224 protein-coding genes, 13 tRNA genes, 1 other RNA gene and 1 pseudogene (2 of these 239 cut by a window edge) are annotated in these 222,385 nt (G+C 66.9%); 82 read left to right on the top strand and 157 right to left on the bottom strand.

Annotated features, from left to right (window positions below):
* Together ABE424_RS03770 and ABE424_RS03765 are read left to right on the top strand one after the other, a co-directional pair.
* On the top strand, window positions 1-1,420 hold the 3' portion of the coding sequence (locus ABE424_RS03770; protein WP_346490875.1) for an aminotransferase class III-fold pyridoxal phosphate-dependent enzyme. 77 nt of this gene lie to the left of the window's left edge; the window shows 1,420 of its 1,497 coding nt (coding positions 78-1,497); its start codon lies off the left edge, out of view; it ends in the stop codon at window positions 1,418-1,420.
* Window positions 1,421-1,657: 237 nt separating this feature from the next.
* Window positions 1,658-2,251, top strand: coding sequence for a TIGR00730 family Rossman fold protein (locus ABE424_RS03765; RefSeq protein WP_179459160.1), 594 nt, complete (start codon window positions 1,658-1,660; stop codon window positions 2,249-2,251).
* Window positions 2,252-2,272: 21 nt separating this feature from the next.
* On the opposite strand, the gene ABE424_RS03760 is transcribed toward ABE424_RS03765, so the two are convergent.
* Entirely contained in the window at window positions 2,273-5,122 is a 2,850-nt protein-coding gene (locus ABE424_RS03760; protein ID WP_346490874.1) for an EAL domain-containing protein, read from the bottom strand.
* 203 nt (window positions 5,123-5,325) lie between these two features.
* Here ABE424_RS03760 and ABE424_RS03755 point away from each other — a divergent pair, with 203 nt between their 5' ends.
* The 5 genes from ABE424_RS03755 (at window position 5,326) to ABE424_RS03735 (ending at window position 9,480) form a co-directional block, all read left to right on the top strand.
* Window positions 5,326-5,880 carry an RNA polymerase sigma factor gene (locus ABE424_RS03755; RefSeq protein ID WP_346490968.1) on the top strand — a complete coding sequence of 185 codons (555 nt, stop codon included), beginning with the start codon at window positions 5,326-5,328 and terminating at the stop codon, window positions 5,878-5,880.
* A complete protein-coding gene (locus tag ABE424_RS03750; RefSeq protein WP_346490873.1) occupies window positions 5,877-6,806 on the top strand; it encodes a hypothetical protein in 930 nt (309 codons plus the stop codon). The genes ABE424_RS03755 and ABE424_RS03750 overlap by 4 nt, the downstream gene beginning before the upstream one ends.
* Window positions 6,807-6,850: 44 nt before the next feature.
* On the top strand, window positions 6,851-7,459 hold the full coding sequence (locus ABE424_RS03745) for a YigZ family protein (protein WP_346477956.1): 609 nt from the start codon (window positions 6,851-6,853) through the stop codon (window positions 7,457-7,459).
* Window positions 7,452-9,218, top strand: coding sequence for an ABC transporter transmembrane domain-containing protein (locus ABE424_RS03740; protein WP_346490872.1), 1,767 nt, complete (start codon window positions 7,452-7,454; stop codon window positions 9,216-9,218). The genes ABE424_RS03745 and ABE424_RS03740 overlap by 8 nt, the downstream gene beginning before the upstream one ends.
* Window positions 9,219-9,285: 67 nt before the next feature.
* The gene (locus tag ABE424_RS03735; protein ID WP_176989748.1) at window positions 9,286-9,480 is read left to right on the top strand and encodes a hypothetical protein; all 195 of its coding nucleotides are present in this window, start codon (window positions 9,286-9,288) and stop codon (window positions 9,478-9,480) included.
* A gap of 147 nt (window positions 9,481-9,627) precedes the next feature.
* Here ABE424_RS03735 and ABE424_RS03730 read toward each other — a convergent pair whose 3' ends face one another.
* The 6 genes from ABE424_RS03730 to hrcA form a co-directional block, all read right to left on the bottom strand.
* Entirely contained in the window at window positions 9,628-10,740 is a 1,113-nt protein-coding gene (locus tag ABE424_RS03730; protein WP_346490871.1) for a prephenate dehydrogenase, read from the bottom strand.
* Window positions 10,737-11,645, bottom strand: coding sequence for a pyridoxal kinase (pdxY, locus tag ABE424_RS03725; RefSeq protein WP_346490870.1), 909 nt, complete (start codon window positions 11,643-11,645; stop codon window positions 10,737-10,739). The genes ABE424_RS03730 and pdxY overlap by 4 nt, the downstream gene beginning before the upstream one ends.
* Window positions 11,646-11,753: 108 nt before the next feature.
* Complete coding sequence (gene dnaJ, locus ABE424_RS03720) at window positions 11,754-12,890, bottom strand: molecular chaperone DnaJ (protein WP_121042065.1); 1,137 nt, start codon at window positions 12,888-12,890, stop codon at window positions 11,754-11,756.
* Window positions 12,891-13,054: 164 nt separating this feature from the next.
* Window positions 13,055-14,983, bottom strand: a complete 1,929-nt coding sequence (gene dnaK, locus ABE424_RS03715; protein ID WP_176989745.1) for a molecular chaperone DnaK — start codon at window positions 14,981-14,983, stop codon at window positions 13,055-13,057.
* A gap of 174 nt (window positions 14,984-15,157) precedes the next feature.
* A complete protein-coding gene (gene grpE, locus ABE424_RS03710) occupies window positions 15,158-15,673 on the bottom strand; it encodes a nucleotide exchange factor GrpE (RefSeq protein ID WP_176989744.1) in 516 nt (171 codons plus the stop codon).
* Between the two features lie 82 nt (window positions 15,674-15,755).
* Window positions 15,756-16,823: a heat-inducible transcriptional repressor HrcA gene (gene hrcA, locus ABE424_RS03705; protein WP_019183158.1), complete on the bottom strand. Its 1,068-nt coding sequence runs from the start codon at window positions 16,821-16,823 to the stop codon at window positions 15,756-15,758.
* Between the two features lie 125 nt (window positions 16,824-16,948).
* Between hrcA and recN the strand changes: the two genes are divergently transcribed.
* Complete coding sequence (gene recN, locus ABE424_RS03700) at window positions 16,949-18,610, top strand: DNA repair protein RecN (RefSeq protein ID WP_176989743.1); 1,662 nt, start codon at window positions 16,949-16,951, stop codon at window positions 18,608-18,610.
* A gap of 97 nt (window positions 18,611-18,707) precedes the next feature.
* Here recN and ABE424_RS03695 read toward each other — a convergent pair whose 3' ends face one another.
* A complete protein-coding gene (locus tag ABE424_RS03695) occupies window positions 18,708-19,625 on the bottom strand; it encodes a LysR family transcriptional regulator (RefSeq protein WP_346490869.1) in 918 nt (305 codons plus the stop codon).
* A 96-nt stretch (window positions 19,626-19,721) separates the two neighbouring features.
* Here ABE424_RS03695 and ABE424_RS03690 point away from each other — a divergent pair, with 96 nt between their 5' ends.
* On the top strand, window positions 19,722-20,963 hold the full coding sequence (locus ABE424_RS03690; protein WP_346490868.1) for an SGNH/GDSL hydrolase family protein: 1,242 nt from the start codon (window positions 19,722-19,724) through the stop codon (window positions 20,961-20,963).
* A gap of 87 nt (window positions 20,964-21,050) precedes the next feature.
* Here the strand turns inward: ABE424_RS03690 and fur are convergent, their stop codons facing one another.
* A complete protein-coding gene (gene fur, locus ABE424_RS03685; RefSeq protein WP_070470227.1) occupies window positions 21,051-21,458 on the bottom strand; it encodes a ferric iron uptake transcriptional regulator in 408 nt (135 codons plus the stop codon).
* A gap of 104 nt (window positions 21,459-21,562) precedes the next feature.
* Here fur and bamE point away from each other — a divergent pair, with 104 nt between their 5' ends.
* Window positions 21,563-21,955, top strand: coding sequence for an outer membrane protein assembly factor BamE (gene bamE / locus ABE424_RS03680; protein WP_179459172.1), 393 nt, complete (start codon window positions 21,563-21,565; stop codon window positions 21,953-21,955).
* 16 nt (window positions 21,956-21,971) lie between these two features.
* Here the strand turns inward: bamE and ABE424_RS03675 are convergent, their stop codons facing one another.
* Complete coding sequence (locus ABE424_RS03675; RefSeq protein ID WP_346490867.1) at window positions 21,972-22,232, bottom strand: RnfH family protein; 261 nt, start codon at window positions 22,230-22,232, stop codon at window positions 21,972-21,974.
* Window positions 22,233-22,235: 3 nt separating this feature from the next.
* Entirely contained in the window at window positions 22,236-22,664 is a 429-nt protein-coding gene (locus tag ABE424_RS03670) for a type II toxin-antitoxin system RatA family toxin (protein WP_176989739.1), read from the bottom strand.
* Window positions 22,665-22,721: 57 nt separating this feature from the next.
* On the opposite strand from ABE424_RS03670, the gene smpB reads away from it, so the two are divergent.
* Together smpB and ABE424_RS03660 are read left to right on the top strand one after the other, a co-directional pair.
* On the top strand, window positions 22,722-23,225 hold the full coding sequence (gene smpB, locus ABE424_RS03665; RefSeq protein WP_179459174.1) for an SsrA-binding protein SmpB: 504 nt from the start codon (window positions 22,722-22,724) through the stop codon (window positions 23,223-23,225).
* On the top strand, window positions 23,225-23,653 hold the full coding sequence (locus ABE424_RS03660; RefSeq protein ID WP_346490866.1) for a GNAT family N-acetyltransferase: 429 nt from the start codon (window positions 23,225-23,227) through the stop codon (window positions 23,651-23,653). Before smpB ends, ABE424_RS03660 begins: the two co-directional genes overlap by 1 nt.
* A gap of 5 nt (window positions 23,654-23,658) precedes the next feature.
* Here the strand turns inward: ABE424_RS03660 and ABE424_RS03655 are convergent, their stop codons facing one another.
* On the bottom strand, window positions 23,659-23,958 hold the full coding sequence (locus ABE424_RS03655) for a metalloregulator ArsR/SmtB family transcription factor (protein ID WP_346477950.1): 300 nt from the start codon (window positions 23,956-23,958) through the stop codon (window positions 23,659-23,661).
* Window positions 23,959-24,113: 155 nt separating this feature from the next.
* Here ABE424_RS03655 and ABE424_RS03650 point away from each other — a divergent pair, with 155 nt between their 5' ends.
* Together ABE424_RS03650 and ABE424_RS03645 are read left to right on the top strand one after the other, a co-directional pair.
* Window positions 24,114-24,539, top strand: a complete 426-nt coding sequence (locus ABE424_RS03650; RefSeq protein ID WP_346477949.1) for a YeeE/YedE family protein — start codon at window positions 24,114-24,116, stop codon at window positions 24,537-24,539.
* Complete coding sequence (locus ABE424_RS03645; protein WP_346477948.1) at window positions 24,536-24,973, top strand: YeeE/YedE family protein; 438 nt, start codon at window positions 24,536-24,538, stop codon at window positions 24,971-24,973. The genes ABE424_RS03650 and ABE424_RS03645 overlap by 4 nt, the downstream gene beginning before the upstream one ends.
* Here the strand turns inward: ABE424_RS03645 and ABE424_RS03640 are convergent.
* Complete coding sequence (locus tag ABE424_RS03640; protein WP_346490865.1) at window positions 24,952-25,605, bottom strand: hypothetical protein; 654 nt, start codon at window positions 25,603-25,605, stop codon at window positions 24,952-24,954. The two genes, ABE424_RS03645 and ABE424_RS03640, sit on opposite strands and share 22 nt — an antisense overlap.
* 249 nt (window positions 25,606-25,854) lie before the next feature.
* Between ABE424_RS03640 and ABE424_RS03635 the strand changes: the two genes are divergently transcribed.
* Both ABE424_RS03635 and ssrA read left to right on the top strand, forming a co-directional pair.
* Window positions 25,855-26,208, top strand: a complete 354-nt coding sequence (locus ABE424_RS03635; protein WP_121042052.1) for a hypothetical protein — start codon at window positions 25,855-25,857, stop codon at window positions 26,206-26,208.
* A 106-nt stretch (window positions 26,209-26,314) separates the two neighbouring features.
* Window positions 26,315-26,717: a transfer-messenger RNA gene (gene ssrA, locus ABE424_RS03630) on the top strand.
* Window positions 26,718-27,180: 463 nt separating this feature from the next.
* Here the strand turns inward: ssrA and ABE424_RS03625 are convergent.
* The 9 genes from ABE424_RS03625 to ABE424_RS03585 all read right to left on the bottom strand — a co-directional run bounded on the left by ABE424_RS03625 (window position 27,181) and on the right by ABE424_RS03585 (window position 32,448).
* Window positions 27,181-27,552: a hypothetical protein gene (locus ABE424_RS03625; RefSeq protein WP_346490864.1), complete on the bottom strand. Its 372-nt coding sequence runs from the start codon at window positions 27,550-27,552 to the stop codon at window positions 27,181-27,183.
* Window positions 27,553-27,559: 7 nt separating this feature from the next.
* The gene (locus tag ABE424_RS03620) at window positions 27,560-27,802 is read right to left on the bottom strand and encodes a hypothetical protein (RefSeq protein WP_346490863.1); all 243 of its coding nucleotides are present in this window, start codon (window positions 27,800-27,802) and stop codon (window positions 27,560-27,562) included.
* Window positions 27,803-27,844: 42 nt separating this feature from the next.
* Window positions 27,845-28,105 carry a hypothetical protein gene (locus tag ABE424_RS03615; RefSeq protein ID WP_346490862.1) on the bottom strand — a complete coding sequence of 87 codons (261 nt, stop codon included), beginning with the start codon at window positions 28,103-28,105 and terminating at the stop codon, window positions 27,845-27,847.
* Window positions 28,106-28,157: 52 nt separating this feature from the next.
* On the bottom strand, window positions 28,158-28,580 hold the full coding sequence (locus ABE424_RS03610) for a hypothetical protein (RefSeq protein ID WP_346490861.1): 423 nt from the start codon (window positions 28,578-28,580) through the stop codon (window positions 28,158-28,160).
* Between the two features lie 20 nt (window positions 28,581-28,600).
* A tRNA-Met gene (locus ABE424_RS03605) sits at window positions 28,601-28,671 on the bottom strand.
* Window positions 28,672-28,974: 303 nt separating this feature from the next.
* The gene (locus ABE424_RS03600; protein WP_346490860.1) at window positions 28,975-29,280 is read right to left on the bottom strand and encodes a hypothetical protein; all 306 of its coding nucleotides are present in this window, start codon (window positions 29,278-29,280) and stop codon (window positions 28,975-28,977) included.
* 739 nt (window positions 29,281-30,019) lie between these two features.
* Window positions 30,020-30,331 (bottom strand): hypothetical protein, encoded by a 312-nt coding sequence (locus ABE424_RS03595; protein WP_179459177.1) that lies wholly within the window; start codon window positions 30,329-30,331, stop codon window positions 30,020-30,022.
* A 55-nt stretch (window positions 30,332-30,386) separates the two neighbouring features.
* Window positions 30,387-30,938, bottom strand: a complete 552-nt coding sequence (locus tag ABE424_RS03590; protein WP_346477938.1) for a TetR/AcrR family transcriptional regulator — start codon at window positions 30,936-30,938, stop codon at window positions 30,387-30,389.
* 4 nt (window positions 30,939-30,942) lie between these two features.
* Window positions 30,943-32,448 carry an MFS transporter gene (locus ABE424_RS03585; RefSeq protein ID WP_346490859.1) on the bottom strand — a complete coding sequence of 502 codons (1,506 nt, stop codon included), beginning with the start codon at window positions 32,446-32,448 and terminating at the stop codon, window positions 30,943-30,945.
* Between the two features lie 207 nt (window positions 32,449-32,655).
* On the opposite strand from ABE424_RS03585, the gene ABE424_RS03580 reads away from it, so the two are divergent.
* Window positions 32,656-32,934, top strand: coding sequence for a hypothetical protein (locus ABE424_RS03580; protein ID WP_176989726.1), 279 nt, complete (start codon window positions 32,656-32,658; stop codon window positions 32,932-32,934).
* A 4-nt stretch (window positions 32,935-32,938) separates the two neighbouring features.
* Here the strand turns inward: ABE424_RS03580 and ABE424_RS03575 are convergent, their stop codons facing one another.
* The gene (locus tag ABE424_RS03575) at window positions 32,939-33,274 is read right to left on the bottom strand and encodes a hypothetical protein (RefSeq protein WP_194243709.1); all 336 of its coding nucleotides are present in this window, start codon (window positions 33,272-33,274) and stop codon (window positions 32,939-32,941) included.
* A 127-nt stretch (window positions 33,275-33,401) separates the two neighbouring features.
* On the opposite strand from ABE424_RS03575, the gene ABE424_RS03570 reads away from it, so the two are divergent.
* Window positions 33,402-33,812, top strand: a complete 411-nt coding sequence (locus tag ABE424_RS03570; protein WP_346490858.1) for a g-type lysozyme inhibitor — start codon at window positions 33,402-33,404, stop codon at window positions 33,810-33,812.
* Between the two features lie 55 nt (window positions 33,813-33,867).
* Window positions 33,868-34,536 (top strand): hypothetical protein, encoded by a 669-nt coding sequence (locus tag ABE424_RS03565; RefSeq protein ID WP_346490857.1) that lies wholly within the window; start codon window positions 33,868-33,870, stop codon window positions 34,534-34,536.
* On the opposite strand, the gene ABE424_RS03560 is transcribed toward ABE424_RS03565, so the two are convergent.
* Complete coding sequence (locus ABE424_RS03560) at window positions 34,517-35,086, bottom strand: GNAT family protein (protein WP_346490856.1); 570 nt, start codon at window positions 35,084-35,086, stop codon at window positions 34,517-34,519. The genes ABE424_RS03565 and ABE424_RS03560 overlap by 20 nt on opposite strands.
* Window positions 35,087-35,208: 122 nt before the next feature.
* Between ABE424_RS03560 and ABE424_RS03555 the strand changes: the two genes are divergently transcribed.
* Together ABE424_RS03555 and ABE424_RS03550 are read left to right on the top strand one after the other, a co-directional pair.
* Window positions 35,209-35,445: a hypothetical protein gene (locus ABE424_RS03555; RefSeq protein ID WP_346477932.1), complete on the top strand. Its 237-nt coding sequence runs from the start codon at window positions 35,209-35,211 to the stop codon at window positions 35,443-35,445.
* A gap of 133 nt (window positions 35,446-35,578) precedes the next feature.
* Window positions 35,579-36,454 carry an endonuclease/exonuclease/phosphatase family protein gene (locus ABE424_RS03550; RefSeq protein WP_346490855.1) on the top strand — a complete coding sequence of 292 codons (876 nt, stop codon included), beginning with the start codon at window positions 35,579-35,581 and terminating at the stop codon, window positions 36,452-36,454.
* Window positions 36,455-36,544: 90 nt separating this feature from the next.
* Here the strand turns inward: ABE424_RS03550 and ABE424_RS03545 are convergent, their stop codons facing one another.
* From ABE424_RS03545 to ABE424_RS03525, 5 genes are all read right to left on the bottom strand, one after another.
* The gene (locus tag ABE424_RS03545) at window positions 36,545-37,975 is read right to left on the bottom strand and encodes an efflux transporter outer membrane subunit (protein ID WP_346477930.1); all 1,431 of its coding nucleotides are present in this window, start codon (window positions 37,973-37,975) and stop codon (window positions 36,545-36,547) included.
* Entirely contained in the window at window positions 37,969-38,706 is a 738-nt protein-coding gene (locus ABE424_RS03540; RefSeq protein WP_121041922.1) for an SDR family oxidoreductase, read from the bottom strand. Before ABE424_RS03540 ends, ABE424_RS03545 begins: the two co-directional genes overlap by 7 nt.
* A 25-nt stretch (window positions 38,707-38,731) precedes the next feature.
* Window positions 38,732-41,902 (bottom strand): multidrug efflux RND transporter permease subunit, encoded by a 3,171-nt coding sequence (locus ABE424_RS03535; protein ID WP_176989719.1) that lies wholly within the window; start codon window positions 41,900-41,902, stop codon window positions 38,732-38,734.
* Window positions 41,903-42,008: 106 nt separating this feature from the next.
* On the bottom strand, window positions 42,009-43,223 hold the full coding sequence (locus ABE424_RS03530; RefSeq protein WP_176989718.1) for an efflux RND transporter periplasmic adaptor subunit: 1,215 nt from the start codon (window positions 43,221-43,223) through the stop codon (window positions 42,009-42,011).
* 91 nt (window positions 43,224-43,314) lie between these two features.
* Window positions 43,315-44,088, bottom strand: coding sequence for an SDR family oxidoreductase (locus ABE424_RS03525; RefSeq protein ID WP_346489144.1), 774 nt, complete (start codon window positions 44,086-44,088; stop codon window positions 43,315-43,317).
* A gap of 367 nt (window positions 44,089-44,455) precedes the next feature.
* Here ABE424_RS03525 and ABE424_RS03520 point away from each other — a divergent pair, with 367 nt between their 5' ends.
* A complete protein-coding gene (locus ABE424_RS03520) occupies window positions 44,456-45,478 on the top strand; it encodes a LysR family transcriptional regulator (RefSeq protein ID WP_121041912.1) in 1,023 nt (340 codons plus the stop codon).
* 295 nt (window positions 45,479-45,773) lie between these two features.
* Window positions 45,774-46,034, top strand: a complete 261-nt coding sequence (locus tag ABE424_RS03515) for a hypothetical protein (RefSeq protein ID WP_346490854.1) — start codon at window positions 45,774-45,776, stop codon at window positions 46,032-46,034.
* A 252-nt stretch (window positions 46,035-46,286) separates the two neighbouring features.
* Here the strand turns inward: ABE424_RS03515 and ABE424_RS03510 are convergent, their stop codons facing one another.
* On the bottom strand, window positions 46,287-46,982 hold the full coding sequence (locus ABE424_RS03510; protein ID WP_176989714.1) for an OmpA family protein: 696 nt from the start codon (window positions 46,980-46,982) through the stop codon (window positions 46,287-46,289).
* A 151-nt stretch (window positions 46,983-47,133) separates the two neighbouring features.
* A complete protein-coding gene (locus ABE424_RS03505) occupies window positions 47,134-48,549 on the bottom strand; it encodes a deoxyribodipyrimidine photo-lyase (protein ID WP_346490853.1) in 1,416 nt (471 codons plus the stop codon).
* A gap of 168 nt (window positions 48,550-48,717) precedes the next feature.
* Between ABE424_RS03505 and ABE424_RS03500 the strand changes: the two genes are divergently transcribed.
* Genes ABE424_RS03500 through ABE424_RS03490 form a run of 3 tightly spaced genes read left to right on the top strand, consistent with a single transcriptional unit; the run spans window position 48,718 to window position 50,239 of the window.
* A complete protein-coding gene (locus ABE424_RS03500; RefSeq protein WP_346490852.1) occupies window positions 48,718-49,347 on the top strand; it encodes a superoxide dismutase in 630 nt (209 codons plus the stop codon).
* Window positions 49,347-49,901, top strand: a complete 555-nt coding sequence (locus ABE424_RS03495) for a flavin reductase family protein (RefSeq protein ID WP_346490851.1) — start codon at window positions 49,347-49,349, stop codon at window positions 49,899-49,901. The genes ABE424_RS03500 and ABE424_RS03495 overlap by 1 nt, the downstream gene beginning before the upstream one ends.
* Window positions 49,902-49,912: 11 nt before the next feature.
* The gene (locus tag ABE424_RS03490; RefSeq protein ID WP_346490850.1) at window positions 49,913-50,239 is read left to right on the top strand and encodes a tetratricopeptide repeat protein; all 327 of its coding nucleotides are present in this window, start codon (window positions 49,913-49,915) and stop codon (window positions 50,237-50,239) included.
* A gap of 24 nt (window positions 50,240-50,263) precedes the next feature.
* Here the strand turns inward: ABE424_RS03490 and ABE424_RS03485 are convergent, their stop codons facing one another.
* From ABE424_RS03485 to ABE424_RS03470, 4 genes are read right to left on the bottom strand one after another with little or no spacing between them, the layout of a single operon-like run.
* The gene (locus ABE424_RS03485) at window positions 50,264-50,899 is read right to left on the bottom strand and encodes an inorganic diphosphatase (RefSeq protein WP_346490849.1); all 636 of its coding nucleotides are present in this window, start codon (window positions 50,897-50,899) and stop codon (window positions 50,264-50,266) included.
* A 49-nt stretch (window positions 50,900-50,948) separates the two neighbouring features.
* Window positions 50,949-52,298: a metallophosphoesterase family protein gene (locus ABE424_RS03480; RefSeq protein ID WP_346490967.1), complete on the bottom strand. Its 1,350-nt coding sequence runs from the start codon at window positions 52,296-52,298 to the stop codon at window positions 50,949-50,951.
* 32 nt (window positions 52,299-52,330) lie between these two features.
* A complete protein-coding gene (locus ABE424_RS03475) occupies window positions 52,331-53,449 on the bottom strand; it encodes a phytase (protein WP_346490848.1) in 1,119 nt (372 codons plus the stop codon).
* The gene (locus tag ABE424_RS03470; protein WP_346490847.1) at window positions 53,449-56,019 is read right to left on the bottom strand and encodes a TonB-dependent receptor; all 2,571 of its coding nucleotides are present in this window, start codon (window positions 56,017-56,019) and stop codon (window positions 53,449-53,451) included. Before ABE424_RS03470 ends, ABE424_RS03475 begins: the two co-directional genes overlap by 1 nt.
* 162 nt (window positions 56,020-56,181) lie before the next feature.
* On the opposite strand from ABE424_RS03470, the gene upp reads away from it, so the two are divergent.
* Window positions 56,182-56,817, top strand: a complete 636-nt coding sequence (upp, locus tag ABE424_RS03465) for a uracil phosphoribosyltransferase (RefSeq protein WP_346477916.1) — start codon at window positions 56,182-56,184, stop codon at window positions 56,815-56,817.
* A gap of 126 nt (window positions 56,818-56,943) precedes the next feature.
* On the opposite strand, the gene ABE424_RS03460 is transcribed toward upp, so the two are convergent.
* From ABE424_RS03460 to rsmD, 6 genes are all read right to left on the bottom strand, one after another.
* On the bottom strand, window positions 56,944-57,831 hold the full coding sequence (locus ABE424_RS03460; RefSeq protein WP_346490846.1) for an MBL fold metallo-hydrolase: 888 nt from the start codon (window positions 57,829-57,831) through the stop codon (window positions 56,944-56,946).
* A gap of 96 nt (window positions 57,832-57,927) precedes the next feature.
* The gene (ggt, locus tag ABE424_RS03455) at window positions 57,928-59,664 is read right to left on the bottom strand and encodes a gamma-glutamyltransferase (protein ID WP_346490845.1); all 1,737 of its coding nucleotides are present in this window, start codon (window positions 59,662-59,664) and stop codon (window positions 57,928-57,930) included.
* The gene (locus ABE424_RS03450) at window positions 59,661-59,945 is read right to left on the bottom strand and encodes a YfhL family 4Fe-4S dicluster ferredoxin (protein ID WP_019183239.1); all 285 of its coding nucleotides are present in this window, start codon (window positions 59,943-59,945) and stop codon (window positions 59,661-59,663) included. The genes ggt and ABE424_RS03450 overlap by 4 nt, the downstream gene beginning before the upstream one ends.
* A 125-nt stretch (window positions 59,946-60,070) precedes the next feature.
* Entirely contained in the window at window positions 60,071-60,562 is a 492-nt protein-coding gene (locus ABE424_RS03445; RefSeq protein WP_070427135.1) for a hypothetical protein, read from the bottom strand.
* A 47-nt stretch (window positions 60,563-60,609) separates the two neighbouring features.
* The gene (coaD, locus tag ABE424_RS03440; protein ID WP_019183241.1) at window positions 60,610-61,119 is read right to left on the bottom strand and encodes a pantetheine-phosphate adenylyltransferase; all 510 of its coding nucleotides are present in this window, start codon (window positions 61,117-61,119) and stop codon (window positions 60,610-60,612) included.
* A 7-nt stretch (window positions 61,120-61,126) separates the two neighbouring features.
* A complete protein-coding gene (rsmD, locus tag ABE424_RS03435; RefSeq protein ID WP_346490844.1) occupies window positions 61,127-61,729 on the bottom strand; it encodes a 16S rRNA (guanine(966)-N(2))-methyltransferase RsmD in 603 nt (200 codons plus the stop codon).
* Between the two features lie 501 nt (window positions 61,730-62,230).
* On the opposite strand from rsmD, the gene ABE424_RS03430 reads away from it, so the two are divergent.
* Both ABE424_RS03430 and htpG read left to right on the top strand, forming a co-directional pair.
* On the top strand, window positions 62,231-62,920 hold the full coding sequence (locus tag ABE424_RS03430) for a hypothetical protein (protein WP_346490843.1): 690 nt from the start codon (window positions 62,231-62,233) through the stop codon (window positions 62,918-62,920).
* A gap of 332 nt (window positions 62,921-63,252) precedes the next feature.
* Entirely contained in the window at window positions 63,253-65,151 is a 1,899-nt protein-coding gene (htpG, locus tag ABE424_RS03425; RefSeq protein WP_346490842.1) for a molecular chaperone HtpG, read from the top strand.
* Window positions 65,152-65,200: 49 nt separating this feature from the next.
* Here htpG and ABE424_RS03420 read toward each other — a convergent pair whose 3' ends face one another.
* Window positions 65,201-65,497 carry a hypothetical protein gene (locus ABE424_RS03420; protein ID WP_346490841.1) on the bottom strand — a complete coding sequence of 99 codons (297 nt, stop codon included), beginning with the start codon at window positions 65,495-65,497 and terminating at the stop codon, window positions 65,201-65,203.
* 165 nt (window positions 65,498-65,662) lie between these two features.
* On the opposite strand from ABE424_RS03420, the gene ftsY reads away from it, so the two are divergent.
* From ftsY to ABE424_RS03405, 3 genes are read left to right on the top strand one after another with little or no spacing between them, the layout of a single operon-like run.
* A complete protein-coding gene (gene ftsY, locus ABE424_RS03415; protein WP_346490840.1) occupies window positions 65,663-67,135 on the top strand; it encodes a signal recognition particle-docking protein FtsY in 1,473 nt (490 codons plus the stop codon).
* A 50-nt stretch (window positions 67,136-67,185) separates the two neighbouring features.
* Window positions 67,186-68,325: an A/G-specific adenine glycosylase gene (gene mutY, locus ABE424_RS03410; RefSeq protein WP_346490839.1), complete on the top strand. Its 1,140-nt coding sequence runs from the start codon at window positions 67,186-67,188 to the stop codon at window positions 68,323-68,325.
* Between the two features lie 4 nt (window positions 68,326-68,329).
* A complete protein-coding gene (locus tag ABE424_RS03405; RefSeq protein WP_019183247.1) occupies window positions 68,330-68,599 on the top strand; it encodes an oxidative damage protection protein in 270 nt (89 codons plus the stop codon).
* A 103-nt stretch (window positions 68,600-68,702) separates the two neighbouring features.
* Here ABE424_RS03405 and ABE424_RS03400 read toward each other — a convergent pair whose 3' ends face one another.
* The 10 genes from ABE424_RS03400 to ABE424_RS03355 form a co-directional block, all read right to left on the bottom strand.
* Window positions 68,703-69,167 (bottom strand): DUF6491 family protein, encoded by a 465-nt coding sequence (locus ABE424_RS03400; protein ID WP_346477909.1) that lies wholly within the window; start codon window positions 69,165-69,167, stop codon window positions 68,703-68,705.
* A 105-nt stretch (window positions 69,168-69,272) separates the two neighbouring features.
* On the bottom strand, window positions 69,273-69,986 hold the full coding sequence (lolD, locus tag ABE424_RS03395; RefSeq protein ID WP_179459209.1) for a lipoprotein-releasing ABC transporter ATP-binding protein LolD: 714 nt from the start codon (window positions 69,984-69,986) through the stop codon (window positions 69,273-69,275).
* Window positions 69,979-71,220, bottom strand: coding sequence for a lipoprotein-releasing ABC transporter permease subunit (locus ABE424_RS03390; protein WP_346490838.1), 1,242 nt, complete (start codon window positions 71,218-71,220; stop codon window positions 69,979-69,981). Before ABE424_RS03390 ends, lolD begins: the two co-directional genes overlap by 8 nt.
* Before the next feature lie 23 nt (window positions 71,221-71,243).
* The gene (locus ABE424_RS03385) at window positions 71,244-71,591 is read right to left on the bottom strand and encodes a hypothetical protein (RefSeq protein ID WP_346490837.1); all 348 of its coding nucleotides are present in this window, start codon (window positions 71,589-71,591) and stop codon (window positions 71,244-71,246) included.
* Between the two features lie 52 nt (window positions 71,592-71,643).
* Window positions 71,644-71,892, bottom strand: coding sequence for a succinate dehydrogenase assembly factor 2 (locus tag ABE424_RS03380; protein WP_019183252.1), 249 nt, complete (start codon window positions 71,890-71,892; stop codon window positions 71,644-71,646).
* 105 nt (window positions 71,893-71,997) lie between these two features.
* A complete protein-coding gene (locus ABE424_RS03375; protein WP_088432210.1) occupies window positions 71,998-72,783 on the bottom strand; it encodes a succinate dehydrogenase iron-sulfur subunit in 786 nt (261 codons plus the stop codon).
* Between the two features lie 163 nt (window positions 72,784-72,946).
* Complete coding sequence (sdhA, locus tag ABE424_RS03370) at window positions 72,947-74,737, bottom strand: succinate dehydrogenase flavoprotein subunit (RefSeq protein ID WP_346490836.1); 1,791 nt, start codon at window positions 74,735-74,737, stop codon at window positions 72,947-72,949.
* 31 nt (window positions 74,738-74,768) lie between these two features.
* Window positions 74,769-75,155 carry a succinate dehydrogenase, hydrophobic membrane anchor protein gene (gene sdhD, locus ABE424_RS03365; protein ID WP_176989690.1) on the bottom strand — a complete coding sequence of 129 codons (387 nt, stop codon included), beginning with the start codon at window positions 75,153-75,155 and terminating at the stop codon, window positions 74,769-74,771.
* Window positions 75,152-75,544 carry a succinate dehydrogenase, cytochrome b556 subunit gene (sdhC, locus tag ABE424_RS03360; RefSeq protein ID WP_319211256.1) on the bottom strand — a complete coding sequence of 131 codons (393 nt, stop codon included), beginning with the start codon at window positions 75,542-75,544 and terminating at the stop codon, window positions 75,152-75,154. The genes sdhD and sdhC overlap by 4 nt, the downstream gene beginning before the upstream one ends.
* 56 nt (window positions 75,545-75,600) lie before the next feature.
* The gene (locus ABE424_RS03355; RefSeq protein WP_346489128.1) at window positions 75,601-75,774 is read right to left on the bottom strand and encodes a DUF1674 domain-containing protein; all 174 of its coding nucleotides are present in this window, start codon (window positions 75,772-75,774) and stop codon (window positions 75,601-75,603) included.
* Window positions 75,775-75,813: 39 nt separating this feature from the next.
* Here ABE424_RS03355 and ABE424_RS03350 point away from each other — a divergent pair, with 39 nt between their 5' ends.
* A complete protein-coding gene (locus tag ABE424_RS03350) occupies window positions 75,814-76,683 on the top strand; it encodes a folate-binding protein (RefSeq protein WP_346490835.1) in 870 nt (289 codons plus the stop codon).
* 124 nt (window positions 76,684-76,807) lie between these two features.
* Here ABE424_RS03350 and ugpC read toward each other — a convergent pair whose 3' ends face one another.
* The gene (ugpC, locus tag ABE424_RS03345) at window positions 76,808-77,899 is read right to left on the bottom strand and encodes a sn-glycerol-3-phosphate ABC transporter ATP-binding protein UgpC (protein WP_346490834.1); all 1,092 of its coding nucleotides are present in this window, start codon (window positions 77,897-77,899) and stop codon (window positions 76,808-76,810) included.
* A gap of 354 nt (window positions 77,900-78,253) precedes the next feature.
* Here ugpC and zwf point away from each other — a divergent pair, with 354 nt between their 5' ends.
* The 5 genes from zwf (at window position 78,254) to ABE424_RS03320 (ending at window position 84,232) form a co-directional block, all read left to right on the top strand.
* Window positions 78,254-79,693 (top strand): glucose-6-phosphate dehydrogenase, encoded by a 1,440-nt coding sequence (zwf, locus tag ABE424_RS03340; RefSeq protein ID WP_179459218.1) that lies wholly within the window; start codon window positions 78,254-78,256, stop codon window positions 79,691-79,693.
* The gene (glk, locus tag ABE424_RS03335; RefSeq protein ID WP_176989684.1) at window positions 79,690-80,697 is read left to right on the top strand and encodes a glucokinase; all 1,008 of its coding nucleotides are present in this window, start codon (window positions 79,690-79,692) and stop codon (window positions 80,695-80,697) included. Before zwf ends, glk begins: the two co-directional genes overlap by 4 nt.
* On the top strand, window positions 80,694-81,416 hold the full coding sequence (gene pgl, locus ABE424_RS03330) for a 6-phosphogluconolactonase (RefSeq protein WP_179459219.1): 723 nt from the start codon (window positions 80,694-80,696) through the stop codon (window positions 81,414-81,416). Before glk ends, pgl begins: the two co-directional genes overlap by 4 nt.
* Before the next feature lie 45 nt (window positions 81,417-81,461).
* Window positions 81,462-83,378, top strand: a complete 1,917-nt coding sequence (gene edd, locus ABE424_RS03325; RefSeq protein WP_346490833.1) for a phosphogluconate dehydratase — start codon at window positions 81,462-81,464, stop codon at window positions 83,376-83,378.
* Window positions 83,379-83,572: 194 nt separating this feature from the next.
* The gene (locus ABE424_RS03320) at window positions 83,573-84,232 is read left to right on the top strand and encodes a bifunctional 4-hydroxy-2-oxoglutarate aldolase/2-dehydro-3-deoxy-phosphogluconate aldolase (protein ID WP_346478637.1); all 660 of its coding nucleotides are present in this window, start codon (window positions 83,573-83,575) and stop codon (window positions 84,230-84,232) included.
* A gap of 54 nt (window positions 84,233-84,286) precedes the next feature.
* On the opposite strand, the gene ABE424_RS03315 is transcribed toward ABE424_RS03320, so the two are convergent.
* The 3 genes from ABE424_RS03315 to ispG form a co-directional block, all read right to left on the bottom strand.
* Complete coding sequence (locus ABE424_RS03315) at window positions 84,287-84,934, bottom strand: response regulator (protein ID WP_123728958.1); 648 nt, start codon at window positions 84,932-84,934, stop codon at window positions 84,287-84,289.
* Between the two features lie 222 nt (window positions 84,935-85,156).
* Window positions 85,157-85,864: a phosphatase PAP2 family protein gene (locus ABE424_RS03310; protein ID WP_346490832.1), complete on the bottom strand. Its 708-nt coding sequence runs from the start codon at window positions 85,862-85,864 to the stop codon at window positions 85,157-85,159.
* Complete coding sequence (gene ispG, locus ABE424_RS03305; protein WP_313212901.1) at window positions 85,845-87,110, bottom strand: flavodoxin-dependent (E)-4-hydroxy-3-methylbut-2-enyl-diphosphate synthase; 1,266 nt, start codon at window positions 87,108-87,110, stop codon at window positions 85,845-85,847. Before ispG ends, ABE424_RS03310 begins: the two co-directional genes overlap by 20 nt.
* Window positions 87,111-87,236: 126 nt before the next feature.
* On the opposite strand from ispG, the gene ABE424_RS03300 reads away from it, so the two are divergent.
* Window positions 87,237-88,463, top strand: a complete 1,227-nt coding sequence (locus tag ABE424_RS03300; RefSeq protein ID WP_346490831.1) for an ATP-binding protein — start codon at window positions 87,237-87,239, stop codon at window positions 88,461-88,463.
* On the top strand, window positions 88,460-89,044 hold the full coding sequence (locus ABE424_RS03295) for a response regulator transcription factor (protein WP_179459225.1): 585 nt from the start codon (window positions 88,460-88,462) through the stop codon (window positions 89,042-89,044). The genes ABE424_RS03300 and ABE424_RS03295 overlap by 4 nt, the downstream gene beginning before the upstream one ends.
* Window positions 89,045-89,114: 70 nt before the next feature.
* Here ABE424_RS03295 and ABE424_RS03290 read toward each other — a convergent pair whose 3' ends face one another.
* From ABE424_RS03290 to pcnB, 7 genes are all read right to left on the bottom strand, one after another.
* Window positions 89,115-90,047 (bottom strand): hypothetical protein, encoded by a 933-nt coding sequence (locus tag ABE424_RS03290; protein ID WP_346490830.1) that lies wholly within the window; start codon window positions 90,045-90,047, stop codon window positions 89,115-89,117.
* Between the two features lie 26 nt (window positions 90,048-90,073).
* A complete protein-coding gene (gene pgi, locus ABE424_RS03285; protein WP_346490829.1) occupies window positions 90,074-91,588 on the bottom strand; it encodes a glucose-6-phosphate isomerase in 1,515 nt (504 codons plus the stop codon).
* Window positions 91,585-91,965, bottom strand: coding sequence for an aspartate 1-decarboxylase (gene panD, locus ABE424_RS03280; RefSeq protein WP_019183273.1), 381 nt, complete (start codon window positions 91,963-91,965; stop codon window positions 91,585-91,587). Before panD ends, pgi begins: the two co-directional genes overlap by 4 nt.
* A gap of 266 nt (window positions 91,966-92,231) precedes the next feature.
* Window positions 92,232-93,074, bottom strand: coding sequence for a pantoate--beta-alanine ligase (panC, locus tag ABE424_RS03275; protein WP_346490828.1), 843 nt, complete (start codon window positions 93,072-93,074; stop codon window positions 92,232-92,234).
* Window positions 93,071-93,886 carry a 3-methyl-2-oxobutanoate hydroxymethyltransferase gene (panB, locus tag ABE424_RS03270; RefSeq protein WP_176989673.1) on the bottom strand — a complete coding sequence of 272 codons (816 nt, stop codon included), beginning with the start codon at window positions 93,884-93,886 and terminating at the stop codon, window positions 93,071-93,073. Before panB ends, panC begins: the two co-directional genes overlap by 4 nt.
* A gap of 31 nt (window positions 93,887-93,917) precedes the next feature.
* On the bottom strand, window positions 93,918-94,406 hold the full coding sequence (folK, locus tag ABE424_RS03265; protein WP_346490827.1) for a 2-amino-4-hydroxy-6-hydroxymethyldihydropteridine diphosphokinase: 489 nt from the start codon (window positions 94,404-94,406) through the stop codon (window positions 93,918-93,920).
* A gap of 3 nt (window positions 94,407-94,409) precedes the next feature.
* The gene (gene pcnB, locus ABE424_RS03260; RefSeq protein WP_176989902.1) at window positions 94,410-95,777 is read right to left on the bottom strand and encodes a polynucleotide adenylyltransferase PcnB; all 1,368 of its coding nucleotides are present in this window, start codon (window positions 95,775-95,777) and stop codon (window positions 94,410-94,412) included.
* A gap of 50 nt (window positions 95,778-95,827) precedes the next feature.
* On the opposite strand from pcnB, the gene ABE424_RS03255 reads away from it, so the two are divergent.
* Window positions 95,828-95,902: transfer RNA gene (locus ABE424_RS03255), tRNA-Glu, on the top strand.
* 149 nt (window positions 95,903-96,051) lie between these two features.
* Here ABE424_RS03255 and ABE424_RS03250 read toward each other — a convergent pair.
* The gene (locus ABE424_RS03250; RefSeq protein WP_346490826.1) at window positions 96,052-97,482 is read right to left on the bottom strand and encodes a sugar porter family MFS transporter; all 1,431 of its coding nucleotides are present in this window, start codon (window positions 97,480-97,482) and stop codon (window positions 96,052-96,054) included.
* Window positions 97,483-97,638: 156 nt separating this feature from the next.
* Here ABE424_RS03250 and ABE424_RS03245 point away from each other — a divergent pair, with 156 nt between their 5' ends.
* Window positions 97,639-98,571, top strand: a complete 933-nt coding sequence (locus ABE424_RS03245) for an SMP-30/gluconolactonase/LRE family protein (protein WP_346490825.1) — start codon at window positions 97,639-97,641, stop codon at window positions 98,569-98,571.
* Between the two features lie 105 nt (window positions 98,572-98,676).
* The gene (gene fdxA / locus ABE424_RS03240) at window positions 98,677-99,000 is read left to right on the top strand and encodes a ferredoxin FdxA (RefSeq protein ID WP_123728932.1); all 324 of its coding nucleotides are present in this window, start codon (window positions 98,677-98,679) and stop codon (window positions 98,998-99,000) included.
* A gap of 204 nt (window positions 99,001-99,204) precedes the next feature.
* On the opposite strand, the gene ABE424_RS03235 is transcribed toward fdxA, so the two are convergent.
* A complete protein-coding gene (locus ABE424_RS03235; protein WP_176989670.1) occupies window positions 99,205-99,729 on the bottom strand; it encodes a hypothetical protein in 525 nt (174 codons plus the stop codon).
* 26 nt (window positions 99,730-99,755) lie between these two features.
* A complete protein-coding gene (dapA, locus tag ABE424_RS03230) occupies window positions 99,756-100,649 on the bottom strand; it encodes a 4-hydroxy-tetrahydrodipicolinate synthase (RefSeq protein WP_346489203.1) in 894 nt (297 codons plus the stop codon).
* Window positions 100,650-100,813: 164 nt separating this feature from the next.
* On the opposite strand from dapA, the gene ABE424_RS03225 reads away from it, so the two are divergent.
* From ABE424_RS03225 to ABE424_RS03180, 10 genes are all read left to right on the top strand, one after another.
* Window positions 100,814-101,374 (top strand): glycine cleavage system protein R, encoded by a 561-nt coding sequence (locus ABE424_RS03225; RefSeq protein ID WP_019183297.1) that lies wholly within the window; start codon window positions 100,814-100,816, stop codon window positions 101,372-101,374.
* A 78-nt stretch (window positions 101,375-101,452) separates the two neighbouring features.
* Window positions 101,453-101,932 (top strand): peroxiredoxin, encoded by a 480-nt coding sequence (locus tag ABE424_RS03220; RefSeq protein WP_346490824.1) that lies wholly within the window; start codon window positions 101,453-101,455, stop codon window positions 101,930-101,932.
* Between the two features lie 81 nt (window positions 101,933-102,013).
* Window positions 102,014-103,411: a PhoH family protein gene (locus ABE424_RS03215; RefSeq protein WP_179459234.1), complete on the top strand. Its 1,398-nt coding sequence runs from the start codon at window positions 102,014-102,016 to the stop codon at window positions 103,409-103,411.
* Window positions 103,412-103,434: 23 nt separating this feature from the next.
* Complete coding sequence (locus tag ABE424_RS03210; RefSeq protein ID WP_346490966.1) at window positions 103,435-103,914, top strand: hypothetical protein; 480 nt, start codon at window positions 103,435-103,437, stop codon at window positions 103,912-103,914.
* Between the two features lie 30 nt (window positions 103,915-103,944).
* Window positions 103,945-104,616, top strand: a complete 672-nt coding sequence (locus ABE424_RS03205; RefSeq protein ID WP_346490823.1) for a YoaK family protein — start codon at window positions 103,945-103,947, stop codon at window positions 104,614-104,616.
* Between the two features lie 43 nt (window positions 104,617-104,659).
* Window positions 104,660-105,469, top strand: coding sequence for a bifunctional hydroxymethylpyrimidine kinase/phosphomethylpyrimidine kinase (gene thiD, locus ABE424_RS03200; protein ID WP_346490822.1), 810 nt, complete (start codon window positions 104,660-104,662; stop codon window positions 105,467-105,469).
* Window positions 105,466-106,305, top strand: coding sequence for an alpha/beta fold hydrolase (locus ABE424_RS03195; RefSeq protein WP_346490821.1), 840 nt, complete (start codon window positions 105,466-105,468; stop codon window positions 106,303-106,305). Before thiD ends, ABE424_RS03195 begins: the two co-directional genes overlap by 4 nt.
* Before the next feature lie 62 nt (window positions 106,306-106,367).
* Window positions 106,368-106,444 (top strand) — tRNA-Arg (locus ABE424_RS03190).
* A 54-nt stretch (window positions 106,445-106,498) separates the two neighbouring features.
* Window positions 106,499-106,575: transfer RNA gene (locus ABE424_RS03185), tRNA-Arg, on the top strand.
* A gap of 82 nt (window positions 106,576-106,657) precedes the next feature.
* Window positions 106,658-106,734: transfer RNA gene (locus ABE424_RS03180), tRNA-Arg, on the top strand.
* A gap of 80 nt (window positions 106,735-106,814) precedes the next feature.
* Here ABE424_RS03180 and ABE424_RS03175 read toward each other — a convergent pair.
* Together ABE424_RS03175 and ABE424_RS03170 are read right to left on the bottom strand one after the other, a co-directional pair.
* Complete coding sequence (locus ABE424_RS03175; RefSeq protein WP_346489114.1) at window positions 106,815-107,960, bottom strand: alpha/beta fold hydrolase; 1,146 nt, start codon at window positions 107,958-107,960, stop codon at window positions 106,815-106,817.
* Between the two features lie 110 nt (window positions 107,961-108,070).
* Window positions 108,071-108,997, bottom strand: coding sequence for a LysR family transcriptional regulator (locus ABE424_RS03170; RefSeq protein ID WP_346490820.1), 927 nt, complete (start codon window positions 108,995-108,997; stop codon window positions 108,071-108,073).
* Window positions 108,998-109,137: 140 nt separating this feature from the next.
* Between ABE424_RS03170 and ABE424_RS03165 the strand changes: the two genes are divergently transcribed.
* Entirely contained in the window at window positions 109,138-109,839 is a 702-nt protein-coding gene (locus tag ABE424_RS03165) for a pirin family protein (protein ID WP_319211314.1), read from the top strand.
* Window positions 109,840-109,896: 57 nt separating this feature from the next.
* On the opposite strand, the gene ABE424_RS03160 is transcribed toward ABE424_RS03165, so the two are convergent.
* From ABE424_RS03160 to ABE424_RS03150, 3 genes are all read right to left on the bottom strand, one after another.
* Window positions 109,897-112,035 (bottom strand): TonB-dependent siderophore receptor, encoded by a 2,139-nt coding sequence (locus ABE424_RS03160; RefSeq protein ID WP_346490965.1) that lies wholly within the window; start codon window positions 112,033-112,035, stop codon window positions 109,897-109,899.
* A 292-nt stretch (window positions 112,036-112,327) separates the two neighbouring features.
* On the bottom strand, window positions 112,328-113,476 hold the full coding sequence (locus tag ABE424_RS03155; RefSeq protein WP_346490819.1) for an aldo/keto reductase: 1,149 nt from the start codon (window positions 113,474-113,476) through the stop codon (window positions 112,328-112,330).
* Between the two features lie 113 nt (window positions 113,477-113,589).
* Window positions 113,590-114,231, bottom strand: coding sequence for an ankyrin repeat domain-containing protein (locus ABE424_RS03150; RefSeq protein ID WP_346490964.1), 642 nt, complete (start codon window positions 114,229-114,231; stop codon window positions 113,590-113,592).
* Window positions 114,232-114,356: 125 nt separating this feature from the next.
* Between ABE424_RS03150 and ABE424_RS03145 the strand changes: the two genes are divergently transcribed.
* Window positions 114,357-114,836 (top strand): VOC family protein, encoded by a 480-nt coding sequence (locus ABE424_RS03145; RefSeq protein ID WP_346490818.1) that lies wholly within the window; start codon window positions 114,357-114,359, stop codon window positions 114,834-114,836.
* A 58-nt stretch (window positions 114,837-114,894) separates the two neighbouring features.
* On the opposite strand, the gene ABE424_RS03140 is transcribed toward ABE424_RS03145, so the two are convergent.
* The 15 genes from ABE424_RS03140 to rlmE all read right to left on the bottom strand — a co-directional run bounded on the left by ABE424_RS03140 (window position 114,895) and on the right by rlmE (window position 130,072).
* Window positions 114,895-114,987 (bottom strand) — tRNA-Ser (locus ABE424_RS03140).
* Window positions 114,988-115,068: 81 nt separating this feature from the next.
* Window positions 115,069-115,272, bottom strand: a complete 204-nt coding sequence (gene csrA / locus ABE424_RS03135) for a carbon storage regulator CsrA (RefSeq protein WP_019183311.1) — start codon at window positions 115,270-115,272, stop codon at window positions 115,069-115,071.
* Window positions 115,273-115,417: 145 nt separating this feature from the next.
* Entirely contained in the window at window positions 115,418-118,066 is a 2,649-nt protein-coding gene (gene alaS, locus ABE424_RS03130; RefSeq protein WP_346490817.1) for an alanine--tRNA ligase, read from the bottom strand.
* Window positions 118,067-118,173: 107 nt separating this feature from the next.
* Entirely contained in the window at window positions 118,174-118,665 is a 492-nt protein-coding gene (recX, locus tag ABE424_RS03125) for a recombination regulator RecX (RefSeq protein ID WP_176989647.1), read from the bottom strand.
* Between the two features lie 110 nt (window positions 118,666-118,775).
* Window positions 118,776-119,816, bottom strand: coding sequence for a recombinase RecA (gene recA / locus ABE424_RS03120; RefSeq protein WP_123728917.1), 1,041 nt, complete (start codon window positions 119,814-119,816; stop codon window positions 118,776-118,778).
* A gap of 204 nt (window positions 119,817-120,020) precedes the next feature.
* Entirely contained in the window at window positions 120,021-120,671 is a 651-nt protein-coding gene (gene lexA, locus ABE424_RS03115) for a transcriptional repressor LexA (protein WP_176989646.1), read from the bottom strand.
* A gap of 437 nt (window positions 120,672-121,108) precedes the next feature.
* Complete coding sequence (ubiB, locus tag ABE424_RS03110) at window positions 121,109-122,788, bottom strand: 2-polyprenylphenol 6-hydroxylase (RefSeq protein WP_176989645.1); 1,680 nt, start codon at window positions 122,786-122,788, stop codon at window positions 121,109-121,111.
* A gap of 36 nt (window positions 122,789-122,824) precedes the next feature.
* The gene (locus ABE424_RS03105; RefSeq protein WP_176989644.1) at window positions 122,825-123,319 is read right to left on the bottom strand and encodes a CinA family protein; all 495 of its coding nucleotides are present in this window, start codon (window positions 123,317-123,319) and stop codon (window positions 122,825-122,827) included.
* A 138-nt stretch (window positions 123,320-123,457) separates the two neighbouring features.
* Window positions 123,458-124,768, bottom strand: coding sequence for a ribosome rescue GTPase HflX (hflX, locus tag ABE424_RS03100; RefSeq protein WP_346490816.1), 1,311 nt, complete (start codon window positions 124,766-124,768; stop codon window positions 123,458-123,460).
* Between the two features lie 26 nt (window positions 124,769-124,794).
* On the bottom strand, window positions 124,795-125,076 hold the full coding sequence (hfq, locus tag ABE424_RS03095) for an RNA chaperone Hfq (protein ID WP_019183319.1): 282 nt from the start codon (window positions 125,074-125,076) through the stop codon (window positions 124,795-124,797).
* A gap of 107 nt (window positions 125,077-125,183) precedes the next feature.
* Window positions 125,184-126,137 (bottom strand): tRNA (adenosine(37)-N6)-dimethylallyltransferase MiaA, encoded by a 954-nt coding sequence (miaA, locus tag ABE424_RS03090; protein WP_346490815.1) that lies wholly within the window; start codon window positions 126,135-126,137, stop codon window positions 125,184-125,186.
* Entirely contained in the window at window positions 126,137-127,036 is a 900-nt protein-coding gene (folP, locus tag ABE424_RS03085; RefSeq protein WP_346490814.1) for a dihydropteroate synthase, read from the bottom strand. Before folP ends, miaA begins: the two co-directional genes overlap by 1 nt.
* Before the next feature lie 117 nt (window positions 127,037-127,153).
* Window positions 127,154-127,342, bottom strand: coding sequence for a hypothetical protein (locus ABE424_RS03080; protein WP_346490813.1), 189 nt, complete (start codon window positions 127,340-127,342; stop codon window positions 127,154-127,156).
* Window positions 127,343-127,442: 100 nt separating this feature from the next.
* On the bottom strand, window positions 127,443-129,386 hold the full coding sequence (ftsH, locus tag ABE424_RS03075) for an ATP-dependent zinc metalloprotease FtsH (protein ID WP_346490812.1): 1,944 nt from the start codon (window positions 129,384-129,386) through the stop codon (window positions 127,443-127,445).
* 53 nt (window positions 129,387-129,439) lie between these two features.
* Complete coding sequence (gene rlmE / locus ABE424_RS03070; RefSeq protein ID WP_176989638.1) at window positions 129,440-130,072, bottom strand: 23S rRNA (uridine(2552)-2'-O)-methyltransferase RlmE; 633 nt, start codon at window positions 130,070-130,072, stop codon at window positions 129,440-129,442.
* A gap of 65 nt (window positions 130,073-130,137) precedes the next feature.
* Here rlmE and yhbY point away from each other — a divergent pair, with 65 nt between their 5' ends.
* Together yhbY and ABE424_RS03060 are read left to right on the top strand one after the other, a co-directional pair.
* Window positions 130,138-130,443 carry a ribosome assembly RNA-binding protein YhbY gene (yhbY, locus tag ABE424_RS03065; RefSeq protein WP_019183325.1) on the top strand — a complete coding sequence of 102 codons (306 nt, stop codon included), beginning with the start codon at window positions 130,138-130,140 and terminating at the stop codon, window positions 130,441-130,443.
* A 13-nt stretch (window positions 130,444-130,456) separates the two neighbouring features.
* Window positions 130,457-130,831 carry an Mth938-like domain-containing protein gene (locus ABE424_RS03060; RefSeq protein WP_346478614.1) on the top strand — a complete coding sequence of 125 codons (375 nt, stop codon included), beginning with the start codon at window positions 130,457-130,459 and terminating at the stop codon, window positions 130,829-130,831.
* A gap of 52 nt (window positions 130,832-130,883) precedes the next feature.
* Here ABE424_RS03060 and ABE424_RS03055 read toward each other — a convergent pair whose 3' ends face one another.
* Genes ABE424_RS03055 through surE form a run of 4 tightly spaced genes read right to left on the bottom strand, consistent with a single transcriptional unit; the run spans window position 130,884 to window position 133,747 of the window.
* Window positions 130,884-131,663 (bottom strand): peptidoglycan DD-metalloendopeptidase family protein, encoded by a 780-nt coding sequence (locus ABE424_RS03055; protein ID WP_346478613.1) that lies wholly within the window; start codon window positions 131,661-131,663, stop codon window positions 130,884-130,886.
* Window positions 131,660-132,274, bottom strand: coding sequence for a YqaA family protein (locus ABE424_RS03050; RefSeq protein WP_176989635.1), 615 nt, complete (start codon window positions 132,272-132,274; stop codon window positions 131,660-131,662). The genes ABE424_RS03055 and ABE424_RS03050 overlap by 4 nt, the downstream gene beginning before the upstream one ends.
* Before the next feature lie 19 nt (window positions 132,275-132,293).
* Window positions 132,294-132,971: a protein-L-isoaspartate(D-aspartate) O-methyltransferase gene (locus ABE424_RS03045; protein WP_176989634.1), complete on the bottom strand. Its 678-nt coding sequence runs from the start codon at window positions 132,969-132,971 to the stop codon at window positions 132,294-132,296.
* Window positions 132,968-133,747, bottom strand: coding sequence for a 5'/3'-nucleotidase SurE (gene surE, locus ABE424_RS03040; protein WP_176989896.1), 780 nt, complete (start codon window positions 133,745-133,747; stop codon window positions 132,968-132,970). Before surE ends, ABE424_RS03045 begins: the two co-directional genes overlap by 4 nt.
* Before the next feature lie 186 nt (window positions 133,748-133,933).
* Here surE and ABE424_RS03035 point away from each other — a divergent pair, with 186 nt between their 5' ends.
* A complete protein-coding gene (locus ABE424_RS03035; RefSeq protein WP_179459254.1) occupies window positions 133,934-134,473 on the top strand; it encodes a Smr/MutS family protein in 540 nt (179 codons plus the stop codon).
* Between the two features lie 61 nt (window positions 134,474-134,534).
* Here ABE424_RS03035 and truD read toward each other — a convergent pair whose 3' ends face one another.
* From truD to ABE424_RS02985, 10 genes are all read right to left on the bottom strand, one after another.
* Window positions 134,535-135,578, bottom strand: a complete 1,044-nt coding sequence (gene truD / locus ABE424_RS03030; RefSeq protein WP_346490811.1) for a tRNA pseudouridine(13) synthase TruD — start codon at window positions 135,576-135,578, stop codon at window positions 134,535-134,537.
* On the bottom strand, window positions 135,575-136,072 hold the full coding sequence (gene ispF / locus ABE424_RS03025) for a 2-C-methyl-D-erythritol 2,4-cyclodiphosphate synthase (RefSeq protein ID WP_346490810.1): 498 nt from the start codon (window positions 136,070-136,072) through the stop codon (window positions 135,575-135,577). Before ispF ends, truD begins: the two co-directional genes overlap by 4 nt.
* Window positions 136,073-136,109: 37 nt before the next feature.
* Window positions 136,110-136,808 carry a 2-C-methyl-D-erythritol 4-phosphate cytidylyltransferase gene (gene ispD, locus ABE424_RS03020; protein WP_346490963.1) on the bottom strand — a complete coding sequence of 233 codons (699 nt, stop codon included), beginning with the start codon at window positions 136,806-136,808 and terminating at the stop codon, window positions 136,110-136,112.
* Entirely contained in the window at window positions 136,805-137,155 is a 351-nt protein-coding gene (gene ftsB, locus ABE424_RS03015; RefSeq protein ID WP_176989630.1) for a cell division protein FtsB, read from the bottom strand. The genes ispD and ftsB overlap by 4 nt, the downstream gene beginning before the upstream one ends.
* A 4-nt stretch (window positions 137,156-137,159) precedes the next feature.
* Complete coding sequence (eno, locus tag ABE424_RS03010) at window positions 137,160-138,446, bottom strand: phosphopyruvate hydratase (protein WP_121041757.1); 1,287 nt, start codon at window positions 138,444-138,446, stop codon at window positions 137,160-137,162.
* Between the two features lie 69 nt (window positions 138,447-138,515).
* Window positions 138,516-138,932, bottom strand: a complete 417-nt coding sequence (locus ABE424_RS03005) for a hypothetical protein (RefSeq protein WP_346490809.1) — start codon at window positions 138,930-138,932, stop codon at window positions 138,516-138,518.
* Window positions 138,929-139,759, bottom strand: a complete 831-nt coding sequence (kdsA, locus tag ABE424_RS03000) for a 3-deoxy-8-phosphooctulonate synthase (protein WP_019183338.1) — start codon at window positions 139,757-139,759, stop codon at window positions 138,929-138,931. The genes ABE424_RS03005 and kdsA overlap by 4 nt, the downstream gene beginning before the upstream one ends.
* 105 nt (window positions 139,760-139,864) lie before the next feature.
* A complete protein-coding gene (locus ABE424_RS02995; protein ID WP_179459258.1) occupies window positions 139,865-141,529 on the bottom strand; it encodes a CTP synthase in 1,665 nt (554 codons plus the stop codon).
* Window positions 141,526-141,786, bottom strand: a complete 261-nt coding sequence (locus tag ABE424_RS02990) for a hypothetical protein (protein ID WP_179459259.1) — start codon at window positions 141,784-141,786, stop codon at window positions 141,526-141,528. Before ABE424_RS02990 ends, ABE424_RS02995 begins: the two co-directional genes overlap by 4 nt.
* Window positions 141,787-141,999: 213 nt before the next feature.
* Window positions 142,000-142,239 carry a hypothetical protein gene (locus ABE424_RS02985; protein WP_176989627.1) on the bottom strand — a complete coding sequence of 80 codons (240 nt, stop codon included), beginning with the start codon at window positions 142,237-142,239 and terminating at the stop codon, window positions 142,000-142,002.
* Between the two features lie 163 nt (window positions 142,240-142,402).
* Between ABE424_RS02985 and parE the strand changes: the two genes are divergently transcribed.
* Complete coding sequence (parE, locus tag ABE424_RS02980; RefSeq protein WP_179459261.1) at window positions 142,403-144,292, top strand: DNA topoisomerase IV subunit B; 1,890 nt, start codon at window positions 142,403-142,405, stop codon at window positions 144,290-144,292.
* Window positions 144,293-144,420: 128 nt separating this feature from the next.
* Entirely contained in the window at window positions 144,421-144,993 is a 573-nt protein-coding gene (locus tag ABE424_RS02975; protein ID WP_346490808.1) for a GNAT family protein, read from the top strand.
* A 105-nt stretch (window positions 144,994-145,098) separates the two neighbouring features.
* On the opposite strand, the gene ABE424_RS02970 is transcribed toward ABE424_RS02975, so the two are convergent.
* Together ABE424_RS02970 and ABE424_RS02965 are read right to left on the bottom strand one after the other, a co-directional pair.
* On the bottom strand, window positions 145,099-146,220 hold the full coding sequence (locus ABE424_RS02970; protein WP_176989624.1) for an inorganic phosphate transporter: 1,122 nt from the start codon (window positions 146,218-146,220) through the stop codon (window positions 145,099-145,101).
* Between the two features lie 13 nt (window positions 146,221-146,233).
* A complete protein-coding gene (locus tag ABE424_RS02965; RefSeq protein ID WP_176989623.1) occupies window positions 146,234-146,860 on the bottom strand; it encodes a DUF47 family protein in 627 nt (208 codons plus the stop codon).
* Window positions 146,861-147,142: 282 nt separating this feature from the next.
* On the opposite strand from ABE424_RS02965, the gene ABE424_RS02960 reads away from it, so the two are divergent.
* Complete coding sequence (locus ABE424_RS02960; RefSeq protein WP_176989622.1) at window positions 147,143-148,453, top strand: hemolysin family protein; 1,311 nt, start codon at window positions 147,143-147,145, stop codon at window positions 148,451-148,453.
* Window positions 148,437-149,093 carry an exopolysaccharide biosynthesis protein gene (locus tag ABE424_RS02955; RefSeq protein ID WP_176989621.1) on the top strand — a complete coding sequence of 219 codons (657 nt, stop codon included), beginning with the start codon at window positions 148,437-148,439 and terminating at the stop codon, window positions 149,091-149,093. The genes ABE424_RS02960 and ABE424_RS02955 overlap by 17 nt, the downstream gene beginning before the upstream one ends.
* Window positions 149,094-149,159: 66 nt before the next feature.
* Here the strand turns inward: ABE424_RS02955 and ABE424_RS02950 are convergent, their stop codons facing one another.
* From ABE424_RS02950 to ABE424_RS02935, 4 genes are all read right to left on the bottom strand, one after another.
* A complete protein-coding gene (locus tag ABE424_RS02950; RefSeq protein WP_346478606.1) occupies window positions 149,160-149,669 on the bottom strand; it encodes a pyridoxamine 5'-phosphate oxidase family protein in 510 nt (169 codons plus the stop codon).
* A gap of 97 nt (window positions 149,670-149,766) precedes the next feature.
* A complete protein-coding gene (locus ABE424_RS02945; RefSeq protein ID WP_179459265.1) occupies window positions 149,767-150,759 on the bottom strand; it encodes an LLM class flavin-dependent oxidoreductase in 993 nt (330 codons plus the stop codon).
* Window positions 150,760-150,897: 138 nt separating this feature from the next.
* Window positions 150,898-151,650, bottom strand: a complete 753-nt coding sequence (locus ABE424_RS02940; RefSeq protein ID WP_346490807.1) for a sulfurtransferase — start codon at window positions 151,648-151,650, stop codon at window positions 150,898-150,900.
* Between the two features lie 49 nt (window positions 151,651-151,699).
* On the bottom strand, window positions 151,700-152,065 hold the full coding sequence (locus ABE424_RS02935) for a DUF6164 family protein (RefSeq protein WP_346490806.1): 366 nt from the start codon (window positions 152,063-152,065) through the stop codon (window positions 151,700-151,702).
* Window positions 152,066-152,131: 66 nt separating this feature from the next.
* Here ABE424_RS02935 and ABE424_RS02930 point away from each other — a divergent pair, with 66 nt between their 5' ends.
* Both ABE424_RS02930 and ABE424_RS02925 read left to right on the top strand, forming a co-directional pair.
* The gene (locus ABE424_RS02930; protein ID WP_346490805.1) at window positions 152,132-152,572 is read left to right on the top strand and encodes an FKBP-type peptidyl-prolyl cis-trans isomerase; all 441 of its coding nucleotides are present in this window, start codon (window positions 152,132-152,134) and stop codon (window positions 152,570-152,572) included.
* A 10-nt stretch (window positions 152,573-152,582) separates the two neighbouring features.
* Window positions 152,583-153,830, top strand: coding sequence for a TIGR03862 family flavoprotein (locus ABE424_RS02925; protein WP_346490804.1), 1,248 nt, complete (start codon window positions 152,583-152,585; stop codon window positions 153,828-153,830).
* Between the two features lie 87 nt (window positions 153,831-153,917).
* On the opposite strand, the gene ABE424_RS02920 is transcribed toward ABE424_RS02925, so the two are convergent.
* The 8 genes from ABE424_RS02920 to ABE424_RS02885 form a co-directional block, all read right to left on the bottom strand.
* Window positions 153,918-154,397: a GNAT family N-acetyltransferase gene (locus ABE424_RS02920; RefSeq protein ID WP_346490803.1), complete on the bottom strand. Its 480-nt coding sequence runs from the start codon at window positions 154,395-154,397 to the stop codon at window positions 153,918-153,920.
* Window positions 154,394-156,016 carry an FMN-binding glutamate synthase family protein gene (locus ABE424_RS02915; RefSeq protein ID WP_346490802.1) on the bottom strand — a complete coding sequence of 541 codons (1,623 nt, stop codon included), beginning with the start codon at window positions 156,014-156,016 and terminating at the stop codon, window positions 154,394-154,396. The genes ABE424_RS02920 and ABE424_RS02915 overlap by 4 nt, the downstream gene beginning before the upstream one ends.
* A gap of 30 nt (window positions 156,017-156,046) precedes the next feature.
* A complete protein-coding gene (locus ABE424_RS02910) occupies window positions 156,047-157,333 on the bottom strand; it encodes a nucleotide sugar dehydrogenase (protein ID WP_346490801.1) in 1,287 nt (428 codons plus the stop codon).
* 304 nt (window positions 157,334-157,637) lie between these two features.
* Window positions 157,638-158,093, bottom strand: a complete 456-nt coding sequence (locus ABE424_RS02905) for a BLUF domain-containing protein (RefSeq protein ID WP_346490800.1) — start codon at window positions 158,091-158,093, stop codon at window positions 157,638-157,640.
* A gap of 75 nt (window positions 158,094-158,168) precedes the next feature.
* Complete coding sequence (locus ABE424_RS02900) at window positions 158,169-159,206, bottom strand: TraB/GumN family protein (protein WP_346490799.1); 1,038 nt, start codon at window positions 159,204-159,206, stop codon at window positions 158,169-158,171.
* Window positions 159,207-159,296: 90 nt separating this feature from the next.
* Window positions 159,297-159,383: transfer RNA gene (locus ABE424_RS02895), tRNA-Leu, on the bottom strand.
* A 66-nt stretch (window positions 159,384-159,449) separates the two neighbouring features.
* A complete protein-coding gene (gene hemN / locus ABE424_RS02890) occupies window positions 159,450-160,859 on the bottom strand; it encodes an oxygen-independent coproporphyrinogen III oxidase (protein ID WP_346490962.1) in 1,410 nt (469 codons plus the stop codon).
* A 44-nt stretch (window positions 160,860-160,903) separates the two neighbouring features.
* Window positions 160,904-161,347, bottom strand: a complete 444-nt coding sequence (locus ABE424_RS02885; protein ID WP_176989609.1) for a group III truncated hemoglobin — start codon at window positions 161,345-161,347, stop codon at window positions 160,904-160,906.
* 182 nt (window positions 161,348-161,529) lie between these two features.
* Here ABE424_RS02885 and ABE424_RS02880 point away from each other — a divergent pair, with 182 nt between their 5' ends.
* Window positions 161,530-161,823 carry a hypothetical protein gene (locus ABE424_RS02880; protein WP_179459275.1) on the top strand — a complete coding sequence of 98 codons (294 nt, stop codon included), beginning with the start codon at window positions 161,530-161,532 and terminating at the stop codon, window positions 161,821-161,823.
* A 2-nt stretch (window positions 161,824-161,825) separates the two neighbouring features.
* Window positions 161,826-162,917 carry a 4Fe-4S dicluster domain-containing protein gene (locus ABE424_RS02875; RefSeq protein ID WP_346490798.1) on the top strand — a complete coding sequence of 364 codons (1,092 nt, stop codon included), beginning with the start codon at window positions 161,826-161,828 and terminating at the stop codon, window positions 162,915-162,917.
* 51 nt (window positions 162,918-162,968) lie between these two features.
* Here the strand turns inward: ABE424_RS02875 and ABE424_RS02870 are convergent, their stop codons facing one another.
* The 7 genes from ABE424_RS02870 to ABE424_RS02840 form a co-directional block, all read right to left on the bottom strand.
* Window positions 162,969-163,217 carry a hypothetical protein gene (locus tag ABE424_RS02870; RefSeq protein ID WP_346490797.1) on the bottom strand — a complete coding sequence of 83 codons (249 nt, stop codon included), beginning with the start codon at window positions 163,215-163,217 and terminating at the stop codon, window positions 162,969-162,971.
* A gap of 270 nt (window positions 163,218-163,487) precedes the next feature.
* Window positions 163,488-163,949, bottom strand: a complete 462-nt coding sequence (locus tag ABE424_RS02865) for a BLUF domain-containing protein (protein ID WP_346490796.1) — start codon at window positions 163,947-163,949, stop codon at window positions 163,488-163,490.
* Window positions 163,950-164,086: 137 nt separating this feature from the next.
* Window positions 164,087-166,126 carry an ATP-binding protein gene (locus ABE424_RS02860; protein ID WP_346490795.1) on the bottom strand — a complete coding sequence of 680 codons (2,040 nt, stop codon included), beginning with the start codon at window positions 166,124-166,126 and terminating at the stop codon, window positions 164,087-164,089.
* 4 nt (window positions 166,127-166,130) lie between these two features.
* The gene (locus tag ABE424_RS02855) at window positions 166,131-167,642 is read right to left on the bottom strand and encodes an ATPase domain-containing protein (RefSeq protein ID WP_346490961.1); all 1,512 of its coding nucleotides are present in this window, start codon (window positions 167,640-167,642) and stop codon (window positions 166,131-166,133) included.
* A 120-nt stretch (window positions 167,643-167,762) separates the two neighbouring features.
* Window positions 167,763-167,836, bottom strand: a tRNA-Cys gene (locus tag ABE424_RS02850).
* A gap of 77 nt (window positions 167,837-167,913) precedes the next feature.
* A tRNA-Gly gene (locus ABE424_RS02845) sits at window positions 167,914-167,989 on the bottom strand.
* Window positions 167,990-168,135: 146 nt separating this feature from the next.
* A tRNA-Gly gene (locus ABE424_RS02840) sits at window positions 168,136-168,211 on the bottom strand.
* A gap of 206 nt (window positions 168,212-168,417) precedes the next feature.
* On the opposite strand from ABE424_RS02840, the gene ABE424_RS02835 reads away from it, so the two are divergent.
* The gene (locus ABE424_RS02835) at window positions 168,418-168,762 is read left to right on the top strand and encodes a hypothetical protein (protein WP_176989602.1); all 345 of its coding nucleotides are present in this window, start codon (window positions 168,418-168,420) and stop codon (window positions 168,760-168,762) included.
* A gap of 89 nt (window positions 168,763-168,851) precedes the next feature.
* Here ABE424_RS02835 and ABE424_RS02830 read toward each other — a convergent pair.
* The 10 genes and pseudogenes from ABE424_RS02830 to ABE424_RS02785 all read right to left on the bottom strand — a co-directional run bounded on the left by ABE424_RS02830 (window position 168,852) and on the right by ABE424_RS02785 (window position 180,096).
* A tRNA-Gly gene (locus tag ABE424_RS02830) sits at window positions 168,852-168,927 on the bottom strand.
* A gap of 47 nt (window positions 168,928-168,974) precedes the next feature.
* Window positions 168,975-169,598, bottom strand: a complete 624-nt coding sequence (gene pgsA, locus ABE424_RS02825; RefSeq protein WP_176989601.1) for a CDP-diacylglycerol--glycerol-3-phosphate 3-phosphatidyltransferase — start codon at window positions 169,596-169,598, stop codon at window positions 168,975-168,977.
* Between the two features lie 9 nt (window positions 169,599-169,607).
* The gene (gene uvrC / locus ABE424_RS02820; RefSeq protein ID WP_179459282.1) at window positions 169,608-171,455 is read right to left on the bottom strand and encodes an excinuclease ABC subunit UvrC; all 1,848 of its coding nucleotides are present in this window, start codon (window positions 171,453-171,455) and stop codon (window positions 169,608-169,610) included.
* A complete protein-coding gene (locus ABE424_RS02815) occupies window positions 171,452-172,867 on the bottom strand; it encodes a hypothetical protein (protein ID WP_346490794.1) in 1,416 nt (471 codons plus the stop codon). The genes uvrC and ABE424_RS02815 overlap by 4 nt, the downstream gene beginning before the upstream one ends.
* A 115-nt stretch (window positions 172,868-172,982) precedes the next feature.
* Complete coding sequence (kdsB, locus tag ABE424_RS02810; RefSeq protein ID WP_346490793.1) at window positions 172,983-173,756, bottom strand: 3-deoxy-manno-octulosonate cytidylyltransferase; 774 nt, start codon at window positions 173,754-173,756, stop codon at window positions 172,983-172,985.
* Window positions 173,757-173,822: 66 nt separating this feature from the next.
* Entirely contained in the window at window positions 173,823-174,845 is a 1,023-nt protein-coding gene (lpxK, locus tag ABE424_RS02805; protein ID WP_346490792.1) for a tetraacyldisaccharide 4'-kinase, read from the bottom strand.
* Window positions 174,845-176,593 carry a lipid A export permease/ATP-binding protein MsbA gene (msbA, locus tag ABE424_RS02800; RefSeq protein WP_346490791.1) on the bottom strand — a complete coding sequence of 583 codons (1,749 nt, stop codon included), beginning with the start codon at window positions 176,591-176,593 and terminating at the stop codon, window positions 174,845-174,847. The genes lpxK and msbA overlap by 1 nt, the downstream gene beginning before the upstream one ends.
* Entirely contained in the window at window positions 176,590-177,012 is a 423-nt protein-coding gene (locus ABE424_RS02795; RefSeq protein ID WP_019183376.1) for a biopolymer transporter ExbD, read from the bottom strand. The genes msbA and ABE424_RS02795 overlap by 4 nt, the downstream gene beginning before the upstream one ends.
* Before the next feature lie 3 nt (window positions 177,013-177,015).
* Window positions 177,016-177,690: a MotA/TolQ/ExbB proton channel family protein gene (locus ABE424_RS02790; RefSeq protein WP_346490790.1), complete on the bottom strand. Its 675-nt coding sequence runs from the start codon at window positions 177,688-177,690 to the stop codon at window positions 177,016-177,018.
* Window positions 177,581-180,096 (bottom strand): annotated as a pseudogene (locus ABE424_RS02785) (DNA internalization-related competence protein ComEC/Rec2). The gene ABE424_RS02790 and the pseudogene ABE424_RS02785 overlap by 110 nt, the downstream one beginning before the upstream one ends.
* A gap of 286 nt (window positions 180,097-180,382) precedes the next feature.
* Here ABE424_RS02785 and ABE424_RS02780 point away from each other — a divergent pair.
* Window positions 180,383-182,035: an MASE1 domain-containing protein gene (locus tag ABE424_RS02780; protein ID WP_346490789.1), complete on the top strand. Its 1,653-nt coding sequence runs from the start codon at window positions 180,383-180,385 to the stop codon at window positions 182,033-182,035.
* On the opposite strand, the gene ABE424_RS02775 is transcribed toward ABE424_RS02780, so the two are convergent.
* The 3 genes from ABE424_RS02775 to uvrB all read right to left on the bottom strand — a co-directional run bounded on the left by ABE424_RS02775 (window position 181,978) and on the right by uvrB (window position 184,897).
* The gene (locus ABE424_RS02775; RefSeq protein ID WP_346490788.1) at window positions 181,978-182,442 is read right to left on the bottom strand and encodes a hypothetical protein; all 465 of its coding nucleotides are present in this window, start codon (window positions 182,440-182,442) and stop codon (window positions 181,978-181,980) included. The genes ABE424_RS02780 and ABE424_RS02775 overlap by 58 nt on opposite strands.
* Before the next feature lie 242 nt (window positions 182,443-182,684).
* Window positions 182,685-182,759 (bottom strand) — tRNA-Val (locus tag ABE424_RS02770).
* Between the two features lie 107 nt (window positions 182,760-182,866).
* Window positions 182,867-184,897 carry an excinuclease ABC subunit UvrB gene (gene uvrB / locus ABE424_RS02765; protein ID WP_346478586.1) on the bottom strand — a complete coding sequence of 677 codons (2,031 nt, stop codon included), beginning with the start codon at window positions 184,895-184,897 and terminating at the stop codon, window positions 182,867-182,869.
* A gap of 152 nt (window positions 184,898-185,049) precedes the next feature.
* On the opposite strand from uvrB, the gene ABE424_RS02760 reads away from it, so the two are divergent.
* On the top strand, window positions 185,050-185,583 hold the full coding sequence (locus ABE424_RS02760) for a GspH/FimT family pseudopilin (protein ID WP_346490787.1): 534 nt from the start codon (window positions 185,050-185,052) through the stop codon (window positions 185,581-185,583).
* Between the two features lie 69 nt (window positions 185,584-185,652).
* Here ABE424_RS02760 and ABE424_RS02755 read toward each other — a convergent pair.
* From ABE424_RS02755 to grxD, 11 genes are all read right to left on the bottom strand, one after another.
* Window positions 185,653-185,729: transfer RNA gene (locus tag ABE424_RS02755), tRNA-Asn, on the bottom strand.
* Between the two features lie 70 nt (window positions 185,730-185,799).
* Window positions 185,800-186,216, bottom strand: a complete 417-nt coding sequence (locus ABE424_RS02750; RefSeq protein WP_346488809.1) for a type IV pilin protein — start codon at window positions 186,214-186,216, stop codon at window positions 185,800-185,802.
* Window positions 186,217-186,239: 23 nt separating this feature from the next.
* Window positions 186,240-190,850: a PilC/PilY family type IV pilus protein gene (locus tag ABE424_RS02745; RefSeq protein WP_346490786.1), complete on the bottom strand. Its 4,611-nt coding sequence runs from the start codon at window positions 190,848-190,850 to the stop codon at window positions 186,240-186,242.
* The gene (locus ABE424_RS02740) at window positions 190,847-191,332 is read right to left on the bottom strand and encodes a PilX N-terminal domain-containing pilus assembly protein (RefSeq protein WP_346478582.1); all 486 of its coding nucleotides are present in this window, start codon (window positions 191,330-191,332) and stop codon (window positions 190,847-190,849) included. Before ABE424_RS02740 ends, ABE424_RS02745 begins: the two co-directional genes overlap by 4 nt.
* A gap of 7 nt (window positions 191,333-191,339) precedes the next feature.
* Entirely contained in the window at window positions 191,340-192,533 is a 1,194-nt protein-coding gene (locus tag ABE424_RS02735) for a PilW family protein (protein WP_346490785.1), read from the bottom strand.
* A complete protein-coding gene (gene pilV / locus ABE424_RS02730; protein WP_346478580.1) occupies window positions 192,530-192,994 on the bottom strand; it encodes a type IV pilus modification protein PilV in 465 nt (154 codons plus the stop codon). Before pilV ends, ABE424_RS02735 begins: the two co-directional genes overlap by 4 nt.
* Window positions 192,991-193,506, bottom strand: coding sequence for a Tfp pilus assembly protein FimT/FimU (locus tag ABE424_RS02725; protein WP_346490784.1), 516 nt, complete (start codon window positions 193,504-193,506; stop codon window positions 192,991-192,993). Before ABE424_RS02725 ends, pilV begins: the two co-directional genes overlap by 4 nt.
* A gap of 162 nt (window positions 193,507-193,668) precedes the next feature.
* On the bottom strand, window positions 193,669-195,057 hold the full coding sequence (gene ppnN, locus ABE424_RS02720) for a nucleotide 5'-monophosphate nucleosidase PpnN (RefSeq protein WP_121042205.1): 1,389 nt from the start codon (window positions 195,055-195,057) through the stop codon (window positions 193,669-193,671).
* A gap of 285 nt (window positions 195,058-195,342) precedes the next feature.
* Window positions 195,343-198,528, bottom strand: coding sequence for a carboxypeptidase regulatory-like domain-containing protein (locus ABE424_RS02715; RefSeq protein WP_346490783.1), 3,186 nt, complete (start codon window positions 198,526-198,528; stop codon window positions 195,343-195,345).
* 383 nt (window positions 198,529-198,911) lie between these two features.
* Complete coding sequence (locus tag ABE424_RS02710) at window positions 198,912-199,652, bottom strand: SDR family NAD(P)-dependent oxidoreductase (RefSeq protein ID WP_346490782.1); 741 nt, start codon at window positions 199,650-199,652, stop codon at window positions 198,912-198,914.
* Entirely contained in the window at window positions 199,649-199,969 is a 321-nt protein-coding gene (gene grxD, locus ABE424_RS02705; RefSeq protein WP_176989582.1) for a Grx4 family monothiol glutaredoxin, read from the bottom strand. The genes ABE424_RS02710 and grxD overlap by 4 nt, the downstream gene beginning before the upstream one ends.
* Window positions 199,970-200,098: 129 nt before the next feature.
* Here grxD and ABE424_RS02700 point away from each other — a divergent pair, with 129 nt between their 5' ends.
* Window positions 200,099-200,680 (top strand): Fe-Mn family superoxide dismutase, encoded by a 582-nt coding sequence (locus tag ABE424_RS02700; RefSeq protein ID WP_346478577.1) that lies wholly within the window; start codon window positions 200,099-200,101, stop codon window positions 200,678-200,680.
* Window positions 200,681-200,746: 66 nt separating this feature from the next.
* On the opposite strand, the gene ABE424_RS02695 is transcribed toward ABE424_RS02700, so the two are convergent.
* Window positions 200,747-201,895 (bottom strand): 5-(carboxyamino)imidazole ribonucleotide synthase, encoded by a 1,149-nt coding sequence (locus ABE424_RS02695; RefSeq protein WP_346490781.1) that lies wholly within the window; start codon window positions 201,893-201,895, stop codon window positions 200,747-200,749.
* Window positions 201,892-202,395 carry a 5-(carboxyamino)imidazole ribonucleotide mutase gene (gene purE / locus ABE424_RS02690; RefSeq protein ID WP_019186188.1) on the bottom strand — a complete coding sequence of 168 codons (504 nt, stop codon included), beginning with the start codon at window positions 202,393-202,395 and terminating at the stop codon, window positions 201,892-201,894. Before purE ends, ABE424_RS02695 begins: the two co-directional genes overlap by 4 nt.
* Window positions 202,396-202,454: 59 nt before the next feature.
* Between purE and ABE424_RS02685 the strand changes: the two genes are divergently transcribed.
* The 4 genes from ABE424_RS02685 (at window position 202,455) to ABE424_RS02670 (ending at window position 205,094) form a co-directional block, all read left to right on the top strand.
* Window positions 202,455-202,724, top strand: coding sequence for a Trm112 family protein (locus ABE424_RS02685; protein ID WP_176989579.1), 270 nt, complete (start codon window positions 202,455-202,457; stop codon window positions 202,722-202,724).
* Entirely contained in the window at window positions 202,721-203,581 is an 861-nt protein-coding gene (gene nadC / locus ABE424_RS02680) for a carboxylating nicotinate-nucleotide diphosphorylase (RefSeq protein ID WP_346490780.1), read from the top strand. The genes ABE424_RS02685 and nadC overlap by 4 nt, the downstream gene beginning before the upstream one ends.
* A gap of 67 nt (window positions 203,582-203,648) precedes the next feature.
* Window positions 203,649-204,653 carry a DUF2272 domain-containing protein gene (locus ABE424_RS02675; protein ID WP_346490779.1) on the top strand — a complete coding sequence of 335 codons (1,005 nt, stop codon included), beginning with the start codon at window positions 203,649-203,651 and terminating at the stop codon, window positions 204,651-204,653.
* A gap of 84 nt (window positions 204,654-204,737) precedes the next feature.
* On the top strand, window positions 204,738-205,094 hold the full coding sequence (locus tag ABE424_RS02670) for a DUF3301 domain-containing protein (RefSeq protein ID WP_346490778.1): 357 nt from the start codon (window positions 204,738-204,740) through the stop codon (window positions 205,092-205,094).
* 34 nt (window positions 205,095-205,128) lie between these two features.
* On the opposite strand, the gene ABE424_RS02665 is transcribed toward ABE424_RS02670, so the two are convergent.
* The 6 genes from ABE424_RS02665 to ABE424_RS02640 all read right to left on the bottom strand — a co-directional run bounded on the left by ABE424_RS02665 (window position 205,129) and on the right by ABE424_RS02640 (window position 210,255).
* Window positions 205,129-205,572, bottom strand: coding sequence for a ClpXP protease specificity-enhancing factor (locus ABE424_RS02665; protein WP_176989576.1), 444 nt, complete (start codon window positions 205,570-205,572; stop codon window positions 205,129-205,131).
* 149 nt (window positions 205,573-205,721) lie between these two features.
* Complete coding sequence (locus tag ABE424_RS02660; protein WP_088433019.1) at window positions 205,722-206,357, bottom strand: glutathione S-transferase N-terminal domain-containing protein; 636 nt, start codon at window positions 206,355-206,357, stop codon at window positions 205,722-205,724.
* 160 nt (window positions 206,358-206,517) lie between these two features.
* Complete coding sequence (locus tag ABE424_RS02655) at window positions 206,518-207,219, bottom strand: cytochrome c1 (RefSeq protein WP_241696536.1); 702 nt, start codon at window positions 207,217-207,219, stop codon at window positions 206,518-206,520.
* A 37-nt stretch (window positions 207,220-207,256) separates the two neighbouring features.
* The gene (locus tag ABE424_RS02650; RefSeq protein ID WP_319208240.1) at window positions 207,257-208,516 is read right to left on the bottom strand and encodes a cytochrome bc complex cytochrome b subunit; all 1,260 of its coding nucleotides are present in this window, start codon (window positions 208,514-208,516) and stop codon (window positions 207,257-207,259) included.
* A 2-nt stretch (window positions 208,517-208,518) separates the two neighbouring features.
* On the bottom strand, window positions 208,519-209,139 hold the full coding sequence (petA, locus tag ABE424_RS02645) for a ubiquinol-cytochrome c reductase iron-sulfur subunit (protein ID WP_176989573.1): 621 nt from the start codon (window positions 209,137-209,139) through the stop codon (window positions 208,519-208,521).
* A gap of 171 nt (window positions 209,140-209,310) precedes the next feature.
* Window positions 209,311-210,255, bottom strand: a complete 945-nt coding sequence (locus ABE424_RS02640; protein WP_346490777.1) for a lytic transglycosylase domain-containing protein — start codon at window positions 210,253-210,255, stop codon at window positions 209,311-209,313.
* A gap of 119 nt (window positions 210,256-210,374) precedes the next feature.
* Between ABE424_RS02640 and miaB the strand changes: the two genes are divergently transcribed.
* The 7 genes from miaB (at window position 210,375) to ABE424_RS02605 (ending at window position 217,482) form a co-directional block, all read left to right on the top strand.
* Window positions 210,375-211,838 carry a tRNA (N6-isopentenyl adenosine(37)-C2)-methylthiotransferase MiaB gene (gene miaB, locus ABE424_RS02635; RefSeq protein ID WP_346490776.1) on the top strand — a complete coding sequence of 488 codons (1,464 nt, stop codon included), beginning with the start codon at window positions 210,375-210,377 and terminating at the stop codon, window positions 211,836-211,838.
* Between the two features lie 329 nt (window positions 211,839-212,167).
* The gene (locus tag ABE424_RS02630; RefSeq protein ID WP_346488797.1) at window positions 212,168-213,154 is read left to right on the top strand and encodes a PhoH family protein; all 987 of its coding nucleotides are present in this window, start codon (window positions 212,168-212,170) and stop codon (window positions 213,152-213,154) included.
* On the top strand, window positions 213,151-213,636 hold the full coding sequence (gene ybeY / locus ABE424_RS02625) for an rRNA maturation RNase YbeY (protein WP_019185849.1): 486 nt from the start codon (window positions 213,151-213,153) through the stop codon (window positions 213,634-213,636). Before ABE424_RS02630 ends, ybeY begins: the two co-directional genes overlap by 4 nt.
* 26 nt (window positions 213,637-213,662) lie before the next feature.
* The gene (locus ABE424_RS02620; RefSeq protein WP_346490775.1) at window positions 213,663-214,256 is read left to right on the top strand and encodes a hypothetical protein; all 594 of its coding nucleotides are present in this window, start codon (window positions 213,663-213,665) and stop codon (window positions 214,254-214,256) included.
* Window positions 214,257-214,321: 65 nt separating this feature from the next.
* Window positions 214,322-215,203 carry a transporter associated domain-containing protein gene (locus tag ABE424_RS02615; protein WP_176989567.1) on the top strand — a complete coding sequence of 294 codons (882 nt, stop codon included), beginning with the start codon at window positions 214,322-214,324 and terminating at the stop codon, window positions 215,201-215,203.
* Between the two features lie 8 nt (window positions 215,204-215,211).
* Window positions 215,212-216,468 (top strand): DUF4105 domain-containing protein, encoded by a 1,257-nt coding sequence (locus ABE424_RS02610; RefSeq protein ID WP_346490774.1) that lies wholly within the window; start codon window positions 215,212-215,214, stop codon window positions 216,466-216,468.
* A gap of 15 nt (window positions 216,469-216,483) precedes the next feature.
* Entirely contained in the window at window positions 216,484-217,482 is a 999-nt protein-coding gene (locus ABE424_RS02605) for a magnesium and cobalt transport protein CorA (protein WP_346490773.1), read from the top strand.
* A gap of 114 nt (window positions 217,483-217,596) precedes the next feature.
* Here ABE424_RS02605 and ABE424_RS02600 read toward each other — a convergent pair whose 3' ends face one another.
* The 4 genes from ABE424_RS02600 to potA all read right to left on the bottom strand — a co-directional run bounded on the left by ABE424_RS02600 (window position 217,597) and on the right by potA (window position 221,923).
* The gene (locus tag ABE424_RS02600) at window positions 217,597-218,961 is read right to left on the bottom strand and encodes an NAD-dependent succinate-semialdehyde dehydrogenase (protein WP_346490772.1); all 1,365 of its coding nucleotides are present in this window, start codon (window positions 218,959-218,961) and stop codon (window positions 217,597-217,599) included.
* Window positions 218,962-219,036: 75 nt separating this feature from the next.
* On the bottom strand, window positions 219,037-219,882 hold the full coding sequence (locus tag ABE424_RS02595; RefSeq protein WP_176989563.1) for an ABC transporter permease subunit: 846 nt from the start codon (window positions 219,880-219,882) through the stop codon (window positions 219,037-219,039).
* Window positions 219,879-220,790 (bottom strand): ABC transporter permease subunit, encoded by a 912-nt coding sequence (locus ABE424_RS02590; protein ID WP_176989562.1) that lies wholly within the window; start codon window positions 220,788-220,790, stop codon window positions 219,879-219,881. The genes ABE424_RS02595 and ABE424_RS02590 overlap by 4 nt, the downstream gene beginning before the upstream one ends.
* Window positions 220,787-221,923 (bottom strand): polyamine ABC transporter ATP-binding protein, encoded by a 1,137-nt coding sequence (gene potA / locus ABE424_RS02585; RefSeq protein ID WP_346490771.1) that lies wholly within the window; start codon window positions 221,921-221,923, stop codon window positions 220,787-220,789. The genes ABE424_RS02590 and potA overlap by 4 nt, the downstream gene beginning before the upstream one ends.
* 358 nt (window positions 221,924-222,281) lie before the next feature.
* On the opposite strand from potA, the gene ABE424_RS02580 reads away from it, so the two are divergent.
* Window positions 222,282-222,385 carry the 5' end (the start) of a M35 family metallo-endopeptidase gene (locus ABE424_RS02580; RefSeq protein ID WP_346478562.1) on the top strand. Its footprint extends 1,045 nt past the window's final position, so 104 of the gene's 1,149 nt are visible here — the first part of the coding sequence; the start codon lies at window positions 222,282-222,284; the stop codon falls past the right edge of the window.

Below are 222,385 nucleotides of genomic sequence, written 5' to 3'. Positions count from 1 at the left end.
CCTCGAACGCCTGGCCGCCGGCCACCCCGCCCTGGTCGCCGCCATCGATGCCGCCGCCGCTGAATTCGAGCGTGTGCGCGCCGATCTGGGCGACCTGCTGGCCCTGGACGAGCGCGCCCAGATCGATGCGATGCAGGAGGGGTTCGTCAATTTCTATGCCGATGATGCGGTCACCCCGTATGTCGCCCTCGCCGCCCGTGGCGCGTGGGTCGTCACCCTGAAGGGTGCGGTGCTGTACGACGCCGGCGGCTACGGCATGCTCGGCTTCGGCCACACCCCCGAGGCGGTGATGGAGGCGATGGCCGCCCCGCAGGTGATGGCCAATGTGATGACCCCCAGCCTGTCCCAGCAGCGCTTCATCCAGGCCCTGCGCAAGGAGATTGGTCACCGGCGCGGCGGCTGCCCGTACAGCCACTTCATGTGCCTGAATTCCGGCTCCGAAGCGGTCGGCCTCGCCGCCCGCATCGCCGACGTCAACGCCAAGCTGCAGACCGACCCGGGCGCCCGCCACGCCGGTGCGAAGATCAAGCGCGTGGTGGTCAAGGGCAGTTTCCACGGCCGCACCGACCGTCCGGGCCTGTATTCCGACTCCAGCCGCAAGACCTACATGCAGCACCTGGCCAGCTACCGGGGCGAGGACACGGTCATCGCGATCGCGCCGTATGACGAAGAGGCGCTCAAGCGCGTGTTCGCCGAGGCCGAGCAGAACCACTGGTTCATCGAGGCCGTGTTCCTGGAGCCGGTGATGGGCGAAGGCGATCCGGGCCGTTCGGTGCCGCCGTCGTTCTATGCGCTGGCCCGCGAGCTGACCCGCCAGCACGGTAGCCTCCTGCTGCTGGATTCGATCCAGGCCGGCCTGCGCGCGCACGGCGTGCTCTCGATCGTGGATTACCCGGGCTTCGAAGGCCTGGACGTGCCGGACATGGAGACGTATTCCAAGGCGCTCAACGCCGCCCAGTTCCCGCTCTCGGTGCTGGCCGTGACCGGGCATGCCGCGCAGCTGTACCGCAAGGGCATCTACGGCAACACGATGACCTCCAACCCGCGGGCGCTGGACGTGGCCTGCGCCACGCTGTCGCTGCTGACGCCGCAAGTGCGCGAGAACATCCGCGTGCGCGGTGCCGAAGCGGTGCGCAAGCTGGAGCAGCTGAAGACCGAGCTGGGCGGGCTGATCACCAAGGTGCAGGGCACCGGCCTGCTGTTCTCCTGCGAACTGGCCCCGCAGTTCAAGTGCTACGGCACCGGTTCCACCGAGGAATGGCTGCGCAACCACGGCATCAACGTCATCCATGGGGGCGAGAACTCGCTGCGCTTCACCCCGCACTTCGGGATGGATGGCGAGGAGCTGGACCTGCTGGTCGGCTTGGTCGGCCGCGCCCTGAAGGAAGGCCCGCGCAAGGAGCAGTCGCAGGCGGCCTGAGTTCGGCGGCCGTGCGGGTGTGAGCCCGCACGGTGGGTAGCCGACCGACGGGAGGAGAAAAGGCAGCCGACCAACGGTCGGCTCTATCCCGGTGGGCGATTGGCCCCCGCGCCCGAAACACGCGATAATCCGGCACCGCACCTGCGGAACGACACCCCGTCACGAGACCAGCGCACCGGTCATCGGCGGGGCTTTTTCGTTTCCGGTTGCTACAGATACGAACAACAGGAAGATCCAATGAAGTCGATTTGCGTTTACTGTGGTTCCAACCCCGGCAGCAAGCCGGTCTACACCGAGCGCGCCATCGCGCTGGGTGACCGCATCGCCCGGGACGGCCTGCGCCTCGTCTACGGCGGCGGCAACGTCGGCCTGATGGGCACCGTGGCCAATGCCGTGCTGGAAGGCGGCGGTGAAGTCACCGGCGTGATCCCGCAGCAGCTGGCGGACTGGGAAGTGGCCCACCGCGGCCTGACCGAGCTGGAAATCGTCGGTTCGATGCACGAGCGCAAGTCGCGCATGTTCGACCTCTCCGATGCGTTCGTGGCCCTGCCCGGCGGCTTCGGCACCATGGAAGAAATCTTCGAGATGCTGACCTGGCGCCAGCTGGGGATCGGCAACAAGCCGTGCGCGTTCCTGGATGTGGACGGCTTCTACGCCCCGCTGATCGGCATGATCGATCGCATGGTCGAAGAGCGCTTCCTGCACCCGGCCCAGCGCGCGGACCTGTGGTACGGCTCGGACATCGACGACATGCTCGCCTGGATGCGCGCCTACGAGCCGGCGCAGGCGTCCAAGTGGATCGATGAGAAGCGGGCCAACGCGCTGCGTTGATCCGGGCATTGCCGCGACGGTTCAGGCCGTCGCGGTGGCTGCCATCGGGGCCGGCCGGCCGAGCAGATAGCCCTGGCCGTAATCGCAGCCCAGCTGCAGCAGCGTGTCATGCTGGGCTTGGGTCTCGATGCCCTCGCCCACGGTTTCGATGCCCAGCGTGCGCGCCAGCGACAGCACGCCCTGCACCAGCGCGTGCGTGCTCTGCATGTCCTGCCCGTGCAGGCCGGCAATGAACGATTGATCGATCTTCAGCGTCGAGATCGGGAACCGGTGCAGGTAGGACAGCGCCGAGAATCCGGTGCCGAAATCATCCAGCTGCACCAGCACGCCGCGGTCGCGCAGGGTCTGCAGGATGCGCAGCGTACGCGGGCCATCATCGAGCAGCGCCACTTCGGTGATTTCCAGCCGCAACCGATGCGGATCGGCGCCGGCCGCTTCGATCAGCCCGAACAGGCGGGTGCTGAAGTCGGCCGAGCGGAAGTGTCGCGGCGACACGTTCACCGACAGATAGCCGCGGCCGCCGCGCGCGAGCTGGGTGATCACCTGCTCGTACAGCAGCCAGTCCACCTGCTCGATCAGGCCGCTCTCCTCGCCCAAGTCCAGGAACGCACTGGGCAGCAGCAGCCCGCGACGCTCGTGCTGCCAGCGCAGCAGGGCCTCGTGGCCGACCAGCTCGCCGTCGCTGAGCCGCATGATCGGCTGATAGAACGGCACGAAATCCCGGTTGATGATGGCCCGGCGCAGGTCCGCTTCCAGATCCAGGCTGCGCAGCGCCTGCTCGCGCATCGCCTCATCGAACACCGCGCAGCGGTCATTGCCCTGCGCCTTGGCCCGGTACATCGCCGCATCCGCATCGCGCACCAGCTCTTCGCCGTTGCGGTAACGCGGATTCCACATGGCGATGCCCAGGCTGCCGGATGGGAACAGCTCGCGCCCCTTCACCCACATCGATTCCTCCAGCGCCACCAGCATGCGCTGCGAGAACTCCAGCGCCGAGGCCAGGCCATCGCCACACTGGAGCAGGATCGCGAACTCGTCGCCCCCGAGCCGGGCGACCACGTCCTGTGCGGAAATCATCGAGACGATGCGTTTGGCCACCTCCACCAGCATCTGGTCGCCGGCGGCATGGCCGATGCTGTCGTTGACCAGCTTGAACCGGTCCAGGTCCAGGAACAGCACCGCAAAGCCCTGCCCTTCGCTGCCGCGCGCACGCGCGATCGCATCTTCCAGCCGATCCAGCAGGTGCAGGCGGTTGGGTAGGCCGGTCAGCGCGTCGTGCATGGCCTGGTGGGTCAGGCGCTGTTCGGCGCGCAGGCGTTCGCCGATCTGGCCGAGCAGTTTGTCGTTGACGTCGGCCAGCTCGCGGGTGCGCTCATCCACGCGCTTTTCCAGATCGGCATGCGCATTGCGCAGCCGCTCCTGGTCGCGCTGGCGGGACAGGCCGTTGCCGATGTTCTGCGCGACGAAGGTGAGCAGGCGCTGGTCGTGGACGGTGAACACCACCTCCGGCGAATAGCTCTGCACCACGATCACGCCGACCACATCGTCATCGCTCAGCAGCGGCACCCCGAGCCAGCAGTTCGACCGGGCGCCGAACTCACGGACCACGCCGCTGTCGCGCAGCGCATCGATGCGCTCGCGGGTCGCCAGCAGCGGTTGCCGGTTGCGCACGATGAACTCGGTCAGTCCTTCGCTGAAGGGACGCGGCGCGCGCGAAGGGTTGTACTCGTCCACCGAGTACACGAACTCCAGCCCGTCGCCCTTTTCGTTGACCAGCGCGATGTAGAAATTGCGTGCGTCCAGCAGCGTGCCGACGACGCCATGCACCTGGCCGTAGTACTGCGACAGCGACTCGGCGCTCATCGCCAGTTCGGCGATGTTGAACAGGGCCAGCTGCAGTTTCTCGGCGCGGCGGCGCTCGACCACCTCCTCCTGCAGGTTGCGGTTGGCGCGCTGCAGCTCCACCGTGCGGCGCTCGACCTGGCGTTCCAGCTGCACCTGCGCCTGGCGCCGGTCCATCGCGGTGAGAATATGCTGGGCGACATAGCCCAGCAGGGTGCGGTCGGCCTCGTCATAGCGCGCGCGATGTTCGTAGCTCTGGACCACGATCGCGCCGCACACGCGCCCATCGCGCAGCATCGGGACGCCGAGCCAGTCCAGGCTTTCCGGCCCGCGCTGCGGATCGTGCTCGTCATCGAGGATGGCCAGCAGCTCGCGCGAGGGTCCGCTCAGCGGCTGGCCGTGCCGCAGCAGCGCGAAGGTCAGGCTGCGCGGCATTTCGTGTTCTTCGTAGCTGCGGTCCGGGTCGGCGACGAAGTCGTCTTTCTGGTCGGCGAAGTACAGGAACCGCACCCGGTGCCGGATGTCGTCGTACTCGACGATGAAACAGTTCTGCGCGTACATCAGCGAATTGAGCACGCGGTGGAAGTGGCGCAGCATCTCGGCCATTTCCAGATCCGCCCCGGCCAGATCGGCGATCTCGTACAACGCCTGCTGCAGGCGTTTGGATTCCTCCAGCGAGGCGATCTCGCGGCGCTGCCGGGCCAGCGACAAGGTGCTCTGCACCAGCAGGCGCGCGGCCGTCCACCAGCTGTCCGGCGGCGGGCCGGCGGCCAGCGTCACGCTCACGCTCAACCCGGCACCGTCGTGGGTCCAGCGCTGCTGCCATGGCGGCCCGCCCTGCATCGCCGTGGCGCTGCCCTCCGGCTGGCCCTGGCTGCCCTCGCCGAGCACCGGATCCGACCAGGCCAGCGCGACCGCCGCTCCGGCCGGCAACAGGGCGCACAACGCCGTGGCGACTGCGGCAGGGATCACCGCATCACCGTCCCGTTGCACTGAAGAGGTCACCATCTGGCTGGACACGTCGCTCATCTCTCGGGTGCCGGCTGCCCGGCACCTCCCCTGTCCTGCGAGCATAACGCGCGAACCGGGGGGTAGTGGAAGAGCCGTAACCCCTCCCGGCACCGCGGGACGTTGTTACTGCCATGCCCCAGGTCATCGCCATCCCCGCCCGTTCCGCCACCCGGCACGCCATCGACTATGCGAACACCCCCGCAGCGCTTACTCTGTGCGCCGTGGATGCCCTCGCCCTGCCGACCGACGAAGCACTGATGCTGGCCTGGGCCGGCGGCGACCTGCGTGCATTCGAGACGCTGTATGGCCGCCATCGCAGCCGCCTGTACAGTTTTCTGCTGCGCCAGCTGCGCGATGGCGCGCTGGCCGATGAGATGTTCCAGGATGTCTGGCAGCGGGTGATCGCGGCCCGTGCCGGCTGGCAGCCCGAGGCGGCCTTCACCACCTGGCTGTTCCGGATCGCCCACAACCGCCTCAACGACCACTGGCGTGCCGCCAGGCACCGTCCCTCGGCACCGATCGACGCCGACGAGCGCGTCGCGGCGATCACCGATGCACGGACCCCGGAAACCCAGTTGTCCGATTTCGAACAGCGCCGCCAGCTGCAGTTGGCGATGGAGCAGCTGCCGCCGGAACAGCGCGAAGTCCTGCAGCTGCGCCTGGAACAGGAACTGAGTCTGGAAGAGATTGCCGAGATCACCGGTGTGGGCCGTGAGACGGTCAAGTCACGGCTGCGCTATGCCATGGACAAACTGCGTGCGGGGTTGAGCGGATGAATCGCCAGGATCCGCTGACGCCCGAGGAACGCGAGCTGGCCCGGCTGCTGGGTCGGCCAAGCGCGACCGGCCCGGCGCCGTCGATCGACGAGGCCGTGCTGGCCGCCGCGCGTACCGCGGTGGAAGCACCGGCCGCGGACGCGGCCACCTGGAAGCTGCCACCAGATGCCCCGGCACGTTCGCGGCGCCCGCGCTCGCGGCTGCCGGCGGTGTTCGGGCTGGCCGCCTCGGTGATCTTCGCCGTCGGCATCGCCTGGCAGCTCAAGCCCGACGCCCCGCCCGCGCCTCCAATGGCCGAACCGGTCGCCGCACCCGCATCGAGCGCCGCCGTGACGGAGGCTGCACCGGCGATGGACGCCGCGCCGCTGCCGGCCCCGGTCGCTGCACCACCGCCCGTCCCGCAGCAGCGCGCGGCGAAGGCGGCAGTAGAGGCGCCGGCACCGGCCAGTACGACCGCTGCGCCCGCGCGTGCGCGCGCCGTGTCTGCGCCGCGCCCCGAACCCATTGCCGCACCTGCGCCGCCGGCACCGGCACCGGCACCGGCACCGATGATGTCCGCCCCCGCACCCGAAGCAGCGGCGTCCTATGCCATGGATGCAGGCGAACCGGCGCTGGACGCCGTCGCGGTGACCGGCTCGACGATCGAGCGCTCGGCGCCGGCCAAACCCGCCCCGGGTGCTCCCGGCGTGATGCGTCGCGCCGCCGCGCCGATGGCCGCACCTGTCTCGGCAGACGATGCCGTGCGTGCACTGCACCAGGCCGTTGCCGCCGATGCCGGCCTGCCCCGCAAGCAGTGGCTCAAGCGCATCCGCGAACGCCGCGACGCCGGTGATGTGGACACCGCCCGCGCCAGCCTCGAGCGCTATCTGCAGCACTACCCGGAAGTGCGGATCCCGCGCGATCTGCGCCAGCTGCTCGAGAACTGATGCTGCGCGTACGGTGACCGGGCATCCCCACTAGAATGAGGGGAATGCCCGATACGCTCGCCACCCCCGTCAGCCACAGCCTGGAGATCAAGCACAGCCGCTTCATCGCCCATGCCGCGCCGATCCCGCATGCGGCCGCCGCGCTGGAGTTCCTGCAGCAGGTTGCCGTCGTGGATGCCACCCACAACTGCTGGGCCTACCGCTACGGCAACGAATACCGCTCCAGCGATGACGGCGAGCCCTCCGGCACCGCCGGCCGTCCGATCCTGGCCGCGATCGATGGCCAGGGCTTCGATCGGGTGATGGTGGTGGTGACCCGCTGGTATGGCGGCATCAAGCTGGGCGCGGGCGGCCTGGTACGCGCCTATGGCGGCACCGCCGCCGAATGCCTGCGGGTCGCGCCGCGGCTGCCGCTGATCGCCATGGCCGAGCTGGACGTGCACGCCGGCTTCGAGGATCTGGGCCCGCTGCACGCCGCCCTGGGCATGCATCTGGCCGAGAAAGTGGACGAAGCATTCACCGCCGACGGCGTGAACCTGCACCTGCGCTTGCCGGCCGATCAGGTCGAGCCGTTGAAAAATCGCCTCCGCGACGCCACTCGTGATCGTGTCCGCATTGAATCCCGCACCGAACCAGGCCCATCGAATGACTGACGCACCCGCTCCGCACGACACGCCGATGCGCCGCCTGGGCAGCTTGAACACCCTGTGGCCGTTCGTACGCCGGCATGTCGGGCTGTTCAGTGCCTGGCTGGTGGCCCTGGCGATCTCCTCGGTCGCCACCCTGAGCCTGCCGGTCGCGGTCCGCCAGATGATCGACCACGGCTTCACCAGTGGTGGCCAGATCAACAAGGCCTTCGCACTGCTGTTCCTGGTCGCGGTGGTGCTGGCCCTGGCCACTGCCGCGCGCTTCTTCTTCGTCTCCCTGCTGGGGGAAAAGGTGGTCGCCGATCTGCGCAGCCGCCTGTACGCGCACCTGATCACGCTGGGCGCCGGCTTCCATGACCGCAGCCGCAGCGGCGAGCTGGTCTCGCGCCTGACCGCCGACAGCGAACTGCTGCGCAGCGTGATCGGCTCGACCATGTCGGTGGCGCTGCGCAGCACCGTCACCGTGATCGGCAGCCTGGTGATGCTGTTCGTCACCAGCCCGCACCTCGCGGCGTGGTCGCTGGTCGGCATTCCGCTGGCGGTGCTGCCGATCATCATCGGCGCCCGTCGCCTGCGCAACATCGCACGCGCCAGCCAGGACCGCATCGCCGACGCCAACAGCCTGGCGTCGGAAACCCTGGGCGCAGTGCGTACCGTGCAGGCCCACGCGCGTGAGCCGTATGAGCGCGGCCGCTTCAACGCCGCCCTCGGCGATGCCATCGGTGCCGCGCGTCGCCGCATCCGCGCGCAGTCGATCGTCACCGCCAGCGCCATCGTGCTGGTGTTCGGCGCCATCGTCGGCGTGCTGTGGCTGGGCGCGCACGAGGTGATCGACGGCAACATGAGCGCCGGTACGCTGGGCCAGTTCGTGCTGTATGCGCTGATCGGCGGCGGCTCGGTCGGTGCCCTGGCCGAAGTCTGGAATGAAATGCAGCGCGCGTCGGGTGGCATGGGCCGGATCGCCGAGCTGCTGCAGGAGGACGTGGAGATCACCGCCCCCGCCCATCCGACCCCGTTGCCGCAGCCGCTGCGTGGCGAAATCCGCTTCGAGAATGTGGTGTTCCATTACCCGCAGCGCCCGGATACCGCCGCGCTGGACCATGTGGACCTGCACGTGCGCCCGGGCGAGACCGTCGCGCTGGTCGGGCCGTCCGGTGCCGGCAAGAGCACCATCCTGTCGATGCTGCTGCGTTTCCACGATCCCGCGGCCGGCCGCATCCTGGTCGACGGCGTGGACCTGCGCGAGGTCGATCCGGCGCAGCTGCGCGAGCAGCTGGCACTGGTGCCGCAGCAGCCCACGTTGTTCGCGAGCAGCGCGTTCGAGAACATCCGCTACGGTCGCCTCGAAGCGACCGATGAAGAGGTGCAGCGCGCGGCAGAAGCCGCCGAGGCCGATGAGTTCCTGCAGGCCCTGCCCGAAGGCTATGCCAGCGAGCTGGGCGAGCGCGGTGCGCGCCTCTCCGGTGGCCAGCAGCAGCGCATCGCGATTGCCCGCGCCCTGCTCAAGGACGCACCCATCCTGCTGCTCGACGAAGCCACCAGCGCCTTGGATGCCCAGAGCGAGCGCGCCGTACAGCAGGCCCTGGAGCGTTTGATGGCCGGCCGCACCACGCTGGTGATCGCGCACCGCCTGGCCACCGTGCTCAAGGCCGACCGCATCGTGGTCATGGACCACGGCCGCATCGTCGCCCAGGGCACGCATGCCGAGCTGCTGGCCGAGGGCGGCCTCTACGCCGAACTGGCACGCCTGCAATTCATCGATTGATGACGGGCCGGTAACACCGGGCATCGCATCCTGCAGCCCTCACTGGATGCGCTGCAGGAGGTGTTTCATGTCGTTTCGACAGTTCCCCGCCACCGACGCCAACGGCGACGATTACGTCATCATCGAGTTCAAGGATGAGCAGCCCGACGCTTCTGCGGGCAACGGCCAGAGTGCGCGCTACGAGCTGGCCGATGGCCGCCATCTGATCCGCGACGGCCGCGAGTTCCGCACGGCGGGCGGCGAGCTCACCCTCGTCACTTGAGGCGTTGAAAAAAAGTTACGCGGATGTTGGTCAATTTTTGACCAAGCATCTTGACAGCCTTTACCCGCAAGGCGCGTACGCACTTATCCACACGTTTGTGCGCAGATCATCCACACCCCCTGTGGATGAATGCTGCGGTGCACCGTGTCAGCGGACCAGCACGCGGCCGATACCCGAGGCATCGATCTCGATGGCCGCCGCCTGCAGCGCGAGCGCATCGCTGCCCGCTACGAATCCGACCCGGAAGTGCACCTCACCGGCGGGCGTACGCGAGGAATGGATCGAGGCCAGGCTGACCCGGTGCCGCTCGAACACATGCAGCAGCTCGCGCAGCGAACCGGGCCGGTCTTCGGGCAGGTGCACGCTGATCGCGTTGCGCTCGGTGAGGTCGGCCAGCAGGTAGCCGACCCGCTCGAAGGTGTAGTTGCCGTCGGCCAGCACCTCCGTCCCCATGCTGTCTCGGTTGTCCAGCAGCAACTGCTGGCGGAACGCTGCGCGCGCCGCGTCATCGCCCTGCTTCAGCTGTGCCCGCAGCTGCTGCAGCTGGGCCAGCAGGCGATCCAGCATCGGTGCCACATGCGGATTGCCGAACTGGATATCTTCGTAGATCGCCGGATTGAGCGAGAGGATGCGCGCGATGATCGCGGTATCCAGCTCGAACGAGGCCGACCGGTACGGCATCAGCGCCGGCAGCGCGCCCAGGATCGGCGCGTACTCGCGCAGCACGCCAGCCTGCGCCAGATGCGTGGCATGCACCATCGCCTGGACCAGCGCCATGACCTGATCGTGATGTTCGGGCGTGGCGCGCACGCACTCCGCTTCCAGTGCGTCGCACAGCTGCTGCACGAACGGCTGCCACCGCGCCAGGCGCGCCTCGCAGACCACCATCACCCTGCCCTTCAGCGTGGGTGCCTTGGGCGGGGCCGTCATCGGATGCAGGCCCACCACCTCGGCCTGCGAGGCAAGCATCGCCTCCACCGGTGCGGATTTGACCGAGGTGACATCCAGCCACAGGCGACCGGCTTCACGACCCGCCGATCGCGCGACGTAGTCGGCGATCAGCGCGGGCGTGTGCCGGATCGGTGCCGAGAAGATCAGCACCTGCGCGCGCTCGAGCAGGGTCTCCGGGCTGTCCGACTGCGGAGCGGCTGGATCGTGGCCGATCACCTCCAGACCCAGGCGCTGCGCCAGGAACCGGCGCAGCCAGCGCCCGTAGGCACCGTCGCTGCCGACGATGCCGACCACCGGCGTCATGCTCACGCCAGGCGCTCGGGGACGAAGCGATCCGGCAGGGCCAGCGCTGCCGGCGCCGCCGCCAGCACATCGAACTCTTCATGGCCGTTGGCCAGGGTGGTCTCCAGCGCGACGTGCACGCCGGCGATGGCGCGCGAGATCGCCTGTTCGAAGGTTTCCCCACGCAGCAGGAAGGCGACCAGCAACGACATCAGCACGTCGCCCGTGCCCGCCACGTCCACCGGCAGGTGCGGCGAGGACCAGCGCCAGATCACGTCGCGGCTGACCGCGAGCGTGACCAGCTGGCCCGGATCGCCACCGACGCTGTGCGCCAGCACCCACTCCGGGCCACGCGCCAGCAGCGCCTGCGACGCGGCGATCGCATCGTCCTGGGCCAGGCTGGGCATCCCGGTCAGGCGGCCGAGCTCAAAGGCATTCGGCGTGACCAGCCAGGCATGCGGCAGCAGCCGTTCGGCAAAGACCTTTTCCAGGCCCGGTTCGACATAAGGGCCGGTGTGGGTGTCGCCGATCACCGGGTCCAGGCAGTAACGCAGCTGCGGCGAGGACGGCAGCACCGCATCGAGCCAGTCGGCGAAGGCCGCACCGTTGCCAACGCTGCCGAAGTAGCCCGACACCAGCATCCGCGCCCGCTGTGGCAGGCCGCGCTCACCGGCGCCGAGCAGCAGATCGGCGAACCAGTCCGAGGGCAGCACGCGACCGCGCGTCGTTTCGTAGAACGGCGCGTTGCTGAGCAGCGTGGTGGGGATTTCGGCCACGCGCACGCCCAACGCGCGCAGCGGCGGCACGGCAGCGCTGTTGCCGGCATAGCCGTACACCAGCTGGGACTGCACCGAGATGACGTCGACCGGCGACGGACCGTCCGGGCGCTGGCGGCGGCCGTGGACCAGGTGGCTTTCGAGGGATTCGTTCATGCCGACATTTTACGCCCGGTGCCGCCCGGTAGAGGTAGAGCCGTCTGCGCACAAAAAAAGCCCCCTGTTTCCAGGGGGCCTTCGGTAGTTCACAGGAACCCGTGACGCTTACGACGTCATGCGGTCCCAGAAGCCCTTCACGCCATCGATGAAGGTCGCCGACTTCGGCGAGTGCTTTCGCGCTTCCTCACCGGTGAAGGTGGTCTCGAACTGTTCCAGCAGCTTGCGCTGCTCCGGGGTGAGGTTGACCGGGGTCTCCACCACCACGCGGCAGTACAGGTCGCCTTCGCTGCGGCTGCGCACCGAGCGCACGCCCTTGCCGCGCATGCGGAACAGCTTGCCGGTCTGGGTTTCGGCCGGAATGCGGATTTCCGCATAGCCACCCAACGTGGCCACACGGACGGTATCGCCCAGCGCGGCCTGCGAGATGCGGATCGGCACTTCGCAGTGCAGGTCGTCGCCATCGCGCTGGAAGATCGCGTGCTCGCGCACCCGCACTTCCACGTACAGATCGCCTGCCGGGGTGCCTGCCGGACCGGCCTCGCCTTCACCGGACAGCCGGATGCGGTCGCCGGTGTCGACGCCCGCGGGCACCTTGACCGACAACACCTTGTCTTCCTCGACACGGCCATTGCCGTGACAGGTCTTGCAGGGGTTCTGGATGATCTGGCCACGGCCGTTGCAGTGGTGGCAGGCCTGCTGCATCGCGAAGATGCCGCGCTGGATGCGCACCTGGCCCTGACCACGGCAGACCGAGCAGGTCTCGACCTTGCCATCTTCCGAACCGCTGGCGTTGCAGTCATCGCACTCGACCAGACTCGGAATCTCGATGCGGCGTTCCACGCCCATCACCGCTTCTTCCAGGTCCAGCTCCATCACGTAACCGATGTCGGCACCGCGACGGGCCTGGCGCGGACCACCACCGCCGGCGCCACCGCCGAAGATGTTGCCGAAGATGTCCCCGAAGATATCGCCCATGTCCGGGCCACCCGGACCACCACCACCGCCGCCCATGCCGTGCTCGAACGCCGCGTGGCCGTGGGCATCGTACATCCGGCGCTTGTTGCCATCGGACAGGGTTTCGTAGGCTTCCTTGCATTCCTTGAAGGCGGCCTCGGCCTCGTTGTCACCCGGGTTGCGATCCGGGTGGAACTTCATCGCGCAACGGCGATAGGCCTTCTTCAGTTCTTCGTCGCTGGCGGTGCGGGACACGCTCAGCACTTCGTAGTAATCGCGCTTGCTCATAGCTTGAATCGGTTTCCGGAAGTCGGGATTCGTCAAAGCGGAAGAGCGGCACCAGGTCCGCTCTTTCGCCGGGCGCCCCGACAGGCCGGGATACGGCTGTCAGGACCAGAAGGGGGAGACGACAACGGGACGTTGCCTGCGCAACGTCCCGTGTCATGGCCGGATCAGGACTTCTTGTCGTCCTTGACTTCGGTGAACTCGGCGTCGACCACATCGTCGTGCGCGCCGTTGTTGCCACCGGCATCCGGACCCGGTGCGGCGCCACCCTGCTCGGCCGCCGCGGAGGCCGCGAACAGGGCCTGGCCGGCTTCTTCCAGCACCTTCGACTTGGCTTCGATCTGGGCCTTGTCGTCGCTCTTCATCGCGGTTTCCAGATCGGCCAGGGCCGACTCGACCTTGCCGATCACGTCGCCACCGACCTTGCTGCCGTGCTCGGTGATCGCGGTACGCGTACCGTGGATCAGCGCGTCAGCCTGGTTGCGGGCCTGGACCAGCTCATGGAACTTCTTGTCTTCTTCGCGGTTGGCTTCCGCGTCGGCGACCATGCGCGCGATCTCGTCCTCGGACAGACCCGAACCGGCCTTGATCTCGACCTTCTGTTCCTTGTTGGTCTTCTTGTCCTTGGCCGAGACGTGCAGGATGCCGTTGGCGTCGATGTCGAAGGACACTTCCACCTGCGGCAGGCCGCGCGGCGACGGCTCGATGCCGGAGAGGTCGAACTTTGCCAGCGACTTATTGAAGCGGGCCTGCTCGCGCTCACCCTGCAGCACGTGCACGGTCACGGCCGACTGGTTGTCCTCGGCGGTGGAGAACACCTGCGAGGCCTTGGTCGGGATGGTGGTGTTCTTCTCGATGATCTTGGTGAACACGCCACCCAGGGTCTCGATGCCCAGCGACAGCGGGGTCACGTCCAGCAGCAGCACGTCCTTGACGTCGCCGCCCAGCACGCCGCCCTGGATCGCGGCACCCAGTGCCACGGCTTCGTCCGGGTTGACGTCCTTGCGCGGTTCCTTGCCGAAGAACTCGGTCACGGCCTGCTGCACCTTCGGCATGCGGGTCTGGCCGCCGACCAAGATCACTTCACCGATGTCGCTCGAACGCAGGCCGGCATCGTTCAGCGCGATGCGGCACGGCTCGATCGACTTCTTGATCAGGTCTTCCACCAGCGCTTCCAGCTTGGCGCGGGTCAGCTTGATGTTCAGGTGCTTCGGGCCCGACGCGTCAGCGGTGACGTACGGCAGGTTCACTTCGGTCTGCTGGCTGGTGGACAGCTCGATCTTGGCGCGCTCGGCGGCGTCCTTCAGGCGCTGCAGGGCGAGCGGATCCTTGCGCAGGTCGATGCCCTGGTCCTTGTTGAACTCGTCGACGAGGTACTCGATGACGCGGTTGTCGAAGTCTTCGCCGCCCAGGAAGGTGTCGCCGTTGGTGGCCAGCACTTCGAACTGCTTCTCGCCGTCGACGTTGGCGATCTCGATGATCGACACGTCGAAGGTGCCGCCGCCCAGATCGTACACAACGATCTTGCGGTCACGGCCGTCGCCCTTGTCCAGGCCATAGGCCAGGGCAGCCGCGGTCGGCTCGTTGATGATGCGCTTGACTTCCAGGCCTGCGATGCGGCCGGCGTCCTTGGTGGCCTGGCGCTGGCTGTCGTTGAAGTAGGCCGGCACGGTGATCACGGCCTCGGTGACGGTCTCACCCAGGAACGCTTCGGCGGTCTTCTTCATCTTCTCCAGCACGCGGGCGGAGATTTCCTGCGGGGCCATCTTCTTGCCGTCGCTGGTCTGGACCCAGGCGTCGCCGTTGTCATGGGCCAGGATGCCGTAGGGCACGTGCGCGATGTCCTTCTGGACTTCAGCGTCGGTGAACTTGCGGCCGATCAGGCGCTTGACGGCGTAGAAGGTGTTCTTGGGGTTGGTCACGGCCTGGCGCTTGGCCGAGGCGCCGACCAGGACTTCGCCGTCCTTGGTGTAGGCGACGATGGAGGGCGTGGTGCGATCGCCTTCCGCGTTTTCGATGACGCGGGCCTTGCCGCCGTCCATGATCGCCACACACGAGTTGGTGGTGCCGAGGTCGATACCAATGATCTTGCCCATGAGGGAGACTCCTGAAGTTCTGGGTACATCCGGCAGCTGCCGGGTTATGAATGGGATGTGTGGGACGCTGCGGACACTTTCAAGCCGTCCATCAAACACAGTGTTCGATGACGACCCAACGCGTTCAGCGTCCGGTCGAGCCGCCGGGACAGGCCCGGCAGACCGGGATGCGGGTCAGTCGCGGGCCACCACGACCAGCGCCGGACGCAGCAGGCGGTCGTTGAGCAGGTAGCCCTTCTGGAACACCTGGACCACGCTGCCGGGCGCCGCGCCGGGCGCGTCGACCTGGCTGATCGCCTGGTGGTGGTCCGGGTTGAAGGTCTGGCCGGTCGGGTCGAGCAGGGTCAGGCCATTGTCGGCGGCGACCTTGAGCAGCTGCTTGTAGGTCAGTTCGAGACCTTCGCGCAGCGGGCTCGGTTCGCTGCCGGCGGCATTGAGGCCGGCATCGAGGCTGTCGAACACCGGCAGCAGCTCGCCGAGCAGTTTTTCATTGGCGAAGCGGCGCGCCTGTTCCACGTCGCGGGCGACGCGCTTGCGCTGGTTGTCCAGGTCGGCGCGTTCGCGCAGCGACTCCGAGCGCAGCAGGGCAAGCTCGTTGTGCAGGCTGTCCAGCTGCTGCTGCAGGGACGGCTCAGCGGCCGGCTCGCCGGCGGGATTCTGGGATGCGATATCTGACTGATCTTGGTTCATTTCCGGATCCTTGGCGGTGACTCTCCGCCTCCACCCACCCCTATGTGGGCGCGGCTACGGGATTCAAGAGTCCAGGGCCGCTTTATGCGCGATCGCGGGACAATCCGCCGCCGCCGGGCGAGCCCAGCGCGGCCCCCAGTACCTGGGCGGTGGCTTCCACCAGTGGGATCATGCGGTCGTAGGCCATCCGCTTCGGGCCGATCACCCCCAGCACGCCCAGCACCTGGCCATCGGCCGAGTACGGGGCGGTGACCAGCGAGACGCTCTCCAGCGGCATCACCCCGGTCTCTTCGCCGATGAAAATGCGCACGCCCGGGGCCTGGATGGTGCGCTCGAGCAGTTGCAGGATCTCGCGCTTGCTGGCGAACACGTCGAACAGCTCGCGCAGCCGCTCCAGGTCGGAGAGGTCCTGCACGCCCATCAGCCGGGTCTGCCCGGCCAGCACCATGTCATCGGCCGGCGGCACCATCGCCTGTTCGGCCAGCTCGATGCTGTGCGCCAGCAGCTGCTCCATCTCCGACTGCGCATCGCGCAGCTCCAGCAGCAGCCGGGCCCGGATCTCGGCCAGCGGCCGCCCGGCGCAGTTCGCATTGAGATAGTTGGCGACCTGCTCCAGCTCGCCCGGGTCGAAGCTGCGCCGCGGCTCGATCACCCGGTTCTGCACTTCGTTGTCGGCGAACACCAGGATCGCCAGCACCCGGCGCGCGTCCAGCGCCACGAAATCGATATGCCGGAACGCGAACTGCTCCCGGCGTGGGGCACTGACCACCCCGACGAAGTGACTCATCGCCGACAGCAGCTCCGAGGCACTGCCGAGCAGGGCCTGGGTGCCGGTGCCGGTGGCCAGCTCGGTACGCAGGCGGCTGAGCTCGCCCTCGCCCGGCGGCTGCATCTTGACCAGGCTGTCCACGAACACCCGGTAGCCGTGCGCGGTCGGCACCCGGCCGGCGGAGGTATGCGGCGAGCTGAGCAGGCCCAGGTCTTCCAGGTCGCCCAGGATGTTGCGGATCGTGGCCGGGCTGACGTCCAGGCCGGCATGCCGGGCAAGCGTCTGCGAGCCGACCGGCTCGCCATCCTGGATGTGGCGGGCGATCAGCGTCCGCAGCAGATGGCGGGCGCGTGGCGCGAGATGTGACGCGGAAGGATGCATGGAATCAGCCTGTGAGACGCCCACTTAGATAATGGCTGCACGGGGCGTTGGCAAGTCATTGGAGACGCCCCCGGCCCATGCTAGCGTGCGCGGCTTGGAGACACCCCTCGTGTACAACGTAGACCATGCTTAGACATCTATCGATCAAGGATTTCGCGGTCGTCCGCGCCACCGAGCTGGAATTCGGCGCCGGCATGACCGTGGTCTCGGGTGAAACCGGCGCGGGCAAGTCGCTGATGGTGGACGCGCTGGGCTTTTTGTCCGGGCTGCGCGCCGACAGCGGCGTGGTCCGCCACGGTGCCGCGCGCGCCGAGCTCTCGGCCGAATTCGCGCCGCTGGCCGACGCCCCGGCGCGCCAATGGCTGCGCGACAACGAGCTCGACGACGAAGAACAGTGCCAGCTGCGACGCGTGATCCGCGCCGACGGTGGCTCGCGCGCCTTCATCAATGGCCGCCCGGTGACGCTCTCCCAGCTGACCGAGCTGGCCGGCATGCTGGTGGAAATCCACGGCCAGCACGAACAGCAGGCCCTGCTCTCGCGCCCCTCGCAGCTCTCGCTGCTGGATGCCTTCGCCCGCAACGACGCCGAGCGCGCCCAGGTCCGCCAGACCGCGGCACGCTGGCAGGCGCTGGTCGATGAAGCCGAGGCCTTGTCGCGCCAGGGCGACGTGAGCGACCGGATCGGCTACCTCGAGCACCAGCTCGGCGAGCTCAAGCGCGAAGACCTCGACCCGGCCTCGATTGCCACCCTGGGCAGCAGCCACCGCCGCCAGGCCCATGCCAGCGCGCTGATCAGCGCCTGCGACGTGGCCGTCAGCCGCCTCAACGGCGACGACGAAGTCTCGGTGCTGCAGCTGCTGCAGCAGACCCGTCACGATCTGACCCGCGTGGCCGAACACGACAGCCGTCTCGGCGAGGTCGACGCCCTGCTCGACAGCGCCGCCATCCAGCTGGACGAAGCGCTGTCCCTGCTCGATCGGGTCCACGACGACCTGGATGCCGACCCCGAGCAGTTCGAGGACATCGAGCGCCGCCTGGGCCGCCTGCACGACCTCGCCCGCAAGCACCGCGTGCCGATGGAAGCGCTGGGCGAGCACCGCGACGCGATGGAGGCCGAAGTCGAGCAGCTGCGCGGCGCCGATGAGCGCCTGCAGGCCCTGGCCGGTGAGATCGACCGCGCCGCCGGGCAGTGGAAGACCGTGGCCGAGGTGCTCAGCGCCAGCCGCCGGAAGGCTGCCAAGGCCCTGTCGGACACCACCACCACCCTGATCGGCGAGCTGGGCATGGGCGGTGGTCAGTTCCTGATCGATATCGAGCCGCAGACCGTGGCCAAGCCGGACCCGAACGGCGCCGAGCGGGTCGAGTTCCTGGTCGCCGCCAACGCCGGCCAGCCACCGCGTGCCCTGCGCAAGGTGGCTTCGGGCGGTGAGCTGTCCCGGATTTCGCTGGCGATCGAAGTGGCCGCGCTGGGCCTGGATGCAGTGCCGACCATGGTCTTCGACGAAGTCGACTCGGGCATCGGCGGCGCCGTGGCCGATATCGTCGGGCAGAAACTGCGCGCCTTGGGCGAGAAGCGTCAGGTGCTGTGCGTCACCCATCTGCCGCAGGTCGCCTCCAAGGGCCACGCCCACTACCGGGTCAGCAAGGCCCCGGTGGACGGCATGACCCAGAGCGCGGTCGAGAAGCTCGATGCCAAGGCCCGCGAAGAAGAGCTGGCCCGGATGCTGGGCGGCGTGGAAGTCAGCAAGGAAGCCCGCGCCGCAGCGCGCAAGCTGCTCCAGGTCTGACCGGTAGTGCCGGCCGCTGGCCGGCTCCTCCGGATGTCGGCCCGTCCTGCCATCACCGGCCGCTGGCCGACTTCTTCGGATGTTGCCCACCCCGCCATCAGCCCAGCGGCCTGGCCAGGTCCACCCGCGCCACCAGGAAATCCAGCAGCGCGCGCACCCGCAGCGGCAGGTAACCGCCCTGCCCCTGGAACACCGCATGCACCTCTTCCCGATCGCCGGGATTGGCGTGCTCCAGCACCGGCAGCAGCCGCCCCGCCGCGACATCGGCCTGCACCTGGAACGCCGCCAGCCGCGCGATGCCCACGCCGCCGAGCACCAACCGGCGCAGGGCCTCGCCATCACTGGCGCGCACGTTGCCCTCGGTCGGAATGACCGTCCGTTCGCCGTTGAGCTCCAGTGGCCACCCCGTATACGCGCGTGGATGCCCGATATCGAGCCGGTTGTGCGCCAGCAGCGCGTCGGCGTCTTCCGGCAGCCCATGCCGGGCGGCATAGCCGGGGGCGGCCACGATCATCATCCGGGTCGCACCCAGCCGCCGCGCGACCAGGCTGGAGCTCTTCAGCGGCCCGGCCCGCACCGCCACGTCGGTGCGCTGTTCAAGCAGATCGATCACCTCGTCGGTCAGCACCAGGTCCACCCCGACCTGCGGGCGCAGCGCGAGGAAGTCCGGCAGCAGCGGCAACAGGAAATGCTGGCCGAACGGCACGTTGGCGTTCACCCGCAGGCGTCCGCGCGGCTCGGCATGTGCGCTGGCACAGCGCTCGGCCTCGTCCAGATCGGCCAGCACCCGTAACCCGCGCTCGTAGAAGGCACAACCCTCCTGGGTCAACTGCAGCTGGCGGGTCGAGCGCTGCAACAGGCGGGTGCCCAGCCGCTGCTCCAGCCGTGAGACCAGCTTGCTGACCGCCGAGGGACTCAGCTCCAGCGAGCGGGCCGCCGCCGAGAACCCGCCGGTTTCGACGACCCGGACGAATACTTCCAGTTCGCCGGAACGGTTGATGTCGGTGCCTGCCATGGGATGAATCCAGTTCACAGATGATTGTCCACAGGCAGTCTAGTTCACAGGTGAACCGAAGATCACCATGGCATTCCCTCACCCACGGATTGCCCGATGCATGCCCTCGCCCGCCTCACCGCCACTGCCCTGCTTGCCACCGCCGGGGGTGCAGCAGCGGCCCCTCCGACGACGTGGGTCGCCAGTTGGCAGGCCAGCCCGCAACCGGTGTGGGACGCAGGCTTCCTGTTTCCCACGCTGATTCCCGCGCATCTCGAGGCACAGACCTTCCGCCAGACCGCGCGCCTCGGCCTGGGGGGCGGGAAGCTGCGCGTGCGTCTGAGCAATGCGTATGGCAGGCAGCCCCTGCGGATCAGCGCGGCCAGCGTTGCTGCCGGAGCGGGACGACCCCCGCTGGCGCTCTCGTTCGACGGGCACAGCGACACCCTGATCGCGCCCGGCAAGGAACGCCTGAGCGACCCGCTGGCGCTGGCCACCGCCGATCTGCAGGCCGTGCAGGTGAGCGTCTACCTCGCCGAACGCACGCCGCTGCAGACGTTCCACTGGGACGGCCGGCAGACCGCGTCGTTCGCCGCTGGCGACCAGACCCTCGCCCCCACCCTGACCGCCACCGCGACCACGACCGCCCGCCTGTTCGTCTCGGGCATTGATGTGGAAGCGCCCGCCGATGCCCGGAGCGTGGTCGTGATCGGTGACTCGATCACCGATGGCGCGACCGCCAGTCTGGACCGCGACCAGCGCTGGACCGACCACCTCGCCGCGCGCCTGGCGCCGCAGGGGGTGGCCGTGGTCAACGCAGGCATCTCCGGGGGACGCCTGCTGCGCGATGGCATGGGCGAGGCAGCGCTGTCGCGGTTCCAGCGTGACGTGCTCGATCAATCCGGCGTGGCCAGCGTGATCGTGCTGCTGGGGACCAACGACATCGGCTGGCCCGGCACCGCGTTCGCCCGCACCGCGCCGGCGCCGACCCTGGCCGAGCTGCAGGCGGGCTATCTCGCCCTGGTCGAACGCGCCCATGCGCGCGGCGTCCGCATCCTCGGCGCAACCCTGCCGCCGTTTGAAGGCGCCCTGCCCGACACTCCGCTGGACGATTACTACCAGCCCGACAAGGACGCGCTGCGCCGTCGGCTCAATGACTGGCTACGGCAGGACAGCCCGTTCGATGCCGTGATCGATCTCGATGCCGTGCTGCGCGACCCTGCCGATCCCTCCCGGCTGGCGGCGGCGTTCGATTCCGGCGATCACCTCCACCCGGGCGATGCAGGCAACCGGGCGATGGCTGACGCGGTGGATCTGCAGGCGCTGCTGCCCCGCCAAGTGCCGGTCACGACACCCTGAGAACGAAAAAACCCCCGTGCCGAGGCGCGGGGGTCTGATCAGCAGCCTGTTCTGGCCAGGCCGGTCACCACGACCGGCCCAAAGCCATCACCGGCGCTTCTTGCGCACGTAGAGCACCAGCGAGTGCTCTTCCAGCTCGTAGCCGTGGTCCGCGGCGATCTTGCGCTGCAGCTCCTCGATCTCGTGGCTTTCGAACTCGATGATCTTGCCGCTGTCCACATCGACCATGTGGTCGTGATGACCACCGCGGTCCAGTTCGTAAACGGCCTGGCCGCCCTCGAAGTTGTGCTTCAGCACCAGGCCGGCGGCCTCGAACTGGGTCAGCACCCGGTACACCGTGGCCAGGCCGATCTCGTCACCGTGCTCCAGGAGCTGGCGGTAGATGTCTTCGGCGGTCATGTGGTGGCTGGCATTGCGCTGCTCGAGCAGCGCCAGGATCCGCATACGCGGATGGGTCACCTTCAGGCCGACTTTGCGCAGGTCGTGGGTTTCCATAGTTCTCCGTTCATTGGCGATTTAGCGCCAGCTGCCTCGGATTGGGTCGCGGCGACACGTCAGGAGTGTATCATCGACTCGATTTCCCCAAACGCCATTCCCCGATGCGCAATCTCCTGCTGGTCGCCGCCGTTGCCCTGTCCACCACGGGCTGCGGCATCATTTACAAGCAACCCATCTATCAGGGCAACCTGATCCGGGAGCAGGCCGTCGGTCAGCTGCAGGTGGGCCAGAGCAAGCAGCAGGTCAGTGCCCTGCTCGGCACGCCCTCCATCGCGGACCCGTTCCACGCCCAGCGCTGGGACTACACCGCCAGCCAGCGCGTGAACCGCGTCGGCAAGACGGACGTGAAGAACTTCACCGTCTACTTCGAGAACGACGCGGTGACCCGCTGGGACGGCGAGTACTTCGCCAGCGATGATGCCCAGCTGGCCCGCAGCACGGTGCGCCAGTTCGGCCGCAACCTGCCCAAGGACAAGAAGAAGCGCGGCCGCTGAGGCCCGCCTTCTTCAGTCAGCTGCCGGCGCGTGCGCGTCGGCGGCGATTGTCTTTCGGGTCGGCCAGCAGCGGACGCAGCAGCTCGACCCGGTCGCCCTCGCGCAGCCCCTGATCCGCCTTGGCCAGCAGGCCGTGCACGGCCACGGCCGGGCACCGGTCACTGCCTTCGATGGCGGCCAGCGCGACGGCGTCGGCAACGGTGGCCCCCTCGGCCAGCGTCAGCACCCGCGACGCGACCCGGTCAGGCCAGGCCAGCACCACCTCGACCGTGATCACGGCTCACTCCTGGGCGTCGGCGACGCGGACGAAGTCATTCACCATGCGATCGGCCAGACCCTGGAAGCCCAGCGCCAAGGCCGGACCGAGCAGGCGTGAGGTCGGCTCGAACTCCAGCGTCAGCGTGACCTTGCAGGCGTCTTCGGCCAGCGCATGGAACTCCCAGCGCCCGTGCAGGCGCTTGAACGGCCCGTCCTTGAGCTGCATATCGATGCTGTGCGGGCGCTGCAGCGTGTTCTCGGTCATGAACCAGGTCGAGAACGAGCCGAAGCCCAGATCCAGGCGCGCGACCAGGCGGTCCGGGCCGGACTCCAGGATCTGCGAGGCCGAACACCAGCGGAAGCGGCGCGGATAGGCGTCAATATCATTGACCAGGTCGAACATGCGGGCAGCCGAATGTTCGACCAGGGCACTACGGCGGATAGTTGGCATGCGATACAGATGTCTGATGAATCGACCGGGCGTGCCCGAATCGGAGACAATAGGGAAATGAGCAAGAACAGCGGCAAGGATAAAGCAAAGGACGCGACGGCCAACAAAACCATCGCGCTCAACAAGCGTGCCCGTCACGAGTACCACATCGAAGATCGCTTCGAAGCCGGCCTGGCCCTGCAGGGCTGGGAGGTCAAGTCGATCCGCGCCGGGCGCGGCAACATCATCGATGCGTACGCCTACGTGCGTGACGGCGAGATCTACCTGATCGGTGCGCAGATCACCCCGTTGATCCAGGCCTCCACCCACGTGGTGGCCAACGACCGCCGGGAGCGCAAGCTGCTCCTGCATCGCAACGAGATCGACAAGCTGATCGGCAAGGTCCAGCGCGACGGCTACACGATCGTGCCCACCGCGATGTACTGGAGCAAGAACAAGATCAAGCTCGAGATCGCGCTGGCCAAGGGCAAGCAGACCCACGACAAGCGCGATGCCGAGAAGGACCGCGACTGGGCGCGCGAGAAGTCGCGCACGATGCGCCGCCACAACCGCGACGCCTGATGACGCGCACGGTGCCCGCAGCGGGCATCCAGCCGGCCAGCGCCGAGGACACCCGCGCGGTGTTCGCCGGTCTGCTGGCCTTCAACCAGGCCGCCAGCGGCGATGCCCTGGACGACCAGCCGGTCAACCGCGTGATCCACGACGCCGCCGGCCAGGTGGTGGCCGGGATCGCCGCCGATGTCTGCGGGGGCTGGCTGATGGTGCATGCGCTGTGGGTCGACGACACCCGTCGCGGCGAAGGCCTGGGCCAAGCCCTGCTGGCCGATGCCGAACAACAGGCCCGCACGCTCGGCGCACACGCCGTGACGCTGGATACCTTCTCCTGGCAAGCCGAGGGCTTCTACCTCAAGCAGGGCTATGAGGTGTTCGGCCGGCTGCAGGCGTTTCCGCCCGGCCATCAGCGGCTGTATCTGCGCAAGTGGCTGTAGGGCCCCTACGCAGCGCCGGCCTCGCCGTCCGGGCAGTAGGCGTCATGCAACGCCGCCAGCACGCGCAGTGCCGGCGACTCGGCCAGCGCATAGAAGATCGTCTGCGCCTCGCGCCGGGTGGTGACCAACGCCATTCCCCGCAGCACCGCCAGGTGCTGGGACAGCGCTGACAGACCCAGCCCACTGAGCGGCTGCAACTCCCCCACCGACGCCTCGCCTTCCACCAACCGACACAACACCCGCAGCCGTGCCGGATGTGCCAGCGCCTTCAACAGGGCAGCGGCCTGGTCCGCTTGGGCGGCCATCTCTGCAGCACGGGAGGTCACAGGGGAATGTCGAGTCGGGTTCGAATCACGCATGACTTGCACTTTACCTGAGACAACCCTAATTTAGATTTATCTGAATTACAGGGCGAACCCATGTCGCATCCAGACCTTTCTACCGCTGCCGTTGATCGCCCATGACGCCGGGCTGGGTGACCGCCCTGGCGGGCGGTGTACTGATTGGCCTTGCCGCCACCGCCCTGCTCTGGCTCAACGGCCGCATCGCCGGCATCAGCGGCATCACCGCCGGCGCCTTGTTCCCGAAACGTGGCGAGACGGCGTGGCGCTATGCATTTCTGCTGGGGTTGATCGCGGCCGGTGCACTTGCGCTGCACTGGCTGCCCTCCGCCGCGCCCTCACGCACCGGCTTTCCGCCGGTACTGCTGATCGCAGGCGGCCTGCTCGTGGGCTTCGGCACCCGGCTGGGCGGCGGCTGCACCAGCGGCCATGGCGTCTGCGGCCTGGGTCGCCTGTCATTGCGCTCGCTCGTCGCCGTAGGGGTGTTCATGGTCACCGCGATACTGACCACCTTCATCGTGCGCCACGTCGCGGGGATCGCATGAACCGACAGAGTCTGGCCGCGCTCTGTGCGGGCGCCCTGTTCGGTCTCGGCCTGGCAGTCTCGGGCATGACCGATCCGCTGCGCATCCTCGGTTTTCTGGATGTCACCGGCGCGTTCGACCCGTCCCTGCTGTTCGTTCTCGGCGGCGCCGTCGCCACCACCGCGCTGCTGTTCCGGTTCGTGCTGCGCGCGCCGCGGCCGCGCCTGGCTGATCACTTCCATCTCAGCAACAGCCAACGGATCGACACCCGCCTGCTCGGCGGCGCAGCGTTGTTTGGCATCGGCTGGGGCTTGGCGGGCTATTGCCCCGGGCCGGCACTGGTCGGTCTCGGCTATGGGGCCCACGAAGCCCTTTGGTTCGTGCCGGCGATGCTCGTTGGCATGGCAGTGCACCGGGGGTGGGAACGTCAGGCTCAGCGCGCGTCGTCGACCTGATACGGTCGCATCTCCACCGGCGGCGGGTCCACGCCGTGCTTCTGGCGATACAACGCATTGAGATGGAGGTTCAGATGCAGCGCTTCGGCCTCGGCCAGCAGGCGCTGCTCGCCGCTAAGCCGTGCCCCCAGCATCATTTCCCGGTGCAGCGCCGTGGTCAGATCGCCGCGCATCTCGGCCACGCGGGATATCGCGTAGGCCTCGGGAATCCCTGCCGCATGGGTACCCGCCTTCCAGGACGACAGCAGGCTCAGCGCGAACAGATCGCCTTCCGCGCCGGCGGCCAGCAGACGACTTTCGGCCTTCGGGTCCACGCCCAGCCGCCGCGCATCGCGCATCGTTGCCGCCACCGTGTCGCCTGCCCGTGCCGCCTGGTCGAGCTCGGCGTCGGAGGCCTGCTGATAGCGGGTCCACTGCGCGCCATTGGGGAAGCCGTGCTGGTCGAGCCAGCGCCGCTCCTCCGGGTGACCGCTGCTGAAGGGGTCCTGGGCGATATCCAGGCCCTCCCGTGAGCGGGGGAGATCGGGGAAGGGATGGGGCGGTTTGGTCGAGGGGGGCGGCGCCGCTTCAACCGAAGGCGTGGCCGCCTGTACGGCCGGTTTCGACGCCTGCCCTGCCAGGCGCCTGCGCACCCGACGTCGACCGCCAAACGCTGGCGGCTCCGATCACCGCCACCACCAGCACCGCCACTGCAATCCACACCTGCTTCTTCAACGCCTCGTCCCTGTCTGCAACCACTCTTCCGGGGCCGGATTGTAGTCCGCCCGTGCGCCCAGGTGCCCGCCCCGCCTGACCCGCGGACGCCAGCGGGACAACGATCTTTCCCCGCCAACCCCGCACAACTGTCAGAATCCCCGCATTGATACGGAAAGGATCCGCGCGTGACTCTCGAAACTACCCCGGCACCCGCACTGGCGGCGGACGAACTGACCACCCTGCGCGCCGACGTGGCGGCGCTGGAGTTCATCTTTGACGAACTCGCCCGCGCCATGGACCCGGCCGCGCTGCTCAAGGTGCTGACCTACCTGATCCGCAACGCCAAGCGCGTCGCCTCGGAGACGCAGAGCTACGACAGCCTGGAGCACCGCCGCCTGGTGGCCCAGGTGGAATCGCTGATGGCCCGGGTCGAACCGCAGGCCAAGAAGCAGGCGATGACCGTGCGCAACGAGCACAACCGTCTGAAGAAGGAAAAGGCCCGCCACAAGGCCGACAGCCGCCGCCAGCTGCAGAAGTAAGTACCCGGCGGGCAAGGTGACTGTTCAGCTGGATTGGAGTAGCATCGGACCCGTCAAGTAGACGTCCGGTGCTGTTTCCGGATGAAGTGCGGTTCTTGAAGAAACCGGGGGTGCATTGGTTTCGACGGGGGTTGTGAAGTTACTTGGTGCATGCCGAGGGGGCAGCTTTCCTCGTTAATCCAGCAGCAAACTTTTAGTTGCCAACGACGACAACTACGGTTCGAACGACTTCGCAATCGCTGCCTAAAAACAGCTTTAGCGTTTAGTTCTACAGCCGCCTTAGGCGAACCCCCGAACCTACTTGTGCCCGTGCTCGTAGATGTAGGGTCATTATCACGGAACCGGTTGTGATGGCTGCCTGTCAGTCACGACTTAACTAAAGCAGGCTGGTCCTGGGGTGCGCTTTGCACACCGTGCTGCCACAGGATGAGATCTAACGGTGAGCTAAGCATGTAGTACCGGGGATGGAGTGCCTTCGGACGGCGGTTCAATTCCGCCCACCTCCACCATTGAAGGGTTCGAAAGAATCCTAAGAAGCCCGGGAACCCTTACACAACAAGGGTTCCCGGGCTTTTTTATTGCCGGCATCGTTCGGCACCGTGCGTTGCAGGTCGTGAGACCGTGGGGGCATATTCTGGGGCATCTACCCCATGCCCCCAGCCAGATGCGCGCACTTACCGATCTTGCCTTGCGGCGTGCCAAGCCGGCCGAGAAGACTTGGAGGCTGTTCGACGGCGGCGGGCTCTAGTTAGAGATTTCACCCAAGATGGCCGACAGATCATACGACATGCGATCGCCACCGGGAGTGCCGAGAGAAATCCCCTCACTGACCTGCGCGGAGCACTCGGTCATTGCTCTATCTCCTCGCGATAGGCGTAAAAAACCATCAAGGGGCGGGGGTCTCGCGGAACGAGTAAGGCCCGCTGGTGGGCGGACCTCATTGCATCTTTGCAGTCGATATTTTCTTGTGCGCTACCGTGCTCGTGTGATCGGCTCGATCTGTTTAAAAATCTGCCACAGCGCTTCGCTTCTCGTGTAGATAGGGAACCCTGTCTCAGGATCCTGCCGAACGTTGCGCGCATACTCCTCAATCATTTCGGCCCAGAGCCGGTTGAAACTAGCCCGCCTTATAACGCCGAGACGTTGCACGAACGCATCCCTCTCCACCAACGTCGGCGGCTCAGAAAGGCCCCACTCGGGGTGGTCGAGTTGCAGGAGAATCCACTCTCGGACAGGGCCGGCACTTTCGTTGAACTCCTTGCGCCGATCCCGACCGATCGCAAGCCAGTGACCGAGCAAAAGGCCTAGAAAGAAGCTCAGGACACTCCATTCAAGAGCTGACATGTCTACCCTACTTGCCCACTGGCGCGAGCTTGGCCGAGACCAACTTCAGCGGCTGATCGCGGGTGAAGCAGACCCCGACATAGACCAAGTACCCATCCCGCACGAACCGCGTCGGCTTTCGGTTGAACCCATCCAGCAGCGAGCGGTTCCGCCGCATCCGGTCTACCGCCTCCCGTAGCTCCGCCACCTCGCCCTCAGTGGGCGGCGCGTCACTACGTACCATGTCCAGGTTGGACGGCTCGGGGCTCATGGGCGGATTCTACCCCGACAGGAACCCTTGCCACCGGATGGCTCACCGGGTGCATGATCCGATCACCATCCCTCGGATGGTCGACAGCAGCTGGGCGTTCGGAATGTTGGTCCTGCCGTCCAGCAGTATCAGCACGCCCTGCACCTGCTGACCGGCGACAGCCGCGGCTTCTTCTTTGCGGCGGTCATGCGATGCAGGAGTGCTTTTGGCTTGCGCCAGCTTGACCGACAGGCTCGCCAGGCCGTTGAGGGCGCCGGTACCCTGCGGGTTCTGCCCGCAGCTCGTCCGGCCGCGCCGGCTCACCGCAGCCGCTGGCACCCACTACCAGCTGGCTGCCAGCGCCGCGTCAGGCAGCTTATCCAGCACGCTGGGATCGCGCCACCCCGTCCTCGCCGTAAATGGCCTGCGAGTAGGCCGTAACGTTTGCGCGCCCGGTATAGTGGATGAGGCTGGGGCAAGAGAACCGCGCTCCGTCATCGCGCTGCGGATTCCAATGTTCTCGAAGCTCCAAGCACCGCGGTAAGTTCGCATTGCGTCCGCCGGCGACGCTGCCCTCCCCCCCCTGCGCCAGCGTTTTCAGGCCGTTCCGACCCGGGAAGACCTTGAGGCGCTGCGGCGCGCTGTAGCCAAGGTTCTCCCGCACACGGCTGACGCCCTGCGGTTCGACCGCCATGTATGCCAGGAAGTGGGAGTTCTCCAGGGCCGACACGATGCCGAAGCGGATACATACATCTTCCTGCGTCTGCGCGTACTTGCCTGCGACAGTTTCAGTGCTCACCATAGTGTCTCCGTGGCAGGTGGCAGTGGCCCGATTCGAACGGGCGCCCTCCGGGTTATGAGCTCGGCGGGATGCAGCTTCTCCACCCTGCAATAGGTGCCCGCACCGCTACCGACTGGTGCGAAGTGACATGGTTGGTCCGGTGGTCCGCGGGCGTAGAAGGCCCATTACCGCTGCTGGATAGGCACATCGACCGGGGTAATGATCCCCACCCAGCTTCCGCCTAGAAATGGACTCGCCGGTCCCTGCCTCCTCTCGGCGAGGTACTCAGGCCTAGTCGCTCGGTGATCAATCGGTATTGGCACGTCAGGTGCGCAGAAGCCCCGGCTTTGGCCGAAGGCTTCAGGGACAGTTCTTGACATTTGCAAAATCAGATAACTTGATGACGTCACTGTCAAGCATTTTCGATAAACCACTTTCCGTGGCGGCTGTACTTTTTGAACTTTCCGCCGTAAACGTCCGTGTACTCCAACACTAAATCACAGCGTGCAAGCTGCTGCCGAATGTCCAGATGCAGCTTGTTCTCTGGCGACGGATCGTAAGCGACGTTTAGGATCTGAACGTCTTTCCCGGGTGAAATGGCACGGTCATCTAAAGAGGTTGCGATTGCGATGTTCAATGACCTGTACGGCATAACCGGTGCGATGGAATCGAAGGACTGTCCATCGTCTCGGATGAACCTCAACGTCTTGACCCTCATGGGTCCTATCCCGTCGTTCGCTAGAAAAATCACGACTCCGGTTTTCCCAAGCCCAAACCTCAATGTGGGGAATGGCACTACCGCCATTCGGTTGTGCGTATGCTGCGTTCGCCACGTCCGCCACGCCACAAAGCATGCGAGGGCGGCTGCAATTCCAGGCAATTTGTCTGACTCGCGCCAAAGGTCCTGAATCCCCGCATACACGGTTGCCACATCCATTAGTCTCCTCCATGAGCTAGGCGACCGCAGTGCCGCGCACGGAGTCTAATCCACGTCCAAGCTTGTAGCGATACTGCCATAGCGTCAGCCTGCTGCTCCGCCATCATCCTTTCCTTCACTGCCTAGCTGGCGGAAACCGTGAACTCGATGCGCAGGATCAGCGCCACGCCCCCACCACTGCCGCCGCTGCTTCGGCGTACTGGCTGACCTGAACGATCACGGCGGGGATTGCAGGCTTGGTCGCACGGTGTTGGATCGGTGCAGGGCCCCGAAAACGCGGAAGACCCAGCGCAGGGCCGAGGCATCAGGGACAACTGTTGAAAGTTGCAGACATAGGCATCTGATAACGCAACTTGTCAGCCCCTGCCGTATGAATTTGATCGCGGTAGTGAATCGCGAGATGGAGCATCTGTTGCATCTGCTCTCTCACGGCTATATCTGGCGGGCCCCATACCACCGCACCTTGCACTTTTGCAACCAAGCACCTCCCTGTTGGGCATCGAGCCTGACTTCAACCCCCTCACGGCAACGTAAACTTCCGCGCCATCCGAAGCGGCCACACCGAGGTGAACTGCGCGCCGCCCACCAGCCGGTACGCCGCAGACACACTGTGCAGCACCCCCATCCTCTCCAGCACATCCTTGGTCTTCCGGAACGTCGGGCGCGGATCCGCAGTGAACATGAAAAGGTTGATCTCTTTCGCGCTGACGTCGTAGCCATCCAGCGTCGCGGTCTTGCCGAGCGCGGTGGTCAGCTCGGCCTCCAGCGTCGCCAGGAAGGCCTCATCGTCCAGCGACTTGCGCCAGAACTTGATCACAAGCTGGTAATCCATCAGGCGGACCCGTCATTCAAGAAGTGAACCGCCAAGGTTACCCGCATGGCGGGCATCACGCTGTCGTCGAGGCGGCCGCGATCGTCTGCGCCAGCCGGTCGGCGATGGCCTGCCGCACCTCGGGCGCCAGCCGCGAGCGCGACAGCGCTTCGAACACCCACATGCCGTCGGCGGCGAGCTTGGCGATGAACAGGTCCAGCGCAGCCGGGTCGCTCAGGTCCTGCGGCGTGGGCGGCGACCAGCGCTCCACCACCGTGGTCCAGGGCTGCATGTTCTCGTCGGTGGCGGCTGCATCGAACATCAGCTGCAGCTCCGCCCGGCTCGCGGTCTGGGCACAGGTGAGTGCGTAGGCCTGGTAGCGTTCGGTCCTCCCCGCGGCCTCGGCCGGCTTGCCGGCCGCATCGATCATGCTTGCCTCCCACACGCTGGCCAGGTGCTGGTGGATGCCCTGCAGCAGCGCATCACGCGAGGGGAAGTGGTACAGCAACCCGCCCCGGGCGATGCCGGATTCGGTGGCGACCGCTTCGAAGGTGAGCGCGGTGATGCCGTCGCGTTCGATCACGCGGACGGCGGCGTCGAGGATGTTGGTTCGGTTGCTCGGGCGCATGGGCTCAGTGGGCGTGGGAGACGGTGGTGGCCGTGCCGGGGCCATGGCGGCGCAGCAGCACGCCGGTGATGACCGTGCCGACCAGCAGCACGGCGGCAATCACATACAGTACCCAAACATAGCTGGCGTCGTAGGCGCTGGCGGCGGCAGCGAGCCATCCCGCGTCAGCGCCCGGCCGGGCCGCCAAGGCGAACGCCTGCTGGATGCTCTCACCGGCACCGGCATCCACGCCGTCCGGCAGCGACACGGTGGCCGAGTACAGCGCGGCGATCAGGCTGCCCAGCAGCGAAACCGCGAACAGGCTGCCGAACTCATAGGAAACCTCCTCCACCGACGACGCCATGCCGGCGCGGTGCGGCGGCACGTTGCCGATGATCGCGGTGGAGGCGACCGAAATCGTCGCGCCCATGCCCAGCCCGGTGAGCAGCAGCCCGGCAACGGTCCATCCCAGGTCGCCACCGAAGGTCGTCGCCACCAGCAGCACGCCCGCGGTGCCGACGCCGAGGCCGCCGGTGATCAAGGGCAGCAGCCCGACGCGATGCAGGAACGCACCGCCGAAGATCGCGCTGGGCAGGCAGCCGAGCGCGACCACCGAGACCAGCAGACCGGCCTGCAGCGGCGTGTACTCCGCCACCAGCTGGAAACGCTGGGTGGTCAGCAGCTGCAGGCCCGCGATGGCGAACATCGCGAACGCGGCCGAGAGCACGCCGGCCAGGAACGGCGCGTTGCGGAAGATGGCCACGTCGAGCATCGGGTACGGCAGGCGACGCTGACGACGCAGGAACAGCACCAGGCCGACAACGAAGGTCAGCGCGGCCCCGCCGGCCAGCGGCCAGTTCGGCGGTGCATGCGCGATTTCCTTGATCGCCACCACCAGGCCGGACAAGGCCACCAGGCTGAGCAGCGAGGAGAACATATCCCACGGTCTGCTCGCATCGGGCGTGCCGTGCGGCGCGAACAGCACCGCACCGACCAGGGCCAGCAGCACGATCGGCACGTTGATCAGGAACACCGAGCCCCACCAGAAGTGCGACAACAGCACGCCGCCGACGATCGGGCCGAGTGCCGCGCCGATGATGGAGATGCAGCCCCAGACCGCGACCGCCAGGTTGCGCTCGCGCTCATCTTCGAAGGTCAGGCTGATCAGCGCCAGGGTGGCCGGCATCATCGCCGCGGCACCCACCGCAAGCAGCGCGCGGGCCCCGATCAGCAGGTTGGCATCCGGGGCGAACGCGGCCAGCAGCGAGGCGATGCCGAAGATCACCAGGCCGATCAGGAACATCCGGCGATGACCCAGGCGGTCCCCCAGGGTGCCCGCACCCAGCAGCAGGCCCGCCATCACCAGCGGGTAGGCGTTGATGATCCACAGGCCCTGCAGCGGCGTGGCGCCGAGCTCGGCGGTCAGGGTCGGCAAGGCGGTGTACAGCACCGAATTGTCGAGCGTGATCAGCAGCAGGCCGGCGGCGACGGTGAGGAGCAGGCTCCAGCGCTGGGTCTTGGTCGGGGTCATGGGGGAGGCAAACGGATCGGGCGGGGTCGTAACTATACAGGACGTCCTGTTTTGTTAAGAACCCTCTGCAGCTCGGGTGTTCAGGCTGCGGAGGGCGCGTCGGTGCGCCACCCGGACGTGGCCGCCCCGCCCGCCCATTCGCGTTTGTTCGATGGCAGGGGGGCTCACCCGGGCAGGCGCGCCTGTCCGGTCCGCACGGTGTCGGGGATGGCTATGGACGGACAGAAAGAGGCATTTCGGCAGGCACACGCCGAGCTGGAACAGTGCTGGACAGGCGGCCGGTCGGCCGCCCAGCGTTGGGCGGTATACGACCAGATCCACGATCGGCTGGTCACGCAGTGGCCGGCCGATGCCAACCGTATCGTCGGGATGATGGTGATGTGGGTGACCGAAATCCGCGGCAGCTGCCCGTCCCCCTGCCCCGCCACCGGGTCAGCCGGGAAGAGCAGTACGCTGCGGCTGCGCCCCTGCCGCATCGATTCCTGACCGCCTACGGCGCGGGCGGCTGGAAGGGCTCGTTGTGCCCGGCCACTTCCATGTTGATGGCATTGATCAGTGCCGATACGGCGGACGCCAGGCGGCGGCTGTCGGCGATGGAGCCGAAGAACAGGATCGAGGTGCCGTCCAGTTCGACGCCGGCCAGGCCGAGCTCGCCCTTGAGCGCGGCGACGCGCTCGTCGAACAGTTTCAACCAGTGCGCATCGGGAATGACATCGAGCATCGCTACGATGGCTTCGTCCGCACCATGATCGACACGGGTCTGCAGTGTCGGGACGTCGAAACCCAGCAGTCTTGGCACGCTGCTGTCCGGTACGGGGATGCTCATGCGCGCATGGTAGCCGGTAACCCTGGGCGGTGCTGGGGAATCCAGCCACGAAGCATCCACAGTCCCTTGATCGGCGCGCGATCATGCTCGGCACGACACGCCCCTGCCGGGCCACCGAGGACCTGCCATGACACCGTTCCGTTCACTGCTGTTGACCACGCTGCTCGCCGTGACACCGATGCTGGCCACCGCGGCGGACAAGGTCACCACCACGCCGGTGCATTTCACCAAAGGTGCCAGCAGCGCCACGCTGCGCGGCACGCTGTCCGGCTATGAGACCGTCCGCTACACGATCGCGGCGCGCGCCGGCCAGACCATGGCGGTGACGATCGATGGCAGTCCGAATGCCAGCTTCAACGTGTTCGCCCCCGGCGTGGTGCCCGGCCAGGGTGAGGCGCTGGGCAGCAACGATGAGAAGCGGCGCTGGAGCGGCACCTTGCCGACCTCAGGCACCTATGTCGTGCAGGTCTACCAGATGCGCGCGCAGGCGCGCCGTGGCGAAAAAGCGCCGCACAGCCTGACGGTCGCCATCCGCTGAGCCCTTCCCCGGGTATCCTCGGCGTTGTCGGCTGCCTCCTCGCAAGGACCCCGGGATGGACTTCCTCAAACTGCTGCGGTCGCTGGAAGAGTTTCTCTACGAGCTGTGTACCTGGTTCCTGTTCTTCCCGCGCACGCTGTATCGGGTGATCGTGCATCCGCGGCGGATGGCGCAGTACGTGGATACCGAACTGAAGGAAAAACTGGAGCATCAGTTCGACGATGCGATCAGTCCGCCGATGTTCCTGATGCTGGCGGTGCTGGTCGCACACGGCGTCGAGCTGATGCTGCACCAGCAGATCGTCGGCACCGGGGCACTGTCGCGCTCGGTCTTCGGCAATGAGGAAAGCCTGCTGCTGTACCGCTCGATCACCTTCGCGATCTGGCCCCTGGTGACCACCACGCACCTGCTGCGGCGCAAACACGTAGCGCTGACCCGCGAGTCGCTGCGCCGGCCGTTTTTCATGCAGTGCTACCTGACCGCGCCCTTCGCGGTGACACTGTCCACCAGCATGGTGTTCGTGCGGCTGCCAGGCGAGCTGTCGACCGTGCTCGGCGTCATCGTCGGCGTGATCGCCGCGCTCTGGTACGCCGCGGTGCAGGCCCGCTGGTTGAAGGTCGCACTGCAACGTTCCTGGCTCAACACGATCCTCTCCACGGCGTGGGTGCTGGTGCTGGGCGCGCTGATCAACCTCACGCTCGGGATCATCCTGCTGTCGAACTGATCACATCGCCGGAAGGCTCCGCGAGGCGGGAGTAGACGTCGAAATCACGCGACACGCCGGCCACCCGGCGATAACGACGCAGGCGGCCTTCCAGGTTGAAGCCACACCGGCGCAGCACGCCTGCCGAGGCGGCATTGGTATCCAGCACCGACGCCTGGATCCGCTGCCAGCCGAAGCGCTGCCAGGCCCACGCAACCACTTCATTGCACACGGCACTGGCGATGCCCCGTCGCCAGTAGTGCGGTGCAAGTTCGTAGGCGATCTCGGCCGTGCCATGCTGCCAATGGATGCTGTGGAAACCGATGCTGCCCGCCAACGCACCCTCGGTGTCGACGATGGCCAGCCACACCTGGGAGGCGGACGCATCCTGGCCGCAGGCAGCGAGGATGGGCTTCAGATCCTCGGCGGAGGCCAGCGACCAGCTGGTCTGGGCGGTCACCTCCGGCAGCCGCAGCACCGCGTACCACGCGTGCGCGTCTTTGGGCTGCAACCAGCGCAGCGACACATCAGGGTGGCCGGCGGGCGGCACGGCAACAGGCGAACGGGTCACATCGATCTCCAGCAAGGCGTAGCGCCATTCAAGCGGAGTGCCGCAACGTGTACAAGCCTGGTGCCCCCGTGATAGATATCCAGCGCGCATGTGCGCGACTGCAGAGAGCAAGGATCATGCTGATGAAACTGCATTTGGCCACGACGGCCGCACTGGTCATGGCGTTGGGTGGCATCGGGGCGGCCGTGACGGCCGACGCGGCGGGACCTGGGACGTCCACCACCGATTGCGTTCGCCTGTCCAATGGCCCCTACGCCCATCAACGCTGCACCGTCACGCATATCGAGGACGACGGCAGCGTGTGGACGTCGGTGTACTACATCGACCACAACGGCCAGTGGTATCTGCCGGCCGACTGAGTCTCGTCTTCCGGCAGGGGGACGGGCCGTGGAACCGGCCCGCTCCCCGATCAACCGCCATGTCGCGCATAGCCTTGCCCCGCCCTTCCATGCGACTCTCCGGGAACGTTTTCATGGAATGGAGGGATTCCACATGCTGTCTCGTTTCCGTCGGCCCGCGCTGCTGGCCCTGATGATGCTCGCGGCCCCGCTGGGTACCGCTTGGGCGCAGACACCGGCTGCGTTGAAGGTGATGTCCTTCAACGTCCGCACGCCGGCCGATACCGACCCCGGCAAGCGCTGGGAAGACCGCCGCGATGCGATGGTCACGCTGATCCGTGAGCAGAAGCCCGAGGTGATCGGCACGCAGGAACTGGTGCAGAAACAGGGCGCGTACCTGGTTGAGCACCTGCCCGGGTATGCGCTGTTCGGCAAGGACCGCCGCGGCGGCCACGGCGACGAACACATGGGCGTGCTGTACGACACGGCGCGCCTGAAAGTGCTGGAATCGGGGGACTTCTGGTTGTCCGATACGCCGGACGTACCGGGCAGCATCACCTGGGGCAACCTGTTCCCGCGCATGGTGACCTGGGCGCTGTTCCAGCGGCAGGCCGACGGCCAGCGCTTCTATCTGTTCAACACCCACCTGCCCTACCGCGATGAGGATGAGCCGCGTCGCGTGCTCGGTGCGAAATTGATCGTCTCGCGCCTGGCGGCGCTGCCCAAGGACATTCCGGTGGTGGTCACCGGCGATTTCAACAGTGAGCCCGGCAGCGACACCTACAAGGCGTTCACCGCCGCGTTGGGCGATGCACGCACGCTGGCCAGCAGGGTCGACGGCCCGCGCCTGACCTTCCACGATTTCACCGGTAGGCCCACGGTGGAACTGGACTGGATCCTGGTGCGCGGCTTCAGCGTGGACCGCTTCAGTACGCTGGACCAGAGACCCGGTGGCGTGTTGCCGTCGGACCATTATCCGGTCCAGGCCGAGCTGCGTTTCGCTGCACCGGCTGCTGCCGCAGGCAGGTAATCGCCTGTCCGCTGGACGGCCGGGGGCCGTCCAGCGGCATCACACCGCCGCGAGGGCGGTGCGATAGCGGGGTCGTCACCGGCGCTGCGGTCAGCGCTGGGTGACCGCCACCGGCGTATTGGCCGCGTCCTGCTGCTGGCCCCAGCCACCCAAGGCCTTGTACACACCGACCACGCTGACGTTGACCGTGGATTCGGCCTCGGCCAGCGCGTCATCCGCGGCAAGCTGCGTGCGCTGTGCATCCAGCAGGGTCAGGAAGTCTTCCGAGCCCTCGCGGAAGCGGATCTGCGCCAACTCCTCGGCACGCCCTGCGGCCTGGGCCTGCTCGGCGACAATCGCCAGGCGGGCCTGCTGCTTGGCGTAACGCGTCAGTGCGTTCTCGGTGTCTTCCAGTGCCAGCAGCACGGCCTTTTCGTACTCGGCCGCGGCTCCGTCGGCCTGCGCCTTGCTCGCGCGCAGACGGGCTTTCACCGTGCCGAAATCGAACGCGGCCCAGCTGATCGACGGGGTCACCGACCATGCCTTGTTGTTGCCGTTGACCAGCCCACTGGCATCGCCGGACAGGAAGCCGACGAAGCCGCTCAGGCTGATCCGCGGGAACAGATCGGCCGTGGCCACGCCAACGCGTGCGGTCGCCGCCGCCAGGCGGCGCTCGGCCACGCGCACGTCGGCACGCTGACGCAGCAGATCGGTGGTGTCACCCAGTGGCAACGCCTTGGCGTACGGCCGCATCTCGCGCGGCTGCAGCAGGCTGTCCAGCGCGTCCGGTCGCTGGCCCAGCAATACCGCCAGGCGATGACGTGACTGCACTTCGGCCACTTCCAGCAGCGGGATGTCGGCCTCGATCGCCTTCAGTCGGGCACGGCTGCTCTGCACGTCCAGCTCGCTGCCGGCGCCCAGTTCCCACCGCGTTTCGGTGAGCTTCTGGGTGTCGCGCAGATTGACCAGGGTGCGCTTTGCCACCGCGATGCGCTTCTGGGTACCGCGCAGCTCGAAGTAGTTGCGGGCCACTTCGGCAGCGACGGTGACCTGCGCATCGGCGAGGTTGTCCTGCTCGGCACCCAGGTCCGCGCGCGCCGCTTCGGCGGCACGGCGCTGACGGCCGAACAGATCCAGCTCCCAGCCGGCATCGAAGCCGAGCTGGTAGGTCTCGCTGAAGACGCGCTCGCCACCGACGGTCGCATCCGGCTGCTTGCGACGGTCGTAGCTGCCACCGCTGGTGACGTGCGGCAACTGGTCCAGGCGCTGCTCGACGAACACCGCGCGGGCCTCACGCACGCGCGACATCGCGATGCGCAGGTCCAGGTTGGTGCCCAGTGCGTCATGCACCAGCTGCTCCAGCACCGGGTCATCGAACTGGGCCCACCAGCTCGCCACCGGCGAGGTGGTGGTGAACACCGGCGCGGCGGCGCCCTGCAGGGTCACCGGCTGGGCCGGTGGCGCCTGGTAGTTGGGGCCGACGCTGACGCAGCCGGCCAGCAGCGCGCTGGTCACGGCCACGGTCAACAGGCGGATCACCATGGCAGCACCTCGCCGAGGTAGGTGAAGCTGCCGTTCGGGCCGTCGGCATCGATCAGCGCCATGCCGACGCTGGAACGCGCGCCTTCGCTGATTTCGATTTCGCCCTCGCCACCGTTCATATCGGTTTTGACGTAGCCCGGATGCACGGTGTTGACCTTGGTGGTGCTCTCGCGCAGCTCGTAGGCCAGCTGCACGGTCCAGGCATTCACCGCGCTCTTGGAGGCGTTGTAGGCCGGCACCGCGAAACCGTAGATCGGCGAACCCGGCTGGCTGTGCAGGGTCAGCGAGCCCAGGATGCTGGACACGTTGACGATGCGGCCGGCCGGCGACGCGTTGAGCAGCGGCAGGAAGGCCTGGGTGACGGCGATCACCGCGAACACATTGGTGTCGAAGGTATCGCGCCAGGTCTGCAGGGTCTGCGCCGAGGGGGCCAGCTTGATGTCGTCCAGCAGGATGCCGGCGTTGTTGACCAGGATGTCCAGGCGGCCGTGACGCTCGGTCACGGTCTGCACGGCGGCGGCGATGCTGGCGGCATCGCCCACGTCGAGCTGGATCGCCTCGACCGGCAGGCCCTCGGCCTGCAGCTTCAGCGCCTCGGCCACGGCGACGTCGCGCTTGCGCCCGGCCAGCAGCGTATGCACGCCGGCCTGGGCCAGCTGACGGACGGTTTCCAGGCCGATGCCGCGGGTGGCACCGGTGACCAGGGCGATCTTTTGGGTAGCGGTATTCATGTGAAAAACCTCGCGGGGGAAGGAATCAATGATGGATGGTCGGTTCGCCGTGGGTCACCAGCTGCCCGCCGCCGTTACGGCTGACGAACTTGCGCAGGGCCACGTAGAACACCGGGGTCAGGAACAGGCCGAACAGGGTGACGCCCAGCATGCCGGCGAACACCGTGATACCGGTCACCGAGCGGACTTCCGCACCGGCGCCATGCGAGATCACCAGCGGGATGGTGCCGGCAATGAACGCGATGGAGGTCATCACGATCGGGCGCAGACGCAGGCGGCACGCTTCCAGTGCAGCCTCCACGATGCCCTTGCCGCCCATTTCCAGTTCTCGGGCGAACTCGACGATCAGGATCGCGTTCTTGCATGCCAGGCCCATCAGCACCACCAGGCCGACCTGCACGAACACGTTGTTGTCGCCACCGGTCATCCATACGCCGAACAACGCGGACAGCAGGGTCATGGGGACAATCAGGATCACCGCCAGCGGCAGCGACCAGCTTTCATACAGCGCGGCCAGCACCAGGAACGCCAGCAGGATCGCCACCGGGAACACGATGAAGGCGGCCTTGCCCTGGGTGGCCTGCTGGTAGCTCAGGTCGGTCCACTCGGTCTGCATGCCCACCGGCAGGACCTGCCCGGCGATCTCGGTCAGCTTGGCCATGGCCTCGGCCGAGGACAGCATGCGCGGGTCGGCTTCGCCGGCCAGATCGGCCGCCGGGTAACCGTTGAAGCGCAGCACCGGATCCGGACCGTAGGTCTCCTTCACGGTGACCATCGAGCCGATCGGCACCATCTCGCCACGGTTGTTGCGGGTACGCAGGCGACCGATGTCTTCCACGCTGTCACGGAACTGGCCGTCGGCCTGCGCGATCACCTGCCAGGTACGCCCGAACTGGTTGAAGTCGTTCACGTACGCCGAACCCAGGTAGGTCTGCAGCGTGTCGAACAATTCGGTCAGCTCCACGCCTTGGGCCTTGGCCTTGACGCGGTCCACTTCGGCATCCAGCTGCGGCACGTTGGCCTGGTAGCTGGTGATCGGGAACGCCATGCCCGGGGTCTGCGCGACGGCACCCTGCATCGTGCTCACGGCGGTCTGCAGTGCGCCGTAGCCGAGATTGCCGCGGTCCTGGATGAACATCTGGTAGCCGTTGCCGTTGCCCAGGCCGAGGATCGGCGGCGGCATCATGGAGAACGCGAAGCCCTCCTGCAGCCCGGCGATCTTGGCATTGATCTCGGCATTGATCTGCGCGGCGGTACGGCCCTTGCGCTCACTGAACGGCTTGAGCGGAACGAACGCCACACCGGTGTTGGGCGTGTTGGTGAACTGCAGCGCGTTCAGACCCGGGAACTGGATCGTGTGCGCCACGCCATCGGTGTTGCGCGCGATCTCGGCGACCTTGGCCAGCATGGCATCGGTGCGTGCGATCGAGGAGCCTTCCGGCAGCTTCACGCCGGCGATGAGGTACAGCTTGTCCTGGGTCGGGATGAAGCCGGCCGGGACCGCCTTGAACATCAGGCCGGTGGCCAGCAGCAGGCCAGCGTAGACCACGAACACCAGGCCACGACGGCCCAGCAGGCGGCCGACCGATCCGTGGTATTTCTCCGAGCTGGTCTTGAAGAAGCGGTTGAACGGACGGAAGATCCAGCCGAACAGACGGTCGATCAGACGGGTCAGGCCATCCTTCGGTGCACCGTGCGGCTTGAGCAGGCGCGCGGCCAAGGCCGGCGACAGGGTCAGCGAGTTGATCGCCGAGATCACGGTCGAAATGGCGATGGTGACGGCGAACTGCTTGTAGAACGCACCGGTCACGCCCGACAGGAACGCCATCGGCACGAACACGGCACACAGCACCAGCGCGATCGCCACGATCGGGCCGGAGACTTCACGCATCGCCTGGTGGGCCGCGGCCAGCGGGGTCAGGCCTTCTTCGATGTTGCGCTCGACGTTCTCCACCACCACGATCGCGTCATCGACCACGATGCCGATCGCCAGCACCAGCCCGAACAGCGTCAAGGTGTTGATCGAGAAGCCCAGCACGTACAGCGCCGCAAACGTACCCACGATGGACACCGGCACGGCGATCAACGGAATGATCGAGGCGCGCCAGGTCTGCAGGAACAGGATCACCACCAGCACCACCAGCGCGATCGCCTCCAGCAGCGTGGAGACCACGGCCTTGACCGAGTCGCGCACGAAGATGGTGGTGTCGTACACCGCTTCGTACTTCACGCCGGCCGGGAACTGCTTGGTCAGCTCATCCATGGTATGGATGACCGAGTCGCGGATTTCCAGCGCGTTGGCGCCCGGGGCCTGGAAGATACCGATACCGACCGCGTTCTTGCCGTCCAGCTGCGAGCGCAGCGTGTAGTCACCGGCGCCCAGTTCCAGGCGGGCGACATCGGACAGGCGCACCACTTCACCGTCGTCACCGGCCTTGAGCACGATGTCGCGGAATTCCTGCTCGCTGCGCAGGCGACCCTGGGCGTTGATCAGGGTCAGGAAGTCGCTGCTCGGCATCGGCTCGGCGCCGAGCTGGCCGGCCGAGACCTGCACGTTCTGCTCACGCATCGCACGCACCACGTCGCTGGCGGTCAGGCCGCGCGCGGCGATCTTGTCCGGGTCCAGCCATGCACGCATGGCGTAGTCGCCGCCGCCGAACATCTGCGCATCACCGACGCCCTGCAGGCGTGCCAGGGCATCCTTGACGTGCAGGCGGGCGTAGTTGCGCAGGTACAGCGAGTCGTACTTGCCGTCCGGCGAGGTCAGGTGGACCACCATCAGGAAGGTCGGCGACTGCTTCTGGGTGGAGACACCCTGGCGGCGCACGTCTTCCGGCAGGCGCGCCTGCGCCTGGGCGACGCGGTTCTGTACCTTGACCGCGGCTTCGTCCGGGTCGGTACCCGGGCGGAAGGTCACGGTCATCTGCAGCACGCCGTCGGAGCCGGCGACGGACTTGATGTACATCATGTCCTCCACGCCGTTGATCGCCTCTTCCAGTGGCGTGGCCACGGTTTCAGCGATCACCTTGGGGTTGGCGCCCGGGTACACCGTGCGCACCACCACCGACGGCGGCACCACTTCGGGGTACTCGCTGATCGGCAGCATGGGGATCGCGATCAGGCCTGCGGCGAAGATCACGATCGACAGCACCGCCGCGAAGATCGGCCTGTCAATGAAAAAACGGGAAAAGTCCATGGGTGGATTCCTGGGTGTTCGCCGACACCAGCGTGCAGGACCCCTGCCGCTGTCGCGGACGACAGCGGAGACGGGCAGCCCCGCACGGGGCATCAGCGAGGGAAGATCAGTTCAGAGCGGCGGTGGCTTTCGGTGCAACGGTGCCGCCGGCCGGCTGCATCGCGACGGCCTTGGCCTGGACCGGCATGCCCGGCATGAAGACTTTCTGCACGCCGTCGATGATCACGCGGTCACCGGCCTTCAGGCCCTGCTCGACGATGCGCAGGCCGTCGGCGGTGCGGCCGAGTTCAATATCGCGGCGCTGTGCCTTGTTGTCCTTGTCGACCACGTAGACGAACTTGCGGTCCTGGTCGGTCAGCACGGCCTTGTCATCGATCAGCATGGCTTGGAACTGGCCGCTGCCGAGCAGCTGCACGCGTGCGAACAGGCCCGGGGTGAAGGCGCGGTCGGCGTTGTCCAGCAGCGCGCGGACCCGGATGGTGCCGGTGCTGCGGGTGACCTGGTTGTCCAGGAAGTCGACCTTGCCTTCATGCGGGTAGCCGGTCTCGCCGGACAGGCCGACCTTCACCGGCAGTTCGCTGTCACGCTCGCTCGGGCGTTCACCCTTGCGGGCCATCTGGGCGTAGCGCAGGAAGGTCCCTTCATCGGCATCGAAGTACACATGCACCTTGTCCAGCGAGACCAGCGTGGTCAGCACGCTGGCACTGTCGCCGGCGGTCACCAGGTTGCCGGCGGTCACCATCGCGCGGCCGGCACGGCCGTTGATCGGAGCGCGCACCTGGGTGAACTCCATGTTCAACCGCGCCGCATCCACCGCCGCCTGTGCGGCCTGGACCTGCGCCAGTGCCTGTTCGGACACCGCGCGGCGCTGTTCCCAGGTCTCGGTGGAGATCGCCTGCTGGTCGGACAGGCGGCGGGCACGGTCGGCTTCGCTGCGGCTCACCTGGGCCTGGGTGCGCGCGCGGTTGAGCTCGGCGGTGGCGCGGTCCAGCTCGGCGCGGTAGCTGCGTGCGTCGATGGTGAACAGCACATCACCCTTCTTGACCTCCTGGCCTTCGACATAGTTGACCTTGTCGATGTAGCCGGAGACGCGCGGGCGCAGTTCAACGCTTTCGACCGCTTCGACGCGGCCACTGAAGTCGTCCCACTGGCTGACCTGCTTGACCAGCACCGGGGCGGCGCTGACCGACGGCGGCGGCGGCATGCCGGCTTCTTCAGCGTGGCTGCCACTGCAGGCGGTCAGCACCGCGGCGGCGAGGATCGAGACGCCGGCCATGGCCAGCCGTCGGGTGAAACGATGCGGGGAGGAGTTGGAAGTCATGTCATGCATCCGTACGTAGGGGTGGTGATACAGAATCGAAAACGTGGGGCGACGTGGGGGGCGTAGCCTGGGACCTGAACCTTGGTAGAGGTCAAGCGGTGCCGGCCGTGTTGCGCGACATCGGAGGGGGGCGGTCCAGATGCAGCAGCCCGCGCGGCAACTCGGCATCGCGCGCGTCGCAGCGCACGATCGCGCGGTTGTCGGTGCAGTTGTCCAGCAGCGAGACCACGCGACGGCCGACCAGCAGCGCGCTCGGCCATTCAATGCAGGCCTTGGCCGCATTGGCCGGGGTACACACCGGATCGCACACTTCCAGCATCTGCGCGCGCACACCGAGGGCCTGGGCCTCCTGGTGCAGCACCTGCGCGTACATGCGCGTGGCGGACATGGTGATGGAGGATTCCCCATGCCCGGCCCACGGCTTGAAACCGGCGGGGCCGCCGACCAGTACGTAGCGCCGTGCCTGCCCGCCACCGCGCAGCAGCGGCAGCAGATGCCGACCCGCATGCACGTGCGGCATCACGTCGGCCTGCAGCGCCTGCAACAGTGCATCGCCACTGCGATCGGTCACCCGACCGCGGTTGTACGGGCCGCCCATTGCATCGACCACGGCCGCCAGCGCGCGGCGACGCCCGCCGATCCGCTCGGCCACGGTGCGCGCAGAGCCGTCATCGCCCAACGAGCCAAGCAGCACTTCCAGCCCGGGCTCATCGGCGAACTGCTCCTGCAGCGCAGCCAGCCGCGTGGGATCGCGGCCGACCACCAGGACCGGGCTGCCGGCCTCCAGCAAGGCCGCCACGATGCCCTGGCCCACGCTGCCGGTGCCACCGAGCACCAGCACCTCGGGGGCCAATGTCCCATTCATGGGACTTTCACTCCCGCCGCCGGGATAATCCCAATTCGACCCAGTCGGTCGTTGCCACGAGCGCCCAGGCGAATGCTGCCGCCGCGCTGCATGTTCGCAGGCGGGGTGAATTCCCGGAAAGCCTTGCGGGACAAGGAACCCAGGCGGGGTTCCACGGTCAACGCGAGGTCCAGCGGGGCGTTGGGGCCGCTACGCAGGCGGCCAAGAATGTTCCGCAACCACATGGTTGTCGTCCTTCATATCTGGAATGGCGCCAGATTAGTCCTCAAACTCCCCCTTGATTAGTCCGGATTTAGGGGAATAATCATCCCGTGCCCGGCACAATCATTTACGGCACTCTTCCCCTCCCCCGACTTTGGATCCCGTCATGGCCCACGATCTCAACGACACGCTGATCTTCGTCAAAGTGGTCGAGCAAGGCAGTTTCATCGCCGCCGCCACTGCACTGGGGCTCCCCAAGACGACGGTGAGCCGCAAAGTGCAGGAGCTGGAAACGCGTCTCGGCGCACGCCTGCTGCACCGGACCACCCGCCGCCTCGGCCTCACCGAGGCCGGCTCGGTCTATCACGAGCACTGCCAGCGCATCGCGCGCGAACTGGAAGAAGCCGAAGGTGCGGTCAACCAGCTGCAGTCCGGCCCGCGCGGCTGGTTGCGCTTCACCGTGCCGTATTCGATCGGCATCACCTGGATCGCGCCGCTGCTCGGCCAGTTCCATGCGCAATACCCGGAAATCCAGCTGGACATGCACCTGGGTAACGAGAAGCTCGACCTGATCGCCGGTGAAGCGGATCTGGCGCTGCGCGTGGGCACCCTGCCCGACTCCAACCTGGTGGCGCGCAAACTCGGCAGCCTGCGCACGCAGGTGTTCGCCAGCCCGGCCTACATCGAGCGCTACGGCGAGCCGCTGCATCCGGATGAGCTGCAGTTCCACCGCATCCTGGCGATGCGCAAGGCACGCAACCTCAACAACAACCGCTTCTTCTGGCAGCTGGGCGAGAACGGCGGCGAGCTGCTCGATTTCCCGGTCAATCCGCTGCTGGTCGCCAATGATCCCTCCGCGTTGAACGGCGCACTGGTGTGCGGCGAAGGCCTGCTGCTGACCGGTGACGTGATGGCCAAGCCCTTCGTCGAATCGGGCATGGTGCGGCGCGTGCTGGCCGGCTGGACCGGCCCGGAAGTGGACTTCAACGCGGTGTTCGCCGGCGGCCGGCTGGTCTCGCCGAAGGTGCGCGCGTTCGTGGATTTCCTGGTCGAGAAGATGAACTTCGACGCCAACTACATGCTCGCCCAGTGCCCGGCGGCGAAGCTGGCCAAGCAGCAGCAGACCCAGGTGGAAACGGAACTGCAGGCGGCCGGGAAGCGGATTCTGGAGACGGTGACCGCGGGGTGATGCTGACAGTACGCCGGGCTGGCGACCTACACCATGCCGTCGCTTTGCGCTCTTGCCGGGTAGGAGGGAGTGACCGACTTGCCACTCAGCTGCGGTGTAGCGAGATCGCACTGAATCGTCCGGTACCGGAGTTGGTCAGGTACTACGAGCGGCTGGGCTTTACCAGGCATGTCCATCGCAGAGGCGTGCTCTCGCGCCTTGTTCATGACATTACGGTTGATGGCCATGATTTGACAGCCGCCGAAGACCGCAGTAGTAGACTTCCGTCAGGACCGACCCACTCAGGGGGCCAGCGATGAAACGCTCCACTCAATTGAAGCCAGGCAAGCGCGCCGCCCCCCCCGTGGACATCGCCAAGGTCAGACGCCATCTGTCTGGAGGCATTGCCACGAGGCCTGGCGAGACGTTGTCCAAGGGCGAGCTGAAAGCAGTGTTTGATTCGGACAAGGCGGTTCTTGCCCGGGCATCCCGAAGGGCGGGCGAGGATGTACTGGTCAAGTACAACGGGGTGATGGCCGGCGCAATGAACCCGCGCAAGCGTTCCAAGCCTGTCTAGACTGATGCCGCGCTCGGTTGGTCGGTGACCGGTAAGCGGGCGGCGTCGTTTGGGAAGAGCAGCCGGCCAGTGGCCGGCATTTTGGCGGCGCTGTCGTTTGGGCGTTGCGGGTGTGTGGGTGCGCGAGTGCGCGAGCGAACGGAATTGTTCAGGGTTTACCGGCCAACGGCCGGTACCCACAAGAATGCCGCCTGCGAGGGCGGCATTCTGTTCCCGCCTGCGGCGCGAACGTTGCAGCAATAACGCGACGCGTTATTGTTGCAACGGAATCACACGGATCTCGACGCGGCGGTTCTGCGCGCGGCCGGCATCGGTGTTGTTGTCGGCGATCGGGTAAGCCTTGCCGGCACCCAGGGTTTCGATGCGGGCGCGCTGCACGCCCTGGCCGGCCAGGTAAGCGGCGACCGAGTCGGCGCGTTCCTTGGACAGGCGGTTGTTGACCGCATCGCTGCCGATGCTGTCGGTGTGGCCGACCACTTCGATCATGGTCTGGTTGTACTCGGCCAGCGTGCTCGCCACGCCGTTGAGCGACCCGTAGAACTGCGGCTTCAGCGTGGACTTGCCGAAGTCGAAGGTGATGCCGTCCGGCAGGTTCAGCACGAGGTTGTCGCCATTGCGGGAGACGTCGATACCGGTGTTGGCGGTGCGCTCGCGCAGGGCGCGTTCCTGGCGGTCCTGGTACTGGCCGACGGCCGCGCCGCTCAGTGCGCCGATACCGGCACCGATCATGGCGTGCTGGCGGCGTTCGGTGGCGCTGTTGCCGCTGAGCAGGCCCGCGGCGACGCCGACGGCGGTACCGATCAGGGCGTTGCGGCCGGTGCGGTTCTGCTGCTCGACGGGATTGCCGTACTGGTCACTCTGCACGTAGGAGCCACCGGTGGCGCAGGCCGTCAGGGCGGCAGCAGTCATCAGGGCCAGGGCCACGTTGCGGGTTGCGGGTCGAATCATGAGGTTTCTCCTTGGTTACCGGTCGGCGCCGGCGTGCGGGCCGTGAAGAGCATAAACAGCCCAACGCGATGCCGGCATGATGAATGGCACGCTCGGCAGCTCCCTGTTCAGGTAATCGTTTACGGCTGCGGCGCTCGATCCGGGGTGCGGGTCACGCTCCGCCGGTGTGGCGATACGCGGCCAAGGCGGCATCCCGGCCCTCGGACAGATCCACCAGCGGCAAGGCCGGATAGCCTGGCGCGCACTCGGCCAGCAGCTGCGGTGACTGCCACGGAGCAAAGCGCGCCTTGACCGGCAATGCCGCCAGTTCCGGCACCCACCGCGAGATATACCGCGCCTGCGGGTCGAACTTCTGCGACTGCGTCACCGGATTGAAAATCCGGAAGTACGGCGCGGCGTCCGCCCCGGTGCCGGCAACCCACTGCCAACCCATTGTGTTGTTGGCCAGGTCCGCATCGACCAGCGTGTCCCAGAACCAGCGCGCGCCTTCGCGCCAGTGCTGGCGCATGTGCTTGCACAGGTAGCTGGCGACGATCATGCGCACGCGGTTGTGCATGTAACCGGTGGCCCACAGCTCACGCAGGCCCGCATCGACGATCGGAATGCCGGTGCGGCCCTGCTGCCATGCACGCAGTGCGTCCGCATCGGGTTTGGCCCATCGGAACTGATCGAAGCGCGGGTTGAGGTTGTGATCCGGCGTCTGCGGGAAGTGATGCAGCAGGTGATACGAAAACTCGCGCCAGCCCAGCTCTCGGATGTAGCCGTCGATGTCGGCATCCCGGCTGGCACTGCGCTCGTCCTGCAGACGGCGGACGATCTGCCACGGGGCGATCTCGCCGAAATGCAGGTGCGGCGACAGCAGCGAGGTGCCGACCCGGTCCGGCAGATCACGCTGCTGGCGATAACCGCTGAGCGCGCCGTCGATGAAGACCGTCAGCGCCTCGTGGGCGCCGGCTTCGCCGGGCTGCCAGTGCGTCCAGAACTCCCGGTCCCACGGAATGGAGGGCGCAAGGTTGAGCGCGTCGAGGCTCTCGCCGCTCGCGCGGTGCGCGGGCAGACCCTCCGGCGCGTGGGTCGGCGCCGGCAGCTGGACGCGGGTCAGCGCATTCCGCCAGAACGGGGTGAACACTTTGTACGGCCCGCCCTGCTGGGTTGCCACGTCCCATGGCTCGAACATCAGGCTGCCGTTGTGGCTTTCGGCCTCGATGCCCTGCTCGCGCAGCGCCCGCTTGATCTTCGCATCGCGCGGCTGGGTGGCCGGTTCGTACTTGCGGTTCCAGTAGACCGCCACCGCACCGGTCTGCTCGATCAGCGCCTGGAGCTGCGACCGACTGTCGCCCTCGCGCAGCACCAGCGAAGAACCGCGCGCACGGAGGTCAGCGTCCAGCGCTGCCAGCGAGCGATGCAACCACGCGTTGGACGCGCCACCGGGCGCCCAATCGCCTTCTTCGTGTGGCGCATGGATGTAGACCGGCACCGGCACATGGCCGGCATCCAGGGCGGCCTGCAGGGCCGGGTTGTCCTGCAACCGCAGGTCACGGCGAAACCACACCAACGCTACCGACACGAGACTACCCCGGAAGATTCGAGAGGCAATGATAGCCAGTGCAGGTGAAGGACAGGCAGCGATCACGCGTGGGTGGCCCGCACTGTTCCACATCGCCGCGCTTGACCTCAATCATGCTTGAGGTTCTATCGTGGCGTCCTCCCTCCCGCTTCCCCTCTGGAGATGCACATGCCTTACACCCTCCCCGCCCTGCCCTACGCTTACGACGCACTCGAACCGCACTTCGATGCACGCACGATGGAAATCCATCATGCCAAGCACCACCAGGCCTACGTCACCCATCTCAATGCCGCCCTCACCGATGCCGGGATCGAGAGCACCGACATCGACGCGCTGATCGCCGATATCGGGGCTCTGCCGGAGGGTGTGCGCAACGTCGTCCGCAACAACGGCGGCGGGCATGCCAACCACAGCCTGTTCTGGACAGTGCTGACCGCCAGCGGCGGCACGCCGGAAGGCGCCGTGGCCCAGGCGATCGAGCGTGACCTCGGCGGCTACGCCGCGTTCAAGGAGGCCTTCACCAAGGCCGCGCAGACCCGCTTCGGCAGTGGCTGGGCGTGGTTGACGTTGAGCCGCGATGGCAAGCTTCTGGTGGAGAGCAGCCCGAACCAGGACAACCCGTTGATGGGCGACTTCGCGGGTCTCTCCGGTGGCACGCCGATCCTGGGGCTGGATGTGTGGGAGCACGCTTACTACCTGAACTACCAGAACCGCCGCCCGGACTACATCGCCGCGTTCTTCGAGCTGATCGACTGGGCCGAAGTCGCGCGCCGTTACCAGGCCGCCGGCGGCCGTTGATGGACACGGGTCCTGCACTGGGCCTCGGCACGCAGCCCTCCGCCACGCCGTCCGAGGCTGCAGTGCTGGACCCGCCGCTTTCGGCGGCCGCGCTGCGCCATGCCTTTGGCCAGTACCCGACCGGGGTCGCCATCGTCGCCGCCCGCAGCGACGACGATGCTCTGTTCGCGATGACGATCAACTCCTTTGCTTCGTTGTCGCTGGACCCACCGCTGGTGCTGTGGAGCCTGTCGAACCGCTCGCCCGATGTGGCCGTGTATCGCACCGGCAGGCCGTTCTCGATCAGTATCCTGGCCGCCCGGCAGCTCGCCTTGGCGCGGCATTTCGCCGATGGAAAACGGCGGCGCGTGCCGGTGCCCGGCACGATGATGGCGCACGCCAGTGGCGTGCCCCTGGTCCGCGATGCGGTTGCACAGCTCGTCTGCACGGTCGAACAAACGCTGCCCGCCGGTGATCATGTGCTGGTCATCGGCCAGGTGGTGCAGCTGGATACCGCCCCCGGCGACACCCTTGCCTTCCACCGTGGGCGCTACGCCCGCGTCACCGCTGCCTGAGTCCGCATCGAATGGATATCCCCGCACTGCAACGTCTTCTCGACCGGGGGCGCGACAGCGCCCTGCTTCGCTTCGGGCTGGGCAAGGCCCTGCTCGACGCGGGTGACACCGCGGAAGCGGTCATCCATCTGCAGCGCTGTGTCGCACAGGATCCACAGTACTCGGCAGGCTGGAAATGGCTGGGTAAAGCCCATGTGGCGGCCGGCGATCCGGACGCGGCGGCACAGGCATGGCACCAAGGCCGTTCTGTCGCCGAGACCAACGGCGACAAGCAGGCGGTGAAGGAGATGGCCGTGTTCCTGCGGCGGCTGCAGAAGGCGAGCGCCGCCCGAGCGTGAGGCACGGCATCGCGCACTTACGGATCAATCGCCCTTCGCCCGCCGCTGCTGCGCGTCGAAGCGCTGCATCGAAGCCCGGATCAGCGCCTTGGCCTCGGCGGCATTGCCCCAGCCGTTGAGCTGCACCGGATTGCGGCCGGCCGGCAGGTCCTTGTAGACGCGGAAGAAGGCTTCGATGCGCTGCCGTTCGATCAGCGGCAGATCGTCCAGATCGCGGATGTTGCCGTAGGTGGGGTCGATCTTGTCGGTCGGCACGCCGATGACCTTTTCATCCTGCTCGCCGTCATCGACCATCTTCAGGTAGCCGATCGGACGGAACCGCACGATCACGCCGGGATGCAGCGGCTCACGGGTCAACACCAGTGCGTCCAGCGGATCGTTGTCGCCGGCCAGGGTGCGCGGCATCGAGCCGTAGTTGGCCGGGTACGCCACCGGCATCGACTGGAAGCGGTCCACATGGACCAGCCCGTCTTCCTTGATCTCGTACTTGGTGAAGCTGCCGGCCGGGATCTCCACGGCCAGATGCACTTCGTCCGGCGCGTTCTTCGGCTGGGCGGCGAGGAACGGGTGCAGGACTGCGTTGCCGGCCACGCCGGCACCGGCGAGCAGCAGCAGCGAGGCGGCCAACACGGCCCGCGCGATGGAACGGCGATGCGTCATCTCGATCTCCACGGAAGACCGGGCGCACCGCAGTGGCCCGGCCGGTCGGTCATTCCCAGCAACGGTCGGCGCGACCCTTGAGGGTCTGGGCGCGCGTGCAGTCACGGGGGGCGATGCGTCCCTGCGTCAGTTCGGCCTTCTGTTTGCGGCCATCGGCAGCGCGTGTCAACTCGAAGCCGTCGTACAGGCGGCCGGTGACGGTGCGCGCCTCGTAGCGCAGGTGCGTCGGATCGATCTTCAACACCTGGAACAGCTGCGTGTCCTCGCCGACCGGCGCCATGGTGGTCCGGGCCTCGTCGGAGAGCCGGTACTGCTTCGGCCCGGCGACGGTGACCACGAACTGCGGCGTCGCGCCCTGCCCTTCGCCACGGCGGCCGTAGGTGTGGTCGTGGCCCTGCAGGACCAGATCGACCTGGCGGCGGCGCACCACCGGCAGCAGTACATCGCGCAGTTCGGTGTTCTCGCGGCCCTCGCGCGGGGAATAGAACGGCTGGTGCAGCAACACGATGCTCCACGGGTGCGGATTGTCCGCCAGCACGGTGTCCAGCCAGGCGGCCTGCGCCTTGGCCGTGCCCAGATCGAGCGCGGAGGTACCGTCGAGCACGGCGATGCGCACACCCTGGTAGTCGAACCAGTAGGTACTGGTATCGGCGGCGTCCACGCCGTTGCGCGGCAATGCGAACGTCACCGGCCAGTGCCGGCCCAGCACGCGACGCTCCTGCGGCGTGTCTTCGAACTCTTCGAAATACTCGTGGTTGCCGATCGCCGGGGCGACCGCGGTCTCCTGCGGCAGCCAGCCGGCGGCGGCGAACCACTCGCCCCACTCGCTGTCATCCTGCCCATCGCCGCCGCTGACCAGGTCACCGGCGAACAAGCTCAGGCGCGCGTCCGGGGCCGCCTTGATGCCGGCCCGCAGGACCCGGGAGACGTGGCTGAGGTTCTTGTTCTGGGTGTCACCGAAATACAGCAGCGTGAGCGGCTGATCGGCACGCCCGGCGGTGCGCAGCTGGTTCCAGGCACTCCAGGTGTTCTGGCCCTGCACGCGCCACAGGTACAGGGTGTCCGGCTGCAGGCCGGTCACGTCGGCACGGTGATGATGGGACGCGCCGAGTTCAGTGGTCAGCGCCCGGGTGGTCGCGGTGATGCGGGTCGGCGTGCCGACATCCGGCGAGTCGCCGGCCACGACCCATTGCAGCACGGTCGCTTTCACCGAGGTGTCGGTACGCCAGGCGACCGAGAAGCCGCGCGCGGCGTCCTGCGCCGGCGAGGCGACCAATCGATCCGGGAAGCCAGTCGCTGCGTAATGGCGGTTGCCCACAGGAACCTGGGTGTTCGGCTCGGCACCGTTCTCCGTCCCTTTCTTCGCCACGGCACTGCCGCTGCACAGCAGCAGCGCCATCGCCAGCGCGGTCAGGGCGGCAGGAACGCGGCTCACGCGCCACACTCCAGCGGCAGCGACAACTGCTTGGCGATGCTCGCCCAGTCGAACGCCACCACGCCCTGGTCATCGTGCACCGCGTACAGCGCGCCATGCGGGAAACGCGCGGACGGCGCCTGCATCGACCAGATGCCGTCGGTGTTGGCCACCGTATTGCCCTGGAACGCGCCGACATGTTTCAGGCTGTGCCGGTCGAACAGGTGGAACACGCTGCGCTGCTTGCCCTGCTCGGTGGTGATCCACCAGCCATCCTTGCCACAGGTCCGCAGCATCACCCCTTCGGCCTGGGCCTGGAACGCATCGCGTCCGAAGGTGGTGCCGCTGAAACGGCCTTCCAGCGTGTAGACCTTGAACTCGCTGGCGTAGGTTTCGTCTTCTTCGGCGATCAGCAGGCGGTCGTTGGCCGGGTCGCCCCAGATCGATTCGACCACCCGCAGCGCACCCGCTTCGGTGGTGTCACCGATGCTGGCGGTGAGCGTGGCCTGCGCCTTGCCGTCCTGCACGGTAAGCGCGTAACGGCGCACGCGCTTGTCCAGTTCGGCCAGCGGCGGCAGCACGTCGTTGCCCTGCGCGTCTTCGCCCGCGTCGTAGGAATCGGTCACGTACACGTCGTAGCCGCTGCCCTGCTTGTTCACCCACAGGCCGTAGGGCTTGCGCAGGTCGTCGGCGGCGAACACACCCAGGGGGGTGAAGTCCGGCAGCTGCAGCACCTGCACGCGGTGGTTGTCGCGCTCCACGATCAGCACCAGGTCATCGACCACGGCGATGCCGTTGGGGCGGTCGAACTGGCCGGGGGCGGTGCCGAGGCTGCCGACGTCACGCAGCTTCGCGCCGGTCTGCCCGTCGTAGACCATCAGCTTGTCGGTGGCCTTGGCGGTCGCGATCAACCAGACCTGGCCCTCGGGCGTGGTCCAGCTGGCCGGCGAGTCGATGTTGTCGTCCGGGGTCATCGGGGTCAGGAACGCCTCGGCGACCGTGGCGACATCGCGTGCGGCGGAGGCGTCGGCCGCAGCCGTCGGCGCGGCGGGTGCCGCAGCGTCGGGCGTCGCTGGCGGCGTGCAGGCGGTCAACAGCGCCAGCGCGAGCAGGCTCAGGCAATGGGCGGCGCGCATCACAGGGCAACCTTCAGGCCGAGGGCGTAGGTGCGGCCATATTCTTCGTTCTGCAGGGTGCGCGAGCGCACGCCCTGGTAGAGCTCCAGCGGCTTGTCGAGCAGGTTCTGGGCTTCGAAGTAGAGGCTCACGTGGGCGGTGAACTTGTAGTCCAGGCTGAAATCGAGCTGGGTATTGGGCGCTACGTAGATATCGTAGGCGCGGCTGTCGCCCAGCGAATCCAGGTACTCGCTGCGGTAGACCGCAGCCACGCGGGTGCTGAAACCGGCCTTTTCATAGCCCAGGTGTGCGCTGTACACATGCTTGGAGGCGCGCGGCAGCATGAAATCGTCGCGCTCGCGGCCGGCCACGCCGGGATCGAAATCGGTGTCCAGCCAAGTGCCGCTGGCGCCGACCAGCAGGCCATCCCAACCCGCCGGCAGGAAGGCAAGCTGCTGCTGCCAGTTGAATTCGGCGCCCTTGACCGTGGCCTTGTTGCCGTTGATCACCCGGGTGACCTCGAAGTCCGGGTACGCGGGATCCGTGTTGCTCACCGTGTTGACGATATAGCCATCGATCGACTTGTGGAACACACCCAGCGAGACGATGCCGGTGCTGCCGAGGTATTTCTCGAGCGACAGGTCGATGTTCTTAGATTCGTAGGGATCCAGCTGCGGATTGCCGATCCGGACTTCCTCGTCGCCCCGGCTCAGGCCGACGCGCGGCGCCACATCGCCGAACGACGGGCGCGAGACGGTCTTGTTGGCGGCCGCGCGCAGCACCCAGTCATCGCCGGCGTCGTAACGCAGGTGCAGGCCGGGCAGCACGTTGGTGTAGCTGCGGCTCACGCTCAGCGGCGTGACCGTGAAGCTGCGGCCGTTGCTGGCCACCTCGACGCTGTTGCCGGTCGCGCTGAACTGGGTGTTCTCCACGCGCACGCCGCCGATGATGCGCAGCGCGCCGACATCCCAGGTGCCCATCGCATAGCTGGCGAAGATGTCTTCGCTGGCGGTGTAGTCCTCTTCCAGCGAGGTCAGCGCGTTGCCACCGGCGTCCTGCGGACGGGCGCTGTACTGGCCGCCATGCTGGGCCCAGTAGCGACGCATGGCATCCGAGCTCATGCCCTGGCCGAGGCTGCCACCGCGGTGATCGGGGGTGGCGGCGGTCCAGTCCGACAGCGCCACGTCGGGGCCGACGCGCAGTTCGCGCTCGTCGACATTGACGTCGCGGTCGCGCCAGCGGCCGAGCAGGCCGAACTTGACGCTGGAGGAATCCCCATCGAAGCGCACGTTGATCTGCGCGCTGCGCTCGCTGTCGTTGACCTGCTTCGGCGAGAGCACGAAGCGGTCGAAATCGTAGTTGCCGTTGTCCATCCGCTGCGCGCTGGTCAGCGAATAGCGCGGGATGCCGCTGTTCTGATCGACGCTCGCGCCGAGGTCGTCGCCGTTGTACTCGAAGCGCGCCTCCATCTCATCGTTGACGCGCTCTTCGGTGCGGGTGTAGCCGACCTTGTAGTCGACAACCGCATTCGTGAGGCGGTTTTCGCCACCGGCGCTGGTGGTGAAGGTATTTTCCTTCTTGGTGCGGTACCGCATCCGCTTCTGGATCGCATCGGCCGGCAGGTCCTCGACGCGGTACTGGTTGTTGCCCAGCGCGGTGACCTCGCCATCGCCGAAGTTGAAGATCGTGCGCTGGCGGGTTTCTGCATCGTCGAACTGGCTGTACAGCGTGCGCAGGTAATAGCGGCTATCTTCATCCGGACGCCAGTCGAGATTGAGGTTGGCGCCGATGCGCTTGCGTTCGATCTCGTACTTGCGCTGCTGCAGGCTGTTGGCGAACAGGTCGTCCTCCGCACCCCCGTCGAATTCGCCGTACTCCACTTCGGTGTTGTCCGACTCGAACTTGCGGTTCTGGTAGTTCACGCCCAGCGCGACGCCGAACGTATCGGCGAACACTTCGCTGTAGTTGATCGCCGCCTTGGGGCTGGTGTTGCCGGAGAGCTGCTGGTGGCTGGCTTCGATCTTGCCGCGCAGGTTGCGGCCTTCGCGGTCGAAGGCCGAGGCGGACTCGACCAGGATCGCACCGCCGATCGCGTCGCCGGGCATGTCCGGGGTCGGCGATTTGACCACGCGCAGGCGCTCGGTCGAATCGGACGGAATCACATCCAGAGGCGCGGCACGGCTCGAATCTTCCGGGGTGCCGATGGCGATGCCGTCGACACTGACGCTGTTGAGGTTGGCATCCAGGCCGCGGATGACCACGAAGCGCCCCTCGCCCTGGTCACGGGTGACGCTGACGCCCGGCAGGCGCTGCAGCGATTCGGCCACGTTCTTGTCCGGATAGACGCCCATGGCATCGGAGGACACCGCATCTTCGATCGCATCGCTGCTGCGCTTGAGGTCGACCGCACGGGTCTGCGACTCCAGCTGCGGGCGGACCTCGACGCGGTCCAGGTCGATGGCGGCGGCCCCGGCGGCGGCGCTGCCGGCCACCGTGCTGCCATCGGGGGTATCGGCGGCATGGACCGACGGGGTGATCACCGCCAGCAACGAAAGGCTGATCGCCAGGCCCAACGGACGCTTCTTCTGCACTGCATTCCCCAATCTGTGTAAAGAATGGGTCAGCACGGTATGTCCGGGAGGTTGCATGGGGATGACACCGGGGACATCGAGGCGCTGGGTGGGGGGGGCGGCTTTTGGCTTCGGTGGGGTGTTGCGGCACACTATCGGCCTCTCCTTTGCAGTCTTTCCCCCATGAAAATCGTCGAAGTGCGCCATCCGCTGGTGCAGCACAAGATCGGCCTGATGCGCGATGCGTCCCTGAGCACCAAGGACTTCCGCGAGCTGGCCAATGAACTCGGTGGGCTGCTGGCCTATGAGGCCACCGCCGATCTGGAGACCGAGGCCCACACCATGGCCGGCTGGGCCGGGCCGGTGACGGTGCAGCGCATCGCCGGGGCCAAGATCACCGTGGTGCCGATCCTGCGCGCCGGCCTGGGCATGCTCAGCGGCGTGCTCTCGCTGATCCCGGCCGCGCGCGTGAGCGTGGTCGGCCTGCAGCGCGATGAGGAAACCCTGCAGCCGGTGCCCTACTTCGAGCGCCTGACCGGCCGCCTGGAAGAGCGCGATGCGCTGATCCTGGACCCGATGCTGGCCACCGGCGGCACCCTGATCGCCACCATCGACATGCTCAAGCGCGCCGGTGCCCGTCGCATCAAGGGCATCTTCCTGGTCGCCGCACCGGAAGGCATCGCCGCGGTGCAGGCCGTGCATCCGGACGTGGAGATCTTCACCGCCGCGATCGACGCCCAGCTCAACGACAAGGGCTACATCCTGCCGGGCCTGGGCGATGCCGGCGACCGCATTTTCGGGACCCGCGTGGTCGGTTGATCCCGGCGTCTGCAGCGGCGGCCGTCACCGGCCGCCGGTGCTTCACATGGTTTAGCGATGGCCGGGATGCGTCGAGGGTGCCGTGCCGACCAACGGTCGGCACCTACCGGTGTGGTTGCGCAGGCGTTACGCCAGCGCGCGGGCCTTCAGTTCGCCCTGTTCGTGCACGGTGCCGAAGCGGCCCTTCTCATCGCGTGACACCTGCGCCAACGCGCAGTGCGGGTCATGGGTGAAGAACAGATGGACGTTGCGGGCGAACTTGTCTTCCAGGAAGCTGCGCTTCTCGTCGATCAGCAGCTCGGCGTTGCGGTCGTAGCCCATGGTGATCGGGACGTGCACCCATGAGCGGCCCGGGATCAGGTCCGCACAGAACACCACGCCGCCTCGCGGCTGACCCTCCACGGTCTCCGGCCCGATGATCTCCGCCAGCATCAGGCCCGGGGTATGCCCGTCGCTGAAGCTGAAACGCACGCTGTCGCCCAGGGTCTTGGAGTAAGGGCCATCGACGATTTCCAGCCGACCGCTTGCCTCCAGCAGGCCGGGCAGTTCCGGAATGAAACTGGCGCGGTCGCGCGGATGCGGATGCAGCGCGCGGGCCCAGTGCTCGGCCCCGACCAGGAAGGTCGCATTCGGGAACAGCAGTTCGGGCGAGCGGCCCTCGCTCCACGGCGCCAGCAGGCCGCCGGCGTGGTCGAAGTGCAGGTGGCTCAGTACCACCACGTCGATGTCTTCGTGCTCGAAACCCGCCTCGCGCAGCGATTCGATCAGCACGTGGCCGGGTTCCTGCACGCCGTAACGGTCCCGCAGTTTCGGCTCGAAGAAGGCGCCGATGCCGGTTTCAAACAGCACGGTCTTGCCGGCCAGCGGGCTGGCCAGCAGCGCGCGGCAGGCCAGCTCGATCCGGTTGAGATCGTCCGGCACTGCCCATTTTTCCCAGACCGCGCGCGGCGCATTGCCGAACATCGCGCCGCCGTCGAGTTTCTGCGAGTTACCGCGGATGGACCATAGTTTCATCCGCAAATTATCGTCGCGCGACCGTTAAATATTCGCTAGTCGTCGCCCATGAAAAAACCCCGCCACTGGGACGGGGTTTTTCGTTTCCGCACTCAATCAGTGCGCTTGGCTGACCTTGGCGCTGCCCACCGGATTGCGCGGATCGCTGCCACCGCTGAGCACGTTGCTGCGGCGGTCCCATTCCACGGTCTGCAGGTTGCCCCAGACGTGGCTGGAGCCGCGACCGCCGGCGGCGCTGTCGCCGGGCAGATCGATCTTGTGGCCCATCGCCTGGAGCTGCTTGATGGTATCCGCATCGAAGGTGCCGTCTTCGGCCTCGATCAGGTCCGGCAGCCACTGGTGGTGGTAGCGCGGCAGCGCGGCGACCTGCTGGGCGGTCAGGCCGTCGTCGTAGCCGAGGATGCCGAGCAGCACCATGGTGATGATGCGGCTGCCACCGGGCGTACCGAGCACCACGACCTTGTCGGCGGATTCCATGAAGGTCGGCGTCATTGAACTGAGCATGCGCTTGCCCGGCTTGGGCGCATTGGCCGCATAGCCCATCACACCGAAAGCGTTGGGCGTGCCCGGCTTCAGCGCGAAATCGTCCATTTCGTTGTTCAGCAGCACGCCGGTACCCGACGGAATCAGGCCCGAGCCGTACAGCAGGTTCACGGTCTGGGTCGCACCGACGCGGTTGCCCTCGCGGTCGATGATCGAGAAATGCGTGGTCTCGTCATCTTCCAGCGGGGTCGGGTTGCCCGACAGCAGATCGCTCGGGGTGGCCTTCTCCGGGTGGATGGTGGCACGCAGGCCCTGGGCGTAGTCCTTGCTGGTCAGTACCTTCTGCGGGATATCCACGAAGTCCGGATCACCGAGGAAGAAGGTGCGGTCGCGGTAGGCGCGACGCATCGCTTCCACCACCAGATGGGTGCGGTGGGCCTGGTCCATCGACTTCAGATCCCAGCCTTCCAGGATCTGCAGCATGGCGGCCAGCGCGATGCCACCGGAGGACGGCGGCGAGGCGGTGGTGATGGTCCAGTCGCGGTACTTGAAGGCGATCGGCTCGCGCAGCTTGACCCGGTAGCCGGCCAGCTCCTCGGCGGTCCAGTGGCCGCCGGCCTGTTTGACGCCCTTGAGCAGCAGCGTGCCGGTCTCGCCGCGGTAGAACCCGTCAAAGCCCAGGTCGGCCAGGCGCTCCATGGTCCGCGCCAGTTCCGGCTGGCGGAACAGGTCGCCCTCGGCGATCGGCTTGCCGTTGCGCTCGTACACCTCACGCGTGCCGGGATAGCGCTGCATCACCTCGCGCCGGGACTGATAGCCCTTGGCCATGCGCGCATACACCGGGAAGCCCTCGCGCGCGATGCGCATGGCCGGTTCCAGCGAGGTCTTCAGCGGCAGCTTGCCGTGCTTGGAGGACAGTTCCACCAGCGCTGCCGGCAGGCCCGGGATGCCGGCCGACCACGCACCGTTGACCGAACGGTCGCGGTCCAGCTCGCCCTTCTTGTCCAGGAAGGCGGCCGGCGTCGCGGATTGCGGCGCGGTTTCGCGCGCATCCAGCATCACATCCTTGCCGGTGGCGGCATCGTGCAGCAGGAAGAAGCCGCCGCCGCCGAGGCCCGAGCTGATCGGCTCGACCACCGCCAGCGTGGCGGAGACCGCCACCGCGGCATCGAACGCGTTGCCGCCCTTGGCCAAAATTTCCATGCCGGCTTCCGTCGCCAGATGGTGACCACTGGCGACGGCCACGCCATCCGGATGTCTGGCCAGGACCGCCTGCGCGGATCCGGCAGCCCAGGCACCCGGGGCCACCAGCAGGACGAGCAGCAACCAACGACGCGACAGCGTTCTCATTTCGGCAGAAACTCCGTGACATACAATTCGGGATGATCGCGCTGCAGCCCGCGCAGTTTGGCGAGCAGGGCGTCCTGGGTTTCCGGAATGTCCGGATCGGGATCGATGCATTCGACCGGGCAGACGACCACGCACTGGGGTTCGTCGAAATGCCCCACGCACTCGGTGCAGCGGGCCGGATCGATCACGTAGATGGTTTCACCCATCGAGATGGCCTGATTGGGGCAGGCCGGCTCACAGACGTCGCAATTGACGCAGAGCTCATTGATTTTCAGCGACATGGCGTTACTCCACGCCCGCGCCGGCGGATGAGAACCGGCCCACGCGGGCGCGCGGGCCGGTCATCGGTGACGCCCCTGCGGGCGCCACCCGGGCCGCGCACGAGGCGCGGCCGCCACTGCACGGGTTACTTGGCTTCGACGAAGATGTACTCGGCGCCGGTCGGCTGGATGATCGACTGGACGCGGGCGTTGTCGGCGGCCTTGCCGATGAAGACCACGCGCACACCCTTCATCGAGTCCGGCGAGACGTCCTTGAACACGGCCTGGATCATGTCGGCCATCTTGGCCGAGGCCGAGGAACCGAAGGCCAGCATGTTGCCCGGCTGCACGCCACGGGCGACGGCCTGGGTGGCGCTTTCGACCTGACGCTCATACTTGGCGGCGAATTCCGGATCCGATTCCGGCGAGAGGTAGTACAGGTACGGGCTGTTGCTGATGTTGCCCATGTTCTGCACGGCCACGGCCTGCAGGTACTTCTTCCAGCCGGCATCGTCATCGGCAGCCGGGGCGACCAGCGCCTGCTGGGCTTCGACGACCGGTGCGGCCTCTTCCTTCTTGCAGGCGGTGAAGGCCAGCGCGAACGACGCGATCAACATGGCACGCATGGTGTTGTTCATGGAATTCCTCCCTTGGTGATTCTTGGTATGTATGGGTCTGACAGGTACTACGCTTGGCCCGACTTCGCTTCACGGACCTTGCGCAGCGCCTCAAGCACGGCGGACGGCACAAAGCCGGACACGTCGCCGCCCAGGCGGGCGATCTCGCGGACCAGCGAAGACGAAATGAAGCTGTGCTGCTCGGCCGGGGTCAGGAACAGCGTCTCGACCTCCGGGATCAGATGACGGTTCATGCTCGCCATCTGGAATTCGTATTCGAAATCGGACACCGCGCGCAGGCCGCGCAGCAGCACCCCGCCCTGCACCGAGCGCACGAAATGCGCCAGCAGGGTATCGAAACCACGCACTTCCACGTTGCGGTTGTGGCCCAGCGCATCGCGGGCCAGCTGGACACGCAGCTCCAGCGGCAGCGTCGGCCCCTTGGACGGGCTCTGCGCCACGCCCACCACCACCTTCTCGAACAGGGGCGCAGCGCGGTTCACCAGATCGATGTGACCGTTGGTGATCGGATCGAAGGTGCCCGGGTACACGGCAATGCGGCGGTTGGCCACGGTCATACGTCAGCTACGCGTGTTGGTCTGGTGAAAGTGTAGCAGTGGCGCGCCGATACAGGGCAAAACGGACCTCCCGGGTGCCCCCCTCGCGGTGCAGCAGCCATCCGGTGGGGATCCGGAGCGTGAGATCGGCCGGGGATTCCACGTACAGCCAGCCATCGGCGGCCAGGTGGGCCGGCAGCGCCGCTATGACCGGGTCCCACAGCCCGTCGGCGAAGGGCGGGTCGACGAAGGCGATATCGGCCGGAACCGTCGGTGGCTGCCGCAGCCACTGCAGCGCTTCGGCCTGGACCACCTGCACCTGCGCCTGCGCACTCAGCCGGGCCACTGAATCGCGCAGATGGCGGCACAGCGCCAAATCGCGCTCTACCAAGGTGGCATGCGCGGCGCCGCGGGAGACCGCTTCCAACCCCAGCGCACCACTGCCGGCAAACAGATCCAGCACGCGCGCTCCACCCAGCCGTGGCCCCAGCCAATTGAACAGCGTCTCCCGCACGCGGTCGCTGCTGGGCCGCAGCCCGGGCGCAAGCGCGACCGGCAGCTTGGTGTTGCGCCACTTGCCCCCGATGATCCGAACCTGGCCCATTGCGGCCGCCGGCTGACGCGACTTCATGCGTGGCTCTTGGTTGAGTGGGTCGACGCGTGAAACGGAGGGAAACGGGTCATGGCACGAAGGTCTGGGGGGAAGGCGGTCCAATATTCTAATCGGTGGTACCGGGCGAGTGCGCTTCATGGACCAAACGCGACACGGGGCGATCTCATCGATAGATCTTGGACCCGCACCTCTGTATGGATGGGCGAGGAGCGTGGCATTCATACATCAATCTACTATTCCGCAAACCCTGAGCGCCCTTGTCGCTCGAAGCTTCGCCAGTACGCATGGCTGCGTCGCAACGCCTCTCATCCACCAATCAATGTTCGCAACCGGGTTGTCAATCGATTAGTAATTCTATGCATCGATGACTACCCAACATCGGCACAGCAAATAGCCTCACCAGTATCAATATAAATATATCATTGACAGGCTCGCAGTTTCGAGACGACGGGCGCTGCACAATCCCACTTGATTAAAGAGAATCCAATTGCCGCATCTGCGGCCTTCTGGACACTCACAATGAATAAACTCGCGATCACCCTGATAATTGCACTCCCAGTATCTGCAGCCCCTCCCACCTCTCAAAAAGATCGAGTAGAAAATACAGGCGAGGGGCGCACCATGGTCAGGACCACTGAGTGGCCGGACTTTGAAGGGGGCTTCGTCGCCGTCGAACAACGTTTATTGATCAACGAAGACGGGGATCCCACCTATCAGTATTCTCGCCAAAGCAAGGCAACGCAGCTCTACCATGAGGCCTTCTGCCTCGAAAAGAATGCGCAGCCGGCTGGAGGAGAAGCAGTGCTGAAAGGAAGTATTGCGGCCTGGATATGCGAGTTGGGCGATGAGAACAAGGCGCTCGACCCAGAAGTAGCTACCCCTCAAAACCCGGGGACGTTCATGGATAGATCAACCGATTATGTTTTTGCAAATGCACCCAATGGCTCAGCCCGCGTAGGCGTCAATTTCCACTCCACGGGCTCCATTCGCTACAGCAGCTCAATCTCCGGCTCCATGCGAGGTAGTGTTTCAGTCGATGGCGGGAGGTGTATAACCAATTTCTCGCAGTTTTATGCCAGCCCATTCAGCGGAAGTCATGTTGCAACCGCGATCTGTATCGTTCACGAGCCAAGAAGGGTGTCAACGAAAATGGAAGGCTGCGTCCCCCGCCTATGTGGCTCCGACAGTGGCTCGGTGACTATCAACTGAAGCAAGCGAAGTTGCTCCGTCACTCCAGAATGTTTAGTAGGTATTGAGCCGCATCATCAGCAAAAAGACGCTGGGCCATCAACGAAATAGTGTGATGTTCATTCACAATGACGACGGGGCGCGACCAGTCCAGGCGGAAGCGCCCCGCCTCTGCCCCATCAATACAGAAGGGCCGCGTCTGCCCACAAGACCGCGGGCTTCCGCCCGCATCATCAGGTTCCACGCAGGTCTACGCGCTGCTTCCACGCCCTTGAAAACCCGTGCCGCCACCCCTACCCCTTGAGCCAGCCGCCGCGCCGGGCGCGGCAATGTCCCAAGGAGCAACACGACCCATGACCGTGCAGACCCAAAAAGAAACCCTGGGCTTCCAGACCGAAGTCAAACAGCTGCTGCAGCTGATGATCCACTCGCTGTATTCCAACAAGGAAATCTTCCTTCGCGAGCTGATCTCCAACGCGGCCGACGCCTCGGACAAGCTGCGCTTCGAAGCGCTGACCCAGCCGGACCTGCTCGAGAACGACGGCGACCTGCGCATCCGCGTCAGCTTCGATGCCACGGCCAACACCCTGACCATCGACGACAACGGCATCGGCATGAGCCGTGACGAAGCGATCGCCCACCTGGGCACCATCGCCAAATCCGGCACCGGCGACTTCCTGCGCCAGCTCTCCGGCGACCAGAAAAAGGACTCCCAGCTGATCGGCCAGTTCGGCGTCGGCTTCTACAGCGCCTTCATCGTCGCCGACCAGGTCGACGTCTACTCCCGTCGCGCCGGCCTGCCCGCCAGCGAGGGCGTGCACTGGTCCTCGCGCGGCGAAGGTGAGTTCGACGTGGAAGGCATCGACAAGCCCGAGCGCGGTACCCGCATCGTCCTGCACCTCAAGGATGACCAGCGCGACTTCGCCGATGGCTGGCGCCTGCGCGGCATCATCAAGAAGTACTCCGACCACATCGGCCTGCCGATCCAGATGGTCAAGGAACACCACGGCGAAGACGCCCCGGCCGAGATCGAATGGGAAACCGTCAACCGTGCCAGCGCGCTGTGGACGCGGCCGCGTACCGAGATCACCGACGCCGAGTACCAGGAGTTCTACAAGCACGCCGCGCACGATCACCAGGATCCGCTGGCGTGGAGCCACAACAAGGTGGAAGGCAAGCTCGAGTACACCTCGCTGCTGTACGTCCCCGGCCACGCCCCGTTCGACCTGTACCACCGCGATGCGCCCAAGGGCCTGAAGCTCTACGTCCAGCGCGTCTTCGTCATGGACCAGGCCGAGCAGTTCCTGCCGCTGTACCTGCGCTTCATCAAGGGCGTGGTGGATTCCAACGATCTCTCCTTGAACGTCTCGCGCGAAATCCTGCAGTCCGGCCCGGTCATCGATTCGATGAAGTCGGCGCTGACCAAGCGCTCGCTGGACATGCTGGAGAAACTGGCCAAGGACAAGCCGGAGGTCTATGCCGGCTTCTGGAAACAGTTCGGCCAGGTGCTCAAGGAAGGTCCGGCGGAAGACTATGGCAACCGCGAGAAGATCGCCGGCCTGCTGCGCTTCGCCTCCACCCATGACGACAGCGGCGAGCCCAGCGTCTCGCTGGCCGACTACGTGGGCCGCATGATCGAGGGCCAGGACAAGATCTACTTCCTGACCGGCGACAGCCACACCCAGGTCAAGGACAGTCCGCACCTGGAAGTGTTCCGCAAGAAGGGCGTGGAAGTGCTGCTGCTCACCGACCGCATCGATGAGTGGCTGATGGGCTACCTCACCGAGTTCGACGGCAAGTCGTTCGTCGATGTCGCGCGTGGCGATCTGGACCTGGGCGCGCTGGAAAGCGCCGAAGACAAGCAGGCCCAGGAAGCCGTCGCCAAGGACAAGCAGGCGCTGGTGGACCGCATCAAGGCCGCGCTGGGTGACGACGTCGCCGACGTGCGCGTTTCGCACCGCCTGACCGATTCGCCGGCGATCCTGGCGATCGGCGAACAGGACCTGGGCCTGCAGATGCGCCAGATCCTGGAAGCCAGCGGCCAGAAAGTGCCTGACAGCAAGCCGGTGTTCGAGTTCAACCCGGGCCATCCGCTGATCGGCAAGCTGGACCAGGAAGGCGATGCCGCGCGCTTCGACGACCTGAGCCGCGTGCTGTTCGACCAGGCTGCGTTGGCCGCGGGCGACACGCTGAAGGACCCGGCGGCCTATGTGCGCCGGCTCAACAAGCTGCTGCTGGAGCTGTCGGCGTAACGGGCGCTACGGGAGGGTGCCGGCCACAGCGGCCGGCACACCGACCGGATCAGGCCCAGCGGTCCAGCAGGGTGCCCAGCATCTCGTCCTGACGGCGGACCACCGCCGCGTTGGCGGCAAACGCCAGCGCGGCTTCCCTGGCCGTCAACACGTCCGCGATCGGCGCATTGGCATCGTCCGGCGCGGCAACCACGGTGGCGGTGACGCCGCCTCCTGCCGCTGCCGTCTGTGCGACACCCAGCCGGGCGGTCTCCGTGACCGGCAGCCGTGCCACGTTGGAGGCTGCGGCCTGCACGCCCAGCGAGGCAGCGCGCATGCCTGAGCTGGCAATGGACATCACGCTCATCGTTCACCGTTTCGCTGTTATGGCCGCACCCGCATGGCGCAGCCCTTCACAACAGGTAACGGCCGCATCGGCCATTACTTGAGTCCCGCCCCACCGCACCTCCACGCCCATGGGCATTCGAGGTGCAGTGGTAGCATAGCCCTCTGATTTCAGCGTCTTTTGCCAATGCTCAGCTTCTTCCGTCGCAAAAAGCCCCAGGACGCCCCGCAAGAGGCGGCCAAGACCCAGCATTACTCCACCGAGGAGCTGGCTGCCGCGTTCCCGCAGGCCACTCCCGAGCCTGCGGCACCGCCGGCGCCTGCGCCGCTGCCGCCCGTGGTGGAAACCCCTGTTCCCGCTGCCGAGCCGGCCGCTCCGGTAGAGCGCGTGATCGCGCCGACGCCGGTCGTGCCTGCGCCTGTGGTTCCTGCGCCGGTTGTGCCTGCCCCTGTGGTGCCTGCCCCCGTGGTGGCTGCGCCGCTGGCACCGGCCCCGGTTGCGCCCGCACCCGTGGTGGCTGCTCCGGTTGCGCTGGAACCGATCGTGCCCGCCCCTGCGGTGACCGCACCGGTTCAAGCACCGATCGCACCGGTAAGCGCACCCGCCCCCGCTGTCGTCGCGCCGCCGGCCGTCACCCCGACGGCTCCGGTTGCTCCAGCCCCGGTCGCCCCGATCACCCCGGTCGCCCCGACCATCGTGACCGAGCGCCCGACCTCCCAGGACATGGCTCCCGCCGCCGCCGGCAAGAGCGGCTGGCGCGAGCGCCTGCGCAACAGCGTGATCGCACGCAGCTTCGGCGGCCTGTTCTCGCGCAATCCCAAGCTCGATGACGACCTGCTCGACGAGCTGGAAACCGCGCTGATCACCGCCGATGTCGGCGTCGGCGCGACCACCGCGCTGGTCGAAGGCCTGCGCAAGCGGATGAAGGCGCGCGAGTTCACCGATGCCAATGCGCTGCTGACCGCGCTGCGCGCCGAACTGATCGCGATCCTGCAGCCGGTCGCCAGGCCGCTGGTCATCGACCGTACCGCCAAGCCGTTCGTGGTGCTCACCGTCGGCGTCAACGGCGTCGGCAAGACCACCACCATCGGCAAGCTGGCCAAGCGCTTCAAGGACGACGGCCATAGCCTGATGCTGGCCGCCGGCGATACCTTCCGTGCCGCTGCCGTCGCGCAGCTGCAGGCCTGGGGCGAACGCAACGGCGTCGCCGTGGTCGCGCAGGGCCAGAACGCCGATGCGGCCTCGGTCGCCTTCGATGCGCTGCAGGCCGGCAAGGCCCGCGGCACCGAAGTGCTGATCGCCGATACCGCCGGCCGCCTGCACACCCAGGCCGGCCTGATGAACGAGCTGGGCAAGATCCGTCGCGTGCTCGGCAAGATCGATCCCGATGCCCCGCACGAAGTGCTGATGGTCATCGATGGCACCACCGGCCAGAACGCGCTGTCGCAGCTGCGTCAGTTCCATGCGGCGGTCAACGTGACCGGCCTGGTGGTGACCAAGCTGGACGGCACCGCCAAGGGTGGCGTGGTGTTCGCGCTGGCCCGTGAGTTCGGCATTCCGATCCGCTTCTGCGGCATCGGCGAGCGCCCGGAAGACCTGCGCGTGTTCGATCCGGAAGCCTTCGTCGACGCGCTGCTGCCGGAAGCACTGGGCGGCTGAGCCGATGCAGCCACGCATGGCGTGGCTCTCCCCCTTCCTCCGGAACCTGCATGACCCGCCAGCCTCCCGCCAGCGCCCCGGTGCCGACCGACGATGTCTTCGTCGCGCGGCTGCTGCACTGGTTCGACGACCACGGCCGGCACGACCTGCCGTGGCAGCACCCACGCACCCCGTACCGGGTGTGGCTGTCGGAGATCATGCTGCAGCAGACCCAGGTCGGCACGGTCATCCCGTACTTCCTGAAGTTCCTCGCCGTGTTCCCGACCCTGCCCGACCTGGCCGCGGCCAGCAATGATGCGGTGATGGCACAGTGGGCCGGGCTCGGGTACTACGCCCGCGCACGCAACCTGCATGCCGCCGCACAGCGCTGTGTCGAACTGCACGGCGGCGAGTTGCCGCGCGATTTCGATGCGCTGCACGCGCTGCCCGGCATCGGCCGCAGCACTGCGGGCGCGATCCTCAGCCAGGCCTGGAATGATCGGTTCGCGATTCTCGACGGCAACGTCAAACGCGTGCTGACCCGCTACCACGGCATCGAGGGCTTCCCGGGGCTGCCGACGATCAAGAAGCAGCTGTGGGCGGTGGCCGAGGCGCACGCGGCGCAGGTGCCCGCATCGCGCATGGTCGATTACACCCAGGCGCAGATGGACCTCGGCGCCAGCGTCTGCAGCCGCAGCAAGCCCGCCTGCGTGATCTGCCCGCTGCAGGCCACCTGCGTGGCGCGTCGCGAGGGCCGTACCGATCAACTGCCGACGCCCAAGCCGGGCAAGACCCTGCCCGAACGCGAGGCGGTGGCGGTGCTGCTGCGCGATGCGCGCGGCCGGGTGCTGCTGCAGAAGCGTCCGGACACGGGGATCTGGGCACAGTTGTGGACCCTGCCCCAGGCCGACAGCGGGGTCGCGCTGCAGGACTGGTTCGACGCGCACATTGAGGGTTCGCTGGACGATGCCGAGCCGCTACCGGTGCTGGAACACACCTTCAGCCACTACCGGCTGCACCTGCAGGTGCTGGTGGCAACGGTGCAGGGCCTGCGCAACGAGGCCGAGGGGCTGCGCTGGGTCGCTGCCGAAGAACGGGTCACGCTGGGCCTGCCCGCGCCGATCCGCAAGCTGCTGGAGACCGGTGCACCGCCCGCTCAGCCCAAGCGCCGTACAATGCGGCGCGCAGCAACATCCCAAGACATCGAGTAACGCTATGCCCCGCACCGTTTTCTGCCAGTACGAACAACGCGACGCCGAAGGCCTGGACTTCGTGCCCTACCCCGGCGAACTGGGCCAGCGCATCTTCAACCACATCGGCAAGCCGGCGTGGGCCGCGTGGCTGGCGCACCAGACCATGCTGATCAACGAAAACCGGCTGTCGCCGCGTGATCCCAAGCACCGCGCGTTCCTGGAAGAGGAACTGGTGAAGTACCTGTTCAGCGGTGGCGCCGAAAAGCCGGCCGGATTCGTTCCGGAGGCGTGACCGGCTCTGATACCGACCAACGGTCGGTATCTACCGCAAGGATGGGACGGCCCCGAGATGGCGGTGCCTTCTTCGATATGCCTTGGCCGGCCAGCGGCCGGCACTACCGGGTTGGCGCCTGCTGGCCTTCTTCGCGCTCCTGCAGCTGCGCCTGCCGCAGCTCCTGCTCGGAGGCGCGCAGCGCCTTGGTATCGAGCTTGCGGATGCTGCTGATGAAGCACGGCATGTTCATCGGTCCGGGCGTGGGGTCGCGCACCAGCACCTTGTCGAAGCGCGCCGACACACGGCCGACCCGGCTGGTCAGGCCGATCGCCGGGGCGTAGTCCAGCCCCTGGCACGGCCCGGTCAGTTCGAGCAGATAGCCTTCGCTCGGGCGCGTCCACACCGCCAGCGCGCTGTCGCCCAGTTCGGTCCAGCCTGACAGCGAACCATACAGTGGCATGTCCTGCTGCGGCGGCCCGGCGTGGGCGCGGTAGAGATCGAGCTTCTGCGCGGTGGATAGGCGGCCGGTACTGGCGCACGCGGCCAGCCCAAGGCACAGGGCCGCGATGGCGAGGGTCTGCTTCATGACGCCTCCTGCTGGAGAATGTGCGCCGATGATGCGCCGCCCGGCGTGGTCCCGGCGAGAGGAACCCGCCGGGTGTTCAGCGCCCAGGCAGGCACCGATGCCTGCTCAGACCTCGCTGTGGGCCAGGCTGTGCAGCCGCCCTTCGCGCAGCTCCAGCACGCGGTCCAGCTTGCGCGCCAGCGAGCGATCATGGGTCACCAGCACCAGGCTGGTGTGGTGCGCGCGGTTGAGCTCCAGCATCAGCTCGAACACGGTCGCCGCCGTCTTGTCATCCAGGTTGCCGGTCGGCTCGTCGCCGAGCACGCAGGCCGGTCGGTTGACCAGCGCGCGGGCGACGGCAGCGCGCTGGCGCTCACCACCGGAGAGTTCACCGGGTTTGTGGTCCAGGCGATGGCCCAGGCCGACCGATTCCAGCAGCGCCTGCGCACGGGTGCGCGCGTCCACCACTTCTTCGCCCCCGAGCAGCACCGGCATCATCACGTTTTCCAGCGCGGTGAATTCGGGCAGCAGGTGGTGGAACTGGTAGACGAAGCCGAGCGCGCGGTTGCGCAGCCGGCCGCGCTGGCTGTCGGACAGGCCGGACATGCGCTGGCCGGCCACATAGACCTCGCCCGCCGTCGGGGTATCCAGGCCGCCCAGCAGGTGCAGCAGGGTGCTCTTGCCGGCGCCGGAGGCACCGATGATGGCCACGGTTTCGCCCGCGGCCACGCGCAGGTCCAGCCCGTTGAACACGGGCGTCTGCATGCGGCCTTCGGCGTAGGTCTTGGCCAGGGCTTCGGCGCGGATGACTTCCTCGCCCAGGGTGAGTGCTTCATTCATAACGCAGGGCCTCCGCCGGCTGGGTGCGTGCCGCGCGCCAGGCGGGATACAGAGTGGCAAGGAAGCTCATGACCAGCGCCACGGCGGTGATCACGATGATGTCCGGGGTCTGCATATCGGTCGGCAGGCCGGTGATGTAGTAGACGTCTTCCGGCAGCAGCTTGACGTTGAACAGGGTCTCGATCGCCCCGAGGATGCGCTCCAGGTTCAAGGTCAGGGTGATGCCGCCGACCACGCCGAGCACGGTGCCGAAGATGCCGATCAGCGAGCCCTGCACCATGAACACCTGCATGACCCCGCCCGGGGTGAGCCCGAGCGTGCGCAGGATCGCGATGTCGGCCTGTTTGTCGGTCACCAGCATCACCTGCGAGGAGACCAGGTTGAAGGCGCCCATGGCAATGATCAGCGAGAGCAGGATGCCCATCACCACCTTCTCCATGCGCAGCGAGTGGTAGAGGTTGGCGTTCTGCTGGGTCCAGTCGCTGACGCGGTAGGCACCGGTCAGGTTGTGGGCCAGATCGACGCCGACGTCCAGCGCCTTGTCCATGTCATGCAGCTTCAGGCGCACGCCGGTGACACCGTCGATGCGCAGCACTTTTTCCAGATCGGCCATGTTGGCGTATGCCACGCCGCGGTCGACCTCGTTGTAGCCGGCTTCGAAGATGCCGCTGACGGTGAAGCGTTTCATGCGCGGGATCGCACCGATCGGCGTGCCCTGCACTTCCGCCAGCGTCACCAGCACGGTATCGCCGACGCCGACGCCGAGGTAGATCGCCAGCTCCTTGCCGACCAGCAGGTTGTAGCTGCCCGCGGTCAGGCTGTCGAAACTGCCCTTCGTGACCTTCTCGTTGATGACCGAGACGTTCGGCTCCAGCGCCGGGTCGATGCCCTGCACGATGGCGCCCTGCACGCGGGGACCGCTGAGCATGGCCTGGATTTCGATGTACGGCGCCGCGCCGGCAACACGCGGATCCTTTTTCGCCACCTCCACCGCATGCGCCCAGTCGGCCATCGGGGCGCCGTCGGTGGTGATGGTGGTATGCGCGGTCATCTGCAGCAGTCGATCGCGGATTTCCTTCTGGAAACCGCTCATGACCGCCAGCGTGGTGATCAGCACGGTCACGCCCAGGGCAATGCCGAGGATCGAGGCCATGGAGATGAAGGAGATGAAGCCGTTGCGGCGTTTGGCGCGCAGGTAGCGCAGGCCAATCGAGACAGGTATGGGTTTGAACATGCAGGTACGCCGGACAATTCAGGCTATGGTGCCACTGCAGGGGGTGAACGGGAAATGCAGTGTGCCCGGACGGCTAGTCGCAGTTCACGTGCCTGCCCCTGCGGGAGGGTATCGGGCCAGAACAAACGCCAGTGGCGGCGCCCCTCGTGCCGCCAGGCCAGCTGCACCAGCGGGCCGCGGCGCCGCATCTGCAGCGCCTCGACCGGCTCGCCATCCACCTGTGCCGGGTCTTCGTCCGCCGGAATCACGAATACGCAGCCCGGGCGGTGCGCATATCGCCACGCCTCCCGCCAGGTGCCGGCCATCGCCGCCATGCCCAGCACCAGACCCCAGGGCGCGGGCAGATCGGTCGACCACAGCGCCCAGGGCATCAGCGCCCCCATGGCGATCAGCGCGCGGCACTGCCAGCGCGAGGGATGCCACTCACGCCGGAAGGGCGCGGATCCGGGCGATGAGGGCGGCGGGCGCGGCATGCGGGCACTCCTCGTAGCCCATGAACCAGCGCCACAACTTATCGTCCTCGCTCTCGAGCAGGAACAGGAAAACCTCGCGCTCGTCTGTCGGTGCCTGCAGCCAGCAACGGTCCAGGTAACGGCCGAACAGCTGGTCCAGCTCGCGCATGCCGCGGCGGCAACGCCAGCGCAGTTTTTTCAGTTCGGTTGCTTCATCCATTTTCTGCGTTTCCAGATAAGGCAAAGCCACGCATGGCGTGGCTCTACCGTTTCGATCCTTTTCTGCAAAGCCACGCATGGCGTGGCGCTGCAGGACACACCTGGATCAGGCGCGGCGCGCCATCATCAGCTTCTTGATCTCGGCAATGGCCAGCGCCGGGTTCAGGCCCTTCGGGCAGGTGCGCGAGCAGTTCATGATGGTGTGGCAGCGGTACAGCTTGAACGGGTCTTCCAGCTCGTCCAGGCGCGCACCGGTGTCTTCATCGCGCGAGTCGATGATCCAGCGGTAGGCCTGCAGCAGGATGGCCGGGCCCAGGTAACGCTCGCCGTTCCACCAGTAGCTCGGGCAGCTGGTCGAGCAGCACGCGCACAGGATGCACTCGTACAGGCCGTCCAGCTTCTTGCGGTCTTCCGGCGACTGCAGGCGCTCGCGATCCGGCGGCGGCGGCGTCTGGGTACGGATCCACGGCTTGATCGAGGCGTACTGCGCGTAGAAGTGGGTCAGGTCCGGCACCAGATCCTTGACCACGCTCATGTGCGGCAGCGGGTAGATCGGCACTTCGGCCTTGCCGCAGTCGGCAATCGCGCGGGTGCAGGCCAGCGTATTGGTGCCGTCGATGTTCATCGCGCACGAACCGCAGATGCCCTCGCGGCACGAACGACGGAAGGTCAGGGTCGGATCGATCTCGTTCTTGATCTTGATCAGCGCGTCCAGGACCATCGGGCCGCAGGCGTCCAGATCGATCTCATACGTATCGGTGCGCGGATTGCTGTCGTCGTCGGGACTCCAGCGGTAGATCTTGAAGGTGCGGGTGTTCTTCGCACCGGTCTGGGCGGGGAAGTGCTTGCCCTTTCCGATCTTGGAATTCTTGGGGAGGGAAAACTCGGCCATGGCTGTTCTCGTTGGCTCAGGCGGCTCGCGCTGCGGAGCAGGCGCGGGTAGCACGGAAGATGAGGAAGTCGACACCACCGGCCAGCGGCGCACGCGCCACCCCACCCGTGCGGGTGGCGGCGGTCGCGAGCGCTGCGTGGACGGAGGTCATGCCGCAGGTCTCTTAGTAAACGCGCGGCTTGGGCGGGACGACGTCCACGTCCTTGCTGAGCGTGTACATGTGGACCGGACGGTAGTCGAACTCGCACTTGCCGTTTTCGTCGACGTTGACCAGCGTGTGCTTCTGCCAGTTGATGTCGTCGCGGTCCGGGAAGTCCTCATGCGCATGCGCGCCGCGGCTTTCCTTGCGCTGTTCGGCCGAGTTGATCGTCGCCACCGCGTTGAGCAGCAGGTTGTTCAGCTCGTAGGTTTCGATCAGGTCCGAGTTCCACACCAGCGAACGGTCGGAGACCTTGACGTCCTGGAAGGAGTCGAAGATCTCGGCCATCTTGCTGCAGCCCTCTTCCAGCGTCTTGCTGGTACGGAACACCGCCGCGTCGTTCTGCATGGTGCGCTGCATGCGGTCGCGGATGACCGAGGTCGGGGTGTCGCCGTTGGCGTAACGCAGCTTGTCGAGCAGGCCCAGGGCCTTGTCGCAGGCATCGGACGGCAGGGTCTTGTGCGGTGCGCCGGACTTGATGGTGTCGGCGCAGCGGTTGGCCACCGCACGGCCGAACACGACCAGATCCAGCAGCGAGTTCGAGCCCAGGCGGTTGGCGCCGTGCACGGACACGCAGGCCGCTTCGCCGATGGCGTACAGGCCCGGCACGACCGCATCGGGGTTGTCGCCGACCTTGCGCACGACTTCGCCGTGGTAGTTGGTCGGGATGCCGCCCATGTTGTAGTGCACGGTCGGGATGACCGGGATCGGCTGGGAGTGCACGTCCACGCCGGCGAAGATGCGGGCGCTTTCGGCGATACCCGGCAGCTTGTCGTCGATGACGCCCGGGCCGAGGTGGGTCAGGTCGAGCAGGATGTGATCCTTGTGCTCGCCGACGCCGCGGCCTTCGCGGATCTCGATGGTCATCGAACGCGACACCACGTCGCGCGAAGCCAGATCCTTGTAGTGCGGTGCATAGCGCTCCATGAAGCGCTCGCCGTTGCTGTTGCGCAGGATGCCGCCTTCGCCGCGCACGCCCTCGGTGATCAGGCAGCCCGCGCCGTAGATGCCGGTCGGGTGGAACTGCACGAACTCCATGTCCTGCATCGGCAGGCCGGCACGCATGACCAGACCGCCGCCGTCGCCGGTGCAGGTGTGGGCCGAGGTGGCGCTGAAGTAGGCGCGGCCGTAGCCGCCGGTGGCCAGCACCACGCCATGGGCGCGGAACAGGTGCAGCGAGCCGTCGGCCATGTCCAGCGCGAGCACGCCGCGGCAGACGCCTTCGTCATCGAAGATCAGGTCGAGCGCGAAGTACTCGATCATGAAGCGCGCGTTGTGGGCCAGCGACTGCTGGTACAGCGTGTGCAGCATGGCGTGGCCGGTACGGTCGGCGGCGGCGCAGGTGCGCTGCGCGGACGGGCCTTCGCCGTACTTGGTGGTCATGCCGCCGAACGGGCGCTGGTAGATCTTGCCCTCTTCGGTACGGCTGAACGGCACACCGTAGTGTTCCAGCTCGATGATGGCCGGGATCGCTTCGCGGCACATGTACTCGATGGCGTCCTGGTCACCCAGCCAATCCGACCCCTTGATGGTGTCGAAGAAGTGGTAGCGCCAGTCGTCTTCGCCCATGTTGCCCAGCGCGGCGGAAATACCACCCTGCGCGGCCACGGTGTGCGAACGGGTCGGGAAGACCTTGGTCAGACAGACCGTCTGCAGGCCCTTGGCGGCAAGGCCGAACGTGGCGCGCAGGCCAGCACCGCCGGCGCCGACCACGACCATGTCGTACTTGTGTTCCGTAATCTTGTAAGCGGACATCTAATCTGGATTCCTGTCTTGGTGCCTGGACTCAGGCGACGCCGAGCGCGATGCGGGCGACCGCAAAAACACTGACGATCCCGCCGAGCACGGCGATGAACTTCACCGTGGTCTGCAGCGCCAGGGCCAGCAGCGAATTGTGGATGTAGTCTTCCAGCACGACCTGCAGGCCGAGCTGGGCATGCCAGAACATCGCGACCAGGAAGCCGACCAGCAGCACCGCGTTCCACGGCTTGGACACCGCGTCGGTGGCGGTCACGTAATCGGCGCCGATCAGGCTCAGCACGAACACCAGGAACCAGATGGTCAGGCCGACCAGCGCGGTGGCGGTCAGGCGCTGCAGCACGAAATGCTCGGTGCCGGTCTTGGCGGCGCCCAGGCCACGCACGTTCTTCAGCGGGGTACGGTACTTGTTCATGCGGCCGCTCCCATGAAGACATAGGCCCAGATCAGGGCGGTGATCACCAGGCTGGCGAAGACCGAGACCCAGCTGCTGCGCACGAAGGCGGGAATGGAGAAGCCGATCGCGAAGTCCTGCACGATATGGCGGATGCCATTGCACAGGTGGTAGGCGAAGGACCAGCTCCAGGCGAACAGGAACAGCTTGCCGTACCAGCTGCCGGCATGGCCGGTGAAGCAGTTCCAGGATTCAGGGCCCATCATCAGGGCGAGCAGGCCGCCGGCGATGATCAGGGCTCCAACAGACAGAAAGATGCCGGTGGCTCGATGCAGGATCGAGGTGGCCATCTGAATCTGCCAGCGATACACCTGAAGGTGCGGGGAAAGGGGACGTTCTCTGGCGGCCATTCGCTGGGCTCGTTGTCTCGGCTGGGCGGCGCAATGCCGCGTTGGCTCAATGCTGATCAGAAATCGATGCAGCGTCCGTTTTTTTCCCAATCTCCGTACCGCACCGGATCAAGTCCGCCGCGGCCGCCGATTTCCAAAGGCAATGCCTCGGTCTCGGGAAGCGGCTGCTTCTCCGGTACCAGCGTGCCTTCAGCTTCAGAATCTGGAGTGGGGGTTGTTTGGCCTATCATGGGTGTTCTCGCAACGCACAAATTTTAGACCCCGTTCACGTGCCTGACAACCTGCCCTCCGATTTCGCCGGCTTTTCGCGCCTCCCCGGTCACCAGCTGCTCAGCCTCAGCGGTGCCGATGCGGCCGCGTTCGCCCATGCCCAATTCTCCAGCGATGTCACCGCCCTGCCCCTGCGGCATTGGCAGTGGAGCGCCTGGCTGACGGCCAAGGGCCGCACCATTGCTGTGTTCCAGCTGTTGCGGCTGGACGAGGAGCGCATCGTGCTGCTGCTCGCCGACGGCGATGCCGATGCGATTGCGTCGCAGTTGCAGCGTTTTGTATTCCGCCGCAAGGTCCGGATCGAGGTGCGCAACGACCTGGCCGTGGTGGCGAGCTTCACCGCCCCCGAAGCGGCCTCCGGCGCCGCGATTGCGCAACTTGGTGGCGAAACCGTGGAATTGGACCTGGGCAGCGATGCGCTTCCGCGCAGCCTGCGGATCGGTGCCGCCGATGCCGTGGCCGCCGTCGCGGACAGCGCGGATATCGCACTGGCCTGGCGCCAGTCCGACCTGCGCTATGGGCTGCCGCGACTGGACGCCGATCAGCGTGAACAGTGGACGCCACAGCAGCTGGGGCTGGACCGCCTGAACGGGTACAGCGTCAAGAAAGGCTGCTACCCGGGCCAGGAAATCGTGGCCCGCACCCATTTCCTGGGCAAGGCCAAGCGCGCCCTGCAGCTGCTGCGGGTCGTGGAGGGCACGACCAGCGGCACGCAGGTGCAGCAGAACGAGGCGGCGATCGGCACGGTCGCCTCGGTGGCCGGTGACCTGGCCCTGGCGGTGCTGCCGCTGGAAATCGCGCCCGCGCCTTTGACGGTTGGCGGGGTCGACGCCGCCCACCTGCCCTTGCTGGACGGCCTGGCGCGGTAACAGGCATCGACCGTTGGTCGATGCGTACGCGCCCCGGTCCGATCGCGGTCACGACCAACGGTCGTGACCTACCGCACGGCAGGCGCCGACCGTTGGTCGGCGCGCCCCGTAACCCGTCTGCGCCTTAGGCGTCGTTCAAGCGCTCGCCGGTCTCTGCATCGAAGAAATGCAGGCCCTGCGGATGGATCGCCACGCGGATCGGCTCGCCGACCGACGGCAACGCCTGCGGCGCCACGCGCATCACCAATGGCTGGCCGCCGCTGGTCATGTTGACGAAGATCTCGTTGCCGACCGGTTCGATGCCGTCGATCATCGCCTCGAACGCGGTCGCATCCCCGGCCGCGGCCGGCTGCAGATGCTCCGGGCGCACGCCCACGGCGATCGCCTTGCCGACCCACGCCTGATCGATCCGGGCCTGGCCCAGCGGCGCGGTCAGTGCGGTGTCCTGCACGGCATAGCCACTGTCGGTGTGCTGCAGGGTGCCGCGCAGCACGTTCATCGCCGGGCTGCCGAGGAAGCCGGCCACGAACAGATTGGCCGGACGGTCGTACAGCGCCATCGGGGTGTCGATCTGCTGGATCACGCCATCCTTGAGCACCACGATCCGCTGGCCCAGGGTCATCGCTTCGACCTGATCGTGGGTCACGTAGATCATCGTGGTGCCGAGCTTGCGATGCAGCTGCGCGATTTCCGTGCGCACGCTGTGGCGCAGCTTGGCGTCCAGGTTGGACAGCGGCTCATCCAGCAGGAACACCGCCGGCTCGCGCACCAGCGCCCGGCCCAGCGCGACGCGCTGGCGCTGGCCGCCGGACATCGCCTTGGGCAGCTTGTCGAGCATGTCGGTCAGGCCGAGCGTTTCGGCCGCTTCGCCCACCCGCTTGCTGATCGTGGCCTTGTCGTGCCCCCGCAGCTTCAGACCGAAGGCCAGGTTCTCGGCCACGGTCATGTGCGGGTACAGCGCATAGCTCTGGAACACCATGGCGATGTCGCGATCTTTGGGCGCCACGTCGTTGACCACGCGGTCGCCGATCGTCAGCGTGCCGCCACTGATTTCTTCCAGGCCGGCGACCATGCGCAGCAGTGTGGACTTGCCACACCCCGACGGCCCCACCAGCACCATCAATTCACCATCGGCCACTTCGAAGGTCGCGCCCTGCACGGCCACCTGACCGTTGTCGTAGACCTTGCGAACGCCCTGCAACTGCACTTTTGCCATATCACCATTCCAGTCCGCCCGGTCTCCGGGCTGTTATGCGGAACTGCCTTCGGCCCTCCCGATGGCAGGTCGATGGCGTGGTGCCGCATGACGGCGACCACTGCAATCGAATACAGTCTGCGCATTCTGCCATGTAAACGTTTTCACGTGGCACTATCCGATAGTCGGCCGTGACCTGGATGCCGGGGAGGATGCGATATCCCCCACGACACCGGGTTGGCAGGCCATCATGCCGGGCGGAATCCATGGGGCGTGCTGCACCTGCAACAAGCAGACAACGGACCCCGCCCGACCCCCGAGAACATAGACGAGAAGCGATTGACAACGATGTCACCCGGATCTGAAACTCGAGCGATGCACGACACCCTTTTCCTGTTTGGCGCCACAGGTGACCTGGCCCAGCGCTATCTGTTCCCCTCGCTGCTGCGATTGCTGGGCGACGGCCTGCTCCCCGAGGACTTCAAGGTCCGTGCGCTGGCGCTGTCGCCGCACGATACCGAAGCCTTCCGCGAGATCCTGCGCCCGCGCCTGCAGCAGGCCATGCCGATGGCCAGCCAGGACGACATCCACTCGCTGCTGCAGCGCATCGACTACCGCTCGGTGGATCTGCGCAATCCGGACTCGGTGGCCGAATCGGTCAGCGATCTGGTCGACCGCCACTGCGTGAGCTACCTGGCCATTCCGCCGGGGCTGTACATCTCCACCTGCGAAGGGCTGGCCAAGGGCGGCGCGTTGGCCGCTCCGCACCGCCTGATGCTGGAGAAGCCGATCGGCAGCGACAGTGCCAGCGCCGAGGAGATCATCTCCACCATCGGCCAGTGGATCGACGAAGACCGCGTGTTCCGCCTGGATCACTACCTGGGCAAGGCCGCGGTGCAGAACCTGATCGCGCTGCGCTTCGGCAACACGCTGCTCGAGGCGGTATGGAACCGCAACTACATCGAATCGGTGCACATCCTGGTCGCCGAGAGCGAGGGCGTGGACGGTCGCGATGCCTACTACGCCCGCTCCGGCGCGCTGCGCGACATGGTCCAGAGCCATATCCTGCAGTTGCTGTGCCTGGTCGCGATGGAACCCCCGGCCTCGCTGGAAGCCGACCGCATCCGCGATGAAAAGGTCAAAGTGCTGCGCGCCTTGCGCCCGCTCACCGCCAAGCACGCCGCACGCGACAGCGTCCGCGGCCGCTACACCGCCGGCACCATCAACGGCCAGCCCGCGCAGGCCTACCAGCCGCCGGAAGGCAGCGATGTGGAAACCTTCGCCGGGGTCACCGCGCATATCGACAACTGGCGCTGGTCCGGGGTGCCGTTCCATCTGGTCACCGGCAAGCGCCTGGCCGAGCGCACCACCCGCGTGGTGGTCACGCTGAAGCCGGTCACCCACTGGCTGTTCGAGCGCCCGCACCGCCGCAACGCGACCCCGAACCGCATCACCTTCCAGCTGCAGCCGCAGGAAAACATCGAGCTGGGCCTGATGAGCTCGCTGGCCGGCCCGGAATGGGGCGCGCTGGAGCTGCATCCGCTGGAACTGGAACTGTCCGTGCCGACCGGCCTGCACCGTCGCATCGCCTACGAGCGCCTGTTCCTGGATGCGTTCAACGGCAACCATGCGCTGTTCGTGCGCGATGACGAAGTGCGCGCCGCCTGGGCCTGGATCGACAGCGTCAGCGACGCGTGGAAGGAAGCCAAGCTGCCACTGCAGCCCTACCCGGCCGGCGAATGGGGTCCGCGGGAAGCCACCGGCTTCCTGCCCGCCGACGCCGAGGCCGACGCTGTCCACGGTGATCAGGCATGACGGTGTTGTCCCAGCCGGTCCTCGTCGCGGATATCGGAGGCACCAACGCACGCTTCGCCCTGGCCGATACCTCGCTGGCCGCGCCGCTGCAGCAGGACAGCATCCGCGAGTTCCGCGTCGCGGAGTTCCCGTCGCTCGGTGAGGCGGCGCGCCACTATCTGGACGAGATCGGCGCGGAGGCAAAACGCGGCGTGTTCGCCGTGGCCGGCCGCGTCGACGGTGACGAGGCGCGCATCACCAATCACCCGTGGGTGATCTCGCGCATGCGCACCGCGCACATGCTCGGCTTCGACGAGCTGCACCTGATCAACGACTTCGCCGCCCAGGCGATGGCGATTTCGCTGCTGCAGCCGCAGGACGTGATCCAGGTCGGCGGCGCGGCGTGGGTGCCGGGCAAACCCGGCCAGCCGCGCAACTATGCGGTGATCGGCCCGGGCACCGGGCTGGGCGTGGGCGGGCTGATCCTGCGCCACGGCCGCTGCTACCCGCTGGAAACCGAAGGCGGCCACGTCAGCTTCCCGCCGGGCACGCCGGAGGAGATCCGCATTCTGGAAATCCTGTCCGAACAGTTCGGCCGTGTCTCCAACGAGCGCCTGATCTGCGGCCCGGGCCTGGTGAACATCCATCGCGCCGTGTGCGAGATGGCCGATATCGATCCGGGCCAGCTGCAGCCAGTGGACGTCACCGCGCGTGCGCTGCATGGCGACCCGCAGGCGATGCGCACCGTGGATGTGTTCTGCGCGGTGTTCGGCGCGATCGCCGGCGACCTGGTGCTGATGCAGGGCGCCTGGGACGGCGTGTTCCTGACCGGCGGCCTGGTGCCCAAGATGCTCGATTCGCTGCAGCACTCCGGCTTCCGCCAGCGCTTTGAACACAAGGGCCGCTTCTCTTCGATCATGTCCAAGGTGCCGTCACTGGCGGTAATGCACCCCAGCCCCGGCCTGCTCGGCGCGGCCGCATATGCGGCGGATGTGGAACGCGATCTGCCGGGAGGCACCGCATGAATACCCTGGATACGTCCGACCGTTTCACCCTGGTCCGCCACGGCGATGCCGATGGCTGGATCGAAGCCGTGGCCGCCGAAATGGCCGCCGAGCTCAACCGCGACATCGCCGAATTCGGGCGGGCGCGCATGCTGCTCTCCGGCGGCACCACGCCGGCGCCGATCTACCAGGCGCTGGCCGAGCTGGACGTTCAGTGGGACCGGGTGGAAGTGAGCCTGGTCGATGAGCGCTGGCTCTCGCCGCAGGATCGCGACAGCAATGCATGGCTGGTGAAGGAGAGCTTCCTCACCCGTGCCGAAGGCGCGCATTTCGATCCGCTGGTGCGGGTCGGCAAGCCGCTGCCCGAGTGCGTCTACAGCGCCAACCTGCAGGCCCAGCACAGCCAGCGGCCCTGCCTGAGCGTGCTCGGCATGGGCAATGACGGCCACACCGCCTCGTTGTTCCCGGGCTCGAAGGATCTGACCCGCGCACTGGAAAGCACCCTGCCCTACGCGGCGCTGGATGCCACCGGCTGCCCCGGTGCGAACCAGTGGCCGCTGCGCATCACCCTCACGCCACACGGCCTGAAGCAGAGCCGCCAGCGCCTGTTGCTGCTGCGTGGCAAGCAGAAGCTGGAAGTGCTCAAGCACGCGCTGGAAAGCAACAATCCGCAGCTGTATCCCATCCTCAACGCGATCGATCTCGACGGCGCGAAACTGCGCGTCCACTGGTGTGACTGAGTTGCCCCGGTGTTGTTCCGTTCGCCTTCTCATAGCCGGTAGCCAATGAGCCTGCATCCCAAACTCCATGCCATCACCGAGCGCATCGTCCAGCGCAGCGTCGCCTCCCGCGCCGCCTACCTGGCCGGTGTCGACGCGGCGCTGCGCGACGGTCCGTTCCGTTCGCGCCTGAGCTGCGGCAACCTCGCCCACGGGTTCGCCGCGTGCGGCCCGACCGACAAGTCGCGCCTGCGCGGCGGCGTGACGCCCAATCTGGGCATCATCACCGCGTACAACGACATGCTCTCGGCGCACCAGCCGTTCGAGCACTACCCGGAGATCCTGCGCGAGACCGCGCGCGAACTCGGCGCGACCGCACAGGTCGCCGGTGGCGTGCCGGCGATGTGCGACGGCGTCACCCAGGGCCGCGGCGGCATGGAGCTGTCGCTGTTCTCGCGCGATGTGATCGCCCAGTCGACCGCGATCGGCCTGAGCCATGACATGTTCGATGCCAGCGTCTACCTCGGCGTCTGCGACAAGATCGTGCCGGGCCTGCTGATCGGTGCGCTCGCCTTCGGCCACCTGCCAGCGATCTTCCTGCCGGCCGGCCCGATGACCCCGGGCATTCCGAACAAGCAGAAGGCCGAAGTGCGCGAGCGCTATGCGGCCGGCCAGGCGACCCGCGAGGAACTGCTGGAAGCCGAAGCCGCCTCGTACCACGGCGCCGGCACCTGCACCTTCTATGGCACCGCCAACTCCAACCAGACCCTGCTCGAGGCGATGGGCGTGCAGATGCCGGGCGCCTCGTTCGTCAATCCGGATACGCCGCTGCGCGATGCACTGACCCGCCAGGCGGCAGTGCGTGCGCTGGAGATCAGCGCGCTGGGCGACGACTTCCGTCCGCTCGGCCGCCTGATCGACGAACGCGCGATCGTCAACGCCGTGGTCACCCTGATGGCCACCGGCGGCTCGACCAACCACACCATCCACTGGATCGCAGTGGCGCGTGCGGCCGGGATCGTGCTGACCTGGGACGACATGGACCAGCTCTCACAGCTGATCCCGCTGCTGGCCCGCGTCTATCCGAACGGCGAAGCCGACGTGAACCGCTTCGCGGCCGCGGGCGGCACCGCGTTCGTGTTCCGTGAGCTGATGGAGGCCGGCCTGATGCACGCCGACCTGCAGACCGTGGCCGAAGGCGGCATGCCGCAGTACGGCCAGGAGCCGGCGCTGCGCGACGGCAAGCTGACCTACATCGATGGTGTGCGCGAGAGCGCCGATCCGGATGTGGTGCGTGGCGTGGCCAATCCGTTCGAATCCCAGGGCGGCCTGCGCCTGCTGCGCGGCAATCTCGGTCGCTCGCTGATCAAGCTGTCGGCGGTGAAGCCGGAGTTCCGCACGATCGAAGCGCCGGCGGTGGTGGTCGATGCGCCGCAGGTGCTGAACAAGCTGCACGCGGCCGGCGTGCTGCCGCACGATTTCGTTGCGGTGGTCCGCTACCAGGGCCCGCGCTCCAACGGCATGCCGGAGCTGCATTCGTTGGCGCCGCTGCTGGGCCTGCTGCAGAACCAGGGGCGCCGGGTGGCGCTGGTCACCGATGGTCGTCTGTCGGGTGCCTCGGGCAAGTTCCCGGCGGCGATCCACATGACGCCGGAAGCGTCGCGCGGCGGTCCGCTGGCGCGGGTGCGCGAGGGCGACATCATCCGTCTGGATGGTGAGGCCGGCACGCTGGAGCTGCTGGTGGACGCGGCGGAGTTCGCGGCACGCGAGCCGGCGCCGAACACGGCACCGGCGGGGCACGATCTGGGCCGCAATCTGTTCGCGATGAGCCGCCGTCTGGTGGGTCCGGCCGATCAGGGCGCGATGTCGATTTCGTGCGGGCCGGCGGCCGATGACGGCAGCATCTGGAATTACGATGCGGAATATGAGCTTGGGCATGATGCGGCGGCTGCGGATGCGCCGCATGAGGCGAAAGACGCCTGAGCTGATGCAGCGGTAAGGTGTCCTGGTTGAGGCAGCGGATGGCCCCAACCAGGACGCGCCGTGAACCCATCCATGGGGGCTCGTAAAGCGGCATCCATGCCGCTTAACGGTCCTGGTTGGGGCCATCCGCTGCCTCCGGACACTTTTCGGCGCGTCGTTGGCGTCGTACTTTTTGGAATAAGGATTGGAAACGCATGAGCATCGCCGAACATCAGAAACGCGCTGAAACCCTGTTGACGGCTGCTGGCATTCTGCCGGTGGTGACGGTGCATACGCTGGATCAGGCCCGTGCGGTCAGCGCGGCGTTGCTGGAGGGCGGGCTGCCCGCGATCGAGCTGACGCTGCGCACGCCGGTGGCGATGGAAGCACTCGCGATGCTCAAGCGCGAGCTGCCGGATGTGGTGGTGGGTGCGGGCACGGTGTTGACCGTGGAGCAGATGCAGCAGTCGATCGATGCGGGGGCGGATTTCCTGGTCACGCCGGGTACGCCGGCGCACATGGCCGATGCGTTGGCACAGGCGGCGTTGCCGGTGGTGCCGGGTGCGGCGTCGCCGACCGAAATGCTGGCGCTGTATGCGCGCGGCTTCCGGGTCTGCAAGCTGTTCCCGGCCTCGGCCGTGGGCGGGCTGGCGATGATCAAGGGTCTGGCCGGTCCGATTCCGGATCTGAAGCTGTGCCCGACCGGTGGCATCACCGAAGACACCGCCGCCGAGTACCTGGAGCAGAAGAACGTGGTCTGCATCGGTGGCTCGTGGATGGTGCCGGGCGGTTGGATCGAGCGTGGCGAGTGGGACAAGGTACGCGCGAGTGCGGCCCAGGCCGCGAAGATCGTGGCGCGGGTCCGCGCGCACTGAACGAAAACGCCCGGGCATGCCCGGGCGTTTTTTCATCCACCGCCAGCACGCGGGCTACATCGGTCGCGCCGGATTCACCAAGCCGTACTGGCTGGCCATGCGCGCCAGCGCGATGTTGTCATTGATGCCCATCTTCTCGAACAGGCGCGCCTTGTGCGTGTTGACGGTCTTCGCGCTGAGGCTCAGGCGCTTGGCGATGTCTTCCTGGCGCAGGCCCTGGGTGAGCAGCAGGGCCACTTCCAGTTCGCGCGGGGACAACGTGTCGAACGGCGAGTGGTTGCCTTCCACGTTTGACAGCGCCAGGTTCTGCGCGATGCTGTTGCCCAGGTAACGGCGACCGAGCGCGGCATCGCGCACGGCACGCAGCAGTTCCTGTGCATCGCAGGCCTTGCCGATGTAACCGGAGGCACCGGCTTCGAGCAGACGCTTGGGCATCGGGCCATCTTCAAGGACGGAGACGATCACCACGCGGGTGCCGTGATCGCCACGGACCACGCGTTCGGTGACCTCCATGCCGCTCACGCCCGGCAGGTGCAGATCGCACAGCACGACGTCGGGCCGCAGGCGGCGGATATCCGGCAGCGCATCTTCACCGCTCTCCGCCTCACCGACCACCTCGATGTCGGTCTCGTTGGAGAGGATCATTTTCATGCCGGTACGCACCAGAGCATGATCGTCCACCAGATACACTCGAATCGTCATCCGCCAACCTCGTCAAACACTGTGAACGGGGGCAAGCCTAGCTGCGGGATGTGTCGATCACAAGGAACCCGGTTCCCCGTCATCGCGTTCTGCTCCGCGCATCACAGACGTGCTGTCCTGCCCCTCCCCCTGTGCCTCTCATCCTAGTCTGTTCCAAAGAAACAGCCTATCGATGCGGCGCGTCTTCATGCCGTTTTCGGCCAGTTTACCGCCGTAATGCTCTCAGTGGCGATGCCGCCACGGATGGCGGCGGCGGAACATGACCAGGAAGCACCCTACCACCCAGACCAGGGCGGCACACCAGCCGGCCAGGATGTCGGAGGGGTAATGGACCCCGAGGTAGACCCTCGAGAGGCTCACCAGCACCGCGAAGGTCACCGCCGACAGGGCCACCGGCCAACGCCAGCGGGTGTTCCAGGCCAGCAACACCAGGGTGACGGCCAGGGTCATCGAGCCCATCGCGTGGCCGCTGGGGAAGCTGAAGGTGCTCTCCGGGGCGATCGATTCCCACAGGCTGGGGCGGTCACGCTGGAAGAAACGCTTGCTGCCCACGTTCAGCAGGGCGGAGCCGACGAAGCAGATCGCCACGAAACTGGCTTCGCGCCAGCGTTTGCGCCAGACCAGCAGGGACACGATCAGCACGTCGGCCGGGATCAGGAACCACTCGTAGCCCAGCTTGGAGAGCAGCACGAAGAACGCATCCAGCCCCGGCGAATGCAGCCCGTGCATCTTCCACAGCAGGGGCGCGTCGAAATAGATCGATTCCAGTTCGTGGACTTCGTCGGCCAGCGCGACGAACCCGGCCAGCGGCAACAGCACGCCGACGAACAGCATCACGAAGCGCCAGGCGTTGCGGCCCATCCAGTGGCGGAAACCGGCCGCCTGCTCCGGGGCGGCCAGCACCGCCGGCTTATCCCGCGCGTCGGACATAGGTCCGTTCGACGTATGCGTCGATCAGCGCCACGAAGTCCTGGGCGATGTTGTCGCCGCGCAGGGTCACCGTCTTCTCACCGTCCACGAAGACCGGTGCAGCCGGGGTTTCGCCGGTGCCCGGCAGCGAGATGCCGATGTTGGCGTGGCGCGATTCGCCCGGCCCGTTGACGATGCAGCCCATGACCGCCAGGGTCATGCTTTCCGCGCCGGGGTGGCTCACTTTCCAGACCGGCATCTTCTCGCGCACGTGGTTCTGCACGACCTTGGCCAGTTCCTGGAAGAACTCGGAGGTGGTCCGGCCGCAACCCGGGCAGGCCGTGACCAGCGGCGTGAAGGCTCGCTGCCCGGTGGTCTGCAGCAGTTCCTGGGCGACGATCACCTCGGCCGTGCGCGACTGGCCCGGCTCGGGCGTCAGCGAAATACGGATGGTGTCGCCGATGCCTTCCTGCATCAGCACCGCCAGCGCCGCCGAGGAGGCGACGATGCCCTTGCTGCCGATGCCGGCTTCGGTCAGGCCCAGGTGCAGCGCGAAATCCGAGCGCTGGGCCAGGTCGCGATACACCGCGATCAGTTCCTGCACGCCACTGACCTTGGCCGAGAGCACGATGCGATCGCGCGGCAGGCCGAGCTCGACAGCGGTTTCAGCCGAATCCAGCGCCGATCGGATCAGCGCTTCGCGCAGCACGCGGCCGGCATCCCAGGGCTGTGCGCGCTGGCTGTTCTCGTCCATCAGGCGCGCGGCCAGGGACTGGTCCAGCGAGCCCCAGTTGGCGCCGATGCGGACCGGCTTGTTGTAGCGGATCGCGAACTCGATCAGCTGCGCGAACTGAGTGTCCTTCTTCTTGCCGAAGCCGACGTTGCCCGGGTTGATCCGGTACTTGGCCAGGGCCTCGGCGCAGGCCGGTTCCTGGGTCAACAACTGGTGGCCGTTGTAGTGGAAGTCGCCGATCAGGGGGACATCGATCCCCATCATCTGCAGCTTCTCCACGATCCGCGGGATGGCCGCGGCCGACTCGGGATTGTTGACGGTCAACCGCACCATCTCCGAGCCCGCACGCCACAGTTCGGCCACCTGCTTCACGCTGGAGGCGACATCGGCGGTGTCGGTGTTGGTCATCGACTGCACCACCACGGGATGGCCCCCACCCACGACCACGCCGCCGATATGGACAGGCTGGGTCTGGCGGCGGGCCCACACGGCGGAGTCGGCGGGTTGGGTCGGTCGGGTCACGGCGTCATGCATCCGCCTATTTTAGCGCGCCAGGCGCACGCTGAGGTGCTTGCCGTTGGTTGCCGCTCATGTTGCCCCGCCGCGATGCGGCCGATTGTCGCAGGCAGGCGTTGGCGGGAGCGCATACGATGTGCGGACATGACCGGTACCGACGCCCCCTTCCTCCGCACCCTGTGCAGCCTGCGCTGGCTGGCCGTGGCCGGCCAGGCCGCGACCATCCTGGTCGCCACCTCGGTGCTGGGGCTGGAACTGCCGCAACTGCCGCTGTGGGCCGGCGTTGCCGCGCTGACCCTGTTCAACCTGTACGCGCAGCTGCGTGTCCAGGGCCCCGATACCGCGCCGGTCACCGCGTTCGGCCACATCCTGGTGGATGTCACCGTGCTGACCTGGATGGTGGGCTGGAGCGGCGGCATCGCCAATCCCTTCGGCTCGCTGTTCCTGATCCTGATCGCGCTGGCCGCGCTCGCCCTGCCCCTGCGCTGGACCCTGGCCGTGGCCGCGGCCTGCCTGATCGGTTACGCATTCAGCGGCGTGTTCGGCCTGCCGCTGCCGAGCGGCTACTTCACCGGCGCGCAGATGCAGCAGTGGGGCGTGGTCTGCAACTTCCTGCTGTCGGCGACCGTGGTGCTGGTGTTCGCGACCCGGCTGGCGATCGCCCTGCGCCAGCGCGAGCATGAGCTGGCGATGCTGCGCGAACGCTTCGTGCGCAACGAGGGCATCGTCGCGCTGGCCACCCACGCCGCCTCGGTCGCCCACGAACTCAATACGCCGCTGGCGACCATGACCCTGCTCGCCGACGACATCGCCGACCAGACCGAAAGCAGCGAGGTCCGCGATGACGTGGAAACCCTGCGCGAGCTGCTGGTGCAGTGCCGTGAGCGCGTGCTGGCGCTCGCCCGCCCGGCCGCCGGCGATGCGCCGGGCCGCGACGCGGTGACCCTGCCGCAGGTGCTGGAACAGTGGCGGCTGGTGCGGCCGACCATCGCGCTGCACCGCAATGAAGATGCCCCGCTGACCCTGCCGCTGGACCCGGGCATCGGCCACCTGCTGATGGTGCTGCTCAACAATGCGGCCGACGCCGGCGAGAAGGCCGACCGCGCGCAGGTGGATCTGACGCTGCGCATCGAAGGCGACGATCTGATCGGCGAAGTGCGCGATTACGGCCACGGCTTCGACGCGCGCCAGGCGGTGCTGCCCGGCACGCTGTTCAACAGCGGCAAGACCGACGGCATGGGCGTCGGCCTGGCCCTGTCCCACGCCACCATCGAACGCCTGGACGGCGAGCTGTGGATGCGCCCGGCCAAGGGCGCCGGCACCCGCGTCGGCTTCCGCCTGCCTCTGTCCCCACGGGAGACTTCCGCATGACCACCTTCACTCCGGCGCCCGGCCTGGCCAGCCATGGCCTGCTGGTCGACGACGACGAACTCTATCTGCGCACGCTGCAGCGCAGCCTGGCCCGCAAGGGACTGGAAACCGTGACCGCCAGCGACACCGCCTCGGCGCTGCTGCTGGCGCGGCAACAGCCGCCGGCCTACGCGTTGATCGATCTCAAGCTCGGCACCGAATCCGGCCTGGCCCTGATCCAGCCGCTGCGCGCCCTGCGCGAAGACATGCGGATCCTGCTGGTGACCGGCTATGCCAGCATCGCCACCGCGGTGGAGGCGATCAAGCTCGGTGCGGACGACTATCTGCCCAAGCCGGCCACGGTGCCGATGATCCTGCGTGCGCTCGGCGAGGAAGACGATGGCCCGGCCGACGATGGCGACATGGAGCCGCCGGATGCGATGACGCCGATCAGCCGGCTGCAGTGGGAACACATCCAGCAGGCGATGCATGAGACCGGTGGCAACGTCTCCGCCGCTGCGCGCCTGCTCGGCATGCACCGGCGCTCGCTGCAGCGCAAGCTGGCCAAGCGGCCGAGCCCGGAGCGCGACCCGAGCCGGTGAGGCCGGTGCAATCCGTCCACGTGGGTGCAGCGCGACGTGCTCCCCGAGCCACTGTGTGGCTCGGCTTCCTTCAAGGTTCGAGAAGAATCCGCACGTCCATCCCTTGCGCACGGGCGTGTGCCTGGACTTCCGCGCTCCACTGGACCATCCCTCCGCGCAACAGGTCGCCCCGGCTGGGCAGCACTTCGCGACTGGGGCAGTAAAGATCCAACAGCAGGCGGTTGCGCGCCTCAACGGTCATCTCGGCACCCGCCGAGCTGGCGGCAATCGCGTCCGCTCGCGCAAGAGCACCCTCGTCCAGGGTACCTTCCTCGTGGCGAAGCAGGACCAGAACCGGCACGTCCATCCCCTGCTGCACCGCAGCCTGCAATCGATCATGCCCGTCAAGCACGACATGGGCCTGCAGCCCGCTGACCCACATCAGCAGCACCGGCGGGAGCGTACCCGCGCGGGCATGCCGCGCCCAGGCGTTGACCCGTCCATTCTGGGCGGGCGATGGGGAACGCAACGGAATCGGTGCGAATGGGCTGCCGAAGGTAATGTCCGACCAGTCCAGCGCATCCAATGCAGGGCGTGCCAGTGCAAGGGCAGCCATGTCGGGTCGAATCGAGACCGCAGCGCTGCCATGCAGCGAAGGCTGCAACAACCATTGGCCATCGGCCAAGGGAGAACTGCCGGATCCAGCCAACGCCTCAGCGAAGAATCGGGCCCATCCAGCGCGCGCCCGAGCAGGGTCGGCCGCATGTTTTTCGCGCACCTGGGCGGCCGTGATTGGAGGCACGATGCCGGGGGACAACGGCGAGTCACTGCGAAGCAGGTCTACCCCCCAGTAATCCTTCTCCACCCGGGCCCACAGCATTGCGCGGTCGCCGACGGCCACCCGCAGGCAGTGGGGTGGACATACCGAGACAGTGAATGCAGGCGGCGTGCACGCCGAAACGTCGAGGAGCAGTCCAGCCCAGACCCCGGGCTGCTTTCGCTGCCCGAGATCACGCCAGTGCATGGACACCCCCATCGCAGGCTCCGCAGTCAGGCCTTCAGTTCAGCCAGAATCGCGCGGGTCACCGGGTCATCGATGGCCACGTCCTCGCCCTGCAGGGCCGGCAACAGGCCACTGGCCAGCTGCTTGCCCAGCTCCACGCCGAACTGGTCGAAGGCGTTGATGTTCCAGATCAGCGACTGCACGTACACGGCGTGTTCGTACATCGCGATCAGCGCACCCAGCGAGTGCGGGGTCAGCGCGTCGAGCAGGATCAGCGTGCTCGGGCGGCCGCCGGGATACTCGCGGTGCGGATCATCGCTGCCCTGGCCGTTGGCCAGCGCTTCGGTCTGCGCCAGCAGGTTGGCCATCAGCGCCTGGTGGTTGACCACGTAGGGATCATCGTTGTGCACGCAGCCGATGAAATCGGCCGGGATCACGCTGGTGCCCTGGTGCAGCGCCTGGAAGAAACTGTGCTGCACATCGGTGCCCGCCCCGCCCCACCACACCGGCACGGTGTCGCTGGCGACCGGGCTGCCATCGAGCTGCACGCGCTTGCCCAGGCTTTCCATCACCAGCTGCTGCAGGTAGGCCGGCAGCAGCGCCAGGCGCTGGTCGTAGGTCATCACCGCATGCGTGGCATGGCCGAGCAGGTTGCGGTTCCAGATGTCGGTCAGCGCGTGCAGTACCGGCAGGTTCTGCGCCAGCGGGGCGGTCAGCGCGTGTTCGTCCATCTGCGCCGCGCCCTCGAGCAGCTGCTCGAAGCGCGTGAAGCCGATGGCCAGTGCGATCGGGAAACCGACCGCCGACCACAGCGAATAGCGCCCGCCGACCCAGTCCCACATCGGCAGCACGCGGCCGGCGGCGATCGAGAAGGCCTTGGCCGCACGCTCCGGATTGGCGCTGACCGCATACAGGCGTTCGCTGCCGCCCAGCCAGTCGTGCAGGATCTGCCCGTTGAGCAGGGTTTCCTGGGTGCCGAAGGTCTTGGAGATCAGGATGCCGGCGGTGGTGGCCGGGTCCAGCGTGGCCAGCGTGCGCTGCATCGCCGCGCCGTCCACATTCGAAACGAAATGCACGCGGAAGCGTGCGCCGGTGACCGGACGCAGCGCATCGGCCACCAGCCGCGGACCGAGGTCCGAGCCGCCGATGCCGACGCTGACGATATCGGTGATGTTGGTGGCTTCCAGCGCGGCGATCAGCTCGCCCATCTGCTGGCGTACCTGCGCGGCGGTAGCGAAGGCCTCGCCGGCCACCGGTGCGCCGCTGGCGTCCCCACGCAGCGCAGTGTGCAGCGCGGCGCGGCCTTCGGTCACGTTGACCGTTTCACCGCGGAACAGGCGCTGGAAGCCGCCGGCGACATCGCGCTCGGCGGCCAGCTGCAGCAGTGCGTCCAACGCCGCGCGGTCGTATTTCTGCCGCGCGAAATTGACGTACAACGGACCGACCCGCAGCCCCAGCGATTGTGCGCGGCCCGGTTCGGCGGCGATCAACGAAGGGATGCTCGCGCCACGCAGGCGCTGGGCATGGGAATGAAGCGGGTCGAATCCGTTGTGCTGTGTCATGCGGCCTGTGTCGGGATCGTGTCGTTGGTGTGGGAGATCTGGTTCTTGCCGTCCACATATACCAACTTCGGCTTGAAGCTGTCAGCTTCTTCTTCGCTCATGCTGGCGAAGGCCGCGATGATGATGATGTCGCCCACCTGCACGTGGCGCGCGGCGCCACCGTTGAGCGACACCACGCCGCTGCCGGCTTCGGCGCGGATGGCATAGGTGGAGAAACGCGCACCGTTGGTGACGTCCCAGATGTGCACCTGCTCGAACTCACGGATGCCGGTGGCAGCCAGCAGGTTGTCATCGATGGCGATGGAACCTTCGTAGTTCAGCTCGGAATGCGTGACGGTGGCGCGGTGGATCTTGGTCTTCAGCAGGGACAGGTGCATGGCGACGGGACAACGGTAAAGGAAAGGGAAATTCTAGCACCCGCTGGATCGGCGGCAGGGCGCGCGGCGCCGGTCCCGGGAGGGCGCTGCCCATCGTTCAGCATCTTCACGCCTCCACGCCACCCCGGTAGAGCCACCCCATGGGTGGCTGCGCGGGACCGCGGGTCACAGTGGCGGAACGCGGGGCACACCGGCTCCAGGGGGCGCCCCCTTGAGCAGCCACGCGTGGCGTGGCTCTACACCCGCCCCGCCCGGGGTTTGCCCCCTCAGAACTCCAGGTTGTCGATCAACCGGGTGTTGCCGATCCGCGCGGCGATCAGCGCTACGCGGGTGCCGTCGTTGGCATCGGCCGGCTCGGAGAGGTCCGGCAGGCGCACCACGGCGTAGTCGACCTGGAAGCCCGCCGCCTGCAGTGCGGCGGCCGCTTCGGCCTCGATCAGGCTGCGGCTCTTGCCGGCGATGAAGCCTTCGCGCATGCCCAGCAGCACCTGGTGGATGCTGGTCGAGACCGGGCGCTGCTCGGCGCTGAGGTACTGGTTGCGCGAGCTCATCGCCAGGCCGTCGTCTTCACGCACGATGTCGCCCCCGACGATCTGGATCGGGAAGGCCAGGTCTTCCACCATCTGGCGGATCACCGCCAGCTGCTGGTAATCCTTCTTGCCGAAGGCCGCCACGTCCGGCTGGACCTGGTTGAACAGGCGCGAGACCACGGTGCAGACGCCATCGAAATGGCCCGGGCGGTGCGCGCCCTCGAGCAGGCCGCTGATGCCCGGCACGTTGACGCTGGCCGCCAGCGCGACGCCGAACGGGTACATCGACTCAACGGTGGGCAGCCACAGCACATCACACCCGGCCTGCTCCAGGCCGGTGGTGTCGGCTTCGGGCGTACGCGGATAGCGGGTGAAATCCTCGTTCGGGCCGAACTGGGTCGGATTGACGAACACGCTGGAAACCACGCGGTCGGCGTACTGCCGGGCCAGCGTGACCAGCGAATAATGACCTCCATGCAGGTTGCCCATGGTCGGGACCAGCGCGACGCGCAGGCCCTCGCGCTTCCAGCCGTTGACGACGGCGCGCAGACGGGACAGTTCGGTGACGGTTTCGATCATGAGGCGTAGGCGTGTTCTGCGTCGGGGAAGGAGCCGTCGCGCACGGCGTCGGCGTAGGCACGGACCGCACCGGCAACCGACCCGCCTTCGGCAAGGAAATCCTTGACGAACTTGGGACGGCGATGGCCGCTGTCCAGGCCGAGGAAATCATGCAGCACCAGCACCTGGCCATCGCAGTGCGGGCCGGCACCGATGCCGATGGTGGGCACACTGATGTCCGCGGTGACCTGGGCAGCCACCGGCGTCGGCACGCATTCGAGCACGACCAGGCTGGCGCCGGCGGCGACCGCAGCCTTGGCGTCGTCGCGCAGCTGCTGGGCGGCATCGCCACGGCCCTGCACGCGGTAACCCCCCAGGCGCAGCACCGACTGCGGCGTCAGGCCCAGGTGCGAGCAGACCGGAATCTCGCGCTCGACCAGGTAACGGATGATGTCCAGCTTGAAGCCGGCACCTTCGATCTTGACCATCTCCGCGCCGGCCTGCAGCAGGCGCAGCGAGGCATCCAGCGCGCGCTCGGGCGTCGCGTCGGCGCCGAACGGCAGATCAGCGACCAGCAGCGCGCGTTGCAGCACGCGGGCCACGGCGCGGGTGTGATAGACCATGTCATCGGTGGTCACCGGCAGGGTCGAATCGTGCCCCTGCACCACCATGCCCAGCGAGTCGCCAATCAGGATCAGGTCCACGCCGTTGGCGTCGAAGCTGCGGGCGAACCCGGCATCGTAGGCGGTCAACATCACCAGCTTCTGCCCAGTGCGCTTGGCCTCCGCCAATGCGGGGACGGTCCAGGGCTTGCTGTCTGCGTGGGTACTCATGAGCTGATAACCGGTGGCGATAAGCCCCGCATTATCCTCCTATTGGAGAGATCCCGCAGGCCTCGACCCGCATCACAGCATCCCGCACGCGGCCGTGCCCGGGAATGGTGGCGTCGGGCGCGATCTCGGCCAGCGGCAGCAGCGCGAACGCACGCGCGTGCAGATACGGATGCGGCACCTGCAGCTGCGGCAGATCGATGACCTCCTCGCCGTACAGCAACACGTCGAGGTCCAGCGCGCGCGGGCCCCAGTGCACGGCCGGATCGCGCACGCGGCCGAAGTGGCGCTCGATCTCCAGCAACGCCTCCAGCAGCGCGGGCGCGGGCAGCGCGGTATCCAGCACGGCGGCGGCATTCACGAACGCCGGCTGGTCTTCGTTGCCCCAGGCCGGCGTGCGGTACAGCTGCGAGCGCGCGCGCAACGAGGTCTGCGGCAGCGCCGCCAGCGCCTGGAACGCATCGCGCAGGGTCTGCGCGGCGTCCCCGAGATTGGCGCCCAATCCGATACAGGCCAGGGTCACGGCTTACTCGCCTGCCACTCCACCAGGACGACGACGGCGCCGGCGACGCTTGCGCGGTGCACCGTCTTCGCCCTCGCCATCGGCCTGGGCGGCATCCAGGGCCGAGTCGAGCTCGGTACCGGACTGCAGCTGGGCCTCGCGCCAGAACGCCACGTCCGCTTCATGCTCGCTGGAGGCGACCTGGCGCAGGACCAGGAAGTCGTAGGCGGCGCGGAAGCGCGGGTGGGTCAACGTACGGATCACGCGCTTGCGCTGGCGCGAGGCGAAGCGGCCCTGCAGCAGCCAGATTTCCTGCATCGGCAGCGAGAAGCGGCGCGGCAGGGCGATGGTGGTCAGCTGGTGCAGGGTCACGCGATCCGCGGCGCGGCGCTGTGCCTCTTCCAGTGCGACGCCCTGCTTCTGCAGGCTGGCCAGGGCGCGGCAGAAGGCCGGCCACAGCAGCAGCGCGAACAGGAACGACGGCGACACCGGCTCATCGTTGGCCACGCGCAGATCGGTGTTGTGCAGGCCTTCGATGACCATCCGGCGCAGCGCACCGCTGCGGTTGCTGCGCAGGGCGGCGGCGCTCTCCGGGAACATGACGTCGAGCAGACCGTAACGCTCCAGGCCTTCGAAGCTGGCCACGCCATGCCCGGACAGGAACAGCTTGAGCACTTCCTCGAACAGGCGCGCCGGGGCGGCCTCGGCCAGCAGGTTGGCCAGGCGCGGCAGCGGCTCGGCGGTCGCCTCTTCGATCTGGAAGCCCAGCTTGGCCGCCAGGCGCACCGCGCGCAGCATGCGTACCGGGTCTTCCTGGTAACGCTGCTCGGGGTCGCCGATCAGCTTCATCAGGCGTGCCTGCACGTCTTCAAAGCCACCGGTGTAATCGCGCACCGAGAAATCCTCGATCGCGTAGTACAGGGCGTTGCAGGTGAAGTCGCGGCGGATCGCGTCGTCTTCGATGCTGCCGTACACGTTGTCGCGCACGAGCATGCCGTTTTCCATCTCACGGTCGCCGCTGCCATCGTCGATGTTGGCGCGGAAGGTGGCGACCTCGATGATCTCGCGGCCGAACACCACGTGCGCCAGGCGGAAGCGGCGGCCGATCAGCCGGCAGTTGCGGAACAACTGCTTGACCTGTTCGGGCGTCGCGTCGGTGGCGACGTCGAAATCCTTGGGGTGGCCGTTCACGAGCAGATCGCGGACGGCGCCGCCGACCAGGTAACCGGCAAACCCGGAATCACGCAGCCGGTACAGGACGCGCAGGGCGTTCGGGCTGATGTCCTTGCGGGAGATGTTGTGCTGATCGCGCGGGATCACGCGCAGGCTGAACGGTGATGTAGCAGAGGAATTGATGTTGGCGCTTCCGGTTGAGTTTTCGGGATTGCCCAATGGCATCTAGGTCCATATACTAGCGCGCTGCGCAGTTCGCGACAAAGCCTGCTCCCTTCGTCTAATGGTTAGGACGTGGCCCTCTCAAGGCTAAAACAGGGGTTCGAGTCCCCTAGGGAGCACCAGTCGCGGTGCAGAAAGCCAAAAACCCCGCCACGGCGGGGTTTTTTGCGTTCCGGGCCCGGGTTGTCGCTCCTGCCCCGCCCGGCCCGGATCCGGGGAGCACACTCCCCGACCCGGCCCCTGCCCTGCGCGCAGGGCCGTCGGAAGCGGCTCAGCCCTCCATCTGCTCCAGTTCCTTGCCCTTGGTCTCCTTGACGAAGCGGAGCACGAAGAACACCGAGATCACCGCCGCGACCGTATAGATGCCATAGGCCCCGGCCAGGCCGATGCTGGCCAGCAGGACCGGGAAGGACACGGTGATGGCGAAGTTGGCGGTCCACTGCGCCGCACCGGCCACCGCCAGCCCCGAGCCACGGATCTGGTTGGGGAACATCTCGCCCAGCATCACCCACATCACCGGGCCCCAGGACATGTTGAAGAAGATCACGTAGACGTTGGCGGCCACCAGCGCCAGCGTGCCCATGCCGTCGGTCAACTGCAGCTTGCCGCCGGCATCGAGCGAGCCACTGGCAAAGGCGAAGGTGACCAGCGCCAGCGAGACCGCCATGCCGACCGAGCCGATCCACAGCAGCGGCTTGCGCCCGATACGGTCGATCAGGACCACGGTGATCAGGCAGGCGCCGATGCTCAGCGCTCCGGACAGCACGTTGATCAGCAGCGCGTCGTTCTCGGAGAAACCCACCGCCTGCCACAGCACCGCGCCGTAGTAGAAGACGACGTTGATGCCGACCAGCTGCTGGAACACTGCCAGGCCGATGCCGATCCAGACGATCGGACGCAGCCTGCCGGTGGCCTTGCTGACCAGGTCGGAGAAGGTCGGGCGATGCTGGTCCCGGGACAGCGAGCCTTCGATCTCGGTGATCTTGGCCTGGGCCTCGGCCGCACCGTACAGACGGGTCAGCACCGCCAGGGCCTGGTCACGGCGCCCTTTGACCACCAGGAAGCGCGGGCTCTCCGGGATCACCAGCAGCAGGCACAGGAACAGCAGCGAGGGAATGGCCTGCATCCAGAACATCCAGCGCCATGCCGCCTGCCCCAGCCACAGCGCCTCGGTGGAGGCACCGGCCGCCTTGGCCAATAGATAGTTGCTGAGGAAGGCGCAGAACAGGCCGCTGATGATCGCGATCTGCTGCACCGTCGCCAGCCGCCCCCGATACCGGGCCGAGGCGACCTCGGCGATGTAGGCCGGCGACATCACGCTCGCCGCACCGACCGCGAAGCCGCCGATGACCCGGGCGATGATGAACACCGCGGAGCTGTGTGCCGCCCCGGCCGCCAGGGCGGAGAGCAGGAACATCACCGCGGCGATGATCAGCACGCCGCGACGACCGAGCCGGTCGCCGAGGCGGCCCGCGAAGAACGCACCGATCGCGCAGCCGAGCAGCATCGAGGCGACCTCGAAGCCGATCCCGGCCGAACTGGACTGGAAGGTGTCCTTCAGGCCATCCACGGTGCCGTTGATCACGCCACTGTCGAACCCGAACAGGAAGCCACCGATGGTGGCCACGCAGCTGATCAGGATGATGAAGCCGGTGTTCTCGCCGTTGCCGGCGCGGGGACTGCTGAGCGAAGCACTGGACATGGGAAACCCTGGGTTGAAGGGACGCTGCGGATCCGCGCAGCAGGGACGGGGGACCAGATTCTCACACCTGCAGCGCACACGGGATTGATCGGCCGGATGGCAGAATGCGGCAGTCCCTGCCAATGCGGCAGCCCCTGCTGTCGTGAGACCTGCCCCATGCCCGATGCCATCGCCGCACCCGCTACCCCTGTCGCGGATGCCCCCCTGCTGGTCGACAGCCGTTGTACTCATGGCGAAGGTGCACTCTGGTCGCCGCGGCGGCAATGCCTGTTCTGGGTGGACATCAGCGAGCGCCGCCTGTGGCAGTACCGTACCGCCGATGGCAGCCACCGCAGCTGGTTGCTGCCCGACCGCCCCGGCTGCCTGGCCGAGGGCGAGGACGGCCGCCTGCTGATCGCGCTGGCCGGCTCGCTGCAGCGCCTGGATCTCGACCGCGATGGCGATGCCCCCGCTCCGCCCCTGGAATGGCTGGCCGATGTGCAGCCCGAGGTCGCGGACACGCGCAGCAATGACGGCCGGACCGACCGCGCCGGCAACCTGGTGTTCGGCACCATGAGCGAGGATCCTGCGCGTGCGCCGCTCGGCCGCTTCTACCAGTTCTCGATGCGGCACGGCCTGCGCGAACTGAACCTGCCCGCCGTCGTGATCCCCAACGCGATCTGTTTCAGCGCGGACGGCGCCACGATGTACTTCTGCGATTCGGTGCGCCCGGCGCTGTGGTGCTGCGACTACGACGCCGCGCGCGCGCACTGCGGCCCACCCCGCCTGTTTGCTGCCCTGCCCGATCCGGGCTGGGAGCCCGATGGCGCCATCGTCGATGCCGAAGGCGGCGTCTGGAACGCGCAGTGGCGGGCCTCCCGCGTAGTGCGCTATCGACCCGACGGCCAGATCGACCGGGTCGTGCTGCTGCCGGTACGGAACCCGACCTGCGTCGCACTCGGCGGGCCGTCGCTGCGGCAGTTGATGATCACCAGCTCCCGGCTCGACCACAGCGCGGCGGAACTGGCGGCCAGCCCGCGCGCGGGCGGCGTGTTTGCGCTGGAAACCGGCATCGCGGGCCTGCCCGAGCAGCCCTTCCGCTGGTCCTGAGCCTTGCGCCGAGGGCATTTCGGGGTTTGAGGCGCGATCCGATCCCGCGCCGCGGACCAACCTGTTCTAGAATTGTCCGGCTTACTGTCGGATCCAGATCCAGCCATGCCTTTTGTCGTCACCGAAAACTGCATCAAGTGCAAACACACCGATTGCGTGGAAGTGTGCCCTGTGGATTGCTTCCATGAAGGCCCCAACTTCCTGGTGATCGACCCGGATGAGTGCATCGATTGCACCCTGTGCGAACCGGAGTGCCCGGTCAACGCGATCTTCCCCGAAGACGACGTGCCCGCCGGGCAGGAAGCGTTCGTGGCGCTGAACGCCGAACTGGCCCAGGCCTGGCCGGTGCTGACCGTGCGCAAGGACCCGCCCGCCGATGCCGGCGAATGGGACGGCAAGCCGGACAAGCTGAAGCTGCTGGAACGCTGAGCCTCCGGGTTCTGGCGGCAACGAAAAAGGGCGCCGAGGGCGCCCTTTTCGTTTGTCTGAGACAGATATTCCGCTCGTCCGACACGCATTTCCGGTAGTGCCGGCCGCTGGCCGGCTGCCCTTCGCGCCGATGCCATCCAGGCCAGCCCGGACGGCACGCGATGCGTGCCTGCCCGGCCAGCGGCCGGGCCTACCGCTGGCTCCTTACGGAGCCAGCTTCGCCTTCAGCTCACCCAGCAGCTTGGTCGGGGCTGCGGCGGTCGCCGGCAGGCCACGCGGATCCACGGCAGAGACGTAGGCACCGGCATCGACGGCGACCACGCGGACCAGGAAGTCGCTGCCTTCGAAGGCCACGTCGTAGGAACCGAGCAGCTGGGCCTTGCTGGCGATCTTCACGCCTTCAACGGACTCCAGCGCGGTGCCGACCTTGGCGAACACCTCTTCCTTGGTACCCGGCACGGTGAAACCGGCATTGTTGGCGGCAGCCTGGGTCGAGGCCGGGGCCGGACGCGCGGCCTGCGAGGCCAGCGAGGAGCTGGTCGCGGCGGTGGCGGCGGCCTGGCCGGCCGGGACGTTCAGATCCGGCGGCACTTCCAGCGGGCGCACTTCCGGGGCCAGAGCGTAGTCGCCCTTGGCGCCGCGCTTGAAGCAACCGGTGGTGCCGATGAGGGTGGCGGTAGCCAGGATCGCGAAGGACAGCACGCGGAAGGCGGAAACGGATTGACGCATGGGAATCTCCTGGGTGACCACTGTCATCAGTGGTTGGATAGTGCTTCCAGCGCACCGATATCGGTGGCCAGGTGTTCGGCAGCGGCGTGATGGGCCGCGGACAAGGGCAGCAGCGGCAGGCGCAGGCCGTCACCAATGCCGATCCGGCGCAGCAGGTCCTTCACCGGGATCGGGTTGGACTCCACGCCGCAGAATTCATGGAAGGGCTCAAGACGGGCGTCCCACGCCTCGGCCGCCTCGCGCTCACCGGCCGCGGCCAGGTCGCACATCCGGCGGTAGGCCCCCGGCAGCGCGTTGGAGCCGACCGAGATCAGGCCATCCACGCCGGACAGGATAGAGCGCGCGGCGGTGCCATCGTCGCCGCTGAGAATGACGAAGTCCGGCGAACGCAGGGCCAGCAGCGCATGGACCCGGCCGACATCGCCGACCGCTTCCTTGATGCCCACGATGTTCGGGTGGCGGGCCAGTTCGGCCACGGTTTCGGGCAGCATGTCGCAGCCGGTGCGCCCGGGCACGTTGTACAGGATGACCGGCAGGCCGCCCTGGTCGGCCACCGCGCGGTAATGCGCGATCAGGCCGGCCTGGGTCGGGCGCACGTACGGCGGGGTCACTACCAGCGCGTGGGTGGCGCCATTGGCGGCCGCCCGGCGGGTCTGCTCGATGGTTTTGGCCGTCCCCGACAGCCCGGTCCCGGCCAGCACCGGAATGCGCCCGGCCACGGTTTTGACCGCACTGCGCAGCAGCTGGTCGTATTCGTCGTCGGACAGGGCCGCCGCTTCACCGGTCGAACCGGCCACCACGACACCGTGAACACCACCCTCCAGTTGCAGGTGCAGCAGGCGCTGCCAACCGTCGGGATCCAATGCGCCGTTCGCCTGGAAGGGCGTCGCCAGCGCGGTGATGAGACCGGAAAGGGACAAGGACATCGTGCTCGGAAGAAAGGGGGCACCCTGCCTGCGTAAACGCCGGCCAGATGTACGTTGCATGTTACTTGCGGGTCGAAAGCGCGGGCAAGTATGCTGGACTCCGGCGAACGTGCCGTCGTCCGGCCGTTCAGACTCACCTTGCATCACCCGGAACCATCTTGACCGACACCACGCCGCGGCCTGCGCCGACCGAAAACCACCTCCTGATCAACGCCTATACGACGCATCCGGAGTCCCCCCTGCTGCCTGTGACCCGGCGTATCGCCGACAGTGGCTGCAATCTGGTCGATGCCCGCCTGGCCACGGTCGGTCGCGACGTCTCCGTCACCGCCCTGGCCACCGGCTCGTGGGATTCGGTGGCCAAGCTGGAGGCGATGCTGACCCGGCTCGAGCGCGAGGAAGGCCTGAAGCTGGTCTGGTACCGCACCGGTGCCAAGCAGGCGCAGTCCAACCTGCTGCCCTACATCGTGGAGGTGATCGCGGCCGACAAGCCGGGCATCCTCTTCCAGCTGGCCGATTTCTTCGACCGCCAGGGCATCACCATCGAAAACCTGCAGAGCACGCGTTACCGCGCGATGCAGACCGGTGCCGAAATGTTCTCCGCGCAGGTCACCATCGGCGTGCCGGCCAACATGCACATCGCCGCGCTGCGCGATGATTTCCTCGAGTTCTGCGATCACCTGAACCTCGATGCGATCATGGATCCAATGAAGTTCTGATGTTTCGCGCGTTCGTCACGGGCGCGCGGGGTTTCATGCAGGTGTAGTAGACGTACCCCAGGATCCGGAAAGGAACCCATGAACGACGGCGACACCCTGGACAGCACCACCCTCGCACTGCCGCTGGCCTTGTCCGGCGGCGAGAGCACCACCCTCGGCGATCTGGCCGGCCAGTGGCTGGTGCTGTACTTCTATCCCAAGGACAGCACCCCGGGCTGCACCACCGAGGGCATCGATTTCAACGCGCTGCTCCCGCAGTTCACGAAGGCCGGCGCCCGCGTCTTCGGCGTCTCCCGCGATTCGGTCAAATCCCACGACAACTTCTGCGCCAAGCAGGGCTTCGCCTTCCCGCTGATCAGCGATGGCGACGAAGCGCTGTGCACCGCGTTCGACGTGATCAAGCTGAAGAACATGTACGGCAAGCAGGTGCGTGGCATCGAACGCAGCACCTTCCTCATTTCGCCGGACAGTCGTATCGTGCAGGTGTGGCGCAAGGTCAAAGTGGCCGGCCACGCAGACACCGTCCTTGAAGCCCTGAAGGCCGCGAAAGCCCAGTGATCAACCCGGCACCCCCAATGGCCATCACCCTGCCCCGCAGGTCGTGATGGCTTGTCCCTGTTCTGCCACCAGGAATTGACGATGACCCGAGGCAAGCGCATCTACGTACTGGATACCAACGTGCTCATGCACGATCCGACCGCGCTGTTCAAGTTCGAGGAGCATGATGTCTACCTGCCGATGCAGGTGATCGAAGAGCTGGACAACGGCAAGAAGGGCACCACCGAGGCGAGCCGCAATGCGCGCCAGGTCAGCCGCTTCCTCAATGAGCTGGTGCAGGCCTCTGGCCTGGACAACCTGGCCGATGGCATCCCGCTGCAGCGCCCGAACGGGCTGCAGCTGCGCGGCAAGCAGAGCGTGGGCCTGCTGCGGTTCCAGACCAGTCACTTCGAGGCCGGCAAGAGCTTCGGCGCGGTCATCCCCGACAACGCCATCCTCGGCGCGATCCTGGCGCTGAAAGAGCAGGTGCCGGACATCCCGGTGGTGTTCGTCTCCAAGGACATCAACCTGCGGATCAAGGCGGCGATCGCCGGCATCGTGTCCGAGGATTACGAGAACGACCGCGCGCTGGACGATTTCAGCCTGCTCTATACCGGTGCCACCGAGCTGCCGGAAGACTTCTGGAAGAAGCACACCGACAACCTGCGCAGCTGGAGCGACAAGGGCCGCACCAGTTACGAGATCATCGCCAGCGAAGACGAGAACTGGCATCCCAACCAGTACGCCTACCTGCCGGGCGACGATGAAGTCGAACTGCGCGTGGCCAAGATGGACGGCGACAAGATCACGCTGTCGCTGGTCAACGATTTCCGCCATGGCAGCCACGCGGTGTGGGGCATCAGCGCGCGCAACCGCGAACAGAACTTCGCGCTCAACGCGCTGATGGACCCGGAGATCGATTTCGTCACCCTGCTCGGCACCGCCGGCACCGGCAAGACCCTGCTCGCGCTGGCCGCCGGCCTGGCCCAGACCATGGACCAGCAGCGTTACCGCGAGATCATCATGACCCGCGCGACGGTCAGCGTCGGCGAGGACATCGGTTTCCTGCCCGGTACCGAGGAAGAGAAGATGACGCCGTGGATGGGCGCGCTGACCGACAACCTGGAAGTGCTGACGCATACCCAGGAAGGCGGCGCATGGGGCCGTGCGGCGACCAACGACCTGATCGCCAGCCGGATCAAGATCCGCTCGCTGAATTTCATGCGTGGCCGTACGTTCCTGTCGCGCTATCTGATCCTGGATGAAGCGCAGAACCTCACCCCCAAGCAGATGAAGACCCTGATCACCCGTGCCGGCCCCGGCACCAAGATCGTCTGCCTGGGCAACGTCGAACAGATCGATACCCCGTACCTGACCGAGACCACCTCGGGTCTGACCTACGCGGTGGACCGCTTCAAGAACTGGCCGCACAGCGCGCACATCACGCTGCGTCGTGGCGAGCGTTCGCGCCTGGCCGATTACGCTTCGGAGGTGTTGTGAGCCGTTCCCTGTCACGTGCCGTCCTGCCGCTGGCGCTTGCCGCGCTGGCGGCGGCCTGCACGCCCGCCAATACGCGGCCGGGCGCCAGCGTCCCGACCGCGATCAAGACCGGCCAGTCCTGGGTGGTGACGCGACCGGTGGTCGCCGCCCAGGTCCTGGATACCTGCTCGCGCGACAGTCCCGGCCGCGAGGCCGGGCGGGTCACCGGTTACTGGGCGCCCAGCCGCAAGGACGTCGAGCAGCTGGAGGCCGCATTGCCGACGCTGGAGGCGCAGGTGCCAAAGGCTGCCGATTTCGATCGCCAGTACGTCGGCATCGAAATGAGCGGGCGCAAGCTGATCTACCTCAATGCCTTCCATCTGCCCGATGACGCCGACATCGATCCGGCCCGCGAAGCGATCCGGGTCTGCGATGGGGGCGCGCAGTTCTGGGGCGCGGTGTTCGATCCGGCCAGCGGCAGCTTCTCGGATGTGCAGTTCAACGGCCCGCCCCCGGGTCGTTGATCGTGCCGTGACCCCCACCGCGCACGCCGGATGAGCATCCGGCTGCCCACTTGGGTCTGGATCGGGGCGATCGCCCTGTCCTGCGTGGCCGGGATGGTCAACGTGGTCGGCTTCCTGGGGTTCGAGCACCAGGCGGTGAGCCACATGACCGGCACCACCAGCCAGCTCGGCATGGCGCTCGCCCAGCGGGACTGGCGATTGGTCGCGCCTCTATGGGGGCTGCTGATCGCATTCTGTGCAGGTGCCACGCTCAGCGGCATGATCATCCAGGACAGCGGCCTGCAGCTGGGCCGACGCTATGGCGTGGTGCTGGCGCTGGAATCGGTGTTGCTGCTGATCGCGATCCCGCTGTTCAAGCAGCAGCAGATCTGGGGTGCACTGGCGGCGGCGATGGCCTGCGGCCTGCAGAACGCGATGGCGACCACCTTCAGTGGCGCGGTGGTGCGCACCACCCATCTCAGCGGCATGTTCACCGACCTGGGCATCGGCCTGGGCCATCTGCTGCGCGGCCTGCCGCTGCCGATCCGGCGCCTGACCCTGAGCGGACTGATCATCAGTGGCTTCCTGGCCGGCGGCGTGATCGGCGCCATGTTGTTCCTGCGCTTCGGCTACGACGCCCTGCTCGCCCCTGCCCTGCTGACCGGCGGCACCGGGCTCGGCTACGTGCTGTACCGGCAGTGGGCACTGCTGCGGGCGCGCTGAGGGCGCGGCAGCAATGCCGCGGCAAACATTGCACAATCGGGGCATGACACCGTCCAGCCCCGTTTCCGCCCTGACCATCGCCGGCTCCGATTCCGGCGGGGGTGCCGGCATCCAGGCCGACCTGAAGGCCTTCGCCGCCCATCGCGTGCATGGGCTCTCCGCGATTGCCGCGCTTACCGCACAGAACACCCGTGGCGTCATCGCCGTGCACGTGCCGCCGCTGGATTTCCTGCAGGCGCAGATCGATGCCTGTTTCGCCGACTTCGACATCCATGCGGTGAAGCTGGGCATGCTGGCCAACGCCGAAGTGATACGCCTGGTCGCCGACGCACTGGAAAAGCACCGGCCTCCGCACGTGGTGCTGGATCCGGTGATGGTCGCCACCAGCGGCGCCAAGCTGCTGGAGGACAGTGCACTGGCGGCGATGCGTAGCCGCCTGATCCCACTGGCCACGCTGCTGACGCCCAACACACCCGAAGCGGAGCTGCTGCTTGGCCGCCGCATCGTTACCGCCGAAGACGCAGAGGATGCCGCCGACGCGCTGCTGGAACTGGGCGCCGGTGCGGTACTGCTCAAGGGCGGCCATCTGGACGAAGGCAGCCGCGTGATCGATCGCTACTTCGACGGTGTGACCCGCGAAGAATTCATCCATACGCGGCTGCCGGTGGATGCGCACGGCACCGGCTGCACGCTGGCCTCGGCCATCGCCGCGCAACTGTGCCAGGGGCTGTCCTTGCCGAACGCCTGCGAAGCGGCCATCGATTACGTCGCGCGCGGGCTGCAGGGCGGCTATTACCCCGGCCGCAGCGAGGTGCTGGTGATCGACCACTTCGGCGCGGCACGCCCGGCATGATCGACGCCTCGCCCCTGCCCGTGCAGGCCGCAGACGGCCATCGCTTCGAGCTGCTGGCGCGCGTCCCCGTGCAGCCGCGCGCGCGGCTGCTGTGGCTGCCTGCGCTGGGTGTCGCCGCGCGGCACTACCTGCCCTTCGCCGAGGCGCTGGCCGCACGCGGCATCGCGGTGTACCTGCACGAGTGGCGTGGCAATGGAAGCAGCAGCCTGCGGCCCTCGCGCACGCAAGATTGGGGCTATCGGGAAATCCTCGAGCAGGACCTGCCGGCGAGCCTCGCAAACGTGCCAGGGGAATCTGAAACACCGTTGATCATCGGCGGCCACAGTCTCGGCGGCCAGCTCGCCTGCTGCTTCGCCGGGCTGCATCCGCAGCGTTTTGGCCGCATCTGGCTGGTGGCCAGCGGCACGCCGTACTGGCGCACCTTCCCTGCCCCGCGTGGCTGGACGCTGCCGCTGGTGTATCGCTTCCTGCCCTGGCTGGCCCAGCGCCAGGGGGTCCTGCACGGCAAGAAGCTCGGCTTTGGCGGCATCGAGGCACGCGGGTTGATCCGCGACTGGTCGCGCGTGGGCCTCAACAACCACTACGCGGCCGTCGGCATGGCGACCGATCTGGAGGCCGGCATGCGCGACCTGCGTGGCCAGGCCACCGCGGTGGTGATGGAGGCCGACTGGCTGGCCCCGACGGGATCGATGCAGGGCCTGCTGGACAAGATGCCGGGCATGCGTGCGCAGCTCAGCGTGATCAGTGCGCAGATGCTGGGTGCGCGTGCCGATCACTTCGCGTGGATGAAAACGCCGGAAGCCGTGGTGGACCGGCTTTTTCATTCATTTGAATGAAGACCTTCACAAAAACCGTTGACGAATGCGACGCCGATCCGCATAATTCCGCTCCTGTTGACGCGCCCGTAGCTCAGTTGGATAGAGTACCTGGCTACGAACCAGGCGGTCGGGAGTTCGAATCTCTCCGGGCGCACCATCAACAGGGTATCGATTTCGCCGTCGGTATCAGTAATGAAAATTCGATGTAAATGCGCCCGTAGCTCAGTTGGATAGAGTACCTGGCTACGAACCAGGCGGTCGGGAGTTCGAATCTCTCCGGGCGCACCATTACATCGAACGGCAGGCTCGCCTGCCTTCCCGTCGAACGTGGCGACACGCGCGGCAGGACACACAACCAGACAATGCAAATGCGCCCGTAGCTCAGTTGGATAGAGTACCTGGCTACGAACCAGGCGGTCGGGAGTTCGAATCTCTCCGGGCGCACCATTGCATCGACGAAGACAGCAGCCATCGGTTGCTGTTTTTTTTTGCGTTGGCGCCGGCCAGCGGCCGGCACTACCAAAAGCTCATCCCTGCGGTGCGGGTGCCTGGGCCGCCTGCATCGCCATCAGATCGGCTTCACCGGGCAGCTCCGGCGCCGGGCACGCGCCACCGGCGTGGTCGTCATGCGCCAGCCAGTCGTCCACCACGCCGCCCAGCAGGTCCACCCGCAGCGGGAGGGTGATGTGGTCTTCGCCACGCATCTCGATGTAATGCACGCGCGGGCTGGCGGCGGCCAGGCGGCGGCCCTGCCCGACCGGCACGTGCGCATCGTCCTGGCCGTGCAGCAGCAGCACGCAGGCGCGGCTGTCGGCCAGCGCGCGGGTGACGTCGACGCGATCCAGGTCCAGATCCAGGCGCTGGCTGGCGGCGGCGATCACCTGGTCGATATCCTGCCCGCCATAGCGCCAGCGCCCGTAGGCCGCCATGGCCTGCGCCTTCCATGCGGTGGGCTGCAGCGACATCAGGTGCGGGATCATGCTGCGGATCGCATCGCCGGCATTGGCGAAGGACTCCATCGCCACCACGCCGGTGACCTGGTCGCCGAGCTTGTCGGCGGTGAACAGCGCAGTGGCCGCACCGTAGGAAACGCCGAACAGGTACAGCGGCCCGACCACCTCGCCGCGCGCCTTCAACGCCGCGATGACATCGACCACGTCATCCGATTCGAAGGTGCCGTAGCCGGACGGGCCGGCGCCGGAATGGCCGTGGTTGCGCAGGTCGATGGTGACCACGCGGTAGCCGGACTGCGCCAGCTGCAGCGACCACGGCAGCATCGCATCACCGTTCATCATCCAGCCGTGCAGCAGCACCACCGTGCCGCGTGGCGCCTGCGGCTGGAACGGATGCGGCAGGTCCAGCGCCATGCCGGTGCGCAGCGGCTCGCCGTTCTCGTGCTGCTGGGCGAGGTATTCGTAGCGCACCCCGTACTGGCCCGGGTCGAAGGCCCGCCAGAAGATCGGCACGCCCGCGCGGCCGGTCACGAGGCCGTGCCGGTTGGGCACGCTGTCCACCGCTTCGGCGATGCGCGCGGTGTCCAGCAGCGTGGACACGCCACCCGGCGCGATCAGCCGATCGCTCAACGAGGTCGAGGCGGCGGTGGAGGTCAGGGAGGAGCAGGCAGCCAGCCACAGGCCAGCCCCGGCCAGCAGCAACAGCAGCAAGCGCTTCATGGGGAGATGTGCGAAAACCAGACGAGTCGGGCAGATTACCGATCACGCCGACGGCGCTCTATCGCATCCAGATGACCATCCGATGACAGCGAGGCCACGATTCAGGTTGACTAGCCCAGCCAGGCCTCCATGGTCGGCCACCAGCCCGCCAGCACCTCCGGGCGCTGCATCCGCTCGCGCCACCACTTCAGCGCGGCCCCCTCCTCGCCGGTGCGCCAGGCCAGCCAGAAGGTCTCATCCGGCTTGGGCTCCTCGACCTGCCGGATCACCAGCCGCCCTTCGCGCACCGCCTGCTGCACATACGGCTCGGGCAGGAAGCCGAACCCCAGGCCCGCACACTGCAGGCGGAACTTGCTGACCATGTCCGGCACGGTGACCGTCTCCTGCCCCATCAGCAGCCCGACCGTGCGCGGCAGCAGCCGCCGCGCCGAATCGGCCACGGCGATGGCACAGTGGCCGGCCAGCTGCTCGCGGCCCAGCGGCTCGGGCGCGGTGGCCAGCGGGTGCGAGGGCGCCACCGCGAACACGAAACGCACCACGCCCATCGGCTCGACCACGTAGCCGCCACCACTGGGCCCCTCGCCCGCCGCGCCGACCAGCAGGTCCGCGCGCCGGTCCAGCAGCGCCTCCCAGGTGCCCGACAGCGATTCACTGATCAGCCGCATCCGGGTCTGTTCGGCCACCGAATTGAAAGCGCGCACGTCCTCGGCCAGCAGTGCCGGCACGAACATCGAGTCGACCGCCACGGTCAGTTCGGCCTCCCAGCCGGAGGCCACCCGCCGCACCCGCATCTCCAGCTCGCGCGCCGCCCGCAGCAGGTGGCGCCCCTCTTCCAGCAGCGCCTCCCCGGCCGGGGTCACGTGCGCACGCGGCCCGACCCGGTCGAACAGCTGCACGCCCAGGTCCTCCTCCAGCTTGGAGACGGTGTAGGAAATGGTCGAAGGCACCTTGTGCAGGGCCTTGCCGGCCGCGGCGAACGAGCCCCGGCGGTCGATGGCATCGAGGATCTGCAGGGCGTCGAGACTGAGCTTGAGCATTCGAATTTTTCGATGATGGCTTGCAAAACTATCCGTTTTTCAAGCGGGCGGAGCAAGCGGATACTGGCCGCAACAGGAAAGGGGACGGCAGCGACCGCCCCGGACCGCCATCGAAACCATCGAACACCAAGGAGATTCCCATGCTGCAGATCCGCAAGAGCAACACCCGTGGCAAGGCCGACCATGGCTGGCTGAACTCCATGCACACCTTCTCCTTCGCCAACTATTACGACCCGCGCTACGTCAGCTTCGGCCCGCTGCGGGTGATCAACGAAGACCGCGTCCAGGGTGGCCAGGGCTTCGGCACGCACAGCCACAGCAACATGGAGATCATCTCCTACGTGCTCGGCGGCGCGCTGGAGCACAAGGACTCGATGGGCACCGGCTCGGTGCTGCGCTACGGCGACGTGCAGCGCATGAGCGCCGGCAGCGGCGTCAGCCACAGCGAGTTCAACCACTCGGCCGACGAAGCGGTGCACTTCCTGCAGATCTGGCTGTTCCCCGACCAGGAGAACATCACCCCGAGCTACCAGGAGACCCACTTCGCCCCGGACACCAAGCGCGGCCAGCTGCGCCTGATCGCCTCGCGCGATGGCCGTGAGGGGTCGCTGCTGATCCACCAGGACGCCAACATCTACGCCACGATCCTGGACGGCGACGACCGTGTCCACCTGCCACTGGCCCCGCGCCGCGGTGCCTACGTGCAGGTCGCCCGCGGGCAGCTGCAGGTCAACGGCATCACGCTGGAGACCGGCGATGCGCTGCAGGTCAGCGACGAGGCACAGCTGACGCTGGAAAACGCCAACGACGCGGAAGTCATCGTGTTCGAGCTGGCGCTGTAACCACCCGGCCTCAAACGCAGACACCCCGGTTGCCCGGGGTGTCGTTCGTTGCGTGGATCAGAATTTGTAGTTCAGCGTCAGCCGCACGTTGCGCGGCTCGCCCCAGGTGTAGGTGCTGTACCAGCTGAAGATCGTGTAGTAGTGCTTGTCCAGCAGGTTGTTGACGTTGAGCGTCGCCGACAGCTGGTCGTTGAACTGATAGCGCGCCATGGCATCGAGCAGCCAGTACGGCTCGGTGCGATGGAGCTGGCTCCCGCCGGTGGCGGGGTTGGTGATGGTGCCGAACGTGCTGCCCTGCCAGCGCGCGCCACCGCCCACGCTCCAGCCATCGGCTGCACCGGTGAGGCGGTAGCTGGTGTGCACGCTGAACTGATCTTCCGGCTCCAGCGTGGAGACCTTGGTGGACTGCTGGCGCGCGATCTTGTGCGCATAGCCGCCCTGGACCTGCCAGCCCGGCGCCAGCTGACCCGATACCTCCAGCTCATAGCCCTTGGTGCGCACCCCCATCAGGCCTTCATAGGCGATCCCGCCGCTCGGCGTCCTGCCGCCGGTCGGTTGTGCGTAATTGTCCTGCTCCAGCTGGAACACCGCCGCGCTGGCGTTGAGCCGACCGTCGTAGAACTCCGCCTTCAGGCCGGCCTCGTAGCTGCGCCCTTCCATCGGATCCAGCACCCGGCCCTGTTCGTCCTGGTTGCCCTGCGGCTTGAAGATGGTGCTGTAGCTGGCGAACACCGAGAAGTTGCGGTTGAGGTCGTACACCAGGCCGGCGTACGGCACGACCACGCCACTCTCGTCGGTATCCGGAGACGTGTAGTTCGCGATGCGGCTGCCGACGATCAGCTTCAGCGGGTCGGCCAGGTCGAAACGGCCCACCACGTAGGCACCGCTTTCGCGGGTGACCTGGTTGTCACCGTAGCCCCACTGCCAGTCCGGCTCGGGCACATCGCCGGTCCAGGCGTAGTAGTCGGCAACGCTGCTGACATAGCCCGGCTGCGGCGAGTAGCCGTTGTTGACCCAGCGCTTGCGCGACACGCTGCCGCCGACCACCAGCTCGTGCTGGCGGCCGAACCACTCGAACTTCCCACTCACGTACAGATCGGCGGCGTTGCTGGTGGTCCTGCCGATGTACTGGCCCAGCCACATGCTCACGCCTTCACCAGTGACCGGATCCGGATTGCCACCGGCCGCGGCACCCAGCGAGGCGTCATACCCGTTGACCTGGTGGTTGAGCTGCAGCTTGGCGACCCAGTCATTGCCGAAGGTGTGCTCCAGCGTGGCGAAGCCGGTGCGGGCGTACTGGCCCCAGCGGCTCCAGCGCGCGCCGTTGTTGAACGAGCGCGGCATCGTGTTGAAGTTGCCTTGGCTGTCCAGCAGCGGAATGCCGCCCCAGCTGGAACCCTCGGGATCGCTGTCCTGGTAATCGGCACCGACGGTCAGCAGCGTGCTCTCGCCGATGTCGGCCTCGAGGATGCCGTAGAACACCTCATTGCTGCGCTGGTAGTGGTCGGCATTGGAATGCCTGTCCTGGTAGGCGCCGACCACGCGGCCGCGCACGCGGCCACTGTCGGTGAGCGGCCCGCCGACATCGACCTCGGCGCGATAGCTGTCCCACGAGCCCACCCCCAGCGTGGCGCTGCCGGTCAGTTCGCGCGTCGGCTTCTTGCGCACCAGGTTGATGGTCGCGCCCGGGTCGCCCATGCCGGTGAGCAGGCCGGTGGCGCCCTTGAGCACTTCGATGCGATCGTAGATGGCCATGTCGCTGAGCGTGTTGCCGGCCGAGTACGCCGAATCACGCGCCATCGGAATGCCGTCATACTGGAAGTTCTGCACCGCGAAGCCGCGCGCGTAGTACTCGGTGCGCTCGCTGTCATAGGTGACGATGCTCACGCCGGGCGTGACCTTCATGACGTCGTCGATGCCGTTGAGGCCGAAGTCGTTCATTTCCTGCCGGGTGATCACGCTGATCGACTGCGGGGTCTGGCGCGGGCTGAGCACCAGGCGGGTCGCGGTGGCGATCGTGCCGGGCGTATACGAATCACTGCCTTCGGTCACGGTGCCGAGCTGGTTGGCGGTGACCTGCACCGTCTGCAGGGTCTGCGCGCCTTCCTTCGGGGGCGCCTCGCCACTGGGCGCCTCGTCGGCCTGCACGGCCGAGGCGGACAGGGCCAGGCCCAGTCCGCAGGCCATCGCCTGCATCAGCGGGGAGAGCGCGGGAACAGCACGACGGCGACCCGGGTGGATCGGGGCAACACGGAACGGAACAACGGACACGGCAATGCCTCCAGACAGGAAGTGACTCCTCTGGCGGCGGCTGGAGGGAACGAATGGGCGGCATGATGCCGCATCCGGGGCGATAGCGAAAGGCTATCGCCGCAGGCGATCGGATGCACAGCCCTTGAGCACGGCGACGCGCCCCGCTGCAGGCGGGGCGACGCGGGTCACGCGGTGTGCCGATCAGGTCCAGCGATCGGCAGGTCCACCGGCCGGATCAGCCTCGCGGCACCGGCGCATCCGAGGCGATCAGCTTCTCCTGCTTCAGCTCATCCCAGAACGCGGCCGGAATCGCCACGGACATGGAGGCGACATTGGCCATCACCTGTTCCGGCGTCCGCGCACCGGGAATCACCGCCGAGACCACCTCCGGCGCATCGGCGAACTGCAGCGCCACCGTGCGCAGATCCACGCCGTGACGATCGCAGACAGCCTGCACCTTCGCGCGCTTCTCAGGCGCCCACGACGGCACCTTGCCGTCATAGAGATACCGGTCGCGCCCGGCCAGGTAGCCGGCCAGCAGCGGCGAGCCGACCACCACCGACGCGCCGTGCGCAGCGATCTTCGGGAAGGTGTCATGCAACGCCTGCTCGTGGTCCAGCAGCGAGTACTGGCAGGCGAGCAGGAAGATGTCCGGATCCGCCTCGGCCACCGCGCGCAGTGCGGGCTCGGGACGGTTCACACCGAAGCCCCACGCCTTGATCAACCCCTCCTCGCGCATGCGGGTCAGGGCCGGCATCGCGCCCTTCGCCGCTTCCGCGAAACGCTTCTCCCAGGGCATGCCCAGGTCGTTCTCGTTGTCCGGCGACAGGTCATGGATGAAGACCACGTCCAGCTGCGACACACCGAGCCGGTTGAGGCTGTCCTCCACCGAGCGCCGCGTGCCGTCCGCGGAGTAGTCGTAGCGGTAATGGAACGGCGACGGGTCCTTCCACATCACCTCTTGCAGCTCACCGGCGGTCGCCGTCAGCAGGCGCCCGACCTTGGTCGACAGCGTGTACTCGCGCGCCGGGTGGTTGTGCAGGTGATGGCCGTACCGACGCTCGCTCAGGCCAAGCCCGTACCAGGGCGAGGTATCGAAGTAGCGCACCCCGGCCGCGTACGCTGCGGCCAGGGTGGCTTCGCTCTGCGCATCGGTCGCGGCCTCGAAACCATTGCCGATCGCGACGCCGCCCAGGCCCAGGCGGGTGTGCGGACGGTAACGCCTGCCCTGTTGCGCGGGATTGCCAGGCAACGGCTTTGCCGCAGCGTTGCCGCGGGTGGGCAGCACACTGCCCGGGCCGGCGGACTGCGCCATCAGCGGCGAGGCGGCGAACGCTGCGGTACCGGCGGCGGCAACAGAGAGGAAGTGGCGGCGTGTGTTCACGGCGACTCCTGTTTCTGCGGGGGAAGTGGCCACCTTCGCAGAGCGGCGGTGCAGAGCATGCGGTTGCCGCGTCAAGGCAGCGGCAACACGGCCCGCTCCCGGCCCGCGGATGCTCAGCCCTGGCCAGCGCCTGCGGCAAGAAGCAGCGTCTCGATTTCGCGGTAGCCGCGCTGGCGTGCATGCTGCAGCGGGCTCACGCCTTCACCGTCGGGCAGGTTCACATCCGCGCCTGCCGCGATGAGCTGACGGACGATCTCGACATGCCGTGGGCCGCCATCGGCGAGGATGATCGCCTCCAGCAGCGCGGTCCACTGCAGGTTGTTGACGTGATCCACGTCGACACCGGCCGCGATCAGCGTCGCCACGGTCTCCACGTGCCCGCGTTCGGCCGCTGGAATGAGTGCGGTGCCACCGTAGCGGTTGGTGCTCTTCAGGTCCGCACCGGCTGCCAGCGTCGCGCGCAGGATCTCGAGATGCCCGCGGGCACCGGCGTAGAGGTAGGGGCTGTCCTGGATCGCGTCCTTGGCATTGACGTCGGCACCGGCCTGGATCAGCGCCAGCGCGGCCTCCACGTGGTTGTGGTGGGTCGCGACCAGCAACGGCGTCGCCTTCGCCACGCCGCGCGCATCCACCCGGGCGCCCTGCCCCAGCAGCATACGCACCGCAGTGGCGTCACCCTTCTCCGCCGCCCGATGCAGCCGCTCTTCCAACGAGGCGGCACTGGCCGGCATGACCATGCCCATCAGCAGGCTCATGACCACCCAACCCCGCAGCGACCTCCGTCCCATCGACATGTTCCTGCTCCTTCCACGGGAGGCGCCCGGTGGGGCGCCGCTGGAGAACGACCGTAGCCGAGCCGCCGCGCCGGTGCCAATGAAGTTTGGGGATCGACCGCATTCGCCATCCGAATGTGTCGGCCGGCGCGCGTTCCGCCGATTTCATGCGACGCTGCGCACGACATTCGACACGGACGCACATCGCCATGCTGCATCACATTTCCCTGGGCGTGCGCGATCTCGCGCGTGCCGCTGCCTTCCACGATGCCGCGCTCGGTGCGCTGGGCATGCGCCGCGTCTTCGAAGACGACGAGGCGATCGGATATGGCTACGCGGAGGATGAGGACCTGGTGTGCCTGAAACTGCGGGCCGATGCGGCAGCGCCCGGCCCTGGATTCCACCTCGCGTTCGGCGCCCTGTCCCGCCAGGCCGTGGACGCGTTCCATCGCGACGCGCTGGCGGTCGGCGGCACCTGCAATGGCGCGCCGGGACTGCGCGGGGACTATGGCGATCACTACTACGCCGCGTTCCTGATCGACCCCGATGGGCATCGGATCGAGGCGGTCTGCAAGTCGGTCGTTTGAACCGGATCGCGCAAAGAAAAAGGCCTCCGTACTCGCGTACGAAGGCCTTCTCTACAACTGGCGGAGCGGGAGGGATTCGAACCCTCGATAGAGTTTTAAGCCCTATACTCCCTTAGCAGGGGAGCCCCTTCAGCCACTCGGGCACCGCTCCAGTGTTCTGGGTCCGCCGCCGTGATGAATCATCTCAGCGGGGGCGCGAATAATAACGTTTTCCGCGCCCTCAGGTAAAGCCTTAATCCGAAGAATTTTCACTTCCGGATGCATTCGGCTCATCACCGCGCTGGATGCGCTGGTAAATCTCTTCGCGGTGCACGGCCACGTCCTTCGGAGCGGTGATACCGATACGCACCTGGTTGCCCTTGACGCCGAGCACGGTCACGCTGACCGAGTCACCGATCATCAGGGTTTCGCCTACACGGCGAGTCAGGATCAACATTTGTTCAAGTCTCCAGGGGAACCGGTGGTGGCATTTCCCCACCGGCTTGGCGCCCCGGCAAGAGCGCCCCACGACAACGGGAAAAGATTCGCCATAGTACCGTCAGGCCTCCCGCCCCATCAAGGAGCAGGAGGCTTCAGGCTGTTCAGATACGGGGGGTGACCCAGTCGACGACCGCAGCCAGTGCAGAAGCAAGGGCGGGCCCGTCCTCACCACCACCCTGGGCGAGGTCCGGGCGGCCGCCGCCCTTGCCCCCGATCTGACTGGCGATATGGGCCAACAGTTCCCCGGCCTTGACCTTGCCCATTGCGCTGCCGTTCACGCCCGCGACCAGGGCCGCCTTGCCGTCCTGGGTGCCGGCCAGCACGATCACCGCGTTGCCGAGCTGCTGCTTGAGGCGGTCGATCGCATCGCGCAGCGCCTTGGCATCAAAGCCTTCCAGGCGCGCGGCCAGGATCTTGATGCCGTTGACCTCGACCGCGGCGGCGCCGAGATCGGCGGTCGCACCGGCGGCCTGCTTGGCCTTGAGCGCCTCGAGCTCGCGCTCGAGCTTCTTCTGGCGTTCGCCCAGCTGGCGGATCTTGTCGACCACGTCGCCGGCGTTGCCGCCGAGCAGTGCGGCCGCTTCGCTGAGCTGCGCTTCTTCATGGGCCACGTAATCCAGCGCGCCCTGCCCGGTCACCGCTTCGATGCGGCGCACGCCCGAGGACACACCGCCTTCAGCGGTGATCTTGAACAGGCCGATGTCACCGGTGCGCGTCACATGCGTACCGCCACACAGTTCGGTGGAGTAATCGCCCATCTTCAGCACACGCACGTGCTCGCCGTACTTCTCGCCGAACAGCGCCATCGCACCGAAGTCGAGCGCTTCCTGCATGCCCATGTTGTGGACTTCGGCCGCGTTGTTGGCGCGCACCTGCTCGTTGACCTTGCGTTCGATGATCGCCAGGTCCTCGGCGCTGATCGGCGCGAAGTGCGAGAAGTCGAAGCGCAGGCGATCGGGTGCGACCAGCGAGCCCTTCTGCTGCACGTGGGTGCCCAGCACTTCGCGCAGGGCGGCATGCAGCAGGTGGGTGGCCGAGTGGTTGAGGATGGTCGCGCCGCGGCGCTGGCCATCGACCTGGCCGGACAGCACGTCGCCAACCTTCAGGGTGCCGGAGGTGATCCTGCCCACGTGCCCATGGAACTGGCCCGCGAACTTCTGGGTGTCGCTGACGTCAACCTGCACGCCACCGCCCGACAGGCTGCCGTTGTCGCCGACCTGGCCACCGGATTCGGCGTAGAACGGGGTCTGGTTGGTCAGCACGATGACGTCGTCGCCGGACTGCGCGGTATCCACCGGGCGGCCCTCCTTGAGGATCGCCACCACGGTGAGGTCGTCGGCCTGCAGGCGGTCGTACCCGAGGAACACGGTCGGCTTGAGCGTGGCGACCAGATCGGCCGACAGTGTCACGCCGCCGCCGAACTTGCCGGCCGCGCGCGCGGTCTCGCGCTGGGTGTCCATCGCGGCGTTGAAGCCCTCGATATCCACGGTCAGGTCACGCTCGCGCGCGATGTCCTGGGTGAGATCGAGCGGGAAGCCGTAGGTGTCGTACAGGCGGAACGCATCCACGCCCGGGATCACGCCGTTGCTGACCTTGGCCGCGACGTCGTCGAAGATCTTCATGCCCGAATCCAGCGTTTCAGCGAAACGCTCTTCTTCGGCCTGCAGCGCGCGCACGACGGTGTCGACCTGCGCCGGCAGTTCGGGATAGGCCACGCCCATCTGCTCGACCAGGGTCGGCACCAGCTTGCTGAAGAACGGCTGGCGCACGCCCAGCATCCAGCCATGGCGCAGGGCGCGGCGGATGATCCGGCGCAGCACGTAGCCACGGCCTTCGTTGGACGGCAGCACGCCATCGACGATCAGGAACGAGCAGGCGCGGATGTGATCGGCGATCACGCGCAGCGACTTGTTCTCCAGATCGGCCATGCCGGTCAGCTCGCTGGCCTTGCGGATCAGCGCCTGGAACAGGTCGATCTCGTAGTTGGTGTGGACGTGCTGCAGGATCGCGGCCAGACGCTCCAGGCCCATGCCGGTATCCACGCACGGCGCCGGCAGCGGCACGAGGGTGCCGTCGGGCTGGCGGTCGAACTGCATGAAGACCAGGTTCCAGATCTCGATGAAGCGGTCGCCGTCTTCATCCGGCGAGCCCGGGGGGCCACCGGCGATATGGTCGCCATGGTCATAGAAGATTTCGGTGCACGGGCCGCAGGGGCCGGTTTCGGCCATCTGCCAGAAGTTGTCCGAGGCAAACGGCGCGCCCTTGTTATCGCCGATGCGCACGATCCGTTCTTCCGGAATGCCCACCATGTCGCGCCACAGCGCATAGGCCTCATCATCGGTCTGGTAGACGGTGACCAGCAGGCGCTCGGCCGGCAGCTTCCAGACCTGGGTCAGCAGTTCCCAGGCCCAGGCGATGGCGTCCTTCTTGAAGTAATCGCCGAACGACCAGTTGCCCAGCATTTCAAAGAAGGTGTGGTGGCGCGCGGTGTAACCGACCTGGTCCAGATCGTTGTGCTTGCCACCGGCGCGCAGGCAGCGCTGGACGTCGGCCGCGCGCACGTAGCTGCGCTTCTCGGCGCCAAGGAACACGTCCTTGAACTGCACCATGCCGGAGTTGGTGAACAGCAGGGTCGGATCATTGCCCGGCACCAGCGGCGCCGACGGCACGATCGTATGGCCTTTGCCCTTGAAGAACTCAAGGAAATCGCTGCGGATCTGGGAGGTAGTGAATTTGACGGATGCGTTCATGGGGGGCTGGCTTTGTGCGGGCCGGTCAGTCCCTGGCACGCAGCCCCAATGGCCGGGTGTCAACTGCAGGACCGCCGAAACCACAAAGGGTATCAGGCCCGGGCCGCTCAGTCCTCAGGGTCGTAACGGGTGGCCTGGCGGATGCTGTCGCCGGGGAACCCGCGGCGGGCCAGAAGATCGGCGGCTTTGCGCCGCGCAGGCAGTTCCTGCGGGCCGGCGTCGCCGAAACGGCGGCAGACCAGGTCGCGGGCGTTCTCGGTCCAATCGCCTTCAAAGGTGTCCATGGCGGCGGCGATCTGGTCGCTGTCCAGCCCATGCGTGCCCAGTTCGGCGCGGATGTGGATCGGGCCATAGCCCGTGTTGGCCCGGATCCGGACCAGGTTCTCGGCAAACCGGGTGTCATCCTGCCAGCCGGCCTCGGCCAGCTTGGCGACGGCCGCCTCGGCCGCCTCGTTCTCGATGCCACGGGCCTGGAGCTTGCGGGTCAGTTCTTTACGCGAATGCTCGCGGCGCACCAGCAGCCCCAACGCCCGCTGGACCGGCGTCTGTTCCTGGACACGGCGCTTGCGCCGGGGTGCGGGGGCTTCGGAGTCTTGCATGGCAGCAGTCCATTACAGTGCGCCGTCCTTGGCGCCATCCCGTCGGGGATACGTGAAACTGCGGGACAGGGCGAGCGTCACTGACGGCGCTGCCCTGCCCCGCAGGAAACTCATTCGGCGTCGTCTTCGGCCTCGTCGCCGCCTTCGCGCACGGCTTCTTCCGGCTGGAACTTCTCGCGCAGCTCGGCTTCCAGGCGCTGGGCAATCTGCGGGTTGTCGCGCAGGTAGCCGCGGGCGTTGTCCTTGCCCTGGCCGATGCGCTCTTCGCCGTAGCTGTACCAGGCGCCGGCCTTCTCGACCAGCTTGGCTTCCACGCCCATGTCGATCAGTTCGCCTTCGCGGCTGATGCCTTCGCCGTACAGGATCTCGGTGATGACCTGCTTGAACGGGGGCGCCAGCTTGTTCTTGACCACCTTGATCTTGGTCTGGTTGCCGATGATCTCGTCGCCCTTCTTGATCGCGCCGATACGGCGGATGTCCAGGCGCACCGAGGCATAGAACTTCAGCGCGTTGCCGCCGGTGGTCACTTCCGGGCTCTGGCCCGGCATCATCACGCCGATCTTGTGGCGCAGCTGGTTGATGAAGACCACCAGGGTGTTGGAGCGCTTGATGTTGCCGGTCAGCTTGCGCAGGGCCTGGCTCATCAGACGGGCCTGCAGGCCCGGCAGCTGGTCGCCCATTTCGCCTTCGATTTCGGCCTTCGGTGTCAGCGCGGCGACCGAGTCGACCACCACGATGTCCACCGAGCTCGACCGCACCAGCATGTCGGCGATTTCCAGCGCCTGCTCACCGGTATCCGGCTGCGAGAGCAGCAGGTCGTCCACGTTGACGCCCAGCTTGGCGGCGTAGATCGGATCCAGCGCGTGCTCGGCATCGATGAAGGCGGCGGTACCGCCCTTCTTCTGGCATTCGGCGATCGCCTGCAGGGTCAGGGTGGTCTTGCCCGAGGATTCCGGACCGTAGATCTCCACGACACGGCCCTTGGGCAGGCCACCGATACCGAGGGCGATATCCAGCATCAGCGAACCGGTCGGGATGACCTCGACCGCCTCGACGACGCGGTCGCCCATGCGCATCACGGCGCCCTTGCCGAACTGCTTTTCGATCTGGCTCAGCGCGGCGGTGAGGGCGCGCTTTTTGTTTTCGTCCATCGGAGTGGTCCTTGCAGAGGTCGTATCGGTGGAGGTGCTGTCTTTGGAAGTCTTCTTGGCCATGGGTTCACTTTAAGGCTGGCGTATCGCACGGGCTGAGATTCTGCCCGGCGTTCGGAAAAAAAGTATCGGACATCCGTACCAACCTCAGCAGAACCAGAGATGTGCCACAAAAGACCGCGCGTAATAGGGGGGAGAACCGGGTCAGCGGTTGGGCCGCAGCAACCCGCAATAGAGGCCTTCGATGGCGAAGTCCTGGTCGGGCAGGACTTCGATCGGCTTGTAATCGGGGTTGCGCGGCAGCAGGCGGATCCGGTCCTTGCCCATCTTCAACAGCTTGACCGTGATCTCGTCATCGATACGGGCCACCACGATCTGGCCAGACCGGGCGTCGCGGGTGCGGTGCACGCCGATCAGGTCGCCGTCGAAGATGCCTTCGTCGATCATCGAGTCGCCCTGCACTTTCAGCAGGTAATCCGGTGCCGGCGAGAAGAACACCCGGTCCAGAACCACGAAATCGTCCGAGCCGATGTCCGCCCCGATCGGCAGACCGGCCGCGACCCGGCCCAGCACCGGCAGGCGCAGGACATGGTCCGGCAGCGCCGAGGCGGGCAGCGACTCGGGCAGGCCGCTCTGCAGCGACGGCGCCTGGACCAGCCGGATGCCGCGGGCCTGGCCCGGGATGCGACGGATCGCCCCGGCCTGCTCCAGCGCCTCCAGATGGTACTGCGCGGCCCGGACGCCCTTGAAGCCGAACGCACGGGCGATTTCGGTCTGCGACGGCGGTGCGCCATCGGTCTCTATACGCTCGGCGATCAACTGCAGGATCGCCTGCTGGGTATCGGTCAGGTCCATGGTTAGTAGTATTACTACTAACGATGCGGGCACGCAAGTGCCCGCAGAGGAAGAGCAGATAGAAGAAGGGTGGTCCAAGCTCGACCGAAGCCGCCAGCAACACCTGTAGCCACCGACCGTTGGTCGGTGACCGCGCGAACGCGCGGCAATGCCTGACGGCGCGGGCGCATGTCGCTTGCGGCCATCTCTCCGGCGTTCAGCCTCTGCCATCTCCTGGGTCAGGCATTCGTGGGGGCCGGATGAGGAGCAGCCACGCATGGCGTGGCTCTACCCGTGGCAGCGGTGACGGGGCGGCGCAACCACGCGTGGCGTGGCGCAACCGGGCAGCGGTGACGGGCCGGTCGGGAAGGAGCGTCCGACCAACGGTCGGACCTACACGGAATCCCCCGCTTGGGCGGGAGATTCCGGGGATCCTTCGGATCCCAGCGGCAAGAACCCTACGGGTTCTTGCCGCTGCGCCAGATCGAAAACAGGATCCACACGCCGCAGAACCCGGCGCCGATGAAACCGGCCACGCCGAGCGCGAGCAGCCAGCGGCTGGAGATGCCGCCGACGCTGTGCATGACGATCGAGGAGCCGATGATCAGCGCGGCAGTCACGATCCCCATCACCAGCCGGTTGGCGGCGCGGTTGACCTGGTCGCCGAAGCCCTGCAGCGCGGTGGTCTCGATCTTGAGCTGGAGCCGTCCGCGGCGCGCCATCTGCAGCAGGCGGCGCACATCGCGCGGCAGATCGCCAACCAGGTCCATCACCCCGACCAGGCTGCGCTTGCCACGCTTGAGCATCGCGCCGGGCGAGTAGCGCTGCCACATCACGCGCTCCAGATAGGGACGCGCGGCACTGGCCATGTCGAACTGCGGATCGAGCTGGCGCCCCATGCCTTCCAGGGTGAGGAAGGTCTTGATCATCAGCGCCAGGTCGGCCGGCAGGGTCAACGCGTACTGGCGCAGCAGCTGGGTGATGTTGCCCAGCATCAGGCCCATGTGCAGGTCTTTCAGCGGCACACCGCGGTACTGGTCGACGAAGGTGCTGATGTCCTGCTGCAGCCGCGATTCATCGACCTCCACGCCCCCGGCCCAGTCCAGCAGCACGTCGGCCACCTGTTCCGGCTCCTGGGTGACCAGGCCATGCAGCAACTGGGCGACCTGGAAACGGCGCTGCTCGGAGATCGCACCGACCATGCCGAAATCGATCACGCCGATGCGGCCGTCACGCAGGTAGATGATGTTGCCCGGGTGCGGGTCGGCGTGGAAACAGCCATCTTCCAGCACCATCTTCAGCACGATGCGCGCACCGGTGCGGGCCAGCTGCACGCGGTCGAGACCGGCCGCATCGACACCGACCAGGTCACGGCCGGGAATGCCGTCGACGAAGTCCTGCACGTTGAGGCTCTCGCAGGTCCACTCCCAGTGCACGTTGGGGATCAGGATGTCCTCGCGGCCCTGGAAGTTGCGCGCGATGCGCTCGGCATTGCGGCATTCGGCGGCAAAATCCAGTTCCCGGCGCAGCGAGACCTGGAACTGCTGCACGACTTCGGCCGGGCGGTAGCGCTGCAGGTCGGGCAGGCGCGCTTCGACGATTTCGGCCAGCCGCGCCAGCAGGCGCAGATCGGCCTCGATCACGTCACGGATGCCCGGCCGACGGATCTTCAGCACCACTGCAGTGCCGTCGTGCAGGGTCGCGCGGTGGGCCTGCGCCAGCGACGCCGCCGCCATCGGCGTTTCATCCAGCCACGCGAACACCTCGGTCGCGGGCGCGCCCAGGTCGCGCTCCAGCTGATCGCGCACCTGTGCATACGGCAACGCGGGCACGGCGTTCTGCAGTTCGGAGAATTCAGCGATCCAGTCCGGCGGGAACAGGTCCACGCGGGTCGCCAGCACCTGGCCGAGTTTGACGAAGGTGGGGCCCAGGTCTTCCATCGCACGGCGCACGCGCACCGGCGCGGTCATCCGCAGCATCTGCTGGGTGTCGTTCCAGTGCAGCAGCCGGCCGGCACGTTCGAGCACATCGGCCAAGCCGATGCGGCGCACCAGGTCGCCGAAGCCATAGCGGATCAGGACCGACGCGATTTCCTGCAATCGCCCCAGGTCACGCACGGTACCCAGCGTTTCCCACATCGGCCCACTCTCCTGTCAGCACACCCGGTCAGGATGTCACAACAGCGGGAAGATTCCGGTCAGTGCCTGCTGCACGGTCTGCCGCCGTATGGCTTCGCGGTCGCCCTCGAACTGGAACAGCTGCGCACGCGCGTAGCCGCCACGGCCCTTCCAGCCGATCCAGACGCTGCCCACCGGCTTGTCCTCGCTGCCGCCGCCGGGCCCGGCGATGCCGGTCACCGCCACGGCGATGCCGGCACCGGAATTGATCAGCGCACCGGAGACCATTTCCAGCACGGTCTCGCGGCTGACCGCACCGAACTGCTCCAGGGTCTGCGCACGTACGCCGAGCAGGCGTTGTTTGGCTTCATAGCTGTAGACGACCATGCCGCAGTCGAAGAACGCCGAGGAGCCGGCGATATCGGTCATCGCCTTGGCGATCCAGCCGCCACTGCAGCTTTCGGCGGTCACCAGCTGCAGCGAGGCCTGCTGCAGGCGCTGGCCCACGTCACTGGCGAGGGCGCCCAGCTCGGCGTCGGAAGGAACGGTCATGGGGAAATCCTGGATCAACGGGGGGACGAACGCCCCCTGTTTTAGCCGAAAACGTGGGTGGTGTCGTGTGTCCGCGGGTGCGACGGAGGGTCGCGCTTCCTCAGGATCATGGGCGCCGGCCAGTGGCCGGCACACCCATCACCATTCCGGGAGCTTCTCCGGGAGCATCGCGCGGATCGGTTCGCCGCCCTCGCCGGCCGCCAGCTTCTCGGCCTCGGCGATCGGGATCTCGACATGGAGCAGCCAGCCGTCCTCGTCGGTGACTTCGCTGCGTACGACCTCCAGCTGATGCAGGCGCGAGCGCAGGCGACCGGCACTTGGCGGCAGCCGCAGCTCGCCACTGACGTGCTGCAGGCCCAGGCGCTTGCCCAGCACGGACTGCAGCAGCGGCAGGCCGACATTGTCGCGGGCGGAAATCCAGACCCGCTCGCGGCGTGCGCTGTCCGGGATGCCGTCCTGGCCATCGTGGCGCACCTCGGCCCCGTCGATACGGTCGATCTTGTTGAACACCAGCAGCTGCGGCAGATCGCCCGCGCCGATGGCGGTCAGCACTTCATCCACCTGCGCGATGCGTTCCTCGCGGTGCGGATCGGCGGCATCGACGAGATGCAGCAGGAAGTCCGCTTCGCGGGCTTCGGACAAGGTCGACCGGAACGCGGCCACCAGATCATGCGGCAGGTCGCGGACGAAGCCGACGGTATCGGCGAGCACCACGCTGCCGCCCGGCAGCGCGATGCGGCGCACGGTCGGGTCCAGCGTCGCGAACAACTGGTCCGCGGCGTAGGCCTCGGCACCGGTCAACGCGTTGAACAGGGTCGACTTGCCGGCGTTGGTGTAGCCCACCAGGGCCACGCGCGGCAGCTCGCTGCGCAGGCGGGCACGGCGCATCTGGGTGCGCTGCACTTCCACCTTTTCCAGCTTCTTCTGCAGCTGTTCCACCCGCTTCTGCAGCAGGCGGCGATCGGTTTCCAGCTGGGTTTCACCCGGCCCGCGCAGGCCGATGGAACCGCCGCGCTGGCGCTCCAGATGGGTCCAGCCGCGGATCAGCCGCGTGGACATGTGGCGCAGCTGCGCCAGCTCGACCTGCAGCTTGCCTTCGTGGCTGCGCGCGCGCTGGGCGAAGATGTCCAGGATCAGCCCGGTACGGTCGATCACGCGCCGCTCCAGGAAGCGCTCCAGGTTGCGCTCCTGTCCCGGCGACAGCGCATGGTTGACCAGGATCAGGTCGGCACCGGTCGCATCGGCCGCGGCCTTGACCTCGTCCAGCTTGCCGCTGCCGATCAGGATCGACGGATTGGGCCGATCGATGCGCGCGGTCAGGGTGGCCGCGATGCTGGCCCCGGCGGAGCGGGCCAGATCGGTGAACTCTTCAAGCACGTCGTCTTCGAGCCGGCCGGCATGCGGCTGGATCAGGAGTGCGTGTTCGCCTCGCTTGGAACGGTCAAACACGCAGTTCTCCAGAAATTTTCACACTGTCACTCAACGTCGTCATCACCTTGGACGCCTTCGGCGCCATCATTGGACTGCACATAGCCACCACCGGGCCCGACCTTCACGTTGCGCGCCGGAACGACGGTCGAGATGGCGTGCTTGTACACCATCTGGCTCACCGTGTTACGCAGCAGCACCACGAACTGGTCGAACGATTCAATCGTCCCCTGCAGCTTGATGCCATTGACCAGATACACCGACACCGGCACACGTTCGCGCCGAAGTGCATTCAGAAACGGATCCTGCAGCGATTGCCCCTTGGACATTGCACACTCCTGATTATTGTTTTTATGGTCTTCCGGCAGTTGCCACGGCCCCCGCCGCCCGCCGGAACCCTTGATGGTACACGGGGTGGAGGCGTGAAGGCGTGGACTCAGCGTGCGACGAAGGTCGACACCGCATCCGCCAGGGAAGCCCTGTCTAAATGGGGATCGAACCAGCGCGCATCAAGCTCCCCGCGCAGCCAGGTCAGCTGGCGCTTGGCCAGCTGACGGGTGGCCTGGATGCCGCGGTCACGGAACGCCGCCGCCGTCCCCTGCCCGTCCAGATACTCCCAGGCCTGCCGGTAGCCCACCGCGCGCACCGCCGGCAGATCCAGCGGCGCCGCGACCCCGGCCATGGCAGGGAGGGCCCGCAGCGCGCGGACTTCGTCCAGGAACCCGTGGGCCAGCATGGCGTCGAAACGGGTCTCGATGCGCTGGTGCAGCACCGAGCGTTCGCGCGGTGCGAGGACCAGTTTGAGCGCCCGCACCGGCAGCCGGTCCACGCCAGGCAGCTTCTGCCACTCGCTGATCGGGGTGCCGGTCAGCCGATGGACTTCCAGTGCCCGCTGGATGCGCTGCGGATCGGTGGCATGGATGCGCTTAGCAGCGGCCGGATCGATGCCGGCCAGCTGCGCATGCATCGCCGCCCAGCCCTGCTCGGCAGCCTCGGCCGCGATCTGCGCGCGCATCGCCGGATCGGCTTCGGGCATCGGCGACAGGCCCTGCAGCAGGGCGCGGAAATACAGCCCGGTGCCGCCGGCAAGGATCGGCATGCGCCCGCGCGCGATGATGTCGCGGACGGCACGCGCCGCGTCGCTGGCGAACTCCGCCGCCGAATAGGTCTGCCACGGGTCGCGCACATCGAGCAGATGGTGCGGCGCCTGCGCGCGCTCGGCCGCATCGGGCTTGGCCGACCCGATATCCAACCCGCGATAGACCAGCGCCGAATCGACGCTGACGATTTCACCGTCCAGCTGCTGGGCCAGCGCGATCGCGGTGGCGGTCTTGCCCGACGCGGTCGGGCCCATGACCGCGATCGCCAGCGGGCGCCGATCGACCGCCATCAGTCCTCGTCCGGCCAGCGCGGCATCGCCGGGGCGGCGGACACCCGCGGCATCGGGACGGCATCGACCGCTGCCCACACCTTCAGGGCATCGACCGTGGCCGCGACATCGTGCACGCGCAGCAGCATCGCGCCGCGCTGGGCGGCGATCAGGTGCGCGGCCACCGAACCGGCCACGCGATCACGCGGCTGCTCGCGACCGGTCAGTTCACCGATGCTGCGCTTGCGCGACAGGCCGGCCAGCATCGGCACGCCGAGCTCGAGGAACCGGTCCGAGCGCGCCAGCAGGGTCATGTTGTGTTCGGTGGTCTTGCCGAAGCCGAAGCCCAGATCGATGATCAGGTGCTTCTTGGCGACGCCGGCCATCTCGGCCTGGAACATGCGCTCGGTCAGGAAGCGATGCACTTCGGCGACCACGTCATCGTAGTGTGGGGTGTCCTGCATGCTGCCCGGCTCGCCCTGCATGTGCATCAGCACCACCGGCACGCCGAGGTCGGCGGCGGCGTCCAGCGCCCCCGGCTGGCGCAGCGCATGGATGTCATTGATCAGGCCGGCACCGGCCGCGACGGCGGCACGCATCACCTCGGGCTTGAAGGTGTCGATGCTGATCGGCACGGTGGTTTCGCGTGCCAGACGCTCGATCACCGGGATGACGCGACGCAGTTCTTCGTCCAGCGGCACCGGCGCACTGCCGGGCCGGGTCGACTCGCCGCCGATGTCGAGCAGGTCGGCGCCCTCGGCCACCAGCTGCAGGCCGTGTGCGACCGCGGCCTCGACGCTGTCGTGGTCACCGCCGTCGGAAAACGAATCCGGGGTGACGTTGACGATGCCCATGACCCGCGGGCGATCCAGCCGCAGCAGGCGGCCGCCGCAATCGAGCTGGGGGGAGATATCGAACATGGGCAGATCCACGAAGTACGCCAGCGCGTAGTTTACGCCCGCGTACCGCTGCCAGCCCGGTCGTACCGGGCGCACTCCCCGGCATGCACACCAGCGGTGCTGGCGGAGAGCGGACGCTCAGCGCTGCTGGCGGCGCTTGCGCTCCACGTAGACCGTCTTGGCGATGCTCATCAACACGCCGACCGCGATGCCGATGCCGGCGCCGAGCAGGAAGTTGTCGCGGGTCAGGCCGATGGCCACGCCGATGATCGTGGCGATCACCATTTCGGTGGTGTGCGAGACCGGCTGCGGCGGGGGTGCGGACATGGCGACTCCAGAACGGGAACGGATACGGTGTCCCATTATGACCTGCCGGAAACGACGAAGGCCGGGTTTCCCCGGCCTTCGTCACTTACGTGGGCAACACTCAGATCTGCTCGGCAGGACCGGCGATCGGCGCGACCGGACGGGCATCGCCGCCCTTGTCGTTGTTGTTGCCACCGTCCTTGTTGCTGGGCGACTTGTCCCAGCCTGCCGGCGGCGGCGGATCGCGGCCTTCCATCACGGCGTTGATCTGCGGCGCATCAATGGTCTCGTACTGCAGCAGCAGCTGGGACATCGTGTGCAGCTTGTCGAGGTTGGCGGTCAGCAGCTCCGTGGTCCGGGCGTAGGCCTTGTCCAGGATGCTGCGGACGACTTCGTCGATGCGGCGCGCGGTGTCGTCGGACACGCTCTTGTGCTGCGTCACCGAACGGCCGAGGAACACTTCATCGTCCTCTTCGCCGTAGGCGATCGGGCCGAGCTCGTCGGACAGGCCCCACTTGGTGACCATGTTGCGGGCCATCTTGGTGGCGCGCTCGATGTCGTTGGAGGCACCGGTGGTGACCTTGTCGGTGCCGAAGATCAGCTCTTCGGCAACGCGGCCACCGTACAGCGAGCACAGCTGCGACTCGATCGCGACGCGGTTCATCGAGTACTTGTCGCCTTCCGGCAGGTACATCGTCACGCCCAGCGCACGGCCGCGCGGAATGATGGTGACCTTGTAGACCGGATCGTGCTCGGGCACCAGGCGGCCGACGATGGCGTGGCCGGCTTCGTGATACGCGGTGAGCGTCTTTTCTTCTTCGCTCATCGCCATCGAACGGCGCTCGGCACCCATCAGGATCTTGTCGCGGGCCCGATCGAAGTGGTCCATGCGGACTTCCTTCTCACCGCCACGCGCGGCAAACAGCGCTGCTTCGTTGGCCAGGTTGGCCAGGTCCGCACCGGAGAAGCCCGGGGTACCCCGCGCGATCACCATCGGCTCGACATCGTCGGCCAGCGGCAGCTTGCGCATGTGCACCTTGAGGATCTGCTCGCGGCCCTTGACGTCCGGCAGGCCGACCACGACCTGGCGGTCGAAACGGCCCGGGCGCAGCAGCGCCGGATCCAGCACGTCCGGACGGTTGGTGGCGGCGATGACGATCACGCCCTCGCCTCCCTCGAAGCCGTCCATTTCGACCAGCAGCTGGTTCAGGGTCTGCTCGCGCTCGTCATGACCGCCGCCCAGGCCGGCACCACGGTGGCGACCGACGGCGTCGATTTCATCGATGAAGATGATGCACGGCGCCTGCTTCTTGGCCTGTTCGAACATGTCGCGCACGCGGCTGGCGCCGACGCCGACGAACATTTCCACGAAGTCCGAACCGGAGATCGAGAAGAACGGCACCTTGGCTTCGCCGGCGATCGCACGGGCCAGCAGGGTCTTGCCGGTACCCGGCGGGCCGACCATCAGCACGCCGCGCGGAATCTTGCCGCCCAGCTTGGTGAACTTGGTCGGGTCGCGCAGGAAATCGACCAGCTCGCCGACTTCTTCCTTGGCTTCGTCGCAACCCGCGACGTCGGCGAAGGTGACCTTGATCTGGTCTTCGCCCTGCAGCTTGGCGCGCGACTTGCCGAAGGACATCGCGCCCTTGGCACCGCCGCCACCCCCCTGCATCTGGCGCATGATGAAGATCCAGAAGCCGATGATCAGGATCACCGGGAGGAAGTTCATCAGGATCGCGCCCAGCGAGATGCCGCTGGACGGGGGCGCCTGCTCGAATTCCACTTTCTTGCCACGCAGCACGTTGATCAGGTCGCGATCGTAGGGCGCGGTGATGGTGCTGGTCTGGCCGCTGCGGGTGGTGTAGGTCACATCATTGGCACCGCCGCGCATTTCGCCCAGCACTACCTTCTGGATGTTGCCGCTGTCCACCTGGTCCAGGAACTGCGAGTACGTCGCGCCCTGTGCGCCGGCTCCGCTGCTCTTCGGCGAGAAGCTCTGGAAGACCACCATCAGCACGACGGCGACGACCACCCATAGCAGGAGGTTCTTGGTCAAGTCGTTCATCCTCATTGGCTCCGGTGTTCCTCTAATTCCTGACGCGATTCGTATGGTTGAGCTTACTTGATCTGCGCGCGTTTTCCCTGCCCCAAGGCATACACCTCGGGCGAGCGCTTCCGGGACGCTTCAGGCTTGCGGATCACCACTTTGTCGTACCGGCGGCGCATTTCGCGCACGTAGTCGTCAAAGCCCACGCCCTGGAACAGCTTGATCAGGAACGCGCCACCGGGCTTGAGATGGTTGTCGGCAAAATCCAACGCCAACTCCGCCAGGTGCATCATCCGCGGTTGGTCCACCGCGTCCATTCCACTCTTATTGGGGGCCATATCCGAGAGCACAAGGTCCACCGGCTGATCGCCCAGCATGGCTTCGAACTCCGATAGGACGGTCTGCTCCCTGAAGTCCCCGTGAAGGAACTCCACGCCGGCCAGCGGCGGCATCTCCAGGATGTCCAGCGCCAGCACCCGGCCGGTGTCGCCGATCTGGCGGCGGACCTGCTGGGACCAGCCGCCCGGGGCGGCGCCCAGGTCGACCACGACCATGTGCGGCTTCAGCAGCCGATCCCGCTGCAGCAACTCCTCCAGCTTGTAGGCTGCGCGCGAACGCATGCCCTCGGCCTGGGCCTTCTTCACGAAGGGGTCGGCGAAGTGCTCTTTCAACCAGCGTTGACTGCTTTTGCTACGGGTTGCCATTGAGATGCGGGTCGGATGGGGAGGTCATGATACCCTGATCGCCCCAGTTAACCGCTTGTTCCTGAATGGCTATCGCCCTGACTTCTTCCCAAACCCGTTTCCTCCGCGGCCACGCGCATGATCTGAAAGCCCTGCTCCAGATCGGGGGCAAGGGGGTGACACCGGCCTTCCTGGCTGAACTGGAAGAGGTGCTGGAGCGCCACGAGCTGATCAAGGTCAAGGTCGCCGCCGAAGACCGCGAGGCCCGTGACGCCCTCATCGCCGAGCTGGTCAGTGCCAGCGAAAGCGCGCTGGTGCAGCGCATCGGCCACGTCGCTGTGCTGTACCGCCCGAGCAAGGAACAGCGCCAGATCGTCCTGCCGCGCGGCTGATCCCGGAACGCCCATGCAGCTGAGCCACGAAATCCCCGACTACGCCTACGCCCTGCGCGCCGCCGATGGCCGCAGCGCGAAGGTGAATGACCGGATGCTGGCCGCCAGTTTCATCCTGGCTCCGGACACGCTGATCGAAGCCTGGCCGGTGACCGACATCGCCCAGCTCACGCCCGAGCACCTGCAGCCGGTGCTGGCCTTGAACCCGGCGCTGGTCGTGCTGGGCACGGGCGACACCCAGGTGTTCCCGCCGGCCGCGGTCATGGCCGCCTGCCTGACCCGGGGGATCGGCCTGGAAGTGATGAACAACCCCGCCGCGGCGCGGACCTTCAACATCCTCGCCAGCGAGGGTCGCAAGGTGGCGGCGGCGTTCATCCTGAAGGGGTGAGACCGGGATTTCCGTTCAGAAAAGGCCGCCCTTGGGGCGGCCTTTTTCGTTCTTACTTCGGCGGCAGGTACAGCAGCGGATCGACCGGCTTGCCGTTGTAGCGGATCTCGAAGTGCAGCATGTCGCGCGCAGCACCCGTCCGGCCCATCTCGGCGATCTGCTCGCCAGCCTTGACGCTCTGGCCTTCGTTGACCAGACGCTTGCGGTTGTGGCCATAGGCCGACAGCCACTGGTCGCTGTGCTTGATGATGATCAGCTCGCCGAAGCCGACCAGGCCCGCACCGGAGTACACCACCACGCCGGCGGCCGTCGCGCGGACCGGCTGGCCACTGGCACCGGCGATGTCCACGCCCTGCTTGGTCGCTTCACCCGCGACGAAACGGCCGACGATCGCGCCGTCCGCCGGCCAGCGCCAGCTGATGTTGCTCTTGATCGCGGTGGTCGGCGCCGGGGTCGCGGCCGGTGCGGTCGTGCCCGGACGCGGCGCGGTGACCACGGTGGTCGGCGCGCGGCCGGGGCTGCCGCTGCCGCCCGGGTACAGGCGCAGCGACTGGCCGGGATAGATCGTGTACGGCTCGGCCAGCCCATTCCAGGCCGCCAGATCACGCGGCGTGATGTTGTGGATGCGGGCCAGCGCATACAGCGTGTCGCCGCGGCGGACGACCGCCGTCTGGCCCGGTTTGGCCACCGAGCTCTGCGGGGTGCTGTGGGCCACGCCACCGCCCGAGCCCGAGGGCCGCACCACGGTGGCGGTGCCACAGGCGCTCAGCGCCGACACCACCAACAGCAGCGCGCCGGTGCGCACTCCTTTGCTCAAACGATCAGCACTCATGCGAACTTCGACCTCCATACAAGCCAGGCCACCAGCACGACCACCAGCGCGGTCGCGATCCAGCCCAACGGTTCAATCCAACGGCGCAGCGCAGCTTCCGCGCGCGGCCCGCCAATACGAATGACCGCCGCCAGCACGTACACGCGCTTGCCACGGCCGATCAACATGCTCAGGAAATACTGTGGCAACGGCACGCCGACGATACCCGATGCCCATGTGAAGACCTTCATCGGGATCGGCATGAAACCGCCCAGCACCAGGAAGGTGAACACTGCCCAGGGCGACTCGGCCATCTTGGCCTGCACGAGGGCGATGCCGCCTTCGATGCTGGTCAGCATGCCCAGCGCGGCGAACACCGGCTTAAGCGCTTCGAAGGCGAAGTGACCCAGCGCATAGCCGACCAGCGCGCCGGCCATCGAGCCGGACAGGCTGAGCGTGGCGAACCACCAGCCGCGCTTGGGCTGGGCAACGCACATCGGGGCGAGCATCACCTCGGGCATCACCGGGAAGATGATCGCCTCGATGAAGCTCAACACCGTCAGGTAGGTCGGCGCGCGCTCGTGCGCGGCCCACTTCATTGCCCGCTCGTACAGCGGACCGAAAATCTTCATGACGCAACGCTCCTTGGAATCAGTCCAGCATGCCAGACAGCAGCGGCACGAACGTGACCGGTGCCAGTACCTGCTGTTCGACACTGCCGTCATCGCGACGGGTCAACTGGATCAGCGACTGCGCGCCCGGGCCACCGACCGGCGCGACCAGGCGGCCGCCGACGGCAAGCTGCTCGACCAGCGCATCGACCAGCGCCGGTGCCGCCGCAGTCACCACGATCGCATCGTACGGACCGTGCTCGGCCCAACCGACGCGACCGTCGTCATGCTTGCTGCGGATGTTCATGCCCAGGGCGCGGAAGCGCTTGCGCGCCTGGCGCAGCAGATCGCCGATGCGCTCGACCGTGTACACCTCCAGCCCGATCGCGCCCAGCACGGCGGCCTGGTAGCCCGACCCGGTACCCACTTCCAGTACCGTCTTCGGCGCGGACTGCAGCACCGCTTCGGTCATGCGCGCCACCACCCACGGCTGGGAAATGGTCTGGCCATGGCCGATCGGCAGTGCGGTGTCTTCGTAGGCACGCGAGGCCAGCGCTTCATCGATGAACAGATGGCGCGGCACCACGCGGATGGCATTGAGAGTGGCTTCGTCGGCGATGCCGGCATCGCGCAGGCGATCCACCAGGCGATCGCGGACCCGCTGCGAGGTCATGCCGATGCCGACGGCTTCTGGCTGCAGGCGCAGGCGTGGGCTCATGCCGGCCGGTCCAGTGCGGCAGTCAGCCCGCCGACCCAGCTGGCCACTTTCTCCAGCGCCTGGTAACGGGTGAGGTCGACCTGGATCGGGGTGATCGAGATGAAGCCGTTGCGCACCGCATGGAAATCCGTGCCGGGGCCGGAGTCCTGCTCGCGCCCGGCCGGGCCGATCCAGAACACCTGGTTGCCGCGCGGGTCGCGCTGCGCGATGCAGCCCTCGGCGCGATGGCGGTTGCCCAGGCGGGTCACTTCGAAACCACGCACTTCGCTCCACGGCAGGTCCGGCACGTTGACGTTGAGGATGGTGTCGGCGGGCAGCGGATCGGCCTTGAGGCGGGTCACGATCTCGACCGCGGCACGCGCGGCGGTCTCGAAATGACGGGGCTCGTGGTTGTGCGTGACCAGCGACATCGCCACGGCAGGCAAACCGAGGAACCGTCCTTCCATCGCCGCCGACACGGTGCCGGAGTAGATGACGTCGTCGCCGAGGTTGGCCGCGTTGTTGATGCCCGAGACCACCATGTCCGGCTCGTACTCGAGCATGCCGGTCAGGGCCAGGTGCACGCAGTCGGTCGGCGTGCCGGCCACCGAGCAGGTGTAGTGGTCGATGCGCTTCATGCGGATCGGCAGGTCCAGGGTCAGCGAATTGCTGGCGCCGGAACGATCACGATCAGGAGCGACCACGGTCACTTCATGACCGGCGTCACGCAATACCGTGGCGAGCATCTTGATGCCCGGCGCATCGACACCGTCGTCGTTGCTGACCAGAATCCGCATCTGCGATTTAACCGCTTGATTTTTCAAGACTTCGATTCCATCACTTCCCACTGTTGGCGGCGGTGGCCCTGCCCCTCCCGGGACCGGACGACCGCGCAAGTGCGTCAGCTATTGTGCCGCAAGCAGACAGATCGTCCTACCCCGATAACGGTAGGCATCGCCCTTCCCGCCCATTAGGCTGTACGCATGTCACATCCTGAAGACGAAGATCCCGCGGCGCTGTTCCGGGCCGCCATCGGCGAGGTCACGCCGCTGCGCAAGGCGGTCACCCCGCCGCCGGCCGCGCCGCGGCCCAAGCCGCGTGCGCGGATGGCCGAACAGGATGAACAGGAGGCCCGTGGGGAATTCGCCCGGCTGCTGCGCGACAGCAGCCCGCTGGAGGCCGGCGATACCGCCAGCTACCGGCGCGACAACCTGCCACCGCGGATGTTCCAGCGGCTCAAGCGCGGGCAGTATTCCGTGCAGGACGAACTCGACCTGCATGGCGCGACGGTGGCCCAGGCCGAGGCACTGGTGCGGCAGTTCCTGGTGGAGGCGCATGCGCATGAGTACGGCTGCGTGCGCATCATCCACGGCAAGGGGCTGCAGTCCGACGGGGGTGCGCCGGTGCTGAAGAATCTGGTCGATCGCCTGCTGCGGCTGCGCAACGACGTGCTGGCGTTTCATTCCGCGCCCGCCGGGCAAGGCGGAACGGGCGCGGTACTGGTGCTGCTGGCAAACCGGTAGAGCCACCCCATGGGTGGCTGCCCGGGGTGCCGATCGTGCGGCATCCACCCATGGCGTGGATCTACGCCTCCGGTGCGGCCTGGCTGGCGTCTTCCACCCGACCCAACTCGTGCAGTACCGCGGTGGCGTAGCAGCCCGGCGGCAGTGCGAAGCTGAGCTCCAGCACATCCGCAGCCAGCCACTGGTGCTGCAGCATGGCCGGGCGCAGGCGCAGTGCGCGGCGCTCCTGCTTCAGACGGGCGCTTTCCAGACCGGCCCGCAGCGCGAGCGATTGCGCGTCCGACACCGCGCCCAGTTCCAGTTCGGCGGCGGCACCGGTGCTGCGCAGCTCGCCCTCGCCCCACAACGGGCCACTGGGGTGGATGTCGAACCGACCGAGGCGATCGGCCAGCAGATCCGTCCACGGCTCCGGGCCGAACACGCTGCGGCTGCCGTCGAGCATCCAGACCTCGCCGTCCAGCGGCGTGTCCCAGTTGCCCTGCTCCACGCGTGCCGCCAACACCTGGTTGAACAGGGCCGAACGGGCCGCCGAAAGCAGCAGCGAACGCTGGTCGGGGCGCATGCGACGGCCACCGAACATCGCCAGCGCAGCCGACACGTTGCCGCCATCGCGGCCGAAGCGCTGCTCACCGAACCAGTTCGGCAGGCCGCGCGAGGCGATATGGGACAGGCGCTCTTCGATGGCCGAGGGATCGCCCTGCACATCGCGCAGCACCAGCTTGAAGCGGTTGCCGGCCAGCGCACCGCGCTGCAGCTTGCGGTTGTGCCAGGTCGACTCCACCACCTCGATCTCGTCCGACGCCAGCAGCGCCGGGTCCGGCGCCACGCGTTTGGGCAGGTGCACGCTGAAGCGCTGCGTGGTGACCGCGTGGCGATCCTTCATGCCGGCGTAGCTGACCCCCATGTCCGGCAGCCCGGCCCACTTGGCCAGCACTTTGGCGACATGCACGGTGTTGGCGCCGCGCTTGCGGAGGGTCAGCAGCAGGTGCTCGCCCTCCCCGCTCGGCTCGAACGCCGGCAGTTCGTCAACCTGGAAATCCTCGGGCGTGGTGCGGATCTTCGCACTGAGCAGCGGCGCGCCGAACGCCAGCGGCAACGGGATCACAGCGCCACCAGCAGCACGCTGGCCTGGGCGGCGATGCCCTCGCTGCGGCCGGTGAAGCCCAGCTTCTCCGACGTGGTCGCCTTGACGCTCACGCAGTCCAGCGCGATCCCCAGCACGGCGGCGATGCGCTCGCGCATGGCCAGGGCGTGCGGGCCGACCTTCGGCCGCTCGCAGATCACGGTGATGTCGGTGTTGCCGACCTGCCAGCCGCGCGCGCGCAGCAGCCCGTTGCAATGGTCGAGCAGGTGCGCGCTGTCCGCGCCCTTCCAGCGCATGTCGGTCGGCGGGAAATGCGCGCCGATGTCGCCCAGCGCCAACGCACCGAGCATCGCATCGCACAGCGCGTGCAGGATCACATCGCCATCGCTGTGCGCGAGCACCCCGCAGCTGTGTTCGACGCGGATGCCGCCGAGCATGATGTGGTCGCCCTCGCCGAAGGCATGGACGTCGTAGCCCTGTCCGATGCGGAAGGGAGGAAACTGTGGCGTGGTCATTGCAAGAACCTGCGGTTGGGTGCGGCGCGTGCGGACGTCAGGGTGCGCGACGCGACAGCACGAATTCGAAACGGGACAGATCAGCCGGGGTGGTGACCTTGAAATTGTCTTCGCTGCCTTCCACCAGCAGCGGGCGCAGCCCCTGGCGCTCCATCGCCATGGCTTCGTCGGTGATGTCCACGCCGGCGTCGGCCGCCTCCTGCAGCGCGCGCGCCAACTGGTGGCGGCGGAACAGCTGCGGGGTCAGCGCGCGCCAGAGGCGTTCGCGTGGCTCGGTGGCATCGATGCCGCCGTCATCGCCGGCACGCTTGAGCGTATCGCGTACCGGTGCAGCCAGGATCGCCCCGACCGGGTCGGCACGCCCGACTTCCAGCAGGCGACCGAGATCGGCAGCGGCCAGGTTCGGGCGTGCGGCGTCGTGGACCAGCACGAAATCGTCGGCGCGTACGTCATCCGGCAAGGCATGCAGGCCGGCCAGCACCGAGCCGGCGCGGGTCGCGCCGCCGATGCAGGTCAGAATGGGTTTGTCCGCCAGCGACTGCCAGCCCGGCCAGTCGGCATCATTCTCGGCGACCACCACCATCACCCCGGCCACGACCGGGTGCGAAAGCAGTGCCTCGAGGGTATGGGCCAGCAGCACACGGTCGCCGGCGAGCAGATACTGCTTGGGCGTGGCCCCGCCGAAGCGGGTGCCACGGCCAGCGGCGGGAACCACCGCCCAGATGCCCGCCATCAGGGAATATCCTGATGCGGCGCGTCCGGGTCGGTGACCGCCGTCGGCGCACGCGGAGGCGGCACCGGCGCGTCTTCGACCACGCGGTAGAACTTCTCGCCGGGCTTGATCATGCCCAGCTCGCTGCGCGCGCGTTCTTCGATCGCTGCTTCGCCTTCCTTGAGGTCCTTGACCTCGGCAGCGAGCGCGTCATTGCGCTGCTGCAGCCCGGCGTTGTCCCGCTTCTGGTTCTCGACCTGGGCCTCGAGCATCATCACTTCGCCCGAGTTGCCCGGTCCAAACCAGAAGCGGTACTGCAGCCATGCGAGCAGCAGCGCGAGCACCAGCAGCAGCCAGCGCCAGTTGCGCATGCGATCAGCGCTTCAGCGACACGAACGCGTCACGACCGGCGTAACGCGCGCCGGCACCGAGGGCTTCCTCGATACGCAGCAGCTGGTTGTACTTGGCCACGCGATCGCTGCGGCACAGCGAGCCGGTCTTGATCTGGGTGGCGGTGGTGGCCACGGCGATGTCGGCGATGGTGGTGTCTTCGGTTTCGCCCGAACGGTGCGAGACGATCGAGGCGTAGTTGGCCGCGTGCGCCATGGCGATCGCTTCCAGGGTCTCGGTCAGGGTACCGATCTGGTTGACCTTGATCAGGATCGCGTTGGCGGTGCCGGACTCGATGCCTTCCTTGAAGATCTTCGGGTTGGTGACGAACAGATCGTCACCCACCAGCTGCACCTTGTTGCCGATGCGGTCGGTCAGCAGCTTCCAGCCGGCCCAGTCGTTCTCGGCCAGGCCGTCTTCGATGGTCACGATCGGGTACTGCGCGGCCCAGTCGGCCAGGAAGTCGACGAACTGCTCGGAGGTCAGGCGCTTGTTCTCGCCGACCAGGTTGTACTTGCCGTTCTCGTAGAACTCGCTGGAGGCCACGTCCAGGCCCAGCAGCACGTCTTCACCGGCGGTGTAGCCGGCCTTGCCGATCGCTTCCAGGATGGTGTCCAGCGCTTCGACGTTGCTGCGGAAGTCCGGCGCGAAGCCGCCTTCATCGCCCACCGCCGTGCTCAGGCCGTGGCCCTTCAGCACCGACTTCAGCGAATGGAAGATTTCGGTACCGGCACGCAGCGACTCGGAGAACGAGGTGAAGCCGACCGGCAGCACCATGAATTCCTGGAAATCGACGTTGTTGTCGGCATGCGCGCCGCCGTTGATGATGTTCATCATCGGCACCGGCAGGGTCACGTCACGGCCGTTGGCCAGGTGCTGCCACAGCGCCTGCTTCTTCGAGGCGGCCACGGCGTGGGCATTGGCCAGCGAAACACCGAGCAGCGCGTTCGCGCCCAGGCGGCCCTTGTTCTCGGTGCCATCCAGGTCGATCAGACGGCGGTCGAGGCCTTCCTGGTCGGCGGCATCGAAGCCCTTCAGCGCGGTCGCGATGGTGGTGTTGACGTTGGACACGGCATTGCGCACGCCCTTGCCCAGGTAACGGGTCTTGTCGCCGTCACGCAGTTCCACGGCTTCCTTGGTGCCGGTCGAGGCGCCCGAGGGCACCGCGGCACGACCGAACGAGCCGTCCTCGAGGATGACTTCGGCTTCCAGCGTGGGATTGCCACGGCTGTCGAGGATTTCACGGGCGTGGATGCTGCGGATCGTGGTCATAGCGGGCCGGTTACCAGTCAGAGGGGGGAGGCGCCGCCAACGCAGCGCCGAAAAATAGATGCCGCGTGATTATCCCTGCACACCCGTCACTTGCCAAATCGGCGTGGGCGCGGACAGCGCCCCAACCACGCTGGCGTTGCCCGGAACCAGCGACGGGATCACCAGCAGCACCAGCAGCAACGCCAGCAGGACCAGCCCGACACCGCCGCCGGCCGGTTGCCGGCGCAGCCGGAACGCGAGCACGCTGGCGGTCACGCAGGCCAGCGCGGCGGTGCCGGTCAGCGACAGCGTCACCAACAGCATGGGCATTACCCCGCGCAATGCGTTGTCGCCATCACCGGGCGAGCCCATGCTGGTGAACATCAGCACCACCAGCAGGAACACCCCGCACCAGGCGGCGATCGCCGCACCCAGCGCGATCCAGCCCCAGGCCCAGCCGCGCCAGCCGCGGCGCACCGCGGGTGACGCCGGAACGTCGGCCATCATGCGAAGCGCGAGAACCCGTGCTTCTTGGTGACCGCGTCGAGCTCCATCAGGGTTTCGAGCAGTTCTTCCATGCGGTCCAGCGGCCACGCGTTGGGACCATCGGACAGCGCCTTGGACGGATCCGGGTGGGTCTCGGCGAACAGGCCGGAGACACCGACTGCCACCGCTGCGCGCGCCAGCACCGGCACGAATTCGCGCTGGCCACCGGAGCTGTTGCCCTGCCCGCCCGGCAGCTGCACCGAATGAGTGGCATCGAACACGACCGGGCAACCGGTATCGCGCATCACCGACAGCGAGCGCATGTCGCTGACCAGGTTGTTGTAGCCGAAGCTGGCGCCGCGCTCGCAGACCATGATGTCCTGGTTGCCGGTGGCCTTGGCCTTCTCCACGACAGGCTTCATGTCCCACGGCGACAGGAACTGGCCCTTCTTGATGTTGACCGGCTTGCCGGCCGCGCACACCTTGGTGATGAAATCGGTCTGGCGCACCAGGAAGGCCGGCGTCTGCAACACGTCCACCACCGAGGCCACTTCGTCCATCGGGGTGTATTCGTGCACGTCGGTGAGCACCGGCACGCCGATCTGCTTCTTCACTTCGGCCAGGACCTTCAGGCCCTCTTCCATGCCCGGACCGCGGAAGGCGGTGCCGGAGGTGCGGTTGGCCTTGTCGAAGCTCGATTTGAAGATGAAATTGATGCCGAGGCGATCGGTGATTTCCTTCAACTTGCCAGCCACGTCCAGCTGCAGCTGCATCGACTCGATCACACACGGGCCGGCGATCAGGAACAGGGGCTGGTCCAGCCCGACGTCGAATCCACACAGTTTCATGGCGTTTCCTTGTTGTCCGGCGGACACTGGCCAGGCCAGCCGCCGTGGGTGATTAGCGCTCTGCAATGGGGGCGCGCGGCCCCCACTGCAAGTGCGGCGTGCCGATCAGGCCGCTGCATCCTGGGCCAGCTTGCCACCGGCCTTGCGCTCGCGCGCGGCGCGGATGAAGCCGATGAACAGCGGGTGGCCTTCGCGCGGCGTGGACAGGAACTCCGGGTGCGCCTGGCAGGCCAGGAACCACGGATGCTGGTCGCGCGGCAGCTCGATGACTTCCACCAGGGTGTCGTCCATCGACTTGCCGGCGATCACCAGGCCCGCATCCTCCAGCTGGGTGCGGTAGCGGTTGTTGAACTCATAACGGTGGCGGTGACGCTCGGACACCACATCCTTGCCGTACAGCTCGCGGGCCAGCGTGCCCGGCTTCAGGCGCTGCTCCTGCAGGCCCAGGCGCATGGTGCCGCCCAGATCGCTCTTGTCGTCACGCTTCTCGACATCGCCGGTGGCGGTGCGCCATTCGGTGATCAGGCCGATCACCGGGTTCGGCGACTGGCGGTCGTTCTCGGTGCTGTTGGCGCCGTCCAGGCCGGCCACGTGGCGGGCGAAATCGACCACCGCGGCCTGCATGCCGTAGCAGATGCCGAAATACGGCACGTGATGCTCACGGGCGAACTGCGAGGTCAGCACCTTGCCTTCGAAGCCGCGGTCGCCGAAGCCGCCCGGCACCAGGATGCCGTCGACATCCTTGAGCGCGGCCAGGTCGCTGTCTTCCAGCTCCTGTGCTTCGAGCCACTTCAGGTTGACCTTGGTGCGCTGGCGCAGGCCGCCGTGCTTGAGCGCCTCGCCGACCGACTTGTAGGCGTCCTGGTGATCGACGTACTTGCCGACCACGGCGATGGTGACCTCGTCCAGCGGGTGCAGGGTGGCATCCACCGCAGCTTCCCACTCGGCCAGGTCGACCGGGCCGGCCTTGTCGCCGAGCTTGAGCTGGTTGACGACGATGTCGTCCAGGCCCTGCGCATGCAAGCCCATCGGGATGCGGTACAGCACGTCCACGTCCGGCACGCTGATCACCGCGCGCTCGGAGACGTTGGTGAACTGGGCGATCTTGCGGCGCTCCGAATCCGGCACGACCTGCTCGGAACGGCACAGCAGCACGTCCGGCTGGATGCCGATCGAGCGCAGCTCCTTGACCGAGTGCTGGGTCGGCTTGGTCTTCAGCTCGCCGGCGGCGGCGATGTACGGCACCAGGGTGAGGTGCATGAACAGCGCCTTCTCCGGGCCGCGCTCGGTGCGCACCTGGCGGATCGCTTCCAGGAACGGCAGCGACTCGATGTCGCCCACGGTGCCGCCGATCTCGACCAGCGCCACGTCGAAGCCTTCGGTGGCCTCGTCCATGCAGCGGCGGATTTCATCGGTGATGTGCGGAATGACCTGCACGGTGGCGCCCAGGTAGTCGCCGCGGCGCTCCTTGCGGATCACGTTCTCGTAGATCCGGCCGGTGGTGACCGAGTTCTTGCGGCTCAGGCGGGTGCGCACGAAGCGCTCGTAATGGCCCAGGTCCAGATCGGTCTCGGCGCCGTCGTCGGTGACGTAGACCTCACCGTGCTGGAACGGGCTCATGGTGCCCGGATCGACGTTGATGTACGGATCGAGCTTCATCATCGTCACCCGCAGGCCACGGGCCTCGAGGATGGCGGCAAGCGACGCGGCGGCAATACCTTTGCCGAGCGAGGACACTACGCCACCGGTTACGAAGATCAAGGGAGTCATGGCTGGGGGTGTCCTGTCAGGAAGGGGGAAACGGCGCCGGCGCGCAGGGCGACGGACGACGTGAAGGGGGAAATCGGGGCGATCCGGGCGGCTGCGGGGCGTTCACGCGCCAGGGCCGGGATCAGGGGGGAGACGGTGCGGGAGTGGGTCAGCGACGTCGGGTCAGCCGTGCCGGCCACTGTCTGGACCGTCACCTCCTGCCTACCCTGCTGGCGATCGCGCACGATCAGGCCAGTCCATTCGCTGATGGATGACACGCACTACTCCCGGAAAGCCATAGTTTACAGATTGCCGGCCTCCAGCCCAAGGGGCGGATGACGGTCTTCACATAAAAAGAAGAGCCCCGGCGCGATACCGGGGCTCATGTTGAGTACTTTTTTCAGATTCCCAGGTCTCTCTGGTGGAGAGCCCCCTTGGAGTTCAAGGAGGCGCGCCGACAGGCGCGGGGATGTGGAGGAGAGGCGAAGCGCTTATCGCTTCTTCCGCGCTTCTTCTTCCTCTTCCTTCTGCGGGGCCTGCTCGCCCCTGGCCTTCATTTCGGCCGTGGCGGCGGCGCGGCGCTTGGCCTTGGCGTCCGCCTCGGCCTGCGCCTTGTCGGCCTGTTCGCCCTGCTGCGGCGTGGGCTGGCCCTGTCCGGCGTTCTGGGCCAGTGCCATGGGCACGGCCACCACGGCGGCGGCGATGGCAACGATGGTCAGCAACTTCTTCATGGGGTGCTCCTCGCGGTATGGCATGGAATGGGTCGCCGGAGGGTCCGGTTTCCCATCGCAGACAGTCTATCGCGCCCCGGTCGGCCGCCCCCTGAACGTGTGGCGTGCAAAAAACCCGTCCAGACCGCAAACTTCGCCGTCGCATTGCGCTTTATGAAGACAGATGAACGCCCGCTATAACGCCGCCGATATTGAAGTCCTGTCCGGCCTGGACCCGGTCAAGCGCCGCCCCGGCATGTACACCGACACCGCGCGCCCGAACCATCTGGCGCAGGAAGTCATCGACAATGCCGTCGACGAAGCCTTGGCCGGACACGCCCGCACGGTCGAAGTCACGCTGTTCAAGGACGGCAGCTGCGAGGTCAGCGATGACGGCCGCGGCATGCCCGTGGACATCCACCCCGAGGAGAAGATCCCCGGCGTCGAACTGATCCTGACCCGCCTGCATGCGGGCGGCAAGTTCAACAACAAGAACTACACCTTCTCCGGCGGCCTGCATGGCGTCGGCGTCAGCGTGGTCAACGCGTTGTCCACCCTGGTCGAAGTGCACATCAAGCGCGACGGCAGCGAACACCGCATCACCTTCCGCAACGGCGACCGCGCCACTCCGCTGGAAGTGGTCGGCAGCGTCGGCAAGAAGAACACCGGTACCCGGGTGCGCTTCTGGGCCGACCCGAAGTACTTCGATACGCCCAAGTACAACCTGCGTGCGCTGCGCCACCTGCTGCGCGCCAAGGCCGTGCTGTGCCCGGGCCTGACCGTCAAGCTTCTCGATGAAGCCACCGGCGAGCAGGACACCTGGTACTACGAAGATGGCCTGAGCGATTACCTGAAGGCCGAGCTTGGCGAGCGCGAGATGCTGCCGGCCGACCTGTTCGTGGGCCATCTGAAGAAAGAAAACGAGATCGTGGACTGGGCCCTGGCCTGGATTCCCGAGGGCGAACTGGTCCAGGAAAGCTACGTCAACCTGATCCCGACCGCCCAGCACGGCACCCACGCCAACGGCCTGCGCACCGGCCTGACCGAGGCGCTGCGCGAGTTCTGCGACTTCCGCAACCTGCTGCCGCGTGGCGTCAAGCTGGCCCCGGAAGACGTCTGGGACCGCGTGTCGTTCGTGCTGTCGTTGAAGATGACCGATCCGCAGTTCAGCGGCCAGACCAAGGAACGGCTGTCCTCGCGCCAGGCCGCGGGCTTCGTCGAGGGCGCAGCGCATGATGCCTTCAGCCTGCTGCTGAACCAGAACGTCGCCTTGGGCGAGCAGATCGCGCAGCTGGCGATCGAGCGCGCCAGTGCGCGCCTGAAGACCGAAAAGCTGGTGACCCGCAAGAAGGTCACCCAGGGCCCCGCCCTGCCCGGCAAGCTGGCCGACTGCATCAGCCAGGACCTGTCGCGCACCGAGCTGTTCCTGGTCGAAGGCGACTCCGCGGGCGGCAGTGCCAAGCAGGCCCGCGATAAGGACTTCCAGGCGATCCTGCCGCTGCGCGGCAAGATCCTCAACACCTGGGAAGTGTCCTCGGGCAGCGTGCTGGCCTCGGAAGAAGTGCACAACCTGGCGATCGCGATCGGCTGCGACCCGGGCAAGGAAGACATCGCCGGCCTGCGCTACGGCAAGGTCGTCATCCTGGCCGACGCCGACTCGGACGGCCTGCACATCGCGACCCTGCTGACCGCGCTGTTCCTCAAGCACTTCCCGGCGCTGGTCGATGCCGGCCACGTGTTCGTGGCGATGCCGCCGCTGTTCCGCGTCGACGTGGGCAAGCAGGTGTTCTACGCCCTGGACGAGGAAGAAAAGCGCACGATGCTGGACAAGATCGAGCGCGAGAAGATCAAGGGCCAGGTCAGCGTGACCCGCTTCAAGGGCCTGGGTGAAATGAACCCGCAGCAGCTGCGCGAGTCCACCATCCATCCCGATACGCGTCGTCTGGTGCAGCTGACCATCGACGATGGCGAGCAGACCCATTCGCTGATGGACATGCTGCTGGCCAAGAAGCGCGCCAGCGACCGCAAGGGCTGGCTGGAAAAGAAGGGCGACCTGGCCTCGCTGGAAGTCTGATCGACCGGTAGTGACACTGGAAAAACCCGCCTCCCGGCGGGTTTTTTCTTGGGCGCGGGGACACGCCAGGCATGGCTACACGGGGCAGGAGCGGCTACCTTGGCCACACCTCGAGCACAGGAACCCGCATGCCGTTCGACCCCACCCTGCAACTGGAGAGCGCGCGCCTGGTGCTGACAGCGATCCGCGCCACGGACGCGCAGGCGTTGTTCGCGATCCAGTCCGACCGTGCCGGCATGCGCTACTGGAACCATCCAGCATGGACCGACCTCAAGCAGGCCTACGTGCAGATCCTCGACGATCTGGCCGCGCTGGATGCGGGCACGCAGTTGAAGCTGGCGATCCGGGAGTGTGTGGACGGGCCGCTGCTGGGGATCGTGGTGGTGTTCGCGATCGACGAGACGTCCCGGCGCGCGGAGATCGGGTATCACCTGGCGCCGTCGGCGCAGGGCAAGGGCTACATGCACGAGGCGCTGTCACGGTTCGTGGCGTATCTGTTCGATGTGCTGCGCCTGCGCCGCCTGGAAGCGGAGATCGATCCGCGCAACGTGCCTTCGGCGAAGGTGCTGGAGCGGCTCGGCTTCCAGCGCGAGGGGCTGCTGCGGGAGCGCTGGCGGGTCGCCGGCGAAGTATCGGATTCGGCGGTGTATGGGCTGCTCGCAAGGGAGTGGCAGAGGCCAGGCAGCGCAGTGCCGGGGTGACCATCGCACGAAACTCCCCCGGCCATTGCGGCCTCGGCATCCGCCTTGCCCCACGAAAAAGCCCGCCTTTCGGCGGGCTTTTCGATGTTCAACCGCGTGGACCGATCAGGCCCAGCCGAACATTTCGAACAGACGCAGGATCAGGTACGCACAGCCGCCGGCGGCCGGGATCGTCAGGATCCAGGCCCACACGATGCGCTCGATCACGCCGAAGCGCAGCGAACGCGGGTTCTTGGCGAAGCCCACGCCCATGATCGCGGTGGAGATGCTGTGGGTGGTGGAGACCGGCATGCCGAAGTGCGCCGCCACGGTCAGGATCGTGGCCGAGCTGGTTTCCGCGGCGAAACCGTGGATCGGGTGCAGCTTGACCATCTTGTGGCCCAGGGTCTTGATGATCTTCCAGCCGCCCGAAGCGGTACCGGCGGCCATCACCACGGCGCAGGTCAGCACGATCCACATCGCGATGCCGTCACCGGCGCTCGCGTCCGGGTGCATGAAGGCCAGCCAGGACGGCAGGTCGTTCAACGCACCGGTCGCCTCGGCACCGATCAGGGTCATGGCGATGATGCCCATGGTCTTCTGCGCGTCGTTGTGGCCGTGGGCGAAGCCCATGTAGGCCGCCGACACGATCTGGGCCTTGCCGAAGAACGCGTTGACGATGCGCGGCCGGGCCAGACGGCCCAGGAAGCCACCGATCTTCGCCATACCCGCGATCATGCCCCACAGCAGCAGCATCACCGCGATGCCGAGCAGGAAGCCGGCGATCGGCGAGGTGATCATCGGCAGGAACACCTTCCACAGCAGGCCCTTGTTCTGGGCCCAGGTGCCGATGCGTTCAGACCAGATCAGCGCGTCCCAGTTGTTGTGGGCCGCGGCCAGGCCGGCGCCGCACAGGCCGCCGATCAGGGCGTGCGAGGACGAGGACGGCAGGCCCTTCCACCACGTGATCAGGTTCCAGATGATGCCGCCCAGCAGCGCGCACAGGATCACCTGCGGGGTCACATCGACCACGTTGGTGTTGAGCAGGCCCGAGGCGATGGTCAGCGCGACGGCGGTGCCGGTCAGCGCGCCGATGAGGTTCATGAACGCGGCGAGCATCACCGCCCAGCCGGGCGAGAGCACTTTGGTCGCCACCACGGTGGCGATGGAGTTGGCGGTGTCGTGGAAGCCGTTGATGAACTCGAAGACGAGCGCGGCCAGGATCACCACCAGGACAAGGGTCAGCATGCTGTGGCGTCCGTCAGCTGTTCTTCAAGACGATCTGGTACGCCACCACGCCGGCCTCGCGGCAACGATCGATGGCCTTTTCCAGGATCTCGAAGAATTCCTTGAGCAGGAACATCTGCAGGCTGTCCAGGCGGCCGGAATAGATATCGCGGTACAGCTCGAGCATCAGGCGGTCGGCTTCGTTTTCCAGCGAACGCAGCTTCTCGTTGAGCGCGGTCATCCGGTCCAGGTTCATGTGGCGCAGGTCATTGACCATCTCCACCACCACGTTGGCGGCCTGTTCCAGCATCGCCGCGCGCGGCGCGAAATCGATGTGCTCCAGATGCTGGGTGGCCAGCGAATAGCGATCGGCGAACTTCTCGATCTGCTTGGGAATCTTGTACAGCGCCGAACCCAGCGCTTCGATGTCTTCGCGCTCGATCGGGGTCATGAAGCTGTCGACCAGCGCCTGGCTGATCTTGTCCGAGGCCGCGCGCTCGCGCAGGCGGGCCAGCTTGAAGGCGTCCAGCGCCGGCTGGCGGTCCGCTTCGCGCAGCATGGAGTGCAGCGCCTTGGAGCTGTCCTGGGCGGCCTGGGCAGCCTCGTCCAGCAGGGTGTAGAACTGTTTGCCGGAGCCAAAAATGGTCTGCAGAGAGAACATTGAGAAACCTATTCGCCGTCGAGGAAGGACGGCACCGGGCGGAATTATGACGGTTTGATGTCCAATCCGGGTACTCCCTGTCATCTTCACGCTCTGACGGCCCTGCCTGAACGACCCTGATTGCATCCCTGCCCCGGCCTTTTGTTAAGATGCGCGGGCACCTTCGGGTGCACTCTATGGACGACGACCCTTACCCCCCGCCGCACCGCCGCGCTCACGCGCCCTCCGGTAGCCGACATCGCTTGAACACGCCCTCCCTGCCACCAACCGGGGATGCCGCCCGTGTTTGAACTGATTATTGTCCTCGCCCTGATCCTGCTCAACGGCTTCTTCGCCATGTCCGAGATGTCGGTCATGACCTCGCGCAAGAGCCGGCTCAAGCAGATGGCCGGCTCCAGCAAGCGCGCCGAGCGCGCCCTGGCGCTTTCCGAGAAGCCCGAGAACTTCCTCTCCACGGTCCAGATCGGGATCACCCTGATCGGCATCCTGACCGGCCTGTTCGGCGGTGAGGCGATCGGCCTGACCATTGCCGAGTGGCTGCAGGGCATGTTCCCGGCCTTTGCTTACTCGGGCGTGGTCGGCAAGACGCTGGCCGTGGCCCTGATCACCTTCCTGACGCTGATCTTCGGCGAACTGGTTCCCAAGCGGCTGGCCCTGACCCGTTCGGAGGACATCGCCGGCCTGGTGGCGCTGCCGATGAGCTGGCTGGCCCGCATCGCCGCGCCCGGCGTCTGGCTGCTGTCCCACTCCACCCGGCTGGTGCTGCGCGTGCTCGGCCTGGGCAAGGACGAATCGGCCTCGGTGACGGAAGAAGAGATCCGCATGCTGGTGGCCGAGAGCCACGAGGCCGGCGTGATCGACGCCCACGAGCGCGACATGATGAACCGCGTCATGCGCCTGGGCGACCGCACCGCCGACAGCCTGATGACCCCGCGCAACCGGATCGCCTGGCTGGATACCCAGGCCGATCCGGAGAAGAACATCGCGACCATGCGCGAAAACGAGTTCTCGCGGTACCCGGTGTTCCGCGACAACGACCAGGACATCGTCGGCGTGCTCGAGGTCAAGAGCCTGGTGACCCGCCTGGTGCGCGATGACCATTCGCTGTTCCAGAACCTGCGCGAGCCGCTGTACGTCTCCGAGTCCACCCATGCGATGAAGCTGCTGGAAATCTTCCGCGAGGAACAGCAGTCGATGGCGCTGGTGGTGGACGAGTACGGCGAGATCCAGGGCCTGGTCACGATCAGCGACCTGATGGGCGCGGTGGTTGGCCGCCTGCAGTCGGTGGAGAACGTGGACGAGGACGCGCTGGTGGTGACCCGTGAGGACGGCTCGTTCCTGGTCGACGGTTCGCTGTCGATCGAGGACCTGCGCGAACTGATGGGCAACGCCGAGCTGCCCGATGCCGATGATGGCGACTACTACACGCTGGCCGGCATGTGCATCCACTATTTCGGCCGCATCCCGCATGCGGGCGAGTACTTCGATTGGGCCGGCTGGCGCATCGAGATCGTCGATCTCGACGGTGCCCGGGTCGACAAGCTGCTGCTGCGTACCCTGAGCGAAGACGAGACCGATGACATCACCGGCTGAGCCGACGCCGCCGGACCCGACGCGGCCGCAGTACCGCAACGAGGGTATCCGTACCCTGCTGGCGATGTTCGACCACGGTGACCCGGAGCAACGGCTGCTGCTGGGCCAGATCCTGCAGGACCTGCAGCAGAGTGCGTTCGGTGTGTTCCTGTTCGTCGCGATCCTGCCCGCCTTCATTCCGATCCCTGGGATCGGCGGTGCGGTCAGCGGGCCGCTGGTGGTGCTGATCGGCGCGCAGATGCTGTGCGGCATGCGCCGGCCGTGGCTGCCGGGCTTCATCAGCAGGCGCGGTCCGAAACGCGGGACCATGCATCGTTTCCTGGAGCGCATCGACGGACCGCTGCGGCGGCTGGACCGCCTGCTCAAGCCGCGGATGCCCGGACTGCTGGTACCGCTGCCGGCGCATGCGTTCAGCGGCCTGCTGCTGATCCTGATCGGCGTGCTGTTGTCGCTGCCGATCCCGCTCACCAATTACCTGTTCGGCTTCCAGCTGCTGCTGTTCGCCCTCGCGCTGCTGGAGCGCGACGGCGTGCTGATGCTGCTCAACTGGATCGGCGCCGTGGCCGCCGTGTTGTTCTTCGGCTTCAGTTCGGGGCAGCTGGTGGGCTATACGGTGGATCTGTTCCAGCGCTGGTTCTGAGGTACCGACCAACGGTCGGTACCTACCGCATTGCAGACCAACGGTCGGTACCTGCCGCTGAACTACCTACGCGCCGGGCTTGAGATCCACCGTGCCGGTATCGGACATTGCGCCCGGATCATCGGTGACCGCCGACAGCACGAAGTACAGCGCCTTGCCGAGCAGGCCACCGGGACCATCCCAGTACTCGGCCGATTCGGCGCTGACGTGGATCAGGCGCAGGTTCGGGTCGTCTTTGCCGCCGGGGAAGAAGATCTTCATCGCCGGTGACCACAGCTGCTCGATCTTGGCGCGGTCATTGACCACGCGGGCGGTACCCGAAACCGAGACATAGGTGTTGCCCGAGGGCGACGCATAGGCAACGTTGACGCGCGGATTGGCCGCGATCTCGGCGATCTTCGGGCTGTCGGCGCCGGTGGCGAACCACAGGTCGCCATCGAACTCGACTTCCTGCGTGCCCAGCGGTCGGCTGAACAACCGGCCATCCGCGCCGACCGTGGTGAACATCGCGATGTCCACGTCGCGGATCAATCCGGCCAGTTGTTTGATGTGCTGCTGGCGATCGTGTTCGGCCATGAGGTGGCTCCTGTAAGGGGAGCCCCCATCACAGCCGATTGGCGGCTACGGCGACGTGAACCGCGCGGTCACACGCTCTTCGCATGCAGCGCCGGGGTCAGGCCTGCAACGCGCGCCATGCCTGCATTGCCAGGCCGAACGAACGCTTGCGTGCGGCATGATCGTAGATGTTGGCGGTGACCAGCACTTCGTCCGGCTTGTGCCGCGCCACGAAGGCCGCGAGACCGTCCTGCACCTGCTTCACGTCGCCGACCACCGCACAGGCCAGCGCGCTCTGCACACCGGCCTTTTCGTGCGGCTGCCAGAACGCTTCGATGTCGTCGATCGGCGGCGGAATCAGGCCCGGCAGGCCACGACGCAGATTGACGAAGCTCTGCTGCTGGGTGGTGAACAGCCGCTTGGCGTCGGCCTCGGAATCACTGGCGACCACGTTCAGGCCCAGCACCGCATACGGCGCCTGCAGATACTGCGAGGCGCGGAACTCGCGGCGGTAGACCGCCAGCGCTTCGTCCATCGCGTCCGGGGCGAAGTGCGAGGCGAACGCGAACGGCAGCCCCATCGCCGCCGACAGGCGCGCACTGAAGAGACTGGAGCCCAGCAGCCACACCGGCACCGGAATGCCCGCACCGGGCACGGCGCGCACGGCCTGCCCCTTCTGGGCCGGCTCGAAGTAGTGCAGCAGCTCGCGCACGTCCTGCGGGAACTGGTCGGCGCTGTCGAAGTAACGGCGCAGCGCGCGGGCGGTCGGCTGGTCGGTGCCCGGCGCGCGGCCCAGGCCGAGATCGATGCGGTCCGGGTACAGCGAGGCCAGGGTGCCGAACTGCTCGGCCACCTGCAGCGGCGAGTGGTTGGGCAGCATGATGCCGCCGGCGCCGACGCGGATGCGCTGGGTGCCGCCGGCCACATGACCGATCAGCACCGCGGTGGCGGCGCTGGCGATGCCGGGCATGTTGTGGTGCTCGGCCAGCCAATAGCGATGGAAACCCCAGCCTTCGGCGTGCTGGGCCAGGTCCAGCATGTTGGCGAAGGCCTGCGTGGTGTCGCTGCCCTCGCAGACCGGCGCCAGATCAAGAATCGACAGCTGCATCATGAATGCTCGTTCCAACCAGGAGATATCTCACTGAGATGGGGCTGTCCGCGCGGTTTGCCACCGCTCACAAGGCGCGGATGGCAAGACGCTGATTTCCGTCTCGGGACGATTCAGGACAATCAAGGCCGTGAAGACGGCTCAGGCAGCGTCGGCGTCCTGGTCGACCAGCGGTTGCAGGGCCGGGTCCAGCGCCACCCGCTCGTCGAACACGAAGCAGCGGCCGTCATAGCCCTCGCCGCCTACGGCCTCGAAATAGCCCAGGATGCCGCCGTCCAGCTGCAGGACGTTGTCCATGCCATCGTTGCGCATCCACAGCGCCGCCTTCTCGCAGCGGATGCCGCCGGTGCAGAAGCTGACCACCGTGCTGTCCTTGAGCGCCTCGCGGTGCGGGGCCAGGGCCTCGGGCAGGTCGGTGAACTTGGTGATCGGCAGCACCAGCGCGTCCTGGAAGGTGCCGTACTCGATTTCCTGGGTGTTGCGGGTGTCCAGCATCACCACCGGCTTGCCCGCGTCATCGTGCCCCTGGCGCAGCCAGCGCTGCACCGTGGCCGGATCGATCGAGGGTGCGCGCGGATAGGCCAGCGGCTGGCCGTCGTCGATGCGGAAACTGATGATCTCCGGCTTCACCTTGGCCTTGAGCCGGGCGAACGGCTGCATGTGGCTGTAGCTGGTCTTCACGCGCAGCCCGGCAAACCGCGGATCCGCCCGCAGCGCGGCGTAGAAGCCGTCGATCCCGGGCTCGGCGCCGGCCAGGAACAGGTTGATGCCCTCGCCCGCCACCAGGATCGTGCCGCGCAGCTGCGCGGCGGTTGCCCGCTCCAGCAGGGTCGCGCACAGCGCGTCCGGGTCGGCGACGGGAGTGAAGTGGTAGGCGGCGGTATTGGCGATCATCCCGCCATTTTAGCCGCTGGGCAGGCGCGGCGCCTGACCCGGCCGGGAATCAGCCGCGCAGCAGCACGAACGGCAGCAGCACCAGCGCGGTCGCGACGGCCATGCCGATCAGCACCGCGATCACGAACACCGGGCGGCGCCGGATCAGGCTGCCGAAGGTCTCGGCCGTGCCCTCGCGCAGGGCGGCCTCGCGCTCACCGCGGACGCGTTCACCGCGCGCCTGCTGGTACTCGGCCATCAGCGCCTTGGCCCGCGGGTGATCCTCGTTGTCGCGGACCCAGATCCCACCAAAGGAGATTCCCCAGGGGCTGGGCTCGGTGCGGTAATGGGCGATGCCCGCCTTGTCCAGCAGGGCGGTGACATCCTGGATTTCATCGTCCGCGACATTGCGCAGGTTGAGCAGCAGTTTCGACATGCGCCCATGATAGCGCCCGGCGATGCGCTACCCTTGCGTCCCCGTTTTTTGGATCCGGAGCCCGCCATGCGCCGTCTGCCGCGTTACCTGCTCGCCCCCCTGATGTTGTCGCTGCTGGCGGCCTGCACCCCGCCCGGCCCGCCGCCCGGGGGCAGCATCGCGCAGTTTGAGAAGATCGATACCCAGCCGGGCACCGGCGCCGAGGCCACGCCGGGCAGCAAGGTCACGGTGCATTACACCGGGTGGATCTACGACGAACGCACCGCCGACAAGCACGGCGACAAGTTCGACAGCTCGGTGGACCGTGGCGAGCCCTTCAGCTTCGATCTCGGCCAGGGCCAGGTCATCAAGGGCTGGGACGAAGGTTTCGCCGGGATGAAGGTGGGCGGCAAGCGCACGCTGATGATTCCCGCCGAGTATGGCTATGGCGCGCGCCGCGCCGGCCCGATCGCAGCGAACTCCTCGCTGGTGTTCGATGTCGAGCTGCTCGACGTCAAGCCGCGTTGATCCTGCCTGCATGAGAATTGCCCTGACTACCCCACGCCGGGTCGCGATCATCGGCGGCGGTCCCGCCGGCCTGATGGCGGCGGAAACCGTGCGCGCTGCCGGCCACGTCGTCGATCTGTACGAGGCCAAGGGATCACCCGGCCGCAAGTTCCTGATCGCCGGCAAGGGCGGCCTCAACCTGACCCACTCCGATGCGCGCGACGTGTTCGTCTCGCGTTATCGCGAGCGGGCGGAAGCGGTGGGCGGCTGGCTGGCCGATTTCGATGCCGATGCGCTGCGCGCCTGGGCGCTGGCATTCGGGGTGGAGACCTACGTGGGCAGTTCGGGGCGCGTGTTCCCGGTCGACCGCAAGGCCGCGCCGCTGCTGCGCGGCTGGGTGCGGCGGCTGAAGGAACAGGGTGTGCGCTTTCATGTGCAGCATCGTTGGACCGGTTGGGATGACACGGGCGCGCTGTGTTTCCAGACCCCTGAGGGCGAGACCACCGTGACTGCCGACGCTGTGGTGTTCGCGCTCGGCGGCGGCAGCTGGCCGGAACTGGGGTCGGATGGCGCGTGGGTCTCTCCCATGACCGCGCGCGGCATCGACATCGCCCCACTGAAGCCGGCCAACTGCGGCTTCGACATCGGCTGGACGCCCTACTTCAGCGAGCGCCAGGCCGGTGCCCCGCTCAAGCCGGTGGTGGCGCACTGGACCGACCTGCAGGGTCAGCCGCGTTCGCTGCAGGGCGAATGCGTGATCACCGCGACCGGGATTGAAGGCAGCCTGATCTACGCGCTGTCAGCCGATCTTCGCGACGGCTTGGCCCGCGATGGCCGGGTGGACCTGCAGCTGGACCTGCTGCCGGGCCAGACCGAAGCACAGGTACTGGAGAAGCTGCAGAAGCCGCGCCAGGGCCGCAGCTTCGGCGAGTTCCTGCGTCGCCAGCTCGGCCTGGGCGGGGTCAAATCCGCACTGCTGTTCGAGGTGCTGGGCCGCGAGGCCGGACAGCTGCCGCAGGACCGGATCGCGCACGCACTCAAGCGCCTGCCGCTGGCACTGCAGGCACCGCGGCCGATCGATGAAGTGATCAGCACCGCCGGTGGCGTGCGGCTGGAGGCGGTGGACGCGCAGTTGATGCTGCACGAGCGCCCCGGCACGTTCTGCGCCGGCGAGATGCTGGACTGGGAAGCGCCGACCGGCGGTTACCTGCTGACGGCGTGCTACGCCAGCGGGCTGCGCGCCGGGCGTGGCGTGGTGGCCTGGTTGGCGCAGGCATAGATCGCGAGGTGCCGGCCAGCGGCCGGCACTACCCGTGACGCGCCCTGACGCGCGCAGCATCGAGGTAGTGCCGGCCGCTGGCCGGCATCACCGTGTGCGCTGCATGCGCACCGAGGCGAGCGCTATCCCGCTGGGATGCGGATAGCGTTCCTCGCGCAGGGGCTCGAAGCCACAACGGGTGTAGAACGGCACCGCGTTGAGCGAGGCCGAGAGCACCAGCGGACGCGCCGGATCGGCCAACGCCTCCATCGCCTGCATCAAGGTCAGGCCGATGCCACGGCCACCGCAGTCGGGATCGACGAACAGCGCGTCGATCTCATTGCCGTCCCGGTCGATCACCCCATACCCCAGCAGGGCGCCGTCGCTGTCTTCGGCGACCACGCAGCCACCGGCCGCCAACAGCGCGCGATAGTGCGCCGGCGGTGGCGTGGCCGACCAAGGCGCGATCACCTCCGGCGGATAGGCCGCGCTGCACAGTTCGCGCACGCAGCGCGTGCGCAGCACCCACAGGGCGTCGGCCTCATCGGCACGTCCCACACGCAGTTGAACGGTTCGGTCTCCACTCATCTCGATTTACTCGTACGCAGCGCCTGGATGCGCGCCGGGGGCTGGAAGGAATCGCTGCGCGCATCGGCCCAGTAATCGTGGAAGACGGCATGGTCCGGCACCTTGCGCAGCAGCTCGCCCGGGGCGAGATACCGGTACAGCGATGCCAGCGAGCGGATCTCCACCGGCGAGACACGGCGCAGGATGTGCTCCGGCCCCAGCTCCGACGGATCATGGAGGCCGGCCGCGCACAGCAGGTCGCGCAGCGCACGCAGCGTGTTCTCGTGATAGCTGTGCACGCGCGTGGCCTTGTCGGTCGCGTCCAGGTGGCGCCAGCGATGCGGGTTCTGCGTGGCGATGCCGGTCGGGCATTTGTCGCTGTGGCAGCTCAGCGACTGGATGCAACCCAGCGCGAACATGAAGCCCCGCCCGGCATTGCACCAGTCCGCGCCCAGCGCGATGGTGCGGGCGATCTCGAACGCGCTGGTCACCTTGCCGGCCGCGCCGACCCGGATGCGATCGCGCAGGTCCAGACCAACCAGGGTGTTGTGCACCAGCAGCAGGGCTTCATGCATCGGCACGCCGACATGATCGATGAACTCGGCCGGTGCCGCGCCGGTACCGCCCTCGGCCCCGTCGACCACGATGAAGTCCGGCAACAGGCCGGTCTCCTGCATCGCCTTGGCGATGCCGAACCACTCCCAGGGATGACCGATGGCCAGCTTGAAACCGACCGGCTTGCCGCCGGACAACTCCCGCAGCCGCGCCACGAACTGCAGCAGCTCGACCGGCGTGTTGAACGCGCTGTGCTTCGACGGCGAGACGCAATCCACGCCCATCGGCACACCGCGGGTAATCGAGATTTCCTCGCTGACCTTGGCGGCCGGCAGCACGCCGCCGTGGCCGGGCTTGGCACCCTGCGAGAGCTTGATCTCGATCATCTTGACCTGATCGTGGTTGGCGTTGGCGACGAACTTCTCTTCGCTGAAGCGACCCGCATCGTCACGGCAGCCGAAGTAGCCCGAGCCGATTTCCCAGACCAGGTCGCCGCCCATCTCACGGTGATACGGTGAGATCGACCCTTCGCCGGTGTCGTGGTAGAAACTGCCGCGTCGTGCGCCTTCGTTGAGTGCGCGGATCGCATTGGCCGACAGCGAGCCGAAGCTCATCGCGGAGATGTTGAACACACTGGCCGAATACGGCTTGGCGCAGTTCGGGCCGATCTGGATGCGGAAATCGTGGTGGCCGATCTCGGTCGGCGCGAGCGAATGGTTGATCCATTCGTAGTCCACGGCGTACGTGCTACGCAGCGTGCCGAACGGCACCACGTCCATTTCATTTTTCGAGCGCTGGTAGATCAGGGCGCGCTGCTGCCGCGAGAACGGCACGTCCTCCAGATCGCTCTGCACGAAATACTGGCGGATCTCCGGGCCGATCGATTCCAGCCCGTAGCGGAAGTGCGCCAGCACCGGGTAGTTGCGCCGCAGCGTGCTGCGTTTCTGTAGCAGATCCCAGGTGCCCAGCACCGCCAGTGCGGCCGTCACCCCCACGCCCCAGTACCAGGCGGGCCAGATCGTGGCCAACCACAGGCAGACCGGGAACAGCAGGATGGCGAGCAGATACGCGAGATAGCGATGCATGGCTTTCCTCAATCAATAGCTGCCCCGAGTCTACAGGCGGTCGTCCACCACTTCCCGGGGCCATACGGATTTGACGTCGTACACCACGCCACCGGGCGCGAGCAGCGCGCGCACCTGCGCCGCGTCGAAGGCGCGGAAACGCTCATGTGCTACTGCCAGCACCACGCCGTCATAGCCGGCCGCCGCCGGTGCCTCGACCCAGTGCACTCCCGCATCGGCAAGCGCGGCCGGCCCGACCCACGGGTCCTGCACGTCCACCCGCGCGCCACTGGCCTGCAGCCGCTGCGCCAGCTCCAGCGCACGGCTGTTGCGCAGGTCCGGGCAGTTCTCCTTGAAGGTCACGCCCAGCACCAGCACGCGCGCCTGTGCGACGGCGATGCTGCGCGAGGCGAGCAGCGCCAGCACCCGCTGTGCGACGTGCTCGCCGACCCGGTTGTTGACCTGGCGCGCGGTGTGGATCAGATCGGGGTGATACCCCACGCTTTCGGACTTGTGCAGCAGGTAATACGGGTCCACGCCGATGCAGTGGCCACCGACCAGGCCGGGGCGGAACGGCAGGAAGTTCCACTTGCTGCCGGCGGCGTCCAGCACATCCTGGGTGTCGATGCCGAGCCGGTCGAAGATCAGCGCCAGCTCGTTGACCAAGGCGATGTTGACGTCGCGCTGGATGTTCTCGATCACCTTGGCCGCTTCGGCCACGCGGATCGAGGGCGCCGGCCAGGTGCCGGCGGTGATGATGCCCTTGTACAGCGCGTCGACCACCGCGGCGACCTCGGGCGTCGAGCCGGAGGTGATCTTGCGGATATCCGGCAGCCGGCGTTCGCGGTCGCCCGGATTGATCCGCTCGGGGCTGTAGCCGCAGTAGAAATCGACGTTGAAGCGCAGTCCCGATCCTGCTTCCAGCAGCGGCACGCACACTTCTTCGGTGGTGCCGGGATAGACCGTGGATTCGTAGATCACGATATCGCCCGGGGTGAGCAGGCTGGCGATCAGGATGCTGGCACTGCGCAACGGCGCCAGATCGGGCTGCTCGTGCGCGTCGATCGGGGTCGGCACGGTCACGATGTACACATTGCATTCGGCCAGATCCGACGGATCGGCGGTGTAACGCGCGTGCACCGCGGCGGCGAGTTCGTCCGCCTCCAGTTCCAGGGTGTGGTCCACCCCACGCTGCAGCTCGACCACGCGCGCGTGGTCGATGTCGTAGCCGATCGTGGCGTGTTTTCCGCCGAAGGTCACCGTCAACGGCAGCCCGACGTAGCCGAGCCCGATGACGCCGATGCGCGGGGCGAGCGCGGCGGAGATGGCCTGCGTCATCGAGCGGCTCCGCACCGCGGAACCGGGCCGGCCATCAGGCGGGGCATCATCAGGAAATACGTCATGCGCTACGGAACCGGGGGTGCAGGTGATGCAAGCCTAACGCGCCGGACCCTGCCCCACAAAGAACAAAGCCGCCGCCCGCGGAGAGTACGGACGACGGCCAAAGGAATAATGGTCCAGCTGCGGTTACTACCCTTTCAGACAGCCTCCAAGGGCAAACCCCGCAAGACTGGTCACAGCTGGTAGAAACATACTAGGCGCTGAGCCGTGATCATTCTGTTACGGCCAGCGTCGTTCTGCGTTACGACCCCAGCGTCACCGCGGCCGGTTCCAGTTCCCCGGAGACACCGGTCCAGGCAGCGAGCAGATACCCGAAGCCGACCAGGGTGTCGCCCCCCGCCACAGGCCGCGACTCGAAGCCCTGCCACGGCGCGTCAGCGATGCGCGCCAGTGCAGCCGGGTCGACCGCTGCCGATGCCATCGTCCAGCGCGGGAAATGACGCGCCTCCACCGGACCCCGCGCGAGTTCGCGAAGATTCGTATGGATGCGTGCGTTGAACACGCGCTGGAACACCGAGTCGACGCCGTCCTCCGGCCCTTCGAAGTACTGCAGGAAGCGTTGTCCGTCGAACATCAGCACGCCGGTCACGCCCGCCACTTTGTTGAATCCCACTGCTGCCTGCAGAATCTGATCGATATCAGATGTTTCGATTCCTTCGATAGCGTCGCTGACATAAGCGACCGCATGCAGCGGCATGAAGTATTTCCTTGATGAACTTGAGCTGACTATGCCACGAAGTATTCGCACTGGGTAGACGCCCCGCCATCGCACTCATTCCGGCACCAGCACCTCGTAGCCGCGTGCGCGCAGCTGATCGGCATAGCCACCGGGCGTGACCATTGACGTCACCGGCACGGTGGCGAAGGTCACCGCATTGCGACGCAGCGCAGCGCTGGCCATGTCCATCCATTTGCGATGCGCCTGGGCATCGACGTCGGCCAGCCCACGCCGCCGCCCGAACTCACTGGTCGCCACCGCATCCACGCAGGCCAGGTACTGCCCTTTCACCGCCAGGCTCTCCAGCGCCGCGATGTCGCCGACCGACCAGGCATTGGCCCGCTCGGCCAGCAGCGGCAGGCCATGCTCGACCACGTCCAGCGTGCGGCGGAAGCACTCCACGTCCTGCAGTGCGGTGCCGCGTACTTCCTTGAGCGCTTGCCGCGGGTCGGCGATCTTGATCGTCACCCGCGTCGATACCGGTGTGAGGCCGTGGGCCTTGCTGGCCTTCTCCACCACCTTGGACACCGGCGAGGAATGCCCCAGGCCGACATCCTTGAGGGCGGCCGCATACAGCTCCCCTGCGGCGACCAGCGGCCGGTCCTTCTCGATACCCTTGTCGCGCCCGATATGACGCTGCTTGAGTACCTCCCAGCGCGCGTAGAGATCGGGTGGCAGGCGCTCGCGCAGCGTGCGCCCGTCCGGGTCACGCGCGGCCTTCATCGCGGAGGGCAGCAAAGTCAGTCCGCGGAAGAAACCCACATCGGCGTCCAGCGTCCAGCCGGGCGAGCCAAGCACCTCCTGCGCGCTGGCGATCACGGCCCGCACCTCGTCGGCGCGCCATTGCAGCTTGGCGGGCAGCGGCGACACGGTCCCGAGAATCCACAGGGTGTGGCCCTGCGCGTCGCGGACCTGCCACATGCCGGGTCCGGGCTGCTCGCCCGAGACCAGCACCGGCGCGAGGTCGATCACCTCGCCCGCAGCGTCCTTCGGCGCCGGCGGCAGCGTCGGATCCTGGGCGTGGGCGGCGCCGCCGAGCAGCAGCGCGACGCTACACACCAGTGCTTTCCCTGCACGTACTGCGTCTGCCATGAGGCCTGTCCGGGGTGGGTTGCAGCGCAGCCTACGGTGGCGCGCGTCCGGCTGCGTAAAGTTTGCGTTGCGCGCGATCCCAAGAAGCCTTGGTGCCCGGGGCCGGAATCGAACCGGCATGGGGTTGCCCCCGGCGGATTTTAAGTCCGATGCGTCTACCAGTTTCGCCACCCGGGCAACGGCGCGCATAGGGTGCCTGATCACGCCGGGTTTTGGAATGCACGCGCGCCGATGCGCCCCTGCTCAGATCGCGCGCGAGTACCGCACCGGCTGGTCCGGCTGGGCCAGATAGCGGTCGAAACACATCGCCAGCAGCCGCAGCAGCGGACGTCCACGCTCAGTGACCCGCACCACGCCCTGCGTGTACTCGGCCAGGCCGTCGGCCTGCAGCGCGGCCAGCGCGCGCAGCCCGTCGGCGAAATACGTCTCGAAGTCCACCCCGTGCCGTGCCGCAAGCGCCCTGCCATCCACTTCGCCCTGGCACATCAGCTGGCCGATCAGCTCGGCGCGCAGCACGTCGTCCTGGTCCAGGGCCAGGCCACGCCAGACCGGCAGCCGCCCCGCATCCACCGCCGCTTCCCAGGCCGGCAGCTCGCGCGGGTTCTGGCTGTAGGTGGTGCCGATGCGGCTGATCGCGCTGGCACCAAGGCCGACCAGATCGGTATCGGCGTGCGTGGTGTAGCCCATGAAGTTGCGGTGCAGTTGACCCGCGCGTTGTGCGCGCGAGAGGTCTTCCTCCGGCAGCGCGAAGTGGTCCATGCCGATGTACTGATACCCCGCCTCGGAGAGCCGCTGCACCGCCAGGCCGAGCAGGGCGAGTTTCTGTTCGGGGCTGGGCAGATCCGCATCGGCGATCTGGCGCTGCGCGCGGAACAGATGTGGCAGGTGCGCGTAGCCATACACGGCCAGGCGATCCGGCCGCTCGCGCAACACCGTTTCCAGCGTCTGCGCGAACCCGGCCAGCGTCTGTTTCGGCAGCCCATAGATCAGATCGACATTGACCGAGCGCAACCCGTACTCGCGGCATGCACGCAGGATATCCAGCGTGGCTTCCACGCCCTGCTCGCGGTTGATCGCCTTCTGCACATCGGGATCGAAGTCCTGCACGCCCAGGCTGGCGCGATTGAAGCCCAGTTCGGCCAACACCGCGATGTCGGCGCGCGTGACGAAGCGCGGATCGAGCTCGATGGAAAAGTCGCGCGAGGCCGCCGTGCTGAACGTGAAGCGCTGGCGCAGCCCCTCGATCAGCTCGCGTATCTGTGCCGGCGCGAGGAAATTCGGCGTGCCACCGCCGAGGTGCAGCTGGATCACCTCCCGCGCCGGATCGAACTTCGGCGCCATCAGGTCCGCCTCGCTCAGCACCCGCGCGACATACGCGATGCCCTTGCCATGATCACGGGTGATGACCCGGTTGCAACCGCAGTAGAAGCACGGGCTGCTGCAGTACGGCACGTGGACGTACAGCGACAACGGTCGCCCGAGCCGGTTGCTGTCCACGATGGCCCCGCGCAGGGCCGCTTCACCGTAGCCGTCATGGAAGTGCGGCGCGGTCGGATAGGAGGTGTAGCGCGGGCCGGGCCGATCATGGCGGCGCAGCAGCTCGGGGTCGAAGTGCCAGGCGAGCCCGGCGGCGGCAGGCGAGAAGGTATCCATGTCGCCAGCGTGCGCGTACATGGGCGCGCGCGCATTGCGTCAGATCAATTCAGGCCCGGGCGCCCCGCCATCGGCAGGCTGGGCCAGCGCAGCATCTGGAAGCGGCGCCAGAACGTATCGGCGATGCGCTCGGCGACATCATCGGCCAGCCGCTGCATCGGCAGGTTGCCGCATTCGGCAGTGGTCTGCCGGAACAGCGCCAGCCAGCGGTCGAAAAGATCGCGGTCGAGCTCGTCCATGGCCATGTGCTTGGGCATCGGCGCGCCTTTGAAGCGACGCGTGCCACGCAACATCGCCGACCAGAAATCGACCAGCTGGGCCAGGTGCGCATCCCAGTCGTGGATCCGTGCGGCGAACACCGGCGCCAGGCGCGGCTCCTCGCGGACACGCGCGTAGAAGTCGTGCACCAGGCGGGTGACCTCGTCCTCGCTGCACAGGTCCAGCGCCGGGAGCGGCAGCGTGTTGTCGGTGGGATCGGCCATGAACATCCTCGGGCGGCACCGCCCAGCATCGTCGGCAGGGCCCGCCGCTGCCTTGATCAGGATCAATGAAGCCGGCGGCGAAGCCTTCTAGTCTGGGAGCTCGACAGGAAGCGCGCACCCGCGACCCCGGCCCCCGGTCGGCGCGAAGTATAGCCGTGCCCTGCCCCCTCCTCCTGAGCGTGGCCGCAATGAACGACCTGCACGACCCGCCCGACGGCAGCCGCCGACGGCTGATCCAGCAATGGGGCGCCATCCTGTGGCCCAGCTTCGTCGCCGCCGGCCTGGCCAGCGTGGTGTTCTTCGCCTTCGTCGACCCGTTGCGCCTGCGCGACATCAGCTTCCCGCAGCACGAGATCAGCCGCGAGCTCGGCTATACGCTGGGCTTTTTCATGTTCTGGGCGGTCACCGCCGCCGCCAGTGCGATTACCGGGTACCTGCTGCGGCCGATGCCCGGCGACGACGACGATCTGCCACTGGGGTGACCATGTCCAATCGCCTGACCCTGCACCTGCTCGACACCCCGCCGGCCTCCCCGCCAGCGCAGCCGCACACGTCGCTACGCTGGCGTCCACTGTTGTCCGCGCTGCTGCTGGCCGGCTTCTACACGCTGCCGTGGCTGCGCTGGGACGGCCGCCAGGCGCTGCTGTTCGACCTGACCGCGCGCCGCTTCGATCTGTTCGGCTGGACGCTCTGGCCGCAGGACGTGGGCCTCCTGCTCGGGCTGGCCGCCGTGCTCGGCACCGCGCTGGTACTGCTCACCAACCTGGCCGGGCGGGTGTGGTGTGGCTACGGCTGCCCACAGACCCTGTGGAGCCGGCTGTTCCGCTGGATCGAACAGGGCATTGCGCGACGGGTGCCGGCCGCGGGCGCGGCGCGCGCGATCAAGCACCTGGCGTGGATGCTGGTGGCGGCATGGACCGGTATCACCTTCGTCGGCTTTTTCAGTCCGATCCACGGGCTGGTCGGCACGTCATGGCCGCCGCTGTGGAGCGGATGGGAAACCTTCTGGATCGTGTTCTATGCGGCGGCGACCTGGGGCAATGCGGGCTTCCTGCGCGAACACGTCTGCCGCGAGCTGTGCCCGTATGCGCGCATCCACGGCATGTTCTGCGACAGCGACACCCCGCGGATGCACTACCACGCGCGCCGCGGCGAACCACGTGGACCGCGCGTGCCGGGGTTGGGCGGTGTCGAGGCGCGTGGCCGCGGGCTGCTCGACCCCACCAGCGCCCGCGATTACGCCTTCCGCGCCGCGCATGAAGACATCGCCGGCCCGATGCCGCGTTTCAGCGCCGACCGGCTGGGTGATTGCCTGGATTGCGGCGCCTGCGTCAGCGTCTGTCCGATGGCGCTGGACGTGCGTGCCGGGCCACACGCGGACTGCATCGGCTGTGGCGACTGCCAGGATGCGTGCGATGCGCGGATGCGCGCCGCGCAGTTCCCGATCGGCCTGATCCGGTATACCAGCACGGCGGCCATGCAGCACCGTCCCGCGCGCTGGCTGCGCCCGCGCACGCTCGCCGCGGCCGGCATGCTGCTGGCGCTGCTGGGTATCGGTCTTCATCACGTGTCGTAGCGACGCGCTGGCGGTGTTCCCCCTGCGGATTCCCGGTCCCCCGACCCGGTCTCAGCGTGCGCGTGCCCGCGCACTGCGCGGCGGCACCAACTGCGCCCGCCGCACGATCCCCAACTGTTCGATGATCAACGCCAGCTCATTGGTGACACGGGTTCGCGCGGTGCCCTGCGCGGGTGGGACCAGGCGCTCGAGCACGCGCTGGTAGGTGGACCAGAATTCCGGGCCGCAGCCATGTTTCACGTAGCTGGCTTCCAGCTCGGTTCGCACTCCGTCAGCCAAGTCATGTTCGCCGTATTCCATACGACCTCCGTGGGACTTGCTTGCTTCAGGGACGACAAAACCCCCTCAGGGCGGATTCACTTCGGGTTCACTTAAAATTTGCACGGTCGTTGCATTAAGTCAATTCCCCGACCGGCCAACGCAGACGCGATGATGAACCGTTCATAGTGCGTCGCGCCCGCATCTGCATGATGCGGGTGCTGTATTGACAGCAATATGTCAGTGGCGGCACCCCGGATAATCCGGGACCGTCCGGCCTCACTCCCCCGGGAAACGTCACGGGAGGCACGCTCACTCGGCGGACGAGCGGGTCTCCTGGACCCCGGCGCGCTCGGGCAGGTGCGGCGCGACGAACCGCATGAGACGCTCCATCGCACTGTCCACCGGCGGGCCGCCCAAGCTGCGATCGGCAAACGCCTCCCAGTCACCGGCCGACAACTCCGCGATCAGGGTCGGTTCCACACCCAGCCAGCGCATGCTCCAGTACGGAAAATAACGCTGCGGCACGCGTGCATGGCCGAGTTTGTGGATGGCCCGATGGCTGCGCGCCTGCAGCACGCGCTCATGCACGGCCGACACCCCGTCATCCGGACCTTCGAAGTACTGCAGGAACCGACTGCCATCGCAGAGCAGTACACCGGTGACCCCAGCCAGGCTGTTGAAGCGGATGGCATCTTCGACAAGAGCATCGAGATGCGCCGCAGGCAACGGACCCGCAACGTCGCTGACATACGCGATCGCGCACAGGGGCATGGGTAAACTCCGACAATTTCAAACCACTATGCTGGCACTTTCAGGTATCTAAATAAAGCGCTTGCCTGAAGCATTCAGACCCTGCGTAAAAATGAAGGCATTCCGCCGCTTCTTTCGGTGGGTTCTGCCCGTGTGCCTTACGGACGCGGGGCAATCGAACTCCGTACCGCCTCACTGAATGCATCAAGCAGGAAGGGTTTGGCGATCATCGCCATGCCGTTGTCGAGAAACGCCGAGCGTTCCTGCGCTTTCTCCGCGTAGCCGGTCATGAACAGCACGGGCAATCCCGGGCGCGACTGCCGCGCGATTTCCGCCAGCTGTCGTCCGTTGAGGCCCGGCAGCCCGACATCGGTGATCAGCAGGTCGATTTTCTTCGACGATCCCAGGATCGGGATGGCGCCGTCGGCGTCGCCGACCACTTCGGCGGTATACCCGAGATCTTCCAGCACCACGGTCACCAGCATGCGCACCTGCTCGTCATCCTCCACCACCAGGATCGACTGCCCGGCGCCGAGCGACACCGGCGGCGCGTTGGGGGCGTCGTCGTCTTCGGTGACCTCGTGGACCACCGGCATGAACAGCGACACCGTGGTGCCCTGCCCCGGCGCGGAGTCGACGGTGATATGGCCGCCGGACTGCTGCATGAAGCCGTAGACCATCGACAGGCCCAGCCCGGTGCCCTTGCCGATCGGCTTGGTGGTGAAGAAGGGTTCGAAGATGCGTTCCACCACCTCCGGGGGCATGCCGGTGCCGGAATCGGCGACGGACACCACCGCATACTCGCCGGCCGGAATGGTCGGCAGCTCGCCGTCGGCGACGTGGACGTGCAACGTGCGCAGCTGCAACTTACCGCCATCGGGCATCGCATCACGCGCATTGATGGCCAGATTCAGCAGCGCGCTTTCGAACTGGTTGCTGTCCAGGTTCGCGCGCAGCGGCGTCTCGCTGATCGCCATCTGGATGCGGATCGTTTCGCCCAAGGTGCTGCGCAGCAGATCCTGCACCGAACCGACCAGCTCATTGAGTTCCACCGTCCTGGAATCCAGCGATTGCCGGCGCGAGAACGCCAGCAGCCGCTGGGTGAGCGCCGCCGCACGCTGGCTGGAGGCGGTCGCCGCATCCAGGAAGCGCTCCAGCCCATCGAGGCGCCCCATGTCCAGGCGCATGCGCACGATATCCAGCGAGGACAGGATGCCGGTCAGCATGTTGTTGAAGTCGTGCGCGATACCGCCGGTCAACTGCCCGATCGCGTCCATTTTCTGCGACTGGCGCAGGGCGGCTTCACTGGCCTCGCGCGCGGCCATCTGGCGTTCCAGTTCGGCGGTGCGCTCGGCCACCATCGCCTCGAGGTCCAGCGCGTGCTGCTGGCTGGTCTCCAGCGCGAGTTTGGACGCGGTGATATCGGTGACGAACACATGGAAACCGTCCGGCGCGCCTTCCGCATTGAAACGCGGCGAGTAGCGGATTTCACTGTCGCGTCGGCGGCCGTCACTGAAGGGCCAGTTGGCTTCGAACACGATGTGCTCGCCCTGCAGCGCGCGCTCGATCAGCGGCCGGCGGGTGGTCCACACCTCCTGTCCGAACACCTCCGGCACCCGCTTGCCGATCACCTCCGCTACCGGCCGCTGGAACCAGGCTTCATAGGCCTTGTTGGCGAACCGGTAGTACAGGTCGCGGTCGATGAAGGCGATCAGCACGGGCATTGCATCTGCGACCAGGCGCAGTTCGGCTTCGCTGCGCTCCAGTGCGGCGCGCCCGTCGGCCAGGGCGCGCATCTGGTCACGCACCAGGAACTGCTTGTCGCGCGCCCTCAGCGCACTCTGCACCGAACTGAGCAGCGAGCTGCGCCCCAACGGCCGATCCAGCTCGATGATGTTGATCGCCAGCGGCAGGCCGGGACCCGCCAACGGGCGCTTCGGCGAACGCGGCGAGCGCAACAGGATGAAGGGGATGTCCGACCAGGAGGGCTGCCGGGCCAAGGGCTCCAACAGGGCAGCCGCGCCTTTGGCTACCGCCTCCTCGGTGACGACCACCGCGCCGACGTCATCATCGAGCGCGTCGGCCAGCCGCGCCAGGCTCTCATGGACCGTGGTTGTCAGCCCGGAGGCATCGAGCACGGAGGCGATGCTCTGCGCATCGTGCCCGAACGGCGCAAAGATGTGGACGGCGCCGGACACGCCCTCATTCTGCACGGGCAAGACCAAGCAGATGCGCCGTGTCGCCCACGAACTCCGGCGTGCCGGTCAGGATGCCCTTGAATTCATCCAGGGGTGCACTGAGCGAAATGCCCTTGCCGTCGATCTTCAACTCCCGGATCGTGTTCTCGTGTGCACCCCCGCGGTTCTTGATGACCGAGATCGCCTTGCGGATGCGACCCTGCGATTCGAAGAAACGGAACAGCACGACCGAGTCGGCGATATAGGAGACGTCGAGGTTGCCGGTCGACATCGTTCCGACCAGGCCATGTTGCGGATTGATCAGGACGGTCACCACGCCCTTCTGGTTGAGATATGAGAGCATCTCGTGCAACTGCAGCATGAGCTGTTTTTCCTGCGGCATGGCGGTGACATAGCCGTTGAGGCTGTCGATCACCAGCACGCGACACTGCCTGTCCTCGACCGCACGCCGCATGTTCCAGGCGAACTCGCCCGGCGAGATTTCCGCCGGATCGACCTGCTGGATTTCCAGCAGACCCGATGCCATATGCTTGCTCAGATCGATATCCAGCAACTCCGCACGGGCCAGCAGGGTGCCGATGCGCTCATCGAACTCGAAAATGCAGCAGTGCTCGCCGCGCTCGCACGCAGCCCAGACATACTGCAGCGCCACGTTGGTCTTGCCGCTGCCGGCCGGGCCGGTCAGCAGGGTGCTGGTACCCCGCAGCGGGCCACCTCCGAGCAGGCTGTCGATTCCGGCCACGCCACTACTGATGGGCGTCCCCAGGAACTTCGCGTGGTGGTCCGAGGCGATCAACCGCGGGAACACCTCCAGGCCGCCTTCGCGGATGACCATGTCATGGTAGCCGGCGGTGAAGTTCACCCCGCGCAGCTTCTGCACATGCATCCGGCGCCGTGCCGGACCGAAATCCAGCGTCAGCCGCTCCAGCGACACCACGCCATGACACAGGCTGTGCAACTGGCCATCGCGCTCTTCACCGGAGGCGGTCATGTCATCGACCAGCACCACCGTCGCGCTCTTGGGCGCGAAGAACTGCTTCAGCGAGAGAATCTGGCGCCGGTAACGCAGCGGATCCTGCGCCAGCAGCCGCAGTTCGGACAATGAATCGAAGACCACGCGGTGCGGCTTGATGCGCTCCACCTCGCCCAGGATCAGCTTGACCGTTTCGTCCAGCTCCACCTCCCAGGGATGCAGCACGGACTGCATGCGGCCATCGCCGAGCGCCTCTTCCGCCGAGGCCAGCTCGAACAGCTCCAGCCCCTCCAGCGACCAGCCGTGGGCATGCGCGACTTCGCGCAGTTCGTCAGCCGTTTCCGAGAGCGTGATGTACAGGCAGCGCTCCCCCTTGCTCAATCCATGCAGCAGGAACTGCAGGGACAGCGTGGTCTTGCCCGATCCGGGTGGCCCCTCGAGCAGGTACAGCCGCCCCTGGGGGAAGCCTCCGCCCAGAATGCTGTCGAGTCCTTCGATCCCGGTTGCTACGCGCGCTTTTTGTGTCTGCATAAGGCTGCCAATGTGGACGGCCGCAGCATACGAAGCCCACTGTGTAGGCCCCGTCGGCTCTCGCGCTCGAAACTGAATGGAGACCCACAACGCACAAAGCCCGCTTTCGCGGGCTCTGGGCTTGTTTCTATTTGGAGGCCTGGGTCGGAATTGAACCGGCGTACGCGGATTTGCAGTCCGCTGCATGACCACTCTGCCACCAGGCCGGTGACCCTACGATCATCGAAGGCGTGTTGCGTGCCCCGATAAAACAAGACCCCGAGAACGGGGCCTGGTCAGGATTTGGAGCGGGAAACGAGACTCGAACTCGCGACCTCAACCTTGGCAAGGTTGCGCTCTACCAACTGAGCTATTCCCGCAAAATCAAGCGTGCATATTACCGAAACCACTCGAAACACGCCAGCTTTTTCACACCTTTTTTCACATCCCGGTCGATGCCGCCGGACCGGATGCCCGCGTGCCACCGCGGAGAAAAACAAGGCCCCAAGGGGGCCCTGTCGAAATCTGGAGCGGGAAACGAGACTCGAACTCGCGACCTCAACCTTGGCAAGGTTGCGCTCTACCAACTGAGCTATTCCCGCAGACTTTCGCTTGCCCCGACCGCACCGCACCCTGGGGCGCTGGAGGCTGTCGGCCCCTCGACCTGCGTCGAAGGAGCGCTATTCTGTCGGAATTCCTTCACGTCGTCAACATCCTTTTCGCCGCATTTCCGTGCGTTGCTCCGGGCCGTCCCGGGGCGCTTGCCGGGCTTGCCCTGCCCCTCCCCGGTCAATCGATGAATCACCGCATGCCACGCCCTCTCCGCATTGCCAGCCTCGCCATCGCCGCCCTGATCGGCGCCCTCGCCATCGTCGGCGCGACCACCCACGTCTTCTCCAATGCCTGGATGATGCTGACCGACAGGAGCAACGTGATCCCGGCCGAATCCTCGATCCTCTCGTTCGAGCCCTACGTCATCAACCCGGGCTCATCGAACTATTGGCTGTACGGCAAGGACCGCACGAACTATTACCACTTCGTGCACACGGAGCAGGCGCTCTACGTGTACCTGCCCATCGAAAACAGCTGTCCCGGGTTCGACCGCGGGAACATCCGCACGTGGTGCAACGTCCGGATCGGAACGCGCCACTGACCGCAGACACGCGCAAATGAAAAAAGCGACCCGGAAGGTCGCTTTTTTCGGCGTTTCCGTTCGCGACGGATCGCGATGGAAACAGTATCTGGAGCGGGAAACGAGACTCGAACTCGCGACCTCAACCTTGGCAAGGTTGCGCTCTACCAACTGAGCTATTCCCGCTTGGGAGGCGAAATTCTACAGCCAAATGCAGGGCTGTCAACAGCCCTTTACGCATTCTTTTTCGCCTTGGCGCTCTCACGCGCGAGGCGTTCGTCTTCGCGCAGGCTCGGCCAGGCGGCGTGCAGGTACTGCAGGCCCGACCACAGCGTCAGGATCGAGGCGATCGCCAGGGTCCAGTCGCCGATATGGAAGACCTGGATGCCCATCCAGATATCCTGCATCGGGGTGTGCGGTGCGACCGAATACAGCAGGCACAGCAGCGCGACCATCTGCGCGGTGGTTTTCACCTTGCCGATCACAGCCACGCGCACCTTGGCGCGCTGACCGATTTCCGCCATCCATTCGCGCAGTGCGGAGACGGCGATTTCACGGCCGACGATCACCGCCGCCCAGACCGCCATCCACGCCGTGGGATGGCCCTGCACGATCAGGAACAGCGCCACCGCCACCATCAGCTTGTCCGCGACCGGATCCAGGAACGCGCCGAACGCGGACTGCAGGTCATAGCGGCGGGCGATCCAGCCGTCGAGCCAGTCGGTGAGCGCGGCCAGGCCGAAGATCGCCGCGGAGGCGAAATTGGTCCACTTGTAGGGGAGATAGAACACCAGCACCAGCACGGGGATCATCACGATCCGCAGCAGGGTCAGCCAGGTGGGGAGGGTCAACTTCATTGCGTCTCTCTACTCGCCCGCCGCGTCGGGCGTGGGCAGTCCATGAAGGTTAGCGTAGATACGCGCAGCGAGGGCGTCATTGATGCCTTCCACCTTCGCGATTTCCGCTTCGCCGGCGGCTTTCAGGCCGACCAGGCCGCCGAAATGTTTGAGCAGGCTGGCACGCCGGCGCGGGCCGATGCCGGGGATATCTTCGAGTTTGCTGGTCATGCGGGCCTTCTGGCGGCGCCCGCGGTGGCCGGTGATGGCGAAGCGATGGGCCTCGTCGCGCACCTGCTGGATGAACTGCAGCGCCGGTGAGGCCGCGCCCGGACGCAGCTCGCGGCCGTCGGGCATGACCAGGGCTTCATGCCCTGCCCTGCGCTCCACGCCCTTGGCCACGCCGACCAGCATCACCCCTTCCACGCCCAGATCGGCCAGCGCGGCCTGCGCCTGGGCCAACTGGCCGGCGCCACCATCGATCAGCAGCAGATCGGGCAGCACGCCATCCTCTTCGACCGCACGGCGGAAGCGCCGCTCGATCGCCTGGCGCATGGCGGCATAGTCATCGCCCGGTTCAATCCCGCTGATGTTGAAGCGCCGGTACTGGCTGCGCACGGGCCCGGCGGCATCGAACACCACGCACGAGGCCACGGTGGCTTCGCCCATGGTATGGCTGATGTCGAAACACTCGACCCGCTTGACCTGCTCGGTGAGGCCGAGCATCTGGCGCAGGTCTTCGCTGCGCGCGTGCTGCGCGGTGCGGCTGCCCAGTTCGGTCACCAGGGTGATCTGCGCATTGCGCGCAGCCAGCTCGACATACCCGGCGCGCTCGCCACGGACATTCCACCGCAGCTGCACCTTGTGCTCGGCGGAGGCACTCAGCGCCGATTCGATCAGGCTGGCATCGGGAATCTCGCGGTCGAGCAGGATCTCGCGCGGAGGGGCGTGCTCGGCGTAATACTGGGACACGAACGCGCCCAGCACCTCGTCGGCACTCTCTTCGCCATTGGTGCGCGGGAAGAACGGCCGCGTGCCCATGTTGCGGCCATCACGGAAGGCCAGCAGCAGCACACAGGCACTGGCGCCCTGGGTGGCGCAGGCGAGCACGTCCAGGTCGGCAGCGCGGCCGTCCACGTACTGACGGGTCTGCATGCTGCGCAGCGAGGCGATCAGATCGCGCAGGCGCGCGGCCTGCTCGAACTCCAGCGCTTCGCTGGCGGTCTGCATCTGGGTGCCGAGCTCACGCGCGAGCTGGTCGCTCTTGCCTTCCAGGAACATCGAGGCGCGGCGCACGGATTCGGCATAGTCCTCCGCCGCCACCAGGTCCACGCACGGCGCGCTGCAGCGGCCGATCTGGTATTGCAGGCAGGGCCGCGAGCGGTTGCGGAACACGCTGTCTTCGCAGCTGCGCAGCTTGAACAGCTTGTGCATCAGGTTGAGCGTTTCGCGCACCGCGGTGACGCCCGGGTACGGCCCGAAGTACCGCCCCGGCACCGCCCGCGGGCCACGGTGCAGCGCGATGCGCGGCCATTGCTCGCGGGTCAGCAGCACGTGCGGATAGGTCTTGTCGTCGCGCAGGGAGACGTTGTAGCGCGGCGAGAGCGACTTGATCAGCTGGTTTTCCAGCAGCAGCGCCTCGGCTTCCGAGCGGGTCACGGTCACGTCCATGCGCGCGACCTGCGACAGCATCGACATGATCCGCGTGGTCTTGGGCGTGCCGTTGAAATAGCTGCCCACGCGGTTGCGCAGCGCACGCGCCTTGCCGACGTACAGCAGGGTGTCGTCGGCCGCGTACATGCGGTACACGCCGGGGGCGGTGCTCAGGTGGGCCGCAAATGCCTTGCCATCGAAGGCGGGGGCGGAAGAAACAGTCATTCGTTGATCGGCACGTCGCTCAGGACACCACTGACGGGGTCGAAACGGAGGACGGCATGGGCGTCGGTCTCCGCGATCCAGACCGCACCGCCGCCCAGCGCCAGGCCGGCCGGGCCATGCAGGCGACGCGGCAGCTCCAGCGTGCTCAGCTCGCCCCCGCCGAGACGCAGCGTGCGCAGGCGGCCGTTGCCGGCATCGGCGATCCACAGCAACGGGGCATCCGGACTCAGCGCGATCGCCTGCGGGTACTGCAGCAGCGCCGAGGCCCGCGGGCCATCCTGTTCGCCGAAGGTCCACAGGCCCTGCCCGACCAGTGTCTGCACCAGATCGCCGCGCAGCTGCATGGCGCGGATCGACGAGCCGAGTGCATCGCAGACGTACAGCACCTGCTGGACCGCCGCGACCGAGCACGGCTGCGCGAACGCGGCCAGATGACCGCTACCGTCGCGCGCGTCGATCGCACCGCTGCCGGCGCGCCACTGCAGGCTGCGCTGGCCGAGGTGATAGCTCCAGATGCGGTTGTCGCCGGCCATCGCGATATGGATCTGGTTGTCGGCGACCGCCAGGCCCTGCGGGTGGTTGAGCGCGGCACGGCGCGGATCGGCCACCGGCCCTTCGATCGGCTCGCCGGGGCGGCCGGTGCCGCACAGTGTATCGACCTGGCCGGACAGCAGATGGATGCGGCGCAACGCATGATTGCCGGTGTCGGCGACGTACAGCCATTCGCGCTCCAGCGCGAGGCCCTGCGGGTGGTGGAAGGCTGCTTCGGCCTGGCCCCCGTCCATGAAATCAGCGGTGCCCATGCCGAACTGGCGCAGCACGCGGCCACCGTGGCTGCATTCCAGCACGCGGTGATGCCCGGTATCGGCGATGTACAGGCGCTCGGTGGTCACCGCAAGCCCGGTCGGGAAGCGCAGCGCGAGGCGCGGTTCGGGGCCCAGTTCGCGGGCGCCGTGCAGGTCCTCATCGGACGGCCGCGAACTGCCTTCGCAGAGCGCCGTGAGGGCGCGCTCCAGTTCGCCGCCGAGGCCGACCAGCCGTTCGCGCTCGCGCCCCTGGGCATCCAGCAGGACCAGGGTCGGCCACGCGGTCACGCCGAAGCGGCGCCAGCCGTCCCACTCCGCATCCAGCAGCGCCGGGGCGTTCAGGCCCTGGCGCCGGAGCAGCTTCAGGGACTGCGCGGGATCGCGCTCGCCATCGAACCGCGGCACCTGCAGCACCAGCAGCTGCAGCTTGCCAGGGTTGCGCGACTGCCACTGGGCCAGCTCGGCCAGCCGCTGCGCGCACCAGACCGAGGCGGCATTGACGAAGGCCAGCACCACCGGCCGTCCCTGCAGCTCGGCGAGGGTGGTCGGCGGGGCGTTGAGCCAGGTGGCGAATTCGGGCAGATCCTGGACGGGCTGGACGTTCATGCCCCGATTATGCCGGACTCGGCGTCATGCATCCGTCGTGCCACGGTCATCCGGGGGTCCATCGGCGTGCGGCGGAGGTCGCCGCGGAGATGGCCGCGGCGGACGACCGCCCCGGTCACGGGTGCGCGGCCCACCACGCCTCTGCGCGCTCCAGATCCTCCGGCGTATCGATGCCGGGCGGAAACTCGGACGGGGTCAGCGCCACGCTGATGCGGTGCCCCGCTTCCAGCACGCGGAGCTGCTCCAGCGATTCCAGCTGCTCCAGCGTGCCGGGCGGCAACGCAGCGAACTGGCGCAGGAAACCGGCGCGGTAGCCGTAGATGCCGATATGGCGCAGCCAGTGCGGGCCGGCCAGGGTGTCGCGCGAGCGCGCGAACGCATCGCGGTGCCACGGAATCGGTGCACGGCTGAAGTAGAGCGCGTCCAGGTTCTGCCTGCGCACGACCTTGACCACGTTCGGATCGAACAGGGTTTCGGCGTCCTCGACCGGGGTGGCCAGCGTGGACATCTCCGCACCGCTGTAGACCAGGGCTTCGGCCACTGCGCGGATGCCCTCGGCCGGGGCGAACGGCTCATCGCCCTGCAGGTTCACCACCAGCGTGTCATCCGCCCAGCCGGCCTGCGTTGCGCACTCGGCCAGGCGATCGGTGCCGGACGCATGCGCGGTGGAGGTCATCGCCACGCGCACCTCGGCCAGCCCCTGCAGGGCATCGGCGATGCGCTGGTCATCGGTGGCGACCCAGACTTCGCGCGCACCGGCACGCAGGGCGCGTTGCGCCACGCGCAGCACCAGCGGCTCACCGCCGAGCAGGCGCAGTGGCTTGCCCGGCAGCCGCGAGGCGGCATAACGGGCGGGAATGGCGACGACGAACTCGACGGAAGCGCTCATGGGGGACGACCTGTACGGAAGGAATGCAGTCAGGGCCTCAGTGTGCCGCACGCGGCACCGGACCCGTCAACGCTTGCCGAGTTTCTCGACGCGGTCCAGCAGCGTGATCCAGAACGCCGCCGGCAGTTCGGCCGACAGCGGCACGGCGAAGTGCCATTCGGTCGCAAAGGCCTTGCACTTGACCGCGTCCTTCTCGGTCATCAGCACCGGCAGTTCGCTGCCGAAGCGCAGATCGGCCGGCTGGTAGGCATGGTGATCGGCGAAGGCATGCGGCACCACGCCGATGCGATGCGCACGCAGCATGTCGAAGAAGCGCTGCGGGTTGGCGATACCGGCCACCGCGTGCACGCGCTGCCCCTGGAAATGCGCGAGGCGCCGCGCGCGGCCGCCCTGCAGCGGCTGGGCGCTGTCGATGCGCAGCTGCATCGGCCATTCGCCGAAACCGCACGCAGTCTGCGCTTCGGTGCCATCGCTGGCCTGGCCCATGTTGACCACCCGGAAGTCGCAGTCGCGCGCACGGCTGGCCGGCTCGCGCAGCGGCCCGGCCGGAATCAGCCGGCCATTGCCGTAGCGAAGCTGGGCGTCGACCACTTCGATCTCGATGTCACGCGCCAGCCGGTAATGCTGCAGGCCGTCGTCGCAGACGATGATGTCGCAGCCCGCCTCGACCAGCGCCTTGCCGGCCGCGACGCGGTCCGCATCCACCCGGACCGGCACGCCGGTTTTCCAGGCGATCAGCACCGGCTCGTCGCCGCCGATCGCGGTATCGGTCGTGGCCAGCACCCAGCGTGGCGTGCCTGCGTCCTCGCGGCCATAGCCCCGGCTGGCGACGCCTGGCTTCCAGCCGGCCTCGCGCAGCCGGTTGACCAGCGCGATCGTCAGCGGGGTCTTGCCGGTGCCACCGGCGGTGATATTGCCGACCACCACCACCGGCACCGGCAGCGGATGCCGCTTCAGCCAGCGGCGGCGATACGCCATCCGCCGCAGCGCGATGGCCGCGCCGTACAGCGGTGACGCCAGGCGTGCCAGGAACGGAATCGCGGTGCCGTCATACCAGTACGACGGCGTGTGCGTACCCTTGCCGGCCATCAAGGCTGCCTTTCGCGGAACTGCATCTTGTGCAGGTGCTCGTACAGGCCACCCAGCGCCAGCAGTTCAGTGTGCGTGCCACGCTCGACGATGCGGCCGTGGTCCATCACCAGCACCTGGTCGGCATGCTCGATGGTGGACAACCGGTGCGCGATCACCAGCGTGGTGCGCTCGGGCATCAGGCGCTGCAGGGCATCCTGCACCAGGCGCTCGGATTCGTTGTCGAGCGCGGCGGTGGCTTCATCCAGGATCAGGATCGGCGCGTCGCGCAGGATCGCGCGGGCGATCGCCAGGCGCTGGCGCTGGCCGCCGGAGAGCAGCGCACCGTTCTCGCCGACCGGCGTCTGCAGCTGCTGCGGCATGCGCGCGATGAACTCCCAGGCATTGGCCGCTTCGGCCGCCGCGCGGATCTGTTCTTCGGTGGCGTCCATGCCGTAGGCGATGTTGGCGCCCACGGTGTCATCGAACAACATCACCTTCTGCCCGACCATCGCGACCTGGCGGCGCAGATCGGCCAACGGATAATCATCCAGCGCCACGCCGTCGAGCGTGATGCGGCCACCGCTGGGTTCGTAGAAGCGCGGCACCAGACGGATCAGGCTGGTCTTGCCGCTGCCGGAGCGGCCGACGATCGCCGTTACCGTGCCCGGCTCGGCCACGAAACTGATGTCATCCAGCGCGATGCCGGTGTCCTCGCGGTAGCGCAGCATCACGTGTTCGAACGCGAGCTCGCCACGTGCGCGGCCGATCCGCTGGATGCCTTCGTCGCGCTCGACCGGCATGTCCAGAATCCCGAACAGGCGCTCGGCGGCGGCCACGCCGCGCGAGATCGAGGTCTGCACGCTGGTCAGGCGACGCAGCGAGGGAATGATCGCCATCATCGAGGTCATCAGGCCCATGAACTGGCCTGCGTTGAGCTTGCCGGCCAGCGCCTCGCGGGTGGACACCCACACGATCACCGCCAGCGCCAGCGCGGCCAGGAACTGCACCGTGCTGGAGGCCAGCGCGCGCGTGGTTTCGACCTTCATGTTCAGGCCGAGCATGCGGTTGGCCAGACGCGAATAGCGCGAGATCTCGTGCGCCTGGGTGCCATGCACCTTCACTTCCTGCTGCGCGGCCAACGACTGCTCGGCGGTCTGCGCCATGCCCCCCATGCCGTCCTGGATGCCGCGGCTGATGCGGCGGTAACGTTTGCCGACGACCGAGACGATCACGCCGATCAGCGGCACCACGACCAGCATCGCCATGGTGACCTTGACGCTCATCTGCAGCATCACCACCAGCATGGCGATGATGGTGAGGGTGTCGGCCACCAGGGTCTTGAGCGCATCGGCGCTGGCCTGGGTAACCTGCTCGGTATCGAAGTTCAGGCGGCTGACCATCACCGGCGTGGCTTCGGCATCGAAATGCGAGGACGGCAGGTGCAGGTACTTCTCCAGCACCTGCTCACGCAGGTCGCGCACCACGCTGCGCCCGGTGCGGGCAAGCGCGTAGTCGCTGACCAGGGTGGCCAGGCTGCGCATCATGAACAGCCCGAGGATGGTCAGCGGCAGGATCACCGCCATGCGCGGCTCCGGGTTGACGAACCCCCGGTTGACCAGCGGCTCCATCAGCTTGGTGAAGCTGTAGCCGGCCAGGGCCTCGACCACCATCGCGACCACGGCCGCGACCATGAACACCCAATAGGCACCGGTGTACCCGAGCAGGCGCTTGTAGATCGGCCAGACGGGGGAATGTTTCTTGCTCATGGACGCACCTCCGGCGCGGTAGCGATGGCGATGCGGCGGAAGCCCAGCTGGCCCAGGGCATCCTGGGCCGTGACGACAGCCTGGTAAGGCGTACGCGCGTCGGCGCGCAACAATACGGTCTGTTCGCGATCACTGCCGGCCACGGCGGCGATCGTCTGCTTGACCGACTCCACGTCGGTACGCAGCACTTCCTGGTCGTTGATGAAGTAACGCCCTTCGGCATTGACCAGCACGCTCAGCGAACGCGGCGGCTCGGTGGTGTCCTGCTGGCTGGCGGTCGGCAGCTGCAGCTGCAGCGTCGAGCGCGCATCGAAGGTGGTGGTGACCACGAAGAAGATGATCAGGACGAGGATCACATCGATCAGGGGAACCAGATCGATGTGCGGCTCGTCCTGGATCCGGTCATTGCGGATGCGCATCCGTCAGCCCTTGACCGTCACGGGTGCGGCGCCGGCCGAAGCACCGGCGGCGCGCGGAGCGTTGTTCATCACGCCCGGGCGGCCATCGAGCGCGTCCAGCAGGGCCGAGGCCTCCTGCTCCATGTCGATCACGTAGCCGGCGATGCGGCCCTTGAAGTAGCGATGGAACATCAGCGCGGGGATCGCCACGATCATGCCGGTGGCGGTGCAGACCAGCGCCTTGCCGATACCGCCGGCCAGCTGGTTCACATCGCCCACGCCGTGGTCGAGGATGCCCATGAACATCTGGATCATGCCCACCACCGTGCCGAGCAGGCCGAGCAGCGGGCCGGCCGAGGCGATCGTGCCCAGGGCGTTCAGGTACCGCTCCATGCGGTGAACCAGGTGCCGGCCGGCATCTTCGATGCGCTCGCGGATCTGGTCGCGCGGGCGATTGCGTGCTTCCAGCGCGGTGGCCAGCAGCGCGCCCAGCGGCGAATTGCCGCGCAGCGACTGGATATGGCTCGGATCGAGCTTGCCGCGCGCGGCCCAGTTGCGCACTTCCTGGCCCAGCCCGGGGGGCAGGACTTCATTGCGGCGCAGGGTCCAGAAACGCTCCAGGACAATTGCCAAAGCCAGTACGCCCAACAGCAGCAGCGGCAGCATCGGCCAGCCACCGGCCTTGACCAGTTCCCACACGTTTCAATCCTCCGGCCCAGCGGCCGCCTGTTTGATCGCCGATAGGATAGCAGCCGGCCGGCTCCGCTCCGCGGCATCCCACCAACGCCGCTCGAAAACCCGTTGTTCACGCACCTGCAGGCCTTCACGCCCGAGCCAGACCCGCACCGCGCCGCTGTCGGCAGTGGTGAGCACTTCGGCGCCCACCGCCTGCCAGCGCTCCACCACCTCGGCACGGGGATGACCGAAGCGGTTGCGGTGGCCGGCCGAGACGATTGCCAGCCGCGGCGCGACCGCGGCCACCCACGCCGGTGTGGACGAACCGGCGCTGCCGTGGTGTGGGACGACCACCGCTTCCGCCGCCAGGCGTGCGCCCGCCTGCTGGACCAGCAGGGCTTCGCTGCGCTTTTCGATGTCGCCGGCCAGCAGGATCGCACCCTGCGGCGTCTCCAGCCGCAGCACGCAGCTGCTGTCGTTGGTGGACTGCGGTTCGTCGCGCGGCGGATGCAGCACCCGGAACGTCACCCCGTCCCACTGCCAGGATTGCCCGGCATGGCAGGCCGAGGCCCGACCGCGCAGTGCATCGGGCGGCGCCTGCAGCATCGCGCCCGGAAAGCTGCGGCGGACCCCGCGCAGCCCGCCGGTGTGGTCGCGGTGATCGTGGCTGATCATGATCCGGTCCAGACGGCCCTGCCCCAGCGCACGCAGGGTCGGCACCACGATCCGCTCGCCCGCGTCGAAGCCATCGTCGGCCCCGGGCCCGGTGTCGTACAGCAGCGTGTGCCGGCGCGTACGCACGGCTACCGCCAGGCCCTGCCCGACATCCATCACGATCATCTCCACCTCGCCCTCGCCCGGGCCATGCCGCGCCGGCCACAACAGCGGCAGACACAGCAGCAGGGCCGGCACGCGGCCACCACTGCCGCGCGGCAGCAGCAGCCAGAACACACCGGACACGGCCGAGATCAACGCCCAGCGGTTGGCCTGCGGCAGCCACCACAGCGACAGCTCGCTGCGCGCGGCATACCCGAACAGCCACCAGCTCGCCTCGAAGCACCATGCCGCCAGCTGCCACGGCCAGCGCCCCGCCCCGTCGATCAGCGCCTCCAGCGCGGTGCCGAGCAGCGCCAGCGGCACCACCACCATCGTCCACCACGGAATCGCCACCAGATTCACCAGCGGGCCCGCACGCGAGGCCTGACCGAACAGCGCCACGGTCAGCGGCAGCAGCGCCACGGTCGCCACGCCCTGCGCGCCCAGAAAACCACGCAGCCAGCCCTCCTCACGCCCCGGCAGGCACCAGATCAGCCACAGCACGCCGGCAAAGCTCAGCCAGAAACCGGGGGCGAGCACGGCGAGCGGATCGAACAGCAGCATCGCCAGCGCGGCCAGCGCCAGCGATTGCGCCACGGTCGCCCAGCGCCGGCTGAAGCGCGCAGCGGCCACCACCGCGATCATCAGCACGGTCCGCACCGTGGGCAGCGCGAAGCCGGCCGCCGCCGCGTACAGCGCCGCGCCCGCGACAGCGGCTACCGCGGCGCCCATCGGCCGCGGCCAGTGCAGGCCGAGCATCGGCAGGCAGCGCCAGAGCCCGCCCGCCAGCACGGCGGCAACGCCGGCCACCACACCGACATGGAAGCCGGAGATCGCCACCAGGTGGGTCACCCCCAGCGCGCGCAGATCGTCCCAGTCGGCCGGGCTCAGGCCGCGGGTGTCACCCAGCGCCAATGCCTGGACGAAGCGGCGGCCGTCGCTCTCGACCGCCGTGGCGATCGCGTCGGCCATCCGCTCGCGCCACGCAGGCAATCCCGTGGGCGCGGCCAACGCAGCCGCCTGGGCCGGTTCCCGCACGTAGCCACTGCCGGCAACACGCTGCCGGAGTGCGTAGCCCTCGGCATCGAACCCGCCAGGATTCACCCGGCCGCGCGGGGGCCGCACGCGCACGCCGAGCGACCAGCGCTCGCCCGCGCGCAGCGTGCGCCGGCGATCATCGGCCGCGCCACGGAATCCGTCATACCAGCCCAGGGCCAGGTCGCGGCCACGGAGTTCGGCGGGCATCGCCGGATCATCGTCCACCCGAAAGCCGAAGCGGGTGCCGCCGGGGCCGTGCACCGGCAGGCTGGTCACCCGTCCCTGCACGACGTGGTCCACCGGCGCGCTGCCGGCGGGAAGCTGCTGCGCGAGCCCGGCATGGCCGTGGAAGGCGGCCCAGCCGAGGCCGAAAAGGGCGGCGCCGAGGAGGCGCAGACGGGAGGGCAGGATCCAGATTGCCAGCCCTGCCGCGAGCGAAGCCCACATCCAGTGAGGCGGCAAAAGAAAGGGTGCGAATACCGTCGCGCTCACGCCGGTCAGAAGAGCCGCCGCACAGGCCTTGCCGAGCATGGGCAACGACGTGCGTTCGGAGGTAGCCAAGCGGCGCGGGGACATGCCTGTCGCACCCGATGAAAATCCAAGCCTCTCCCGCACGCCGCACAATCACCATCAGGCGAAGCCGTGGCGAGCTGTCAGGCAATCGTGGCTGGGTAGCGCACCCTGTTTCGGAAGCGCAGTGCCTTCACATCGGCGACAGGAGGGGATGCAAAGCAGCAACGACAAGACGCAGGACAATATGTGACGCAGTTCAAACTAAGCCCTTCGCCGCGCCAAGGAACAGCGCCATCGACGAAAACACAACACTCCGCCACGCCATTGCACGCGGCAGCGTTGCCCGATAGTGTCCAAGCTGCGCCGGGCTGTTGTTCCAGCCCGTGGTCACCACAGGGAAAAGGGGGTGTACGTGCAGCGGGAATGGTTGAAAAAGGAGTTTCACCTCAATCTGCGCATCTCTTCCAGTGGCGTAGTGCTGGCGCTGGTCTACGCGATGCTGTTCTGGGCAACGCGGCAGATGTCGGTGGACCAGTTCTACCTGCCTGCCGGACTCCGCGTCGCTGCGCTGCTGTTGTGCCCGCCGCGGACATGGCCTTACCTGATCGTTGGTGAGTGGGCTTTCTTCGCGCAGGCACGTTTCCACCTCATCGATCAGTACGGCCTCGCGTGGTTCGTACTTGCATCCGCGCTGCTGATGCCGACGGTCGCAGCGATCGTGTCTCTACACCGCCGCCGATTGGCGGCGGGCAACCCGGCCTGGCTGCTGTCCATCGCAGCACTTTCCGCCGTCGCGATCACGGCGCTCAATCAGGGCCTGGCCTATCTGCTGATGCCCACGCTGCACGACGCCGTCTCCTGGATGGGCGTCGCGAAATACATCATCGGCGACTACCTGGGCATCCTGATTTTCGCGCCGGCCGCGCTGCTGTGGAAACACCGTCACCATCTGCCACGCCCTACCGCTGGCACAGGGATGATGGCCGTGGCGACATTGACGGTGATCGGCGTGCTTGGCGTGACGGCGATGCAGCTTCCCGCCGATGACCTGCTGGCAAAGAGCAGCCTGCGCATCGCGATGCTGCTGCCGGCGGCCGCGCTCACCTGCATGTATGGATGGCGCGGCGCCGCCATCAGCGTAGCGGGATTGAACCTCACCATCGGGCTGACCCTGGAAAGCTCCGGATTGCCCGGGTCGTTCGATCCGGCCGCCTTCATGGCGCAGCAGGTCCTGGCGGTCACCGGCACCGCATTGCTGCTGCTGGGCTCCACGATTTCCCGTTACTACCGGCAGTTCAATGCACACGACCGGCTGGGCAGACAGGCTGCCTCGCTCGTCCGCACGGCCCACCTCGCCAGCGAAGAAAGCCGCAAGGAGCAGGCGCTGCGCATGCAGACCATTGGGGAAGATATCGACCGCTCGCTCCAGATGGCAGCCGATCTCCTCAAGCAACGAGGGTACCTGGCGCCGGCGATGGACATGCTGCGCCGTGGCGCATCGCAATCGCGCCTGTTCCGCGAGCAGATCAGCATGGTCTACCCAAGCGACATCGAATACGCAGGTCTTTACGTCGCCCTGCAGTCGGGCGGTGTCGCCGGCGCCTGGGACGCGACCGATCGCGTGGCGCGCCCTCGGTTCAGTGGCGACCCCTGCCAGCTGAGCCTCGGGCTGCAACTGGCGGCCTACCGCAGCCTGGTCGACGCTGTCGGCGTGATGCTCAAGCACGAGTCGGGATTCCTGCGTGTCCGCGCTCACTGCGGTCGTCGTGGCGACTCCCAGGGCATCGTCATCACCGTCGCACTGCTGGATCCGCAGCGCACACTGACCGCGCAGACCGTTGCGCGTGCCAACGAGGCGCTCGGCGGACGGGCCTTGGCTTACGGCGGCAACCCACGTTGCCGCCGTAACCGTCTCCGCCTGGTGCTTGTCGAGACCCGGCAGCCTTACCGCGTGCCGTCAGGGCTTTCGATCGACCAGATCACGCCCCGCGCCGTGCTGTAAGCCACCAGCCACAGCCCCGGCTTGCGATACACGACTTCCCGGCCGGCACCTGCCGGAATTTCCAGGATCCGCCCCGGCAGCGAGACGCGGTCGGCATCCACACCGCCCGGCAGCGTCCAGAACACCGTGTCGATGTTGCCGATGATCGCGCGGACCTGATCATTGCGGTCATTGACCTGGATGTACCAGACGCCGTCCCGCTTGAACTCGAAGGCATGCCAGCCCGCTGCTTCGCTGACGTCCAACGCCAGCGGCGCGGACTCCCCGAGACCCTTCGCTGCGATGTAGCTTCCGTGCGGCTCGCTGACACAGCAGGGCGCTGCCTGTGCCGATGGGACCGCGAGAATCGCCGTCGCGAAAGCCGCGGCCGCGTATGCCAAAACCGTAAGACGATGCGTCGTTGCCATTTTGCCTCCTTCCATTGGGATTAGGTCACAGGACCGGTTCCGGCCGGCCGCAGGTCTGGCCAACCGGCCTCGCGACGCTAACACACGGGATCAAGGAGACAGCCTCGACATGCCCGCACCCACGAGCCATGGGAAGGGTGAGGCGCAGAGAACGAAAGGAAAAACGCCGAACACGAAAAAGCCGGCCTGGTGGCCGGCTTCGTCTTGTTCCACCTGTTCCCGTGGTTTCCCAGGTACTGAAGTGGTGGGCGGTACAGGGTTCGAACCTGTGACCCCTACCATGTCAAGGTAGTGCTCTACCGCTGAGCTAACCGCCCGTTTTGCTTTCCAGCCCCGCTGCGAATGCGTCGGTGCAGGCCGCGTATATTACGGACGCCCCTTGGAAAGCGCAACACTTTTGTGAAGATATTTCACAACGCGTTGTTCAGCCTAGGCTGGCCTCCTTCAACTTGCGGATCTGGTCGCGGACGCGGGCGGCATCCTCGAACTCCAGATCACGTGCGTGCTGGTACATCTGCTGCTCCAGCGCCTGCAGGCGCTTGGCGATCTGGGCCGGCTCCATCGTGCGGTAATCGGCCGCCTCTTCGGCCACGCGGCCGCCCTTGCCCTTGCCCTTCCCTTTGCCGCGCGACTCCTTCTCGGCCGCTTCCGATCGCGCGCCTTCCAGCACATCGGTGATCGGCCGCAGTACCGACTTGGGCACGATGCCATGCAGTTCGTTGTACTCGACCTGCTTGGCGCGACGGCGGTCGGTCTCGTCGATGGCCGCCTGCATCGAGCGGGTCATCTTGTCCGCATACAGGATCGCCTTGCCACGCAGGTTGCGAGCGGCGCGGCCGATGGTCTGGATCAGCGAGCCGGTCGAGCGCAGGAAGCCTTCCTTGTCGGCATCCAGGATTGCCACCAGCGACACTTCGGGCATGTCCAGGCCTTCGCGCAGCAGGTTGATGCCGACCAGCACATCGAACTTGCCCAGGCGCAGGTCGCGGATGATCTCCACGCGCTCGACGGTGTCGATATCCGAGTGCAGGTAACGCACGCGGATGCCGTGCTCGGTCAGGTATTCGGTCAGGTTCTCGGCCATGCGCTTGGTCAGCGTCGTGACCAGCACGCGGTCGCCAAGCTTGATGCGTTCGTTCACCTCGGACATCAGATCGTCGACCTGGGTGCCGACCGGACGGATCTCGACCACCGGGTCGATCAGGCCGGTCGGACGCACCACCAGCTCGGCAATCTCGCCCTCGGTCTCGCGCAGCTCATACGGCCCCGGCGTGGCCGAGACGTAGATGCTGCGCGGGCACCGTTCTTCCCACTCCTCGAACCGCAGCGGACGGTTGTCCAGCGCCGACGGCAGGCGGAAACCGAACTCGACCAGGGTCTCCTTGCGCGAGCGATCGCCTTTGAACATCGCACCGATCTGCGGGATGGTCACGTGCGATTCGTCGATCACCAGCAGCGCGTCCGGCGGCAGGTAATCGAACAGGGTCGGCGGTGGATCGCCGGCATTCTTGCCGGTGAGATGCCGCGAGTAGTTCTCGATGCCGTTGCAGTAGCCGACCTCGGCCATCATCTCCAGATCGAACTGGGTGCGCTGCGCCAGGCGCTGCGCTTCCACCAGCTTGTTCTGCTCGTACAACTGCTCCAGGCGGACCTTCAACTCCGCCTTGATCGTATCCACCGCCGACAGCACGCGCTCGCGCGTCGTGGCGTAGTGGGTCTTCGGATAGATCGTGTAGCGCATCATCTTGCGCAGGCTCTCGCCGGTCAGCGGATCGAACATGCTGATCTGCTCGACCTCACCTTCGAACAGCTCGATGCGCACCGCCTCGCTGTCCGACTCGGCCGGGAACACGTCCACCACTTCGCCACGCACGCGGAACGTACCGCGGTGCAGCTCGAACTCGTTGCGGGTGTACTGCAGCTGGGTCAGGTGCTTGATCAGGTCGCGCTGGTCGATCCGCTCGCCGGTGGAGAGGATCAGCCGCATCGACAGGTAATCCTCCGGCGCGCCGAGGCCGTAGATCGCCGACACCGTCGCCACCACGATCGCGTCCGGGCGCGACAGCAGGGTCTTGGTCGCGGCCAACCGCATCTGCTCGATGTGCTCGTTGATCGAACTGTCCTTCTCGATGAAGGTATCCGACGACGGCACATAGGCCTCGGGCTGGTAGTAGTCGTAGTAGCTGACGAAGTACTCGACCGCGTTGTGCGGGAAGAACGACTTGAACTCGCCGTACAGCTGCGCCGCCAGCGTCTTGTTCGGGGCCATCACCAGGGTCGGCTTCTGCACCTGCTGGATCACGTTGGCGATCGTGTAGGTCTTGCCGGAACCGGTGACGCCGAGCAGGGTCTGCTTGGCGATGCCCGCCTCGAAGTTGGCGGTCAGTTTCTCGATGGCCGCCGGTTGGTCGCCCGCCGGCGAATACGGGGATACAAGTTGGAAACGATCGCTCATGGTGCCGCCACTGCCGGGAAGCGGCCAGTATAACGGCCGCCTTGGTGACGGCCTGTTGATGGGATCACCGACAGCAGAACGCGGCATGAACCGGCGGCGGCGGGGCGTTCGGGCGGCCAGAGTGGACACTTCCCGCGCGCCGGACGTTCACCGTGAACCAGCTCCGCTCCCTGCCCCGCCGCGCCGCCTGCGCGGGCGTGACCCTGATCCAGGCGCTGCTCGCGATGGCGGTGCTGGGCATCCTCACCGGCATGGCCTTGCCGGCCCTGCAGCAGACCCGGGACCGCCTGCAGGCCGACAGCCTGCGCATGCAGCTGGCCTCGGCGCTGGCCACCGCGCGCAATACGGCAATTACCGAGCGGCGCCGGATCACGGTCTGCCCGACCGACGATGGCGTCCACTGTGGCCGGGACTGGAGTCGGGGCTGGATTCTTCATCGCGCCGCGACGCCCTTGGGCCAGGACCCAGCCCAGGACCCCATTCTGGTGCAGCAGCAGGCCCGTTCGAGGCTCAGCGCCCGGGGCAGCCAGCACAAGCCCATCATCCAGTTCCGGCCGGATGGGCAGCTCAATGGCAGCAATCAGTCGGTCCTCTTCTGCCTGGACGGCAACGCTCAAGGGAAGGTCGTGGTCAGCCGGCAAGGCCGCATCCGCAGCGAGCGGCCCCGCCGTCCCGTGGCCTGCTGAGGCAGGCATCGCCGACCCGCCGGAAACACAAAAAACAAAAGCCGCGATTGCTCGCGGCTTTTGTAGATCTGGCGCCCGAAGTTGGACTCGAACCAACGACCCCCTGATTAACAGTCAAGTGCTCTAACCGGCTGAGCTATTCGGGCGGGGTGCGCATTCTAGCCAGCATCGGCGGTGTGATGCAAGCGCTCGCGTCCAACGGATGGAACAGCGGCGTCACCAGCAACCGGACACGGTCTTTTCGGTCGGCGTCTTGCGCCCGGCCTGGTCCAGCGCCAGCGTGCCGCACTTGTCCTTGGCCTGGCTGCCGCCCTCGACCGGGGTGGCCTGGATGCCGAAGGTGCTGGCCGTTGGATCCTTGTCGAACGCCAGTGTGTAATGCGCGGTGCCTTCGCGCGGCGACTGCGCGAAGGCCAGCGTGGCGGCGGCATAGGTGTTGTTCACCGTGTGGTAGCGCTCCAGGTTCTGGGCCAGTTCGACCAGATCGGCCTTGGCCTGCGCCCGCCGCGACTTGCGCACGGAGTCCTGGTACGCCGGCAGCGCCACGGTTGCCAGGATGGCGACCACGGCCACCGTGATCATCAGTTCGATCAGGGTGAAGCCCGCGGCCCGGCGGCGGAAGGAGGTGCGCATCGTCTTTCTCGTCAGGAGGGTCATCAGCGCACCTGCCGCCAGGACTGGCGACCGCAGGGACGCGGCATGAACAGCGGATCGGCATTGCCCGAGCGCAGCACGTAGGTGCAGATATCGTTCTTGAGCTGCTCGTCGATCGTGCAGCCCGGCTCGCCTGCCTTGCAGATGTTGCTTTTGCTGTCCGGGACGCCGATGAAGTTGCCCGTCAACGGCGGACCGGTAATATCCTTGCCGCCGCTGGTGAGCTTCGCGCCCCCGCAGTTGCCGGTGCACAACGGATCACCGCCAGGCGTGTTGCTCAGCCCGCCCAGCGCGCCGGCACCGGTCAGCAGGTTCAGTGAATATCGCCAGTTGATGCCGCCACCGCCGCCGCAGACGGCCTGCCCTGGCACGTACGTGTTGAAGAACACCGCACCACTCTGGAGGCGCGGACTGCCGATGAAGCGTTCTCCCTCGACTGCTCCGGCCACGATCAGGTCCACGTACCAGCCACGCTTGCTCACGTAGCTGACCGCATTCTTGCTGACATACCGGTAGCCGTCGCTGCCGAGCGTGATCTGCTGGGCGACCAGGTCGCTGCGGCTGCCGACGGTCGTGGTCAGGTTGTCCCAGACGCTGTACAGCGAATTGACCGCAGAATTCGAGCTGACGGCATTGTCGTCGCTGGCGAAGTACTGGCCGGTGCCGAACAGGATGTTGTAGCCGCGGCCGGCCGCACGGGTCACCTCGAAACCACCGGTGATCGGCTGGGCCACGCCGTTGCGGGTCGCGGTGAACACCGGCGCGCCACCATAGGCAACGGTCCAGTTGGCCGGATCGGGATCGCGCAGGTCGAACTTCCAGAGATTGCCCTGCATGTCGCCGCCATAGACCGTATCGACAATGCGGTTGGTGTTGTTTGCGGCGACGGCGGCAATGTTCATCAGTCCATTGCGCAGCGCATAGCCACCGCCGCTGGGAGAAATCCGGCCGATCACCTCACCGGTCTGGATGTCCACCACGAACAGCACCGGCTTGCCGCTGGAGGAATTGACGCCGTTACCGAACAGCGCCACGAAGCGCGGTGCGGTATTCGCATCGCCGCCACTGACCGGCACGATCACCGGCTTGCCCAGTGCAAAGCCCATGTCCGAGTCGGTCTTGCCCGAGATCTCCCACAGCACGTCATCCTTGGTGAAGCCGGTCGGGTTGCTCACGTTCAATGCGAACATCGAGCCGTTGCCGGCGGCCGCCGCATTCGGTGCACGGTTGGCGCCGCCCGCGCCGGTCGAACCGACCAGCACGGTGTGCCACGCATCCCCGTAGTACACATCCGAAGACGTCAGCGGACCATCGACGTAGTACCGGTGCGCATAGCTCTGGTTGGCCAGTTCCGCCATGTGCTGCAGCGAGGAGGACGGAATGAATGCCATCACCTCGCTGCCTGACGCGGTACCCGTGGACGCGTTGAAGCCATGCAGCATGCCGTCGTTGGCACCGACGTACAGCATCGTCGGCGGCCCACCGGCGGCCTTCTTGGCCTTCAGATAGGCGGTGTAGCGGCTGCCCAGCGTCGCCTTCCATTGGGGCGAGGTGGTCCAGGAGCCATAACCGAAGTTGTTGGCCGTGGACACGATCTCGGTCGTGGAGTTGACGATGTCGCCGAGAATGGCGCTGCGCGAACGGAAGCCACTGAACGCTGCACCCTTCAGGTAGTTCACCAGATCGGCGACAGTATGCGAGCCGAACCAGTTCGGAACCGAACTGCCGAAGCCCAGGTTGCCCAACTGGGCGGCGCGATCGCTGCCCGGGATGTTGTTGGCCTCGAAGGGCGCGGCCGCTACCGGCACCAGCTGGCCGCGGGCGTTGACGGTGGTCGGGGTGGTGGCCATGACGATGTTGCGGCCGCTCGAGCTCATCTTGGTCGACGCCCGCCACAGCACATCCCCGTCGGTACCGAGCTTGCCCAGCTGGGTAGCAACGACCTCGCCTGTCCAATCGTTCGTGCCCGAGGGCACCTTGTAGCTGGCCGACACCGTGAACGACCCCGCACTGATGCGGGCACCGGTGCCGCTGCCACCCACGGGCGCATCGCCCTCGGCCGCGCTTTCGAAGATGGCCTCCAGCGCCGCCTTCAGCTTGGCCGGATTGCGCGCCAGGAAGTAGTTGTCCGGCACACCGGCTTCCTTGGTGTCCCACTTGCCGCTGGGAACGCCGTACTTGGCGGCGTACCAGAGCGGGCTCTCGAGCTGGTTGGCCTGGCCGGACGCCAGTTTGTAGCGGCGGACTACCGGAAGCGTCCAATCCGTCGGCGGATCGGCCTGCCCCGTCAGGATGGACTTGTCGCTGTTACCGGGACGCAGAGCCAGCCGTTGTACGTTGTTCGCCGCATCGGAGCCGACGATGGTGTAACCGGTCAGCATCGCGTTGCCCGCATAGGCGGACAGATTCTCGATACGGACCAACACCTCGTCTTCGCCGATGGTGGATCGCAGCCGGTTATCCGTACACACGGTCGTATTCGCTGCGTTGCCATTCGTGTTGGGCGATCGCCAGCAGATATCGCGGAACGAGCTGCCCGTCTCACGACACGCTGCACCGACGCAGTAGCTCATCATGGTCACAACGTCGTTGTCGTGATCGTTGCCCCACAGCGAATCCTCCCACACCAGGGAGAAACTGCCGGATTTGCCATCAGCGCGATACGGGCGTCCGTAAATGTAGTTGGGCGAGACCGATGCCGTCTTGGTCCCGATACCGACCGCGCCCAGGAAGCAGCTGCGCCAGTTGGCGCTGGAGATCTGGGCGGCGCTGGTGGTATTGGCCTGACAGAGAGGCGAAAGAGAAATCGTGCCCCCCGCGACATTGATATCGAACTTCGGCAGATTCTCGGCCATTGCGACGGTGTAGGTGGTGGCCGTGACCTTGTAATCAGCCGGCTTGTCCTTCAGATCCGGCCGCATATCGGTTTCGGCTGCCGCCTTGGCCAAACCGGCGATCATGTAGCTGCCCTCGGTCGTCGGAATATCCGGGCAGATGCCACGGACCAGACTGAGCTTGTTGACGGTCAGCGCCTGGCAGATGTCTTCATGGGTATTGATCGAAGCATACCGCGCCGTCAATGCGACACGACCGGCCATGAATTTCTTGCCGTTGATGCTCTCGGCCGCGCCCACCGCATCGGTGGCTGACTCAGCCGATGCCAAGCGCGGCACCGCCCCGATGTTGTCGCTGTCGAATGACGGCAGGCCCGAGGACATCACCAGAATGTTGCAGGTGGCGCAGTACGAGTTGCCGCCCTTGGAGGGATCGCGGTACGGGTCTTTCCAATCAATGGCTTTTGGAAGCCCTGACAGGTCGCCCGTGTCGGTATAGACCTTTGCGCCCGCCCCCACATAACGCAGCGCCTCGGCATACATCTCGGCCAACGGATTTCCCCAGGCACTGCACTTCTGTGCGCTGCCACCGCTGGTGCCAGGATCATCCAGGTTGCCCTTGGCGCCGCTCTGTCCCTGACGATTGAGGATCGCGTAGGTGTTGCAGTCGTTCCAGTTGCTGCCCCAGTTCCACTGGTCGATACGGAAATTGGAGATCGTGTTGATGATCCCTTCCGTGCCGCTATCCTTTTTCAGGCACAGCTGCCCGGTGGCGAGATTGATCTCGTCGCCGGTGTCGCAGAGCTTGGCGCCGTTGCCGGCAATCTTGCCGATGTTCTTGCGCAGCACGCCGCCGTCGCGGGGGCTGGAATAGGTGCCGGTCACCAGGCCGAAACGCAGGCGACCGCTTTCGCCGTAGGTCTGCAGCAGGCCACTAGGCTTGTAGTGGTCGGTGGTGCCGTCGTTGTACTTGCGGCAGAAGCTCTCGCGTTTTGAAGCCTTGCCGGGATCACACACTTCGACACGCACGGTGTAGTCGGTCGTGGCTCTTGGCGTGTCTGCGCCGCTATCACCGGAGCGCGCCTTGCCGCACTGATAAAGAGACGTGGATGCCCACTCCGACCAGTTGCCAGCTGCCACGCGCATGAGCGGCGCACCATTCGCTTCGATGGTGGCATTGCAGAAAGAGGCGCTCGCGGTCAGTGGCGTGAACTTGTTGATGTCCGAACCGGTATAGACCTTGACCCACGCATGCAGATCGTTGGGGATCTGCGCGCGCTCGATGACGGTCTTGGCGGCATCGTCCGTGGAACGCTGCCCGCCGTAAAGCACGTAACGCATCACGTCCAGACGGCTCATCGTCACCCAGTTGAGGAAGTTCCCCGACCACGTGCCACTGCACTCGTGCTTGTTGACACCGCTCGCGTCGCCCGATGCCTTGAAGACGCCGCTGCCGTAGGTGTAACAGAGGTTGGAATCGAAATACCCCGAGTACGGGAACTTGTCCTGGTACGTGGTATCGATGATCTTGTCATCGTCCAGATCGCTGTAGTCGCTGTAGGCCTTGTTGAACAGCTGCTCATCGCGCGACATCACCATCATCATCAGCGGCGGCTGGCTCTGCTTGGTGTACAGCGGTTCCTGGGCGAGGTCGTAATCGCCGAGCGCGGCGCGCAGCGGCACCACGCGGCTGAGCAGAAAGCCCAGCACCAGGACACCGAAACCGATGCGCAGCCAGGTCACGGTGCGCTTGCTGAGTTGGAAGCGTTCAGAGGTCATGGGATATAGATCGTGTCGACGACCGCACTGGCCGAGGGGTTGTCCGGGTCATCACTGGCCAATGCCGTGATCTGGTAGATGTTGCCGGTGTCTTCGTTCTCGGGCTGGCCCTCGACGACACTGCCACCGGCCGTGAAGCACTTGTCCATCCGCCGCGTATAGGTCGCCTTCGCGTCGCTGGTGCCGTCGGCCCAGGTCAGCGGATCGAAGATCGGGCTGCACTCTTCCTGGTCGGCGCTGTAGGTCTCACCGCCGGCCAGCGTCGTCTCGATCGTGCTCTCCATCGAACGCGCATCGGCCTCGGCGTTCTGGAACGCCAGGTTGGTGCGCAGGTAGTTGGCGGCCATGCGCTCCTGCATGCCGGTCACCTGCATCCCGGCCACGCCGAGCAGGGCCAGCAGGATCAGGATGATCAGGGCGACATACAGCACGGCGCCATCCTGGCGGCGGGGGGCGGTGAAGGGCTTGCGACGCATGGCCATGGAGACCTCAGTTGCCGTAGAGGCGGTTACGCACCGCGATCGTGGTCTGGTAGACCGTGCGGAACCGGCCGTCCTTCGGTGCGGTGAAGGTCACGCCCAGCGCGGTCAACGCGGCAGCGGTATTGGCCTGCGCCGCCGCAGAGGGATCCGGACTTTCCAGCACCAGGCCCAGCTGCACCGCGCCGACCCGGCGCCATGCCGCGTCAGCCGGGCTGAGTGATGCGTCCACGTCCGCCGCGGTGCCCTGGCGGTCGATGAAGCCGCTGGGTGCGCCGGTCGCGCTCAGCTTGTGGTCCTGGCCATACAGCAGCTGCATGTTGCGCACGCCTTCGACCAGCGCTTCGGGCTGACCGGCCGCCAGCGCGCCGCCGGGTGCGGCATCGAAACGCACCCGATACAGCGAACTCTGGCGGGTCGTCGCGTCGTACCCGATGTAATAGACCACGCTCTCGGCGCGGTAGAGCACCGATTGGCCGGCGGTATACAACGTCGAGAAGCTGGTGCTGTTGTTCGGCGCCGTGTCGAAACGCACGGTGCCGGCGGTACTGCTGACGGCACTGGCCTGGAACACCGTGGCCGACACACAGTCGGCCACGCCGAACAGGCCCGGCGTCGGCACCCCGCTCTGCAGCACTGCCCAGCGACCGGTATCGAACGAGAAGGTGGGCTTGTCATCCGTGCCGCCGATGGCGGTCACCGGTACCCCATCGGGCACCAGGAAGCGCAGTGCGACGATGTCGCTGCCGTCGACGCGGTTGGTCAGCGCCGCGGCGTACTCGGTCGGCAGCGCGGGGGTGTACTCGACGCCGCCCGTCGCGGGCGTGGCGCTCAGCGTCAGCGGATCGCCCGGCTTGGTATCGGTGGCCTCATAGCCCTGGATCGACTGCGTGAAGTCCAGCGCAGGGTGGGCACCGGCGGTGAACGTGGTGTGCAGCGAACCGGGGTTGTTGATGCTGTGGCTCTGGTCGTTCACGCAGCCGAAGTGGCCGGCCATGCGCAGGTCGCGCTGCAGGAAGTCCATGGCGAAGCGTCCGTTCTCCTGCACGCGGGCCAGGCCTTCGGACAGGCGCGAGGCGGTGCGGGACGCGGCGAACACCTGCATCAGGCCCAGCAGCAGGACCAGGCCGATGACCATGGCGATCATCAGCTCGACCAGCGACAGGCCCGCGCTGGTGCGATGGAAGGCAGGCACGCGCCTCACAGCCGGGTCCTCGCCGAGAAGGTGGTATCGGCCGCATCCAGCCAGCGCTCATCGCCCCAGCTGACGTTGACCGTGATCTCGTCCCCGTCACTGGTGACACTGGCGCTGGCTTCGTCGCCCAGCGCCTTGCCCAGCCGGCAGCGCCAGTCCGTCATGTACGCATCCTTGGTGATCTCCGCGCCGGTGGGTGAGACGCAATCGGCGGCCTTGGTCGTTGCCGCATAGGTGCCGACGTAGGTCCCGGCATTGATGCGGTTGATCCGGATCTGATCCAGCAGCTCGTAACTCAGGTTGGTGGCCTGGGTGCGGAAATTCGCGCTCTGCACGAACCGCACGTTCATGGTCTGCAGCAGGGCGAAGCCGAGCAGGCCGATGCTCATCACCACGATCGCGATCAGCACCTCGATCATGGTGAAGCCGCCCTGCCCTGCGCGACGCGCGCCAAGGTGTCTTGCCCTCACTTGCAGCTCTCCTTTTCCACGCGCACCTGCCCCACCGCCGACAGCCGCAGCGTGCGCTGCAGGAGCTGGTCGCCGCATTCGTCGGGCGTGAGGGTGATGTCCAGCGCCGCGGCGGCGCGATTGCGACCCCGGCCATCGAAGGCCACGATCAGGTTGTCCTTGCTGCCGAGCATCTTGGGCGAGCCGGCCGAGTAGCGCAGAACCTGCTCGCCGGCGTCGAAGCTGCCACTGCCGTCGGCATCGGACCAGACCATCCAGCCGTCGCCCCAGCTGTCGCCGTTGCATTCGGTGCCTTCGGTGGAGGCGCACACGCCGGCACCGCGGGTGTTCTTCAGCGCTTCACTGCGCGCCAGTGCGAGCGAGGCCATCAATTCGTTGGTGGTGGTGGCCGCGCGATTGGAGCGCAGCACGCCCTGGAAGCTCGGCATGCCAAGCGTGATCAGGATGGCAAGCACCGCAATGGTGACCATCAACTCGATCAGTGTGAAGCCGTTGGACCGGCGCAATGACATGAAACGCTCCCCAGCGTTGATGACACAGAAGATGAACGCCCCGCCGCCGATCAGCAAGCGGCGGCAGGACGAACGGTCGCCCGGAGGCGACAGGCGTCAATCAGTTGACGCAGAACAAGGCCAGCGGCGGGCCCCCTGCCCGCCGACGGCCGGGTCACGGCCTCAGGCCATGACCTTGTAGCAGGGCTGGTACTCGCCCGAGATCTTCATGCGGCGCTGCTCGACGAAGGCGCGCAGCAGCTCGTCCAGGGCCTGCATCATGTCCGCATCGCCATGGATCTCGAACGGACCGAACTGCTCGATGCGACGCATCCCGTCTTCCTTCACGTTGCCGGCGACGATGCCGGAGAACGCACGACGCAGGTCGGCGGCCAGGGCATGCGGCGGGCGGCCGTGGTGCAGGTCCAGCGCGGCCATCGCCTCGTGGGTCGGCACGAACGGCTGCTGGTACTCCCACGGAATCTCGATCGACCAGTTGAAGAAGAACGAATCCTTCTGCGCGAGGCGGTGCTCGCGCACGCGCTTGATGCCCTGGGCCATCTTGCGGGCCACGTTGACCGGGTCGCCGATGATGATCTCGTAGCGGCTGGCGGCTTCTTCACCCAGGGTGAGGCGGATGAAGCGGTCGATCTGCTCGAAGTACGGTGCGGCCACGGTCGGGCCGGTCAGGATCAGCGGGAACGGCAGGTCCTTGTTCTCGTCGCGCAGCAGGATGCCCAGCAGGTACAGAATCTCCTCGGCGGTGCCGACGCCGCCGGCGAACACGATGATGCCGTGGCCGATGCGCACGAACGCTTCGAGGCGCTTCTCGATATCCGGCATGATCACCAGGTGGTTCACGATCGGGTTCGGCGACTCGGCGGCGATGATGCCCGGCTCGGTCAGGCCGATGTACCGCGTGGTGGTCTTGCGCTGCTTGGCATGGGCAATGGTGGCGCCCTTCATCGGACCCTTCATCGCACCCGGACCGCAGCCGGTGCAGATGTCCAGCCCACGCAGGCCCAGCTCGTAGCCGACCTGCTTGGTGTACAGATACTCATCGCGGCCGATCGAGTGACCGCCCCAGCACACGACCAGGTTCGGGTCGCCCGGGTTGAGGATGCGCGCATTGCGCAGCAGCCCGAACACCGCGTTGGTGATGCCTTCGGAGGATTCCAGCTCGGCCGCGTAGGCCGGACCCATCTCGATGGCCATGTAGGCCAGGTCGCGGACCACGGCGAACAGCAGCTCGGCGACGCCGCGGATGATCTCGCCATCCACGAACGCCATCGCCGGCGCGTTGACCAGGTCGATGCGCACGCCGCGGTCCTGCTGCGCCACCTGGATGTCGAAGTCGGGATACAGATCGCGCGCCGCGCGCGGATCGTCGGAGGCACTGCCGCTGGTCAGCACGGCCAGCGCGCAGCGGCGCAGCAGCTCGTGCATGCCGCCACCGGAGGCGTCCCGCAGGCGCGCTACTTCGGCGCGCGAGAGCACATCCAGCCCACCGCGCGGGTAGATCCGCGCGTCCTGCACCGGCAGCGTACGCGCCGGTTTTTCGTTGATCGTCATGTCCATCTTTTTCGCTTTCCTCAAGGTTACCGACTGTACCGCTGCCCCCTTAAAAAGCAAAACGGCCGGGAAACCCGACCGTTTGGATGTGTGGTGCCCCGGTGCCGCTTCCGGGGCTGCCGCAGTTGCATGCTTTTCGCGCAACCGGCTGATCATAGGCCTTTTGCACTGGCCGAGCAAGCACCGCGTCATGACTGCTGCGATGGCGCGGACGGATCCCGGACAGCAGAACGGCCAGGTTGCCCTGGCCGTTCCGGGTGTAACGCGGGTCGTTAACTCAGTTCATCAGAACTGGTAACGGAAGCCCAGCTGCAGCGACCACTGCGAGACACCCACGTCGAAGCCGTCGGCGTCGAGGTTGGCCACGGTCGGCTCGTCCGCGCCGCGGAAGTTGTACACGTACTTGCCGTCCTTCATGCCCTGCAGGCTGGCCACACGCGCGTCGGCGTAGAAGCCGTAGTCGTAGATGTTGCCCCAGTCCTTGTTGATCATGTTGCCGATGTTCTGGATATCCAGCCAGATCTCCGACTTGTGACCCTTCATGAAGCCCGGCAGCTGCTGACTGATGCGCACGTCGAAGGTGTTGATCCAACCGGTACGGAACTGGTTGGCCGGGGCGTAGCTGCCCGCATACTTGGCCAGATCCGGGTTGCTGGCCAGCCACGCGTAGAACGACTTCTCCATGTCCGCATCGGCCACGAAGGTGCTGCCGGTCAGGGTGCCGAACAGCACTTCGCCCGGGTTCGGCACGTAGAACAGGTCATTGGCGGAACGGCTGTCGCCGTTGGCGTCGTTGACGTAGACGTAGCTGTACGGACGGCCGCTGCGGCCTTCGTACACCAGGCCCACCTTGGTTTCGTAGTCACCGAAGAACTTGTGCTTCCAGTTCAGCGCGCCGGAGATGCGGTCGCGGATCTGGTAGCGCGAGGTGTTCTCGATGTTGTCGTTGGCGTTGAAGGCGTACTGGTAGCCCCAGCCCGAGCTGGCGGTGGAGCTGGTCAGCGAGCCGACTTCGGTGGCATCGGTATAGGTGTAACCGATGTTCCAGGACCAGTCGCTGTCCGGCGCCCACGGCTTGGCCAGCGACACGGTGAACTGCGAGGTGCGGCCCTTGTCGGTGTTGGCGATTTCGTACACGGCGTCGTACGCCCTGTTACGTCCAGCGCGGGCATCGTCATTGACCCAGGCGTTACCGTTGCGCGACTGGGCGTAATACATCTGACGGCCGTCCGGACCCAGGAACTGCACCGGACCCAGGTTCAGGTTCTTGTAGTACAGCGCATCCTTGACCTTGGTGACCAGCAGCTCGGCCGAGGCCACGACGCCGTACCACGGCAGTTCGTGGTCGAAGCCCAGATTGGCCTTGTAAACCGACGGCATGTTGAAGTCACTGCCGACGAAGTTCACGTTCTGCCGGTTCGAGCCCGGCGTGGTCGGGACCGGCTGGCCGTCCTTGCTCGGGCTGAACGGCAGCGCCGGGGTGTAGACGTTGGACGTGTAGACCGAGTTGTTGAAGCCGGTCGCCGAGTAGCTGTTGCTCAGCCACACCTGGGGAGCATCGCCCTGGAACAGGCCCACGCCGCCGCGCAGCTGGGTCGGACGGTCGCTGTCGAAGGTGTAGTTGAAGCCCACACGCGGCTGGATGAGGAACTTGTTGCTCAGCACTTCGCTGTTGTCGAGGCCGAAGAACTGCGAGGCGACGGCGTTGTACGCCGGAGCCGGGGACGTGTCGGCACGGTCGGCACGCAGGCCCAGGGTCAGGGTCAGGTTGTTGTTGACATACCAGGTGTCCTGCACGAACAGGGCCAGGTTGCTGAACTTGTAGTCCGCCGGAATCGAACCCGGGGTGCGCTCCGGCGTGTAGTTGTAGGTGCTCCAGCGGCCGGCAGCAAAGTTGTCCAGACCGGCGAAGGTATACGCGCCCCAGGAGTTGGCGCCGAAGTAGTTGTAGATGTCGTTGGTGTCATACGACCCACCGAACTTGACGTCATGGTCACCCAGCGTCCAGGTGCCGGCGGCGTAGTAGTTCCACGCCTTGGTCTGCAGGACGTTGTTCTGCGAATTGGCTTCGGTACCCAGGTACAGCGAGTCGCCGGTCGGCGCAGCCTGTGTGCCCTGGAAGAAGATGCGGATGCTCGGCGCGTCGGTGGACACGTTGCGGATCGCCGAGTACTCGCGGTACGAGGCCTTCAGTTCGGTGGAGAAGTTGTCGGACCAGTCACTGAACAGCTGGGCGACGTAGCTCTCGTTGGTCTTGTCGTGCTGGTACCAGTACGAGCTGAGCGAGGCGGTGCTGGTGCCCATGCCATTGATGCGCAGCTTGCTCTGGTCGATCTTGCTGTAGCGGAGGTTGGCGCGATGGTTGTCGCTGATGTTCCAGTCCAGCTTCAGCGCGTACTCCTCCATCGAGGTATCGCCGTTGCTTTCCAGGCCACCGGCTTCGATGCCGTAACCCTGCGCGATCTGCTGCGCGCGGGTCACGTCGGCCAGGGTGAACTGCGGGTTGGCCTTGCCCAGCGCGGTGCCACTGAGGTCGGCACCCGGGGCGGCCTGCTCGAACTTCTCGTAGTTGGCGAAGAAGAACAGCTTGTCCTTGATGATCGGACCACCGACGGTCATGCCGTAGGTTTTTTCCTTGGTGAAGCCATTGAACGGCTGGCCTTCCGGGTTGTCGCCGAACCAGTCACCATCACGGTAGGTGCCATACACCGAGCCATGGATTTCATTGGTACCGGACTTGGTCACCGCGTTGACGGTGGCACCGGCGGCGGCAGCGATGCTGACGTCGTAGTTGGACAGGTTGATGTCCAGCGCTTCGATGGCTTCCATCGCGACCGGCTGGCGGCGGGTCGGCATGTTGTTGCCTTCCAGGCCGAACGTATCGCTGGCGGACACGCCGTCGATGCTGATCGAGTTGAAGCGCGGGTTCTGGCCACCGGCCGAGATCGAGCCCGAGGCGCGATCGATGAAGGTCACGCGCGGATCCAGACGCATCAGATCCTGGATGTTGCCGCCGATGGACGGCGCAATCTCGATCTGCTGCTGGCTGATGTTGGTGCCCGAGCCCATCTTGGTGGCGCTGAACACTTCCGAGCCGCCGGCAACGGCAACCACCTGCACGGCTTCCAGATTGGTCGCGGCCAGGTCGCCGGCCAGGGCGGCGTTGACGGTACCGGTCTGGTTCACGCCCAGGTACACGCCTTCTTCGGTCTTGGTGCCTTCACCGGACTTGGTGATGGTGATGGTGTACGGACCACCCACGCGCAGGCCGCGCGCGTTGTAACGACCCGCGGCATCGGTGGTCGCACGGCTGACCGTGCCCGACTCGGTGTGCGTGATCGTGACTTCGGCACCGGCCACAGGCGCACCTGCGGCAGACGTGACCTGACCGCCGACACCGGCAGAGGTGCTCTGGGCGAAGGCGGGAGCGGCGGCAAGTGCGGCCACGAGACCAAGCGTCAGCTTGGACATCCGGAGACAACGTGAGTGGGTCATTGGGGAGTAGCCTCGATGCGAGATTGGCGATGGCGGAGAAAAAAACGCGCCCAAGCAGCCTTGCTGGCGGCTGACTGGACTTTTATCTGGGTTCCCTAGCCGCGAGCTGGTTTCAGCCGCAACGGTTAACACTAGATTAACACGATAGCCTCGGATTGTGACGGTTTGGAGACAAAACACACGCCATCACAACGGGATCGTGACGCCATTTTCACATCTGTTTGTGACCGGCTGAATGCAGGCCGTTGATGGCTTTCAGCAGGGTCGAGACGGTTTTTTGCGGGTTGGCTGGGGAGCCGGCCAGCGGCCGGCACTACCGGGTCGGTGGGTCGGTACCGGGCGCCCTACGGGCGACGCCCTCAGGCGTCGAGAATCTGGCCGCGGTGCGCGGCGCCCGCGGCGGACAGCAGCAGGACCGCCGCGGCGGCGCAGTCGGCCGGGTCCCGAGCGGTGCGGTCCTCGTCCAGCGAGAACGCGCGGGCGCGCAGGGCCGTGCGCATCGGGCCGGGCTGCAGGCCGCTGACCCGGATCGGGCTGCGGCCGAGTTCGTCATGCAGGGAGGCGATCAGTCCGCGCAACCCATGCTGGGCCGCGCCGTAGCCGCCCCAGTAGGCCTGCCCTACCCGCGCGGGATCGTCCACGGTGAACACCAGGGCGGCATCGTCGCGCTGGCGCAGCAGCGGCAGGCAGGCCTGGGCCAGCCAGGCCGGGGCGGTCAGGTTCACGTGGACCGCGCGGGCGAAGGCGGCCGGATCGGCCAGTTCGAACGGGGTCAGCCCGGCGAAATCGGCCGCGCAGTAGAGCACCCCGTCCAGCTGGCCCAGCTCGGACTGCAGGCGCTCGGCCAGGGTGGCGTAGTCGTCTGGGGTCGCGCCTTCCAGATCCAGCGGATACAGCAGCGGCTCGGGGCCGACGGCTTCGACCGCAGCATAGACCCGGTCCAGTCGGCGCGGTTTGCGCCCCAGCAGCACCACGGTGGCCCCGGCCTGCGCGCAGGCCACGGCGGCGGCGCTGCCCAAGCCTCCCCCGGCCCCGGCAACAAGAATGACGCGATCGGCGAGCGATCCGGTCCCGACCACCACGGACGGGACCGCACTCACGGCTGGGAGGCCTCTTCGACGATGCGCTTGAGCTCGCCGGATTCGAACAGCTCCAGCACGATGTCGCAGCCACCGATCAGCTCGCCGTGGATGAACAGCTGCGGGAAGGTCGGCAGATTGGAGAAGCGCGGCAGGTTGGCGCGGATCTCAGGCTCTTCCAGCACGTTGACCGTGCGCAGCGCGATCGCGCCGGCGGCCATCAACGCCTGGAGGGCACGGCTGGAAAAGCCGCACATGGGATATTGAGGAGTGCCCTTCATGAACAACACGAGGGGGTAACGTTCGACTTCGGACTGGATCTGCTGCATCACCGCCACAACGACTCTCCCTCCAATGGGACAACCCGGCCTCACCGGTCGGATAGACTTCCCTGACCGCCATTGTATGCCCTACCTTCGCGTGGTGGGCACTCTGTCGGCGCTCTCCCCTCCCAATCTGTCGTGCCCATGCCCCTCGAACTGCCTCGCCTTCCCTACGACCGCGCCGCCCTGCAACCCCACCTGTCGGCGGAGACGCTGGACCTGCATCACGGGCGGCACTTCCGGGCCTATCTGGAGGCGGTCAACGCACGTATCGATGGCACGGAGCTGGCCGAGCTGCCGCTGGAGGACATCGTCCGCCAGAGCCAGGGCAGCCTGTTCGATGCAGCGGCGCAGGCCTGGAACCACCAGTTCTATTTCCAGTGCCTGCACCCGCGCGCCGGTGGCGATCCGCAGGGCCGGCTCGGCGAACGGGTGACCCGATATTTCGGGGATGCCAAGCGGCTGCGCGAGGCCTTCGACCGCGCGGCGCTGGGCCTGTTCGGCTCGGGCTGGGTGTGGCTGGTGCAGCACCCCAACGGCGCACTGGCGATCCAGGTCACGCGCAACGCGGGCACGCCATTGACCGGCGAGAGCACACCGCTGCTGGCCTGCGATGTGTGGGAACACGCGTATTACACCGATTACCAGAATGAGCGCGCCCGCTATCTGGAGGCGTTCTGGAAGCTGGTGAACTGGGATTTCGTCACCGCGCAATTGCGCGATTGAGGCCCGGTAGCGCACGACCGTTGGTCGTGCGTCCAGGGAGTGCCGGCCACGGGTCGGCCCTCGACGTCAACCGCGCAGGCTCTCGATCACCGGCGCAACCTGCTCGCCGCGATCAAGCTGCCCACCGACGGTCTCCAATGCACGGGCCAGCGCAGCCGCATCATCGTCGCGCAGCGTGGCATGGCCGACCTTGCGTCCGTCCCGCGCCTGCTTCCCGTAATCGTGCCAATGGCCACTGGCCTGGCCGAGCACGGCCGCAGCATCGGGCATCTGCCCGATCCAGTTGAGCATGCAGGCATGACCCAGCATGCGCGTGTCGCCCAGCGGCAGGCCGAGCACGGCGCGCAGGTGGTTCTCGAACTGCGAGGTCTCGCTGCCTTCGATGGTCCAGTGGCCGGAGTTGTGCACCCGCGGCGCCATCTCGTTGGCCAGCAGCTCATCGCCGCGGCAGAACAGCTCCAGCGCGAACACGCCCACATAGTCCAGGCGCTCGGCCAGGGTGCGGGCGTAGCCGAGGGCAGCCTCGTGCTGGGCTGCCGACAGCCGTGCCGGGGCCAGGCTGGCCGAGAGCACACCGTTGACGTGCCAGTTGCCCGTGATCGGCCAGGCGCGGAACTCGCCGTCCTGCCCGCGTACCGCCACCACGCTCACCTCGCGATCGAAGGCGACGAAGCCTTCCAGGATCAGGCCGGTCTTCTCGACCTGGCTGCCGAGGGTGTCCCAGGCCGCGTCGATGTCGGCGGCGCTGCGGATCCGGAACTGACCCTTGCCGTCGTAGCCCAGGCGGCGGGTCTTGAGGATGCAGGGCATGCCGAATTCGGCGACCCTGGCCGCCAGCTCGTCGCGGCTGCGGATGTCGGCGAAGGCCGGCAGCGGGATGCCCAGCGACTGGAACAGGGTCTTCTCGCTGAGCCGATCCTGGGCCACGGCCAGCGCATCCGGATTCGGATGCACCGGCACCCGCTCGGCGAGGAACGTCGCGCTCTGCGCCGGCACGTTCTCGAAATCGAAGGTCACCACGTCCACGCGGGCGGCGAAGGCGGCCAGGGCGGCTTCATCCTCGAACGCGGCCACCTGCAGCGGCGCCACCTGGGCGCCACAGGCATCGGCAGCCGGGTCGAACAGCTCGAAGCGCAGCCCCATCGGCGCACCGGCCAGGACCATCATGCGGGCGAGCTGGCCGCCGCCCAGGATGCCAACGGTCTTGGGGCTCATTGACGCGGGTCGTCGTGGGCCATGACGTCTTCGGTCTGGCGGGCACGGAAGGCTTCCAGCGCCTCACCGATCGCCGGCTGGTCCGAGGCCAGCATGGCGGCCGCGAACAGCGCCGCGTTGGAGGCGCCGGCATTGCCGATGGCGAAGGTGGCGACCGGGATGCCGGCCGGCATCTGCACGATCGAGAGCAGCGAGTCCATACCGTTCAGGGCCTTGGACTGCACCGGCACGCCCAGCACCGGCACGGCGGTCTTGGCGGCGATCATGCCCGGCAGGTGCGCGGCCCCGCCGGCACCGGCGATGATCGCGCGCAGGCCACGCTGGCCCGCCTGCTCGGCATAGGTGAACAGCACGTCCGGCGTGCGGTGCGCCGAAACCACTTTCACTTCATAGGGAACGCCCAGCGAATCCAGCTTCTGGGCGGCGTGCTGCATGGTTTCCCAATCCGAGCGGGAACCCATGACGATGCCGACGAGCGGCGCGGTTTGGTTGAGGGTCATTGGCCGTCACCTGCCTTAAAGACGTATTCTAGCCGTCTTCCACGCAAGACGAAGAATCCATGGATCGCAAGCTGCTCGACCTCCTGTGCTCGCCCGATACGCGCCAGCCCCTGTCCCTGCTCGACGCCACCGGCCTGGACGCGCTCAACCGCGCGATCGGCAGCGGTGCCGTGCTCAAGGCCGATGGCAGCCCGCAGGCCCAGGCGCTGCGCGAGGCCCTGCTGACCCGCGACCGCAAGCAGGTGTTCCGCGTGGACGACGGCATCCCGGTGCTGCTGGCCGAAGAGGCCATCGCCACCGCCCAGATCGCCGATTTCCCGGAAAAATGAGCCACCTCCCCGTGCCGGCCCCCGAGGCCGCCCTGGTGGCCGCCGATGTGGCCCGTGCACTGGCCGAGGACATCGGCAGCGGTGATGTCACCGCCGCCCTGCTCCCGGACCGCCCCGACACCGCCTACCTGCTGTGCAAGCAGGACGCGGTGATCGCCGGCCGCCCCTGGTTCGATGCGACCCATCAGGCGCTTGACCCGCAGGTACGGATCGACTGGCGCGTGGCCGAGGGCGAGCACGTCGCCGCCGGTACCGTGCTGGCCCTCCTGCAGGGCCGAAACCGCAGCCTGGTGAGCGCCGAGCGGACCTCGTTGAACTTCCTGCAGACGCTGTCCGGCACGGCCACCACCACCGCGCAGTACGTCGCGGCGGTGGCCGGTACCGGCGCGCGGATCCTGGACACCCGCAAGACCCTGCCCGGCCTGCGCGTGGCGCAGAAGTACGCGGTGCGCTGCGGCGGCGGTGACAACCATCGCCTCGGCCTGTTCGACACGGTGATGCTCAAGGAAAACCACATCCGTGCCGCCGGCTCGCTGACCGCCGCGGTGCTGGCCGCGCGCGCGCAGTGGCCGGCACTGCCGCTGGTGGTCGAGGTCGAGGACCTGGACCAGCTGCGCGAGGCGCTGGAGGTCGGCTGCACCCGCATCCTGATCGACGATTTCGACGCCGCCGCGCGGCGCGAGGCCGTGCGCATCGCGGCCGGGCGGATTCCATTGGAAGTCTCCGGCAGTGTCGGCCTGGACGGGCTGCGCGCGATCGCCGAGGACGGCGTGGACTGCATCTCGATCGGCGGGTTGACCAAGCATGTGCAGGCGATCGACCTCTCGTTGAAACTGGGCCCGCCCCCGCAGGGGTAATGCCGCTTTCACGGTATGGGCAGATGCGGTCTGCGAGGCTGCGTCTGCCCCCACCTGGATTGCACGCATGCGCTGCCTGCCGCTTCTCGCCTGCCTGTCTCCCCTGCTGGCGATGCTGCCCCTGCGGGCCGCCGCCGCCGAGGTCTGCGATGTGCCGCCGCGCTTCGGGCTCAGCCCGTTGGCGATCAACATCGTCAGAACCGCCTGCAACGAACACCGCCTCTGGTACCGGCCTTTCATCGATCGCGATGGCCGCGCGGCCAGCCTGAGCGTGACCGAAGCCGAGGACGTACACCTGGCCGACAACGGCCTAGTTGCCTGGCAGCGTGTGGTCGGCTACTGGCGGCAGAGCGGCACGCTGTCGCCGATGGGCAGCCAGCCCGGCGCATCGAGCTGCATGGCCCCACCGGGCACGCGCTACACCGACACCGACTGCCGTGCGTTCCTGGTGGACAACCCGTGGTCGGCCGCCTTCATTTCCTGGGTGATGACCCGCGCCTCGGCCCCCGGCTTCACCCGTTCGCCGCGGCACATCGACTACATCCGCGCGGCGTACCAGAACAGCGGACCGTACCGGATGACCGACCCGGCGCAGGAGAAGCCGGCGCCGGGCGACCTGCTGTGCTACCTGCGCGACCGACGCGAGACCCTGAGCTACAGCGGCCTGGTGCAGTCACTGGGCAGCGGCGCGGTGACGCACTGGAAATCGCATTGCGAAGTGGTGATCGCGGCCAACATGGGCGGCGACCGCACGCTGTATCTGATCGGCGGCAATGTGATGAACACCGTCGCGTTGCGCAAGCTGTCATTGGACCGCAGCGGCCGGGTCGAGCTGCCGCCCGCGAAGGCCAGTGCAGGCGACGGTGTGGATCTGGGCTGTACGCCGGGCCGCGAAGAGGAGTGCAGCTTCAACCGCCAGGACTGGGCCGCACTGCTGAAGCTGGTGGCGACCGCCCCGGCGACGATGCCGATGGACGCGCCCGTTCCGGCCGACATGCCAGCGCCGGGCACGATGACACCGCCGATCCCGGCGCCACAGCCCGTACCGGTCCCGCCACCCCGCACGCCCTGATCGTCGACGCCCGCATGGCTTGATCCGCGCCGCATTCGTCGCCATCTTGGAGGGACCGTCCTCCCTGACCGCGCCGAGTCACCGATGCCCAGTTTGATCCTGTTGATGATTGCCGGCGCGTTTGCCTACGCCTTCTGGAATTCCTCGCGTGCCGCCGCCGAGCGTGCCGGCGTGCTCGGGCGCAATGCCTGCCGCGCGGCCGACGTGCAGTGGCTGGACCAGAGCGTGCACGCCACCGGCCTGCGCGTGTGCCGCAAGGACAACGGCTGGCTGGGCTGGGAGCGCACCTTCAAGTTCGAGTATTCGCACGATGGCGTGGACCGCCACAGCGGCCGCATGGTGCTGCGCGGCGATCAGCTGATCACGTTCGTGGGCCCGTCGGCGGCGCGGATCAGTGAGATCCGGCGCGATATCGATACCCGGGATGCTGAAGACCTTTAATGAAATGGCCGCCTTGCGGCGGCCATGGTGTGTCTTATTTGACGACCCGCAGATGCGGGCGACCGCTGGGCTTGGGCGGTGCATCGTCCGGCGGGGTCGGTGAATCGTCCGGCGGCAGTTCGTCGTCCGGGCCCGGCTCGTGGCCCGGGATGTCGTCCGGCAGCGCCATGCCCTGCCCCGTCTCGCGGGCATACACGGCCAGCACGGCCGAGATCGGCACGTGCACCGGGTAGCTGGTGCCGGAGAAGCGGGCCGAGAAGCTCACGCTCTCATTGTCGATATGCAGGCGCACCACGGCGCGCTCGGCGATGTTCAGGACGACGCGGCCATCCTTGACCGCGCTCTGCGGCACCTGCACGCCGGGCATGCCGGCGTCGACCAGGATATGCGGCGTCAGGTCGTTGTCATTGATCCATTCCACCAGGGCCCGCAACAGGTACGGACGGTGGCTGGTCATGCGAAAAGTGTCTTCAGTCATGTGGTAGAGCCGAGCCGTGCTCGGCTGGTCTTGATCCGGATTGCCTGATGCAAGTGTACGCGCCCGCCTACCCGCAGGTCAGCCATCACGCGTACCGGCACCGCGATTTCGTTCAGTACGCCGGGGGTGCACGCGGCACCCGGGCGCGATCAGACCGGCAGGTCGCGCAGCTTCTTTTCCTGCTCGGTGAGGCTGCGGATGAAGCCCGGGTGGCGGAAAATGCGGTTGCCGTAGTCTTCGATGGACTTGCCATCCTTCGGCAGCGGCACGTCCAGTGCCTGCAGCCGCCAGATGATCGGCGCCATCGCGCAGTCGGCCAGGCTCATTTCCGGATTGAGGAAGAACTTGCTGGCCTTGAACAGCGGGACCGCGCTGGTCAGCAGTTCCTTGAGCCGCTTGCGGCCGGCCTCGGCCTGGGTCTTGTTGCCCAGCTGGATGGCCTGCACCTGCGGCACCCAGTCGTGTTCGATGCGCAGCATCGCCAAGCGGATGCGGGCCCGCGAGAGCGGATCGACCGGCATCAACGGCGGGTGCGGATAGCGCTCGTCCAGGTACTCGCTGACCACCGACGCCGCGTACAGCACCAGCTCGCGTTCCACCAGGGTGGGCACGGAATGGTACGGATTGAGATCGATGAGATCCTCGGGCGGATTCTGCGGGTCGACCGGCACGGAGTCATAAGTGACGCCCTTGGCCGCCAGTACCAGCCGCACGCGATGGCACAGGACATCGTCGTTCGAGGAAAACAGCGTCAGGGTGTTCCGCATGCGTACGCTCGCCGCCATCAAAGGCTCTCCAACGTCCGGTAACCGCCGGTCGTATCGGCGCCGCCAGCCCATTGCCGACGGTCGTCACAGTACCCGAGTGTGCAACCGCACATCACAAAAGCCAATAGGTCGATCGTCCCACGACAGGAACGATCGACACAGGACGGCGTCCGGCGGCTCAGTGGACGTCCTTCCAGTATTCCTTCTTGAGCAGGTACGCCAGGAAGGTCAGCAGCGCCAGGAACAGGATCACCCAGACGCCCAGCTTCTGGCGCTTCAGGGCGGCCGGCTCGCCGGCGTACTCCAGGAAGTTGGTGATGTCGCGCACCGCCTGGTCGTACTGGCCGGCGTCGACGTTGCCCGGCTGCTCGATCTTCAAGCCGACCACCGGTGCGTCGAGGCCCGGGCCTTCGGCCTTGCCATGCACGGCGTGCTGCAGCCCCTGCATTTCCCACAGCGGGTTGGGCATGGAGGCATTCGGGAACACGGTGTTGTTCCAGCCCAGCGGCCGCGTCGGATCGAGGTAGAACGATTTCAGGTACGTGTAGACCCAGTCGCTGCCACGCACGCGCGAGATCAGGCTCAGGTCCGGCGGCATCTTGCCGAACCACTTCTCGGCCTGCGCCTTGGGCATCGTCACCGGGATCGGCTCGCCGACCGGGGTCCCGGTGAAGTTGAGGTTGTTCATGACCTCCTCTTCGCTCAGCCCGAGATCGGCGGCCATGCGCGAATAGCGCAGGTATTTCAGCGCGTGGCAGCCGGAGCAGTAGTTCATGTAGAGCTGCGCGCCGCGCTGCAGCGAGGCACGATCGCTCAGGTCATTGCCCGCCTGCAGGGTCTTGGCACCCTCGGCGGCATCGGCTGCCGCGACACCCAGCATCAGGGCCGCCGCGCAGGCCAGCCGGACAATCCAGTGGTCAGTCATGGGTGGTCACCCGGTCCGGTACCGGCTTGGTCCTGTCCAGCTTGGTCCATAGCGGCATGGTGATGAAGAAGGCGAAATACAGGAAGGTCAGCACGCGGCCGATGTAGGTCTCGTGCGCGTCCGTACCCGGGCCCGAGCCGATCACGCCCAGCCACACGAAGCACACCGCGAACATGCCCAGCAGGCCGCGCGAGAGCAGGCCGCGGTAGCGGTAGGACTTCACCCGCGCCCGGTCCAGCCACGGCACCAGGAACAGGATGGCGATCGCGGAGAACATCACGATCACGCCGCCGAGCTTGTTGGGCACCACCCGCAACATCGCGTAGTACGGGGTGTAGTACCAGACCGGCTTGATGTGCTCGGGCGTCACCAGGCGGTTGGCCTCGGTGAAGTTGTCGTGCTCGAGGAACAGCCCACCGAAGGCCGGGGCGAAGAAGATGATGAAGGCGGCGATGATCAGCAGGAAGCCGGCGCCGACCGCATCCTTGAGCGTGTAGTACGGATGGAAGGGGATGCCGTCGGTGGGCGCGATGGCCGACCAGCGGTTGCCCTTCGGACCCTTCTTGATCTCCACGCCGTCCGGGTTGTTGGAGCCCACCTCATGCAGGGCGCCCAGGTGCAGCACCACCAGCAGCAACAGCACCAGCGGCAGCGCGATCACGTGCAGGGCGAAGAAGCGGTTGAGGGTGGCGTCGCTGGGCAGGTAGTCGCCCATGATCCACTCGGTCAGGCCGGTGCCGATCACCGGGATCGCGCCGAACAGCGAGATGATCACCTTCGCGCCCCAGAACGACATCTGGCCCCACGGCAGCACGTAGCCCATGAAGGCTTCGGCCATCAGCACCAGGTAAATCAGCATGCCGAGGATCCAGACCAGTTCGCGCGGCTTCTGGTAACTGCCGTAGAGCAGGCCGCGGAACATGTGCAGGTAGACCACGATGAAGAACAGCGAAGCACCGGTGGAGTGCATGTAGCGGATCAGCCAGCCCCACTCCACGTCCCGCATGATGTATTCGATGGAGGCGAACGCTTCGGCGGCGTTCGTCTTGTAATGCATCGTCAGGAAGATGCCGGTGACGATCTGGTTGACCAGGATCAGCAGCGCCAGCGAGCCGAAGTAGTACCAGATGTTGAAGTTCTTCGGCGCGTAGTACTCGCTGACGTGCTTGCGGTAGACCGGCATGAGGCCCGGTGCGCGCGCGTTGACCCAGTCGGCGACGCCGGTGGCGGTGCGGGAAAGGATGTTGGCCATGATCAAGCCGCCCCCTGCGGATCAACGCCGATGATGATGGTGTTGTCGTCCTGGTAATGGTGCGGCGGCACCAGCAGGTTGATCGGTGCCGGAACATCCTTGAAAACACGACCGGACATGTCGAAGCGCGACTTGTGGCAGGGGCAGAAGTAGCCGCCCTTCCACTGGGGGTCGTAGGGCTCGGGACGGATCTCGGCGACCATTTCCGGCGAACAGCCCAGATGGGTGCACAGCCCGACCAGCACCGAGACCTCGGCCTTGATCGAGCGGAATTCGGGATTCTGCTTGAGCACGTACTCGGGCTGCTGTTCTTTCTCGCCCGACCCGGGATCCTTCAGGCGGCCGTCCAGTCCGTGCAGCGCCTCGAGGATGGCCTTGGAACGCTTGACGATCCAGATCGGCTGTCCACGCCACTCCATGACCAGTCGCTGGCCTTCCTGGAGCGCGCTGATGTCGGCAATCACCGGTGCACCGGCCAGTTTGGCGCGGGCGCTGGGATTCCAGGACTTGATGAACGGTACCGCTGCAAATCCGACGCCGACCGCTCCGACCACCGCAGTGGTGGCGGAAAGAAACCGTCGACGTCCAGTGTTGACTGGATCGTTTACCCCATCGTTGGCCATCCGGCACTCCGATATTGATTTAGGTAGCTTGAGGCTGCCAGCAGACCGGTGGGGGCCAGTCCACATTGAATCAGCCGCGAGTGTAGCTGAACCGAAGTCGGCCACACAACGCGGTACTACGGAACGACATTACCCCGACAGTACGGCATCAGGTACCACCGGCGCCATGGGTTATTGATGGCTGGCCACCGCGCCGCGATAGCGGTCGGCCAACAGGCCCACCCGCTTCACGTAATACTGGGTCTCGCTGTAGGGCGGCACGCCGCCGTGGCGGTCGACCGCGCCCTCGCCCGCGTTGTAGCCCGCCGCGGCCAGCGTGAGATCGCCATTGAAGCGCTTGAGCAGCCAGGACAGATACTGCACGCCGCCGCGGATGTTCTGCGAGGCATTGAAGGAGTCGCTGACGCCGAAGCGGCGCGCGGTCGGCGGCATCAGCTGCATCAGCCCCTGCGCGCCGGCACGGCTGAGCGCGGTCGGGTTGTAGGCCGACTCGGCGTGGATGATCGCGCGGACCACCGCTTCCTCCACCCCGAACTCGCGGGCCGCGGCGGCGATCTCGCTCTGGTAGGCCGTCGTGTTGAGCCGTACCGAGCCAAAGTTGACCGCCGGATTGGCCCCGCAGGCGTAGCAGCGCTCGATGAAGCTGTAGTGGATGGTGCGGACCTGGCCCAGGCTGGCGACGCCGGCCGGGCGTGCGCTGGTGTAGTGGCGCACGCCGTCCTTCATATAGGAGTAAAGCTGGCCACTGCGCACCTTCCCCGCCTTGCCGGTGGCAGCGGACGGTGCGGTCAGCGCCGTGGCCGTGGCCGGAGCCGGGGCGGGCGTGATCGCGGTGGCGGAGGTGACGCTGTCGGCCCGGACGGGGGCTGGCGCCGGCGTCATGCTGGCGATCGGGGCCGCCGGGCCCGGCGCGGGCGGCGGCGGCAGGGCCCGGCGAGGCGCGCTGCGGTCCGGCCGGTAGCTGCTGATCACGCTGCAGCTGGCCCCGCTCACACGCTTGCTCACGTAGCTCGGAATGCCGTCGCTGCCGACACACTTGTACAGCGTGCCCGCACTGGCCGGCATAGCGGTCAGCGCAGCCAAGGCCAGCGCAGCGATCCCCAACATCCCCTTCATGAGCGGGAGTGTCCCCAATTCGCCGGGGATTGCCAAGGGGGGAGCCCGACCCGGCTACAATGGCCTGCTCACCGCAGCCATCCGGCTGCCTGCCCGCCCACCCGACTGGAATAAGCGCCATGACCGGGACGCCAGCTTCGACCGCGCCGACTTCGGCCGGTTCTACCCTGCCTGCCTCTGCTCCTGCCAGCACCGCCCCCCGCCCCGACCTGCTCCCCCTGCCCGGCGCCAGGCCGCAGGTGACCGGACCGGTGCGCGGCAAGCTGTACATCAAGACCCACGGTTGCCAGATGAACGAGTACGACTCGACCAAGATGGCCGACGTGCTCGCCGCCTCGGAAGGACTCGAGCTCACCGACGACCCGGCCGAGGCCGATGTGTTGCTGATGAACACCTGCTCGATCCGCGAGAAGGCCCAGGAGAAGGTGTTCAGCCAGCTCGGTTACTGGAAGGCACTGAAGAACAACGGCCGCGGCGTGATCATCGGTGTCGGCGGCTGCGTGGCCTCGCAGGAAGGCGACGCGATCATCAAGCGCGCGCCGCACGTGGACCTGGTGTTCGGCCCGCAGACCCTGCACCGCCTGCCGGAGCTGATCCGCCAGCGCCGTGAATCGGGCAAGTCGCAGGTGGACATCAGCTTCCCGGAAATCGAGAAGTTCGACGCCCTGCCCGAACCGCGCGCCGAGGGTGCCTCCGCGTTCGTCTCGATCATGGAAGGCTGCTCGAAGTACTGCTCGTTCTGCGTGGTGCCCTACACCCGTGGCACCGAGGTCAGCCGCCCGTTCGAGGACGTGGTGGTGGAAGTCGCGCAGCTGGCCGCCCAGGGCGTACTGGAAATCAACCTGCTGGGGCAGAACGTCAACGCCTACCGCGGCCCGTATGGCGACGGCGAGTTCGCCGACCTGGGGCTGCTGATCCGCACCATCGCCGAGATCGACGGCGTGGGCCGGATCCGCTTCACCACCTCGCATCCGCTGGAGTTCAGCGACTCGCTGATCGACGCGTACCGCGATGTGCCGCAGCTGGCCAACTTCCTGCACCTGCCGGTGCAGGCCGGCAGCGATCGCGTGCTGTCGGCGATGAAGCGCGGCTACACCGCGCTGGAGTTCAAGTCCAAGATCCGCAAGCTGCGCGCGGTGCGCCCGGACATCTCGATCAGCTCGGATTTCATCGTGGGTTTCCCCGGCGAAACCGACGCCGAGTTCGAGAAGACCATGAAGCTGATCGAGGACGTGGGCTTCGACCAGAGTTTCTCGTTCATCTATTCACGCCGGCCGGGTACGCCCGCCGCCGATCTGGAAGACACCACCCCCGATGCGGAAAAGCACGCGCGCCTGTCGCGCCTGCAGGCCCGGATCAACGAGCAGGCCGCGGCCATCTCCGAGAAGATGGTCGGCACCGTGCAGACCGTGCTGGTGGAAGGTCCGTCCAAGCGCAACCCGAACGAGCTGACCGGCAAGAGCGAGAACATGCGCTCGGTGAATTTCCCGGGGCACCCACGCCTGATCGGCCAGTTCGTCGATGTGGTGATCACCGAGGCGTACAGCAATTCGCTGCGTGCGCGGATGGTGACCGCCGACTGAGCCGCGCGCCGCGCGCACTGGTCATGAAATGATCACGTGCTCGCGGCCATTGGCAGCATTGGGGTGAAGCGGCTTATCCACACCTTTCTCCCGTGCCCACCCACAGGGGATGTGGATGACCGGGCCACGACGCACGCATCGTTGACGCTTTTTTGACCGCCCGATCGAACCCGTTGCCGCACAAGGGCTGGCGAGCGCTACCCACAGGTTGCTGCACCGGCGTTGCACAGGCGGTGTGGAAAAGTAGCGGCCGCCCGATACCCGCGCTACCCTGTTCTCCCTTTCCCTGCTTGCGGCCCGGTCGGCTGGACCGGCGGCCGCCGGACGCAATGACCGCACTCGCACAACGCGACTTCACCCTCACCCCGGAAGACAACGAACGCCTAGCCAACATGGCCGGCCCGTTCGACGAACATCTCCGCCAGGTGGAACTCAAACTCGGCGTGGAAATCGCCAACCGTGGCCACGTCTTCCGCGTGACCGGCCCCAAGGCCGTGGTCGCCGATGCGCAAGCCCTGATCGAAGCGCTGTACGCCGAGGCCGGCGACGTGGTCTTCGACAGCCATGCCATCCACCTGCGGCTAAACCAGGCCAACGTGGAGCATGTGGTCGAGCGTGCCTACGAGGCCCAGGACGTGGCGATCAAGGTCAAGCGCGGCACGGTGCGCGGCCGCGGCGCCAACCAGGCGCGCTACCTGCACCAGATCACCACCCACGACATCAATTTCGGCATCGGCCCGGCCGGTACCGGCAAGACGTTCCTGGCCGTGGCCAGCGCGGTCGAAGCGCTCAACGAAGCGCGCGTGCAGCGCCTGATCCTGGTCCGCCCCGCGGTGGAGGCCGGCGAGAAGCTCGGCTTCCTGCCCGGCGACCTGAGCCAGAAGGTCGACCCGTACCTGCGCCCGCTGTACGACGCGCTGTATGAAATGCTCGGCGTGGAAAAAGTGCTCAAGCTGCTGGAAAAGAACGTCATCGAGATCGCGCCGCTGGCCTACATGCGCGGGCGCACGCTCAACGATGCGTACGTGATCCTGGACGAAGCGCAGAACACCACGGTCGAGCAGATGAAGATGTTCCTGACCCGGCTGGGCTTCGGCTCCACGGCGGTGGTCACCGGCGACCTCACCCAGACCGATCTGCCCAAGCACGTGAAATCGGGCCTGCGCGATGCGATCGATGTGCTGCGTGACGTGGAGGGCGTGAGCTTCACCTTCTTCGAAGCGCGCGACGTGGTCCGGCATCCGCTGGTGGCCCGTATCGTCGGCGCCTACGACCGCCGCGATCTGCAGCAGGTCCAACCCGGAGCAACCCCATGACCCGTGGTCCCGTGCGACTGGACGTCGCGATCAACTACGCTCTGCCCCGCGCCGGCCTGCCGTCGGCGGTGAGCTTCCGCAAGTGGGTTGCCGCGGCCCTGAAGGGCCGCATCCGCGAGGCCGACCTGGCGATCCGCCTGGTCGACGCCAAGGAAGGCCAGTCCCTTAACCGCCATTACCGCGGCAAGGATTACGCCACCAACGTGCTCAGCTTCCCGGCCGAACTGCCGGAGGGCCTGCCCAAGGGCGTCAAGTTCCCCCTGCTCGGCGATCTGGTGATCTGCGCCCCGGTGGTCGCCCGCGAGGCGGACGAACAGGGCAAGGCGCTCAACGCCCATTACGCGCACCTGACCGTGCACGGCGTGCTGCATCTGCTCGGCTGGGACCATGAGGACGAGAAGGAGGCCGATGCCATGGAACAGCTGGAGCGTGACATCCTGGCCGAACTGGGCATTGCCGATCCGTATGCCGGCGAGCGCTGAGCGCCTCTGTTGATGGACCTGTTCCGATGACCCCGTTGCGATTTGCCTGCCTGGGCCTGCTCGGCCTGCTGCCTGCCCCGGCGTTTGCCGACGCGGCGACGCTGGACCTGCCCGCTTTGATTGAATGCCGCAAGAGCGTGAGCGATTACGATGCCGTCGCCCCGGCCGTGGCGGACCCGCTCAAGGCGGTCGCCAACGGTCTGCAGCCGTTGCCGCAGACCAACCAGTTCATGACCGAATTCCGCCTGGCCGCGCCGATCACGGTCTTCGGCGAGCGTGCCGAGTACATCACGGTGGCCGGGGCCAGCATCATGGCGATCCTGGACCTGGCCGATCCGCGCCCGCTGGCCAAGCGCCTGGCCCTGGAAGACGGCGTGGATACCCCGGAGAAGTTCATGGCCGGCCGCGAGCTGGTCAGCCGCGACGTCACCGACCCGCGTACCGGCGAGGCCCTGATCGAGTCCGTGATCCTGAGCCTGTCCACGGTCAAGTCCCACCCCGGCAAGACCCTGGCCGGCTGTACCTACAGCCTGGACCTGCCGCCGGAAGAGGAGACCCCGCCCCCGGCCGCCGCCCCGGGCCCCGGGCCGGGCGTGAATCCCCCCTCGGCAGGCCGCTGACAGGCGCCCGCATCCTGATAGACTAAATCCAACGCCCGGCACGCCGGGTGCCTTTTTTTCCAGAGATGTCTGAAGACGACAGTAGTAGCTCCACCCAGGAGCACAATGAAAAGAAGCGCAGCTGGCTCGAACGCCTGACCTCTGCCTTCTCCGGCGAACCCCACACCCGCGACGAGCTGGTGGCGGTCCTGCACACCGCGCACGAAGACGGCCTGATCGCCGCCGACACGCTGCGGATGATGGAAGGTGCCATCGCGGTGGCCGAGCTCACCGTCGGCGACGTGATGATCTCGCGCTCGCAGATGGTCTCCCTGCCGGTCGAAGCCCCCTTCCTTGAACTGATGAAGCAGGTGGTCGAATCCGGCCATTCGCGCTTCCCGGTGCACGGCGACAACAAGGACGACATCCTCGGCATCCTGCTGGCCAAGGACCTGCTGCGCGGCGTGGTCGCCGACAACGGGCCGGCCAACATCCGCGAGCTGCTGCGCCCGGCGGTGCTGATCCCCGAGGCCAAGAAGCTCAACGTGCTGCTCAAGGAATTCCGGCTCTCGCGCAACCACATGGCCATCGTGGTCGATGAGTACGGCGGTGTCGCCGGGCTGGTCACCATCGAGGACGTGCTGGAGCAGATCGTCGGTGAGATCGACGACGAGCACGACGAGGCCGAGGACCACACCTCGCAGATCGCAATCCAGGCCGACGGCCAGTACGTGGTCGACGCGCTGACCGCGATCGAGGATTTCAACGAGCGTTTCGGCGCCACGTTCCCCGATGATGATTACGACACCATCGGTGGCCTGGTCACCGAGGCGATCGGGCACCTGCCGGAAACCGGCGACGAACTCACCCTGGACCGCTTCGTGTTCCGGGTCGCGCGTGCCGATGCCCGCCGCGTGCAGGCGTTCCACGTGACCGTACTGCCGCCTGACACCCACAACGAGGATTGACCCACGCCATGCGGCCCCCTTTGAATCGGTGGTCGCTGTGCCGCCTGTTGTTCGTGTTGTCGCTGATGGCGATGGCCAGCCTGCCCTTCGGGGCGCTGGCCGCGCAGGATGCCGCGCCGGTCAGTGATGCCCCGGCCTCCGTCGCCGCGGCCCCGCGCATCGGCGTGGTCACCATGCAGCCGGGCGAGATCTTCTTCGAACGCTTCGGGCATGACGCCCTGGTCGTGGTCGATCCGGTCACCGGCGACGCCACCTCCTACAACTTCGGTTACTTCGACCCGAGCGAATCCGATTTCATCGGCAACTTCGTGCGCGGCGACATGATGTATTACCTGGTCGCACTGCCCCTCGGGCAGGACCTGTCGTACTACCAGGAGAGCGGTCGCGGCGCGAGCGTGCAGTGGCTCGACCTGACGCCTGACCAGGCGCATGCCCTGGCCGCCTCGCTGGCCGAGCGCGCCAAGCCGGAAAACGCGCGCTACCACTACGATTACTACACCGCCAACTGCGCGACCATGGTCCGCGATGCGATTGATGGTGCGCTCGGCGGCGGGCTGCATTCGCAGCTGTCCGGGCGCTCGCGCGGCAACACATACCGCAGTGAATCGGTGCGCCTGGCGTCGCCGTCGCCGTGGATGTGGCTGGGCTTCGATATCGGCCTGGGCCCGTTCGCCGACCAGCCGCTGTCGCGCTGGCAGGAAGCGTTCGTGCCAATGCGTCTGGCCGATGCGCTGCGCCAGGCGCGCAACAGCGAAGGTCGCCCGCTGGTACAGGCCGAGCAGGAACTGCTGCCGCACCGGATCGCCCCGGAGCCGGCCGAGTCGCCCCGGCGCTGGTGGCCCTGGCTGCTGTGCGGCCTGATCGCCGCTGCGGGTGTGGTCGCCCTGCGCCGTCGGCGCCGCCTGCTTGGCGGCCTGGCGCTGCCGTTCTGGCTGTTCTGCGGCATCGGCGGCGCCCTGCTGACCTACCTGTGGGGCTTCAGCGCGCACCAGGCCGCCTGGGCCAACCGCAACCTGCTGCAGCTCTCGCCGCTGTGCCTGCTACTCCTGCCCGGCGCGATCGCCCTGCTGCGCGGCCGCGTGCCGCGTGCGTGGTTCCGGATGGTGCTGTGGGCGGTCACTGGCCTCTCGCTGCTGGGCCTGGTGCTGCATTGGCTCACGCTGCAGGCGCAGTACAACCTGCAGTGGATCGTGCTGCTGCTGCCGATCCACGTGGCGCTGGCGTGGGTGCTGGCCCGCCGTGACCCGCCCGTCACGGGCCGCTGACGCACGATGCCCGCCATGGATACCGTCACACCCGAAAATCCCGCCTGCGTCATCAACTGCGTTCACTACGATGACCAGGGCAAACGCCACGACATCAGCCTGGATGCGATCAGCGATGTGATCGCCAGCGACAACGGCTTCGTCTGGGTGGGACTCTACGAGTCCCACGACAGCGTGCTGCTGAAGCTGCAGGAAGAGTTCTGCCTGCATTCGCTGGCCATCGAGGACGCGCGCAACGCGCATCAGCGGCCCAAGGTCGAGGCGTACGGCAACTCGCTGTTCGTGGTGGTGACCACCGCGCAGATGGTCGACGAGCGCATCCAGTACGGCGAGACGCATGCCTTCCTCGGGCCGCGTTTCCTGGTCACGGTGCGCCATGGCGCCTCGCTATCCTACGCGGCACCCCGCGCCCGCGTCGAGCGCGAGCCGGAGCTGCTGCGCACGATGGGGCCGTCGTACTGCCTGTATGCGGTGCTGGATTTCGTGGTCGACAACTACCTGCCGATCACCCAGCGCTACCGCGACACGCTGGAGCTGCTGGAGAAGGACATCTTCTCCGACAACTACAAGCGCCATACCGTGGTGCGCCTGTACGAGCTCAAGCGCGAGCTCAACAAGATGCGCATGGCAGTCGCGCCGCTGCAGGACATGCTCTCGCAGATCAAGCGCTACCAGGGCGACCTGGTGCCGGACGAAGTGAAGCTGTACCTGCGCGACGTGCACGACCACGCGGTGCGGATCAGCGATGTGATCGACACCCTGCGCGAGATGCTGGGCACCGCGCTGAGCGTGAACCTGTCGCTGGTGACCCTGGCCCAGGGCGAGACGGTCAAGCGTCTGGGTGCGTGGGCGGCGCTGCTGGCCGCCCCGACCCTGATCACCAGCTGGTACGGCATGAACTTCACCCACATGCCCGAACTGGACAAGCCCTGGGCCTACCCCGCCATGATCATCGGCGTGGGCGCGGTGTGCGTGGGCCTGTACCGCCTGTTCAAGCGCGCCCGCTGGCTGTAGGTAGGTAGCGACCGTTGGTCGCTACGATTGCGACCGTTGGTCGCTACGGCGGCGACCGTTGGCCGCCAGGGCGGTGAGCCGACCACCGGTCGGCTCCTACCCCGATCGGTGGCATCAGGCCACGTAAATCGTCTTGATGTTCATGAACTCATGGATGCCGTGCTCGGCCAGTTCGCGGCCGAAGCCGGAGCGCTTGCTGCCGCCGAACGGCAGGCGCACGTCGCTCTTGACGATGGCGTTGACGAAGGCGGCACCACATTCCAGCTGCTGGGCAATCGCTTCACCGCGCACCGGATCGGTGGTCCAGACGCTGCCGCCCAGCCCGAAGCTGGTGTCGTTGGCCACGCGCAGTGCCTCTGCCTCGTCGCTGACCCGCAGGATCGCGGCGGCCGGTCCGAACAACTCTTCGTCATAGGCCGGCATGCCGGGGGTGACGTTGTCCAGGATGGTCGCCGGGTAGCCCGCGTGCGAGCCGGCCACCGGCTCGCCACCGAGCAGCAGCGTGGCGCCCTTGGCGATGCTGTCCTGCACCTGCTTGTGCAGCTCGTCGCGCAGGTCCGCGCGTGCCATCGGCGCCAGCGTGGTGGTCTCGTCCTGCGGATCGCCGTAGACGCGCCTGCCTGCCGCGGCAACGAACTTTTCCACGAACGCATCGGCGATCGCATCGACCACGATGAAGCGCTTGGCCGCGATGCAGGTCTGGCCGCTGTTGTCGAAGCGTGACTTCACCGCGGCGGCGACCGTCTTCTCGAGATCGGCGTCGGCCAGCACCACGAACGCGTCGCTGCCGCCCAGTTCCATCACGCACTTCTTGAGCTGGTCACCGGCATTGGCCGCGATGGAGCGCCCGGCGCGTTCGCTGCCGGTCAGGGTGACCGCCTTGATCCGCTTGTCACGCAGCACCTCGGCCGCCTGGTCGTTGTCGATGTGCAGCACATCGAACACGCCCTCGGGCAGGCCGCCGTCGCGACATACGGCCAGGATCAGGTCCGCGCACTGCGGCACGTTGCTGGCGTGCTTGAGCAGTGCCACGTTGCCGGCCATGAATGCCGGGGCGAGGAAACGGAACACCTGCCAGATCGGGAAATTCCACGGCATCACCGCGAACACGCAGCCGATCGGCTCGTAGCGCACGTAACTGCGCTGGGCTTCGGTATCGATCAGCTGCGGCTTGAGGTAATCGGCCGCGTGGTCGGCGTAGAACTCGCAGGCCTCGGCGCACTTCTCGATCTCGCCCAGCGCCTCCCCCTTGAGCTTGCCCATCTCGGTGGTCATCGCCTGCTGGATGTCGCCCTTGCGCTGGCGCAGCTGGGCGGCGATGGCACGCAGGATCGCCCCGCGCTCCTGCAGCGAGCGCGCGGCCCAGGCCGGGAACGCCTCGGCGGCAGCGGCCAGGCGCTGCTCGACCTCTTTGGCGGTGAGCAGTTCATGGCGATACGTGACCTGGCCGGTCGCGGGATTGATGATGTCAGTGGTCATCGCGGGTCTCCGAAAGTCAGACCCGCAGTGTGCGCCCGGCCACGTGATCCGGATGTTGCCGGATCGGGACGACGTTCAGCCGGGGTCCTGCAGCGCCATCTGCATGTCGCGCTGGCGACGCTTCTCCGTGCGCGCGGTGATGTACCACCCGATCACCGCCGCGATCGACACCGCCAGCACCATCAGCGTGGCCAGCGCATTGATCTCGGGCTTGATGCCCATCCGCACCGAGGAGAACACCTTCATCGGCAGGGTGGTCGAGTTCGGCCCCGCCACGAAGCTGGCGATCACCACGTCATCCAGCGACAGCGTGAATGCCAGCAGCCAGCCGGCCACCAGCGCCGGTGCGATGATCGGCAGGGTGATCTGGAAGAACACCTTCAGCCGGCTCGCGCCGAGATCCATCGCGGCCTCTTCCAGCGAGCGGTCCAGCTCCTGCAGGCGCGAGGACACCACGACGGTCACGAAGGACAACGTGAAGGTGACATGCGCGATCCAGATGCTGGTCACGCCGCGGCTGGGAAAGCCCGGGATGCCGCCCATCGCCACCAGCAGCGTCATCAGCGAGAAGCCCAGGATCACTTCCGGCATCACCAGCGGCGCGGTGATCAACGCTCCGAACAGCGTCTTGCCCGGGAAGCGGCGCATGCGGGTCATCACCATCGCCGCCATCGTGCCGAGCACGGTGGCCGCACAGGCGGTCCAGAACGCGACCTTGAGGCTGATCCAGAGCGCATCCAGGATCTGCCGGTTGTTGAACAGTTCGCCGTACCAGCGTGTGGAGAAACCCGACCAGACCGTGGCCAGCTTGGAGGCGTTGAAGGAGTACACCATCAACAGCAGGATCGGCAGGTACAGGAAGGCGAAGCCGAGCCCGAGCAGGCTCCAGCCCAGCCAGCGGTTGCTGCGTACCATGCTCATGCCAGCTTTCCTTCCAGCTCGCGCTGCTGCATGCGGTTGAACAGCAGGATCGGCACCAGCAGCAGGGCCAGCATCACGATCGCCACCGCCGAGGCCGTCGGCCAGTCGCGGTTGTTGAAGAACTCGCCCCACAGCACGCGCCCGATCATCAGCGTGTCCGGCCCGCCCAGCATTTCCGGGATCACGAATTCACCCACGGCCGGAATCATCACCAGCATGCAGCCGGCGATGATGCCGGTGCGCGACAGCGGCAACGTGATCCGCAGGAAGGCCTGCCACGGCTTGGCGCCCAAATCGTAGGCGGCTTCGAGCAGGCGGTTGTCCAGCTTGACCAGGTTGGCGTACAGCGGCAGCACCATGAACGGCAGATAGCAGTACACGATGCCGATGTAGGCCGCAGTCGGGGTGTACAGGATCTGCAGCGGCGCATCGATCACGCCGATCTTGAGCAGCAGCTGGTTGAGCAGGCCGTTGCGGTCGAGGATGCCGATCCAGGCATACACGCGGATCAGGAACGAGGTCCACGAGGGCAGCACCACCAGCATCATCGCCACGTTGCGCGCGGCCGGACTCATCCGCGAGATCACGTAGGCCATCGGGTAGCCGATCAGCAGGGTGAGCAGGGTCGAGATCACCGCGATCTTGATCGAGCTCAGGTAGGCCAGCAGATACTGGTTGTCCTTGACCAGGGCGGCGTAGCTGCCGAGGTTGAGCTTGAGCGAGAAGGCGCCGTCCACGTACTCCAGCAGCCAGGTGTACGGCGGCGAGCCGACCTGGGTGCGCGCGAAGGAGATCATCAGGATGATCACGAACGGCACCGCGAAGAACAGCAGCAGCCACAGGTACGGCGCGGCGATCACGCCGGCGCGCGTGCCCGGGAGCCAGCGCTTCCAGCCGGTCGCGCTCATGAGGTCAGCACCACGCCGTCGTTGTCGCGCCAGTGCACCCACACGGTGTCACCCCAGGTCAGGCCATCGCTGGCCCAGCGCTGCGAGTTGGCGAAGTTGGACAGCACCTTGGCCCCGCTCGGCAGGCGCACATGGAACACCGAGTGACTGCCGAAATAGGCGATCTCCTCGATCACGCCCTGGGCCTTGTTGGTGTCGCCGGCCGGCTCGTCCTTGCCGATCATCACCTTCTCCGGGCGCAGCGCGAACGCCACCGGCTGGCCTTCGTAGCCGGTGATGCCGTGGGCGACGTAGATCGGCGCGGGGAACAGCGGCGTGCGCACGGTGACGTACTCCGGCAGGTCTTCGTCCAGCACGCCATCGAACAGGTTCACCGAGCCGATGAACTCGGCCACGAAGCGGTTGGCCGGCTGCTCGTAGATTTCATCCGGCTTGCCGACCTGCTGGATCCAGCCGGCGTCCATCACCGCGATCCGGGTGGCCATGGTCATGGCCTCTTCCTGATCGTGGGTGACCATCACGCAGGTCACCCCGGTGGTCTCGATGATGTTGACCAGCTCCAGCTGCATCTGCGAGCGCAGCTTCTTGTCGAGCGCGCCCATCGGCTCATCCAGCAACAGCAGCTTCGGACCCTTGGCCAGCGACCGCGCCAGCGCCACGCGCTGCTGCTGGCCGCCGGACAGCTGGTGCGGTTTGCGCTTGGCCAGCTTGCCCAGCTGCACCAGCTCCAGCATTTCGCCGACGCGGCGGTTGATCGCATCGCGGGCCATGCCGTCCTGCTTCAGGCCGAAGGCGATGTTCTGCTCCACCGTCATGTGCGGAAACAACGCATAGGACTGGAACATCATGTTGATCGGGCGCTGGTACGGCGGCAGCGCGTTGATGCGCTGGTCGTCCAGGTCGATGGTGCCCTGGGTCGGTGTCTCGAACCCGCCGAGGCAGCGCAGCAGCGTGGATTTTCCGCTGCCGGAGCCACCGAGCAGCGCGAAGATTTCGCCCTTGCGCACGTCCAGGGTGACGTCATCGAGCGCGACGAAGCCGTCGAACTCCTTGCGCAGCGCGCGGATGGACAGGTAGCCCGGTTCGTCAGTGGGCGCTATGGAGGCGAGCTCCAACTGAGCGTCAAGGGGCATAAGGAACTCCAGAGGAATGGGCTACAGGCCAGGTCATTTTAACGCTGATATCCATGACGCGAGGGGACGGGACGTACTCCTAAGCGCTTGTAGGCAACAGAGAAATCATCCGCCCCAGCAGCCAGACGCCGCGCGGGAATCGGACAGGCAAAGGCCCTGAAATATGACAAACCCAAAGAACAAAGGAGTCCGCCGAAAAATAGAAACAACCGTGCCGAAGGAACGAAAGCGAAAAACACCGACTAAAGCATCCCGCCCAGAATGACCAGCAAATTCACAAAATTAAGAAATAGATTTGACTAATATTCTGAAATCGTGCAAAACGACGGAGGCAAACTCAATCCCAAGGAAGGCCTCCATGCGAAACTTGAGAAAGATCCTACTCCCCATCCTGCTCGCTGCAGCAACGACCCAGGCAAACGCAGAAGTGTTGATCGGCGTCCAGCAGGAGCGCTCTGTTGG

It is taken from the genome of Stenotrophomonas sp. TWI1149, from assembly GCF_039673155.1.
Taxonomy (GTDB): Bacteria; Pseudomonadota; Gammaproteobacteria; order Xanthomonadales; family Xanthomonadaceae; genus Stenotrophomonas; species Stenotrophomonas maltophilia_AA.
The sequence above is the reverse complement of the archived record's forward strand: the minus strand, read 5'-3'. Positions and strand labels throughout refer to the sequence as shown.

Bases quoted from the DNA above. Each gene is read 5' to 3' on its own strand.
- ABE424_RS03765 (WP_179459160.1), top strand. From the start codon at position 1,658: ATGAAGTCGATTTGCGTTTACTGTGGTTCCAACCCCGGCAGCAAGCCG.
- ABE424_RS03760 (WP_346490874.1), bottom strand. From the start codon at position 5,122: ATGAGCGACGTGTCCAGCCAGATGGTGACCTCTTCAGTGCAACGGGAC.
- ABE424_RS03750 (WP_346490873.1), top strand. From the start codon at position 5,877: ATGAATCGCCAGGATCCGCTGACGCCCGAGGAACGCGAGCTGGCCCGG.
- ABE424_RS03745 (WP_346477956.1), top strand. From the start codon at position 6,851: ATGCCCGATACGCTCGCCACCCCCGTCAGCCACAGCCTGGAGATCAAG.
- ABE424_RS03740 (WP_346490872.1), top strand. From the start codon at position 7,452: ATGACTGACGCACCCGCTCCGCACGACACGCCGATGCGCCGCCTGGGC.
- ABE424_RS03735 (WP_176989748.1), top strand. From the start codon at position 9,286: ATGTCGTTTCGACAGTTCCCCGCCACCGACGCCAACGGCGACGATTAC.
- pdxY (WP_346490870.1), bottom strand. From the start codon at position 11,645: ATGAACGAATCCCTCGAAAGCCACCTGGTCCACGGCCGCCGCCAGCGC.
- dnaJ (WP_121042065.1), bottom strand. From the start codon at position 12,890: ATGAGCAAGCGCGATTACTACGAAGTGCTGAGCGTGTCCCGCACCGCC.
- dnaK (WP_176989745.1), bottom strand. From the start codon at position 14,983: ATGGGCAAGATCATTGGTATCGACCTCGGCACCACCAACTCGTGTGTG.
- grpE (WP_176989744.1), bottom strand. From the start codon at position 15,673: ATGAACCAAGATCAGTCAGATATCGCATCCCAGAATCCCGCCGGCGAG.
- hrcA (WP_019183158.1), bottom strand. From the start codon at position 16,823: ATGCATCCTTCCGCGTCACATCTCGCGCCACGCGCCCGCCATCTGCTG.
- recN (WP_176989743.1), top strand. From the start codon at position 16,949: ATGCTTAGACATCTATCGATCAAGGATTTCGCGGTCGTCCGCGCCACC.
- ABE424_RS03695 (WP_346490869.1), bottom strand. From the start codon at position 19,625: ATGGCAGGCACCGACATCAACCGTTCCGGCGAACTGGAAGTATTCGTC.
- ABE424_RS03690 (WP_346490868.1), top strand. From the start codon at position 19,722: ATGCATGCCCTCGCCCGCCTCACCGCCACTGCCCTGCTTGCCACCGCC.
- fur (WP_070470227.1), bottom strand. From the start codon at position 21,458: ATGGAAACCCACGACCTGCGCAAAGTCGGCCTGAAGGTGACCCATCCG.
- bamE (WP_179459172.1), top strand. From the start codon at position 21,563: ATGCGCAATCTCCTGCTGGTCGCCGCCGTTGCCCTGTCCACCACGGGC.
- ABE424_RS03670 (WP_176989739.1), bottom strand. From the start codon at position 22,664: ATGCCAACTATCCGCCGTAGTGCCCTGGTCGAACATTCGGCTGCCCGC.
- smpB (WP_179459174.1), top strand. From the start codon at position 22,722: ATGAGCAAGAACAGCGGCAAGGATAAAGCAAAGGACGCGACGGCCAAC.
- ABE424_RS03660 (WP_346490866.1), top strand. From the start codon at position 23,225: ATGACGCGCACGGTGCCCGCAGCGGGCATCCAGCCGGCCAGCGCCGAG.
- ABE424_RS03655 (WP_346477950.1), bottom strand. From the start codon at position 23,958: ATGGCCGCCCAAGCGGACCAGGCCGCTGCCCTGTTGAAGGCGCTGGCA.
- ABE424_RS03650 (WP_346477949.1), top strand. From the start codon at position 24,114: ATGACGCCGGGCTGGGTGACCGCCCTGGCGGGCGGTGTACTGATTGGC.
- ABE424_RS03645 (WP_346477948.1), top strand. From the start codon at position 24,536: ATGAACCGACAGAGTCTGGCCGCGCTCTGTGCGGGCGCCCTGTTCGGT.
- ABE424_RS03625 (WP_346490864.1), bottom strand. From the start codon at position 27,552: ATGTCAGCTCTTGAATGGAGTGTCCTGAGCTTCTTTCTAGGCCTTTTG.
- ABE424_RS03620 (WP_346490863.1), bottom strand. From the start codon at position 27,802: ATGAGCCCCGAGCCGTCCAACCTGGACATGGTACGTAGTGACGCGCCG.
- ABE424_RS03600 (WP_346490860.1), bottom strand. From the start codon at position 29,280: ATGAGGGTCAAGACGTTGAGGTTCATCCGAGACGATGGACAGTCCTTC.
- ABE424_RS03595 (WP_179459177.1), bottom strand. From the start codon at position 30,331: ATGGATTACCAGCTTGTGATCAAGTTCTGGCGCAAGTCGCTGGACGAT.
- ABE424_RS03590 (WP_346477938.1), bottom strand. From the start codon at position 30,938: ATGCGCCCGAGCAACCGAACCAACATCCTCGACGCCGCCGTCCGCGTG.
- ABE424_RS03585 (WP_346490859.1), bottom strand. From the start codon at position 32,448: ATGACCCCGACCAAGACCCAGCGCTGGAGCCTGCTCCTCACCGTCGCC.
- ABE424_RS03580 (WP_176989726.1), top strand. From the start codon at position 32,656: ATGGCTATGGACGGACAGAAAGAGGCATTTCGGCAGGCACACGCCGAG.
- ABE424_RS03575 (WP_194243709.1), bottom strand. From the start codon at position 33,274: ATGAGCATCCCCGTACCGGACAGCAGCGTGCCAAGACTGCTGGGTTTC.
- ABE424_RS03570 (WP_346490858.1), top strand. From the start codon at position 33,402: ATGACACCGTTCCGTTCACTGCTGTTGACCACGCTGCTCGCCGTGACA.
- ABE424_RS03565 (WP_346490857.1), top strand. From the start codon at position 33,868: ATGGACTTCCTCAAACTGCTGCGGTCGCTGGAAGAGTTTCTCTACGAG.
- ABE424_RS03555 (WP_346477932.1), top strand. From the start codon at position 35,209: ATGAAACTGCATTTGGCCACGACGGCCGCACTGGTCATGGCGTTGGGT.
- ABE424_RS03550 (WP_346490855.1), top strand. From the start codon at position 35,579: ATGCTGTCTCGTTTCCGTCGGCCCGCGCTGCTGGCCCTGATGATGCTC.
- ABE424_RS03545 (WP_346477930.1), bottom strand. From the start codon at position 37,975: ATGGTGATCCGCCTGTTGACCGTGGCCGTGACCAGCGCGCTGCTGGCC.
- ABE424_RS03540 (WP_121041922.1), bottom strand. From the start codon at position 38,706: ATGAATACCGCTACCCAAAAGATCGCCCTGGTCACCGGTGCCACCCGC.
- ABE424_RS03535 (WP_176989719.1), bottom strand. From the start codon at position 41,902: ATGGACTTTTCCCGTTTTTTCATTGACAGGCCGATCTTCGCGGCGGTG.
- ABE424_RS03530 (WP_176989718.1), bottom strand. From the start codon at position 43,223: ATGACTTCCAACTCCTCCCCGCATCGTTTCACCCGACGGCTGGCCATG.
- ABE424_RS03525 (WP_346489144.1), bottom strand. From the start codon at position 44,088: ATGAATGGGACATTGGCCCCCGAGGTGCTGGTGCTCGGTGGCACCGGC.
- ABE424_RS03520 (WP_121041912.1), top strand. From the start codon at position 44,456: ATGGCCCACGATCTCAACGACACGCTGATCTTCGTCAAAGTGGTCGAG.
- ABE424_RS03515 (WP_346490854.1), top strand. From the start codon at position 45,774: ATGAAACGCTCCACTCAATTGAAGCCAGGCAAGCGCGCCGCCCCCCCC.
- ABE424_RS03510 (WP_176989714.1), bottom strand. From the start codon at position 46,982: ATGATTCGACCCGCAACCCGCAACGTGGCCCTGGCCCTGATGACTGCT.
- ABE424_RS03500 (WP_346490852.1), top strand. From the start codon at position 48,718: ATGCCTTACACCCTCCCCGCCCTGCCCTACGCTTACGACGCACTCGAA.
- ABE424_RS03495 (WP_346490851.1), top strand. From the start codon at position 49,347: ATGGACACGGGTCCTGCACTGGGCCTCGGCACGCAGCCCTCCGCCACG.
- ABE424_RS03490 (WP_346490850.1), top strand. From the start codon at position 49,913: ATGGATATCCCCGCACTGCAACGTCTTCTCGACCGGGGGCGCGACAGC.
- ABE424_RS03485 (WP_346490849.1), bottom strand. From the start codon at position 50,899: ATGACGCATCGCCGTTCCATCGCGCGGGCCGTGTTGGCCGCCTCGCTG.
- ABE424_RS03480 (WP_346490967.1), bottom strand. From the start codon at position 52,298: ATGGCGCTGCTGCTGTGCAGCGGCAGTGCCGTGGCGAAGAAAGGGACG.
- ABE424_RS03475 (WP_346490848.1), bottom strand. From the start codon at position 53,449: ATGCGCGCCGCCCATTGCCTGAGCCTGCTCGCGCTGGCGCTGTTGACC.
- upp (WP_346477916.1), top strand. From the start codon at position 56,182: ATGAAAATCGTCGAAGTGCGCCATCCGCTGGTGCAGCACAAGATCGGC.
- ABE424_RS03460 (WP_346490846.1), bottom strand. From the start codon at position 57,831: ATGAAACTATGGTCCATCCGCGGTAACTCGCAGAAACTCGACGGCGGC.
- ggt (WP_346490845.1), bottom strand. From the start codon at position 59,664: ATGAGAACGCTGTCGCGTCGTTGGTTGCTGCTCGTCCTGCTGGTGGCC.
- ABE424_RS03450 (WP_019183239.1), bottom strand. From the start codon at position 59,945: ATGTCGCTGAAAATCAATGAGCTCTGCGTCAATTGCGACGTCTGTGAG.
- ABE424_RS03445 (WP_070427135.1), bottom strand. From the start codon at position 60,562: ATGAACAACACCATGCGTGCCATGTTGATCGCGTCGTTCGCGCTGGCC.
- coaD (WP_019183241.1), bottom strand. From the start codon at position 61,119: ATGACCGTGGCCAACCGCCGCATTGCCGTGTACCCGGGCACCTTCGAT.
- rsmD (WP_346490844.1), bottom strand. From the start codon at position 61,729: ATGAAGTCGCGTCAGCCGGCGGCCGCAATGGGCCAGGTTCGGATCATC.
- ABE424_RS03430 (WP_346490843.1), top strand. From the start codon at position 62,231: ATGAATAAACTCGCGATCACCCTGATAATTGCACTCCCAGTATCTGCA.
- htpG (WP_346490842.1), top strand. From the start codon at position 63,253: ATGACCGTGCAGACCCAAAAAGAAACCCTGGGCTTCCAGACCGAAGTC.
- ABE424_RS03420 (WP_346490841.1), bottom strand. From the start codon at position 65,497: ATGAGCGTGATGTCCATTGCCAGCTCAGGCATGCGCGCTGCCTCGCTG.
- ftsY (WP_346490840.1), top strand. From the start codon at position 65,663: ATGCTCAGCTTCTTCCGTCGCAAAAAGCCCCAGGACGCCCCGCAAGAG.
- mutY (WP_346490839.1), top strand. From the start codon at position 67,186: ATGACCCGCCAGCCTCCCGCCAGCGCCCCGGTGCCGACCGACGATGTC.
- ABE424_RS03405 (WP_019183247.1), top strand. From the start codon at position 68,330: ATGCCCCGCACCGTTTTCTGCCAGTACGAACAACGCGACGCCGAAGGC.
- ABE424_RS03400 (WP_346477909.1), bottom strand. From the start codon at position 69,167: ATGAAGCAGACCCTCGCCATCGCGGCCCTGTGCCTTGGGCTGGCCGCG.
- lolD (WP_179459209.1), bottom strand. From the start codon at position 69,986: ATGAATGAAGCACTCACCCTGGGCGAGGAAGTCATCCGCGCCGAAGCC.
- ABE424_RS03390 (WP_346490838.1), bottom strand. From the start codon at position 71,220: ATGTTCAAACCCATACCTGTCTCGATTGGCCTGCGCTACCTGCGCGCC.
- ABE424_RS03385 (WP_346490837.1), bottom strand. From the start codon at position 71,591: ATGCCCTGGGCGCTGTGGTCGACCGATCTGCCCGCGCCCTGGGGTCTG.
- ABE424_RS03380 (WP_019183252.1), bottom strand. From the start codon at position 71,892: ATGGATGAAGCAACCGAACTGAAAAAACTGCGCTGGCGTTGCCGCCGC.
- ABE424_RS03375 (WP_088432210.1), bottom strand. From the start codon at position 72,783: ATGGCCGAGTTTTCCCTCCCCAAGAATTCCAAGATCGGAAAGGGCAAG.
- sdhA (WP_346490836.1), bottom strand. From the start codon at position 74,737: ATGTCCGCTTACAAGATTACGGAACACAAGTACGACATGGTCGTGGTC.
- sdhD (WP_176989690.1), bottom strand. From the start codon at position 75,155: ATGAACAAGTACCGTACCCCGCTGAAGAACGTGCGTGGCCTGGGCGCC.
- sdhC (WP_319211256.1), bottom strand. From the start codon at position 75,544: ATGGCCGCCAGAGAACGTCCCCTTTCCCCGCACCTTCAGGTGTATCGC.
- ABE424_RS03355 (WP_346489128.1), bottom strand. From the start codon at position 75,774: ATGATAGGCCAAACAACCCCCACTCCAGATTCTGAAGCTGAAGGCACG.
- ugpC (WP_346490834.1), bottom strand. From the start codon at position 77,899: ATGGCAAAAGTGCAGTTGCAGGGCGTTCGCAAGGTCTACGACAACGGT.
- zwf (WP_179459218.1), top strand. From the start codon at position 78,254: ATGCACGACACCCTTTTCCTGTTTGGCGCCACAGGTGACCTGGCCCAG.
- glk (WP_176989684.1), top strand. From the start codon at position 79,690: ATGACGGTGTTGTCCCAGCCGGTCCTCGTCGCGGATATCGGAGGCACC.
- pgl (WP_179459219.1), top strand. From the start codon at position 80,694: ATGAATACCCTGGATACGTCCGACCGTTTCACCCTGGTCCGCCACGGC.
- edd (WP_346490833.1), top strand. From the start codon at position 81,462: ATGAGCCTGCATCCCAAACTCCATGCCATCACCGAGCGCATCGTCCAG.
- ABE424_RS03320 (WP_346478637.1), top strand. From the start codon at position 83,573: ATGAGCATCGCCGAACATCAGAAACGCGCTGAAACCCTGTTGACGGCT.
- ABE424_RS03315 (WP_123728958.1), bottom strand. From the start codon at position 84,934: ATGACGATTCGAGTGTATCTGGTGGACGATCATGCTCTGGTGCGTACC.
- ABE424_RS03310 (WP_346490832.1), bottom strand. From the start codon at position 85,864: ATGTCCGACGCGCGGGATAAGCCGGCGGTGCTGGCCGCCCCGGAGCAG.
- ispG (WP_313212901.1), bottom strand. From the start codon at position 87,110: ATGCATGACGCCGTGACCCGACCGACCCAACCCGCCGACTCCGCCGTG.
- ABE424_RS03300 (WP_346490831.1), top strand. From the start codon at position 87,237: ATGACCGGTACCGACGCCCCCTTCCTCCGCACCCTGTGCAGCCTGCGC.
- ABE424_RS03295 (WP_179459225.1), top strand. From the start codon at position 88,460: ATGACCACCTTCACTCCGGCGCCCGGCCTGGCCAGCCATGGCCTGCTG.
- ABE424_RS03290 (WP_346490830.1), bottom strand. From the start codon at position 90,047: ATGCACTGGCGTGATCTCGGGCAGCGAAAGCAGCCCGGGGTCTGGGCT.
- pgi (WP_346490829.1), bottom strand. From the start codon at position 91,588: ATGACACAGCACAACGGATTCGACCCGCTTCATTCCCATGCCCAGCGC.
- panD (WP_019183273.1), bottom strand. From the start codon at position 91,965: ATGCACCTGTCCCTGCTGAAGACCAAGATCCACCGCGCCACCGTCACG.
- panC (WP_346490828.1), bottom strand. From the start codon at position 93,074: ATGATCGAAACCGTCACCGAACTGTCCCGTCTGCGCGCCGTCGTCAAC.
- panB (WP_176989673.1), bottom strand. From the start codon at position 93,886: ATGAGTACCCACGCAGACAGCAAGCCCTGGACCGTCCCCGCATTGGCG.
- ABE424_RS03250 (WP_346490826.1), bottom strand. From the start codon at position 97,482: ATGTCCAGTGCTTCGCTCAGCAGTCCCCGCGCCGGCAACGGCGAGAAC.
- ABE424_RS03245 (WP_346490825.1), top strand. From the start codon at position 97,639: ATGCCCGATGCCATCGCCGCACCCGCTACCCCTGTCGCGGATGCCCCC.
- fdxA (WP_123728932.1), top strand. From the start codon at position 98,677: ATGCCTTTTGTCGTCACCGAAAACTGCATCAAGTGCAAACACACCGAT.
- ABE424_RS03235 (WP_176989670.1), bottom strand. From the start codon at position 99,729: ATGCGTCAATCCGTTTCCGCCTTCCGCGTGCTGTCCTTCGCGATCCTG.
- ABE424_RS03220 (WP_346490824.1), top strand. From the start codon at position 101,453: ATGAACGACGGCGACACCCTGGACAGCACCACCCTCGCACTGCCGCTG.
- ABE424_RS03215 (WP_179459234.1), top strand. From the start codon at position 102,014: ATGACCCGAGGCAAGCGCATCTACGTACTGGATACCAACGTGCTCATG.
- ABE424_RS03205 (WP_346490823.1), top strand. From the start codon at position 103,945: ATGAGCATCCGGCTGCCCACTTGGGTCTGGATCGGGGCGATCGCCCTG.
- thiD (WP_346490822.1), top strand. From the start codon at position 104,660: ATGACACCGTCCAGCCCCGTTTCCGCCCTGACCATCGCCGGCTCCGAT.
- ABE424_RS03195 (WP_346490821.1), top strand. From the start codon at position 105,466: ATGATCGACGCCTCGCCCCTGCCCGTGCAGGCCGCAGACGGCCATCGC.
- ABE424_RS03175 (WP_346489114.1), bottom strand. From the start codon at position 107,960: ATGAAGCGCTTGCTGCTGTTGCTGCTGGCCGGGGCTGGCCTGTGGCTG.
- ABE424_RS03170 (WP_346490820.1), bottom strand. From the start codon at position 108,997: ATGCTCAAGCTCAGTCTCGACGCCCTGCAGATCCTCGATGCCATCGAC.
- ABE424_RS03165 (WP_319211314.1), top strand. From the start codon at position 109,138: ATGCTGCAGATCCGCAAGAGCAACACCCGTGGCAAGGCCGACCATGGC.
- ABE424_RS03160 (WP_346490965.1), bottom strand. From the start codon at position 112,035: ATGCAGGCGATGGCCTGCGGACTGGGCCTGGCCCTGTCCGCCTCGGCC.
- ABE424_RS03150 (WP_346490964.1), bottom strand. From the start codon at position 114,231: ATGAGCCTGCTGATGGGCATGGTCATGCCGGCCAGTGCCGCCTCGTTG.
- csrA (WP_019183311.1), bottom strand. From the start codon at position 115,272: ATGTTGATCCTGACTCGCCGTGTAGGCGAAACCCTGATGATCGGTGAC.
- alaS (WP_346490817.1), bottom strand. From the start codon at position 118,066: ATGAACGCATCCGTCAAATTCACTACCTCCCAGATCCGCAGCGATTTC.
- recX (WP_176989647.1), bottom strand. From the start codon at position 118,665: ATGCAAGACTCCGAAGCCCCCGCACCCCGGCGCAAGCGCCGTGTCCAG.
- recA (WP_123728917.1), bottom strand. From the start codon at position 119,816: ATGGACGAAAACAAAAAGCGCGCCCTCACCGCCGCGCTGAGCCAGATC.
- lexA (WP_176989646.1), bottom strand. From the start codon at position 120,671: ATGGACCTGACCGATACCCAGCAGGCGATCCTGCAGTTGATCGCCGAG.
- ubiB (WP_176989645.1), bottom strand. From the start codon at position 122,788: ATGTGGGAAACGCTGGGTACCGTGCGTGACCTGGGGCGATTGCAGGAA.
- ABE424_RS03105 (WP_176989644.1), bottom strand. From the start codon at position 123,319: ATGACCGTTCCTTCCGACGCCGAGCTGGGCGCCCTCGCCAGTGACGTG.
- hfq (WP_019183319.1), bottom strand. From the start codon at position 125,076: ATGTCCAAGGGGCAATCGCTGCAGGATCCGTTTCTGAATGCACTTCGG.
- miaA (WP_346490815.1), bottom strand. From the start codon at position 126,137: ATGGCGGTCGATCGGCGCCCGCTGGCGATCGCGGTCATGGGCCCGACC.
- folP (WP_346490814.1), bottom strand. From the start codon at position 127,036: ATGTTCGATATCTCCCCCCAGCTCGATTGCGGCGGCCGCCTGCTGCGG.
- ABE424_RS03080 (WP_346490813.1), bottom strand. From the start codon at position 127,342: ATGTCCGCACCCCCGCCGCAGCCGGTCTCGCACACCACCGAAATGGTG.
- ftsH (WP_346490812.1), bottom strand. From the start codon at position 129,386: ATGAACGACTTGACCAAGAACCTCCTGCTATGGGTGGTCGTCGCCGTC.
- rlmE (WP_176989638.1), bottom strand. From the start codon at position 130,072: ATGGCAACCCGTAGCAAAAGCAGTCAACGCTGGTTGAAAGAGCACTTC.
- yhbY (WP_019183325.1), top strand. From the start codon at position 130,138: ATGGCTATCGCCCTGACTTCTTCCCAAACCCGTTTCCTCCGCGGCCAC.
- ABE424_RS03060 (WP_346478614.1), top strand. From the start codon at position 130,457: ATGCAGCTGAGCCACGAAATCCCCGACTACGCCTACGCCCTGCGCGCC.
- ABE424_RS03055 (WP_346478613.1), bottom strand. From the start codon at position 131,663: ATGAGTGCTGATCGTTTGAGCAAAGGAGTGCGCACCGGCGCGCTGCTG.
- ABE424_RS03050 (WP_176989635.1), bottom strand. From the start codon at position 132,274: ATGAAGATTTTCGGTCCGCTGTACGAGCGGGCAATGAAGTGGGCCGCG.
- ABE424_RS03045 (WP_176989634.1), bottom strand. From the start codon at position 132,971: ATGAGCCCACGCCTGCGCCTGCAGCCAGAAGCCGTCGGCATCGGCATG.
- surE (WP_176989896.1), bottom strand. From the start codon at position 133,747: ATGCGGATTCTGGTCAGCAACGACGACGGTGTCGATGCGCCGGGCATC.
- ABE424_RS03035 (WP_179459254.1), top strand. From the start codon at position 133,934: ATGTCACATCCTGAAGACGAAGATCCCGCGGCGCTGTTCCGGGCCGCC.
- ispF (WP_346490810.1), bottom strand. From the start codon at position 136,072: ATGACCACGCCACAGTTTCCTCCCTTCCGCATCGGACAGGGCTACGAC.
- ftsB (WP_176989630.1), bottom strand. From the start codon at position 137,155: ATGCGCAACTGGCGCTGGCTGCTGCTGGTGCTCGCGCTGCTGCTCGCA.
- eno (WP_121041757.1), bottom strand. From the start codon at position 138,446: ATGACCACGATCCGCAGCATCCACGCCCGTGAAATCCTCGACAGCCGT.
- ABE424_RS03005 (WP_346490809.1), bottom strand. From the start codon at position 138,932: ATGATGGCCGACGTTCCGGCGTCACCCGCGGTGCGCCGCGGCTGGCGC.
- kdsA (WP_019183338.1), bottom strand. From the start codon at position 139,759: ATGAAACTGTGTGGATTCGACGTCGGGCTGGACCAGCCCCTGTTCCTG.
- ABE424_RS02995 (WP_179459258.1), bottom strand. From the start codon at position 141,529: ATGACTCCCTTGATCTTCGTAACCGGTGGCGTAGTGTCCTCGCTCGGC.
- ABE424_RS02985 (WP_176989627.1), bottom strand. From the start codon at position 142,239: ATGAAGAAGTTGCTGACCATCGTTGCCATCGCCGCCGCCGTGGTGGCC.
- parE (WP_179459261.1), top strand. From the start codon at position 142,403: ATGAACGCCCGCTATAACGCCGCCGATATTGAAGTCCTGTCCGGCCTG.
- ABE424_RS02975 (WP_346490808.1), top strand. From the start codon at position 144,421: ATGCCGTTCGACCCCACCCTGCAACTGGAGAGCGCGCGCCTGGTGCTG.
- ABE424_RS02970 (WP_176989624.1), bottom strand. From the start codon at position 146,220: ATGCTGACCCTTGTCCTGGTGGTGATCCTGGCCGCGCTCGTCTTCGAG.
- ABE424_RS02965 (WP_176989623.1), bottom strand. From the start codon at position 146,860: ATGTTCTCTCTGCAGACCATTTTTGGCTCCGGCAAACAGTTCTACACC.
- ABE424_RS02955 (WP_176989621.1), top strand. From the start codon at position 148,437: ATGACATCACCGGCTGAGCCGACGCCGCCGGACCCGACGCGGCCGCAG.
- ABE424_RS02950 (WP_346478606.1), bottom strand. From the start codon at position 149,669: ATGGCCGAACACGATCGCCAGCAGCACATCAAACAACTGGCCGGATTG.
- ABE424_RS02945 (WP_179459265.1), bottom strand. From the start codon at position 150,759: ATGATGCAGCTGTCGATTCTTGATCTGGCGCCGGTCTGCGAGGGCAGC.
- ABE424_RS02940 (WP_346490807.1), bottom strand. From the start codon at position 151,650: ATGATCGCCAATACCGCCGCCTACCACTTCACTCCCGTCGCCGACCCG.
- ABE424_RS02935 (WP_346490806.1), bottom strand. From the start codon at position 152,065: ATGTCGAAACTGCTGCTCAACCTGCGCAATGTCGCGGACGATGAAATC.
- ABE424_RS02930 (WP_346490805.1), top strand. From the start codon at position 152,132: ATGCGCCGTCTGCCGCGTTACCTGCTCGCCCCCCTGATGTTGTCGCTG.
- ABE424_RS02925 (WP_346490804.1), top strand. From the start codon at position 152,583: ATGAGAATTGCCCTGACTACCCCACGCCGGGTCGCGATCATCGGCGGC.
- ABE424_RS02920 (WP_346490803.1), bottom strand. From the start codon at position 154,397: ATGAGTGGAGACCGAACCGTTCAACTGCGTGTGGGACGTGCCGATGAG.
- ABE424_RS02915 (WP_346490802.1), bottom strand. From the start codon at position 156,016: ATGCATCGCTATCTCGCGTATCTGCTCGCCATCCTGCTGTTCCCGGTC.
- ABE424_RS02910 (WP_346490801.1), bottom strand. From the start codon at position 157,333: ATGACGCAGGCCATCTCCGCCGCGCTCGCCCCGCGCATCGGCGTCATC.
- ABE424_RS02905 (WP_346490800.1), bottom strand. From the start codon at position 158,093: ATGCCGCTGCATGCGGTCGCTTATGTCAGCGACGCTATCGAAGGAATC.
- ABE424_RS02900 (WP_346490799.1), bottom strand. From the start codon at position 159,206: ATGGCAGACGCAGTACGTGCAGGGAAAGCACTGGTGTGTAGCGTCGCG.
- hemN (WP_346490962.1), bottom strand. From the start codon at position 160,859: ATGGATACCTTCTCGCCTGCCGCCGCCGGGCTCGCCTGGCACTTCGAC.
- ABE424_RS02885 (WP_176989609.1), bottom strand. From the start codon at position 161,347: ATGTTCATGGCCGATCCCACCGACAACACGCTGCCGCTCCCGGCGCTG.
- ABE424_RS02880 (WP_179459275.1), top strand. From the start codon at position 161,530: ATGAACGACCTGCACGACCCGCCCGACGGCAGCCGCCGACGGCTGATC.
- ABE424_RS02875 (WP_346490798.1), top strand. From the start codon at position 161,826: ATGTCCAATCGCCTGACCCTGCACCTGCTCGACACCCCGCCGGCCTCC.
- ABE424_RS02870 (WP_346490797.1), bottom strand. From the start codon at position 163,217: ATGGAATACGGCGAACATGACTTGGCTGACGGAGTGCGAACCGAGCTG.
- ABE424_RS02865 (WP_346490796.1), bottom strand. From the start codon at position 163,949: ATGCCCCTGTGCGCGATCGCGTATGTCAGCGACGTTGCGGGTCCGTTG.
- ABE424_RS02835 (WP_176989602.1), top strand. From the start codon at position 168,418: ATGCCACGCCCTCTCCGCATTGCCAGCCTCGCCATCGCCGCCCTGATC.
- pgsA (WP_176989601.1), bottom strand. From the start codon at position 169,598: ATGAAGTTGACCCTCCCCACCTGGCTGACCCTGCTGCGGATCGTGATG.
- uvrC (WP_179459282.1), bottom strand. From the start codon at position 171,455: ATGACTGTTTCTTCCGCCCCCGCCTTCGATGGCAAGGCATTTGCGGCC.
- ABE424_RS02815 (WP_346490794.1), bottom strand. From the start codon at position 172,867: ATGAACGTCCAGCCCGTCCAGGATCTGCCCGAATTCGCCACCTGGCTC.
- kdsB (WP_346490793.1), bottom strand. From the start codon at position 173,756: ATGAGCGCTTCCGTCGAGTTCGTCGTCGCCATTCCCGCCCGTTATGCC.
- lpxK (WP_346490792.1), bottom strand. From the start codon at position 174,845: ATGGCCGGCAAGGGTACGCACACGCCGTCGTACTGGTATGACGGCACC.
- msbA (WP_346490791.1), bottom strand. From the start codon at position 176,593: ATGAGCAAGAAACATTCCCCCGTCTGGCCGATCTACAAGCGCCTGCTC.
- ABE424_RS02795 (WP_019183376.1), bottom strand. From the start codon at position 177,012: ATGCGCATCCGCAATGACCGGATCCAGGACGAGCCGCACATCGATCTG.
- ABE424_RS02775 (WP_346490788.1), bottom strand. From the start codon at position 182,442: ATGGCAACGACGCATCGTCTTACGGTTTTGGCATACGCGGCCGCGGCT.
- uvrB (WP_346478586.1), bottom strand. From the start codon at position 184,897: ATGAGCGATCGTTTCCAACTTGTATCCCCGTATTCGCCGGCGGGCGAC.
- ABE424_RS02750 (WP_346488809.1), bottom strand. From the start codon at position 186,216: ATGCGCACCTCCTTCCGCCGCCGGGCCGCGGGCTTCACCCTGATCGAA.
- ABE424_RS02745 (WP_346490786.1), bottom strand. From the start codon at position 190,850: ATGACCTCTGAACGCTTCCAACTCAGCAAGCGCACCGTGACCTGGCTG.
- ABE424_RS02740 (WP_346478582.1), bottom strand. From the start codon at position 191,332: ATGGCCATGCGTCGCAAGCCCTTCACCGCCCCCCGCCGCCAGGATGGC.
- ABE424_RS02725 (WP_346490784.1), bottom strand. From the start codon at position 193,506: ATGTCATTGCGCCGGTCCAACGGCTTCACACTGATCGAGTTGATGGTC.
- ppnN (WP_121042205.1), bottom strand. From the start codon at position 195,057: ATGACGATCAACGAAAAACCGGCGCGTACGCTGCCGGTGCAGGACGCG.
- ABE424_RS02715 (WP_346490783.1), bottom strand. From the start codon at position 198,528: ATGTCCAAGCTGACGCTTGGTCTCGTGGCCGCACTTGCCGCCGCTCCC.
- ABE424_RS02700 (WP_346478577.1), top strand. From the start codon at position 200,099: ATGCCCCTCGAACTGCCTCGCCTTCCCTACGACCGCGCCGCCCTGCAA.
- ABE424_RS02695 (WP_346490781.1), bottom strand. From the start codon at position 201,895: ATGAGCCCCAAGACCGTTGGCATCCTGGGCGGCGGCCAGCTCGCCCGC.
- purE (WP_019186188.1), bottom strand. From the start codon at position 202,395: ATGACCCTCAACCAAACCGCGCCGCTCGTCGGCATCGTCATGGGTTCC.
- ABE424_RS02685 (WP_176989579.1), top strand. From the start codon at position 202,455: ATGGATCGCAAGCTGCTCGACCTCCTGTGCTCGCCCGATACGCGCCAG.
- nadC (WP_346490780.1), top strand. From the start codon at position 202,721: ATGAGCCACCTCCCCGTGCCGGCCCCCGAGGCCGCCCTGGTGGCCGCC.
- ABE424_RS02675 (WP_346490779.1), top strand. From the start codon at position 203,649: ATGCGCTGCCTGCCGCTTCTCGCCTGCCTGTCTCCCCTGCTGGCGATG.
- ABE424_RS02670 (WP_346490778.1), top strand. From the start codon at position 204,738: ATGCCCAGTTTGATCCTGTTGATGATTGCCGGCGCGTTTGCCTACGCC.
- ABE424_RS02665 (WP_176989576.1), bottom strand. From the start codon at position 205,572: ATGACTGAAGACACTTTTCGCATGACCAGCCACCGTCCGTACCTGTTG.
- ABE424_RS02660 (WP_088433019.1), bottom strand. From the start codon at position 206,357: ATGGCGGCGAGCGTACGCATGCGGAACACCCTGACGCTGTTTTCCTCG.
- ABE424_RS02655 (WP_241696536.1), bottom strand. From the start codon at position 207,219: ATGCTGGGTGTCGCGGCAGCCGATGCCGCCGAGGGTGCCAAGACCCTG.
- ABE424_RS02650 (WP_319208240.1), bottom strand. From the start codon at position 208,516: ATGGCCAACATCCTTTCCCGCACCGCCACCGGCGTCGCCGACTGGGTC.
- petA (WP_176989573.1), bottom strand. From the start codon at position 209,139: ATGGCCAACGATGGGGTAAACGATCCAGTCAACACTGGACGTCGACGG.
- ABE424_RS02640 (WP_346490777.1), bottom strand. From the start codon at position 210,255: ATGAAGGGGATGTTGGGGATCGCTGCGCTGGCCTTGGCTGCGCTGACC.
- miaB (WP_346490776.1), top strand. From the start codon at position 210,375: ATGACCGGGACGCCAGCTTCGACCGCGCCGACTTCGGCCGGTTCTACC.
- ABE424_RS02630 (WP_346488797.1), top strand. From the start codon at position 212,168: ATGACCGCACTCGCACAACGCGACTTCACCCTCACCCCGGAAGACAAC.
- ybeY (WP_019185849.1), top strand. From the start codon at position 213,151: ATGACCCGTGGTCCCGTGCGACTGGACGTCGCGATCAACTACGCTCTG.
- ABE424_RS02620 (WP_346490775.1), top strand. From the start codon at position 213,663: ATGACCCCGTTGCGATTTGCCTGCCTGGGCCTGCTCGGCCTGCTGCCT.
- ABE424_RS02615 (WP_176989567.1), top strand. From the start codon at position 214,322: ATGTCTGAAGACGACAGTAGTAGCTCCACCCAGGAGCACAATGAAAAG.
- ABE424_RS02610 (WP_346490774.1), top strand. From the start codon at position 215,212: ATGCGGCCCCCTTTGAATCGGTGGTCGCTGTGCCGCCTGTTGTTCGTG.
- ABE424_RS02605 (WP_346490773.1), top strand. From the start codon at position 216,484: ATGGATACCGTCACACCCGAAAATCCCGCCTGCGTCATCAACTGCGTT.
- ABE424_RS02600 (WP_346490772.1), bottom strand. From the start codon at position 218,961: ATGACCACTGACATCATCAATCCCGCGACCGGCCAGGTCACGTATCGC.
- ABE424_RS02595 (WP_176989563.1), bottom strand. From the start codon at position 219,882: ATGAGCATGGTACGCAGCAACCGCTGGCTGGGCTGGAGCCTGCTCGGG.
- ABE424_RS02590 (WP_176989562.1), bottom strand. From the start codon at position 220,790: ATGAGCGCGACCGGCTGGAAGCGCTGGCTCCCGGGCACGCGCGCCGGC.
- potA (WP_346490771.1), bottom strand. From the start codon at position 221,923: ATGCCCCTTGACGCTCAGTTGGAGCTCGCCTCCATAGCGCCCACTGAC.